The organism is Yersinia enterocolitica subsp. enterocolitica (assembly GCF_901472495.1).
Taxonomy (GTDB): Bacteria; Pseudomonadota; Gammaproteobacteria; order Enterobacterales; family Enterobacteriaceae; genus Yersinia; species Yersinia enterocolitica.
Window position 1 is genome coordinate 403700 of record NZ_LR590469.1, and the last position, 230686, is coordinate 634385.

A 230686-nucleotide genomic window follows, 5' to 3' on the forward strand; every position below is an offset into this window, starting at 1 on the left:
GCGAGGGGCATTATGAGTGACGTTATTGCGAATGACGGCGCGGCACTGCAAAACCAGCAATTAGACAGCATTTGGCACAACGGCAAGCAATACCGTAAAGGCTATACCACCGGTTCCTGTGCCACGGCGGCGGCCAAAGTGGCGGCGCTGATGGTGTTGCGTCAGCAAGTGATTGATCAAATTTCTATTGTGACGCCTTCCGGCATCACCTTGTGTCTGAATGTTGAGCAGCCGTTGATTGAAGGTCAGCAAGCCACCGCCGCAATCCGCAAAGATGGCGGCGATGATATTGATGCTACCCACGGCATGCTGATTTTTGCCCGCGTGACCCTCACCACACAGACCGACATTACTCTGCGAGGCGGCGAAGGAGTGGGAACCGTTACTCGCAAAGGGATTGGGTTGCCGGTCGGCAGCAGCGCCATTAACCGCACTCCGCGCCAAACCATCGAAGCTGCTGTGCGTGAAGTCATCGGCCCATTGCGTGGCGCAGAAGTCGAAATCTTTGCGCCGGAAGGCGAGGAGCGAGCGAAGAAAACCTACAACGGGCGGCTGGGGATTCTGGGCGGGATTTCCATCATTGGTACCACCGGTATTGTGACGCCGATGTCAGAAGAGAGCTGGAAACGCTCATTGGCGCTGGAGCTGGAAATGAAGCGGGCAGCAGGTGTTGATCGCGTCATTTTGGTGCCGGGTAATCACGGCGAGCGCTTTGTCCGCGACCACCTGGGGCTGGATAGCCAACGGGTGGTCACCATGAGTAATTTTGTCGGCTATATGCTGCAAGAAACCGTGCGCTTGGGGTTCCGCCACGTTCTGTTAGTTGGGCATCCGGGCAAATTGGTCAAAGTGGCCGCCGGTATCTTCCATACCCACAGCCATATTGCTGATGGACGTATGGAGACGCTGGTGGCGCATTTGGCTTTAATGGGTGCGCCCCATGCGCTATTACTTAAAGTTAATCAGTGTGATACCACGGAAGCGGCAATGGAGTTAATTGCCGAGCAGGGTTGGCAAGGGGTGTATGCGCGTATCGCGCAGCGCATCTGCGAGCGCATTGCGGAGATGATGCGCTTCTCGGTTAACCCGCCCCAGTGTGATGCCATTTTATTCTCTTTTGATAATCAGGTGCTAGGTAGCAACCGGCCACTGGATGAGATTGTGGAGGCGTTACGATGATTACGGTGGTGGGGATTGGCCCCGGTGATGCTGATTATCTGACACCCGCAGCTCGACGGGCTATCGATCGCGCCGAGGTACTGGTTGGCGGTAAGCGCCATCTGGCGACATTGAGCAGCGATAGTAAAGAGTCGCGCTTGTTAGATGCTGATCTATTAGGGCTATTGGAGTGGCTGGATAGCAATAAGCATCGCGCCATTGTGGTGCTGGCCTCGGGAGATCCTTTGCTGTATGGCATCGGCAAATTGCTGGCAGCAAACTTCAGCGCTGAGGAGTTGCATATCGTTCCCGGCATTAGCGCGATTCAATATTTGTGCGCCAAAGCGGCACTGGATATGAACGACCTCTTTCTTACCAGCAGTCATGGTCGTGAACCCGATTTTGACTGGATCTTCCAGCACGACAAAGTGGCGATGGTGACCGACGGCATTATTGGCCCAAGAGCTATTGCCGATGCGCTACAGCAACGTGGCCTGTCCCGTACCTTGATTATTGGTGAAAACCTCTCGCAACCCAATGAACGAATTTATCGCCTGCCAGCAAAGCAAGTGGCGGCCCGCTATGACATGAATGTGGTGGTGATCCTCAATGAAAGATGAGCTGTTCCTACGTGGGCAAAAAGTCCCGATGACCAAAGAAGCGGTGCGAGTATTGGCACTGGAACGGCTGAGTTTGTCGGGTGCCGCTCACTTGATTGATGTGGGGGCGGGTACTGGCAGTGTGGCATTGGAAGCGGCTTTGCGTTTTCCTGATTTACGGGTGACGGCGATTGAACGGAATCCGGTAGCACTTGAGTTGATTAATGAAAACCGCCAGCGGCTAGGGTGTCGCAAGGTAGACATTATTGCCGGAGTCGCTCCTTTACCTTTATCCGATAAAGCCGATGCCATTTTTATTGGCGGCAGCGGTGGCCATCTGACTGACCTTATCGACTGGTCATTGATGATGTTAAATCCTGGGGGCCGCTTGGTATTGACCTTTATTTTGCTCAATAACCTCAATGAAGCATTAAGCCATTTACAGACCTGCGTCGTTAGCGAGCTGGATTGTGTGCAATTGCAACTCTCCACTCTGACCCCTCTGGGTCGCGGGCACTATTTTAAACCGAATAATCCTACTTATCTGATTTCCTGCCACAAGGAGGCGCGCAATGTCTGAGCATCCTGATACTGCATCAACATGGGATACGCAAAAAGTCTGGTTTGTTGGGGCCGGGCCGGGTGACAAAGAGCTGATTACGCTAAAAGGCTACCGCTTGCTGCAACAGGCGCAGGTGGTCATTTATGCCGGATCGCTTATCAATACCGAGCTATTGGAATATTGCTCTGCCGAAGCTGAATGTCACGATAGCGCGGGCTTGAATCTGGAACAAATCATTACGCTGATGGTGGAAGGTGTGCGCGCGGGCAAGCTGGTAGTGCGGCTGCAAACCGGCGATCTCTCTTTGTATGGCTCGATTCGTGAGCAGGGGGAGGTGTTGGGCGAACACGGCATTGGCTTTGTTTCGGTGCCGGGGGTCAGTGCTTTCTTGGGCGCAGCGGCGCAACTGGGGGTGGAATACACCGTGCCGGAAGTGGCACAGAGCTTGATTATCACCCGTATTGAGGGGCGCACACCCATGCCGCCATTGGAGCAATTGGAAGCTTTCGCCGCGCACCAAACTTCAATGGCGATTTTCTTATCAGTACAGGAAATGGACCGCGTTGCCGAGCGCTTAATCGCCGGTGGCTATCCCGCCAATACGCCGGTCGCGGTGGTGTACAAAGCCACATGGGCTGAAAGCCGCACGGTACGCGGCACGCTGGCAGATATCGCCGAGTTAGTGCGGGCGGCGGCCATTCATAAAACGGCGCTGATTTTGGTGGGGGCATTCCTCGGTGATGAATACCACTATTCCAAACTCTATGACGCGGGGTTTAGCCATGAATATCGTCAAGCCTGAATCAATCGCGGTATTTTGCCTGACCCCCGGCGGAGTGCGGCTGGCGCGGCGCTTGCAAACCCACTTGCCGCTGACCTGTTTTACCAGTGACAAACTGCTGGAAGAGGGTTTCTTGCCCTTCAACGGCAGTTTTGGCGACACCCTGCGTGAAGCATTTAAACAGTATTCAGCACTAGTGGTGGTGGGGGCAATTGGCCTGACAGTGCGGGTTATCGCGCCGCTGGTAAACGATAAAATGACCGACCCTGCGGTGGTGGTGATTGATGAGCGCGGGCAACACGTCGTCAGTTTGCTGTCGGGACATGTGGGAGGGGCGAATACCCTAACCCGCTATCTGGCGGGCATTTTGGGTGCTGATCCGGTGATAACCACCGCCACTGATGTGAATGAGATGGCGGCGCTGGACACACTGGCCACCCAACTGGACGGCGAAATGCAAGATTTCCGCCATGCGGTCAAAGTGGTCAATCAAATGTTGGTCAGCAACCAAAAAGTTGGGTTGTGGTGGGATGCGCCGCTGTTGGCGGAACGCGAACGCTGTGACACGCGGGGGTTTGTGCCGGTTGATTCCTTGGATGCACTGCCACCACTGGATGCCCTGGTGTGCATCACACTGCGCGACAGCTTACCCGAGCTTGCTTTACCGGTTTACAAACTGGTGCCACGCCGGGTGGTGGCGGGCATTGGTTGCCGTCGGGCCACCTCGCTGCAAACGCTGGTTGAATTGCTGCAACAGCAAATGGCCGAAAATCATTTTGATGTCATGGCATTACGAGCTATTGGCAGCGTCACTATCAAAAAAGATGAACCGGCGCTGCATCAATTGGCTAAATGCTGGCGGGTGCCATTCGAACTGTTCAGCGTCGGCGAACTGAGCCGCCATGAACAACGTTTCCCTGCTTCTGATTTTGTCCGCCAAACGGTGGGTGTCGGTAGCGTTTCACAACCGGTCGCCTGGCTGATGAGCGACGGTAAATTGGTTGGCAATACTCTGCGTCAGCAGGGCGTCACCATCACTCTGGGAGTATCGCATTAATGTTAACCGTGATTGGCATTGGGCCAGGCAGTGAATCAATGATGACGCAGGACGCTATCGCCGCTATTCGCGAAGCAGAAATTATTGTCGGCTACAAAACCTATACCCATCTGGTCAAATCCATGACTCAGGATAAACAGGTGATCAAAACCGGCATGTGTAAAGAGATTGAGCGCTGTCAGGCGGCGATTGACCTGGCACTGGCCGGTCATAACGTGGCGCTTATCAGCAGTGGCGATGCCGGTATTTACGGCATGGCGGGCTTGGTGTTGGAGCTGGTCACACAGCAACAGTTGGCGTTAGAAGTGCGGCTGGTCGCTGGTATCACCGCCAGTATCGCCGCGGCCTCATTGCTCGGCGCACCGCTGATGCATGACTTTTGTCATATCAGCCTGAGCGATTTGATGACGCCGTGGGAAGTGATTGAAAAACGCATTATCGCGGCGGCACAAGCCGATTTTGTTATCTGCTTCTATAACCCGCGCAGCCGTGGCCGCGAAGGGCATTTGGCGCGGGCGTTTGAGTTAATGCAGCCGTGGAAGAAAGCCGCCACGCCGGTGGGTGTGGTGAAGGCGGCAGGGCGCAAAAAACAGGAAAAATGGCTAACCACAATAGGTGAAATGGATGTTGAACCGGTAGACATGACCAGTTTGGTGATTGTTGGCAATCAGGCCACTTATTGCCGTAACGGGCTGATGATAACGCCACGGGGCTATTCATTATGACGGACGATTCACTATGACTTATGACCCTCCGCCGATTCATATATTTGGCGGCACCAGTGATGCCCGGCTAATTTGCCAACTGCTGGACGAATTTGGTGAGCGCTACAGCCTGTCGGTCGCTACCGATGCGGGCAAACAACTGGCGGGCGACATTGGCGGCGAGGTATTGGTCGGGCGGATGGATGCAGCACAAATGGCCGATTTTCTTATCACCAGACAGGTGCAGTGGGTAGTTGATGCTTCACATCCCTACGCCAACCAGCTCAGTGACAATGTGGCTGCTGCTTGCGGGCAATCAAATGTCGTACTGACGCGTTATCAGCGCCCGAGTGAAATTGACGCTATTCATCATCCGCAGCTCTACAAAGTAGACAGTGCAGCGGCAGCGTGTGCCGTGGCGCAAGGTTTAGGGCCGCGGGTGCTCTTGACCACCGGCAGCAAGCAGTTGGCGGAGTATCAACAGCGGCTGACCGGTAAAACTTTGTTAGCGCGAGTGCTGCCAACGGCTGAGGTGCTGAGCCAATGTGAGGCTCTGGGGTTGGGGGTAGACAATATTATCGCGCTGCGTGGGCCATTCAGCACGCAATTCAATCACGCGCTGTATGAGTTTTGCCAGCCAGATGTGGTTATCACCAAGGAGTCTGGCGTGCAAGGTGGCTACCAGGAAAAAGTGGCTCCCTGTCTGGCACTGAATATTCCCTGCATTGTGGTGCGCCGTCCGGCCGCCGTGGTGTTGGGCAGTCTTGGGCAACAAGTGACTTCATTGGATGAATTTACCCGACATCTGATGCATTGGCAGCAATCTGGCCCACTGGCAAGAACAACGAGGACAATAAAATGAAAAAAGCACTGTTGGTGATCAGTTTCGGCACCAGTTATGAACACACTCGCCAAAAGAACATTGAAGCTTGTGAGCAACAGCTATCGGCGGCTTATAGCGATCGCGATGTGTTCCGCGCCTTTACCTCAGAAATGATCATTCGCAAGCTGCGTAAACGCGATGGTTTGTTGATCAATAACCCGCGAGAAGCACTGAAACTACTGGCTGAACAGGGTTATCAAGATGTCGCTATCCAATCACTGCATGTGATTAATGGCGATGAATACGAAAAAATCGCTAATGAAGTGCGCGGTTTTAGCGACTGCTTTCATCATCTGGTATTGGGCACACCACTGTTAAGCAGCTTTGCCGATTACCAGCAATTGTTAGTGGCACTGCAAGCACAAATGCCGCTGTTGGCGGCGGATGAGCGGGTGGTATTTATGGGCCACGGGGCCAGTCACTTCGCCTTTTCTGCTTATGCCTGCCTGGATCATTTAATGACCTCTCTCAACTTCCCTGCTTTGGTTGGTGCGGTGGAAAGTTATCCGGAAATCGACCACATCATTAGCCGCTTACAGCAGCAGGGGGTGCGCAAAGTGCATCTGATGCCATTGATGCTGGTGGCCGGTGATCACGCCATCAATGACATGGCTTCTGCAGAGCCGGATTCATGGCGCTCACAACTGGAAGCCGCGGGTATCAGTGCGCAATCATGGCTGCAAGGATTGGGAGAGAACCCATTGATTCGCCAGATGTTTGTTCAGCATCTGGCGAGTGCCTTGCAGCAAAAACAGCAGGAGGCAGTGTAATGAGCGGCAGACTTTATGCATTGGGTGTCGGCCCCGGAGCCAGCGATTTAATCACCGTGCGGGCGGCACGGCTGATAGCCAAACTGGATGTGCTGTATGCCCCGGCAGGGCGTAAAGGCGGTGACAGTCTGGCATTGTCAATTGTGCGCGAATATTTATCACCTAACACCGAAATCCGCACCTGCCATTTCCCGATGAGCGCCGATGACAGCGAAAAGCAGGCGGTGTGGGATGAGGTGGCACAACAGCTGCAAGCGGAAGTTGCGCAGGGCCGTCAGGTGGGCTTTATCACCCTCGGCGACGCCATGTTATTTAGCACATGGGTATTTTTATTGGAACGCATTGGGCGGCCTGATTGGTTGGAAATTGTCCCGGGCGTAACCTCATTTGCCGCCATTGCCTCACGTGCTGCGTTACCCTTGGCGATGGAGCAACAATCGCTGGCGGTTATGTCTTGCACCGCCCCAGAAGCCGAGCTGGAACGCGCTTTGCGCGATCACGACTGCGTAGTGCTGATGAAAGTGTATGGCCGCTTTGCACAAATTCAGGCGCTATTGGGCCGGTTAAATCTGTTCCCACATGCGCTGTTGATGTCGGAGGCTTCATTACCCGGCGAGGTGTGCTGGCGTCAGTTAGACACTATTGCCGCTGATCAGCCATTGCCCTATTTCTCGACCATTTTAGTGAATAAACAGCAATTAGTTAATGAATAACAGGTTAGTTAAATAGATGGTTAATTAATTTTAAATTACGCCCCAAATTAATTGGAGTTGCAGCAAGGCAGCAAACGAACTCATCCCGATGAGCTTACATAAGTAAGTGATTCGGGTGAGTGAGAGCCGCTAACACCGCTGCGGCTTCAAGTAAGAAGGGGGAAAAGGAATGCGAAATGGAAAGACAGTTAAAGAAACTCTCGTATAGCGGAGTGGCAATGGCAATCCTGCTTACGTTGGCACCGAATGACGTTTTTGCCATGCACATCATGGAAGGTTTTTTACCGCCGATGTGGGCACTGGCCTGGTGGATACTGTTCCTGCCGTGTTTGTTTATGGGGCTGGTTCGTTTGAAACAGATTGTCGCTGAAGATAGCAATCAAAAAGTCCTGTTAGCGCTGTGCGGTGCCTTTATTTTCGTGTTATCGGCACTGAAAATCCCATCGGTGACCGGCAGTTGTTCGCATCCGACCGGCGTCGGGCTAGCGGTTATTCTGTTTGGGCCAGTAGTGGTGGCGGTGTTGGGGGCCATTGTGCTGCTGTTCCAGGCGTTATTACTGGCGCACGGCGGCCTGACAACGTTGGGTGCTAATGGCATGTCAATGGCGGTTATTGGGCCAGTAGTGGGTTATCTGGTGTGGAAGTTGGCCTGTAAAGCGGGATTGCGCCGCGACGTCGGGGTATTTCTTTGCGCCATGCTGGCGGACTTAACCACTTACTTTGTCACCTCGGTACAGCTTGGTCTGGCTTTCCCTGACCCGCAATTTGGTGTTAGCGGTTCGATTATCAAGTTTATGGGGGTGTTCTGCATTACCCAGATCCCGATAGCCATCGCTGAAGGCTTGCTGACAGTGATGATTTACGACCAATTAACCAAACGCCAGTTAATCCACGCAGGGACTCACTAACATGAAAAAGACGCTTATTTTGCTGGCGATGGTGATCGCTCTGGTCATAATGCCGTTCTTTATTAATCACGGTGGTGAATATGGTGGCTCAGATGGTGAAGCCGAAACTCTGATTCAGACTACCGCACCTCATTATCAGCCGTGGTTCACGCCGTTATATGAACCCGCCAGTGGTGAAATTGAAAGCTTGCTGTTTACCCTGCAAGGTTCCATTGGGGCGGCGGTGATTTTCTATATCTTGGGTTATTACCGGGGGAAACGCGGTGAGCATGCTGGGGATTGATAAACTCAGTTATCAAAGCCGCTGGCGACAGGCCGATCCAATGGGAAAATTGGTGCTATATGCCGTTTTCCTGTTGGCCGCCATGCTTAGCCCGCCCATGTATCAGGCGCTGCTATTGGTGTTTATCGCCGCCCTGACATGTTATCTGTTGCGGGTGGGGCCGCGCCGTTATCTGTGCTGGCTGGCTATCCCGCTCTCTTTCCTGTTGGTGGGGTTAGTCACGATTGTGATATCACTCTCGCGCCAACCAGAGAGCCTGTGGTGGGGTATGCAGATAGGTCATTGGTGGTTGGGGTTTGATAAAGTCGGATTAACCACCGCCAATCAAACGCTATGGCGCAGTTTGGCGGCATTGGCAGCCACTTTTTGGTTTGTGCTGAATACGCCATTCCCGCAGCTTATCCAAATATTGAAGCGCTGCCATGCCCCCCGATTGCTGACCGAGCAAATCCTGCTGACCTGGCGGTTTATTTTTATTTTGATTGAGGAGGCCGCTGCGATCCATCAGGCGCAGTCTCTGCGATTTGGTTATATCTCATTGCGTACCGGCTACCATTCGCTGGCAATGTTGGTCGGTATGCTATTTACCCGCGTGATGATTCGCTATCAGCAAATGGTCATCTCGCTGGATATGAAACTCTATCAGGGCGATTTCCACCTGTAAGGCAGGATGTCATGTTAGCCACCAGGCAGTTAGGTTTCAGCTATCAGGAAGAGCAGGTATTGCACGACTTGACACTGGATTTCAGTCAGCATGCGGTCACCGGTGTCTTGGGGGCTAATGGTTGTGGCAAATCCACGTTATTTATGAACCTGACCGGTATTTTGCAACCGCAGCAGGGCGCGGTGTTGTGGCAAGGTGAGCCGCTCAGCTATAAGAAAGCCAACTTACGTGAATTGCGTCAGCGTGTAACGACGGTATTTCAAGATCCGGAACAGCAGATTTTTTATACCGATATTGATAGTGATATCGCCTTCAGCCTGCGAAATTTGGGGATGCCCGAAGAGATTATTGCACAGCGGGTTGACCGAGCGTTGACTTTGGTAGATGCGCAAGGATTTCGCCATAAATCTATCCAGCACTTGAGTCATGGGCAGAAAAAACGGGTGGCCATTGCCGGTGCGTTGGTGATGGAGGCAGAGTATCTGCTACTGGATGAACCCACTGCCGGATTGGACCCGGCCGGTCGGCAGCACATGATTACTATCATTGAACGTATTGTCGCAGAGGGAAAACGCGTTATTCTCTCCAGCCATGATATTGATTTGATTTATAAGGTCTGTGATTACCTTTATGTCTTATCGCACGGTCACTTGATGATTGCCGGTGAAACAACCGAAGTGTTCCTACAACAGGAAAAACTGCAAGCTGCCGGGCTGGTTCAGCCGTGGTTGGTCAAAATGCACAGTGAGCTGGGTTTGCCGCTGTGCAAAACGGAAGAACAACTCTTCGCGCTGATGCGTCAACGCGAAACGGAGGAGGCGCGATGAGTCGGCCAGTGATGAATTTATCGATAATGGTGCAGGGCACGGCATCTGACGTGGGTAAAAGTGTATTAGTGGCCGGGCTATGCCGCATCTTTATGCAAGATGGTTATCGCTGTGCGCCGTTTAAATCGCAGAATATGGCACTCAATTCGGGCATTACCCCGCAGGGGGAAGAGATGGGGCGGGCGCAGATTTTTCAGGCCGAAGCGGCCGGAATTGCCCCAGATGTTCGCATGAATCCAGTACTGCTCAAACCCACCAGCGACCGTAAGGCACAGGTGGTTTTAATGGGTAAAGTTGCCTGCAATATGGATGCGGTGGAATACCATCAGTATAAACCGCAATTGCAGCAGCAAATCAGCGAGGTTTACCACAGTTTGGCACGCGAATATGACGTTATGGTGCTGGAAGGTGCAGGCAGCCCGGCGGAAATTAATCTGCGTGACCGTGATATCGTCAATATGGGTATGGCTGAAATGGCAGACGCGCCGGTATTGCTGGTGGCGGACATTGACAGAGGCGGGGTGTTTGCCTCTATCTATGGCACTCTGGCACTGCTGCATCCCCATGAAAAAGCACGCGTCAAAGGGGTGATAATCAATAAGTTTCGCGGCGATATCGCACTGCTGACCCCTGGCCTGGAACAGATTGAAGCCCTGACCAATGTCCCGGTACTGGGGGTGATGCCGTGGCTGGATATAGATTTAGAAGATGAAGATGGTGTCGCTCTGCAAAATGGCAAATATCAGGATACGGCAGAAAAGGCGCTGGATATTGCGGTGATCCGTTTACCTCATATTGCTAACTTTACTGATTTTAATGCGCTGGCCGCGCAACCGGATGTGCGCTTGCGCTATGTCTCGCAGTTGTCGGCGTTGGGCCAGCCGGATTTGATTATTTTGCCGGGCAGCAAGAATACGCTGGGTGATTTGCAATGGCTGCACCACAGTGGGCTGGCGGCAGCGTTACTGACGCTGCATCAACGTAATGTGCCGGTGATAGGCATTTGCGGTGGTTATCAAATGCTGGGAAAACGCATTATTGATGGCGTGGAGTCTGGCCTTGAGCAGATGGATGGTTTGGGGTTGCTAGATGTGGAAACCGAGTTCGCGCCAGATAAAGTCACCACGCGCGTTAGCGGTTATTGTCAGATTGGCCTGCCAGGCATATTGAAAAACTGTTGTGATCACCCGCTTGAAGGTTATGAAATCCATATGGGTGTCTCCCATCTGGGCAGTGCTGCCATACCTTTTGCACAGCTAACTTTACGTAACGGACAAGCTGAGCAGTGGGTGGATGGCGCGGTGAATGGCGATGGCAGCGTATTGGGCAGCTATATCCACGGGCTATTTGACAGCCACCACTTTACCCGCGCGCTATTAGATAGCCTGCGTCAACGCAAAGGGCTGGCTGCTTTTGATGGCGTGACAGTGAATTATGCTGAACATAAACAGCAACAGTTCGACATTCTGGCATCACAGATGCGCGAGCATATTGATATTGATAGGATTTTAAAACTAATGAAACAGCATCAACAGGAGCGCGCACAGTGATTTTGATTACCGGAGGGGCGCGCAGTGGCAAGAGTTCATTGGCCGAACGTTTGGCAGCACAAGCGGCCGAACGGGTATTTTACATTGCGACCTCAGTGGTAACAGATGCAGAAATGGCAGCGCGGGTTGCATTACACCGTGCCAGCCGCCCGGCGCATTGGCGTACCTGGGAAGGCTATCGTGATCTCGGAGTGGTGCTGGAAAAGCACGTCGAACCCGGCGAAGCCGTTATGTTGGAATGCATTACCACACTGATTACCAATTTGCTGTTTGAACTGGCGGGGGATACGCCACCGGAACAGATGGATTTTACCGCGCTTGAGGAGGGTATTTCGCAGCAAATTACCGAGTTGTTGGCGGCTTGTGCACGTAGTAGTGCGCCTATTTATCTGGTGACCAACGAGCTGGGCATGGGGATCGTACCGGAAAATCGCCTGGCGCGGCATTTTCGTGATATTGCCGGACGAGTCAATCAGCGATTGGCAGCGGCGGCTGATGAGGTGTTTTTAGTGGTTTCGGGTATTGAGGTTAAGATTAAATGAACCTGCGTCTATTTCTCGCAACATTGCAGTTTATGACCCGTATTCCGGTACCAGAGCGCTGGACGCAAGGGCTGGCGCTGGATAACTACGAGCGCGGTATTATCGGTTTTCCGTTTATCGGCCTGATTGTGGGGGTGATCGGTGGGGTGGTTTTCACTCTATTGGCACCGTGGTGTGGTGTGCCACTGGCGGCGTTGGGATATGTCCTGGCGTTGGCATTGGTTACCGGTGCTTTTCATCTCGACGGGCTGGCAGATACCTGTGATGGGGTGTTTTCGGCCCGTAAGCGCGAGCAAATGCTGGAAATCATGCGCGACAGCCGTCTCGGTACCAACGGCGGTTTGGCGCTGATATTTATCGTGGTGGCAAAAGTGCTGGTGGTCAGTGAATTGGCGCTGCGCGATGCACCGATGCTATTGATGCTCACCGCCGCATCAGTGGCCGGGCGCACGGTGATTGTGCTGTTGATGTATCGCCAACGCTATGCGCGCGAAGGTAATGGATTAGGCAACATTTACATCGGTAAAGTGACAGGGAAACAAACACTAATTACCTTGGCCGGTGGCGCGATATTAACCCTGTTACTTGGTCAGGGCGCAGCGCTGTTGGCGTTGGTGATTAGCATGGTGGTGGTGGCATTATTGGCAACCTACCTGCGCCGCCGTCTGGGCGGGCAAACCGGTGACACGCTGGGAGCTGCGGCCGAAGTGGGTGAGTTGATATTCCTACTGGCGTTGCTGTAACACGACCTGTTTTCGAACACTTTTGATGAGCCATTCTATGCGACTTTTTCTGGTGCGCCACGGGCAAACCGAAGCCAATTTGCGCGGCGTTTTTTGCGGCTTGACCGATTTGGCGTTAACACCACTTGGTGTCGAGCAGGCCGGTGATATCGCCAGTTGGCTGGCGGATGTGGCGTTTGCTGATGGTGTCAGTAGCCAGTTGCTACGTGCGCGGCATACTGCCGATATCGTACTGGCGGGGCATCCCCTAAATGCGGGCATTAATGACCAATTAAATGAAATGAATTTTGGTGAGTGGGAAATGCGCCATCACCATGATTTACAGCGTGAAGACCCTGATGCATGGGCGGCATGGGTGACAGACTGGCAACAGGCCAGCCCCACTGGCGGGGAGTCTTTTATACAGTTTTCAGACCGAGTCGAAAGCGTCGTTCAGTCACTGCTTTCAACCAACAGTCACCAAACAAATCGTCACCAAACAAACAATCACGATAACAATCAACTGCTGGTTGCCCATCAGGGGGTATTAAGCCTGATGCTGGCGCGTTTACTGGCGATGCCAGCCGCCGCCATGTGGCATTTTCATTTTGAGCAGGGGGCATACAGCGTGTTGGAGATCCATGATGGGTTTGTCACGTTGCGTGCGTTCAACAGTCGGGCTGCCTGGTAGCCTGCACCACGAGGTTAAATAGATGCAAACACTTTCATCAATTCTGCGCACCATTGCTCCACTGGATAGCAAAGCGATGGCCCGAGCTACAACACGGCTGGATGGTTTGCTAAAACCACAGGGCAGTTTGGGGCGTTTGGAGCAATTGGCGATCCAATTGGCGGGAATGCGCGGTTTATATGGCCATCAGGTTGATCGCAAACAAATCATTGTGATGGCGGCTGACCACGGTGTTTACGACGAAGGCGTGGCTATTTCACCTCGCGTTGTGACGATGGTTCAGGCACTGAATATGGTCAGGGGTGTGACCGGTGTGTGTGTATTGGCGGCCAACGCCGGTGCAGAAGTCAAGATAGTGGATGTGGGTATCGATAGCGATACGCTGCCCGGCGTGATTGACATGAAAGTGGCGCGCGGCAGTGGCAATATTGCTCGCGGTGCGGCCATGACTCGTCAACAAGCCGAAGATTTACTGATTGCCAGTGCGACACTGACACTGCAACAGGCTGCGGGCGGCGTGAAAGTGTTTGGCGTGGGTGAGTTGGGGATGGCGAATACCACTCCCGCAGCGGCGATGGTCAGTGTATTTACCGACAGCGACCCTGAGTTGGCAGTGGGGATCGGGGCTAATTTCCCCAGTGAGCAATTACATCACAAAGTGGCCGTAGTGCGGCGCGCAATTGAAACCAATCAGCCAGATGCTAGCGATGGCATTGATGTGCTGGCGAAAGTCGGTGGTTTTGATCTGGTGGGGATGACCGGAGTGATGTTAGGCGCTGCCGCTGCAGGTTTACCGGTGGTGTTGGATGGTTTTCTCTCCTATGCTTCTGCGTTGGCTGCTTGCCGTATCGAAGCCAAGGTGCGTGATTACCTGATTCCATCTCATCTATCAGCAGAAAAAGGTGCGGTTATCGCACTGAACCATTTGCAGTTGGAACCCTATTTGCAAATGGGCATGCGGTTAGGCGAGGGCAGTGGTGCGGCGTTAGCCATGCACTTAGTGGATGCGGCCTGTGCGATGTATAACAATATGGGATCATTGGCCGAAAGCAATATTGAGTTGCCTGGTTGTGTGAATTAAATTTCCAGTTGATACCGGATCAGGTTACTCAGGTGATCGGGTTCGGTATTTATACAATAACTTGTCGTCATGGGATGATCAGATGATGTTATTATCAAAAACATAATTCAGGTTAAGCAGTAAAATAATTGGATAGAGTGCATGCAGAAGCTTCTTTTTTTCTGGCCGTATTAATTTGAAAATGATCCGTTATTTTTTAGCCGTTTCAGAAGAATTGCACTTTGGCAAAGCAGCGGAACGCCTGCATATATCTCAACCCCCATTCAGCTTGCAAATTAAAGAGTTAGGCCTTGATGCATTTGTATTGTTCAAGCAAAAGAAGATGGCTATTTTTTTCCTGTTGGCCATGTTGCCAGGCGCTTCATTGCAAATCAGCCACACTTTCAGCAGCCCGTTTCTGCATGATTTTGCCAAAAAAACCTTTATCAAGATAGCCTGGTGGTCCAATATCCGTCGATATTATTATCGATGGCGCAAATTGCCGAAGTCTTTTTCATCCTAACTATTCCATTCTGCTTGTCTCGCTTTGGCATTAAGCGCGTCATGATGATCAGTATGCTCGCCTGGAGTTTTTGCTGCGTACACACTTATCTTGTTGGTTATTTTCATCTTTGTTTTTCAATATAAACATGTCGCTACGGAGATGAAAGAACGCCAATTATAGCATTGATGATAGTGTCTATTCTGTTTAACCCTTCAGGCATCTGTAGATATTTTCTTGTTATCGTAACGTTAATCTGGCTGGGGGAGGGGGGGGCCTCCTCCTCGGATTTATATGGTATAAATAAATTTGATTGGTATCACCGATCGATTTTTTATTTCTAAGCTATCAAAACGATTATCTTTCGAGTGAGCTGACAAGATATACTGGCTAGCGGCATAGCACCCATATAAATCGTATGGGTTTATTTTATTTCTGTGCCAGACTCATAAAAATTATTTTGGTTGACCATTTTGTTGATGCGGATATTAATATCAATAAATTTGAAAAAGTATTCATGTACTTTGGTGTTATCAAGAATATCCTTCTTGGCTTTAAATCAAGGTAATCTGTTGTCACTAAAGGGAATATAAAAAGACGGCCAAAGCGTCTGAGCCAATAACTGTATCCGGTGGCAAACGCAATGTCCCTTTTATGACAAAGAATCTTTACAATGGGAGTGAGAAAAATCCGACAAGGTTGGTGGCAGTATTCCCATATACTTTTACTTTTTAGTGTTGTTTAATTGCCATATTGAATTTTTAATAGTCGAGGTCATATTTGACAATCTACATTGTTCATAGGTGAGAGGTTTACGTTGATAAATGAAATAAATATTTTAAATTTAGAATTTCCTTCAGATATATGTACTTCCCTCAATCATCGAAGTTTGAGTAAAGTTAGTTTTATCTCTCGGGTTTTAACTTTTCACTTATCAAACTACTGAGTTTCTCAGCGAAAGCGTGATAATCGAAAAGATAAAATTCTGCTGATGACTATTTGTCATCATCATTTCTATTCAAAATTTGTTCAGCCCATCCTGACTAAGGATAGTGAGTAAAAATAAGGGACATTTAAAATGTTAAGTGTAGCGATTACAACCCAAAATGCTTTCTATGAGTTAGGTTTGCATTCTCTACTCCAGAAAGTTTTTAATAAAGAGGGCGTTGAGGATTATTTATTCCTTAATCCGCATGAAAAAAAATCGATACACCGAGCTAATGTGATATTTAAAGATTTTATGGTGATTGTCAATATATACCAAGAGAGTGGGTTTATTGCGAAGTGTACCAGTAGTAATCATACTCCGATGATGACAGTCAACATTCCTTTTAATAGCAGTCAGCTCGATATCTATGACATTATCTCTAAAATCAAGAAAATTTTGACTATTGCACGTCTCAGTCACTGCAATATGATGAACAGCGATATATTTAGACAGTTAGGGCTTAAGAATTATATCCAACTCTCTATCACTGAAAGTCGAGTGGTAGAATTAACTGGGCAAGGTTATACGATTACAGATATTTCAAATATACTTGAACGCTCTGAAAAAACAGTATTAACCCATCGGAGAAATGCCATAAGAAAACTGGGTGTGTTAAATCGCTTAGAGTTCTATAATTATGCATCACATATGAAAAACTATAGCAATAAAGAAGCTGTTTTCATTTGTATCTGATTTGCAATGTATTGCCTGCAACAATATATCGCATGCTATTTTTTCAGTAAACTGCCTTAACGCCCCCATCTTGGTGCAATTATCACTTCACGCTATATTGGATAATATCGCGTGAAGTGATTTTTGGCTGATATTAACGAGCTGATACAACTTTTGGATTGAAGCTATTAATAATTTGTACGTAATGCTTACGTTGATGTTCAGTAAATTCACCTCCGGCAGTTGTCAAAGTGAAAATAAGCACGACACGATTAGCTGGATTTGAGATGGCATGATGCGGCAGTAATACGATAGACTGTACCTGGCGAGTAATTTCCCCATCTTGCAAGAAATTGTTTGCCACTTGTACTACGGGTAGTTTCGCCGGACCAAGCTCATGTTTGAGTAATTTCCCCTCAATTTGAAATCCAGGTAGTTTATTGCGTAATGCTTCCATCTCTTTTTCACAGAAATCTTCAGGTGTTTGTTCTTCATCTAATAAAGCACGGTTAATGATAATGGTATATTCGTGGTTATCAGGATCTCTGAACATTAAAATATTCACTGACTGATCCAGAACCGGGGCTGTTGTCAGAAAGGTGCCCTCAAAAATAGAATAAGTAGAAGAATTAGCATTCATTGGATTTTAAGCTCCCGCATTTTTGTTATGTATTGGTAATAACAGCACTTCAACGCGCCGATTTTGATCTTGTCCTGCTGGTGTATCATTTGATGCGACCGGTTCTAATGCTCCCATTCCTCTGATAATGAAATCTTCTTTTGCAAGTGCACTGTTTTTGATTAGCCAGTCCCGAACCACAACTGCGCGTTGTTCGGAAATTGTCATATTGAATGAAGCACTGCCGGTATTGTCCGAATGACCGATAATGAGAACTTTTCTGCCTTGATGCTGCTCTACCAGAAGTAACAAGGATGCCAGAGTTTCGTTTGTTTGCGCATTGGGCTTCAGTTTTATGCTATTTGAATCAAACATCGGGGCCATTTGGGTAGAACTAAACGCAGGGATATCTTGATAACTTTCAATTTGGTGATTTATTTTATTTAATAACGGTGCACATTGAGATAATCCCCAATGTGTAATATTTGTTATATTCAAGCAGTTAGAATATATTTTGGCCTTATCAGTTAACTTCGTAATATTATCCGTAATATGTTGCACGGATATATCACTCATATTGCCCAAAGTTGCCATCTGTTGGTTAAATTGGTCATGGCGAGTTTTTTCTTGCGATAAAGAATAGGCCATGTGTACTGCTAATAGCACGGTGGCAAAACCCAAACTCCATAACCATCTCGGCGGTGTTGGGGTTTCAATAACAGTCGATTTGACCACTGGCGCTATCTGTGGTTTTCGCCAATTAATCACTGCCGGAAAAGGTGGTCGTGATAGGGATGAGGCCAAACCAGGTAAAATCCCCAATGTTTTTTCCAGCCATACCGACCAGGCACCATGTTTGATAAACCCTTTTCCGTTATCGGATAAAATCACATCAGTCAGCTGTAATGATGTGTGGGAAAAGAGATTTTTTAAGCTATTTGTCACGCCAGATTCGTTTAACCAAATAAACAGATTATGTGCAATTGCGTGACGCTGGGATGAGAACGCCGTACTGCTAGTATCTTGCGACTCAAGTTTTTGGCTCAATGCTTGGAAAGCAGCAGTAATATCGATCTCTTTTTTATTGGCGAGATTAATATTTCCAGTCCAATACGCATTATCAGGATTATGGCTAAGACGTTCCTCACTTAACTGAATATAGATAGCAAACACGCAGGCGAGGGGAGTTTGCAGGGATAAGATCGAAAAACTGTTCTGCCATTTTGTTAGTTGTGAAATGATAATTGATGTATTTTCATACACATCAGGCAAGAACGGGAAAAAAGCCGATACTTGTGCAGATGGGTGATGTGTCGCTATATGTTTGAGCCTTTTTTGCAATGATTCCGGATCAGGAATTAAGATCCAAATAGCCTGGCTGGAAAAACGTGTATTATCGGCAGCTCCCGGATGACTAAACCATTTGGCGGCATAGGGGCCAAGAATCAAAATGACGGTATTCCCCTGATGCGCAGTTTCTGCAACCACCGGTTGAGGGGGTTGTTGTGGTTCTGACGGAGAGGGTTTTGGTTTAAGGGTGTAATGTTGCCATACTGTGAGCACCAATAGGGCAAGGAAAGTAATAAAAATAGCATTATTCCATAACGTATTTTCATACAAAGCCAGACTTGCTATCAATACGCCACAGGTTGCCAACCAGAGCAGTAATAGCGACTTATTTAATTTGAGCTTAAACATTTAAGACAGATTACCTAAATAACGAGAGCACCAAAACCAAAACGCACCGAGCGATAGCAGGGCGGTAAAGAGAGGTAAGCCCAACGATCGCCAAATTCGACGTGGCTCAGATGCGGGTTCTATTTCGAGAAGTTCCTCATGGTGGCCTGTTTCCTCCGGCTCTGGCTCCATGTGAAGATCATCGTTATCCATAACCAGATTAGGAGGTAATAACTTATGACCATACTGCGCAAATAATTGCTGCGATTTCACATCACGGGTGGGCAAATTACGCGAGAGGACAAGTATTTTTAGCGCATATTGGCAGATGACTTCATCATCGCTATTTAATAACGCTTCCAGGCTGACATTATCAGCAGGAGCAGGCGTGCTATAACCATAGAAATAGTCTAATAATAAATAGCTATCCCAACTTAACCCCTTATCTTTAATTGTATTTTCAGTACGTTTATCCAGATAGTGGCAAAGCTGATGACATAACCTGTCGACTTCGATGGGAGGATGTTGTTCTGATTTCAGTGTGAGGCCAAATGCCTCTACTTGCGCAATCAGTTTTTGCTGGAAGCCGGATAACGACGGAATAATGCCATTAAAAGATAATAAGGTGTCGATGCTTAAAATCTGTTTGAAAATATCTTCGCTTTTCACCAGGGTTTCTCCACAACATCACCCCAACCCTGCAAGCGAATATAAGGACATATTCTGACAGAGCGTGGGTTTGAATCCGTTTCGGTATTAAAGGCCAGTTTTAACTCAAAGATTGAGTCATCGGTTTTAGTAATGATTTTCTTCATATTGCTGATATCAACATGTTCAGCCATAACTTGAACATTTTGCGCGTTATAAACACCGATGTGCCACCACTCCACATCTTCACGGGTGAAATCGGCTTCATGTTTTTCTATTTTTAGCGTTTTTTTATTGACCAGAATTAAGGATTCTAGCCACTGCTCGTGGGCGGTTGGGAGATCAGTGAAATAGCTCACTTTGTCGGTGCCGACGACATCCGGATGCACAGCTCGCTTGCTGAAATTAACCCCGAGGCGATATTCGAATTCTTGTAAGCTGCGTTGTGAGCCTAATGCATAGCAGCCAAGTTCTACGTTGTTTTGTTCAGTGCCCATAAGAGTACGAACCCGGCTTTTAGCGATTTTGTCCCGCTCCCACCAGGCCAGTTTCACCGCGCCAGATTTCTTGGCCTCATTATTGTGATCAGACCAAACTTTGCTGTGCTTGCTGCGAGTATAGAAATGCCACAGCAGGATTTTGTGCGGAGCATAACAATCGTAGCCATGAGTAAACGCGCGGGCCGCCATGGCAATTTCTTCCCCCAGAAAGAAAATGTCGGGATCGTTGGCGACTTCACGGACAAAGCAGCCATCGGTGAATATGAAACCAGCGGCTAAATACCCGCAGCGCACAGGCGTACTTTCGGTAAAAGGCGTGGACATCATTTGCACCATGCCTTCAGGAGTAAAAGTATTAAAAATCAGCCGACTGACATAATTTTTTCTGTTTTCATTCTCACCTGGCTCATAACCTGGGGGATAAGCAGATAATATTGGCTTAGGGCTTTTGTCTCGCAGGCTATTTAACATTGTGACCATTTCATGGTCCCAGTGTTGAATAAATCGGCAATGGGAGTCTATTTGCAAGAAATAGGTTTCATCCTGAAAGAGCCCTTCAGCCATATGCCTGGCCCAACAAGCCCCTTTGCTCTCATAATAATGCACAGCTAAAACCCATATATGCGCCTGGTTATATTCCAATTGATGCAATGGATAGCCAAGATGGGTTTGACTTTCTATCAGCCGCATTCCCTGATTAATGAAAGTATTAATGTCATTATCATCTTGCCAGAAAACCGCAATATTGAGATTTTCGGGACTTTTAGCTGTATTTATCATGTCATGTAGCGTCGGGATCAATTCTGAATCCCGATAGCTTGCAATGCTCACAAAAATAGAAGATACAGACTGCATATATAATCCGTGTAAATTAACAGTGTTGCCCTAATGGGTTAATTAACTTGTAAAATAATTTCTGCGGCGGCGCTAAAGTTGCCGTTAGCGGGTTTGGCTGTAGCTGATACCTGCTCAAGAGTGGCTTTCCACTTAAATTCAGCCGGTGTCGCACTGGCGATATTGAGCTTTTGCTCACGATCACTGCCATTAAGTGCCAGTAATTTGCCGGAACTATCGTTGATTCTTATGCGCATCCGGTCATCCTGGCCATCCTTGTCTTTGACTTTGATGTAATTCCCATCGGCAGTTGGCGTTTGCGTGGTAATAGCGGCGGTGGCTGAATATTGCCCATAATCGGTTTTACAGGTGATATCAAAATCCAGATTGCGCTCGATTCCATTATTCAATGTGCCTGAGGTTACCAGGCCAAAATCGACAATTTTTGTGCCGTCAAAAGTACAGGATGGGGTACTAATAATAGTGATTTGGCCGATATCCAGTTTCTGTGCGAAGTTGGCTACGCTATTGCTGTTCACCCAGTTATAGGCCGCCGTGCCTGCGGGCAACACCAACTGACCCGCAGTATTGCTCAAGGAGAGTGTCTCTTTGGTTTTATATAATTCAATTCTGAAAAAGGAGTTAGCCGGATAAGTCCAACGGCCAATTTCAGTGGTAAATGTCATTCCCCCGTTAGTATTGAACGTACCAAAGGCAGCACCATTACTCCACATAGGTTTAACGGCAATACCGTCGATATTGGTGGCAAATAATCCCTTACCCAAATCTGCCCCCAGCAAGATGCCAACATTTTTACCGTAAGGGTTACCAATGGCGCAATCGACATAAGTTACTCTGGTTCCTTGCGTTGCTGAATCCGCCTCGGCAATAAACTTGGAGGTGTCAGCGGGTGCATCTGCATCAATAGTGATCGTTAAAGCAGGTATATTCATGGTTGATGGCAGAGAACCACCGTCTTTGCTTTCTGTATCAATGGTACAGATGGCGCTTGCTTGCCCGGCGGTAATCGCGCCGAATGCCAATATAAAAAGCGTCCTTGTCATGGCTAACTACTCCTGTCCTGCATCAAGTTTAGAAATCAGTTCTGGCGGAATGATTTGCAGTAATTCACCAAAGCTTTTGCCAATGGTTTTTTCTGAAAATGACAATAGCGCGATCACCGGGCTGCTAGGCTCGGTAGTCGCAAACCATTGGCGGACTTCAATGAGTCGGGATAACGCGTCCGCGCGATTTTGAATTCCTTTTGGCGCGATTGGAACTTGTGCCGCAACAGCTATCGGCGGTGGCGATTGCAATGGTGGCTGTTGTAATGGTGACATGTGTGGCGCGGGCGGATAAGTGGGAGTCGCAGTATCAGTGGGGACACTGACCGCGGTGACTATTTCCTCAGGCTGCCATTCCGGGGCCGTTGTATAGACTTCAGTGGCCTCGGTTGCCGTAATATATTCAGGTGTTTCAACGGCTGCGATAGGCGCGATATCGGCCATATTGCTCCCACCAAAGTGGCGTAACACCGCCGTCAATCTGACGAAGTCAGGGGTGACCTCACCGAGAGAATGGCTAAGATTTGTGGTTAATTCCAACAGCAATGCATAAGCTTTTTGCAATGAGAGGATCGCGCTATCGGAACGGGCCTGCCAATCATGCTCAATGGCTTCCAAAGTGGCTTCTTCCAGTGCACCGTCTTCGCGCGGGAACGAATGCGCTTTCTCAAGCTCTTTGACTGATATTTGCATTCCGGCGGCTTTGGGCAGGGGTTGGTTGCGAAAATCAGCAATAAAACCATCGATATCGTCTAATTCTGCAAAAGCATTGGCCCGCATAAAAGGTTCAAATTCGCCTTCATCAAGTAACTGTGGATGTAGATCATCCGGCCAGGCACTCAGGCACCACAGTAGGGCTTCCAGCCCTTCCTGCACCGCACTTACGCCAATTTGACGCATTCGACAGCGCATCAGAATAATCAGTAACCGAATGTCACGGGCTTTACCTAGCAGCTCCAGGCATTTTCGCTCGGTATCGGTCCAGTTGGTCGGCTCAGCGACTTCAACAAAGTTGCCGTACTCGGCGGTCAACTTGGGTTGCAGTTTTGTTTGCAGCATCAGAAATGCTGAGTCATATTCCAGACTTAGGCCGCAAGGATGGTCACCTGGAATAGGTTGCATCAGGCGGTGATAATAACCTCTGCTATCAGCAATACTTGGTACACTCATGTTTCTTCCTTTTAACGCCATGGGTGGACGTCGTCTAATTTTTCACTCTCGGACTTAGCCGTGATGCTGATGGGTTAATAACGGTGCATTTCGGGTTCAAAACTCATTCCGCGTACGTTGGCTGAGACATCCTCTCGGGCTAACCAACTGGTGTACCCCAACTGGCTGGTGCCCTCCAATGTGGCGGTTGGAACCTCAGCGGCGGTTAACAACAATTGCACCTCCCAGGCATATTCAAATCCGACAAAGTTACGAACCCATTCACGTAATACCGGTAAATCCTGTCCTGATGGGCTGAAACGCAAATACTGTTGCAGGCTGAGCGGGCCAAGTATCAGCTCGAATTTATGCTGTCGGTCTAAAACGGTGTCGCCCAGAATGGCACCGTCACCTAACAGCATCGCTGAGGCACCATCGCCCAATTGCGTCTGGTCACTTTTATCCAGAAAGATCCACTGTTGGGCGTATTCGACCATGCTGACCGGCACTTCAAAGTAGTATTGCAATGCGCCGACTAAGCCTTCGGGGTTACGTGCTTCACGAATAAGATGGGCGGATGAAGCCAGATGAGCATGCACCGGCAGCGCACTATGTGTCAGTTCCGCTGGGTCTAAACCGGCCAGGCTGCCGATATAAAAAGAGAATTTCTCATCATGTTGCCTGTCAAGTGAAGCGGTGTCCTGAGAGACAAACCATGCACGATAGAGCTGTGATAGCGCCCGATGATGAAATAGATCGGCAAAGTCGGTCAGTGTATGGTCATGCAACTCAGCGCGGGTGTAGGCCAGTTCAGTCATTTGCAACGGCATCGCGCCGTGCGGCCCCCAGATACCCAGACCAAAAAGCTGTAGGTCCATCTTCCCGTCTTTCATTTCAACATGGGCAATCTCACGTGGTGAGAACGCCATATTGGCACTTTGTCCGATACGGAAGCTTTCTTGTTTCGGCAGCATAGCTTTAGCGGGAGCGGGCATATCGGGAGTTCGGGCCGCATTAGCCCGCATCATGCTGATAAAACCGGCATTCCAGGGCTCTGCTTGCTGATACCAGGTATCCAGATTGAGTTGGCTCTGCTGCTGTATGCTGTCGTCGGGTTGCATTACAGCACTCCCCGGCGACCAGGACGGGCTTTCCACTGACCGACACGTCCTCTTTGCATCGAGTGCAGTTCAGTCTCGGTAAACACATTGATCGCGGCGTGGCGTGCCAAATAGTTTTCCATGATCAAGCCAAACAGATAGGGACTGATGCCGGAGAACCCTTCTTCATCAACGGTCAAGGTGCAACAGATCCCACGACCATAAACCAGTAAGCCGTTACCGGGCAGTCGTCTGATTACCGGCTCGCTTTTGCAGCCAACCAGTGCATCGATTTGGGTATTCGATTCAAGATCTGAGGCGCTAACAAACAGACGCAGCATGTTACGTAGCGACTCCCCCCCATTAGCATGAGTCATATCAGATAATGGCAAGTAGTTAAAACTGAGCTGACGGATTAACCGCCAGGCAGATTCATCTATCGCAAAAGGGGCCCGAGGGGGGCTGGGCTGAAATACAAAGTGCGCGCCGTGTACTGGCGCTGAATCCGACATGGTTAATTCAAAATTGCCATTACTGGTAATCAACCGCGGCAGATCTCGGTTAGTCACCTGCGCCTCAATGGATAAATACCGCAGGTTATCGCCGTAGGGCGCTTCTTGTTGATCAACCAGCGAAACGAAGACCTCAGTACTGGCATAAGGCGTACGAGTGTCATATTTACGCTTATTGTTCTGACTCGTTCTGGGCTTACGGGTAATGGAAAAATAGCGACCAAAATTGCCATTGTCGCAATGGCGGGTTTGGTAGAGGGGGTTAAATACCACCTCTTTACTGGTTTCCGCTTGTTGACCAAAGACTTTCGTGATGGAGAAAACTTCGTAATCGAGCGGTCGGCTTCGGTCTGGCACCACGTGAAAGTCATTCAGTGCACGATTAATCTCAATCTTGTCCATGCGCTTCTGGAATAGATTAATCACCGGGGTGCAGTTCAATAGGAAGCGAGAGGGGGCAACATGACTCACCAGCTCCTGTGGCAACCGGTCCAGTAAGATAATAATCTCCGCTTCGTTGGTGTGATTATTGCTTAGACTTTTGGACAACTGAGTCAGTGTGAAAAAATAGAATCGCTGGCGGCAGGTGAAGTATTCCTGCATCAGGTTATGGCCATGAAAAATATTCCACGACAGTGGCAACAGGCTTTGATCGGGGCTTAACCCCTCAAAAGCAAGAGCGTCATTGCTTATCACGGTATCTTCAGCTGTCACGCCGTGCCCTGCACGGATGATAGTTGCAACATGGCTGGCATGCAGAAGTTCAAAGATGTGAGAGACTATCCTCTCGTCACCATTGATATAGATAGGCAGGCGATCTAACCCTGCTAGTTGCGAAAATTGCAGGTCGCCGACCAGTTTTAGCTTAATGCGCAAGGCACCCTTTAGTCGATGATAGGCAATACGGTGCTTTTCCAGATTTGGCATATCGGGAGGAATGGAGCTTAGGCGTGCTTCTGTTATCTCCAGCGGCCATAATCCAACATCCTGCCCACTGCGAAATTCACAACGGGTCGTTTCACCTGGGGCAATATGGGTGAAAAACGAACTGCCACGAGGGACATTATAGCCCTGGGTCAAATCACCCTCTTTTAGGTTTGGCTTAAGTTGAATCACTCCCATTGACGGGGTGGGAGAGTTGTAATTGGGATAGACAATATCCAGCAAGCGCTGAGTAAATTTGGGGAATTCGGCATCCAGCTTAATTTGTGTTCTGGCAGAGAGAAAGCAGAAAGACTCGATCAGGCGTTCAACATAGGGGTCGGCAACTTCAATCCCGTGCATGCCTAAGCGGCCCGCTATTTTAGGATGCTTATCGGCGAATTCCTGCGCCATTTCGCGCATAAAAGTCAGTTCTTTATTATAGTAATCAAGAAATTTGTGATCCACTTACTGCCTCAGTTGTTATGTCAGCTTTATTTCGCCTAATCAGTCGAATCGTTTTTGTTGATATCCACTTATTCGGATTTAACGTATTCAGCGATAACGAAACAACAGTTTTATCAATTGTATATTCACATGTGGGAATAATAAAATTCATCTCCACCCGTTGTATTTATTGTATGGGTGAAAATTATCAATAACTATTATTTAAATCCTGTTTAATAGATGAATTATTACATGCAAGGGTTTTTGGCTCAATACTCTTTAAAATCTCGATAACTATTCCATAGGCGTTTTTGCTTGAATATTCAATCCAAACAAAGCGTTAAATTGTTATTGATATGTAACTTTAGGACTTTGTTATGGGCGGAATTCCTAATTTAATTCAGTCTCTCTTTCATCTGATTCTCGTTTTCTTTATTATTTGTAGGAGTTTTCGCATTATTAAAAGTGAATTATCCCACATTGACTGTTTTGGGTTTTTGAATATATCCAGGTGCTTGTTGATATTAGTTTGAGCAAAATTCTTAAAATGTCCAATATCGAATAAATATACTTTCGTTTTTTATTTTACCCCTTTACTCTTAGCCCCACAAAAGTTCGTGACGTAATAATAATGACCTCGCGATGCTCCGCAAATACGCATAAACATATAAGCTGATATACACATGTAGACATAAATACATGCAGGTGTGAATACAGTTAAAAAGACCAGGATAAACAACGTGGCTATTACAAGGAAAAATCTTTTCGGCAAACTGGATGCCACTCTTTTCAAAGGTATTGAAAGTGCGACAACGATTTGTAAATTGCGTGGCAACCCTTATGTAGAATTGATTCATTGGTTGAACCAACTTTGGCATCAAGAAGATAACGATCTTAAACATATTGTTCGCTATTTTGCTGTTGACGTAGATGCTTTTGAACGTGGCCTGGCTCAAGCACTTGCCCGCTTGCCCGTCGGTGCGACCAGTATTTCAGATTTTTCATACCATATAGAATTAGCCATCGAACGGGCATGGGTGTACGCCAGCCTGGAGTGTTTAGATACACGTATTCGCAGCGGACATTTGTTGCTGGCAATGCTAACCAATATGGAATTGCGCCGGGCACTGTTGGCTATTGCTCCAGAAATGGAAAAAATTCCACTGGAGCATTTGAGCAGCGATTTTAACTTTATTACGCAGGCATCGCCGGAAACCAATGAAGCGGCCACCGATGGTAGCCCAATGTATGACGGCACATTACCGGGTGAAGCCAGTAATGCTATTAACGGCAAAAGTACCGCGACATTGGCGCAGTACACCACGGATCTGACTGCATTAGCTCGTGAAGGCAAGATAGACCCGGTACTGGGGCGCAACCATGAAATCAGTACGATGGTGGATATTTTACTGCGTCGTCGACAAAACAACCCGTTGCTCACTGGTGAAGCTGGCGTGGGTAAAACGGCCGTAGTTGAAGGTCTGGCACTGGCCATTGTCGCGGGTGAAATGCCTCCCGCACTGAGTCAGGTGAGTCTGCTAACCCTGGATGTTGTGGCTCTTTCGGCGGGTGCCAGCATGAAAGGCGAGTTTGAAGCACGCCTGAAGAATGTCTTAGACGAAGCAATGGCTTCACCAACGCCTGTCATCCTGTTTATAGATGAAGTTCACACTCTGGTCGGTGCGGGGGGAAATGCAGGAACCGGTGATGCAGCTAATTTACTCAAACCGGCACTGGCGCGCGGTCAATTGCGCACCATTGGCGCGACAACCTGGAGTGAGTTTAAACGCCATATTGAAAAGGATCCGGCGCTAACTCGTCGTTTCCAGGTACTTCAGGTCGATGAACCTGATGAAGATACTGCTATTTCGATGCTGCGTGGATTGACTCCGGCGTTAGAGAAGCACCACGGCGTATGGATCATGGATGAAGCCTTGCAAGCTGCGGTGCGATTATCGCATCGTTATATCCCTGCGCGCCAGTTACCGGATAAAGCGATTAGCTTGCTTGACACCGCTTGTGCACGTGTTGCCGTCGCACAATTCTCACAACCGGCAGAATTGCAGCAATTGACTTTCCAGAGTGAAACCGCGCAAACCGAGTTGTCATCGCTGGAAAAAGCCCAACATTTCGGCAAAGGGCAGGACGAGCGCACAGCACTGTTAGAAGCCACGATTGCCCAACATTCAGCCGCGGCAAACAAGCTTGAACAACGTTGGCAGGCAGAGCGTGAATTGGTTACTGCCATTACGGCTACGCGAACGGTGCTGTATGAACTGGTGTCGCAACCCACGCCTGATGAAGAAAAACGCCAGCAGTATCAGCAGCAATTGGCGCAACTTGAAGAGCAATTATTGCTTATTCGCAGTGCGCAGCCTTTGGTACAAGCTGAGGTTAATGCAACCGTGATCGCCAACATTGTTGCGGATTGGACCGGGATTCAAGTAGGGCAAATGCTCAAAGACGATATTCGTGCCGTGATGGAGCTACCGCAACGTCTCGAAGAGCGAGTGATTGGTCAGCCGCATGCATTAGTCCAGTTGAGCGAAAATATTATGACTGCACGTGCGGGGATGGCAGACCCAAGGAAACCGCTGGGTGTCTTTATGTTGGTTGGCCCTTCCGGGGTGGGTAAAACAGAAACGGCATTGGCCATTGCGGAAAGTATGTATGGTGGTGAGCAAAACCTTATCACAATTAATATGAGCGAATACCAAGAGTCACACACGGTTTCCTCATTAAAAGGCTCGCCTCCAGGCTACGTGGGATACGGCGAAGGTGGTGTATTAACCGAGGCAGTACGGCGTAAACCTTATAGTGTTGTGCTGTTAGATGAAATTGAAAAAGCACATTCAGATGTCCATGAACTGTTCTTCCAGGTATTTGATAAAGGCCAGATGGAAGATGGCGAAGGACGGTTTATTGATTTTAAAAACACTATTTTGCTGTTAACCAGCAATGTGGGTAGCGAATTATTAAGTAACTTATTTGCTGATCCAGATACTGCTCCCGATCAAGATGGAATATTAAGTGCGTTGCAACCTGAATTGCTGAAAGTATTCCCCGCCGCATTTTTGGGTCGCGTCACTGTGATTCCTTATTTGCCGCTCCAGCAGAGCGCGTTGCAGCATATTGTTCGATTACATTTAGATCGTATCGGCCAGCGTTTGCAGTCTCAGCATCAGCTGACGTTGCAATACAGTGATGTGGTCGTTGACGATGTAGTTAGCCGCTGCTCAGTAGCAGAAACAGGCGCCCGTATGCTTATTCGTTATATTGAACAGAATATTACACCTGAAATTGGTAAATTTATTTTACGTGACCACGACGCAATACCTAACCAGATCGTGTTCGTCGATAAAGTCGAAAATAAATTCACGGTTTCTGTGCTGAATGAAAAGATAAATAATTAAACACATCAAGTTTAAAGGTGTTGGTTAGATATTTATCTCAAAAAGGAATTTGCTGTTTCTTGTCAAAATGAAAGGCAAAAAAGAATAGGGCGTATCTGCTTATGCAGATGTTAACTATATATGTGCTTTATTTAAAAAATAATTTAATTGGAAAGTAAACTAAAGGATGAAAGTTATGCGTAAAGTAAATCTGGCTGTATGTGCACTGGCTTTGGCTGTTTCTTCAACAACTGCTTTTGCTGCCTCAAATGGTACAGTTACCTTCAACGGTTTGTTGCAAGATGATACTTGCCAGATTGAAACAGGTACTGAAAATGTGCTGGTAACACTGCCAACGCTTTCTACTAGCGTTCTGGCAAAATCTGGTGATCAAGAGGGTTCCACAAACTTCACTATTTCTGTCGTGGATTGCCCAGTAGCTGTGACCAAAGTTTCTGCTCACTTCAACGCAATCAACAGTGACGGTGTTAACCCAACTACCGGTAACCTGACCAATAGCACTACTGGTGGAGCAACTGGTGCTGAAGTACGTCTTTATAACCTGGATAGCACTAGCTCACAAATCCGTGTGGGTGATACTGGTGCAGCATTTGATGTGACTCCAGGTACTGGTGCTGATCCTAAAGGTACCACGACTCTGTCTTACGCTGGTGGTTACTATGCAACTGCAGCAACCACTCCAGGTATCGTGACTGCTAAAGTTCAATACGTACTGTCTTATAATTAATCACTCGTTGAGTGATAGGTTTGCGACCCAGTTGTAATTGGGTCGTCATACCAAAGTAGTGATAACAACTTGTTGCTAAGGTTACAGCAGCATTCATTGGTAACGAGTTGTTATATCACCAGACGTACAGCTCTAACTCATTACTATTTGGTAACGCGATGTTTTATAAAACGATTATTTTAGTGTTGTCGCTGATTGTTGGCAACATCCCAACGTATGCTGCTATGACCATCAGTGGTACACGTGTGATATTCCCAGCGGCTCAGAAAGAAGTCAATGTACGCACGAATAATAAAGGCACAGAGCCCGCGTTAGTACAGGTCTGGGTTGATGATGGAAGTAGTAATGCCAAAATAAATAATGTCACTGTTCCCTTTATTGTGACGCCGCCGGTGTTTCGTGTTGAGAGCGGCAAAGGGCAAAGTGTCCGTATGATTTATAATGGCATGGCCTTACCGCAAGATAAAGAATCGGTCTTCTGGTTTAACATGCTAGAAATACCAGCAGTGCAAAAAGACAGTGCTGATAAAAATAAATTGGAATTGGCATTTCGTACCCGAATTAAAATTTTCTATCGACCAACAGCGTTAAATAGCAGCAGTGCAGAACAAGCTGAAAAGCTGCAATGGGAATTGGTTAACGATAGTCAAAAAGGTCAGGGCGTAAAAGTAACAAACCCGTCACCTTATTATTTTTCATTTGACTCAGGCAGTGTGACTGCTGGTGGGAAAAAAGTTGAACTGAAGACAGATATGCTGGCACCACTTTCCACTTCGGTTTTTTACCCTAACAGCAAAGTTTCAGGTATTTCAACAATGAGCTACAAGTTATTAAATGATTACGGTGCAGCGATTGATGGAAATATATCTTTTGCACAAGGTAAAGGAGTGGTTGTTAAAAAATAATAAAACGCTGCGGGGGCAAGGATAAGCGTGTCGGATAGGAAACCGGAAGCTCTTGCTGTGAAATGGCAGGTAAGCCGTAGGGTATAAAAGGGAGCTTTCGCTCGTGAATCATTTATGTATAACGCGCTACTTACAAAATAAAATCGATAGATTAGTGAATTTACCGTTCAAAAATTCATTGGGCTTTACGTTAACAATTATAAGTACGACTTTGTTCTTACATAAGAGTGTGATAGCGGCACCATTAGTGAATGAAAATAATGAGACTGAAATTACCGCAGTAGAATTTAATCCTGATTTTATTCGCGGTTCGGGGATTGATGTAGCACGGTTTATGAATGAAAACCCGGTATCCCCCGGAGTTTATGATGTGATGGTTATCGTTAATGGCAAGATGAACGGAAAGCACAGTATTCGCTTTGAATCCGTTGCCGGCGAATCCACCGCTGAACCCTGTTTTAAATTGGATCAGCTTGATGCATTGGGTCTGAGAATCGAGCTGAATGGTTCGACCAAGATAGCGAGTGATGTAAAAGACGCGGCGAAAGATCAATGCTACAACTTACGAGATTTAATTAAAGACAGCAGTACGCGTTATAACTCAGGGGACTTTGAGCTTTCAATTACGGTTCCACAGTTTAATTTAGTGAAACATCCTCGTGGCTATATTAGCCCCAGTTTGTGGGATGCAGGTGCCCCAGTTGGTTTCCTGGATTATAACAGCAATGTTTATGGCGTTTTTAACGGTAATAGAGATGACGGATCAAAGTCGAATTCTTATAACGCCAACATTGGCTTGATTACCGGTCTCAATCTTGGTGAGTGGCGGTTAAGAAAACGTCTTAATACCCGTTGGAACAACGATGGTGGTGCGCAAACCCAGAATTTATATGGTTTTGCGGCCACGGATGTCACTTCGCTGAAGAGTCAGTTAACTCTGGGGGATAGCGATACCCGCGGAAGTTTATTTGAGGGGTTTGGTTTACGGGGTGTTCAACTGGCATCCGATAACCGAATGTTAGCGGAAGGGATTCGAAATTACTCACCAGTGATACGGGGAGTGGCGGAAACCAACGCCAGAGTCACGGTGACTCAGCGTGGACAGACGATATATGAAACAGTCGTTACGCCGGGGGCGTTCGAACTGGCTGATATCGGCACCATGTCATACGGTGGTGATTTAGAAATGACGGTGACCGAATCTGATGGCCGTACCCGTAGCCAAAGAATTCCGTTTTCAGCGCCGCCGATGTTGCTTTACCAAGGGGTATCCCAGTTTGATATCGCTGCTGGCCGATTGAATGATAATACGGTAAATGCGAATCCGACGATTGTACAAGGTGCGTATTACTACGGTCTTGGCAACACTTATACGCTGTATAGCGGAGCGCAGCTGGCAGAGAATTATAGTTCAGTGGGGATTGGTAACGCATTTAATACCCAAATTGGGGGGATTTCATTTGATGTCACCCACGCAAGAAGTGAATTGAGTGATGACCGCCGTTCATCAGGTAATAGTTACAAAGTTGACTATACCAAATACGTTGGTGAGACCGATACCAACCTGACATTGGCGGCATATAGATACTCATCCAACGGTTTTTATACTTTTAGGGAAGCGAGTCAGGATCACTACGGCAGCATAAACGCTAACAGCGCTTTTGATTCTCGTACCCGCAACCGTTTATCGGTAAGTGTTTCTCAGCGGGTCGCTGACAATATGTCGCTGAACCTGAATAGTAGTTTTTATAGTTACTGGGGAGGGCAGGATGCGTCGCAGCAGTATGCCGTGACCTTTAATCATTCGCTGCGTTATTTCTCTTATGCGCTGACGGCAATGCGAACCAGTAATAGCAGTTACATCAGTAGTTATGACAATAGCAGTAATAACGATTACCAAAACAGTTACATGGCGTCTATTAGCATCCCACTGGGTGGCAGTATCGTGAAGCGACCATTGTTTAACACATTGTATTCAATGGCCAGCCATGATGATGCAGGTAATACGCTAGTGCAGATGAATGCCAGTGGTAGTCAGGGTGATCAGAGTGAGCTGGGTTATGGTGTCGGGACGTCGTACAGCAGTGGCAATGACACTGCCGCGAGTAAGACGGTGGCTGGTAACCTGAGTTACAAGACTGGGGTAGGGCAGTACGGGATGACGGCATCAGCGAATAACAGCTCATCTCGCCAGTTGTCTGCCTCTGCCAACGGCAGTTTAGTTGCTCACCAGGGAGGAGTAACTATCGGCCCACGTCTTGGCGATGCACCTTTTGCCATCGTGCATGCTGAAGGCGCTGCGGGAGCTAAGTTGTTTAACGGCAACGGAGCAACAATTGATAGTCGTGGCTATGCCATTATGCCGTCGATGACTGCATACCGTGAAAATACAGTGGCGATTGATTACAAAGAATTACCTGATTCGGTAGATGTACTGGAGAGTCAAAAAGTAGTGGTGCCGAGAACAGGAGCAATGATCCCGGTCACGATGAAGACTATTACCGGCGCACCATTAGTTCTTATCGTCAGGGATGAAAATAAAGAGTTTCTTCCTATTGGCACGGATCTATTGGATGCGGATGGTGTGAGTCAGGGGATTGTCGGACAAGGTGGTATGGCCTTTATTCGCGGTTGGGGGACGGGTTCACAACCCCTGCAAGTCATCAGAAATGGTGGTAAAGATAAATGCCGTATTCACTCAGGCACGGAAGCAAATGTTACAGCGAAGGCAGAAAGTACGCATATAACACAGTTGGAGGTGGTATGTCTTCGTGGTTAAAAAGTAATGTTGTACTGAAACTTTTATCGTTTCTGCTATTGCTGGCTACGGCTTTTATCGCGCGCCAGCCCGCTCAGGCAGCCAGTGCATGTGCTGGAGCGGCAGATTGTAAAGTTCAGGTTTCATTTACCGGTGAGTATCTGGAAGATACCTGTGAAGTCAGTATTGATGGCGGTTCTTCTTCAGAGTCAGTTTTATTACCGACTTTGTCGACCACCGAATTAAAAACTGATAAAGCAGAAGCGGGTAAAAAGCAATTTCAAATTGCGCTGAATAAATGTCCGGTAAATAGAACAGTGTCATTACGCTTTATAGCTGCTGGCGCTACCATGCCGGATGCAACAACCGGAAATTTACAGAATGAAGTGGCTGATGATTTCAGCAAAAGCGCGCAAGTCAGATTAAGTAAAGCTGCAGGGCAACAAATGGTGGTTGGCGATGAAAATAGTGTACAGGAATATGTTATTTCCAGTTCCGGTGCAGATGTCACACACTATTTTTTAGCGGGTTATTATGCAAAAGGTACGAATACGGTAACCCCAGGGCAGGTTAGAGCAACTGCTGGCATAGAGTTAGTTTATAAATAGGGGAGCACGTTTTAGTATTATTTTTTACATTTAATCTCTCCAATAGCGGTTCAGGAAGCTTATTTCCTGATGATTTTACAATACGTTTTGAATAAAAGGCATATATGGTTAGTAAAAGTAATTCCCAAAAATTTATCGCTCGAAACCGAGCGCCACGCGTACAAATTGAATACGATGTGGAAATATATGGTAGTGAGAAAAAGGTTGAATTGCCATTCGTCATGGGCGTGCTGGCTGATTTATCCGGTAAGCCTCTTGAACCTTTACCTTCAGTAGCAGATAGAAAGCTGCTGGATATTGACATCGATAATTTCGATGAGCGTATGAAAGCAATGAAACCACGAGTTGCATTTGCTGTGAAAAATACGCTGACGGGTGAAGGCCAGTTGATGGTGGATATTACTTTTGAGAGCCTGAATGACTTTTCTCCCGATGAAATTGCCAAGAAAGTCGATTCTCTGTCTCAATTGTTAGATGCCCGTACTCAATTGGCAAACTTGCAAACCTATATGGATGGCAAGGCAGGTGCAGAGGAATTAGTAATGAAACTTCTGAAAGACAAATCATTACTGGCAACACTGGCATCCGCACCGAAAACAAAGCAATCCGCTGCTGATGCTCCACAGTAAGATTGATTAAGAAGAGAAAAACCATGTCCACTTTAGAAGCAAAAAATAAACCAGCCGCTGCTGCGACTGAATATAGCGACTTTAATTCGTTATTGACCAAAGAATTCAAGGCTAAGTCTGAGCAGACCAAAGCGGCAGTAGAAGGTGCCGTTAAAACATTGGCTGAGCAGGCGCTGGCTAATTCGGTAACTGTATCTGATGATGCTTATAAAAGCATTGCCTCTATTATTGCTGAAATCGACAGTAAATTGTCTGAGCAGATCAATTTGATCTTGCATCATCAAGAGTTTCAGTCTCTGGAAAGTGCCTGGCGTGGCCTGCACTATTTAGTGAATAACACCGAGACTGATGAGAAATTGAGATTACGTTTTCTCGACATCTCTAAAGATGAATTACGCCGTAATATGAAGCGTTATAAAGGTGTGGCGTGGGATCAGAGCCCATTATTCAAAAAAGTCTATGAAGAAGAGTATGGCCAATTGGGCGGCGAACCTTATGGTTGCCTGGTGGCGGATTACTACTTTGACCATACTGCGCCTGACGTTGATTTGCTGGCTTCCATCGGTAAGGTTGCTGCTTCTGCACACGTACCTTTTATCACTGGTGCCGCGCCGTCAGTATTGCAGATGGAATCCTGGCAAGAGCTGTCAAATCCGCGTGATTTGACCAAGATCTTCACTCAGAATCTTGAGTATGCTGCCTGGAACTCACTGCGTCAGTCCGAAGACTCCCGTTATATTGGTCTGGCAATGCCGCGTTTCCTGGCGCGTCTGCCATACGGTATTCGCACTAACCCGGTAGATGCCTTCCACTTTGAAGAGACGACTGACGGTGCCGACCATGGCAAATATGTGTGGTCCAACGCGGCGTATGCTATGGCTGTTAACATCAACCGTTCATTCAAAGAATATGGCTGGTGTACCCTGATTCGTGGTGTGGAAAGTGGTGGTGTGGTGGAAGGCTTGCCATGTCATACATTCCCAACTGATGATGGTGGCATTGATATGAAGTGCCCAACAGAAATCGCTATTTCTGACCGTCGTGAAGCGGAATTGGCTAAAAATGGCTTTATTCCACTGGTGCACAGAAAAAATACTGATTATGCGGCATTTATTGGCGCGCAATCATTGCAAAAACCTGCTGAATATTACGATTCAGATGCTACAGCTAACGCCAACTTGTCGGCACGTTTGCCTTACCTGTTCGCCTGTTCACGTTTTGCCCATTACCTGAAATGTATCGTGCGTGACAAAATCGGCTCATTCAAAGAGCGCGATGAGATGCAACGCTGGTTGAACGATTGGGTCATGAACTATGTAGATGGCGATCCGGCAAACTCTTCTATCGAGACGAAAGCACGCCGTCCGTTGGCCGCAGCTGAAGTTATTGTTGAAGATGTTGAAGGTAACCCAGGTTATTACCAGGCTAAATTCTTCCTGCGCCCACACTTCCAATTGGAAGGTTTGACGGTATCACTGCGCATGGTTGCTAAATTACCTTCACTGAAAGATGTTGCGTAATTAAATAGATGACAACTGGGGCCGAGGAATAATATTACTCTGCATCAGGTTAAAGAATATGGAAGTTACCTCTATTTAATTAGTATTTAGTGGAAAGTATGTGTTTTCGTGCAATGCATCGCGCGAGGCCTTACGTCATTCAAGGCATGATATTGAATGACGTTAAAAGAAGTGGTGTATAGGTAAAGTATTGTAATAGTCAATAATAAACTATTTGTAATGCTTATTTTCATAGGAAAGGGATGTGTTTTCGTAAATTTATTACGTGGGCCTTCCTACGCTTGATGTTTTTCATTAAGTGAAATTAATAGAAGTGCGAGAGAGGATTATTATGTCGCAAGATATGTTTATTAAAATTGATGGTATCGAAGGCGAATCTTTAGATGCTAACCACAAAAACGAAATTCAGGTGCTGGCTTGGAAATGGGACGTTTCTCAGCACTCAAATATGCACAGTGGCTCAGGCGGCGGTTCAGGTAAAGCAACTGTTTCTGACTTCTGTTTCACGCATTATACCGATAAAGCAAGCCCGAACTTATTGAGCTATTGCTTGTTGGGTAAGCATATTAAGAATATCCAATTCGTTCTGCGTAAAGCAGGTGGCGATCCACTGGAATACCTGACTATTAAATTTACCGATGTAATCATCACTCGTGTTGATATGGCCGGTTCTCTTGAAGATGAAACTCGTCCACGTGAAGAGATTCGTTTCTCATTCACCAAGATGACTCAAGACTACGTTATGCAGAATGCTGAAGGCCATAAATCTGGCGTTATTTCTGCTAACTACGATGTTAAAGCTAACCAGCAAAGCTAAGCAATGCTGTTTTAGACCAGACATCAAACTTGCCACTTTCGGGTGGCAAGTTTTCTCAGTGACGGAGTTTATCCGTAATAGTTTTTCACCCAGATCTAGGTTTTATCCACAATAGATGTAACAGGCCTGATAGTAGTGCAGGTAATAAGCAAAGTGATGAATCTGCCGGTCACTATATTATTGTGGATAAAACTTAATGTTTTTATTTGATTAGGTTGAGTATGAAAAAAAATATCCGTTGGTTTAATCGGATTACACAATACTTTTTCGTGGCATTGGTCACGCTATTGGTCATGGCATGTAGCTCGAAGCCTCAACCCGAACCGGTTGATAAATTGAGCGTCGAGCTGATTACGGCAAAAAATATCAATCCAAATGACAAAGGTGTCGCTAATCCGTTAAGGATCACAGTTTATACCCTGAAGAATACGGATGAATTTAAGTCGAGTGATTTCTTCACTATTACCGAAGAGGGCACTCCATCGCTGAAAGAGCAGATGGAGAAAGTGTTTGACGGAATCATGCTACCTAATGAGACAAAAACAATAGAACTGACGCTAAACAGTGGCGTCACTGCCATCGGCGTTGTTGCTGCTTACCGTGAAATTGAGCAGGCGGAGTGGAACGCGGTTTTTAGCCCGTTACCCAAGAAACGCGTGCAGCCCTGGTATAAAAAATGGTGGTCAGGGAAACAAAACGATCCGGTCGTCAAGGTGCGCGTTGAGCGTCTGTCAATATCAATTAAAGAAATGGACTAAGTCGTGAGAACTAACAAAGTCGTTTGGAGTGAGGGTCTTTTTCTTCGCCCGCAACTTTTTCAACAGCAAGAGCGGTATCTTGAATATTACGCTCATAAACGAGCCGCCACGATTACCCCATTCTTTTGGGGATTCGCGCAATATGAAATTGATCGCGAAGCGCTCTCCTATGGCAAGTTGGTACTGCGATCTGGCAAAGGGGTATTACCGGACGGTACGCCTTTTGATATTCCCGGTCATGCGGAACTGCCTGAGCCACTTACTATCACCCCAGATCATTTGGGCAAACTAATCTATCTGGCGGTTCCGTTGCGGCTGGATAACAGTGATGAAACTATTTTTGACGAATATGACATGAGCTCATTGGCGCGTTTTTATGCCTATGAAGCAGACCTCAGTGACACTAATGCTATTCGCCAGGGGCCGAAGCCGGTGCAGTTGTCGCGGCTGCGGCTTAAATTGGTTTCTGAAAGCGAAATGACCGAATCATGGATTGGGTTGCCACTGGCCAAAGTCAGGGCGATTCAGCCTGATGGTAGCGTACTGCTGCATCTGGAAGACTACATTCCTCCGGTGACGGGATACGCGGCGAGTTCACTGCTGTCAGAGTGGCTGACTCATCTTAATGGCTTGGTCAAAATGCGTGCCGATATGCTGGCTAAACGTCTGTCAAACAGTGATGGCAAAGCCAGCGCCAGTGCTGAAATTGTCGACTACTTGCTGCTGCAAATTTTTAATAAATACGAGCCAAGTCTGGATCATCTGCGCAATATTCCAGAATTACCGCCAATCGTGCTTTATCAAGAACTTGCCAAGTTTGCCGGTGAATTATCCACCTTTATTCGGACCAAAACGCGTCGGCCGCGCCCGGCTCCGGGATATGACCACGGGAAACTCTACCCGTCGATTCGCCCATTGGTGGACGATGTGCATGAATTGCTCAATCAGATTCTGGTGCGTGCAGGGCAGATGATCCCGCTGGAGCCAAAAGGGAATGGCGTATGGTCTGCCTCTGTGCTGCCTAATGAATTACGTTCATTTTCCAATTTGGTATTGGCTGTTCATGCACAATTACCAATGGACGTATTGCAGCATCAATTCTCAGTACAGACCAAAATCAGTGCGCCACAACAGTTGCATGAACTGGTGCGCTCACATTTACCGGGTCTCGAATTACAGCGGTTGCCGGTTCCACCGCGGCAAATTCCGTACAGTGCGGGATACGTTTATTTCGAATTGATGAAAAGCGGGCCGTTTTGGGACAAAGTTTCCAATGCAGGGGCCATTGCACTACACGTGGCTGGCGATTTCCCTGCATTGAAAATGGAGCTCTGGGGGATTAGAGATTCATGAGTGATAGCAGTGAATTGAACCCAGGGATACCGATGCCCTCCTTTGATCAAAGCAGAGATGCGGATACCAATCCGCAGGCGTTAGGCCATTTCTTGCTTGATGAGCCGGGTGTTTACACCGAGAGCACACAATCTGGTGCGGCGTTCAGCCACGAGGCTACGCGCTCACCGGGTTTTCAGCCCTATGATACCGCCCAGCTTCGAGGCGAAAGTGTCCAGCAGCGCGTGGCTAAAGCGGTCGCGTCTCCAACGCCATTATTGGAGGCGGCACAGCCATTGTTACGTGCCTTAAGCGAGATGCCACAAGAGATAGCGGATGCTTCGCAGGTTCAGATATTAAAAGAGAGCCTGAAGAATGAGATAACCCTGTTTAGTGTGGTATGTGATGAAGCGGATATCTCGTGGAAGAAAATGGCCATCGTCCGCTATTGCTTGTGTACCGCGCTAGATGAAGCGGCTCACACCATGTCGTGGGGCGTCATGTCGGGTTGGTCGCAAAGCAACCTGCTAAACCATTTTGAAGGTGATAACGACGGCGGGAATAAATTTTTCCTGTTAGTGGGCCGTCTGTCAATGAGCCCACATGAATATGCGGATTGCTTAGAGGTATTGCTGAGGATTTTAGGGCTGGGTTTTGAAGGCCGTTACAGCATTATCGAAGAGGGTGACCGGCAATTAACCAAAATCCGTCAGGGATTGTTGACGTTACTGCAAAGTACCCGCGATACCGTTCCTACCGCGCTTTCTCCGCATGGATTAATCGCGCATCAGTTCCGCAAAAAGCGAGGGATCTTTGTTCCGGTTCGTGTGTCGATGCTGCTGTGTGGTTTCTTGATTGCGGCCACCTTTATTGGCAGTAAATATTTTCTCTCCGTACCCGAAAGCGACCTGCTGAAGAGAATGGCAGCCTTGCAACGTCCGGTTATCGTGCCAACCGTTGCGGTACAAAAACTACGTCTGGCTATTTTGTTAAAAGACGAGATAGCGAAGCAGCTAGTGAGTGTTGATGAAACAAGCAGTCGCAGCAAAGTCATCTTCAAAGGCGACACCATGTTCCAGGTGGGTTCGGATAAAGTCCGGTCCGAAATCATGAGTGTCATCGAGCGTGTTGCGCAGGAAGTTCATCGCGTACAGGGGGCGGTGCTGATTATTGGGCATACCGACTCTATGCCGATCAACAAACCAGGTTTCCCTAATAACCAGGTGCTTTCTGAGAAACGTGCTGCCAACGTTGCACGCTTTATGGAGAAAGCGGGTATCCCGACTGACAAAATTCAGTTTGAAGGGAAAGGGGATACGCAGCCAGTCAGTAGTAATGACGATGCAGCCGGGCGTTCACAAAACCGCCGTGTAGAAATCTTTGTTAATTATTGAGATATAGAATGTCTTATTTGAATCGATTGTTTTCTGGCTGGGCCATGAAACGAATATTGCTGGTGGGCTGCTTTCTATTACTGGCTGCCGCAATATGGTTTTTGGGGCCTTTCCTCGGATTTGGCGAGGCGCGACCGCTTGAAGGTTATGAACCCAGAATTATTTTCTTACTGCTGGCTCTGGCTCTGTTATTGGGTTTTTGGTTTAACGTGCCGCGCTTTGTTATGTTGGCGGTGGTCGCCTGCGCTGCGGTATGGGTTATCGCGCCCTTTATATTAGTAGGGGATAGCCATCCGCTGGAAGATCCACTGCGTCGTGGCGCAATTATCGCTTTTATTGCCTTTATCACCATTCTTTATGGTGTGTGGCGTTTTATGCGGGCTTTAGCGCTCAACCCTGCGCTATTGGATAATTTTATCAACCCGAAGAAAGGTCAATCTGAACTTGAACCTGACTTTTCTGAAATCAATGCGGTGATTCGCAATGGCATAAATTATGTCCGTCGTATTCACAGTGGCATTCCAACCTGGAAGCGTTTTTTTGTTTCCAGCCGCTGGCGTAGCGAACTGCCTTGGTTCATGGTGCTGGGCACCAAGAGTGCTGGTAAAACCTCACTGATCCTCTCATCAGGACAAGATTTCCCTCTGCCTGAGCAGTTGGATCGCATCGGTAAAGAAAATGTATCGACTCAGCATTGCGAATGTCTGTTCTCTAATGATGCCCTATTTTTAGATACCGCCGGTAAGTACATTGATGACGGCAAAGAGCATCAAATTGAATGGGATGGCATCTTAAAGGCGCTGAAAAAGTATCGTCCGGTCAAGGCGGTTAACGGCGTTATTGTGGCTATTTCAGTCACCGACATTTTGGGTAAAAGTAAAGCCGAGTTATTGACGCTATCGGCCACGCTGCGCGCGCGTTTAGATGATGTTCGTGGTGTGCTCGGTGTTCGTTTCCCGGTATATGTGACTATCACCAAACTGGATCAACTGTCTGGTTTTGATGAGTATTTCCGCAATTTGACCGCCGAAGACCGCGAACAAATCTGGGGGGTGACTTTCCCTTATAACGAGGAGAAAGGGCGCGCGGATATGGAGCTTGAGCAACGTATCAGCACTGAGTTGGCACTGCTTGAAAACCGCATCAGCAACAACATGCATGTGCGTCAGCAAGAAGAGTATTCCGTCACTGATCGTAAAGGCATGTATGCATTACCGCAGGATTTCAGATTGTTGTCCCAACGGGTGACTGAAGTCTTGCAGAATGTGTTTTTTGCCTCGCGTTTTGATGAGACAAAGTTCCATACCACGTTGCGTGGGATCTATTTTGTCAGCAGTTGCCAGCCTGCGAATATTGGGCTGTTAAATAACAGCACCCTGGTCCAGAAATGGCGCAATGTTATTAGTCATATGAAGCCTGCATCCCCGGCCTCGCTTTCGCAAAGAAGTGATGATGAAGGTCAATTGATCAGCGAAACGGCTTATGGAAAACAATATTTCCTCAAGCAGCTATTCCGCGACGTCATCACCCAAGATGGGGATTTGGTGAGTTATAACCTCAAAGTGCAATCCAAATACCGTTTCCAGAATTTATTGGGACACGTGGCTTGTATCGGGCTGGCGGTGTGGCTGGTATGGGCATTCCTTATCAGTTTCCAGCACAACGATGGCTATTTACAGGCGGTTGGTACCAAGCTCCAGCACTTAGAGAGCAGCGTTAGCCGTTATGTTAAAACCACCAATGAGCAGATGTTACCCACGCTGTTGAATGCCACTCAGCAGTTACCTGAGTACGGCACGCTGGATGTGGAAAACCCGAGTCTTGATTGGCGCTATGGTTTATACACTGGCGGGGCGGTGTCTCGGGGCGCGAACAATTTGTATCAGTTTTTCCTGCAAAAATACCTCTTCCCGATGGTTGAACGTGAGGCCGAAGTCTCATTAAAAAATGCGATCAATAGTGGCGATTCTGAAGCGGTCTATGTTGCGTTAAAACTCTATCTCATGCTGACTGATGAAGAGCATTTCGATCAGAATTATGTGGTCGATAAAGTCACTCAAGCTTGGCAGAAGAGCGGGAAAATCGAGCCTTATGAGGAGAAAGGTATTTTCGCCTCCCATTTGAATACGCTTTTCACCCAAAAAGCGTGGCGACAATATGGACAAGCGGCAGATAGCGAGCTGATCAAACAGGCCAGGGCCATGCTGGCAGAGAAAACTGAGACTGCCAGACTGTGGGGGCGCGTTCAATCACATTTACAGGCACAAGCGCCCGCCAATCTGACATTACGTAAAATGGTGGGTGAGAATGCGACACAGGTTTTTACCCTATCGGATGACGAATTACTGCATGAAGGGGTTCCGGGGCTATATACCCACGCCGGGTATCATCAGGTGGTTAAAAAAAAGCTTACGCCATTGCTGATGCAACTTCAGCAAGAGGATCGTTGGGTGATGGCTCAGCCATTGACTTCTTCATTTGATCCTCTGGCGCTACAGCAAGATGTGCTAACCCTGTACTTGAAAGAATACACCGATTACTGGAAACGCTTCCTCTCCAGTGTGCGCCTGATTTCTGTTGATGCTGACAGTGGAGAGTATGCAGAAGGGTTATCTCTGGATATTGCGCTGTTGAGAACGCTGGTGTCAGAGAACTCACCTTTGCTCAATTTGGCAAAGCAGTCAGTGAAAGAAACGACGTTAATTGAAACCGTAAAAGAGAAAACACTACTCGACGATATAACAATAAGAAATCAGGGAAATTTAGTTAACCAGGCTAAAAAAGTGCAGGAAAAGATCGCTTTTCGTGAGAATAAGCTGGTTCAGGAATTTGTTGATAGTCAATTTGACGGACTGCGCGCTTTTGTTAAGGGCGAACCGAGCGATGGGGAGAATAACAGTAACCTTTCTGTGATTCAGGGCACCCAGATGAGCCGGGTTATTGGTGCGTTGAATGATCAATATACCCGTCTGGTGGTGTTTAACAGCGCGTTTGAATATGGCGATATCCCTCCGATCTCTCATGGAGGGGAGCGTATCGCGATTGAGTCACAAACCTGGCCGGATCCGTTTAGCAATATCATTGCGCCACTTTTAACCAGTTCATCGCAGAAGTTTGAAAATAAAGTGATTACCCACACGTCGAAAGCTATCGATATGGGGGTCGGTGAGATATGCCGCAATACCTTACAGGGGCGTTATCCCTTTGCTGATAGTGAGAAAGTCGTCAGTTTGAGTGATTTTGAGCGCTTCTTCGGCGCGGGTGGCACGGTGGACAGTTACTTTAAGAAGAACCTGGAAAGCAAAGTCGACACTACCACCACGCCTTGGCGTTATAAAGGCAGCGCAAGCCGTGATGGTCTGGAATTTTTTGAACAGGCGGCGGTGATTCGCAATGCATTATTTAATGCCAGTGAAGGCCGCAAAGTGGCTTTAGACTTCTCGGTATCCGTGCGTTATTTAGCCCCCTCAATTACGCAATTAATCATGAATTTTGACGGGAATATTGTGCGCTATTCCCACGGCCCGGTGACGCCATCATTCTTCAAATGGCCGGGAGTTCGTCAAGGAACAATAGTGAGTTTAACTGCTCAGCGCCAACAAGCTTCCGCGATGCCAGACATCCTGCTGCGTGGCCCTTGGGCATTGCTGAAATGGGCTGATAAGGCTGATGAAGTGGCCCAAGATGCCAGTGGCATGCAACTTCTGACCTATATCATGGGCAAAGATCGCGTCGAGCTGGAAGTGTCCGGTTTGACTTACGGTAATGAGAGTATCAGTGAACTGCTTAGAGGCTTCCAATGCCCAAGTGTGCTCAATGATGATATGCATGGAATTTGGTGATTTAACAGGAAGTTAAAGCTTACAAAACTATGGATTTGGAGGTGTGTAGGTATGGGAAATTAATGGAATAAACCGATTCATCATAATGCACCAACCATTAAAAGTGTAATGAACACTTTGCGATATTAACCGGATATTAGGTATTAGTATGTCAAGGACAATAAAGTTGAGCAGCCCGGCCATGCCCTATTTATTGGGTGAGCCTGCGCTGGTACTGTCGAAGTTAGAAGGAGAGGAAGCCTTTTCGACTTTGTATTCATATACCATCACGGCAAAAACGCCGGCTAACCCCTCCATTCCTTGGCAGACAGCCTCTAATGTCGATCTCAAAGCCTTAATTGGTAAAGAGATGACCATTGAAATGGAACTGGATGGTAACGGTCTCGATTATGTAAAAGGTGTCGGTAAAGGCACGCGTGAAATTTCTGGTTTGGTCGAAAAAGCCCGATTTATTGGCCGTGATGCCAATCAGGCAATGTTTGAAATTGTCCTTCGACCTTGGTTCTACCTCACAGATTTAACCTCTGACTTTAAGATTTTTCAAAATAAAAATGTAGTAGATATTATTGATGAAGTGCTTGCTGACTATAACTTTCCGTTTGAAAAACGGCTGGCGACGACTTATCCAATACTCGACTTCCAGGTGCAATACGGTGAAACCGACTTTAATTTCCTCCAGCGTTTAATGGAGGAGTGGGGTATTTACTGGTTCTTTGAACATGATGATCATAAACAAAAATTAATTCTGGTCGACCATGTCGGTGCTCACAAACGTTATTTCAGTGAAGCTTACCATACCATTGAATATCTCTCGGATGAGCCAAAGGCCGGGGAAGAATACATCACCCAATTCCAGACTCAGGAAACGCTAACTACTGGGCGCTGGGTCTATAACGACTACGATTTCACCAAATCTCGTGCTGACATTTTGACGATGGACAGCAAGCCACGCAAAACCAGTTTTAGCGATCTCGAAATTTATCAATGGCCTGGGGATTATGATCAGCCGGATATCGGGGAGCATCTGGCGCGAGTGCGTATTGAGGAGCGCGGCGCGTTGGGTTCGCGTGCCGTCGGTTGTGGCGAAGTTCGTGGCATCGTTTGCGGTGCTAACTTCGAACTGCAAGGCTTCCCGGTTGATAAAGCTAACCGCGAATACATGGTTATCTCCAGCCGTTTGTCGGTTTCTGAAGTGGCACAGCTATCCCGTGGGGATGAGTTTCACTATGAAACTACGTTTACGGTTCAGCCAACCACCAAGATCTATCGCCATCCACAACTTACACCAAAGCCAAAAACCAGCGGGCCACAGAATGCTATCGTTGTGGGCCCACCGGGCGAAGAGGTATGGACTGATGAATATGGCCGGGTAAAAGTACGTTTTGTCTGGGACCGTTACGGCAAAAACGCAGAGTCGGACTCATGCTGGTTACGCGTGAGCCAGGCTTGGGCTGGGAACAGTTTTGGTGGCATTTACATTCCGCGTATTGGCCAGGAAGTGTTGGTGGACTGCATCAATGGCGACCCGGATCGCCCGTTGGTCAGTGGTAGTCTCTACAATAACGTGACTCGCCCACCTTGGGATTTACCTGCGAATGCCACACAAAGTGGCATGGTCAGCCGTACTATTGGCGGAGGGCTAACCAACTATAACGGCGTGCGTTTTGAGGATAAACCGGGCCTGGAGCAATACTGGGAGCAGGCCGAGCGCGATATGGCGCGTCTGACGAAAAATGATGAAACACAAGTCATTGGCGCTAATGCTGATCTGAGTGTGGGGGCCAACCGCAGCGTGCTTGTAGGGGCTAATTCGACATCAACTGTTCTTGGTGCTTCCGCGCAATCCGTCGCTTTAGCGTCTTCAATACAAGTTGGATTGGCACGGAGTGTGGTCGTGGGAGCCACTCATGCTCTGAATGTCGCTTTAGCCAATGCCACCAACGTGGGTGGTGCCAACCTGACCAACGTCGGTGGTTACAACGCACTTTCTGTCGGTGGTGCTCATCAGGTAGCCGCTGGCGGTGCTGCGACACTGGTTGCTGGTGGTGCTGTGGCGATCGGTGCGGGTGGTGAGCTGGTGCTCAGTGCCGATACCATCAAGATTGTCGGCAAAAAGAAAGTCATTATTCAAGGGGGAGAGATCCACCTTAACTCTGATGATTGTTGTGGCGGAGGCGGCAGCGGTGCAGGGGGGGGCTTAGCCGCGCTTTCAAGCTTGGCGGGACTGAAGCTACTGGGGGGAGGTATCGGGCTGCCATTGCCATTACCACCATTGCCAATACCACCGATCATTCCACCGATACCGCCAATTGATCCGCCGGAACCAACGGCTGAAACGCCGGAGCCAACAATTGACCCGCCGGAACCAACGACTGAGACACCGGAGCCGACGGTAACGCCAGAGCCGACCGATACGCCAGAGCCGACCGATACGCCAGAGCCGACTGATACGCCGGAGCCGACGGTAACGCCAGAGCCGACGGTAACGCCAGAGCCGACGGTAACGCCAGAGCCGACCGATACGCCAGAGCCGACTGATACGCCAGAGCCGACTGATACGCCAGAGCCGACCGATACGCCAGAGCCGACCGATACGCCAGAGCCGACCGATACGCCGGAGCCGACCGATACGCCAGAGCCGACTGATACGCCAGAGCCGACCGATACGCCGGAACAGACCGATACGCCAGAGCCGACCGATACGCCAGAGCCGACGGTAACGCCGGAGCCGACCGATACGCCAGAGCCGACCGATACGCCAGAGCCGACCGATACGCCAGAGCCGACCGATACGCCAGAGCCGACCGATACGCCAGAGCCGACCGATACGCCAGAGCCGACCGATACGCCAGAGCCGACCGATACGCCAGAGCCGACCGATACGCCGGAGCCGACCGATACGCCGGAGCCGACCGATACGCCAGAGCCGACCGATACGCCGGAGCCGACCGATACTCCAGAGCCGACCGATACGCCAGAGCCGACCGATACGCCGGAGCCGACCGATACGCCGGAGCCGACCGATACGCCGGAGCCGACTGATACGCCAGAGCCGACCGATACGCCGGAGCCGACCGATACGCCGACGACGCCGACCGATACGCCAGAGCCGACCGATACGCCGGAGCCGACCGATACGCCAGAGCCGACCGATACGCCGGAGCCGACCGATACGCCGAGCCGACCGATACGCCGGAGCCGACCGATACGCGGAGCCGACCGATACGCCGGAGCCGACCGATACGCCAGAGCCGACCGATACGCCAGAGCCGACCGATACGCCGGAGCCGACCGATACGCCGGAGCCGACTGATACGCCAGAGCCGACCGATACGCCGGAGCCGACCGATACGCCAGAGCCGACCGATACGCCAGAGCCGACTGAACCACCAGAGACACCAGAACCAACGCCAACGGATGAACAGACGCCTCCGCCTTGATTCTGAGAAAAAGTGAACTCAGCATATTCGGTATGAACCTGAATCGTCAGACATGCCGATATGCTGAGGCAAAAAATTATTGAATGGTTATACCGTTAAGAGAGATGAAATATGTTTTGTGCAGCAAGAATGGGCGACGCTACCAGTTGCGGTGCGATATGTAGCGGTTCACCCAATGTATCAATTAACGCAGTTCCGGCAGCTATTGCGGGCGGGAGCGCAGCCTCATCCTCGTTAGTAGGGATGACCAGTGTAGTCACCGGCTCCGGAACCGTTTTTATTAATAAGTTTCCAGCCGCGCGGGTGAGTGATGTGGCTGGAGATGGGGCCGCAATTGTCTGCGGATCGCCGAATGTATTTATAGGCGGTTAATAGGCATGCTACTCGTATTAACTTGGCCACGGATGTCGCAACAGTTTCAGCTTAATGAGGCGATTACTGAGCAGAATGCTGTCTGTTTCAGCATGGAAAAAGGGGAGTTTACTCCCCATTCTATGGGGGATAGACAAAATGAAGTTCGGTTTTATCGGCACGCATCTGAATCAATGATCGTAAATCAAAGTAGCGATTTCATCTGTATTATCAATGGAAAAGAGTTAAGTCCAGGTGAACATCACCCTGTGTCATTTGGTGCGGAAATTAAATTTGGTCATTTTGTCATTACCGCCAAAAAAGCCTCTGGGCAAGCAGCAGGTAAGAGTTTTACTGACAACTTGTTAATGCTAGAACACCCCTCGATATGTGATACGACTGACTTACCGGAAATAGAAGATATTTTGTCTCATGGTGGTCATTACATCTCTTATTTCGATGATGTTAATGAGGTACAAACTCATGGGCAGCTGGGGCCAGATATCCTGAAAAGCCTGGAGCTGGAGTACAAACGTTTTTTAATGTGGGGTGAGCAAGGCCGGGAATTCTCAGAAAAAGATAAACGGCAGGTGACAAAGTTATCTGCCAATGATGGTTTTTTGGAGAATATAAGGGAATGCGTAAAGGATAAAACGCTGACGGAATGTATTTTAGATTCCGGTGGACTTATCGAAAAAGTCACCAAGGAATTAAGTGTCATAGATTATCTGGACACATCCCATAATGATGAAAAAGTTGATTTATTAAAACTGTTGGCACCAGAACACCTTACTTCAAAAGAAAAAAACAGTGTGCCTGCGCTGGTATTCCAGGAACTCTATAAGTTAGGGCTAGATAGCCATTTATAAATTTAAATATGGAAATAACAATTTAATGAATACGACCAACTTAAATGAATTATTGAAAAGCAGCTCATTGGCCGAAATACAATCGGATGTTATTGCCACGTTGAAATCCAAGCCAGCAGATACCAATGCACGCGAGCTATTATTTAAGCTCTATTGTTTGGCTGGGTTATGGCAAAAAGCGTTATTGCAACTTGAAACTCTGACTAAATTTGCCCCAGATATGACCAAGCAGGCAGAGCTGTATAAGAATCTGGTCTTGAGTGAGACGTTGCGTGAAGACGTGTTAGCAGGGAAACGCGATCCAGGAACCTTAGGTAACCCCCTGCCTGAGTGGGCGGTATTGATGCAGCAAGCTAACCAACATTTGCATGAGGGTGATTACTCACAAAGCGAAGAACTGCGCGAGCAAGCATTGTCACAAGCCCCCGAAAGTGCTGGGGAAAATAGCTCAGCGACGCCCTTTTCATGGATAGCGGATAGTGATAGCCGCATCGGGCCGGTTTGTGAGTTTATCAGCGCCGGCGGTTATCGTTGGGTACCTTTCGCTGATGTTCAATTAATGACGATTTCTAAGCCTAAAAATATTACAGACTTGGTATGGGCGCCGGCACAATTGACGGTGAATAATAAAGTTTGGTACGGCTATATCCCGGCACGTTATCCGTTATCTCTCGATGCTGATAATGACACTAAACTTGGCCTTAAAACTGAATGGAGCCAACCGGCAGACTCACTCTATATTGGTTCAGGGCGGAAAATGTTTATTACCGACCAAAATGAGTACGCATTATTCGATATTGAAGAGTTTAGATTTGATGTTGAAAAGTTTGGATTTGACGAACAGGCTAATTAATGGAAAAGAAGAGACAGTTTTTGCCTACTCTGCTTGAGCGTTTACTTGATGATGAGCCTAAAAAATTGTTAGAGCCTCATGATAAGTTTTTTTATGACTCACGTACGATGCGAAAACTGGTGCAGCGGAATATCGCTGAAATATTAAATAATGCCAATATTGACGACCGGCTTGATGAACAGCGCCATAAGTGGGTGGCGAAGTCGGTTTTAAATTACGGTATTTCGCCACTGGTGGGGAGGCATTCAACTCCCCATAACTGGACGACTATCGAGCGAATTATCCGTGAAGCAATCATCCGTTTTGAACCCCGGATCATCGCAGAGTCTCTGGTCGTCAATCAGCAGCATAATGCCAGAAATGGCATTATTCAGTTTGAAATCAGAGGCCTGATTGAGTGGGATCCGTATCCTATTGATTTGTGTATCGGCGGGGCCTATGACGTTGAAACCGATCAGGCAGAACTCCGCGCGCGTTAGTTAAAGAGGTCAGTTATTGCTATATAAACAAAAGGTTAATTTGGGGAGCCCGGTATTAATGTCTCCCCAGACAGTTGTCAGGTGTTCAATGAATGTACGTCAATTGAACACCTGAACTGCAGGATGGATAATTATTTGCTCTTATCCTGTAAGCCACGAGCAGTGAGATTATTATTATCCACCTGTGGCAAACCTACCTCTGCTGAAGCAGACAATAGCCCAGTAGTGGCGTAACTAAAGAGCTTCTTACGTGTATCGGTGATATCGAGATTACGCATAGTTAGCTGACCGATACGGTCATCTGGTGAGAACACTGAATCACCTTTCTCCATCGTCAAGCGCTCTGGCTGATAAGTCAGGTTTTCAGAGACAGTATTCAGGATGGAATAATCATTACCACGACGAAGTTCCAGAGTGACTTCACCGGTAATTTCGCTGGCAACCCAACGCTGCGCCGAGTCACGTAACATCAGCGCTTGTGGATCGAACCAACGGCCCTGATATAGCAAACGGCCTAGCACACGGCCATTAGCATGATATTGCTCAATGGTATCTTCGTTATGAATACCGGTCAGCAGGCGCTCATAAGCGATGTGCAGCAACGCCATTCCTGGGGCTTCGTAAATACCACGGCTTTTAGCTTCAATAATACGGTTTTCAATTTGGTCGCTCATGCCCAAACCATGACGGCCACCAATACGATTGGCTTCCATCATTAGCTCAACGCTATCGTCAAACACCACCCCATTGAGTGCAACCGGGTAACCGCGCTCAAAACGGACAGAGACTTCTTCCGCTTTCACTACCACATTTTCGTCCCAGAACTTCACCCCCATAATTGGGTTAACGATTTTGACGCTAGAGTTCAGGAATTCCAGATCTTTGGCTTCGTGAGTCGCACCCAGCATGTTTGAGTCAGTGGAATAGGCTTTCTCGGTCGACATCTTGTAATCGAAACCGGATTGAATCATAAATTCGGACATTTCATGACGGCCGCCGAGTTCATCGATGAAATCGGTATCCAGCCAGGGCTTGTAAATTTTCAACTCAGCATTAGTCAACAAACCGTAACGATAGAAACGCTCGATATCATTACCTTTGTAAGTACTACCATCACCCCAGATATTCACGCCATCTTCTTTCATAGCGGCAACCAGCATGGTGCCAGTGACAGCGCGGCCCAATGGGGTGGTGTTAAAGTAAGTCACACCCGCAGTGGTGTTATGGAAGGCACCACATTGAATAGCGGCGATCCCTTCAGCAACCAATTGTTTACGACAATCAATCAGACGAGCTTTCTCTGCACCGTACTCCATCGCTTTGCGCGGAATGGCATCATAATCTTCTTCATCAGGCTGACCCAGATTAGCCGTGTAGGCATAAGGAATTGCCCCTTTTTTCTGCATCCATAACAGTGCTGCACTGGTGTCTAAACCACCGGAAAAAGCAATACCAACACGTTGATTTATAGGAAGGTGTTTGAGAATAGTTGTCATCAATTAAATCCTGTATGAATGAGGTCTGTCTGGCAAAGGTTTCAATGCCTACATTGATATCGCAAAACCGGTGTTCGAGTCAAAGATATTTTGCATATTTATGTGTGTTTCATTGCATAACTATTTCATTGTTGTTTGTGTGAAATGATGTTCCATTTAAATTAACTTGCCATTCTGTTATGATGTGCGCATCGACTTTTATCGAGTATATACCCTAAATAATTCGAGTATATTAAGTTGAAAATCTTTTGCGAAAATGCATGGTATAAAAAGCGGAAATCCTACCGGGTATTGTTTTGGCGTGAGATAACGCCGCTGGCGATCCCACTATTTATTGAAGGGTCGTGTGTCTTACTAATGGGGGTGTTTAGCACTCTGTTGGTCAGTTGGCTGGGCAAAGAAGCCATGGCCGCAGTAGGGTTAGCTGACAGCTTCAATATGCTAATTGCTGCTTTTTTTACCTCTGTGGCGCTCGGCACATCGGTGGTGGTGTCTTTCAGTTTGGGGCAACGTAAGCGCAAACAGGCACAAACAGCGGCGCGCGAATCCATCTCTCTATTAGTTTTAATCTCATTACTGTTGGTGTTACTGGTACATTTTGCCGGAGAAGCCATTATCAATATGATGGCCAGTCAGGCTGATCCTGAAGTTAAAGCGATGGCGCTGACCTACCTGCGCTTAACGGCGTGGAACTATCCGGCGATGGCAATAACCTTGGTGGGATGTGGCGCATTACGCGGTGCCGGTAACACGCGACTGCCGATGTTTATCAATATCAGCATGAATATTCTTAATATTGCTATTAGTAGTGTGCTGATTTACGGCATGGCGAATTGGCAGGGGCTGGGGTTTATTGGCGCGGGTATCGGCATTTCAATTACCCGTTATTTAGGCGCTTTGGTGGTGGTGTTAGTGCTGATTTTCGGCGCTAATAATACCTTACGCATTCCCTTTAAATCTTATTTTATGCCTTTTACCTCCGCCATTATGTTTGAGGTTTTGAGCATTGGTATTCCCGCCAGTGTTGAGTCGGTGATGTTTAATATCGGCAAACTGATTACTCAGCGTTTTGTTGCGGGTATGGGAACAGAAGTGATTGCCGGTAACTTTATCGCGTTTTCCATTGTTGGGCTGATCAACTTGCCGGGTAATGCGTTGGGGTATACCTCGACGATTATTATCGGTACCCGCTTGGGTAAAGGGCAAATTTTGCAGCCTATCCGTCAGATTAAACACATCTTCTGGTTATCAACCATTGGGGTGTGCTTTATCGCCTTGCTGTCGATCCCAAGTGCTGGATTTCTGGCGTCGTTGTATACCCATGAACCGGGGGTTATCGACGTTGTTAAGCACCTGATTTGGATTAATGCACTCTTTATGCCCATTTGGGCTGCAGCCTGGGTGTTGCCATCAGGGCTGAAAGGCGCGAAAGATGCCCGTTACACCATGTGGGTGGCGCTCGCGGGGATGTGGGGTTGCCGTATTGTCGCTGGTTATATTCTGGGCGTGACATTAGGGTTTGGTGTCACCGGCGTCTGGATGGGCATGTTCCTCGACTGGATAGTGCGTGGCGTACTGTTTTATCGTCGTATGGCAAGTGGCCGTTGGTTATGGCGTTATCGGCCAGAGGCTTGATTATGATTGCAGTCATGGCGGCTTATTAGCCGCTATTGATGATGTCTGCAATAAGCCACTCTGCATTCTTCTGTTTGATTTCCCTCTTTAAGTGACGATCGTCGCTAATATTTGAACTTCATCACGAAAACAACAAAACAAAATAAAACAACAAAAGGCCACTTTATGGTTTTTAATGTTGACCTATCTTAATTTTAAAGAATATTGGCTTAGTTTATTGAGGTTTTTACTTTATTTATGAAGTTAATAGCTATTAGGTTAGTGGGGCTAATAAGTGTCATTATGTTGTTTAATGTTGCTTTGAATTGTTATTTCTGTGATTGTGAATTGCAGTTAAAAACATAATAACACTTTATAACATTTCTTATCTTTTGAGGCCCGACATGAAAAATGTAGCAATACTCGGAAGCAGTGGGGGAAATCTGTTCAATCTCGGTGGTGCATACCCCGAAAGACTTCTGCAAGAAATTTATACCCAACTCCATTCTGCGGGGTTAGGTGTCAGTGCGGTGCAATTTATTGCAGCAGAAGAATCGATGGATGTGGCAAAACCGACCACTGCCGCTGCTGTGTATTCAATAACCGCCGAAGAAAAGGATAAACCCCAGATTAGTTTCCAGGGAAAACTGTCTGAGGTGAATGACGCGGTAAAATCCTCGGATGCAGCCATTGCGGCACAAATCCGTGCTGGTGCTATTGATGGCATCATCATTATGAGTGCCGATCCCGATCGCAGTAATAAAGAAGCTATTCTGGCGGCGATAGAAAAGAAAATTCCTATTGTAGGCACTGGCGGCACCTCAATGGCGATTATCACCTCCAAAGGTGCAAATGTCATTGCCACTTCTGGGACTACAGGCACCAATAGCCGTACCCGGGCTATCTCTTTTACCGCCTCGTTATGCAAATACTGGCAGATAAAATATACCCCGGTATTGGGTAGTGGCGATGCCACGATGCCGGGCAGTGACAAGAGTCTGCTAAAAAGAATCAATATTCGCAGCATCATGATCCCAGCCTTACCCGGCTTTATCGCTATGGCCATTGTGTTAGCGCTCAGCCATATCCCAGGGCTGCAATCACTGAATGCCATCTTTGAACTGTTACTCAAGGGGTTGCCAGTGATTGTCGCAGTTATTGCGGCTAAACAGGTCTCCGAGCTGGATGAAGTATCGATTGTGGCGGGTGTGGTTGCTGGTGTGCTGTCGGTTGAAGGGGGGTTAATTGGCGGTATTTTGGGGGGGATCGGTGCGGGTATTATGGTGCGTTATCTGTTCGGATTGTGCCTGAAATGGCAATTCCCAATGACGACAATCAATATCGTGGCGGGTGGTTTGTCCGGCTTATTCTCTGGTTTAGTGATGTATTACCTGCTCAGCCCATTGGCTTTGGCCGCCGGTGACTATATCAAATTGGCCATCGAAGCCACTTTGGCCTTCAGCCCAATATTAGCCGGATTACTGGCGGGATTGGTTATTTGGCCAGCTATTCTGGGTGGGGTTTATCACGCGGTTATATTGCCGCTGGTCTTACTGGAAATGGAAAAGTCCGGTGTCAGTTTCCTCGGTGCTGTCGATATGGTTGGGCTGGTTATGGTAGCGGCAGGTATTAATCTGGCAAACGTCATTGCGCCGCGAGAAAAAAGTGAGGCCGCTGTTGCTGCTCCGGGGTTGTTAATTAACTTAGGTTTCGGGACGTTTGTCGAATCGGCTTATCCGTTCATGTTCTCTAATAAAGTTGTCTTTGCTGGCGCGATATTCTCAGCCGGTGTCGGTGGAATGTTGTTGGGATTATTGAATATTAAAGGCGTGGCTTATGTCCCTGCTTTCGCCTCACCATTCTTATCAAATAACGCTTTCTATATGGCGATAGTGATGGCGGTAACGTTAGTGTTGACTTGTGTCATCACCCTATTAGCCAACAAATTTGTAGCAATTAAAAAGGCAGTACCCGAATCACCAACACCAGGGATTTCGGCTAAGAGTTAACAATTAAAAAAGCAGTTTTATATAAATCAAGTAGAGGTAAATATGTTCAACGCTGATATGAGTAAGAAACGGTCCGTCGCTATGGATAAAGTACGAAACGCAATTGCGTTACATGGCGGTCAAACTATTCTGAGTACTGGAATAACCGGAGATGACGCTCGCTTAGCGAAAGCAGTATGCGATTCTGGTGTTAAATTGTTAGAGCCGAATCACCCGGCATTGGCATTAGCGCGTGGCCATAATGGTGTGACGAATATGCATGCCGCAGAGCGCATTCGCCATGAAATAACTATCGGGCAAATGGCGGAAGCAGTGCAGGGTGTACGTAATGTGGTGGCGGATGATATTTTTATTACTGTCGGGATTGCCGGGGGCTTTACAGAAACTGTACCTACGCCGGTAACTGAACAGGATATTTTATTGATTGCTCAATCAGGCGCTGATGGTTTACATACCCATAAATCCAGTTTTGAGGATTTAAAAGAACTGGTCGATTTAGCTCATAAATATGGTCTGACAGTGGATGCTTATATTGGTCACCCAAGCGATTTGCACACCTTCGGTATTGCGGCTGAAACTCCCGCTGAGGTTGCTGAAGTGGCTAAAAAAATGGAAGAGTTAGGGGTTGATATGATTGGTTTAATGACTGGCATGAGCTACGAAGGGGTTAGCGCTGGCGATATTCCTGATGTTATCAAACAACGACTTCTGGCCTTGGTCGGTGCAGTTTCAGTACCCACATTAGCCGAAGGCGGTATTAATCTGGAAAATGCGAAAGCATTCAAAAATACCGGTGTCAATATTCTGGTTGTGGGTACCGCTATTGATAATGTTGTCTGCAATGCAGCTAAGGATGTTGTATCGCGGTTTATTACTCACTGATGGTATGGGGTTAATTAGCTCAGTGAGTGAAGGGTTCACCACACCTGGGGGTACTCCGGTGGCTTATGCGCTTATATTTTAAATAAGTGAGGCACCAATGGTACATTTCCCCTTTATTTGACTTTATCAGCAGCCAGAGGGAGAAATAATATTTTCTCCCTTTTTATTGGATCTAAAGTATGTACAAGTTACTGGCCCTTGATCTTGATGGCACTTTACTCAATCAGGAAAACCAAATATCAGCTCAGAATATTAACGCGGTAAAGCGTGTTATTCATCAGCACGGCACAGTTGTTTTATGTTCAGCGCGGCCAGTTAGGGCTATTGCAGCCGTTATCCGCAATACTGAATTAGAATATTTAATTCGTTATTTTATTTCGTTTAATGGTGCATGGATATATGATGCTGTTGAGAAGAAAGATATTCGTTTTATGCCATTGCGTCGCCTGGATGTGAAGAATGTGATAACCATGCTTGCTGAAAATGAGTTTAAACATCATTTTTTCACCCGCGATAATATGATATCCAGTTTGAAGGATATCAATGATCATACGCACTATGAGTCCCAACTCTTTGCGATGGAATTGGCCTTTGTTGAACCTAAAGACATTATTCAACGAGATGATATCGTCAAAGTCTCTATTGTCGGCTCGACTGATTTTATTGATAATGTCGCTAATAAAATAGACGAGAGATTTCATTGTCAATACTCACTCAGTAAGACCAGTCGTCATTATTACGAAATAATGAGACAGGGCATTACGAAGGGGGAAGCATTGAATTATTTATCACGGCATTTAAATATTGGCTCTCAATCGGTGGTCAGTATGGGCGATCAGGAAAATGATATCAGTATGTTTCAGTTTTCAGCCGTTGGTGTGGCAATGGGTAATGCCAGTGATTTTGTCAAATCTTGCGCGGACAAAGTGAGTCAGGATAACAATCACCACGGAGTTGCTTTTGCCATTAATCAACTCTGGCCACTGTGACGGAATCGCCTTTTGTTTCATAAAATTATTGCGTAGAATGACAAGTAAAATAGCCTAATGAAATAGGCTCTAAATGTATCGCACAGCTTCGGGCCGCTATTCTTATGAATCAGATCAAACGTAAACAGTTTATTTTGGAAAAGCTGGATAGCCTTGGTGAGGTTTCTGTTATTGGTCTTTCCGAGGAATTGGGTGTGACATCTGAAACGATCCGCAGAGATCTTTCCTATTTGGAAAAGAGTGGTGAGGTCACCAAAGTCCACGGCGGTGCAATAAAAGTTCAGAATATACAAGAGGGCAGCTTTGCTCAAAGAATGGATTTAAATCGCCAGGAAAAAATGCTGATTGGTCAATATGCGGCTTCACTGGTAACTGAAAATGATAGTTTATTTATTGACTCTTGTACCACTACACTTATTTTTGCTTCATTCTTGCCGTTAGTAAAAATGACTGTTTTCACCAATTCATCTTTAATTGCCGATCAAATAAAAAGTAAAAACAATATGGCAATTGTGCATGTGTTGGGTGGTGAATATAACCATATTTATAAAGCTAATTTAGGTATTCAAACAATTGAACAAATGAATGACATTCACGCCGATTTTAGTTTTGTGGGCGTTGGCGGTATAGACAGTGATTTTGGCGTGATGGTAAAGAATCTCGATGAAGGGCGTATTGCCAAGAAAATGCTGGCAATGGGCAGGCAGAAAGTGATTTTATGTGATACCAGTAAATTTGGTCAAAGTGGGTTAATGAAAATAAGTGACATCAACGATATTGATTTTATCGTCACCGATAAAAAGAAGAATCCTCATAAGCAAGCAATTGAAGCGCTTTATTCAGATAAAATTATCTACGCCAATTAATATTATTTAAATCCCCCACTTATTCGCAGGGGGATTTGTACTATTTTGCTATTTTCCCATTATTCTCGTTTTATTGGGAAGCATAAATTGCATCGCGCAGATCATTGACGAATTGCCCGGACATTCCCTCATATAAAGTATTAGTCAGTGCGACCACACTTAGCTCCTGCATCGGGTCGACAAACCATGAATGCCCATAAACCCCGCCCCAACTCCATGTGCCGATAGATTCTGGTGAAGCCGCTTCAAGCGGGTTTCGCAGTACGGAAAACCCTAAACCAAAGCCTATACCAGGCGCGTCTGGAAGAGGGATGCCGCCAGTTTGATCTCGTCCCATTTCATCAACTAATGTGGCAGGAAGTAGCGGTGCACCACCTTGACGCAGTGTTTCTAATAAACGTAACAGGTCACTGGCACTACCCACCATACCCGCACCACCCGAAGAGAACGATTGTGCATTGAGCGCGCGGGCGGGAGAAAACCGCACGCCAATTTCCTCGGGTGAAAAAGCAACGCATTCACCTTCTTGTAGCAGTCGCGGTGCAGGGAGGTCATTAACATAGGGCGTGGCTAAACGGCCAATATCGCGGGTGAAAAAATCGGTATCATTCATCTGCAATGGCCCGGTCACTAGCGCACGGATGGCTTGATTCAACGGCTGCCCGCAGACTTGCTCGATAACCGCGCCAATAACATCAATCGCCAGAGAATAACGCCAGGATGTTCCCGGTGCGAAGTGCAGTGGTACCGTCGCTAATCGACGTAAATTCTCATGCAAGGTTATTTCAGACTTATCCATACCATCGGATACACCGGCGCGGGCATAGGGGCCATCGTCATCGGCTTCTGAAAAGCGATAGCCTAAACCGGCCGTATGGCTGAGTAATTGACGCACAGTAATATCAGCTAATTCCCCCTGTGCGAGCCGTGGCTGAAAATCCGGCAGCCAACGACGAATATCGCCATCAAGCTCAAGTTTGCCTTGTGCAACCAATACCATCGCCGCAGTGGAAACAATGGGTTTACTGATAGATGCCAGGCGGAATAGCGTGTCAACCGTCATCGGGCGTGCAGTCTCGCGCTCAGCTAATCCTGCCGCGCGGCAGAAATGTATCTCACCGTTAAGTGCGATAATGACGACCGCGCCCACCAGACGGTGCTCAGCGAGCGCCTGATCAATGGCAGCATTAACTCTTATCAGCAGATGCTCTGGGTGTATTGATACCGGCGAACTCGCAGACATAGTCGTTCCTTAATCTGGATGAATAATAAAATCACTATAACCAGCAGCCTAACAGTAGATTGGTATCCAATAAATGGTTAAAGAATTATTCTTAAGTCGAATTATTAAGCATTCTCCGCCTATTGCCGATAATGATAAGGAGATAAGTTCCTCCATTGGAAAAAGGTATCGGGGAAGTATGGATAATTTTCAAAAAGAGATAGAGGAGAGAACAAATCTCACCTCCTCCAACAGATTTGAGCTGTTGCTGTTCCGTTTGGGGGAATCCCAAGAGGAGCAACAATCGGAGCTGTACGGCATTAACGTGTTTAAATTACGTGAAATAGTCCCGATGCCAACCTTAACCAAAGCGGCAGGTATGGCTTCACCTATGATGGGTATGGCGAATATTCGTGGGGAAATCATTCCCGTGATTGACCTTCCGGCGATTGTCGGCTGTGTACCCAAAACCGGATTAAACATTCTGCTGGTGACCGAATATGCCCGTAGTACTCAGGCATTTGCGGTGGAATCTGTTGACGATATTGTCCGTTTGGAATGGAGTCAGGTACTGGCGGCTGATGCGGGTGTCAAGAGCCGTAATATCACCAGTATTGCGCGTCTCGACAACGATAAAGCCAGTAACCGCCTGGCGTTGGTCTTGGATGTTGAGCAGATTTTATATGACATTATTCCGGCTAACCGCAATGTTCAAATTGATAGCGAGAAGACCAAAGCCTTTGATTTGAAACCGGGGGCAGTCGCTATTGTGGCAGAAGACTCAAAAGTCGCTCGCTCCATGCTAGAACAAGCCTTGAAGATGATGGATATTCCTGCCGTTATGCATATCACCGGTTTGGAAGCGTGGAATAAAATCAAGAAGATAGCTGATGAGGCAAGAGCAGAAGGCCGTCCGGTTTCGGATAAAATTTCATTTGTATTAACTGATTTAGAAATGCCAGAGATGGATGGCTTTACTCTGACACTGAATATTAAGCGGGATGAATTCCTGAAGAATATTCCGGTGATTATCCACTCCTCATTATCGGGTAGCGCAAACGAAGACCACGTGCGTAAAGTGGGTGCTGACGCCTATGTAGCGAAATTTGAAGCTAACGAATTGGAAGCCGCTATCCACAGTGCGTTGGACTCAAAGAAAGCCTTGAACCCGTAGCCTTGAGCATTATTTCTGGTAGTAGCCCTTTCCCGCTAAGTGAGTAGGAAGGGGCTGCTGATAATATGTGAGGGTTAAATTATGACTCTTCCCTCAGTAAGGCTTTTTTAGCCGCCTCAAGAAACTCATCCGATAATTGATTCCCAGCGGTCGCGCGCGCCAGTGTTAATGCACCTGACATCATCGCAAACTGCGCCAGTGTATGCTGTCTGCGTTGTTCGGGATCTTCTATATTAGAGACGGACTCTAATCTCGCCAGCATGGATTTCACCCCGCTAAGATAGACCTCACACACTGGATTATCATCATTCTCACGTGCCACATCACTGGCTAATGCTGTGATCGCACAGCCATTTTCGGCATGGTCACGGTGGGTCGGTGAGAGATAAAACTCCACCAGTGTGCGCAGGTTATTCTGGTCTGGCTCGCTGCTGATTTCTTGCCAGCGGGTGCTGGACTCATCGAGTGCTTTGCGGCTGGCAATCGCCGCCAGTTCATCTTTAGAAGCAAAGTGCCCGTAGAATCCGCCATGAGTCAAACCGACCGCAGCCATTAAATCGTTGACACTGACACCATTCAAACCCCGAGCACGGAAGAGTTGCGAAGACGTCTCGACGATTGCCTCGCGATTGAGTGCCATTTGTTGCTTTGATACCCGGGCCATACATTTCTCCTAATTGAACAGGCAGCATACATAAAGTATGCCATGCCAACGCATCAATAGATGTCGCCTCTCATCAATACATAATCTATTCCTGCAAGTGAATCCTCGTTGGCACTTAGATGATGTTAGTCATCTATAAATTATATAAGAGAGCAAATTTCATGAATACGATCCCCGCGGTTCTTATTACAGGTGCGTCATCCGGTATTGGTGCCACTTATGCTGAAAGCTTCGCACGTCGCGGACATGACCTGGTTTTGGTCGCTCGCGATGGTGCGCGATTAGAAATATTATCAACAGTGGATCTTGCTGACAAAAATCTGCCAGATGCTCAATTAAAGCCTGCACTCTGGCAGGAACATAGCGCTGCTGCGACCATACGGCGTAAATTTCGCGCGAGGCACCTTGCCATTCGGGTAATACCTGAATCTGTTCGCCGCGCCGTAATATGTTATGACCCAAACTGATTGGGCAAAATAGGATACCTAATCCTGCCTGTGCTGCTTGTAGCGCCAGCATGTGGGGAAAATCGTTATTAGCCATTAACCCATGAGCGCTGACAGGAACATGAGAGGTCCGTGTTCATCGGATCTAAAATACAAAAAAACCGCTTTTGCGATACGGTTTCGCTGGTAGGAATACTGAGAAGGTATGCGGATCTCTTTACCATTGAGGTAGAATCGGGGTACTTAATATTATTGATTCAATATTTGAGCCAGTTTCTTGATACCTTCAACGATTTCTGATGGGGAATGGGCGGCAAAACCTAACAGGATGGCTTGGCTTGTTGGTTCTGTTTGGCTGTAGCGTGAAAGGGGTTGTGCGCCCAAATTCGCTTTACGACATTGCTCAATCATATAAGATTCCTGAATTTCTTCCGATAACCAACAGACAATATGAATACCTGAATCCGAAGGTTCTGCGTGAATAATTTCTGGAAGATATAATTGTATGGCCTCAATCATAACCTGTTGGCGTTCATGACATGCTTTTCTAACCCGCCTGACGTGACGCGCATAATGCCCTTCAGAAATAAATGCAGCAAGTATCGTTTGTTCTAAATAAGGTGTACGTGTATCTGCATAATATTTGGCAATTTTAAAAGACTCCACTAGATTTTCAGGGATGACTAGAAAGCCTAAATGAAATCCCGGAAACATCATTTTAGAGAATGAACCAGCGTATATAACTCGCTGTTGTTTATCTAATCCTTGCAGTGCTTGTATCGGTTGTGCTGTATATCTAAATTCACTGTTGTAATCATCCTCAAAAATCCACATTTTATTTTCAGAGGCCCAGTCAAGTAGAGCAATTCTTCTGGACAAGCTTAATGTGCCGCCAAGCGGAAATTGATGGGATGGCGAAGTAAAAATCATTTTTGCGTGTGGCCAATGTTTTATAGCATAGGAGATATCCATACCATTTTTATCACTGATGACGGGGCAGACTTTGGCACCCCTCGAAGTAAATGCGCCTAAAGCGCCATCATATCCCGGTTCATCTAACCAAACCTCATCTCCTTGTTGCAAAAGAACTTGCGCTGCAAGATTTATTGCTTGTTGGGTTCCATTGACAATAAGTATCTGTTCATCAATACAATTCAGGCCGCGTGTTGTGCGAACATATTCACTAATGGCTAATCTTAATGGTTTAAATCCCAAAGGTTCATTGAGCCTCCAATCCTGATGGCGAAACTGACGCCAGATTCGCCCTAATAGTCGCCCCCAAAGCTCATGTGGGAATAAATCTATACAACCGACTCCAATATTAAATTTCATATTATTGCCGGCATATGGCGAGGTCATATCCCATATTTTTTTCATTACCTGCATATGAGGATTAATATTTTTGGTGCTATTTTTATTATTTATTTTTTCGTGAAGAGGTATAGATTTAACTTGAATAACTTCATCAGGAATTACTGATGTAACATAAGTTCCAGAACCTTTTTTTGTGACGAGATAACCTTCATCAATGAGGCGTTCGAAACCCGATAAAATAGAGTTTCTTGAAATTGACATCATTTCAGACAGTGTTCTGCTGGAAGGGAGTTTTCTTCCCGCTTTCAGCTGACCATTCAATATGAGTTCTTTTATCACCAAATAAAACTGCTCTCGAATTTTTCCTTTTTTTAGCAATATGCTTGGGAAGCTGGCAACGTTTTTTTTCATTATCAAAGTGGATCCATAAAAAATCAAAAAAGTGTGCCTTATATGATACCACTGCAAGCGCTACTCTTTCATTTCCAGATGTGTGACATTCAAATAAGGTGTTTGATATGACTGATGAAAATTTAAAAATCTCGGTAGTGCCAGTGCAAGAAGAAGATTACTCAAAATGGTTACCTTACTGGCTAAACTATCAGCAATTCTATGAAGTTCAGTTGCCTGAAGAGACTACAATTGAGACATGGAAGCGTTTTTTAGATGTGGATAAAGACATGCATTGCGCAGTCGCAAAAAAAGGGCAGACAATTCTTGGGTTCGTGCACTATGTTTTTCATGGTTCAACATGGTCTGTAAATGATTTCTGTTATTTAGAAGACCTGTTTGTTGCCGAAGACAGCCGGAGTCAAAATATAGGAAAACATCTTATTGAGCATGTTAAACAAAAGGCCAGTGAGCGCCAATGTGGAAGATTATACTGGCACACACAGGAAAAAAACCTAACAGCGCAGCGACTTTATGACTGGATAGCAGAGAAACCTGGTGTTATAGAATATAGATTACCCTGCTGAGCTCCACTTACGGAGTATTTGATTAACGAGTCATTCATATAAATATGTGAGCGGAAGGGTATTCACGATACTTTTTCCGCAGCAGAAGTAAAAAGCCCGCTCAGGTTCCCCTGAGCCTTTGTGTGACTTACCTTGTGAATAGCTGGCGATACAATCGTGGAATGATGAATGGCTATGCCTACAGTTGTAAGGGCAATACCGCTATCCGTCATCTTAATATATCTGTTTCTCGGCGAAACATTCCCGTTGAGAAAAATGCGGCGTGCACGGTAATTGTCACCGGCGCACTGATGATGGGTTAATCAAACCAGGAGAATGCGAAATGTCTGATCATCCTACGATTGCTCTTATTGGTCCGGGGGCTATCGGTACCACCATCGCCGCTGTACTGCATGAAGTTGGCCGCACGCCAGTCCTTTGTGGGCGCACCGCGCATCCGCAGTTGATTCTGCGTCACGATGACGGTGAAATTGTAGTGCCGGGTCCGGTATTGAGTCATCCGGCGGCTATCAGCCAACCGTTCGACGTGGTGTTTCTGGCAGTGAAAACCACCCAGATCGCTGACAGCGCTAACTGGCTGGCCGCGCTGTGCGATGAAAACACGGTAGTATGTGCGCTGCAAAATGGCGTCGAACAGCAAGTGCGGTTGGAACCCTTAGTCAAGGGTGCAAAGGTACTGCCTTCGGTCGTGTGGTTTCCGGCACAGCGCGAGCCGGATGCTTCAGTCTGGCTGCGCGCTAAGCCTCGCCTGACACTACCGGATGTGCCGCAGGCAAAACGGGTAGCTGATGTGCTCAGCGGCACCAGCTGCGCAGTTGAGCTGTCAGCTGATTTTCTCTCCATCGCCTGGCGAAAATTGTTGCAGAATGCGGTCGCAGGTCTGATGGTACTGGCTAATCGTCGTGCCGGGATGTTCTCACGCGTGGATATCACTGAATTGGCACTGGCATATCTGCGCGAGTGTCTGACGGTAGCGCGAGCGGAAGGTGCCGTATTGAGCGATAACGTTCCACAGGAGATCGTTGACGGCTTTCATCATGCCCCTGCGGATCTAGGCACTTCCATTCTCGCCGACCGTCAGGCCAACCGCCCACTGGAGTGGGATATCCGTAACGGCGTGATACAGCGTTATGGCCGTTTACAGGATATTCCTACGCCGATCAGCGACGTAGTGGTGCCACTGTTGGCTGCAGGGAGTGACGGGCCGGGTTAAAGTCGTTAATGGTAACCGAACTTAACATGCCACTAAGTCTGCTCTTAACCATTTATCAAAAAAACAAAAGCAAAAAGCCCGCCTAGTTTCCTAAGCGGGCTTCTCTAATTTGGCTCCTCTGACTGGACTTGAACCAGTGACATACGGATTAACAGTCCGCCGTTCTACCGACTGAACTACAGAGGAATCGTGTGAACGAGGCGAATAATAGCGAGGGTGGTGGCGTTTGTCAAAGTAGAAAAACACTAAAAATGCGCGTTTGCTGAGAGAATGAGCTTATTGGCTTGTTTTTCAGCAAACTTGTCTGCTTTTCCGCTATTTTTATCTGATTTTTATTCAGATTTATCATGACATGTTACGGTGTCACTTTAACTAACTGGCTGTTTTTTACTTGATTACCGGCATCATCAAAATAAACATACTCCAAGGTCAGTTTTCCGTTGAGCGAGGTAGGGGGATGTTCAAATTGATACTGTCGCAGAGCAAACGGGGTGATCATCATGTTCATCTGTTGCGCGATGGTATGGTTTTGTTGTGCGCTGTTGAGCTGCATCTGACCGAATGAAACATGATATGGCGTAGGATTATCAACGGTGAGGACGTATTCTTTATTTTGTTTTTGCAGGCTAAAACTGACTTTTTTCATCGCTTCATCCGGTTTAGGTACTAATCCATTGGGTCGATAAAAGATTTTCATCTGTGTGTTCATTGCCATCGCGACTTGAGCATGAGCATCGGTGTTGCGCCGTGTTTTAGGTGGAATTTCATAGAGATTAAGCCAATAAACTGACTCTCGGTCGGTGGGCAGATTGTCACCTTTATTAATAATACGCAGCGCTTGTGCGCTACCAGACTGCATTTTAAAAACTGCCGGTAACACCATAAACGGCGCTTCCGCCTGGTCCGGTGTGCTATCTACGTCGCCATTGTCAACCCAAGTCTGTACGACCACTGGGTAATCATTGGTATTCGCCAGCATCAATGTACGCTCGCGTGACTCGGGTTGATAAATCATCCGGGTTGAACTGGCAACAAGGCCCGCGTGAGCAGCTTGATTGATGTTAAACATCAATAAAAACAGGTAGAGGTATCTCATTGTATTTTAACCAAAACATAGGCTGTAGCATCAATTTTACCGGCTGTTGGTGTGCCATTCGGTAGTTTTTTTAATGTGGCAGTGAAGTGGTGCGAATAGTTGTTGAAACCCGCAGCATTACTGCCATTAGCATTAGCCCCGGTGAGAACCGGATACCAACCTGCACTGGTAGTGGAAATACAGTTGCTGACACATCCCCCCCAGCCAACAAAATTCATTGCTCTGCCGCTGCTGTCACTGAGACTGATCCCCACGCCTGTGGCAATACGTTTGTCTGTGCCATAGTGATCGGAAAGCAGGTAACTGACACCGCCCGCAGAATTGACCAATCCTAAACCTTGGGCAATCAGATACCCGGGTAATGATGTCTGGATACCGAGCGCGGTTTGTCCACTATTAATACCTGACTCGGTGCCAGATTGGCACTCAATATCAACGGTGATATCCGCGCTACGTGTCTGATTATCATTGAGTTCATTTACAGTGATAATGGGGAAAACCACATAAGGCGTTACGTTGCGCACGACGCAGGTGTTTTTGCGCGTCAGGATGGATACCGGTGAGGTATTCATACCAAACGCCATATAGCGGCCTGTTCCCCATGTCTGATAATTGGTCGCTGAATCATATCCTGTTTCTGGTACTGGCATCCCAGGGCCTTTGAACACCACATATCCATTAGGTTGATTGCAGGTATAACTGCCGGAATAACTCTCTGCCGCAGGCCCCGGGCAGCCCCAACTGGAAGGGCCGGGAGTGCGATCCACCGTACCGACCTTTTTCAGTTCGGCGCGGATTTGGCTGAAGTGCTTGCCTTTAATCTGAATTTTATTACCGACCACATCGTATTTCTTCAACGGAACCTGTTGCCAGATTCGGGTGAACTCAATACCGCTATCGACATGAATAAGTTTTAACGCGGTATAAGGGAAAAAGGTCTGAAAATAGTTGTCGCCCATATTGGTATAACCGCCGACATTACTGTCGCCGTTAGTCGCAAAGACTTCAAATAGGCTGTCTTTATCGGCGACATCACACTCATAGATGACAGCCTCGGGATCTGACCAGAAGCGGGCAGGGATCAGGCTGATAATGCTGGAGGCCAGAATGGAATCGATGGGCTGAATGTAATTACTAGTGATATTGACATTGCCTAGTTGCAATGAAGCACCGTAGTTATCACCACCGATATTCGCGCCTTTCCAAACACATTGGGCATAGCCGGGAGAGGCGAGACTCAATAATACGAGTGAAAGAAACCATCGCCAACGATGTGAGAAAAGAGGGTTGCCTTGATAATGGCAGGTTGCAAGGCGTGTTATAGGATTCATACTGTTTCTCTGATTCAATGCTGGGTAACGACACACAAGGCATCGAGTTTATACAGCTGTTTATCTTTATTGGGCGTGCCTAGATCGTAATCTAGCTGGCAGCGCTCATTATCGGTATCGCCCCATACCAGCAGCAGCGTTCCACGGGCCTGTTCAGCTCGCAAATATGCCTGACTGGCTTGCCCAACCATGCCAACTTCCCTATCTTGACGGTTATTATCGTCCTGGTTGTTGGCTGGGCCACTTGTGGTGTAAACCACCGCCCCCATCGGCACTTGGCTGCCATCAGCAAGTTTGACCGAGATTAAGAGAGGGTATCCGCTGAGGGTGCGAAAACGGACTTTGACTGCTGAACCGGCATAAGGGGCAATTTGGCGCTCCCCATCCTGAAGTTCAGTATTGAAATCCATACCATCAGGATCGAGGGTGATGGTGTTGTAGCGATATGGCGTCAGGGTCGGAACCAAGGCATAGCCGAAGCCGTCGATTTTTGCCCCTTGCCCATACATGACTTTGGCCCCACTGGCCCCTTTTGCCTCAATCAGCGCAAAGGTATCGCTCAGATACGGCCCCAGCGTGACCCCTCCGCGGTGGAAAGCAATGGCCCCACGGGTGCTCGCTGAACTTTGCCAGTAACCAGGGCTAAGTGAAGCACTGCTACTCAGGCTGGTGACCGGTAGCCGTTTTTGCAGGCTGCCACTAAAGGTATTTTCTTTGGATTGCTCACTACGGGCGAAGTCCATGCTGTAACTGGCTGACTGATCGTCGCCCATCACACCGGCCAGTGAAGTCTGATAGCTGGCACCACTGATTCGGCTATTAACAGCACCGGCAGAGACATAGGGGGCCTGAGGGTTGCCACCTAATGGGAATGAAACGGACATTTGCACCACGGTTTCATTGGTAGCGAGAAAGTTCGCCCCGTTCGCCGCCGGCATACCGCTGCCGGGGTCGACAAAGTAAGTTTCGTTGGTACCCCTACCGGTTTTTTGTTTTGAAATAGCAAGGTTAAAACTGGTATTACGCCATAGCGTATTGGCATAACCCAATTGCAACTGGGTATCCCGCTCGCGTGAATTGCGGTAATCCTGTGAGGATGCCGTCAAATACAGTGAACCGTAACTGTTAAGATTCTGATTAAGGGAGATTTCAGCCCGGCTACGCTGTTGGTAAGTCCCTGAGCTCCATACTTTACCGTTACTGGCCGCCCGTATACCCAATACATCACTTAAATCACGGTAACCTTCCGTTGAATAACGGTAGCCCGCCACCGATAACGTGGTGTTAGTGGTTTCAAAGGTACGACTGAAAGAAGCCCGTGCCATCCAGCCATTCTGCGACTTGTTCTCTGATGAGTGGGTATCGCTCGGAAGGCTGGCATGGGAATAGGTGGCATCAAGCCCCAAGGCACCTATATAGTGGGTAAAAACGCCACCCAGCATCACCGCCTGATATCCCGAGGCCAACCGCATCCCGCTATTGGCCGTAATAGCGTTACTCACCCCCTGCTGATAGGTCAGCTCACCGAACATTTCTTGACTGCTCAAATCACGGACCTGGCCTGCGGCGAAGCTATAGCGTGAATAACCGGGGCGTAATGATTCAGGCACCGAGGAGAACGGCACTTGGAAGGTGCTGAGAGTGCCATCGGCCTCTTGAATTTCAACAGTTAAGTCACCGCCAAAGTTTGTTGCGGTTAAGTCATTGAATTCAAATGCTCCTGGCGAAACGGTGCTTTGATAAATTGGCCGATTATTCTGATATACCGTGACCTTAGCATTAGTTCTGGCAATCCCCCGGATAACAGGAGCATAACCACGTTGTGACTCCGGCAACATGCGGTCATCGGTGCTCAGCGCAATACCGCTAAATCCCAGACTGGAGAAAAACTGGCCGGAACTGAATGTCTCACCCACAGTAACTTCACTGCCAATACTGGGTAGGGCACGTTGGCTGTATAAACGGTTAGATGTCCAGTTCGCCCCTCGGGTTGGGTCATAGCGCAAAGAGCCTTGTTGACGAAAACGCCACATCCCGGCATTGATACCATTATTTAGGCTGAGATAAGTCGAGTCGGTGCTGCGCTTAATCCCATCTTTGTTATAACCCACATGATATTGGTTTAAATTGTAATTACTAAAACCAATGGTTTCTCCCGCCGTGAGATTGCGAGGGTCAACATAGCCACGCGGAACATTCTTCACATACAGTTGTGGAATCGATAAATCAAAACGCAATTTGGCATAATCGAAGCGATAGTCACTGGCAGGTAGCAGGGTTTTGAAATCCAGACAGTCATCTTCCTGATTGGCATTTTTCAGCACACTGTCATTTACGCCAGCTTGCAGCAGTTGTGACGCTGATAAGCAGGGAACAACAGCATCATCTTTGGTTATAAATATCAGTTCGATACGATCGACAAACTTGTTGTTCATATAGAGATCAACTTGGTATTTGCCTGCTTCATAACTGTCTTTCTTATTAAAGCGGGAGATGGCACCTAAGCCGAGTGATGAACCGCGCAATAACGCATCCTCAAACACATATTCGTCTTGCTTACTCTCATCTGCCGCTGACACAGAGTGACTGACCAACAGACCCTGTGTTAGCAGGTAGGATAACCAGGGAGCAAACCTCACGTTTTTTCCCTGTAGCCCGGCACATTCACGATTCTCATCACGACAACATTACAAATAGTAATCGCAAGGGATGTTAGTGCCGTAATCATTGACCACGTTCAACGTGAGCAGCTCGCCTTTTTTGGCTTTAACCCCAGCGGGTAAAGCCAAATCAGTGGTTGAGTTGGGGGCAAACATCTCGCTGGTGGCAAATGAGATGGTTTTCCCGTCACTGACTAGTTTGGCATCACGCAGGCTTATGTAATAAGCCGTAGGATTGTGTATCTTGATTTTGTCACCATTGCTGCTCTCCAGCGTGACGCGGACCTTCGCACCCAAGGTATCGACGTTTTCTTTTAATGCAGCAGGGCGATAAAAGACTTTCAGTCGATTATTAACGATTAAAACCAGTTTGTTTTCAGGCTGTGTATCGGCTTTTTTTAAGGCGGGAATTTGTAAAAAATTCAGATAGAAAACGGATTCACGATCTTTGGGTAAATTGCGCTCAATATAGGACAGGCGAACCACTTGTCCACTTTTAGCTTCCATCCGGAATATTTGGGGAGTCAATGTGAAAGGGACATCACTTTTTGATGGCGAAGACTGATTATTGCCATCATCCATCCATAATTGGACCAAATTAGGGTGGTCATCTTTATTACTGAGCTGTAGCACCTTCTCCCGAGTACCTTCAGGATAAATAATACGAGTCCCTGTCATGACAACACTGGCTTGCGTCCATAAGGGTACGCCGCTAAGCAGTAATAATGTGCAGGCGATAATGTTGTGGGCAGTCAGTGTCATGGCGCTTACTTGTCCTTGGTTTTGCTGGTTTGCAGTGGCTCCGTTACCGGTTGGCCAACATATTCATGAAACAGCTCGGATTTCACGAATAGTTAGGGATAGGTGATCGCATATTGCGCGGAAGCAATAACGCTCCCTGCGGTGGCGCGACCTTCTTCTGTAATATATTGGGCAGCCAAATCCTGTGATGCTGATGTCGAACCAGCGACCAGCGTAATTCCAGGTACGGAAACGCTGCCACCAGACATACGAATAGGAGCGCCATTCGCATCAAGTAACTGAATAGCAACATTTTGTGCTGTTCCTACATTACCCAGATTACCGGCAGATGTGACGTTCATTCCCTGAAAAACAGAGCTGATTTTGGTGTCTTGAATGGCGATATTGCAGCCAGTGAGATTGATGGTGAAATTGGTTTTACCCGCGACAGCATTGACTTGATTCAAGTTACTGGTCGAGACGGTGGGTAACAGAACCACAGGTGTGTTGGCTGTGCCATTGATATCAACCATGCAAGTCTGTTCAGCAACTTCCCCCTGAAATTTGATTGTGTTATTTGAAGTCGCCGCCAACGCGATACCCGGTAGGGTCAATAGCGCCAACGTCATTAGTGTTTTTCCCATGTCATTCCCACTTAAATTTATATTTTCATTAACGGGGGTCTTCAGCATTCAACAAAATAAGCGATTATTTAGCTGAATATGATCTTCCGTTATTTATATTGGCTATCTGGTTTCGCGACCGGTGATAGTGTAAGGGGAAAACAGGGAGGACAAAATGAGAGGCGTCTTTGTTTTGTATATGAAATTTCCTACAAAAACTGTAGGAACTTGTCCTTTTTAAATTGCCAGTAATTATAAAGCATTTTTATTACAATGGGTTATGTATTATTTGGGGAGTGTGATGAGACTTCTGCTATAAAGTATGAATAATTAGCTCATAAAAAAACGCATCAAAACGGCTGACGAGTTTCAATGAAAACATTAATTTAATCCCTATTCTATGGCGACGAACTGCCTATTTCAGCGTATGAGGCTATTAATTCCACTAATAATTGGTTCGTCTTAGTTAATAGTGCCAGGTAGTCAACGCCATAGTTAATAACGGCATATTTATCCTGTGTTTGCAGTAGGGATTCGAGTTTAATACAGCTGTCCACCAGAGGTAGAGCATCAATCAATTGTACGCCGCCCTTAATTCGATGAACCAGACTGGCCATTTCTTTATAAACTTCAGCAGGCATAGCGCTATCATCATCGACGGTGAAGCGTGAGTAGAGCTGTGTTAACACCGCAGTATCTTGCTCATTACTCTCGAGCAATGATTGCAATAGCTGCAACCCCACATCTGTATTGCCTCCCGAGAGGCTTTTTAGCTTATTCTGCGCTGCAACAAGAGGAGTCGCTGATTCATTGCTAATAAAATTCGGGACGTTATTTTGTGCTGCGGCATCATCAATAGCCGGGGGAGAGGGCATACTCGCATCACTGCTAATAATTTCCTGACGCAGCAGGGTGGTGCGCAGTGTATCGATAGTGACAGGTTTAATCATACAGTCATTCATACCGGCGTCACGGCAACGGGTGGTACTCTCTTCTCGCGCATCTGCGGTGCAACCAATGATGACCAACTCTTTCATCGTGGCACTATTACGGATATGGGCCGCCAGTTCATAGCCATTCATCAACGGCATATTGTAGTCGGTGATGACGGCATCAAAACTATAATGCTGCAATATCTGCCAGGCTTCAGCGCCATTCTCGGCACTCATCACTTGCTCGATACCGATAAAGGCTAACTGTTGTTGAAGTAACTGACGGTTAGCCGGTAAATCATCTACCACCAGAATGCGCAAATTTTTCAACTGATTCAGTTGCGCTTCATCTGCGACGGCAATGGCTGATTCCTGCGGTAAATCATCGGCACTGGCAACTTCCAGCGGCAATGTAATAAACAGGCTGGTACCTTTGCCGAGCTGGCTTTCTAAGGTAATTTCCCCACCCATTTTATGAATCAGCTGATGGCAGATCCATAACCCCAAACCGGAACCCCCGAAACGCGGTGATTTCCCCTCGTTGGCCTGGCTGAATGGCTGGAATAATGTGGCTTGCGCCGCAGGCGAAATGCCAATACCGGTGTCGGTAATATCAATATTCATTACCCCATGTTTGTCGTCAATAGCTTCCCAGGTGATATCCACTGACACGCTACCTTGTTCGGTAAACTTCAGCGCGTTGCCCAATAGATTACCCATGACTTGCCGTACCCGCAGCATATCTACCATGACTAAATCAGGGATTTGATTATCCACCCAACCAGAGAACCGCAGATTACGTTCATCGGCGATAGGTTGATAAATCGTAAACATTCGCTCTATTTCTTGACGGAAATCGACAACGGCGGGGTGGACACTCAGTTGCCCGGCTTCGATTTTGGCAGAGTCGATGATGTCATCAAGTAACAGCATCAGAGATTGAGCGGACTTGGAAACTGTGACCAATGTATTTTTATCTACCGGCTGCTTACTGCGTATCTCCAGTTCCAGCAATCCCATAATGGCGTACATGGGGGTGCGCAGCTCATGGCTAATGGTCGCCAGGAAGGTACTCTTGGTGCGGTTAGCACTTTCGGCTTCGACGCGGGCGGCTTCCAGTTGCCGTTCAACCGTTTTGCGCTGGCTGATATCCAGCCAGCCACCGAGCAGACTGCGCTCAGCATTATCCAGCGGAATAATCCACAGAAAGATATCACGCAACTCACCGTTGATCTCAAGCGAGAGATCAACCATTTGCGGTTTTCGGTGGGTTAACACCTGGCGGCAATATTTATCTATTTCGCGATCCAACGGGCTGGTCATTGGCCAATTGGCTGGCTCATTATTGTGATTGAGCAGGTCGTTTAGCTTATCCTGATGCGCCTCAGCAAAGTGGCTGTTATAAACGGCCAATTCTCCAGCAGCAGTGCGAATAAATACCGCGAATGGTAGAGCATTAATAATCGACTCTTGTTGTAGCAAACGAGCATGTAACAACGCAGCCTGACGGCGTTTATTGAATACCAAATAACCCAGATATAAACCGAACACTAATAGCAGGCCTGAACTGATTTTCAGCGTTAACATCAGCCATTCGTTGTCTTGTAGACTTTCATCAAAGCTGACGGGTTTAGGTTTAAACGTGCTCCATTCGCTGATGATATTGTCCAGTTCTTCCGGTGGGATAGATTCAATGACTTTATCAACGATGGCTTTTAATTCAGGAAGCTTCGGGCTGATAGCAAATGCCATCATCAGCGGCTCTTCGCCGGTGACCGCAACCGTTTTAATATTGGGGGTAAAATTTTGTGCTGACAGATAGTTAGCGGTCATCATATTTTTGATAATCGCATCGACTTTCCCTTGTTGTAACATGCGCACCAACGTCATGGTATCGGGGGCTTCAACAAAGGTGATTTTTTGTGCCAAAAGAGTGTTGTTAATCACGCCACCGGAAGTGCTGCCCGCTTGTATCCCGACGCGTTTTCCCGCCAGATCCGCGACGTTGTTGATATCGTTACGATCTTCTCGCGTCAAAATACCCCACAACGATTGTGCGACGGGCGAGGAGTATAGGTTATTACCATATTGGCCATTGCGTACCGCAACAATCGGCAGCATATCTATCTTTCCGGCAGCAAAATCACGCAGGCCTTCACCGGTATCCTTCACATAAATTGGCTTAAATTTAATGCCAGTTCGGCGTGAAATAATGTCGATGAGATCAACAGAGAAACCGGCCATCTCACCGGTTTGACGATCACGGAAGATTAATGGAGCTAAATCCAGTGGCGCAACATAGGTCACCTCTGGATGATGCTGAATCCAATTAAGCTCTTGTTCTGTAAGAAGTAATTTAGCATCAATATTATAATGGTGTTTGCTGCCAAACCAACGTTGTTGAATATCACCTGTGGCACGGCTGGGCAGTAATTCCAGAATCTGATTAATGTAATCAATCAGTTTTTGATTTTTTTCCAGCGCCAGAAAGGTGTAAGGGGCTGGGTGATAAGGGGCAAAGTTACGAATTTGCAGTGTCAGCAGCTGTAATTGGTCAATCAAATAGTTAGCAGATGTGGCATTAGCGACAAACACATCGGCATTACCATAGGCAACGGCCAGTAACCCTTGTAGCTGGTTAGGATAGGCGACGATTTTATCAGCATGATAATTGAACAAAAACTCCGGTGAAAGCGGTTCGTTATTGACGATAGCCACTGTTTCCGGATGGGTGCGTTTGGTGGGATCCCAGTTCTTACTACGAACCTCAACATGCCGGTTAGTGAAGAAGGCATGGGAAGCAATAAGTCCTGGCTGAGCGGGCATCGGGGTGCCTGCCATTAAATCGACCTGACCATTTTCTAGTGCATTCAGTACTAAGCCGTAATCGCAATAACCAATCATCTGGAAAGAGAGTTGGCTGGCGTCACTGATGATTTTTAGATAATCCGCGACAATACCTTCGATGGAAGTATCATCGCGGTTAACAACAAACGGGGTATTGGCATCAATAACCACGCCCACTTTTACCGTACGCCGGCTTGATTGGCGGGCATCAGTCGCTGGAGGGAGTAATAAGTCTTCACTGTAACTGTTTGCAATACTGTGTATGGTCAACGGCTGACCGGTATCACACCCCTGACGACTGGTCATCAGGGCAGCATGAAGTTGCCCGCTCAGTAACACCAGGCAACACAGTAAAATGCGTAAAGGAAACCAACGACGTAGAGATAATACAGTACGCGGTAAATCAGACCTGGCTGAACTAGACCAAATTATGGGTATGCGCATAATCTGCCAGTTCAATTACAGAACTCAGTCCTAATTTAGTCAGGATGCGCGTTTTATAGGTACTGACAGTTTTGTTGCTGATAAACATCTCGTCGGCAATTTGTTTATTTGACAAACCATTGACCAGATAACGTAAAACATTAATTTCTCGCTCTGACAACAAACGAGCCCGATTGACGGGATCATGGCTTGAAGGCTGCCCGGCTAATTGGGTCAAGGTTTCAGATGGAAAGAAAGAATACCCGCGTAATACGTTCTGTGCGGCAAATAGAATTTCGCTAATATCTTTATTTTTACTAATGAAACCGTTGGCTCCAGCCTGTAATGCTCGCACAGCAAAAACCTGCTCATTCTTAGCTGACAAAAATAACGATTTACCGCTAAAACCACGTTGTTGCAGTTTTTTCAGCAATGAAAAACCATCAAAGTTTGGCAGTTCAATATCGATAATAACCAGGTCAACCGTATTATTTTTTAATGTTTCCAGGGCTTCACTGCCATCAACTGATTCGTAAATAGTTGAAAATTCGTTGCTTTGTGAAAGCAATGCACGAATGGCAACACGAATTGCCGGGTGGTCATCAACTATCATCACTGATTTAGTCATGTTATCTCCGTAAACCGTTATATCTTGGGATTCGCAGAGTTAATTCACTGCTCCTCGCTCGCACCGATCGACTTCAAATGATTACCCAAGACGAGATAAACAAGAACTGCTGCTGCCGATGCCCAAAGTAATAATTATGTAAGGTACTATTTCGGTGATTTTAATCTCTAATTATAGATTATCAAGAAAAGATTCTTACTGATCGCCTTGTTGTGTAGTCCAATTCATCCTATAGACATTCTTCTGTTTAGAGAATTGATTATAAACGAATTAGGATTTTTTTTATTGAAATGCAATTGGTTGACTCAGTAAAAAACATAAGAAATAGTAAAGTTATCACTCTAAATGTAAATATATAAGATTTTTCGACGCCTTACGTAGGAAAGTTCCGGGGTGCATTGCCTAATTTATTCCAGCATAAATATCAGAGAGATAGCCTCTGATCTGATAATGCCTCGTCAAAATGGGAAAAATGAATAATGATGCTTTAAGGATCTTGCAATCACGGTAAAGGTGATAGCAAAAGTCGTAGCAAAACAAAAGCAAAAAGCCCGCCTAGTTTCCTAAGCGGGCTTCTCTAATATGGCTCCTCTGACTGGACTCGAACCAGTGACATACGGATTAACAGTCCGCCGTTCTACCGACTGAACTACAGAGGAATCGTGTGAACGGGGCGAATAATAGCGGGGTATGAGGAACATGTCAAAGGGGGAAACAGCAAAAGTAGATCGTTTGCTTACAGTTTGTGCAACTTGTTGAGATTTTTGGCTTTTCGTTCAACATTTACCCGTAAAAAGGGTCTGATAGCCGGAAAAATGGCGGGCAGCGGTGTTGGTTCTCTGCCCGCCAGGGCGCTTACTGCGGCGCATCCGTTAGGACAAACATGCCATACGGGTGAATTTGCAGATAATAGCTATCGCCAGGAGCGGGTTGCAATTGCGTCGCGTTGACTTGTAATAGCAATGATTGACCCTGCCAATCGACTAATACTTCATATTGCGGCCCCATATAAGCCACTTTATTGATAGTGCAGCGCTGGCTGGGATCACCTTGCTGGCTTAACGTAATGGCTTCTGGCCTTACACCGACCGTAGCTTGCTGATATCCATCAGCAAATCCTTGTGGGCGCGGAATGTGATAACCAAAAATTTCAACGCTATCACTGTTGATTCGTGCAGGGAATACGTTGGCATCACCCATAAAACTGGCCATAAAGTGAGAAGCAGGGTGGCGGTATAACTTCTGTGGCGCACCGATTTGCATGATTTTGCCTTTATTCATCACCAAAACGGTATCAGAGACGGCAAAAGCCTCGCTTTGGTCGTGCGTAACATACAACGAAGTAATATTAAACTGCTGCTGCAATTCACGAATTTTATCACGCATACTGCGGCGTAGGTTGGCATCCAGGTTACTGAGCGGCTCATCAAACAATAGCACTTTAGGTTTTAGGATAAGGGCCCGAGCCAGTGCCACTCGTTGCTGTTGCCCACCAGAAATCTGATCGACAAAACGATCAGCAAACCCGTCTAAATCCACCAACGCCAGTGCTTCTTTCACCCGCTCGCGAATTTCATCTTTCGGCCGCCCTAGCATTTTCAAGCCATAACCAATGTTCTCGCCCAGTGACATATGCGGGAACAGGGCATAGGACTGAAACACCATACAGATATCTCGCTGCTGGATAGATCTGTCCGTGACATCTTCACCATCGATAAAAATTTGCCCGCCAGTGGGTTTTTCCAGCCCAGCGACCAGCCGTAAGACAGTGGTTTTACCACAGCCAGATGGCCCCAGCAGCGTGACCATTTCGCCTTTGGGGATAGCCAGATTTAAATCATCAATAACGGTATTAGTGCCAAAACGCTTGGTGACATGTTTGAGTTCGACAAAATGCTTTTTATCAGACTCATGATTTTTATCAGATTCATAGCTTTCGTTAGTCATTATGTTAAGCCTTATCAGTGCGCCGTTATTCAGCATTACTGGCTTTCGAGCGGGCAATACGCGCTTCGCCAACCAGGTAATCAAACAGGAAGATGATGGCAAGCATCACCACAATCAGGATGGAGCCATAGGCAATCGCGATACCGTATTCGCCATCTTCTACCCGGTTAAGGATGTAAGAGGTGGCGACTCGGGTGTCCGGCGTTACCAGGAAAACAATGGCACTGACAGTGGTCATCGCCCGCACAAAACTATAAATCAGTGCTGATAGAATTGCCGGGCGCAGTAATGGCAGCAAAATGTAAATCACGGTACGTAGCGAACCGGCCCGCAAGCTGAGTGAGGCCTCATCCAGCGATTTATCAAGTTGGCCCAGACCAGCAATCCCAGCGCGTATCCCGACGGGCACATTGCGCATCACCATTGAAATAATGACGATAGCTGCCGTACCGGTCAGGTACACCGGCGCACTGTTAAAGGCCAGAATATAGGAGACGCCCGCCACGGTTCCGGGTACGGCGAAACAGAGCATGGTGCTGAATTCGATGGTTTTTTTGCCACGGAATTGCTGACGTACCACGATATAGGCAATCAGCAGACCAAAGGCGGCGGTGATAGGGGCGGCAATACCGGCGTATAACAGCGTATCGAGCAGCGAAGGCCATGCGCCATCACTGAAACCTTGCCCAAATAACTGGTTGAAGTTATTTAGCGTCAGGGTGTAATCGACTCCCCAGTTGACAGTGAAACTGCCATAGAAAATGCTGCCGTACAGCAATACGTTAAAGGTAATCCACACATACAGCATGGCTGTTGTGCCCCAGACTAATGAGACCGGCAAGGGTTGAACATCACCGCGCGAAGATTTACCGGAGATGGTGACGTAGGAGCGTTTGCCTATCCACATATACTGAATACAGAAGATAAACAGCGAGAACATCAGCAGGATGACACCCAGTGTCGACGCTGCCGGATAGTCAAGTTGTGCGCCGGTAATATAGAAGTAGATTTGCGTGGCGAGCACGTCAAAGTTCCCGCCTAATACCAGTGGGTTACTGAAATCAGCCAGTGATTGCACGATGACAATTAAGAATGAGTTCGCCAGAGCCGGTTTCAATAGCGGCAGAAATACCTGCATAAAGGTCTGCCAACGGCTGGCCCGCAAGGTATAAGAGGCTTCTTCCAGCGACGGGTGAATCGTTTTTATCGCGCCATCGAGGATCATAAATGACATCGGCGTAAAGGCCAGTACTTGCGCCAACCAGATACCGGTAAAACCATAAAGCCAGTTAGTATTTGTCAGCCCGAACCAGGTGACCATTAATTCGGTCACGTAACCGGAGCGGCCCATCATCAAGGTGACACCCAAGCCAACCACAAAAGGCGGGGTGACAATCGGCAAAATCGAGAAAATTCGCCCCAGCAATGCGGAGCGTTTAGCAATTCGCGTGGTGTATATGGCTAACACCATGCCAAAGAAGGTACAACCGATACCGACCGCCACCGATAGCACAAATGAATTCCAGATAACTTGCAGGATATGAGCCTGCCCAAGGATCGCCATAAATTGCCAGGGCGCAAAAGCCCCACTTTCATCCGTAAAGATGGGAATGAAAATAGCGATACTGGGAAACAGGATAAACACGGTGATCAGGGCAATAATGGTGACTAGCGAACCGAGGACAAAACGATCGCCTCCCAGCCATTCCAGGCGAGCGAGCGCCAGTGTGATGACGGCTCCCAGGGCAATAAACAAGCCAATCGTGGCAAAACCCAGCCCGCGTTGCAGCCAGGCCGAAGTGATGACCACGAACAGAGCGCAGAATAGGGCGAAACCGGCATCAAACAGATGTCGGGTGCGGTGTTCGCGTCCTTGTGGGGACAGTGGCCGGAAAAGCAGCACTAATGGTAAGGCAAACCATAATGTGCTGATGTTCAGACTGGACCAGCCATAGGCGGCCAGTAGCTCAGAACGGCTGGCCTCAAGCAGACCATAATCCAGACTGAACGCGGGTAATAAGGCAAAAGCAGCCACGGCAAAGGCCAACCAATAGAAAATGGTATCCCGTGTCTGCGGGAGCCGCAGAGCATGTGAGTGAGTCATGGTGTTCCCCAGATCTAACCTTCGCCCTTGACGTTGTAGCAGTATTAGCTTGCTGCAACGTCAAGGTTTCGGTTATAGAAAAAGCGCTAAGTTATTTATGGTTCGCTTATTGTGTGGGCTGCTATTTGCCCATCTTGACGTCATTAACCCATTTGGTGATCAGCTTCTTACGCATCTCGGTAGCACCGTAAGTGTCCATGTCGTAATTAATCAGTTTCAGATCATCAAGTTTGAGTGAGTTAGGGGAGGTCGCCGCAGTGGTATTGGTTAGGATCTGATAGGACTGACCTTTCTGCCATGCTAACTCTTGCGCGTCTTTTGACAGCACCCAGTCAACGAATAACTTGGCGTTATCCAGATTACGCGCGCCTTTCAGAATGCTGACACCACCAATTTCATAGCCAGAACCTTCGCAAGGTGAAATCAGTTTCAGGGGCGCGCCTTTCTCTTTTTCCAGTGAGTAATCGTGCAGGAAACCAATACCAATGGTAGTTTCGCCGCGTGCGGCGTTACGCGCCGGGGCAATGCCGGATTTGGTGTATTGCGACACGTTGGCATTGAGTTTTTTCAGGTAATCGAACGCAGCATCTTCACCCCATAATTGAGAGAAAGTGGCCAGCGCGGTGTAGGCAGTACCCGAGCTTTGCGGGTCGGCAATCTGGATTTCACCTTTGTAGATAGGGTTGGTCAGGTCTTTCCAGCATTTAGGTTCTGGCAGGCCCTTCTCTTTCAGGCGGTCAGTATTCACGCCCAGCCCTAAAATACCGATATATACCGCAGAGGAGTAGTTACCTTTGCGTTTGGCCGGATCACGGAATTGCGGCATGATTTGCGCCAAATTTGGTGAGGCATAAGGATAAAGTAAATCCATTTCACCGGCCTGAGATTGCGGGTCCAGAGTACCGCCATACCAGACATCGGCCTGTGGGTTCTTTTTCTCTGCGTCCACTTTTGCGAGTGTGCTGCCGGAGCCATTGCGAATAAAGCTGGTTTTGACATCGTATTTTTCGCCAAATGCTTTGGCTTCTTCTTCACACATGGCATTGGTGGCGCTGCAATAAATAACCAAACGGCCTTCCGCTTGGACGACGGTGGTAACGGCACTCAGTGCGAGGCCTGCGGCTACCAGTGCTGAGAGAGGTAAGAGTTTCATAACATTATCCTTTTTATCCCCTTTATGCGCCCATTACTGGGGCATATAAGGATTGTTGTTGTAGGTAGAGGTATGACTAACTTTGTTAACGTCCTTTTTTACGTAACGCCCTTTTTTACTTAACGTATTGCTTTCAATCGATTAATACCGGTCATTAACAGCGGCATTAATAACAACCCAACGCATGCCGATGCCAGTGTTAGCAAAGCAAAAAAACCTTGCCAGCCATAATGTTGCAACACTTGCGCCAGCGGCCATCCCGCCAGCGCCGCCCCGAGATAAGCAAATAAGCCAAGAAACCCGGTGACTGTACCGGCAGCATCTTTATGGGTATATTCGGTGGCTGCCAGGCCAATGAGCATCTGTGGCCCAAAAACAAAAAAACCAATACTGAAAAATGTCACGGACAGTAGCGGATAGTTATGTACCGGTGCCAGCCACAGGGCGGTCATCGTCAGAAACAGCCCCAATGCGAATAACAAAATCATCGGTGCGCGCTGACCGCGAAATAGCAAATCTGATCCCCAACCGGCAAATAACGCCCCAAATAACCCGCCTAACTCAAATAGCGATAAGGTGGCATTGGCGCTGAGCAAATTGACTCGATGACTCTCCGCTAACCAAATATTGCCCCAGTCATTGAGGGCGATGCGGATCAGATAGACCAGCACATAAGAAACCCCTAATAACCAGATGGTGCGATTACGCAAAATGGCATCGCGAAAAATACGCCCCATCGGCATGGGGGGGGCTTTGCTGCTCTTGCCATTGATCCTGCGGATCTCGCCGCCATTGGCCGATGGTCGGTAAACCTTGCTGTTGCGGCTTGTCGCATAATTGCCAACATAACCAAAGACCTAACACGATACCAATAGCCCCAGGTACTAACAGTGCGGCTTGCCAGCCATAATGCGAGGCCAGAAAGGCCGATAACAGCGGTACTGCCGCCCCGCCAATACTGATGGAGGTATTCCAACATCCCCACCAGGTTCCGCGCTCGTTGCGCGAGTACCAGGTACTCAGCAATTTGGCGCAGGGGGGCCATCCCCACCCTTGAAAGAAACCATTTAAAGTCCAGACCACCAACAAGGCGGGCAGGGAGTGGCACAGGGTAAACACCACATTCAGTATCCCGGTCATCATCAAACCGATGCCCATGATCCAGCGGGCCTGGGTGCGGTCACTGACAATGCCGGACACAAATTTTGAGCCGCCGTAGGCCAAATAGAACAGGGTGCCCAGTAAACCGATATCTCCTTTATCCAACCCCAATTCCAGTTGCATCACTGGCATGGCGTAGTTGACACTTTTACGTGTCAGATAAAAAGCGGCATAGCCCATCACCATTGCGGCCATCAGACGCGGTCGCCAGTAGCGGTAACGCGCATTCACCTGTTCCGGCGTCAAAGGTTCAGGGGGTAAAGTCTTTGACGACAATGGCGCTGCTGACATGGATTCCTCCGGTAATTGTGTTGAGTGTAAGGAAGGAAAAAGTAAAAGAGATGAGACAAGGTTGTAGATGCTTAGGAATAATGCTTAGTTATGAGGTTTTTTGATCCCGTTCTGTGGGCGGGTTCACAGAGTCGTTAGTGCGGATATGAGTTGGCAGGTTAACCACTACGCGGGTTCCTAAACGGCGTTGCAGTAGCCAGTCACCGCCCAATGCTCGTACCCGCTCTTCAATCCCGCGTAGACCCAATCCTCCGCCTTGCGGTTGCACAGGGATCCCCATGCCGTCATCGCGCACTTCCAGGGTGATGATATTGTCGGTCAGGTGCAAACTGACCTGAATATTGCGGGCATTAGCGTGTTTGTTAATGTTGTTGAGCAACTCTTGCACTAATCGATAAAGCGTAAACACCACCACATCCTCACCGGGGGGCGCGGGCAGCGCATAATCCAATTGGAAATGAATCCCTTGCTCGGCGAAAGCAAACTCTTCCGCCAAATGGTGTAGGGCTTGATCCAGTGGCATTTCATCCAGCACCGGCGGGCGCAATTGGCGTAGCAGTTGACGGGTGGTTTGATGGATTCGTTGCGATAAGCTACTGATTTGATTAGCCGCAGATTGAGCCGCTGGCGAGGGTGCGCTGCGGTTGACCAGCATGGCCTGAATTTGAATAGCGGTGATGTTCTGGCCAATTTCATCGTGCAACTCACGGGCAATTTCTTTGCGCACATCTTCCTCGGTGCGCACTAACCGTTTCATTAATTTACGCCGGGTTTGCAGCTCTTGCTCCAATTGATTGCGATAGCGGTGCAGATGTTGAGCCAACTGCTGTTGGCGGCTGATGGCAATCCCCAGTGTCAGCCCTAACAGTGCCTGAGTGGAGAGGAACAACTCCAGTTCGGCCAAATCATGAAATGCCCCACTGGCCTGACGGGTCACGGTAATCATCAGACTGCCTAACACTGCCGCCAACACCCCGCCTTGCCAGCCAAATTTATAAGCCATAAAGACATTGGGTAGAAAGACAAAAATCAGCAATAGCCGCTCCATATTGGGAGCAATGGCTATTTGCACACAAACCCCAATGGCAAAAATCAGCGAGCACCAAATCAGCAGTGAGGTGCGCAGCGGTGGGTCTGGCATCTGTTGCGAGAACAAGTTGCGGATATGCTGCTGTTTTAAATATTCGTAGATGAGATAAGTAAACGGCACTAACAGAATGCCCCCGGTAAAAGTAGCAAGCAGTGTCTGGGTTAATGGCAAAGGCAGCCAGAAGCCCAGTACCAGCCCATGCAACACACTGTTACCGGTGACGGCGGCGAGTAACAGTAATAACCGCTGCCAGTAAAGGGTGTAATGGTGCCAAAAACGCTGGGTCAGTTCGGCGGGCAATAAACTGAGGAAAGGTGACAACATAATCAACACAATGGGCTGCAACTGTTCACTGTGCAGCCACCACAAGGCTACACACTCGGTCAGCAGCAACACTGACCAGTAGCGGCGCGGCAGCAATATCATTAATGCCAGCCGCAGGCCTTGTGGCAGTAATAGAACCGCATGTAAACCATCATCACTGAGATAAAAACTGATGGTCCACAGCGCCAGCCAACTCAGTGAGAAGAAAATAGCCAGGAACAGCGATAGCCCCACTGAGCGCAGTTGCCACATATCAGTTTCCCGCCAGCAACTGATGTTGCAGCGCAAAATGCACCAGCTCGACGGTGGTTTCGCAATTCAGTTTGCCCAGAATATTGGCGCGATGAACATGGACGGTTTTGTGACTAAGTGACAATTGTTCGGCAATAGATTTGACGCTGATCCCATTGATCAGTAACTGGAATACCTCTTTCTCGCGTGGCGTCAAAATCGCCAGTTGTTGCGGTTGCTGTGGCATATGGCGCAGGGCGCGCAACGCATCAGCGCACAGATAGAGGCCGCCACCATGAACGGTCCGTAGGGCTTGCACCAATTCATCCGGGCCACAGCGCTTAGTCAGGTAGCCACTGGCACCGGCATCCATAGCACTTTGTACAAATGCGGTGGTGTCATAAATACTCAAAATAATGGCGCGGAAATGTGGCATTTTCTGGCGCAGGCGTTTGAGCAGACTTAGCCCACTTTCGTCCGGCATCGAAATATCCATAACAGCAACATGTACATCGGTGTTGGGTAGATTGGCCCAAGCCTCTGCCGCCGAACCATACTCACCAATAATACGTATATCCTTTTCCAGTGATAACAACTGGGCAAAACCCGAGCGGACAACAATATGGTCATCTATCAACGCGACATTAATCATGATTTTTCATTATTACGGAACCCATACTGCATGATGCTGATCAATCATTTGCGTAGCAATAATTGTTATCAAAAATGTAAGAGGCTTAACAGATGCGGGCAAAATCTGATGTGGAAATAGGTAGTTTCCGGTGAAAAGCGCAGCGCTCCACAGGATAGGTGTGGAGCGCGAAAGTGTGGTGTGAGCGGAACTCAGTGATGGTTATAGCAATTTTTTACTGCGGTAGATCCGCTGCGGCCGGCCCACTTTGCCATAAATAATCTCTGCTTGTAGCGCTTGATTCGTAGCACAGAATTCCAGATAACGGCGGGCGGTAGTGCGGCTCAATCCAAGCATTTGCGCGACATTTTCAGCCGTGTATTCATCTGCATTATCGCTGAATAACGTCTGGATTTTATCCAGTGTCATTTGGTCGATACCCAGCGGTAATGTCACTTTTTGCTCGCCACGAGCATAGGTGTTGTACATTTCATCAATCTGGCGTTGATTGACCTTGGTACCATCTTGCAAGACTTGATGACGATGGCTGTAACGAGCCAGGGATTGCTCCAACCGTTCGTAAGCCACTGGTTTTATGAGATAATCAAAAACCCCATAACGGATAGCTTCGGAGACAGTTTCGCTGTCGCTGGCTGCGGTGACAAAAATAATACCGCCAGAGAACCCTTGTAAGGTCAGTTCACGCAATAATTCTAAACCACTGCCATCGGGTAGATAGTTATCCAGCAGAATTAAATCAGGGTGAAAGCGAGCCACCATGCTGCGGGCTTGCTGCAAATTGCCCGCCAGCCACACTTCATGGCAATGGCTGCTTTGTTTGATAAATTCGGCATGCATTTCTGCCAGTGGTGTTTCATCTTCTACCACTAAAATATTAAGACATTCCATGGGATCTCCCTGTCTTTGAGATCAATGCGTCTTCGGAATAAAGACTGTAAATAAGGTGCCGCGTGGCGGATTCTCTTCTATTGTGATGGTGCCACCACTTTGCTGAACATAGGTGGCCACCAAATACAGCCCAATACCATGTTCATCTGAATTTTTAGTACTGATACCCCGTTCGAACAGGCTATCTTGTAACTGTGGCTCAATACCGCAGCCATGATCGGCGACCTCTAAAATCACCTCATCGCCTTCATCCGACAGATAAATTTCAATTTGTTTATCGCCCTCAGGGTTTTTTAGGCTGGCCTCAAAGGCATTATCGAGCAGATTTCCCATGATAGCGGCCAATTCATTCTCACCGATATTGGCAGGCAACTGACCTAACTGGCAGCCGGGGACAAAGTTCAAATTCAGCCCTAACTCTTTGGCCCGATGGTATTTACCAAATAATAATGCGGCAATCTGCCGATTATTGAATGCGGTGCGCAGCATATCAATCAGCGCCTGATGGGAAGACGACTCGGTTTTCACCATCTCCAGCGCCCGGTCAAACTCTTTCATTTGTAACAACCCACTCAGGGTAGACATCCAGTTCAGATGCTCATGGCGCACCGTACGTAGATTCTCGACATACTGCTTGATCTGGCTGAGTTGAGCACTGAGAGTATGAATATCATCCTGACTGCGAAAACTCACCACCCAACCCTGAAACACGCCATCCTCTGACCAAATACCCGCCCGATTGGCGATGGCATTTAAGCCATTAAAGGTACAGAGTTCATCCTGGCGATTTTCACCACTTTGATCGAGGAAGAAGTGGTCAGGAGAGACGACCTCACTGACTTTACGACCAATCAGTTGTTGTGGCGTGGCAAGAATATGCAGCATTTTACGCGCATTTTGATTGATTGCAGTGATCTTACCCTCAGGATCAACCGCTAATAACCCTTCAAATACTGCACCGAACAATGCTTCTTGTTGGCGCAACACTCGCGCTATTTCTTTGGGTTCCATTCCCATCATCTGGCGGCGGATATGATGAGAAAACAGCCATGACAGTAGCAATAATACGCCGAGTACCAGGATAAAAGAGTGAGTTAGTGGCAGCAGATAAATCAGCCGCCAGTGGTCTATTTTACTGATCAGATACCCCAGAGAGACGACGCCAATGATTTTTCCCTGTTCATCGCGGATAGGGTTTTTGGCGCGCATGGCTTCACCCATTGAGCCTTTGCCAAAAATAATATAACTCTCGCCCCTTTCCAGTGCGCCGGGTTTGGTCCATTGCATTGGGTGACCAATCATCTCGGGATTAGGGTGATACAGACGAATGGATTGAGTGTCACCAATGACGAGGTAATCAAGGTCGGAAGTGCTCCCGAGTCGGCTGACGATTTGGGCCAGTTGCGCCTTATCACGGTGCTTCACGGCATTTACTACGGAATCCATCGACGCAATAATTTTTGCCTGATTCATCGCTGTTTTGCTGACTTGATCGAGTAGATATTGCTCAAAATTATGGCTGAGAAAGCGATCCAGCGCACCGACCAGCAGAATAGAGACGGTCAACAGCAGCAGAAATATCCGTAGTGGGAAGGCCATGTTTTGCAACCGGCTCCATATTCGGCCACGCCATTTTAATTTGCCTGATAGGGAAACATCGGCAGCGGGGATCGACACATTACTCACCTTATTTAACATATGGGCTATGTACTGGCGTTAACATAAGTTAATTTAAGAAATAATTAAATAGCCAAGAGAAATAAAAATAGTTATTAATAATTAAGAAAATTAAAACCATTAAATAACTTATATTTACTCTCTTATATGTGAAATAGGTCAATTAACCACACTATTTTTATGTTTAGCATGTGCCCATAGAATAATTAAAATTAAAAACAAACCGAAATTAACTTATTTTATCTTGTTGTTTTTATGTGAAATTTATATTTAAAAATAGAATTATTATTTATTTTGTTGTTGGTAACTCAACTTGTTCTTTATTTGTTATATAAACGTTATGGCAGAGAGTGAATTATGGATACGGTATTTAATCGAATTAATCGTTCAGACCATCAGCAGATTGCAGAAATAACGCGCTTCTTGCGTGCAAATGATCTGAATATAGATACCACTGTTGAGGTGTTTATTACCGTAAGCCGTAATGAAAAGCTGGTGGCCTGTGGTGGTATTGCGGGCAATATTATCAAATGCGTGGCCATCAGTGAGCAGGTGAGAGGTGAGGGACTGGCGCTGACACTGGCCACCGAGCTGGTCAATCTGGCCTATGAACGCCATCACAGCCATCTATTTATTTATACCAAAACTAAAAACGAGAGCTTATTTAAAGCTTGTGGCTTTTATCCTATAGCGAGTGTCCCTGGCATTGTGGTGTTGATGGAAAATAGCGACTGCCGTTTGCAGCGCTATGCCAAACAATTGAGTCAATTACGTCAGCCAGGGCAGAAAATTGGCAGCATCGTCATGAATGCCAACCCATTTACTCGCGGGCACCAATATTTAGTGCGGCAGGCCGCCGCGCAGTGTAATTGGCTGCATCTGTTTTTGGTGAAAGAAGACAATTCACGTTTTCCGTATGAAGACCGGCTGCAATTAGTGCTTGAGGGCACCCAAGATATTACCAATCTTACGGTACATCCCGGCTCAGAATATATGATTTCCCGTGCCACTTTCCCTTGTTATTTTATTAAAGATCAAGGCGTGGCCGATGACTGCTATACCGAAATCGACCTAAAAATATTCCGCCAATATTTGGCTCCGGCACTGGGTGTGACGCACCGCTTGGTCGGGACTGAGCCGTTTTGTACCGTGACCGCTAAATATAACCGCGACATGAGCTTCTGGCTGGAGACGCCGTCATTGCCTTATCCGCCGATTTCGCTGGTGGAAATTGAACGTCTTAAATATCACAACACCGCTATTTCCGCCTCCTGGGTACGCAAACTACTGGCGCAGGGAGATAGCGAAACCATTGGTAAATTAGTCCCTCCCGCTACCTGCCATTACCTACAGCGATTGTTGACACAACGTGCACAAAAAGCGGCCAGCACGGAGAAAAACTCAGCATTAGCAAAGAGTTCAGCCCCGTTTTAACTGATTAAAGAGAACTGATTAAAGCCGGGCGCAAAGAAAAATAGGGACTGATACCTAAGTCAGAAACCACGAATTTGAAGACAAGTTAATCAGGTGAAAAATGAAAATTATCAGAGAGGCCGTCGCCGGAACGTTGGAATCGAGCGACGTTATGGTGCGTATCGCGCCATTAAATCCACCCGAAATAGATCTGCAAATACACAGCAGTGTAGACAAGCAGTTTGGTGACGCCATTCGCTACAGCGTACTGGCGTTGCTGGAACAGTATCGGGTAACCGGAGTGCAACTGATTATTGACGATAAAGGTGCGTTGGATTGCGTTTTACAGGCACGACTGGAAACCGCATTGCTGAGAGCCAGTGATGAAAAAATTCTGCCATGGAGAGCGCATTGATGAAACCTGAAATGAAAAACAGAATGCGCCGCAGCATGTTATTTGTCCCCGGAGCTAATGCTGCGATGGTCAGTAATGCGTTTATTTATCAATCCGATGCGTTGATGTTTGATCTGGAAGACTCCGTCATTCTGCGCGAAAAAGATGCTGCTCGTCGCCTGGTCTATCACGCCTTGCAGCATCCGCTTTATCAGGATGTAGAAACTATCGTTCGGGTCAATGCATTGGACTCGGCTTATGGTCTGGCTGATTTAGAGGCCGTGGTGCGTGGTGGCGCGGATATCGTGCGTTTGCCGAAAACCGATAACGCGAAAGATGTTGAAGATATGGCACGTGAAATCAGCCGTATTGAATCGGAATGTGGCCGTGAAGTGGGTAGCACCGGCTTGCTGGCCGCCATTGAATCAGCACAAGGTATCACTCAAGCGCTGGCTATTGCGCAGGCATCACCGCGTTTAATGGGTATTGCGTTGGGAGCTGAAGATTATGTCCGCAACTTGCGCACTGAGCGCTCACCCGAAGGGATTGAGCTGCTGTTTGCTCGCTGTTCAATATTGCAGGCCGCCCGTGCGGTAGGGATTCAGGCTTTTGACACCGTGTATTCCGATGCTAATAACGAAGCGGGTTTTTTGCAGGAAGCCGCACTTATCAAGCAACTGGGTTTTGATGGCAAGTCATTGATAAACCCACGCCAAATCGAACTGTTACACAACCTCTATGCGCCAACCGAGAAAGAAGTCCGCTATGCCCAGGCGGTAGTTGATGCGGCGGCGGCGGCAGAAGCCGAAGGGCGCGGTGTGGTTTCTCTGAACGGCAAGATGGTGGACAGCCCGGTGATTGAACGGGCGCGGTTGGTTTTGCAACGTGCGGTCAGCGGCCTGCGTGAGGAATAAGAGATGAATAGGCAACAACGAGTAGAAAGTTTAAGCCACAGTCAGGATAACGGCCCGGCATATCGCCCGTATCAGAACACCTCTAAAGCGAATTTACAGGCGCAGAAGCCACGCAATATCAAGATGTGTGATTCATTGGAAAATGTGATTCGCCGTAGCGGGTTGCAAGATGGCATGACCATTTCCTTCCACCATGCTTTCCGTGCCGGTGATTTGACTTTAAATCTGGTGATGAATGCGATTGCCGCGATGGGCTTCAAAAATTTGCGTCTGGCTTCCAGCTCTTTGAGCGACTGCCATTCGCCACTGGTCGAGCATATCCGCAATGGTGTGGTCAGCGAAATCTACACCTCGGGTATGCGCGGGCCGTTGGCGGAGGAGATATCGCGCGGATTATTAGCCAAACCGGTACAGGTTCATTCCCATGGCGGCCGCGTTAATTTGATTGAGTCCGGCGAGCTGACCATCGATGTCGCTTTTATCGGGGTGCCGGCTTGTGATGAATTCGGTAATACCAATGGTTTTAGCGGTGCTGCCTGTTGTGGCTCATTGGGCTATGCGCGAGTTGATGCTGAATATGCCGGTTGTGTGGTGCTATTAACGGAAGCAGTGGTGGCTTATCCACATCATCCGGCGAGTATTGCTCAGGATCAGGTTGATTTGATTGTGCAGGTTGAGCAAGTGGGGGATGCCGACAAAATTGGCGCTGATACCACCAGAATGACCTCCAATCCCCGCGAGTTACTTATTGCCCGCCGTGCTGCTGAGGTGATTGCCGGTTCGGGTTATTTTGTCGATGGTTTCTCTTTGCAGACCGGCACTGGCGGGGCATCGCTGGCGGTAACACGTTTTCTTGAAGACAAAATGCTGCGCCGCAATATCACCGCTGCTTTTGCACTGGGTGGTATCACCTCAACCATGGTGGATTTGCACGAAAAAGGGCTGATTACCAAGCTGCTGGATGTGCAAAGTTTTGACAAGCAGGCCGCTTCTTCGCTGGCCCGTAACCCACGTCATATCGAAATCAGTGCTAATCAATACGCTAATTTTAGCTCGAAAGGGGCATCAGTCGATCGGCTGGATGTGGTGGTGCTCAGTGCGCTGGAAATTGACACCGGTTTTAATGTCAACGTGTTGACCGGTTCTGATGGTGTGCTGCGTGGCGCTTCCGGCGGCCATTGCGACACCGCGGTTGCCGCTCGACTGTCAATCATTGTCGCGCCATTAGTCCGTGGCCGTATTCCAACCTTGGTCAAGGAAGTGACCACTTGCGTCACGCCGGGTTCCAGTGTCGACATTTTAGTGACCGATCACGGTATCGCGGTAAATCCGGCACGGCCAGAACTGGCCGAACGTTTGCAGCAAGCGGGTTTGCCGGTAGTCACCATCGACTGGCTCTATCAACGCGCGCTGATTCTGACCGGTGAACCACAACCGATCAAATTTACTGATCGGGTGGTGGCGGTGGTGCGCTATCGCGATGGTTCCGTGATTGATGTTGTTCATCAGATACAGGAGTAGACGATGAATACACTTTCCCCTGCATTAGCCGCTAACCGGCCGATCAGTTTGCCGGAATTGCTGACCAGCCGTGAGTCGCGTCAGAGCCGGCAACTGGCCTGGTTGTCGCGTCATCAAGTTACGTTGATTTCACTGACACTGGTGGCTCCGGGAGCGGTCAAAGATAACCCATTGACTCGCAAGCTGTTTGCCCTGGCGTGGCAGGCCATTACCGCATTGAGCCAACAGCAATATTGGCCGGTGTTACAGCAAGAGGTGTTCCCGCTGCCAACCGGCTGTGAGGGCTTGATAGCGGTTGATTTGCCCGCCGAGCAAGTGAAAGACGCAGCATTGTTGCTGGAGCTAAAGCACCCACAGGGCAGGTTATGGGATATCGATGTGCTGGATGTTTCAGGGCGAATTTTGTCACGCCGTGATGTGGGTTTAGCGCCACGCCGCTGCTTGCTGTGCCATCGTCCAGCTAATGTGTGCGCCCGGGCACAGACGCACACCATTGACGAATTATTGGTTCAGATGGAGTTGATGCTCAATGCTACCTCTGCAACGCACTGACGAGATGGCGGTTTCGTCGCCTGCCTTTTGGGCAAGCGATGATTTCAGCAAAAAGTTCGGCGCATTGGCTTATCGGGCGATGTTAGCTGAAGTCAATCTGACACCCAAACCCGGCCTGGTGGATTGCGTGAACTGTGGCGCGCATCAGGACATGACGCTGCAAGATTTTTATCACAGTGCTGATGCTATTGCGCCGTGGCTGCCCCGTTTTATCGAACAGGGTATTCGTTACAGCCATTTGCAGGGTCAGGCGGCGCTTAACAGCTTGCGGCCGTTAGGATTGGCTTGCGAAAACAGCATGTTTCAGGCGACCAATGGCGTCAACACCCATAAAGGCAGCGTTTTTTCTCTGGGGCTGATTTGCTGCGCACTTGGGCGATTAAAGGCGCGAGCGCAATCAATCAGCGCCGAGGCGGTGTGTCAGGAAGCCGCCAGCTTATGCCGTGGGCTGACTGAGCGCGAACTACGTCAATCGAACCCACAACAAACCGCCGGGCAGCGCCTGTTTTATCAATATGGCCTGACGGGCGCTCGGGGGGAGGCTGAATCCGGCTTTGCCACGGTGTTAACCCATGCTTTACCCGCGTACCGGCGCTTATTAGCCGACGGGGCGCAACCTGATCATGCCTTATTGCACACTTTGCTGATTTTGATGTCCGTCAATCGCGATACCAATGTGGTTTCTCGTGGCGGTATGGCGGGTTTGCAATGGTTACAACAACAGGCAACAGAACTTTTGGCCTCACTCTCGGCGGCAGGGATGAATGATCCTCTCAGCCTGTGGCGAGTGCGCATGTTTGATGCCCAATGTATCGCCCGCAACCTTAGCCCTGGCGGCAGCGCTGACCTGCTGATCCTGACTTGGTTTCTGGCGCAATTTCCCCATCATCTCCCTCACAAAAATAATAACGTTGCTATTGAACCAATAACAGCTATTGGGCCAGTAACAGGTATAGGAGTCTCTCTATGTTGAAGTCGCAAGAGAAATTATGGAAAGCGCTCGCGCCTTTTGTGGTGCTGGCCGTTCTGCTGTTGATCCCAACCCCGGAAGGTATGCCACCACAAGCCTGGCGCTATTTTGCGATTTTTGTCGCCATGATTGTCGGTATGATTTTAGAGCCAATTCCTGCCACGGCGATAAGTTTTATCGCGGTGACAATTTGCGTGCTAAGTTCTGACTGGGTGCTATTTAGTGCCGCCGAAGTGGCGGATGCCAGCTTCAATAGCGGTAAAGAGTCATTGAAATGGGGGCTGGCAGGGTTTTCCAGTACCACTGTCTGGCTGGTATTTGGGGCATTTATCTTTGCGCTCGGTTATGAAGCTACCGGGCTGGGCCGACGTATTGCTTTGTTCATGGTGAAATTCATGGGCAGGCGGACACTGACCCTGGGTTATGCCATCGTCATTATCGATATTCTGTTAGCACCCTTTACGCCATCGAATACTGCCCGCACCGGCGGCACTGTATTTCCGGTGGTGAAAAACCTGCCGCCTCTGTTTGACTCCTATCCCCATGACCCGTCGTCACGGCGCATTGGTGGTTATCTGATGTGGATGATGGTGATTGGTACTAGCATCAGTTCCTCCATGTTTGTTACCGGCGCGGCCCCTAACGTGTTGGGTATTGAGTTTGTAAATAAAATAGCCGGTGTTCATATCGGCTGGATGCAGTGGTTCCTGGCATTCCTGCCGGTTGGGTTGATTTTACTGATTGTCGCGCCGTGGCTCTCCTATGTGCTGTATAAACCCGGTGTTACCAAAAGTGATGAAGTGGCGACCTGGGCACAAACAGCACTGAATGAAATGGGTGGCCTGACTCGCAAAGAGATGATCCTGATTGGCTTGGTGCTACTGAGTCTGTGTTTGTGGGTGTTTGGCAGTAAGTTCATTGATGCCACTGCCGTTGGTTTGCTGGCGGTATCGTTGATGTTGGCGCTGCATGTGGTGGCGTGGAAAGATATCACCAAATATTCCAGCGCCTGGAATACGTTGGTGAATCTGGCGACCTTGGTGGTGATGGCAAATGGCCTGACTCGCTCTGGTTTTATTGATTGGTTTGCCAATACCATGAGCACTCACCTTGATGGCTTCTCGCCGAATATGACGGTGGTGGCATTGGTGCTGGTGTTCTATTTCTCTCACTACCTGTTCGCGAGTTTGTCCGCTCATACCGCCACCATGCTGCCGGTGATTTTAGCTGTCGGCAAGGGGTTGAGTGGCGTGCCAATGGAGCATTTATCCATGCTGTTGGTGTTATCCATCGGGATCATGGGGGTGTTGACGCCGTATGCCACCGGGCCAGGTGTGATTATCTATGGCTGCGGCTATGTGAAATCCAAAGATTACTGGCGTTTAGGTGGGATCATGGGGGTGTTCTACATCAGTATGCTGTTGTTGGTGGGGTGGCCAATCATGAGTCTATGGTATTGATTTTTTCAGACCAGAGTGTGAAGGAGCGACCGTACCTGGGGCACTCCGGCGGCTCACGCACTCGTATTTTAAATAAATAGGGCCCCCAACGGTACGTTTCCCCTTCATTTGGATTGATTATTTCAAAAAACCATCTTGATATAATGCGTCGGGCCAGTCAGCGGCCCGACTTATTTATGCCAGATGATGAGCTGATTTGTTAGCCGGTATAAACGCCAAAGACTCTGGGTAGCCACAGGGATATTTCCGGAATATAAGTCACCAGCATTAACACCAGCAACAGCGCGCCGTAGAACGGAAGCATCGCTTTCACCACTTGCTCGATTTTCTGTTTACTCACCGCACTGGCTACAAACAGCACTGATCCCACTGGTGGTGTTATCAGACCAATCCCCAGATTGATCAGCATAATCATGCCGAAATGAACCGGATCAATCCCCAATGAATGGGTGACCGGCATTAAGACAGGCGTCAATATCAAAATCAGTGGTGCCATATCCATCAAAGTGCCAATCAGCAACAGCATGATATTGATACACATCAGAATGACGTATTTATTATCAGAAACCGAGGTAAAGAACTCAGTGATACGCTCGGGTAATTGCATGTAGGTCATGATAGCGCCAAAGCTGGCAGCAAAACCGATTAAAATCATCACGATAGTGACAGTTTTTACCGTGCGATACATCAGCTTGGGTAACTCTGACCATTTGTAATCACGATAGATAAACATAGTGACGAAAAACGACCATAAACAAGCGATTGCGGCGGATTCAGTGGCAGTAAATATCCCGGAAAGTATCCCGCCCATAATGATGACGACGGTCATCAACCCCCATAAGGTATCAACGAAGATTTTCAGCGCCTGACGGAATGGCACTCGCTCCCCTTTGGGATAACCTCGTTTATAAGCAAAGCCGACACACATTAGCATCAGGGTGAAACTGAGCAGCAGGCCCGGTAGGATCCCGGCAATAAACAGTGCAGCAATAGAAACCGTACCGCCGGTTGCCAGCGAATAAATAACCGAGTTATGGCTAGGGGGCGTCAATATAGCCTGAACAGAACCGCTGGCGGTGACGGCAGCAGCAAAATCACGCGGATAACCTTTCTTATCCATTTCGGGGATCATCACTGAGCCAATAGAAGCCGTGTCGGCTACTGATGACCCTGAAATTGCACCGAAGAAAGTTGAGGCCACAATATTGACCAGTGACAGACCGCCACGGATAAACCCAACGAAAATATAGGCAAAACTCACCAGCCGCCGCGCTATCCCTCCTTCGGCCATAATGGCGCCCGCCAGAATAAAGAACGGAATTGCCAATAATGAGAATTTATTTACGCCGCTGGTAATTTGAATCATGACCGCTTCCAGAGGTAAATCAATCCAAAATGCACCAGCAATCGCACTTAAGCCGACGGCATAAGCCACCGGAACGCCGATAGCCAACAAAATTGCCAGGGTAAAAACTAAAATAAATGCATCCATAAGGCAAAGTTCCCCAAATTATGAGTTGCCAATCATGACTACCGGGCGGTGGGTCTGTGAGCCGAAGAACAGGCGCTCGATAATAAACAGTAGGGTAATAGCGGAGCCGATAGGCAGCGGAATATAGGTCTGCCCAGCCGTCAGTAATGGGAATTCAGCCACCGGTTGTGACCAAAGTTCGCTGCACAAAATATAGCTGTAAACCAGAATAAACAGGCTTATCAATATCATCAGCAAATCCACCAATATAAGGCAGATTTTTTTACCCATTTCTGAGAGCCGGTCGGTGACCATACTGACGGCTATATGTGAGCCAGAACGGTAACTGGCGGCAGCGCCAACAAAGGTAAATGTCACCATGCATAAAATAGCCACGGGTTCTGGCCAGGATAAGCCATCATTTTGTACATATCGGGCGAATATCCCCATAGGAATAACCGCAACCATAATAATCAAAGCAATACCAGCTACCCAGATTGACAGGCGATATAAAACATCCATCGTTGATAGATAATAGCGAGCCATAGCGGAGACCTCAGATTACCCTTTAGCTTTGACGTTGTAGCGGTGTTAGTCGCCTTACTACAACGCCAATGATTCTGGGTATATATCGATGGTATTAAAGTTATTAATACCGCCAAAAGAATATTATTGGACAGCACTTATTTGCTGAATGAGGTCTTGATAATCTTTGCCAAACTCATCACGTACTGGCTGCGTGGCTTGGTAATAAGCGTCATGATTGATTTCATGATATTGCACACCGCCAGCTTTCATTTTGTCATGAGATTGCTGCACATAGGTTTGCCACAATACACGCTGTTCCGCCTGAGCTTCTTTTGCCAGTTTCAGAATGGTTTGTTGATCTTCAGATGATAATTTATCCCACTTGGCTTTAGAATAAAGGAACAATTCTGGAATAATAAAATGGCCGCTCAAAGTATAGTTTTTGACTACCGGCAGATAGTTATGAGCAACAAACGTCGGTTCATTATTTTCAGTACCATCAATAACGCCAGTTTGCATACCGCTGAACACTTCACTGACGCCCATGCTGAGCGAGTTAGCGCCCATGGCTTTCAGCGTGGCTAATGCAATCGGGCTACCTTGTACCCGGATTTTCATGCCCTTCAAATCTTCCGGCTTAATAACCGGTTGCTTGGTTATCAGATTACGGGTACCCGCATCCATCCAACCGAGGAAGACCAATTTTGAGTTTTTATTGTTAGTAATTTTATCGCCAATTTCCTGGCCTATTTTCCCATCAAGCACTTTATGTAAGTGATCTTCATCGCGGAACATATAGGGCAGAGTAAAGACACTGATCTCCGGTAAAATAGAGGCAACAGGGGTCATAGAAACACGAATAATATCAATTGCTCCCATTTGAGCCTGTTCTATCATTTGTTTTTCATCACCCAAGACCCCGCCTGGGAATGTTTTAATTTCCAACCGCCCGTCGGTTGCCGTTTTTAGTTTGTCACCCATATTTTTAACCGCAACAACATTAGGGTAATCTTTAGGGTGAACATCAGCCGCTTTAATTTGTTGAGCAGCGGCTATTTGGCTAAATAAAATGGCAGAAATAGCCAGACAGAGTGTTGGTAGTGGCTTAGGAAATTTCATTCAGTGGTCTCCAGAAGTCATTAAAACAATAAATAAAAAGGCGATATTTCTCATAGCGGAATAGTTATATAAAGGGCTTTTCCTTTATCCCTAGGGTATTCAACCTAGCTGTTTACATTTGTTTTTAAATTGACCATTGTCACAGAAAAAGAAACGATAGGAACTGCGTTTCAATAATTGTGAAGTTGCATTTCATGATGAGGTAAACCTCATTAAATGCGGGGTAAAAGATAGAATTTATCGAGCTATAATGTGGTGCAACTTGAAGTGGCTAACGTTTTAGTCCAAATGGCGGGGTTTTGATATTGTGGCAAAAGAGGTTAGCTACTACTATACCCGTTATTCTGCAAGCTGCATGTGCGTTGGCTATCTTCATTACTCGGCCCGTCCATGGGCCTCGCCTCTGCGAGGCCGCTGCAAACAGCGTTCAAATCTGCTCCTGGCGGATTTGTCACCCCAGTCACTTACTTGTGTAAGCTCCTTGGGACTCACTCAGTTGCCGCCTTCCTGCAACCGGGATTATCCAGGGTACAAAACGCTATAAATCAACCTGAATAGGATAACGCGTGACCTCGGTATTTATCCGTAATTTTACCTTTGCTGCACTCCCAGCCGTCGGTTTGAATGACCAACCTCTGTTTCATGGGCTTTTGGCTAAATGTGATTTTGATGTAAATGAATATCGGGATGAGCTATTTGCCGTGTATGGCATCGCGTTTCCTGGCAGTTTACAAAAAGCCGTTGCAAAACGGCGTGCTGAATATCTGGCAGGGCGCTTTGTTGCCAGACAGGTGTTGAATATGCTGGAAGTACGCGATTACCCATTGGCAAATGGCATCGACCGCGCACCACTGTGGCCGACCGGTTTGATTGGTAGCATTAGCCATAATAACCAACGCGCTTTGTGTACTGCACAAATAATCACACCCGCCGGAGAGCCTATTGGAGCCAGTTCCCGTCGGCATGGTATTGGTCTGGATATCGAAAGTTTAATTGCTGTTGAAAGAGCGGCTAACTTATGGCCGGGTATTCTCAGTGAAGAGGAATATCATTGTTTCCTGGATGGACTATTACCTTTTAACCACTTGCTGACATTGGCTTTTTCCGCGAAAGAGAGTTTATTTAAAGCAGTCTATCCGCAACTTGGGCGTTATTTTGATTTTCTTGAAGCGAAGCTGTTGAGTTATTCATTAGACACCGGGCGTTTTGAATTACAGTTGTTGCGAGAATTAAGTGAAGACTTCCCCGCAGGCCGTTGTTTTACTGGATGCTTCACGTTAAATGGTAGTGATGTGCAGACGTTTATTGCTTACTAATCATAATATTATTACTTTATTCATTATTTTTAATATTTTTAAGTTGGAAAGTTCAATGGGAATAGGCTAGATATTTAGCTATCTAAAATATTTATTGATAGGATATCATGAAATATATCGCCTTATTTATTTTCATCTTATGCGTAGCTTATGTGCATTTTCGCGGAAAGGTTCGTTATAAATTCTGGCGTCAACTCTCAGACCATTCGACATTTGTCTCACCAATCAATGTTTTTATGTATTTATTCTCGCGCGTTCCTACCACGCCTTATTTAAAACAGGACTTGTTCCCTGAACTTGCCGTACTGCGAGATAACTGGTTAAAAATCAGGGAGGAAGGTAAGGCATTAATGGAAGTCCAGCAAATCAAAGCATCGGATAAATATAATGATGCCGGTTTTAATTCTTTCTTTAAAACGGGGTGGAAGCGTTTTTATTTGAAATGGTATGAAGATAGCCACCCATCAGCAATGACATTGTGCCCCCACACCACCACCTTATTGAAAGGGTTACCATCGGTGAAAGCGGCGATGTTTGCTGAGTTACCGGACGGCAGCCGTTTGCCTCGCCACCGAGATCCTTATGCGGGTTCCTTACGTTATCACCTTGGTTTAATCACTCCGAATGATGATCGCTGTTTTATTGATGTTGATGGTACAACCTACAGTTGGCGTGATGGCGAGGGTGTACTGTTTGATGAAACTTATATTCATTATGCTGAAAATCAGAGTGGGCAGGAGCGGCTGATTCTCTTTTGTGATATTGAACGCCCGATGCGTTATCGTTGGGCACAATGGGTTAACCATTGGTTGGGGCGCAATTTGATGAGTGCCGCCACTGCCCCCAATGAAGAAGGGGATAGGACTGGTGGGGTTAACCGTGCTTTCAAATATATCTATGCAGTCCGTAAGGTAGGTAAGCGCCTGAAAGCCTGGAATCGCAGAATTTATTATTTAATCAAATGGCTATTATTTGGTGGCATTGCCGCATTGATTTTTTATGCGTTGTAGCTCCAGGTAAGTAAAAAGTGATCAAATAGCACAAAGCCCGCTTATCTTTCTTCATGCGGGCTTTCTCATTAACATCCAATAGCTCCCACTTTTAGTCCTCCAATCGTGTTATTTGGCCCAGGTTTCGGCCAAATTGCACGGCAAAACCTCAGCAGTGAGCTGTTAAACTTCAAATGCAAATTTTTATTCCATAAAAAATTATTTTTGAAATAAAATAGTTAACAAGGTCACAAAAGAACCAACTTTCTTTACTACTCCTTCACTAAAAACCCACCCGTTTTGTCATCTATTTTTCATTTTTTCCATTTAATATCAAATGGATATTTTTTATTATTGCTGTTGAATAGAGTGTTAGTCCTGTTCTCACTCACGCTAAGTTAGAATTTAAGTACCATATTGTGATCGATATAGAATTTTAATTTCAATATGAATGATATGTTATGTCACAGTTAAGTTATTCAGGTGTTACTGGGAGTTGTCTGTGGTGGACAGGCTAGAAATCGAAAATGTAAAAGGGGCGTGCTAAACAGAAAAACACATCATAAGTAATATAACGTCACACTCTGTAAGAAAGTTTATTTGGCTTCAATAACTGCATTTATCTAATTAATAAATCAGAGTGTCAAAAAGTTTTTTCACTTTCTCTTTTGAAAGTACGGGGACGTTTTTTTAAAAAAACCTTTTTGACATTAAATGGATACTCAAATAAAAGGTAAGGATATGTCATTAATGATGAATCTCAACGCACAACAGAGAAAACGATTACATCAAATAACATTAGTCGCTACCTTTGGTGGCTTGCTTTTTGGTTACGATACGGGGGTTATTAATGGTGCATTTTCGTCATTGAAAGAAAACATGGCGCTGACACCGACAACAGTTGGCTTGGTAATGAGTGTACTTTTGGTCGGTGCCGCTATTGGTAGTATCTTGGGCGGAAAACTGGCTGACTTTTTTGGCCGAAGAAAATATTTACTCTATCTTTCCTTTGTTTTCTTCTTTGGTGCATTATTGTGCGCATTGTCCCCTAATATTACCTGCCTGTTAATTGCCCGATTTTTGCTCGGTTACGCAGTCGGTGGTGCATCGGTTACTGCGCCCACATTTATATCCGAAGTTGCGCCAACAGAAATGCGGGGCAAACTGACGGGATTAAATGAAGTAGCCATTGTGTTTGGTCAATTAGCGGCATTTGCTGTGAATGCGGTGATTGGAATTGTTTGGGGACATCTTCCTGAAGTCTGGCGCTATATGTTATTGGTGCAGACTATCCCCGCGATTTGTTTATTGGTTGGAATGTGGCGTTCGCCAGAAAGTCCTCGCTGGTTGGTCAGTAAAAATCGCCGTGAAGAAGCATTAGCCATATTAAAACAGATTCGCCCCGAACAGCGTGCGATTAAAGAATTTGAAGATATCGTAACGTTGATTGATGTTGAAAAAGAAAAGCACTTATATGCAAAGAAAGATTGGGCTATTATTTTTCATACACCGTGGATCTTAAAATTAATCTTGGTGGGTATTGTTTGGGCAGCATTGCAGCAAACAACTGGGGTTAATGTGATTATGTATTATGGCACCGAAATACTGAAGACTGCCGGGTTCTCTGAAAGAATGTCTTTGATCTGCAACGTGTTAAATGGTGTCTTTTCTGTTGGCGGTATGGTCATTGGGGTGTTGTTCCTGGTGGATCGTTTTAAACGGAAGACATTGATTATTTATGGTTTCGCACTCATGGCAACATTACACCTGATTATCGCTGGTGCAGATTATTATCTGATGGGTGAAATCAAGGCGACGGTCATTTGGTTGCTTGGCGCGTTATTTGTCGGTGTTATGCAAGGGACGATGGGCTTTCTTACCTGGGTGGTATTAGCTGAGCTTTTCCCGTTAAAAATTCGTGGATTATCTATGGGGATTTCGGTGTTTTTCATGTGGATCATGAATGCAATAGTTAGTTACTTATTCCCGGTATTACAAGCGAAGTTGGGCCTGGGCCCGGTATTCCTGATTTTTGCACTTATCAACTATCTGGCGATTATCTTTGTGGTCGCAGCCTTGCCAGAAACAGCTAATAAATCATTAGAGCAACTTGAAGAAGAACTGTCTTCCGGTAATTAATAGGTACTGCTTTATATGAGACAAATGAGTCATAGCGCAAAGGGGACAGGTCATGCTAGATAATATTACTGCTGAAAATATCCATTTAGGATGTCATGCAAAAAATAAGGCTGAAGTTTTATCCATGGTAGGGAAAGAGTTTAAAGCTAAAGGCTATATTAACCAGGATTGTATTGCTTTCCTTAATGAAAGAGAGCAGCAAGTCTCTACGTTTCTGGGCAATGGTATTACCTTACCTCACCTACCAAAATCAGCTACCAATATTATCGTTAAAACAGGTGTTGAGATCTTCCAATTCCCGGATGGTGTTATTTGGGATAGAAGCAATGTGATGTTTATTGCCATTGGCGTTATCGCAAAAGAAAAAGAGCATATCGATGTGCTAAAAGATATTGCCTCGATCTTTAGTGATGAAATTATTGCTAATGCACTTTCGCTGATTTCAAGTAAGCAGGATTTTCTGCGTATTCTTAATCGAAAATAGCGGTGAGTTTATATCGGTAATACTCAAGCCAGAACAAATTATCAGATAGCCAAAAGCCCGTTTAAGTTTCCTTAAGCGGGCTGTGAAACTCTCAAAAATAACAGGTATAATACACAAATTATTCAACTGACTTAGAAACGAAGATGACAAAACTTACCTTACAAGAGCAGATGCTAAAAGCTGGATTAGTGAGCAGCAAAAAAATGGCTAAAGTCCAACGAACAGCTAAAAAGTCACGAGTTCAGGCTCGTGAGGCGAGAGAAGCTGTGGAAGAAAATAAAAAAGCACAACTTGAGCGTGATAAACAGCTAAGCGAACAACAAAAACAAGCTGCTTTATCTAAAGAGTATAAAGCTCAGGTGAAGCAGCTTATTGAAATGAACAGAATCAACCTTTCAAAAGGCGATATTGGTTTTAACTTCACAGATAATAATTTAATTAAAAAAATAGTTGTGGATAAGATGACGCAAGCTCAGCTGATTAGCGGTCGTCTCGCTATTGCTCGAGTCGTTACGGATAACAATGGCGAAAGTGAATACGCTATTATCCCCGCGAGTGTCGCCGATAAAATTGCGCAGCGTGATGCGAACAGTATTGTCTTAAATAGTGCGCTAAGTCAGGAAGAGCAAGATGAAGAAGATCCGTATGCTGATTTTAAAGTGCCCGATGATTTGATGTGGTAATTAATCGTTCTCAGAACGGGCTGGCATTACTGATTTTGATCCACTCCTCGCTAATGGGATGAACAAAATGTAACTCACTGGCGTGCAGCATCAGTCGTGGTGTCTGTTCGGTTCCCGGCAGCAAGCGGCCGCCATACAGGTCACAGCCCCAAATCGGGTGGCCCAACTGCTGGCAGTGGATGCGCAGCTGATGAGTACGCCCGGTTTCTGGGATGAGCTGTACCCGCGTCAATGGTAGTGACCTTCCGTCTTCCAACTCATGATAAAAACGTTCAACGACTCGATAGCCGGAGCGAGCGGGCTTGCCATGAGTTGCGCAAATCAACATCAGTGGGAACAGCGCCGGATCTTTGGCAATTGCTGCGTCTATCACCCCTTCGTTGTCATCCAGATGCCCGCAAAGCAAAGCGCTGTACACTTTGGTCACTGTGCGCTGGCTGAACTGTTGGCAGAGTGCGGCATTGATAGCCTTATTGCGCGCAATGACCATCAGCCCGGAAGTACCGAAATCGAGGCGGTGAACCAGGGTGCAGCCGGGGAATATCTGAACCAGCCGATGATGCACCGAATCGAGATTTTGCGGGTTTTTCCCCGAGAGGCTGAGTAACCCTGTGGGTTTATTGATAAGTACCAGGTGATCGTCCTGATAGAGCGTCTCTATCTTGTCATGGCACAGCGGGGCAATAAAAGTATCGACGATCTTAGACATCATATAAGCACACCCGTTTAGTTCCACTCATTTTCTGAGACTGCCACATTTTCAACCATCAGGCGCTAGTTTTCTGATATCAGGCTATGAGTAAAGCAAAAAACCCGCTTAGTTGCCTAAGCGGGTTTCTCTAATTTGGCTCCTCTGACTGGGATCGCCTTTGCCAATAACTGGCTAATAAGTAAGCTAAATCAGAAGTTCATTTCTGTCAAGACCACCAAAATGACCACCATTAATGAATGCGAAAAGGCAAACATAGTCTGATTATTTTTTTATTAAAAACTGATAGAAAAATACAAACGTTATGTAACTGAAGTATAGAGCTTTTTTCCAGCCGTTCTAACCCCAGACAATTTGCAGTGAACTGGCCATCATGGACATAAGTTTCCTAGCTTCCTATCTGCAATCACTTTAGAGAAAAGCGAACACAAGAAATTAAACGCTGATGTTAAAGGATAAGCCTAGAGCCAGCTTAAATGACCCTAAGATAAAGGGGTTGAGTTTAACTAGGCTGGATCGCCTCTGCTCGCAAGTGGTTAATAAATGAACTTAATCATGATTAAATTTCGTTTATGACCTTCAAGATGGAAAATCACACATTGAGTTTGAGGAGAAGTGACTCGAGAATTATCAAGCGTATTCCATAGTTTTGAATAGAAAGCAATAGGGAATTTTGATAAAAATGTATCATGAAGGTTGAATAACACATTGTTAATGCTTAACTATAAGATTTATAAGGTTTTATGATATGAATGTTTATTTAAATGACGCTGGTAATGGTGATTGCATAATAGTAGAAACACCAAACACAGTAATCATGATTGATGGAGGAACTGCTTCCTCTTACAAGCTCTGGAATTGTAACCTAGAAAGATTGAGTGAAATTGATGCTTTGTTTGTAACACACATTGATAATGATCATGTTAATGGTCTAATTTGCATGTTTGAAAAACGGCGTCATCCTGTTATAAAAGAGGTCTTCTTCAATGGAATTGAGCAATTAACTAATTCTAAACTGATTGAGGAAAGCATATCTCATGAGGAATCATCTACGCTTGACAAAATGATATCAAACTTCTCGGATGTTGATGAAGGAGGAGTAGATATAGGATTTTCAGAAGGGACCTCTCTTTCTTACATATTGAAAACACTCAATTATAATATTAATGAAAGGTTTAATGGTGAAGTATTAACAACTGCGACCGTTTTAAATGAATTTTCTATAGGTGACATTACATTTGAGATCATTGGGCCTACAGTAAAAAACATTGAGAGAATTAATAATAGTTGGTTAGAGGTTCTTTCAGAATATGATCTAAAAATGAAATGGTTACATAAAAAGCATAGTGTTGCATTTGAGAAGTATATTGAAAGCCTAAAAAATGAAATCGGTTATAGCAATATATGTGAGGAGATGGATGACAGCATCGAAGTATTAGCTGATAGAGAGTTTGCTGATGACAACTCTTTAAATAATATGAGTAGTATATCTTTTTTAGCAACTAGTGACGGGAAGAAAATATTATTTCTTGGAGATAGTGATACAAAGACAATACTAGAATGGATGGATCGTAAAGGATATGAAACACTTGAGGTAGATGCGGTTAAGTTACCACATCATGGTAGTAAACATAATTATAATAAAAGCTTATTAGAGAGGGTTCTCTGCAAAAAATATTTAATTAGCACCAATGGGAAAAAGCATTCACATCCAGATATTGAAACTTTAGCTCGAATTGTAAAATATTCAAAAATACAGCCAGTTGATATTTATATTAATCACTCTGTCGAACATATCAATAATGCATTTAAAGAAAATTTCTCAAGCTATAGTTCTGAGTCAAATATTTTTTCAATACAAAAGAGATTTTTATATGAAAATGGATGATTACCCTAAAGGTAAAATATATATATTCAAATCTCAAAAAGACGCATCAATTCGAAGAGGTACGTGTTTTAGCATTAGCAATCGTGTGGTTTTGACTGCTAAACATACAGTTGAAACAGATGGCGAGTATAGCTTGTTTTTATCACCGGATGACTTTATGTCTGGAGTAGGAGTTAAGTTAAAATTGCTTGCTGGATATAATAATGCACAAGCTGATTTTGTCCTGCTAGAATGTGTTGATTATGAATTTCCATCATATATACAAGCTGGAGTAGTGGATCTGGAAGTAGATGAAAAAATACATGTTTTTGGATTTCCGGTAGAAAAAGATCAAATTCCAGCTGCTTTTACATCGACTGTTAGCTGCATAACCGGAAATATAACTACAGCTAAACACAGTTTTGAAATCGCTCAAGTTTCAACAGTATCTAATTATAAAGGAATGTCGGGTTCTCCTGTGCTTTTTAATGGATATGTGGTAGGAATGCTGATTGTGCAACATGGTAGTACAACATTGCATGTATTATCTATTTCTGACATATATAGTAAACTTGGAGTTTCATTCCATCATTTTCGTTTACAAGCGTCAGTACGTGAAGAAATTGAGTATATGCCGCCTGAACATCCTGATACACCATTTGAAATATGCATTGATTGCAATAAAACCGTTCCAAATGTTAAAGGGATTGATATTGGATTTGAATATAATGAATGGAGAAAAAGTGACCTCATTGAGTATACTAAAGATTGGTTAATTGACTATTCTTTAACTGCGCAACATAAGAAAGCCATCGACAATCGGCCTGCAAAACAACTTGCAGAGGCCATTAAAAAATATCCAATTGATAACCAAAATGCATTAGGTGATCTTTTTCTACATATGGCAATTAGACAAAATCACAAAACTATTCCCGTAATCAATGGCGTATATCATATCAATGGTGAACTATTATTTTCTTGCTCGCATATAGTGATTAATGGCGGACAAATTGAATTATGGCTTGGTGCTTCGTCAATAAAAGATTCTATGGATGAAGCAATATTGTCTGTTATTGAAAATATTAATAATCTGATCAGTGTCAATGAGATTAAAACAAGGCTTCTAGTCATTACATCTGAAATAGATGAAGATTGGCCTTTCAAAGAAAAATTACGTAAGCTTGCTGATAATCAGCTTCCAATAGAGAATCGGGTAGACAAAATAATCCTTCCAATATTCATTGTAAATTCTAGCGAAATAATAAAAAACTATAGTAAAAATGATTTCTTATTAAAGTTTAGAGAAGAGATTGATACTTGTCGAACATTGTTATCTTCAGGGTATACTAATAAAATTGTTCAACTAATAGATGTTAGGGTTTTTCTTTACCCTGTGGACGATATCGTGTCATTGTATGATGATTTTAAAAAGGAAGTTTCAAAATGAACATTGACAAGTACAATTACTTAAAAGATAAAATAAATTCTGAGAGCTGTGTTTGGCTAGATATAATTCTAGAATTGATTAATGAATATAATAAGCATGTAAACCATTTTTTGATTCAAGATTTAGTTTTACGAATGTTGGATAAAAAAGAGCTATTCAGTTCGAATGTTAACTTGTTAAATAGATTAGTTTTAGAGTTAGGGTTGTTTCCCTATGTTGAAGGTAAGGGCCTAGATTTTAAAACTAAGTTAGGGATGGATATCTTTTTATCTCCAATAAGCAAAGGGACTACATTTCACGTTAAATAAGCCGAAATATATTATAGGATTATTAATGGTGAGAATATTGTTTTAAGCGCTCCTACAAGCTTTGGTAAAAGCTTAATAATTGATGCTTTAATTAGTTCACAAATATTCAATAATATTGTTGTGGTTGTGCCAACAATAGCATTGATGGATGAGCTTAAGAAAAAGTTTCATAAACATAAATCAAGATTCAAAATAATAACTCAGTCCAATCAAAATGTTGCTGAAAGAAACATTTTCATCTATACGCAAGAGAGGGTAATCGAACGTGATTTCGAAAATGTAAAGGTTGATTTTTTTATTATAGATGAATTTTATAAACTTGCACCTAACAGCGATACAGATTATCGATGCGATAGATTAAATATTGCATTTCATAAGTTGTATCATAAATGCAAAAGATTTTATATGCTTGGTCCAAACATTGATGGAATTATGGATGGCCTAGAAGATGATCTTAATTGTTCATTTGTGAAGTTTGACAAATATAAGACGGTAGCCGCTGATGAGTTTTATTATAAATTAGAATCAGACGGCAAAGATGAGTTGGTAGATATAGAAAGGGATAAACATTTAATAAAAATATTAAATACTATTAATAAAGAAGAACAAACAGTAATTTATTGTAAGTCTCCTAAACGAGCTAATGGTTTGATGTCAAAGATACTGTCAATGGGACTTACTAATAGATGCATAGATAACGAATCATTTACTAAATGGTTGAGAGATAATTACCACCCTGAATGGAATTTAGCGAATGCTATAGACTATGGTATAGCATGTCATCATGCAAAACTTCCTAGAGCAATTGGTTCATTTCTTGTTGATTCTTTCAATAAAAAAAGAATTTCCATATTAGTTTGTACATTAACCCTGATTGAAGGGGTAAATACTAATGCTAAGAATGTTATAATTTATGATGATTGTATTACTGGCAGAACAAAACTAGACTCCTTTACTTTTAATAACATTTCAGGGAGGAGTGGCAGAATGTTCGAGCACTTTGTTGGTATAATTCACATTATAGGTAATAGACCAAACCAACAATTGCCATTAATTGACATACCTATCATTACTCAGAGTGATAATGCCTCTGATTCTATGCTTCTCCAAATACAAAGTGACTTATCAGAAACTAGTTTATCAAAAATATTTAAATATACACATCAGCAAATTTTACCAATTGAAGTGATTAATAAGCATCAGGGTGTTCCACCTGAAAGATTATTAACATTTGCAGAAGCATTGATGGAACACTGTGGCAAGTGGCAAGTGGCAAGTGGCAAGTGGCAAGTGGCATAAGGATATGGTGTGGGATTCGCTATATCCAACCAAAAATCAGCTTAATCATTTATGTGAAATTTTATTTAAATATTTTTCTTTATCAAGAATGGGGAATGGAGCTGTAAAATCAGCCTCACAACTTCACACAAGACTGAGATCTGTCATGAATCATGAAAGTGATCTAAAATTGATTGATGATGAATATTCTTATTGGGTAAAACGTAATTCAAACTATACTGCAGATGATGCTGTCCAAGTCATTTTTGATTTCAAAAGAAACTTAGTAAGTTATAATCTTCCTAAGATAATTCTCGCGATCAATGATGTTCAGAAGTTAATTTTTTCAAGGTTTAATTACACTTTTGGTGATTATACTAGTTTTAGTCATGCCTTAGAAGCTCACTTTGAAATCCCTACGCTGGTGACACTTGAAGAGTTTGGTATTCCAATGCAAATATCTAAAAAAATCACAAAATTAGCTAACGTTACTGTTGATGATGACATTGATGAAGCCTTAGAGAAAATAAAGAAATTTTCAGAAGAAAAGAGAATTTCTAATTTGTTGGATGATTTTGAAATTTCACTTTTAAAAAATGTAGTATATTTTATATGAAGAGTAGGCAGCATTTCTGCCACTCTGATATTAATTTATATGTATTATTTCAGAGCTTATCTGACAGTTATCGGTTATTTATACAGGTGTCTGTCAGGTTACATCTGGCTTAAATTTTTCTCAGTCCAGATGCACTTTTCATCCAGTAATTTTTCCATCGACCTCCGCCCACAGCATTTTTTCTCCTGATGAGTTTGCTCATCTTATATTAAGCGAGCCATTCATCAAGATCGGATTGTAATGCGTCGAGAACACCATACATCTTTTACGGAACGTTACCTGATAAAACTCGTTCAGTATCGTTTTAAGGAACAGCTCGCAGATACCGTTGATTTTTGGTGACATGAGACATCTAATATTATTAGATGTCTCATGTTTAAAATTTAACTGTTTTTTCTCTTGCGAGAAATAATTGCTTTTGCAATTATAGCTGAATATGCAACGGCACCATTAACACCCATAACATCTGAAATATATAACAAATGACTTCCAATTACATTCTCGTCGAAGTTGTGTTTAATCGCTTCCGTTGTTAGTTTATCGAGGTCTGGTTCATTTTTTTCTAAGGTTAAGGTTGACTCAACTGCGCTCTTTGATTGATTTCGATAATCAGCTGGTATTTCTGTAAGTATCCCGCTTAAACGGCCCATTCACTTTTAGAGATCTTCCGACATACTGATGATGTCACCTGAGAAGATCCTTATGCGTAAAATCCGATTCACCGAGCACCAGATCATCGCCGTACTGAAATCAGTCGAAGCGGGTAGGACCGTCAAAGATGTGTGCCGCGAGGCTGCTATTTCCGAAGCCAGCTATTACAACTGGAAGGCGAAATATGGCGGGATGGAAGCCGCTGATATCAAAAAGATCAAAGATCTAGAAGACGAGAATCGCCGTCTGAAGCAGATGTTTGCTGATCTGAGTCTGGAATGCCGTGCGCTGAAAGACGTCATCGAGAAAAAGCTTTAAAACCAGCGATAAAGCGTGAGCTCGTCAACTATCTGACCACGCAGTTTACGATGAGCATACGCCAGGCATGCAGGACGTTATCGCTGAGCAGGACGGTGTTTCGTTATCAACCGAATAAACGACGTGATGAACCGGTGATCCAGAGGCTGACTGAGGCGGCTGAACGCTATCCCCGCTACGGATTTAAGAAGCTTTTTCAGGTGCTTCGCAGGCAGGGACACGCCTGGAACCACAAGCGTGTACACCGGATTTACTGTCTGCTAAAACTGAATTTTCGTCGTAAAGGGAAACAACGCCTGCCGGTGCGTAATCCGGCTCCGCTGGCCACGCCGGAAGCCCTCAACCAAAGCTGGTCGATTGATTTTATGCACGACGCGCTGACATGTGGCCGACGTTTTCGGACTTTCAACGTCGTGGATGATTTTAACCGCGAGGCTCTGGCTATCGAAATTGACCTGAATATCCCGGCGCAGCGCGTTGTGCGGGTGCTGGACAGAATAGTGGCAAACCGTGGCTATCCGCTGAAAATGCGGATGGATAACGGGCCAGAACTAATATCACTGGCGCTGGCACAATGGGCTGAAGACCATGGCGTGATGCTGGAATTTATCAAGCCCGGCAAACCGACGCAAAACGCATTTATCGAACGGTTTAACCGAACGTATCGGACCGAAATACTGGATTTTTATCTGTTCAGAACGCTGAATGAAGCACGGGAAATAACGGAACGCTGGCTGAATGAATACAACAGTGAGCGGCCCCATGAATCCCTGAATAACCTGACGCCGGAAGAGTACCGGCTGATGAGTGAAAAACTGGAAATCTCAAAAAGTGTGTGGAACTAAAGCTGGGATACTTACATTTCAATCTGCTGTTGTTTTGGGGAAGAAGAATCAAATCTTTTATTTTTCAGTAGCGTGGGGTTTTGACTTAAATTGTTTTAAAGTTGAGGTATTACGACGTTTAAGCAAAAATGATTGATTAAACTCAGATATCATCCATTGATAAAAGTATTGGTAAGTATCCGTGCTATTACTTCTGAATTCTTCTGATATTGGCTTTATTTCACCAAAAGGTGGAAACACAATTTTTCCATCCTGTATACCAACAAAATCTAATGAAGAAGTAGGAGCATTCCATTCCGATGTATCGGGGAATGCAAAACTATTACACTCATTGCCTTGAGAAAGAGCATATAATCTCTCTGCATCATAAATTAAGTATGATTGATCCTGTAATTCTTGAGGTGGTCGTGTTCCTTCAATGTATCCTCTTAACGCACCAACCATAGTGGCAATTGAGTCGGTATCTGTACCAAGTTCATTAGCAATATCAAGCATTAATGAAGATAAATTATTCGGCTTTAAGTATGATGCAGCCAGTGCTGCAATTGCAGTTAATGTGCCACTTCCTCTTGTTTTTTTATCTTTTAAGTTAAGAACTTTTACTAAAGAGCTATATGATGGGTTTTCTGCCGTTTTCCACTGTTCGACAACATCAAGAAGGTTTACTAATTCTTGGTATACTTCATCATATGCTTCTTCAAGGTTTGTTGATGTTTGGGATTCGAAAAATGGAACCCAGGCAGTATTAAGGTTTATGTCACTATATATTTTTTTCGGAATTTCATTTATCCATTTAAGTAAAAGCCGAACATCTGAAATTGATGGTATCTCTGTATTTGTCAAAATATGACTTAAACATAAAGCATGAAAAACAGCTCCAGCAATAGCTCTGGGATGCCCATGTGTTGTAAGCGAGTTTTTGATTATATCAAGAAGGAATGATTCTACTCTTTCTGGTGTTCGACTTGCCCAAACATGAGGCTGGATTCGCATTGCTGCACCATTACCTCCAGAGTATACATAATTTGTTTTCTTTGACTGATAAAAATTGTTATACCAAGTGACAGTTTTTTTTCCAAGAGATTCAGCTGCCAGCTTTGAAGATATACCGGCCCCTAAAGCATAAGAAGACCAAATAGGGAGCTCTACTTTTGAAAATGCATTTACGTCAAAATAATTATTATGATTAATTGCTCGCGACGTCGATAACCGAAGTTGGGTATCATCTGAATAAGCGCCACAAGGTATTGATATTAAAGGTCCATACACTCCGCCAACTTGTCTTCTCCATTCAACTAAGCCAGATAAATGGTCTTGACCTGTTCTTTTTACCAGCAAACTGCGGTCTGCCAGTTCAGATATGAACCCCAGAGCATCCCCATAAGCAGCCCAAAGACTTGAGTTAACAGTGTTTTCGATTTTGTTAATTGTCATTTATATCATCTCTAAACTTGTTGGGACAAACATCTACTGACCTGCCCCCAGGGTTAGATACAACGCTCAGTTAGTAATGTCGGATCCTTCACTCTCAGAATTACCCTTTCTCCAGGCCGCCGCAAATTCAGACGGCGTCTGATAATTCAGCGCGGAGTGCGGGCGACACTCGTTATAATCCTGACGCCATTCACTGATGGTTTTCCTGGCATGACTGACGTCACTGAACCAGTGTTCATTCAGGCATTCATCGCGAAAGCGTCCGTTAAAACTCTCAATAAATCCGTTCTGTGTCGGCTTGCCAGGCTGGATAAGCCGCAGCTCCACGCCATGCTCAAAGGCCCATTGATCAAGCGCGCGGCAGGTAAATTCCGGGCCCTGATCAGTTCTTATCGTCGCCGGATAGCCGCGAAACAGCGCAATGCTGTCCAAAATACGCGTGACCTGCACGCCTGAAATCCCAAAGGCAACAGTGACCGTCAGGCATTCCTTCGTGAAGTCGTCCACGCAGGTAAGGCACTTGATCCTGCGACCGGTGGCCAATGCGTCCATGACGAAATCCATCGACCAGGTCAGATTGTAATGGTCTAATCATTCCGGACATTTTGTTAGAGATATAATGAGCAACACTAACGAGGTGAGAATGCGAAAAAAATCATTTACTCATGAGTTTAAACAAGAGTGCGTCAACCTGGTTCTTCAACATAAGTACCCGGTGACTCAGGCTGCTGAAACAATGAATATTGGCCTTTCAACCTTACAACGCTGGCTACGGCAGTATCGCGGAGAGAGCCGCGGAAATACACCGATAGCCAGTGCTATAACACCGGAACAACGCCGAATACAAGAACTTGAAAAGCAGGTGCGGCAGTTACAGAGCGACAATGACCTGTTAAAAAAGGCTTCGGCCTTCTTCGCCATGGAAATGAACAACGACAAAAAGTCGCGGTAAAACTGAAGAAGGCTGGTGCAAATATCCAACAGGTATGCCGCTGCTTGTCGCTCACGCGCAGCGTGTTTTATGCCCGTAGTCGTCGGCTAATGATCAAGCCCGATGTTCTGATGTTGCACGCGGCGGCTAAGCATGTTCACGCTGAAATGGATGCCACATATGGCAGCCGGCGCATGTGCATCGAGTTACGGGAGCAAGGTTTTAACGTGGGCAGATACCGCGTTCGGCAGATAATGAAAAACTTATTACTGGTAGCTAAACGACCTGGGCGTCATCGCTATCCAGGCGGTGGAAAACCCGCTGTCGTGGCCGCTAATCTGTTGAACCGGCAGTTTAATCCAGAGACATTGAATACCTGGTGGTCAGGTGATATTACCTATCTGCGTACCGCTCAGGGCTGGTTATATCTGGCTATCGTGATGGACTTATGTTCAAGAAAAATAGTGAGTTGGGCCTTCTCAGACAAACCGGACAGCGACTTGACTGTCCGGGCCTTAAGGCTGGCCGTAAATAAACGCCGACCCACAGGGTCAGTGGTGTTCCATAGCGATCAAGGGGCGCAATATACCAGCGCGCAGTTCCAGTCCTGCCAGCAAGAACTGGATGTTACAGGTAGTATGAGTCGAAAAGGTAACTGCCTGGATAATGCTGTTACGGAAAGGTTTTTCCGCAGCCTGAAAGCAGAGAGGGTTAACTATCGTCGTTATGAAACCCGAAGTCAGGGTATCGCTGATGTTATCGATTATATCGACAGCTTTTATAATCTGAAAAGGCGGCATTATCGGCTGGGAAATATATCGCCGGATGAATATGAACGCCGATTACAACAATGTGCCTAAATCCGTGTCCGGTTTTAGTTGACCGTTACAACATTACTAATATCGGGGTGTACTAATCAACGGGGAGCAGGTCAATCTCAACTGCTTCCGTTATAGTGACCCATGTTGACATATAATGAGTCATAAGCAATGGCTGATATTTTTTTGACATAATATTATCTCCTTCTACACAACTATTCGCTCCGTTAAGGAAAAAGATTGGTGTCACAAGTATTTATTTATGATTAATCAGAGGGTTTCTGACAGAGAAAAGGATGTATATTTCTGAGTGAACATTGTACAGGGCTATGGGGTGACTATTTAATGAGTAAATGCCGAATGATTTTCGGGGTAATGATTATAACTTGAGGAAAAATCGCGACGTGGTTTGAGTAGTGTACCTGAGTGATATTTGTGTTATGTATGCATTGATTGCAGCAGAATAAATATAGTTCAGGCTAGTATAGTTTGTGGTAGCTATGAAAATATATAATCTATTTTACCTATAAAATAATTTATATGTATGGGGTGGTTAATGAGATGGTCACCCCCACCCTGTGAGCGGTAAGCTGACAGGGTTTTCTTTTTGGAGGGATCATCATGCAAAACGTTACGCTCATCGGCATCGACCTTGGTAAGAATTCATTCCATATTCATTGCCAGGAAAAACACGGCAACACATTATTACGCAAGAGGTTTTCCCGCATTCAACTCACCCAGTTTCTCGCCACCTGCCCGCCTTGCATTGTCGCGATGGAGTCCTGTGCCGGGGCGCATTTTATGGCCCGTCATATCAGCCAGTTAGGGCATCAGGTCAAACTCATTTCTCCGCAGTTTGTCCGACCCTTTGTTAAAAGTAATAAAAATGATTTCATCGACGCTGAGGCCATATGCGAAGCCACTTCCCGTCCCTCCATGCACTTTGTGACACCCAGAACCGAAGACCAGCAGGCCATGTCGGCTCTGCATCGTGTCCGCGATGCACTGGTGAGGGAGCGGGTCAAAGCCACCAACCAAATGCATGCTTTTTTACTTGAGTTTGGCATAAGCATGCCACGCGGTATTGCGGTGATAAAACGACTGGCGACTGTGCCTGAGGAGCACGAGCTACCGCCTTATTTGGTGCGACTGCTCACCCGACTTCATCAGCATTATGGCTATCTCTGTGAACAGATCGAAGAAATCGAAAGAGAGTTAAAAAACCATCTGGCCGATGATGAAACAGCACAACGCCTGCTCACCATTCCCGGTATCGGGACAATCACTGCCAGTTTGCTCGCCACCAAACTGGGAGATGGGAAAAACTACCTCAGCAGCCGGGATTTTGCTGCGTCAACGGGATTAGTACCCCGCCAATACAGTACCGGCGGGAAAAGTACCCTGATGGGCATCAGCAAGCGGGGGGATAAAAATCTGAGACGGCTACTGGTGCAGTGCGCGCGGGTCTATATGCAACGGCTGGAGTATCAGTCAGGACGACTGGCGGAGTGGGTTAATGGGCAACTGACACGACATCACTCGAATGTGGTGGCCTGCGCATTAGCGAACAAACTGGCGCGAATAGCCTGGGTAGTCACCACACAAGGAACCGTCTTCAGTAAATAAAAGAGCCAACAGTAAATCTACTGTCAGCTCAATGAGTTACCAAGTGACTTTCTGGTTTTGCGACGACTGATTATTGATGACATGAACGGCACAGCGGCCTGATGATGAACCTGACACAAAAAATGGCTCTTTGAAGCCGACGGGTTTTTTAAGGTTCATCAGGTGCGGAACTCATCATGGCGCGGACATTTTTGTCCACCAGACGCCGAATAGATTTAAGCAAGCCCATCATAAATCAAAATCGGTGTTGCAAAAACGGGGGTGACCATAGATTTTTTGTGGCGAATTAGTTTTACTGAACCCTAACTTTTGATTTTTAAGTTTGCACTTATTGAGATGTTAATATGATAAATGCTTTATATCAGTTTCACTCTGCAGAATTTCAAAAAAATAGACGTGTTGATGACTGTTTTTTCCGATGAAATCTTTGAATTTTCGAAATTGTTTTGAGTTGAGGGTGTGTAATTGTAAAGGTTTCATTAATTCGGGTTGTTTGTTTTTTTATATGTGATTTTATTGTTTTTTTAGGTTGTTTGTCTGTGTTTTTATATTCTGGAGATGTGCCTTGTATATAGGATTGTTTGTTGCTTGTATTTTAAATGTTGCACTGTTGTGAGTTTTTATTTTGATATGATTATTTCTTTAGTATAAGGAGTGAAAGGAACGAGAAAGTTAAATCTATTTGTCCTAATCGCAATTTCATTGTTTAAATAATCACTATGAATTAATATTTTTTGCGACTCTGCTGAGTTACTGGTTTTAACTAGTGGTGTAAAAGGGATACCTTTTCGGTATCCCTTTTACAATAATCAGAAGAAATCAATTCGCGTATTGATACCGACGGTGCGACCCATATTGACCTGCGCGACGGCGCTGCTGCCGTTCATGTAGCCATAGGTACGGTAACGACGGTCGAACAGGTTATCGACATGGACGGAAATGTTTATCCGTTCAGTCGCCTGCCAGCCCAGGCTGCTGTCCAGAGTGGCATAGGTGCCTTGCCGCAACTGGTTGTCGCCATCGAAATAATGCGGCCCGACCAGATTAACCGCCAGTCGGGGCATCAGTGCGCCATAGCGCGTATCAATCACACCGTTCACGCTGCTTCCCGCGCCATAACGTGGTACGAACGGCACCCGGTTGCCGTGATACAACTCACTGTCATTGGTGAATTCGGAACGGATCACGTTGCCATTGATATCCCATGACCAGCCTGGCGCAAACCGCCATTTCGCTTCAAGCTCAACGCCGGTGGCGTCGGCTTTACCCGCATTGCTTAATGTCTGCATCTCGACCGGGCCAGAGTAAAGCTGCATGTCTTTGGTGTGGGTATAAAACGTCGCGGCTTGCAGCGTGACGTCAGCGGTTTCGTAGCGGGTGCCAAGTTCATAGTTGATGGATTTCTCGGCGACGAACGGTTTAGCATCAAGACCCGCAGTAGGCACGATGTTGTACCCGGAAGGTTTATATCCCTGAGCTATACGGGTATACACTCTCCAGTCGTCGGTCAGCATATAGCCTGCGGATAGCTGCCCGAGCACCTGATCGTCATTGCTCTTACCCTGGTCGCCAAACGGGTTGCCGAGCATGCTGCCGTGATATTGTGTACTGGATTTATCATGCGAGAAGCGCACGCCGCCGCCGATATCAAAACGATCGGTTAAATGCCAGGTCAGGTCACTGTATGCGGCCAGCGTTTCAGCGGTGGTATAGCCGGTACTGCTTAAATAAGGCATTGTCGGCATGTTGTAGGCTGAATTTAACTTCTCGCGGGTGTTCTGCCGGTACAGCCCAAACACCATATCAACGGTACGCGCATCGCCCAGGGTTGCGGCGCGCAGCTCCTGCACATCCTGATTCCAGCGCTGAGGCATATTGACGATTAACGAACCGGAAGGGAAGGTGCGCGAATAATGCTGCTGCTGCCAGGCGCTGATCAGGTTGAAAACCCAGTCATCGGTGGTGTATTTCCCACTCAGGGTCTGGCTGTCAGTGCAGCGCCGCATGTACGGGTCTGGTGAACCATCGCTAAGTGAGAGCTTACGGCCCTTAATATCATTCCATCCCACATAGGCGTCCTGGGTGGCGCGGGTACATTCGCGTGAGGCGGCAAAGCCCATTTCCCAGGGCTGATCGTCCGGCGCCAGACGCAGTTTCACATTCCCTATGCTGGCGCGGGTGCCGCCTAAATCATCGCTTCCCGTCGCGGGGTTAATCATGTCGCCGTCATCAACCTGGCGTAACAGGGTGACGCTGCCGTACAGCAGGCCATCCTGAATGGGGCCGCTCAGGTTGAACTTACTTCGATAACTGTCGCGGCTACTGACGCCGCCTTCAATATAGCCGCGCGGCGTGCTGTCCGGCTGCTGGGTGACGATGTTGATGATCCCGCCCTGAGCGCTTTTGCCATATAACGTTCCCTGTGGGCCACGCAGCAACTCCACGCTTTGCACATCGGTAAGCGCCTGGATGGTGTTGGTGGAAAGCTGAGGGACGCCATCGACATACAGGGTGACGGCGGGGTTATAGAAGTCCTGCGCCGAAGAGACGCCGCGTAGCGAGATCGTCGAAAAAAGCATGTTGCCGCTATTTTCAATATTGAGCCCAGGCAAGACTCTGGGGAGTTTGTCGCTGGCGGTAACGCCGGCGTCGCTTAATTCCGGCGCGCTGACAACGGTAGACGAGACGTTGTTGGCTGATGCCGAGCGGGAAGATTGTTTACTGGCGGTAACCTCCAGCGTGCTTTCGTCTTGCTGTGAAGTCTGGGCATTAGCAATGGCGGGGAGCAATAATCCCCCCAAGGCCAGAGGATAAAGCCGTGTCATTTTCATTGTTGTGAGTCCCTGTAAGACGGCGAAACGCCAAAAATACCGACAATGGTGAATTGAAAATGATAACTATTTCTAATAGTGGTGCTACCCGAAACGGGTTTATTTCAACCTGTTTCGGGTCGGTTTGCACTTATTGGGCAGAATGGCGATAACGGTCGACGGCGAGAGCCGTCAGGCGTTTTTTGTCTATCTTGCCGACGGCGGTGAGCGGCCAGTGGTCCAGAAACTCGATTTGGTCAGGAATTTTCCACGCGCTGAGCCCCATACGGGTCAGTTGTTGACGCAACTGCTGATAGTCAGTTGGCATCTGCTGCGCGATGATAAACGCGCAAATCCGCTCGCCAAGCAGCGTGTCCGGCGCGGCGACCACCGCGCAATCTTGCACTTCCGCTAAACGCAGCAGTGCCGATTCCACTTCAGCAGCGGCTATTTTTTCTCCGGCGCGGTTGATCTGCTCTTTTATGCGCCCCTCAACGTGCAGGTTCCCCGCCTCATCCAGCCTGACATTGTCGCCTGTGCGGTAAAACCCTTGCGCAGTAAAGGCCTGCGCGTTGTGAGCAGGGGCGCGGTAATAGCCCGAAATGGTATAAGGGCCGCGCGTTAACAATTGCCCGGTTTCGCCCGGCTCGACGTCGTTCTCGTCTTGATCAACGATGCGGATTTCATCCAGAGGGGACAACGGTCGCCCCTGGCTGTGGAGAATAGTGGTATGCGGATCGTCCAGCCGGGTAAAACAGAGCAGGCCTTCCGCCATACCGAAGACCTGTTGCAGGGTACAGTCAAAGGTGGCGATAACCTGCTCAGCAAGCGTCGGGTCGAGCCGGGCGCCGCCTGCCTGAATGACGCGCAGCGACGAAAGGTCGCTGTCTTCCCACTCCCTGGCCTGCACCCATAATTGCGCCAGCGCCGGAACCAGGGCGACGTGAGTCACCCCTTCCTGCGCGATTAAAGGCATCACCTCATCACAGCTGGCGCTGTCGGTCAGCACCACTTTTCCGCCGCAGGCAAGCGTTCCCAGAATGCCGGGGCAGGCCAGCGGAAAGTTATGCGCCACCGGGAGGACGGCGAGATATACGCTCTGTTGACTGATGCCGCACAGTTCAGCAGAAGCGCTGAAGTTATAGCTATAGTCGGCATGTCGGCGCGGGATGAGTTTGGGCGTGCCGGTTGTGCCGCCTGAGAGCAACAACAACGCGGTGGCTGAAACATCAGGCTGCGGCCATGCCTGTCGCTCACCGTGAAGGGAGAAGATCGGCGTAAAATCGTCGCTCATGGTCTCTCCTGCGACCAGAACATGACGCAAGCAGGCGTGTTTGTGCGTCATCTGTCGGGCCAGCTCTGCGTGGTTTTCCCCGTGAATAACGTAAGCGACGGGTTGCGCCAGCTCAATCAGCGCGTCGATATCCAGCGCCCGTTGCGAGGGCATCGCCAGCACGGGGATAACGCCCAGTCTTAACAAGGCGAACAGCAGGGTAACAAACGCGTTGCCGTTGGGAAGCTGCACAATTACATGCTCCCCCGAACGCAAACCCAGTGATGACAGACCTGCGGCAAGTTCGTCAACCCGTGCATCAAGCGCGCTATAGGTTAACGACCCCTTTGCATCAACGACGGCAATTCGCGAGGCATAACGGGCCGCCCAGTGGCGCAACTGTTCGGCAATGGCTAAGGGATACTGTTCAATCAGAGATTCAAAGGAAGAATTCATGCGTCACCTTTCTGAAGTGCTGGGCTGTTTTTGCAACGCGGTCATTGCAGAAAATGCGTGGGGAAAATGGCGGACAATCTGCGTAAAAAAGGACCGGGCTTGTTGAATGGGATAGAAATGATCGCCGTCAATCACCACCGGGCCTGTAACGTGGCTCAGCCACTGACGCCAGGCATCGACCTGCTGCCAGGAGGCTTCGCGATCGTGGCTGCCGCACAATAACAGCGCAGGCGTGCGCAGCGGCGGACAGACGTCGGGCGAGTCGTAGTGATAGCTCTCGGTGGCGTAAAAATCAGCGCGCAGAAGAGGAAGAAACAGCGACATTAATTCCTGGTTTTCCCGCAGTTCAGGAGAACATCCGCCAATGTCTATCAGTTCAGCGATAAAGTCGGCATCATCGCGATGGCTGAGCTGGCGTTCAGAATGCAGATGCGGGGCATGGCACCCGGAAATAATCAGTCCTTGCGGCGCATGCCCCCGTTGCTCCAGAAGTCGGCAGGTTTCAAACGCCACCTGCGCCCCCATGCTGTGCCCGACGAGTAAAAGCGGCGTGTCAGGCGATACGGACGCTTCCAGTTCGTTCGCCAGCAGTGCCGCCAGTTGCGTAATGCTTCTGACCGGCGCCAGATGGCGAAGGCGATCGCGCCCCGGCCAGGTCACCAGAGAAAGCGCGCTGTTCGCCATTTGATTGTCTCGCCAGTGGCGAAACGCGCTACTGCTGCCGCCAGCGAAAGGGCACATGACCAGATGCGCAGTATTGCCGTTCCGGGCGGGCCACAGCGGGATGCACATTGCAGATTGCGTCACAGCGCCTCCTTATCATCATCGTTGTAGAAACCGGCTAACCGGTCGTGGTGCGGCGGCGTCAGGCGTCTGATCTCCGCATTGCCGGTCTTACGTAAAATCTGCTGCCATAAACGTGATAACGCGATCTGATGTACGTTTTGGCAGGCCACTGGTGGATGTTCGCCCGCCAGATGGCTGCGCAACTGGTGTAGCAACCAGCTGACGCCCTCCGGCCCGACGGTTTCGCAGCAGTCACGCCAGCTCAGAGGCGCCGCGCTGCGCGTCAGACCCGGCGGATCGCGCAGGATCTCCGGTCTGCGGTAGAGACTGTGGGCGTTCTCTTGATGGTCTGCGACAAACAGGCTGGATGACCAGATGACGGGGCCGTAGCTCGCCTCCAGCGAAAGATGACCTTCCGGCCAGCCCAGCAGCAGGCGGTGCATGATAAGGCTATGCATATCTGGATCGTCAGGATCGAGATAGCGCTGAAGCAGCAGGCAGGCTTCTCCCTCCGGCCAGAAGAGTCTCAGGCAGTGAAAATCGCTAAAGCTGCCGACCACGTCGCACTCCACGGCGGCGGTATCAACGCCCAGAGCCAGCAACAACAAATCCAGCGTGGAGTAGAGCAACTGTCGGCTGGTGGTGGCGTGGACTACCGGCGGCGTCTTAGCCAGGCAGCGACGCAGCTGCTGCGCATCGCGAAGCCATGTACGTCCTGCGCGCGTATGCGGATAAAACGTGTTTATCCAATAGCAGCAGCCCTGTTCCTGCGCCAGCGTTTGTAAGGAACTGATGTCATCCGGGTGGAGGGGATGCTCCTGAATAACGTGTACGCCGCGCGCCAGAAAGTGTCTGGCAAGCTGCGTACCAGCTCCTCCGGCGACGGTCGAACGCACGACAATACAGGCGATATCCGGCATCCCGGTTATCTGTTCCGGCGAGGTATACAGCGGAATGCCAAACGCATGGGCCAGCTCTCTTGAGCGGGCGCTTCCCTGCGCCAGCAGGCCGACCAGTTCCAGCCCCTCCGGGGGCTGCATAAAGGCATTCAGGTACATTTCGCCAAATTTGGCGCCCACAATCAGTACGCGTTGTTTTGGGGAGGCGGACGGCATCATAACGTGTTCTCCGGTTGCGTTGAGGTTGCGCAAAGCCAGCGCGTAATGTGTTGCGCACAAACCTGAACGTGAGGGGCTTCCATCATGATTTGCCAGTGGCTGGCTTCAATCACAGCGTCGTCGGCGTTGTTTATCCAGCCCTGCCACTCGGTTTCTGCTGGCGTCCAGCGCGCGGGTCTCCCGGCGGCATACACCATGAGACAGGGGACAGGAACGTTTTCGCCCGGCGTATGCTCAGTCAGTAAACGCAGCAGATGCGCGATGTTGTCGAGCCACGTTTCTGCCGCTTGCAGCGTCAGGTTTTGCGACACCATACCGGCCGTTTTAGCGAGGCTGATAAAGTCGGCAAGCTGGCTGTCGGGCGTCTGCTGGTCGAAATGTTCGGGCAGTGCCAGAGGCGTTTGTCCTTCGGCTAACAGGCGCAGCAGGGCCGCCCGGTTTTCGCAACAGAAATCCTGTCGGCACACGGGATCGATTAACGCGATCCTAACCTGCTCGCCTTTGGCGTACAGGCGCTGTGCGGCGCCCGCCGCGAGAAACGCGCCATACGACCAACCCGCCAGTACATAAGGGCCGTGAGGCTGCTGGCGACGGATGCACCCGACATACTCATCGATCATCTGGTCAAGCGTGGCAAAGCGCTGCGGCGATTTTGCTTGCAGGCCGAAAACACGCCTGTTCAGCGCGCTGGCGAGCGGCAGCCAGGCGCTGATATCGCCGTCCGAAGCGTGGAAGACGAACAGGGTTTCGTCGCCGTCGCCCTGGCAAAGGGGAATCGGGTTGTCCTCTCCTGATGTAGCCGCCTGTAGATGGGCGCAGAAGTCGCTCAGCGTCGAATGGCTGAACAGATCCTGAAGGTTAGCCCTGGCAATCCCTCTCCGGTTTAGCTGCGCAACCATCCTTGTCGCCATCAGGCTGTCGCCGCCCAGTTCGAAAAAGTCGTGATGCCTTGCCACGGGGCGAGACAGCAGCGATTGCCAGAGTTCAGCCACCTGTTTTTCCAGCGCCGGATTCCCCCCGGCAACTGGCGTGGGTTTGGCTGGCTCAATCAGCGCATCAGACGGGGCATGCAGCGGCGTAAATAACGCTTCTCTTTGCCGGATCTGTAAAACGGGAAGACCGGTGCCAAAGCGCTGCTGTAAATAGCGGCTCAGGGCTTCTTTATCCGGGCGATTTACGCCAGGCGAATGCGCCACCAGCAGATGCTGGCGCAGCGGCGACGATTCCTGCGCGGGCCACGCCAGCTCGTTTGCAAAACCGGCCTGAACGAGAACCTCCTGCCATGCGGAGCGGGTGAGCATCGGTTTCTCATCCCGGCGGCGGAAATCGCGGTATCCGCTTAATCCCTCAATAAAGCCCACGCTTGCCAGCTGGAATACGCTGTTTCGCTCCGTCGCTTCAACGATCAGCAAACGTCCGCCGGCTTTCAGCAACAGTTTTAATCTGCGCAACGTCTGGACGACATGGCTGGCGTCGTGGAGCACATTGACGGCAACGATCAGGTCGTAACCCGCCTCCGGGTGGGCGGTGAAATCCAGCGGCTGGTTGATGTCGAACAAGGCATAAGACACCCGCGATTCATCATGGAAACGGGCTCTGGCGTCATTGAGGAACTGCGCGGAGACGTCCGTGAAGTGGTACGACTTCCGCGTGTTCCGCGTGGCCTTCAGCACCGGCGCGGTAGTGGCTGCGGTTCCGGCGCCGACCTCCAGAATCCGTTCTGCGCCGCACAAGGCGGCAATCTGCGCGGTATAGCGATTCAGACAGGCGCTGGCGGGGTTGTCGCGATACAGCGCGTCGGTCACACGATGCTGCTCGTTGAACAGCAATTCCAGCGGTGAACACTGCCCGGAGAAGAGGGCGTCGTGCCGGGCGATGCAGGTTTCCAGATACTGCGCCAGCGCCTGGCTCCATTGGCTTGGCGGGCACGCTTCCTGAGGCTCAGGAATCTCGCTGAGCGGAACGCGGCAGCGCCAGCTTTCACCCTCGCGGATTAACCACGCTCTTTCCGTCAGACACTGTAGCCACTGGCGCAGCAGACGCTGGTGAGACGCTTGCGCGGACAGCGCCTGTACTATTGCGCTAAAGCGATGGGCGATCTCCGGCGTGGTAAACAGGCCGTGACGATTTAGCGTAGCCGCGATCCCCTGTAGCGCACGCGCCTCCAGCCAGCGCCAGGTCGCCTCCAGCTCATCAAGCTGCGCCTGCTCAGGCAACGACAGCGCCAGTTGGGTAAGTTCGTGCTCATCAGGCGTCGCCGCTGATGGCGACGGATCGTCGGCCATTACGATATCCAGCGTCAACGCGCCCTGTTCGGTTATTTCCGCTCTGGCCTGCCGGATGCCGGGGTATTCGAGCGTCGCCTGCTCAATATCCCGCAGGTCGTAGTCCGCCTGTGCGTTCAGCGGCCAGCGTCGACGGGGAATGTGCCCGGCGATACCGCTGGCGAGAGTCTTCAGGCTTTCAGGGGCGGCGATGACGGCTTGCAGGATGGCGCAGTAGTCATTAAACATCGCCTCGGCAGCGCCGGGTTCCAGCACGTTGTCCATGCAGTACCAGCTAAACATCAACTCGCCGTCGCTCTCCATGACCTGATGATCCAGCCAGACCTGCGGCGTTTGCGTGAATACATAGCAGGGTTCGCCGAACAGATGGCTCATCGCCTGATCGATAGTCATGCCTTCCAGCGTCATCCCCAGCATACTGGTAAACACCACCGGCATCAGCGGTTGACGTTGTGACCCGCGCAGGCGGCCCAGCTCACGGATCACCTCAACACCGTTCATTTCACTGTGCGCCATGTTTTGCCAGAGGCGCTGTTGGGTCTGTTGCATCTGCTCTTGCAACGTCACCAGCGTTGAGAAGTTAAAATCAACCAGCGTGACGGAGGTAAAATCACCAATCAACTGGTTGATTTGCGGATGGATCGGCTGGCGATTGAAGAACGTCAGGTTCAGCGTAAATGCCGTGGTGCGGCTCCAGCGCTCAAGGGTGGCGGCAAACAGCGTGAGCAGCGCGGCAGACGGTGTGACGCCTTGCTGCTGCCAGCGCTGTTTCACGGCCTGCCATTCTGTCTTGCCGATCGTCGATTTGAAGGTGGTGAAGTGTGGCGTTTCCGGGCGCGTCTCAACCACCGGCAGCTCTGGCGCTAAGGGCAGTTGCGGCAGTTTTCCCTGCCAGTAATCCCAGGCATCGTGCCATGCCGATGTCTGTCGGCGCGCCTGTTCAGCCATCACATAATCACGGAAGGTAATAGCGAGCGGCGCCAGCGTTTCACCGCGCCAGACCTGCGCCAGATCGTCCATCATGACTTTAAAACTCTGCACATCGAACTGCAAAAGGTCGAGGTTCATGTGCAGGCGGTAATGGCAATCGTCGATTTCGCTGACCACCAGCTCAAAAAGAGGCCACTGGTCGGCAGGCAAAACGCGATAGCTCATTTCATGCCGCCGTTTTTCCAGCGCGATGCGTTGTTCTTCCGGGGAAAGCGCGCGCAGATCGTCACGCTGGATGTGATACTCCGGCGTTGTCCCCAGGACTCGCTGCTGCCCGTCGGCATCAACCACCATGCGCAACATATCGTGGCGTGCGATAAGCTGGTTCCATGCTTTCTCCAGTATGGCGAGATCGAACTCATCGTGGCGTTTATCCCACTCAAACAGGACGTGACAGGCGACGCCGCCATAGCCAATGAGGTGGGTTCGCCCCAGCCAGTAGGCGTGCTGAATGGGCGTCAAAGGGAAGGGCGCATAACGCTTGTCGGCGTCGTGCTGCAACACTTCCGGCTGCGAAGCGGCAGGCGTCGTCTCTGGCTTAGAACAGATAAGCTGCGTGAGTCCATGAGGAGACAGATCCTGCCACGCCCGTTCCGCATTGATGCGTACACCCAGGTAGTGCTGAATATCGCTACTGAGTTCAAGGAAGAGCAGCGAGTCCATGCCGAGTTGCAACAGATCCTGGTTTGGGCGCAGTGACGCCGGATCGCTCAGCCTTAGCTGAACCGCAATCCGCTTTTTCAGCCATGCTATCACCGCCGTTTCATCGCTCAGGCTGCCGTTAAAGGCGTTGTCATCAGCAGGAGGAATGACAGGCATTGCGGCTTTTTCTGTGGCGCTGATGTTAAACAGAGCCTGTTGTAACGGGGGCATTTTGTCGGTAAAAACGCGCATCGCCAGTCGCCACGGGGCGCCGCGCATCACCGCCTGTTCCAGGTGCCAGCAGCCTTCGGCATCGCTTAACGCGCCCATACCACGGCTGGCGAGCGTCGCCAGCATTTCCGGCGTGGCCGCCCGACCGCTTTCTCCCCATGCGCCCCAGGCGACAGAGAGCGTTTTCGGCGCATCAAGGGTGGAAAACTGCTGTGCCAGCCCGTCCAGGTAGCCGCAGGCCAGCGCATGGGCGCTCTGACCCGGCGCGCCGAGGGTGGCGGCAGCGGAAGAGTAGAGAATAAGATAGCGTCCGTCGTGGTTGCGCAGGGTTTGCAACAGCTGGTTTGCCGCCTGCGCTTTTACCGCAAAAACGGTGGCCAGCTGGTGGTCATCAAGCTCCTGCAAGGGCGCGTCAGCCAATACGCCAGCGGCATGAATCGCTCCGGCAATGCCGCCGTTGGCCGCCAGATCGTCAAGAACCGTGGCCAGTTGCCCGGCATCGCCCACATCACAACGGCAGACGCGCGTCTGCCCGCCCTCCACGTCGCGTAGCCATGACTCATCCACGCGCTGCGCCAGCAGGGCGATGCGTCGCGCGCCTTTTTCTCTGAGCCAGTTCACGGCAAGGCGGCCTAATCCGCCAAACGCTCCGGTCACCAGATGCCAGCGGTTATCGCCGGTAAACACGTTTGCCGGTAATTCAGCGGCGCATCCCGTATTGAGCGCCAGTGAAGGGAGCCAGAGGGTGTTACCCCGCGCGGCGAGCCAGCGCTGTGATAGTGAGACTGCGCTCAACCCTTGATGCAGTGTTTCCCACGGGGTGTTTTCGGCGAGATCGATGGCGGCAATCAACCGTTCCGGCTGTTCGTTGGCCGCGACGCGAAGCAAGGCCCATAGCGCGTGATGGGACGCAGAGAGTGCCTCATTTTCCTCGACTCGCCACGCGCGGCGAGTGACCACAATCAATCCGGCTGCGCTGGCGATGAGCGCTGCTATCACTTTCTCCGCTAAGGCCAGCGTATCCTCGCTCTCCTCAACAATCATCAGTCGCGAAGAGGCGTGCGGATCGTGAATGATGCCGTATTGCGCCAGCTCGTCGCTGCGCGCAAGCGTACCGGCGCTGAAGGTAAGCGGATGGTCAACGCTGGCGACGTTGAGGGGCGTCCAGCGCCATTGATAATGCGTCTGCGGCGCAGGAAGAGGCGCGGCGGGCGATAGCGGCAGCCACTCGCCATCAGGATGACGGGCTTCAACGTGCATCTGACCGCGGGAAAAGGCTTCGTTTTGCCAGCTTAAGCGAACCTCCCCCAGCCACTCCGGGGCGGCGACGAGGGGCGGTTCCACAGGCAGAGCGTCGCCATGACGCTGTGAGAGCAGACGCCAGGCCTCCTGCCAGCGGGCGTTAAACCGTTCGGGCTGACCTGCGCAATCAGACCAGTCGGCGAGATAATCACCGTTATCCGTCAGCGCCTGCCCCAACACGGGTTCTGATGGCGCGGTGAATGTTACGGCACTAACCGCCTGACCGGGCAGCGTGGCGAGAATGATATGTTCGCTCATCCCGGCGGTTGGGCTGCCATCCTGCGGTAGCCATGCCACTTTGCTGAATCCGGCGTGGCGGCACTGTTGCTGCCACTGAGCGGTGGTGAGGAATAATTCACCTTCGCGGGCGTCGAGATCCTGTAGCGGAAGAACCAGCGGGCCGAAAACGAAGTCAAACAGACGCATTGGCTGGGTGATTTCGCGCATCAGCAGGCGCCCGCCCGGCTTGAGCAGGGGGCGCAGATTATCGAGCGTGCGGCCAATATGGCGGGTGGCGTGAATCACGTTCGCCGCCACGATAAGATCGTAAGACTGTGCCTGGAAACCCTGAGACTGCGCCTCTTTTTCGAGATCCAGCTCGCTATACTTCACAAAATCATAGTCGGCGAATTTCTGCTGGGCGCGGCGGGTGAACAGCGCTGAGATATCGGTGAAGTGGTACTCCAGCGCCGGAACGCCGTTGAGTTCCGGCAGCAGCCACGCGGTGGTGCCGCCGGTTCCGCCGCCAACTTCAAGAATACGCAACGACTGGCGGGGCTGACGCGTCTGGACAATGCCGCGTAATACCCCGGCGGCGATTTGGTTGAAATAGCGGCCAAAGCTGAATTCCTGATACAGCACTTCCACGCCGTCGGAGGCGCTTTGCGGGAAGATAATCGCCACCGGTTCTTCCGCGCCGCTCATCATGTCATATAACCGATCGCCGGCACGGGCGATGGTGTCGGGAATAGCCTGAAAACCTTCACAATAACCGGCAAGTTCCGTCAGCAGTGATTCCCGCTGTTGATGTTCAATGGGGTGGGCGCGGACGTATCGCCCGTCGGTGCAGCGGTAATCGCCGTCGACCACGCAGTTATTCAGCAGGCGCTGGAGTAGCTGCTGGTAGCGGGGCAGCAGACGTCCACGGCGTATGATGGTTATGGCGTCCACGCCGTTTTCAATGGCATCGCCGGTACAGCGTTGTACCAGTTGATCGACGTAGATGGCGTGCAGTCGCGTGGCGCACTGTTTAAGCGCTTCCAGACGGGGGAGATCGAGCGCTGTCGCGGCGCGACTCGCCACCTCCAGCCCGGCAGACAGCGCTGCGTCGGCAGGTTCGCAGGCCGGGGAGACGCGCTCTTTCCAGTAACGCTCAGTATCAAACGGATAACATGGCGCAGCGATACGTTGTCCATCACCCGCCAGTAGGTCGGTCCACGGTAAGGCGACACCGGCAGCGTAAAGCTGGAGCAGGGCCTGATTGAGGACATCGCTCGCCTCTTTGTTACGCCGGGCGCTGGCTATCCAGTATGCGTTATCGCGGTATTCGCGCTGCCCGGAAGCAACCAACTGGGCATCGGGCCCCATCTCCAGAAAAACGCGGGCGCCGAGCTGATGCGCCATCTGAATACTCTGGATAAAACGCACCGGCTGGCGCATGTGTCGGCGCCAGTAATCCGCCTGGTTGAGCGTTGACTCATCAATGACGTCGGCGGTGAGCGTGGAAATAATCGGTATTTGCCCCGGCTCCGCGTGCAGCCCCGCGCAGGCGTACTGGAACCGATCGAGTATCGGTTCCAGTAAAGCGGAGTGCGCCGCGCCGGTTACGCTCAGGCGACGATAGTTAATGTTATGCTGCGAGAGCGTGGTGCAAAATACCGCGAGACGGGCTTCCGGCCCGGAAAATACCGTATGTTGCGTACCGTTGTTGGCGGCGAGATCCAGCTCAAACTGGCGAGCCAGCGGCATCAGCGTGTCTTCGTCTGCAAATACCGCCACCATTGCGCCGCTTGCGCACTGCTGCATCAGTGCGCCGCGTCGACAAACCAGTGGCATGACCTGTTCAATCGTATAGTGTCCGCAGACGACGGCAGCGGCAAATTCACCGACGGAATGCCCAATGGCGAAGTCTGGCTTCAGTCCTTCAGCGTGCCAGTGCGCCGCCATCGCGATTTCAAACGCGACAATCGCCGGCTGCGCCCAGGCCATATTGTCCAGCTGCGCCGAATCGGGGTTAAACATCGCTTCGCGCAGTGACGGCGTGAGCATTTCGCTACAGGCGGAAAAACAGCGATCCAGCATGTCGGCAAACGCCGTTGAGTGCTGGTACATCGTTTGACCCATAGTGCGCCAGTGCGAGCCCTGGCCGGTAAACAGCCACACCTGCTTGCCGCTGGCGCCGTGGCCGCTATAAACCAGCGCCCCCGATTTCTCACCGGCCCAGTCGCTGAGCGCCGCGGCGGTTTCACGGTTTAATGGCGCCGCCAGGCGAAAGGGAAGATCGAGACGGCGCGCGTGCAGGGCCGTGAAGGCCAGATCGCTGGCATCCGTATTCTCTCTCAGCGCCCCGGCATAATCCGTCGCCAGCCGCCGCAACGCGCTGTCGCTGGCGGCGCTGAGCAGCAGCGCGGTACTTTTTCTGCTGCTATCCGTATTGGGGAGGCGCGCGTTGAGCGCGTCGGGCAGCGAGGCGACGATCATATGGCAGTTGGTGCCGCCAATACCAAAGGAGGAGACGCCCGCATAGCGCATTTCATCCTGCCACGCCTGCGCCGACACCGGTATGGTAAAGGGACTCTCTTCAAGTTTCAGCGCCGGGTTGGGGGTATGAAAATTCAGTAAGGGTGGAATTTGCCCGCGGCTGACTGCCAGAACGGTTTTCAGCAGTCCGGCAATGCCCGCTGCGGTATCCAGATGGCCCATATTACTTTTCACGGAACCGAGCGCACAGCGCTGATCCTGCGGGCGAGGCGCATAGACGTTGCGTAACGCTTCAATTTCAATCGCGTCGCCCAGCGGTGTGCCGGTGCCGTGGGTTTCAATGTAACCTACCTGCCTGTCGTCGATGGCCGCCAGCATTAACGCCTCTTCGATGACTGCCTGTTGCCCTGCGACGGAAGGGGCGGTATAGCCGACCTTTCTGTTGCCGTCGTTGTTGACCGCGCTGGAGAGGATCACCGAGATAATCGGATCGCCTGACAGCAGCGCGTCTCTCAGGCGACGCAGTACCACGCAGCCGAGACCGTTACCGGCCCAGGTGCCCTCAGCCGAGGCGTCAAAAGGACGACAGTGACCATCGGGAGAGAAAATCATTCCGGGCTGGTAGCGGTAGCCCGCCTGCTGGGGGAAAGAGAGCGCCACGCCGCCGGCAACCGCCATATCGGATTCGCCTGCGCGCAGGCTTTCACAGGCCAGATGCACGGCAACCAGCGAACTGGAGCAGGCGGTCTGTACCGATAACGCTGGGCCGTGCAGGTTGAGTTTGTACGCGGCGCGGGTGGCAATATAGTCTTTATCATTGCCCATCAGAGATTGCAGACCTTTTACCTGCGCGACTTCTGTCACGTTCAATGCTTCGCGACCGGGGTAGGTACTCATCCGGGAAGAGGCGAAAACGCCGGTCTTATGGGGGACGGCGCCGGGGGCATAACCGGCATGTTCCAGCGCATGCCAGACCGCCTGCAAAAACAGGCGCTGCTGCGGGTCCATCGATTCCGCTTCCTGTCGCGAATAGCCAAACAGGGTGGCGTCGAAGCAGTCGGCGTTGTCTAACACCGTACCGATATTGACATAATGAGGATCGTCAATGATGGCGGCATCCAGACCGACGGCCAGAAGTTCTTCGCGCGTAAAGCGTCGGCTGCATTCACGACCTTCCAGCAGATTTTGCCAGAACGTTTCGCCATCCGGCGATTCAGGAAAATGGCAGGCGTAGCCGATAACCGCGACAGGTTCGCAGTCCGGGTAGTGTTGAGCGATCGATGCATCAATGGAATCTGCTGTCGGCGCAGAAGAGAAGCGCAAGTTATCCATAATCGGTCCCGTTTCCTAAGATTCACAAAGTCAATGGAACGCCATGCGTTCGCGATGGCGTTCCGGGGAAAATCAGTTTGCTTCGCGCTATATCCGCCGCTGACGACGGCGAACAGGGCGAGGACGTTTTGTTTTCTCCACCGTGGCGACGCCGGCCAGATAATCGGCCAGGGCAACAGGAGAAGGGTGGGTGAAGAGGTCAAGCAACGTCAGGGTGGAAAATTCGTGACGTTGTAACAAAACGTGCAGTTGCACCAGATTCAGCGATGTTGCACCCGCCTCAAAGAAGTTTTCTGCGGGTGTGACAGACTCGCCAACCACCTCGCGGAAGGCGTCGCAAATCAGGCTGACGGTGCTCTCGTCCGCCGCAATGTGTGGCTGAGAGTGCTCAGGGCATACGCGCGGTGGGCGCTCTGCGCATTGCCCTGCGTGTTTTACGGGAGGCACCAGCGCGGCGAGCGGCAGTTGCCAGCTGCTTTCATCCTCGGCCATTCGGTTTAGCAATGCGCAATACTGTTCAAACTGGCGCTCCACCTGCCCGGCAGGAAACAGCGCGGCGACAAAATCCCAGTTAAAGCGCAGTTCGCCTTCGGATTCATAAACCTGGTGATCGAGCCAGACCTGCGGCGTCTGGGAGATGCCCCAGACCGGCTTGAGCAGATTACGCCGGGCGAGGAAGTTATCCTGCTCAAAGCCCAGCGCGCTGGTAAAGACGACGGGCATCGGAACGGCAGGCACGTTTTGCCGTTGCGCCAGTTGACGCATCACGCGGATGGCTGACACATCGCGGTGGTTGAGGTTCTGGCTCAGCCGCTGCTGTAGTGACTGCGCGCTGTGCAGCCAGCTTTCGCCGGGGTGCCAGCTCAGCAACATCAGCGAAGTGAAATCGCCCAGAATCTGGTTGATTTGCGGGTGCAGCGGTCGCCTGTCGAAAAGCGTAAGGTTAAGCGTGAACTCAGGCTGCGCACTCCATGCAGAGAGAACCGTTGACCACACCGACAACAGCACGGCCGACGGGGTGAGATGGGCGTCAGCCGCCCGTTTTTTCAGCCGATGCCAGCGCGTGCTGTCCAGCGCGCCGTTCAGGCGGGCGAAGCGCGGTGTTTCAACCTCCTGAGGCAAGCAGCGCAGCGGCAACGCTGGCGCCGGAGGAATATCATCAAGCTGCGCCTGCCACCATGCCAGAGAATCTGGATTGGGCGACTGTAGCGAGGGCTGTTGCAGATAATCCCTGAAGGTGACGGGCAGCGGCGGAAGCAGCTGTTGCGGGTAGCGGTAGCCGTGCTCCAGCTCCGCCAGCAGGATCTGCATGCTCAGGCCGTCAAGCAACAGGTTATCCAGACACAGCCACAGGCGGGCGGGCATCCCGTCCACGTATCCGACCTGGAGATCGAATACCGGCCACACTTCGGGGTTGAGTACCTGATGCGCCAGTTTTTCGCGTACCCGCAACGCCTCTTCAGGCGTATGAAGGGTGTGTGTGGGTATCACCCAGGGGGGGCGTCTGTTCGAGCACCTGTTGCTGTCCATCAAGCACGACGGCGCGTAGCATATCGTGGCGGGCGATTAATCGGTTCCAGACCGTCTCCAGCCGGGTGAGGTCCAGATCGGCAATTTCAAATTCAACAAAGAAATGTGAGCCGACGCCGCCCAGGGTAAAGCCCGGCTGACGCCCCACCAGGTAAGCCTGCTGCACGTCGGTAAGCGCAAAGGGCTGGTAGCGTTCTTCAGGAGAGTGGACGAATGGTTGTTCGACCGGGACGTCGATTTTACGCAGCGTGGCGGCAAAATCCGCCAGCCGGGGATGATTAAACAGGTCGCTTAATTGCGCTTCATAACCTGCCTGATGAAGTTGCCCGGTCAGACGGGTCGCCAGCAGGCTATCGCCGCCTTGCTGGAAGAAGTCGGTTTCTCTGGTGACATTGCCAGTCGATAAGAGTTGCTGCCAGAGGGCGGCAACCTGTTTTTCAATGTCGCCCTGGGGTAAATCCGCTTCGGCCTGGTTTTCCGCTTTAGGGGTATGACGACGCTTCAGCGCCTGGTAGTCAATTTTCCCGTTAGCCGTCAGCGGTAAGGCGTCGAGGAAGACGATCCGTTGCGGCACCATCCACCCCGGCAGACGCCCGGCGAGGGCGGCCTGAAGTTGACGGGGATCGCGGCGCACCTGCCTGTCAGGACATTGTACGAGGAAGCGTTGTAACCCCGCGACCTCATCGCTATGCTGACAGTTGAAGGCGGCCGCGCTAAATAATGCCGCCCAGTCGGCGCTGTTATGCAGCAAGGCCTCCGGCTGCCCATTGGTTAACAGGAGCGTGCTGAGCAGGGCGGACGGCGTTAACTGGCGAAACTCCATCACGTAGAGCAGCGCGCCGGGAACGGCAAGCTGTTGTAATGTCGCAAGGAGCCCGGGATCTTCCGGCAGCAGACGATGCAGGGCGTTATTAAGCCAGATAATGTCCCCCGAGTGAGCGTGCGCCGCCAGCGTGTCTGCATTCCAGGGGGACAGACGGGCACCAGGCCAGGAGGCGAGCCTCTGCCGGGCGCTCAGTAGCATCTCCTGGCTCTGCTCAAGCCCGACATACTCAATCTGTCCGGCGTTGAGCTGTGCCAACAGCGATTCTGCGGCGCGGCCGGTGCGGGTTCCCACCTCAAGCAGGCGTACCGGGCGCTGTAAGCGCTGTGCAAGCTGTTGGCAAATTGTCGCCAGTTCCTGAATATACGGGGCGCTGGCCGGATGGTTAAAGGCCAGGCTTTCCGGCGACCACTGCGCGTCGTTCAGTAACGACAGTTCGTTACGGGCACCGCGAAGAATTTGCGATAACGTTAAATCATGTCCGCTGAAGTGCGGGTGCTCATCCTCGCGTTCTTCACCAGCGCAGACCTGATAACCTTCAGCAGCGGGCTTCAGTCGCCGTTGCGTCACCAGAAATGCTAACCAGCGTTCCACCACGGCCTGCCAGCGCGGCTGGATAGCGAGTGAATTCATCAGGGGGATAGGATCGGCGCCAGCGGTGTGACCCGGCTTCAGTTTTAACAGGCGATGCTGAAGGAAATCGGCTACCTGTTCTGCGGAGATCTCTGGCGAGATGGCGCAACAGGGCAACGTTCCCGCAAGCGTGTGCCACGCCTTCGGCAATGCCGGGTTCCGATGATCGGTAACGCAAAAAGCCTCGCTCTGAGGAACCACGTATGCCGCCAGCGTTTTTTCTTTTTCGCCGATCGCCAGAACGGTTGCTTGTTTCACCCCCGCCAACTGGCTGAGCGCGCTTTCGATTTCGCCCAGCTCGATGCGATATCCTCTGACTTTGACCTGCTTGTCGCGACGACCGAGGAACTCGATTGTGCCGTCTGGCCAGTAGCAGCCGAGATCGCCGGTGCGATACCAGCGCTCGTCCGAGAGCGTCAAAAATTGCTGCTCGCTGCGCAGGGAATCGTTGAAATAGCCTTCCGCGACCCCGATGCCGCCAATCCATAATTCACCCGACACCCAGTCAGGGCAGTCCCGGCCCCGTTCATCCACCACCCGGTAGCGTTGGTTGGTTAGCGGAAAACCGTAAGGGATGGAACGCCAGTGGGCAGGGACGTCGTGAATTTCGCAGGCGTTAGACCAGATAGACGCCTCGGTGGCGCCGCCCATCGCGATAAATTGTCCTTGTGGCCGGAAGGCCCGATAACGGGCGGGGAGGTCAAGTCCGATCCAGTCGCCGGAAAGCATCACTGCGCGCAGGTTTTCCGGCGTGGCGTCGGCGAAACCTTCACACCAGGTCAGCAGCATATCGAACAGCGCCGGGACGCTGTTCCAGAGCGTGACCTGATGGCGCTGGATCAGCTCACACCATGCGTGAGGATCGCGCCGTTGATTTTCCATCACCATCACCAGCGCGCCGCCCGCACGCAGTACGCCAAAAATGTCGTAAACCGATAAATCAAAATGCAGGGCGGAGAGGGCCAGCACCCTGTCATGCGGGCCAACCTGATAGCGGGTATTGATATCGCAACAGGTGTTGAGCGCTCCCCGGTGAGAAATGACTACCCCTTTCGGCGTGCCGGTAGAGCCGGAAGTGTAGATAATGTAGGCCGGTTGCGTGGGGGCGCGTACCACCGGGTTGACGATCGGCTCCGCCTCAATGGCCTGCTGCCAGGCAAGGACGGGAATATCGTCTGACCCGGCGCTGGCGTCGTGCTGGCAAATGAGCACCAGCCGGACGCTGGCGTCAGCGTAGATTTTCTCGCGCCGTGCGGCAGGCTGGTCCAACGAAACCGGAACGTAAACTGCCCCGGCCAGCAGGACGGCCAGAACCGCAACAAGTTGTCCTGCGCCTTTCGACATCGTGATAGCCACATTATCGCCGGGCTGAACCCCGCACTCGACTAACCTGCCTGCGCAACGGCGGGCATAGTCTGTCAGCTCATGATAATTCCACTGATAACGCATGTCCGTTACCGCCAGCGCCTGCGGCTGTTGCAGAGCGATACGGAAAATGCCTTCATGCAGCAAGCCTTCGGGAATGGGGGCGCCGGTGGCGTTGACCCGTTCGCGTATCGCGCGCTGGCTGGCGGGCATCATATCTGCGAACGGCTTTTGCCAGGCGCTTTCGTCATCGCAGAGTTGGTTAATCAACTGGCAGTAGGCGTCGAACAATGTTTCGACTAACGCCGGAGGGAACAGCGCGTCGTTGCTGTCCCATTGCAGCCAGACCTCGCCGTGATGCTCGAACGCCAGATGATCTATCCAGACCTGCGGCGTTTGCGAGATGCCCCATTCCGGCTCGCCCAACGGCGATTCTGCGCGGCTGCTGTAGAGGGAACGCCCCAGATTGCTGGTAAATACCACCGGGGCGCCGTGGGGGTAGCGCTGCTGGCGTTTGAGTTCACGGAGTAATTCGACGCCGGACCAGTGGCGATGCTCCCAGTCCTCCGTAAACGTGAGCTGGTTTTTACGCGCTAGGTTGCTGACGGTATCGCCATCGCAGGCGGTATCCAGCAGAAGAATATTGGTGAAGTCGGCAAGCATCGCGCCAACCGCTGGGTGCAGCGGCTGGCGGTCGAATAAGGTGATGTTAAGCAGCAGACGCGTCAGGCCGCCCCAGCGAGCCAGCACGGCAGAAAAACAGGTCGCCAGCGCCATTGTTGGCGTCACGCCATATTCGCCGGCCCGGTTGCTAAAGGCGTGCCAGCGTGTTGCTGGGACAATCATGCGGCGCCGGGTATTACGGACTTCACGTAGCGTGGCGGGTTCGCAGACCAGCGGCAAGACGGGCGCGGGGGGAAGCGTCGATGCTTTCGCCAGCCAGTAAGCGCGTGCGTCGTCTCTCAGTGGTTGATTGATCTTCTGCTGGTGCAGCAAATACGAGCGGAAATCATAGCGGGTGTCGATAGCCGACAGCGATTCTCCGGCCAGCAGGGCGTTAAGCTCATCGAAGAAAAGCGTAAAGCTGGAGGCATCCATAATCAGCAGGTCAATATTGACATGGAGGCGGTGGCGATTGTCCGGCAAGAGCGTCAGCTGAAAATCAAATGTTTCGCCGATCTCCACGCGTAAAAGACGGTGGCTGAGGCGCTGGCGCAGTGCGTCCAGATAGGCCTGGCGGCTTTCAGCGTCGTTATGGCGTAAATCATGAACGGTGACGCCGTTCCAGTAAGGTTGCGGTAGCCAGACCTGCTGCCCGTCGGGGCGAAAGGCGATATGCAGCATTGGGTGGCGTTGCAGCAAGGTCGTGATGGCCTGCTCCAGTTGCGACGCCGTCAGACAATGGCCTTCAAACTCCTGATACAGGTGGCAACCCACGCCGCCAAGCGTCTGCCCCGGCATGCGGCCCGTCAGGTAGGCGTGCTGTACCGGCGTCAATGGGAAGGGGGTACTTTCGGTCATGTTCGGCCAGGATGATTCGTCGGGCAGCGTTTCTTCTTCCGCGTTCTCCGGCGACCGGCTGAGCATTAACTGGTTCCATGCCGCCAGCGTGGGGGCGGCATACAGCTCGCGAAGGGTAAGGCGGTAGCCATTTTTACGAAACCAGTGTAACCATTTCATCAATCTTATTGAATCCAGGCCGGCCTGGATCAGGTTGCTTTCGTCATGTAACTGCTGCGGCGTTAAATTCAGTTCCTGTATAAGCCGCTCGCGTAATTGTTGGTAATCAGCCGCGTGGCGGTTGTCCGGTAACAGCGAATCCTGAGATGGTGCGCCAGAAATCATTTTTCCTCCTGATGGCACGTCTTACCGAAAAGCATTTCTCATATGAGAATAATAATTTGAGAATAATAATTATTAACAATTATATGCTACCCGAAACGGGTTTATTTATGCCCGTTTCGGGTTGGTAACAGGCGGAAAGAACAGAGGCCCGGATGGGGTATCCGGGCCTCTGTCAGGGAGGAATTTAGGGGGGCGCGACCCCGGTTACATCACGCGTTTAAAGGTCGAAGGGGTTACGCCAAACTGTTTCTGGAAGGCGGCAGAGAAATGACTGGCGTTGGCATAGCCCAGATCGGCCGCCACCGTCATGACGGAGGTATTGCCGTTAGCCAGGCGTCTTCTGGCTTCCTGCATTCGTTCAGCCTGAAACAGGCCATAGACGCTGTTGTTGAACAGAACGCGGAAGCCTCGCTTAATTTTGAGAACGCTCAGACCGGACTCTCTGGCCAGCTCCGCGACGCCCGGCGCTTGCGTCAGATCAGCCAGCAGCAGATCCTTCGCCCGCAGCAGTTTCTGACGTTCCATCGGGTTGAAGTGGCAGGAGAGGCAACTGGCGTCTTCGCGATGTTCATCCAGCACCAGACTGAGCATGACCAGACTTTGCCCCTGCAACCATAGCGTCGATGGCTTTTGTTCATGGCTGAAGCCGCCGTGCATGCGCATCAGCGCGTGACGCAAAGCCTGAGCCGTTAAATGGGTTTCAGCATTACAACGCTGCTGCAGGCAACAGCAGTGGGAATCGATCTTATTCTTAATGACCGCGCTAATATCCGGCACCCACAGCGCGAGAGTTTCAGGGCTGAAGGAGAGGGTAATGCTCTCGAATCGGCCACAATAGGAGGCGCTGCCACGGCAGTCTGGCGTATGGGTAATGTAATGGCGATTGCGCGCAAGCTCCCAGTCGGTGCGGCGTCTGAGTCCCTGAATCGCAAAGCGCGATGTGCCTTCCAGGATGCACGAGAAGTTAATCCTGCCCAGATCGTCGTGTAGCTGCAACGTCTCAGGCCGCGCAAAATGGCCCCTCCAGAGCAAAATATCCATACCTTCCTGCAACGAACAGCGCAGCAGTTCACACTGAGCAGGAATATTGCCATCGTTTGCAGGTTTCCCGACCACCAACTGGTTAATAGAGATTTCGGATTGCGTTTGCGGTGACTCCGTCATGACTTGGTTATCTCCCTGTGGCTTAGACCAATGCGTGCATATACCCGTCATATTTCAAGTTGCATGTGCGTTGGCTGCGCTCACTCACCCCAGTCACTTACTTCTGTAAGTTCCTAGGGCTTCCCTCGCTTACCGCCTTCCTGCAACTCGAACTATTTAGGGTATAAATAGAACCGAATGGGGTAGATGAGTTATTGATAATGGTTATTATTCACATTAATTCTCAGAACGCCACCCTGAATTGTCGCTTTTGGTGTCCGTAAAAATTTATCAGGAAATTCAGTTACTCCCATGTTATCTCAATCATCCAATACTGAATCGATGTCCCGATTTCCTCTCTGGCAGGTGATTAAACCGGTTCGCAGGAAGGTTATTTTAGCTATGGCGCTGGCGGGGCTGGCGGCATTAACCAGCCTGGGGGCGCTCCTTTTTCTGGCGTGGAGCCTGCGCGACATTCGCGCGACGCCTGACACTATTCCGGTCTGGCTGCTGGGCGGCGTGATCGGCTGCGTGGTCTTAACTTTTGTTCTGCGCTTGCAGGCGTTCAATACCTCTCATTACGCGGCTTTTCATCTGGAGAACATTATGCGCAGTAGGTTAGCCCGTAAAGCATTGCAGCTTCCGCCTGGCGTGTTACAGCAAATGGGTAGCGGGTCAGTGGCGAAAGTGATGCTGGATGACGTGAAGTCGTTACATATCTTTGTGGCTGACAGCACGCCACTCTATGCCCGCGCGATCATCATGCCGCTGGCGACAATCGTTATCTTGTTCTGGCTGGACTGGCGGCTGGCAATCGCGACGTTGGGGGTACTGGCGTTTGGATCGGTTGTTCTCGTGCTCGCCCGCCAGCGCTCGGAAGATATGGCTCAGCGTTATCATAAGGCGCGCGAGCAGGTCAGTGCGGCGGTTATTGAGTTCGTGCAGGCCATGCCCGTGGTGAGAACGTTTGATAGCGGCAGTACCAGTTTTTTGCGTTATCAACGCGCCCTTGAAGAGTGGGTCGATGTGCTCAAAACCTGGTATCGCAAAGCCGGTTTTTCAGCGCGTTTTTCCTTCTCGATTCTGAATCCTCTCCCGACCCTGTTTGTCCTGATCTGGTCGGGATACGGCCTGTTGCACTATGGCAGTCTCGATTTTATCGCGTGGGTGGCCGTTTTACTGCTGGGCAGCGGAATGGCCGAAGCCGTAATGCCAATGATGATGCTCAATAACCTGGTCGCGCAAACGCGTTTAAGCATTCAGCGTATTTATCAGGTTCTCGCGATGCCGGAGTTATCGCTGCCGCAGTCTGACCAGCAGCCGCAAGAGGCGAGCATTACCTTTGAGCAGGTGAGCTTTCATTATCCGCAAGCGCGTACTGGCGCCGCGTTGCAGGAGGTGAGCTTTCATGTGCCTGCCGGGCAAATTGTGGCGCTGGTCGGGCCAAGCGGCGCCGGAAAAAGCACCGTAGCGCGCTTGCTGCTGCGTTACGCCGACCCGGACAAAGGCCATATCCGTATTGGCGGCGTGGATCTGCGCGATATGCAGACGGACACCCTGATGAAGCAACTCTCATTTGTGTTTCAGGACAACTTCCTTTTTGCCGACATGATAGCCAATAACATTCGTCTGGGCGCGCCGGATACGCCGCTGGAGGCGGTAATAGCGGCGGCCAGAGTGGCGCAGGCCCATGATTTTATTAGCGCGCTGCCAGAAGGTTACAACACGCGAGTCGGGGAACGTGGGGTATTTCTCTCCGGCGGCCAGCGGCAGCGCATCACTATCGCCAGGGCGATTTTGCAGGATCGTCCCATCCTGGTGCTCGATGAGGCGACGGCGTTTGCTGACCCGGAAAACGAAGCGGCGCTTATCAAGGCGCTCGCGGCGGCCATGCGCGGCCGGACGGTCATCATGGTCGCGCATCGTCTCTCAATGGTGACTCAGGCCGATGTGATATTGCTGTTTTCCGACGGACAGCTCAGGGAAATGGGGAACCATACGCAACTGTTGGCGCAGGGCGGCCTGTATCAACGGCTCTGGCAACACTATCAGCAGGCGCAGCATTGGGTGCCGGGTGGAACACAGGAAGAGGTGGTGGAAAATGAAAGACAATAATCCTGCGGATAACCTGGCCTGGCGCGTCATCTGGCGCCAGCTTATCTCCAGCGTTGGCAGTCAGGCCAGGATGCTGCGGCGCAGTATGCTGGCGCTGTTGCTGGCGGCATTCATGCAGGGGATCGCCTTTGCCTGTCTTTATCCGATCATTGATGCGCTGTTACGGGGAGACGCGCCGCAACTTCTCAACTGGGCTGTGGCCTTCAGCGTCGCCGCGATTGTGACGCTGGCGCTACGCTGGTATGGCTTGGGCTTTGAATACCGTGGTCATCTGGCGCAGGCCACCCATGAGTTGCGCCTGCGACTTGGCGAGCAGTTACGCCGCGTGCCGCTGGAGAAGATCCAGCGTGGCAGGGCGGGCGAAATGAACGCCTTGCTGCTGGGCTGCGTGGATGAAAACCTTAATTATGTTATTGCGATAGCCAATATTTTGCTGCTCACCATTGTCACGCCGCTGACGGCGTCGCTGGCGACATTGTGGATAGACTGGCGGCTGGGGCTGGTGATGTTGCTGATCTTCCCTCTGCTGGTGCCGTTTTATTACTGGCGCCGCCCGGCGATGCGGCGACAAATGCAGACGCTGGGGGAAGCGCACCAGCGTCTGAGCGGCGATATCGTTGAATTTGCTCAGGGGATGATGGTATTGCGCACCTGCGGCAGCGATGCCGATAAAAGCCGGGCGCTGCTGGCGCATTTCAATACGCTGGAAAACTTACAGACCCGCACTCACCGTCAGGGCGCTGGCGCGACGATGCTGATCGCCAGCGTCGTGGAGTTGGGCCTACAGGTGGTGGTGTTATCCGGGATCGTCTGGGTGGTGACGGGCACTCTGAACCTCGCCTTTTTGATTGCCGCCGTCGCGATGATTATGCGCTTCGCAGAACCGATGGCGATGTTTATCAGCTACACCTCGGTTGTGGAACTGATCGCCAGCGCCCTGCAACGGATTGAGCAGTTTATGGCGATAGCACCGCTTCCCGTCGCAGCGCAAAGCGAGATGCCGGAACGTTACGATATCCGCTTTGACAACGTCAGCTATCGCTACGAAGAAGGCGACGGCCACGCGCTTAATCATGTTTCTTTGACGTTCCCGGCGGCCAGTATGAGCGCGCTGGTGGGCGCCTCCGGCGCAGGCAAAACCACGGTCACTAAACTGTTAATGCGCTATGCCGATCCGCAGCAAGGGCAGATTTCTATTGGCGGCGTCGATATTCGCCGCCTGACGCCGGAACAGCTCAATAGCCTGATTTCTGTTGTTTTCCAGGATGTCTGGCTGTTTGATGACACGCTGCTGGCGAATATCCGTATCGCGCGCCCACAGGCGACGCGACAGGAGGTGGAAGAGGCAGCCCGCGCGGCGCAGTGCCTTGAGTTTATTTCCCGTCTTCCGCAAGGCTGGCTGACGCCAATGGGGGAGATGGGCGGCCAGCTATCGGGCGGCGAGCGCCAGCGGATTTCCATTGCCAGAGCGTTATTGAAAAACGCGCCGGTCGTCATTCTCGATGAACCGACCGCCGCGCTGGATATTGAAAGCGAGCTGGCGGTGCAAAAAGCGATCGATAACCTGGTCCACAACCGGACGGTGATTATCATCGCTCACCGTTTATCCACCATCGCCGGGGCCGGAAACATCCTGGTGATGGAAGAGGGACAGGTGGTTGAGCAGGGTACTCATGCGCAATTGCTCTCTCATCATGGACGTTATCAGGCGCTGTGGCAGGCGCAAATGGCCGCGCGCGTGTGGCGCGACGACGGGGTTTCCGCGTCTGGAGAGTGGGTGCATGAGTGATGTTCAGTCGAATGTGAAACCGCTGACGTTGACGACTGGGCGGGTGATTTTTGCTATTGCCGGCGTCTATGTGACGCAGAGCCTGGTATCGGCGCTGTCTATGCAGTCCTTACCCGCGCTGGTGCGCGCTGCTGGCGGATCGCTGGCGCTTGCCGGTGCGACAACCCTGTTCATGCTGCCCTGGGCGCTGAAGTTTATTTGGGCGCCGTGGATCGAACGCTGGCGGCTTCCGCCCGGTAGCCCGGAACGCCGTTCCCGCATGTTAATCCTGCGTGGTCAGGTCGCGCTAGCGGCGATCCTGACTATTGCCGCAGCGATTGGCTGGTTTGGGCGAGAAGGGGGATTTCCTGATACGCAAATCGTCGCGTTATTTGTTCTGTTTATGGTGGCAGGCACGGTCGCCTCCACCATTGATATCGCCAGCGACGGCTTTTGCGTCGATCAACTGACCCGCGCGGGTTACGGCTGGGGAAACAGCGTGCAGGTCGGCGGCAGCTATCTGGGAATGATGTGCGGCGGCGGGGTGTTCCTGATGCTGTCGGCAGCATCCGGCTGGCCTGTCGCCATGCTGATGATGGCGATGCTGATTATGGCGCTGTCATTCCCGCTGTGGCGCATTACGGAGCCGACGCGAACAGCGACTATCCCGCATATTCCGGCGTTAGGTTATGCGCTAAGGAGGAAACAGGCGCACCTGGGCTTACTGCTGGTATTGATGCTGAATTCAGGCATGCGGTTTGTGCTGCCTCTTCTGGCACCGCTGTTGTTGGATCATGGGTTAAGCATGTCAGCGTTGGGCGCGCTGTTTAGCGGCGGCAATATTGCAGCGGGCATAGCAGGAACGCTGGCCGGCGGATTGCTGATGAAATACACCTCACCCGGCAGAGCGCTGTTGACGGCTTATGGCGTCCAGGGGATCGCGCTGCTGGCGGTGGTGATGACGCTCATGATGGCGCCGGGTCATCTGCTGCTGCCGATTCTCCAGTGTCTGGTCATTGTCCAGTCCATTTCGCTGGCCTGCGCGCTGGTCTGTCTTTACGCCACGCTGATGTCGCTTTCATCGCCTTTGCAGGCCGGTGTCGACTTCACCCTCTTTCAATGTACTGACGCGGCAATCGTCATTCTGGCAGGCGTTATCGGCGGCGTTGTTGCTCAACATTTTGGCTATGCGGCCTGCTTCCTGTTTGCTGGGGCATTCACGTTGCTGGCGGCGTGGGTTGCTTATATCCGGCTGCATTCGGCAAGAGAACTGATGACAAGCGCAATTGATTGATCCGGGAATAACACAGAGAGGTAAGGGATGAAAATCAGTGAATTTCTACACCTGGCGTTACCAGAGGAACAATGGCTGCCGACGATTTCTGGCGTTTTACGCCAGTTCGCAGAAGAAGAGTGTTATGTCTATGAGCGCCAACCCTGTTGGTATTTAGGCAAAGGGTGCCAGGCACGGCTGCACATTAATGCCGACGGAACGCAGGCGACATTTATTGATGATGCCGGGGAGCAAAAATGGGCGGTGGATTCCATTGCCGACTGCGCGCGTCGTTTTATGGCACATCCTCAGGTGAAAGGACGTCGGGTATATGGACAGGTTGGGTTCAACTTTGCGGCGCATGCGCGGGGGATTGCCTTTAACGCCGGGGAGTGGCCGCTGCTGACGTTAACCGTTCCCCGTGAAGAACTTATTTTTGAAAAGGGAAATGTCACCGTTTATGCGGACTCCGCCGACGGGTGCCGACGTTTGTGCGAGTGGGTAAAAGAGGCCAGTACAACGACGCAGAACGCACCACTGGCGGTGGATACCGCCCTCAATGGTGAGGCGTATAAACAACAGGTTGCGCGCGCCGTTGCGGAGATCCGCCGTGGCGAGTATGTCAAAGTGATTGTCTCGCGCGCCATTCCCCTGCCATCGCGGATTGATATGCCCGCCACGCTGTTATACGGGCGACAGGCAAACACGCCAGTGCGCTCGTTTATGTTCCGTCAGGAAGGACGCGAAGCGCTGGGCTTTAGCCCGGAACTGGTGATGTCAGTGACGGGCAATAAAGTGGTTACTGAACCGCTTGCGGGCACCCGCGATCGCATGGGAAACCCGGAGCATAATAAGGCGAAAGAGGCAGAACTGCTGCACGATAGTAAAGAGGTGCTTGAGCATATCCTTTCTGTCAAAGAAGCTATTGCTGAACTGGAGGCCGTTTGCCTGCCGGGCAGCGTGGTGGTTGAAGATTTAATGTCGGTTCGCCAGCGCGGCAGCGTTCAGCATCTGGGGTCTGGCGTGAGCGGTCAGCTTGCGGAAAACAAGGATGCCTGGGATGCGTTTACCGTGCTGTTTCCGTCGATTACCGCCTCAGGTATCCCTAAAAACGCTGCCCTGAACGCGATTATGCAAATTGAGAAGACGCCGCGAGAGCTTTATTCCGGCGCAATTCTGCTGCTGGACGATACGCGCTTCGATGCGGCGCTAGTTCTGCGTTCCGTATTTCAGGACAGCCAGCGCTGCTGGATACAGGCGGGGGCGGGAATCATCGCGCAATCTACACCGGAACGCGAACTGACGGAAACCCGGGAGAAATTAGCGAGCATTGCGCCCTATTTAATGGTGTAGGAGTAACTGTTTTCTAACCTCACAACCAGACTGTCCAAAGACAATTGAGTCGCTCTTTGATTCCTCTGTGACTCTACTGCCTTTTTTTGGGATAAAATGGGTGTTTTTCGTCATGAAGTTGATAAAAGTCTATATAGAACCACCTCCTGTGGAGGTGGTGGTAATTTGCCAGAGTGTGGGATTCGTTAGTATACTATGGGATACACTTATTTTTACCAATTGTATAAGGCGGTGCATAAGATTCTCGGCATGCTTCCAGATAATCCGACCACCACTGCATCATCGCTTTGCGGGCTTCTAGGTGCTCTGCCTTATGAATATAAGCCATGCGCACGGTATTGCGCTCCTGATGACTCATCTGGCGTTCTACTGCGTCCTTTGCCCATAAACCCGATTCCATCAGCGCACTGCATGCCATTGCCCGGAAGCCGTGACCGCAGATATCCTTTTTCGTGTCGTAGCCCATCGCCCGCAGTGCCTTATTGACCGTGTTTTCACACATTGGCTTATACGGGTTATGGTCGCCGGGGAAGATCAGTTCATTATTACCGGTGATATCCTTAATCTGTTTCAGAATGGCGATGGACTGTTCTGAGAGGGGGACGATATGCGGCATTCGCATTTTTGCCCCGCGGCCGGAATAACGCACGCCAATAATGGGTTCTCGCGTCGCGGGTATCGTCCAGACTCGGTTTGTGAAATCAATCTCTGACCAGCGGGCGAAACGCAGTTCACTGGAGCGAATGAACACATGCAGCATCAGCAGAACGGCAAGCCGGGTCAGTTCACGGCCCTGATGATATGCCCCAATACGTTCAAGCAGTTCAGGCAGCCGCTCCAGCGGCAGGGCAGGATAGTGCGGTCTGACAGGAGGTGTGGTCACGCCGCCAAGGTTTGCTGCAGGGTTAGTATCGATTAACTCCTGATGGACCGCATGGCGCATTATGTTACTCAGGTGCTGCCGCGTGCGGGACGCAACCTCCAGCAGACCTTTTTCCTCGATCCCTTTCAGCAGGTCAATGAAATGACGGGGTTTAAGTTATGATACAGGCAGGTTCCCGATGACCGGAAAGATGTGATTGTTCAGGCTGGCAAGCAGACGGTCAGCGGTGTTCTGCGACCATTTCCTGTTACTTTTATGCCACGCCAGCGCCACGTTTTTAAAAACTTTCTCCGGTGTTCGTGAGCCACGTTCAGCAGCCCGCTGCTGTACCGGGTTGATATTCAGCGCCAGCATTTTACGGATACCTTCACGCTGCTGTCGCGCATCAGACAGGGAGATGGCAGGATAGGCACCCAGCGCAATGCGGGATTCTTTACCGCTAATACGGTATTTGAGATACCAGTGGCGGGAGCCACCCGGCTTGACCAGCAGATACAGACCGTGGGAATCGGAGACTTTAAAGGGTTTATCAGAAGGCTTGAGGGTGCGGATTTTTGCGTCGGTAAGGGACATATGGGGGTTACTCCATTATCGAACTAACCTGACCCCAGATTTGACCACCAATTTTTCCCGATGCGTAGGGTAAAATCAAAATGCACCGAGAAGAGTTTTCACACTAACCTGTTGAATCAACATCAGATAAGGATTCGCAAGGATGTATGAAAACAGAAAATTGGCTCCTCTGACTGGACTCGAACCAGTGACATACGGATTAACAGTCCGCCGTTCTACCGACTGAACTACAGAGGAATCGTGTGAACGGGGCGCATGATATCTAGCATACCCGATACTGTCAACGCTAAATTAGTACATTTGGGTCGACTGCTCAGCATCTGAGCAAAGAAAATGTTTATTGCGGTTAAATAAAGCTAGCCTGGTGTTTTTATTCTTCCTTGCATCTTGTATTACTACCTAAAGCGTCGAGCCGATAACTAACCCATTGGAGATGAACTTTCAATATTTTGACTCTCGTTTTCCCACCGTTTTAGTCTGGCCAGCGGATCCTGGCGATAGAAAGTACAGAAATGCCGATACACCAGCGGGAAACGGTTTTCCAATAGCTCAGGTGCGCTGAAAAAATATTCAGATAACACAGCAAAACATTCTGCGGGATCACTGGCGGCGTAGGCATCCATACTGGCAGCGTCGACTCCCACCATATCTATCTCATCTTGAATGTTGTCCATCGCCTGGTGTAAGTCATATTCCCATGCTGCAACATCACGCATAGCAATGGGTGGCACGCCGTTTGAGTGCCCGCCGTTGCGCATATCCAACTTATGAGCTGCTTCATGGATAACCAGATTAAAGCCTGATAAATCGAATGAATCTTGAATATCTTGCCAGTTCAGAACAATTGGCCCTTGCTCCCAACTTTGGCCGGACTGTACGGTTTGCCCAGAATGAACCAAGCCTACATCATCTTGCCAGTCGTCGTCAACCACAAAAGGGGAGGGATAAATCAGCACTTCATGAAAGCCATCTAGCCATTTCGCTCCCAACTCCATGACCGGCAGGGCGAATAGCAGTGTCAGACGGGCCTGCATCAGCGGTGTTAATACTAACCCTTGTAGTGGCACCAGGCGCTTTTGCTGCAACAGGTGACTTGCGACAGAAACCAGCCGCTGTTGTTCCTCCTCATTTAAAGGTGCTAATAGGGGGATATTCAGCGCTTCACGCCACTGTGCAAGCATCTCCGCTTGCGGTTGGTTTGCTTTCCACAGCCACTTAATCATCAGGTTGCTCACAAAGTGATAATTCGAACGTCTAAAGCAGGGAAGTGTTGTTGTAAACATGCCGCAAAAGTGGGCATGAACGCAACCGTTTCATGGAGAGATACCCGAGCACTTGAAAGGGCCGCCTCGAAAACCAGTGAGAAGCTCATCTTGCGGAGGAGTAAAATTTCTCACGCTCTTTCATTATTCAAGCACTTATAGAAAAAAAATTCAGCGATCCTTATCACAGTAAGTGGGTGAAATCAGGCGATATATCCTCGTCATACTTCAAGCTATAACTGTGTTAGCGGCTTTACTGCAACTCGAATGAGTGGCCTGATGCGCACTATAACCTTCAGCGCGCTGCGGGCACAGTGGGCTATTTGAATATTTCTGGTTAATCGATTGTAAAACACAATCCCGCTTTTTAACTTTCCTTTATCACTTTTGTTATTTCGCTTTATCTGGCGGCATTGCTAGCTTCTAGGTGCTTTACCAGGGGATTGCACCAAGAAAAAGTGGCAAATAACAAGCAGTGAATAAAAGGATAATAACAAGATGACAAAGAAGAAAACGCTGAATACCGCGATAGCAGTCGGTCTTTCTGGGCTGGTTTTGTTGGCGGGTAGTGTCCAGGCACATGCTGAAGCACTCTCCCTTCAAGGGAAAACGATCGGTGTGGCGGTGGTTGGCACACAACACTTTTGGGATCGCGAAGCCTTTAAAGGGGCATCCAGTGAGGTTGAAAAACTGGGTGGGAAAGTGGTGGCGGTGGATGGTGGGCGTGATAACCAAGTGCATGCCGATAACCATGATATTTTGCTAGCGCGTAAAGTCGATGCGGTTATCAGTATTTTGAGTGACAGCGCAGTTGAGCCTAAATTTAAAGCATTACAGGCGGCAGGTATCCCGATATTCACTGTCGACCATGTGTCACCTTATTCGATCAATAACACCACCTCCGATAATTACACCATCGGCAGCACCATTGGCCGCTATACCGCAGATGCGTTGGGGGGAAAGGGCAATATAGCGGTATTTAATGCTTTCTCTAATTCATTGCGTATTTGTGGTATTCGCTACGATCTGTGGAAATATGTATTGCAGGATTATCCCGGTATTAAAATTATTCAGCCGGAATTGGCGGAGCAATATGCTAACTCGCCGGAAGATGCCCGTAAAAAAACGTTGGAGTTATTGAGTCAACATCCGAAAGGTACCTTGGATGCTATCCATGTTGCCTGCTGGGATCAGCCTGCTATTGGTATTGTGCAGGCATTGGAAGAGAGCGGGCGCGCAGGTGATGTTAAAGTGACGGCGATTGATGCCGGGCCAGAAACGCTGGAAATCATGGCAGAAAAGGGCAGCCCACTGGTCGCCAACGTCGCGCAACAACCTAATCTGATTGGCAAAACTTCTGCGGATAACGTAGCGCGCTACTTTGCCGGTGAAAAGTTACTGCCACAAACCTTCGTACCGGTGCTGCCAGTCAACGGGCCAGAAGAGGCGAAGGCAGTCTACAAGCAGCTTGGTTACGGCGATTTGAAATAACACCATGACATATTCTGCTTATTCAGGCACCCACGCTGTGGGTGGCCTTGAAATGAATGATATCAGAAAGTCGTTTCCGGGAACTCTGGCACTGGATGGCGCAGTGCTGCGGGTTCTTCCGGGTGAGGTACACGGCCTTATTGGTGAAAATGGTGCTGGCAAATCAACCTTGATCAAAATTCTGGCTGGGGTTTATCAAGCGGATAGCGGAGAAATTATCGTTGATGATAAACGGCTTAACCCCGTTACGGCTAAAACTGTCCACGCCAGTGGTATCCGCTTTATCCATCAGGAATTACACTTAATCCCGCACTTTACCGTGACTGAATCGGTCTTTATGGGGCAAGAATTACGCCACCCGTGGCTGGGGCTGGATAAACGTGTGATGCGGCAAAAAACAGAGCAATTTTTCAGGCAAATTCTGAATACCGAGATTGGCGGCAATACCTTAATCAGCGAACTGAGTATTGCTGAATGCAAATTAGTACAAATTGCCCGAGCGCTGATTGATGGTCAGGCGCGATTGGTGGTGTTTGACGAACCGACCGCCCCATTGGAAGCCAGTGAAGCACAACGGGTGTTTACTGCTATTAGTGAATTAACAGCGCGCGGTATCGCCATTATTTATATCTCACATTATTTGTCGGAAATAACAGCATTATGCGACCGCGTAACAGTATTTCGTAACGGGAAGGATATCGAAACCTTATCTCCGGTGACTCAACAGGATATTGTGCCATTAATCCGTTTGATGATTGGCCGAGACCTTGATGCGCTGTTTGCTCCGCGACGCGCTAAAACGGCATTAAAACTCCGACTTGAGGTTAACCAACTGCGAGTTAATCGTGCATTTTCTGCTCTGAGTTTTCAGGTTGCTGAAGGTGAAGTCGTTGGTATAGCCGGTCTATTGGGATCAGGGCGAGACGCGCTCATTGACACTCTTTACGGCCTGCAACGGCCAAGTGGTGGGAACATCACTATCAATGGTAAGTCGCAATCAATTCTCTCTCCCGCCCAAGCTATTGCACAGGGCATTGTGCTGGTGCCACGAGATAGACGCCATCAGGGATTGGTGCTGGAAATGCCAGTGACCGATAACATTAATTTAGCGTCATTATCCGAGGTAGCCTTGGCTGGCTGGGAACAACGCGATAAAGCGGCGGTGCGCGCCGAGGGGTTAGCAAACCGTCTACGTATTCGGCCCAATAATCTTCGCCAGCCGGTTCGCTTTCTTAGCGGCGGCAATCAACAGAAAGTGATTTTAGCCCGCTGGCTGGCAACAGATGCCACTCTGTTTATTTTGGATGAACCGACATTGGGTGTGGATATGGGGGCCAGAGCTGAGATTTATCAATTGGTTGAATCATTGGTGGCCCGCGGTAAAAGTGTGTTGGTTTCCTCCAGTGATGCCAGTGAGCTTATCGGATTATGTGACCGAATTTTAGTGATGTTGCGCGGTGAGTTGGTGGCTACAGTCTCAACACAAGACTTAACTCAGGAAGCTTTACTGGCATTAACCACCGGCAGCACACCCCCGACATCGCCACTGCCAGAACAGGAGGCACTGATATGAGCCAACTCAGTCACGGGCAGCTGAAAAGCAAGCCTTTGGGGGGCATGCGTTTCTTGCCGAATCAGCGGCAATTCATTGATAACATACCGATATTACTGTTCGCGGCTTTATTACTCTTCCTCTGCGTACAGGCGCCTTATTTTCTCGGATGGCAAAATATCACCACCATTCTGCGCCAGACCGTGCCACTGGCTATCCTCTGTTTCGGTTTAGTTTGTGTGGTGACCGGCGGTGGAGATGATGTTGTGTCGGGGGGGATCGATATTTCGCTGCCAGCGATTGCCGTTTTGGCTGCGGCCATCATCAGTGATGGGCTGACCAATCAAGGTGCGGGTTATTTGACTATCGCTATCTGGGCGGTGGGGGCCTCATTACTGGCGGGCGCAGTCAATGCCGTGTTGGTGGTTTGGGTCAGATTGCCGCCATTACTGGCGACATTGGCCAGCTCCGTCGCCTTTATCGGCATAGCTAATCTAATAACTCAGCAACGACGCATAAGTGTGACCGATAGCGCGATGGTGGCTTTTCGCGATAATCGCTACTGGCAATTGCCGGTTGCTGTTTGGTTTATGTTGCTTATATTTGCCGTATTGCTCTTTGTTCTCTACCGAACTCGCTGGGGGTTACATTTGCAGGCGAGTGGCGGCAATCGCGAAGCCGCAGAAATATCGGGTTTACCGGTTAAACGGCTGGTGGCGCAATCATACATGCTGGCCGCGCTCACCGCCGTGTTGGCCGCATTAGCGCTGGTAGCTCGGGGGTCTGGAAGCTCGCCTGGGACTGAAGAGTCATTATTGCTAGAAATGGTTCTTGCTACTTTCATTGGCTCTGCATTTTCACGTCGGCGGGTCGTGACGATTGGCGGCGCATTGCTCGGCGCTTTGCTAGTGAATGCGTTATCGAATGGGTTGGCGTTATTGCGCGTCGACATTTTCTGGGTTGGGGCGATAAAAGGTGCGCTGATATTGCTGGTGCTAGCGACCTCGGCATTGAAGTCTGGCGGGCGTTACTGATGAAAAATGTGAACATTCAATACCGTCAACGGGCCTTGCCTGTTCTGAAGTACTTACTAATTCAGTATGGGTTTGTTTTAATATTAGCCGCTTTTTTTATTTTTTTCTCATTGAAAGCACAGGCCTTTTTCTCGACTGGTAATCTGCAAAATCTATTACAAGGGAATGCCATCCTACTGATTGTGGCGTTGGCGATGACCTTGGTGGTGACGGCTGGCGGGATAGATCTGTCGGTCGGGGTGGCACTGGATTTTGGTGCAGCTTTTGCGCTTATCGCCCTCAAGCAATACCAATTATCCTGGCAAGTGGCGATATTGGCCGCTCTGGCGGGAGGAGCATTAATTGGTTTGCTAAATGCCTTCTTAATTGTTTGGTGTAACGCTAAACCCTTTCTGGCGACATTGGGGACTTATTTCATCGGCAGCAGTGTGGAGCGGATTTATACCGATGGCGGTGGGCCGATCGCTTTTCGGCGTATGGCGCAGGAATATCACCATCTGGCGGTGGGGTCATGGGCCAATATGCCCTTACCGGTGATTTTTGCCGGGGTGCTGTTTCTGCTCTATTTTATCTTTTTTGAACGCACCATCTTTGGTAAGCGCATTCATGCACTGGGGCTGAACAGTCAGGCGGCAAATGCAGCCGGTATTCGGGTAAAACGCTATTTGTTCTGGACATTAATTATTACCTCAGTGACCTGTGCATTAGCAGGGGTGATCTTATCTGCAAATTTGCGCCAGTTTACGCCTCTTGCGGGTCAGGCCTATTTGCTGGACGCCATTGCCGCCGTATTTATTGGTACCGCGTTTCATGCTCAGGGGCGGCCGAATGTCCCAGGCACCCTCGTCGGAGTGCTGTTTCTTGGCATGGTTGCTAATGGTTTAAATCTATTAGGCCTTGATTTTATTGTTAAAGATGCATTGACCGGCATTATTTTGGTTGGTGCGTTGGCACTGTCATTTATCCAGCGCAATCTTAAACGCTGCCAACGTGCAGTAGCATACGAATAAGGAAATGCAGTGAGTAAATTTGATGCGGTGTTTGTTGGCCTGACCATTTTAGATATTGCCGGGCGTCCGGTCACCGGTATTCCTGAAAAGGGCGGGGTGCATTTTATCGATCAAATTCGTCTTAACCCTGCGGGGACTGCCAGTGGTGCGGCGATGAATGCCGCCAAGTTGGGTATTCATACCGCGACTTCTGCTTGTCTGGGAGAGGATGAGAAAGCCGATTTTATTCTGAGTGTTTATCATAAGTTGGGTATTGATAGCTCGCTTATCCAGCGCACCACGCAAGCAGAAACCTCAGCCACAATTTTGACTATTCGACCTGATGGTGAGCGCCCCGCGTTGCATTGTCGAGGGGCATCTGACCACTGGTATGTCGATGATACTGATTTTGATACGGTATGCGACACCCGATTTTTGCACCACGGCGGTAGCGGGTTACTGGCTGCGATGGACAAAGGCCAAAGCGCGCGGCTTTTGCATCATGCAAAAAGCAAAGGCGTGGTCACCAGTTTTGACCTCATCGCGCCTAACTCACAAACGCTATCATTATTAAAACCGATGCTCGCAGATATTGATTATTTTATGCCAGCATTAGAAGAGGCTGCTTTTATCTCTGGCCTGGATAATCTGCAGGATATTGGGCAGTTCTTCCTCGATTTAGGAGTGGGTACCTGTATCTTTAAAGCCGGATCGCAAGGGTCTTATGTGATAAGTTCGCACCAGAATTTCCGAGTGCCTGCCTATCAGGTGGCAGTGTCAGATACTACCGGTTGTGGTGACAGTTACTGCGGTGGATTTATTGCCGGGCTAGCTAATGGCTGGTCACTGGAACAGGCTTGTGAACTCGGTTCGGCAGTCGCGGGATTAGTGGCAACCGGTTTAGGATCGGATGCCGGAGTGGTGAATTGGGGGCATACGCTTGATTTTATGGCACATACCCCCAGATTGAACTGAAAAGCACTACTCAATATAGTCGGCTCAGTTATAGCGATATAATAAAGGCTCATTGCGTAGAAAACGTTCAATATCCTGCGCAATCATGGCGGTATGTTTAACCAGCGTCTCATGTGTAGCACCTGCAATATGCGGGGTGATAACCACATTATCAAACTCATGAATAAAAGGATGATTGGCGTGGATTGGCTCATGGGCATAGACGTCTAACGCCGCACCAGCCAGTTGTTTGTGCCGCAAGGCATCAACTAAATGTTGCTCAACTACCACTGCCGCGCGTGAAGTATTAATAAAATAAGCCTCTGGTTTCATTAACGAAAACAAACGCGTATCAATTAATCCTACGGTTTGCGGGGTGACTTTCACATGTAAAGTGACAAAGTCAGACTGACTGAAGAGCCGCTCCAATGTGGTTTTGTGGATGCCTGGTTCGTCCAATTCGACCTCTGAAACATAAGGGTCGGCTACCAACAGCTGCATGCCGAAAGCTCGCGCAATACGCCCAACGCGCTGCCCAATACTGCCATAACCGACAATCCCCAAGGTTTTATTGCGTAATTCCACTCCTTTAAACACTTCATAAGGGCTGTCTTTGGTCACATCCCACACTACATCGGTTTTTAGCCCAGCATTGCCCGGCGTGGTTGCCGTGAATTGCCTCTGTTTCAGAGCGCTATGCGCCTGCGGAATGTGGCGAGCCAGATTCAGCATCAGTGCAATCGTTAATTCTGCCGCAGCATCAGAATTGCGCCCCGGAGTATAAACAACCGGAATGCCCCGCTCTGTTGCCGCATTCACATCGATATTGACCGGATTGGCACGAGTGCAGGCAATGAGCTTCAGTTGCGGGCAAGCTTTAATCACTCGGGCAGTAATATCGTCATAACTGGTGACCAGAAAATCAGCATCGTGGCCGAGTGCAATCAACTGTTCCTCACTCAGTTTGGGTTTCCCTGCCGCCCAACCACTGATAACCAATTCGCCAAGCTGATGGAAATGGTCCAGACTGCCGGCATATTCTGCGGTAAAGAGCGTTTTCATAGATTGTCCTGAGAATGATATTTAGCGCCATTAAGTTGGCTTAAGGCCTGTTCTCTGGCTTGCCAAACGGGCTGTAGCGCATCGCGTAGCTGACGGAAAACAGGGTAAAGCGCGTTATAGATAGGCATTTGTTGTGGGTCGGGGGTGTAGGTCGTGATGTTATCGAGTGAATCTACCAGAGAAGCCGTTTGTCCGATGGCTTGGGCTGCCAACATGGCGGCCCCGCGGGCACCCAACTCTTTTACTTGCCGGGTGACGACCTCGCGGCCAGTGCAATCAGCAATAATTTGCAACCACAGGCTGGAGGCCGCACCGCCACCTGCCAAGTACAGACGTTCCCCCGCGGGATAATCAGCGAGAGAATCCTTAATGGCATATGCCAGACCTTCAAAAACTGCCCGTAACAGGTGGTGGTCAGTGGTGTGTTGACTGATACCGAAAAAACCGGCGCGCGCAGATGGGCTGTAAAATGGTGCTCGTTCGCCATTGATATAGGGCTGATAAAATACCCCACTACAACCAGCTGGCACGGCCTCAAGTTGGCTGCTGATTTGCAAGAAATCTTTGCTGTCGGTGAGTTGTGACAGCGCCCAATCAATATTGGGAGTGCCAGATTGCAGAGCAAATAGATTGATATAATTGCCACTTAACGCATGAGGGACAAAGCGGGTTTGCCGATTAATCCGTTTGAGATCATGGCAAACAATGCCAGTACAGCAAGTGGTGCCGAGGATGGTATACACATCGCCATGATTCACTGCCCCTATTCCTAGTGCGGTTGTCGAAACATCCAGCGCACCGGCACAAACAGGGATACCCACTTCTAATCCGGTAATTTGCGCGACCTGCCTGGTGATGTGGCCTGCAATAGCAGCTGATGGCAACAACGGCGGGAATAATCGAGCAGTATGCGTTATTCCTAATTGCGACAGAACCTCATTTGATAATTCACCGCGCTGCAAATCGAGTAATGAGGTGCCGGTATCACTGATTTCCAGCCAGGATTCCCCTGTCAGTTGATAGCGAATCCAGTCTTTGGCAAAAAAGAAGCGCTCTGCTTGCACCAATGTTTCAGGTTCATATTGCTGTAACCAACGGAGGATTATGCTGCTATTGCACGGCAATAAGGGCGTGCCGCTGATGGCGAACAGCTGTTCTTCCAGACCCGGTTGTTGCTTAAAATACTCAACCAATGCGGCGCTACGCGTGTCACTCCACAAGATAGCATTACGTACCGGTCGCCCCTGTTTATCCACTAACCAGACACCTTCTCCTTGCCCGGTTATGCCAATAGAACGAATTTTATTTTGCCGTAATAAAGGCGAGTCCATTACCGTTTTCAAGGTGGAAACCACCCCGAACCAAAGGCTTTGCATATCTTGTTCTGCATAGCCGGAATGGGGAGATAGAGTGAGATTATTGACGGATGCAACCAGACACTCATTAAAATGGGTGTCAAATAGTACTGATTTTACTTTTGAGGTTCCTACGTCAATTCCGAGATAATAATCCATCGGGTATTACCATTATAAAAGTCATAATGTTCTGAGTATAAAGGGCTGTGTACTTAGTAAGATACTGATCCAATATGCTTTTTATTGGATAGTAAAGTTGAAAATTAGCTTAGGGTTACGATGAGGAAATTGGCTGAAATAACACACCATCTCAATATTTAACTGTGATGAAAATGGGAAAAAGCATGGTAATCACAAATATAATGGCTAAAGCAGGTTTTCTATTTTAATGAGTGGCCGCGGGAATATTATTTTTAAATGTCCACGGATAGTGCTGGATTTACAATATAAAAATGAGTTTGAGCTAAAAATAGAATAGTTAATTTAATCTATTACTGGTGACTAAATTGGTCGACCTGGATGGCAAAAATCTGAGTAAACAAATTTTGATTTCCCCGCCGGTAACACGAATTGATGCAGGGCAAAGCCAGCAAGTTAACTTTGTATTGAAGAAAGGTACCGCATTGGATTCAGAAGTCCTGTTAAAAGCTTCGTTTGAAGGTGTTGAGCAGGTGCCGGGTAATGCGACTGTGATGCCAATTCGTCAGGAAATTGGTTTTCTTATCCAGCCAAATTCTGTGCCACAGATTAAAACCCCATGGCAAGAATTGGTTTTATCCACCTCAGGTAATAACTTAATGATTAAAAACCCGAGCAAGCATGTGGTTCGCCTTGGCCCTCAGGTGATTTTAGTCCCAAGCAATGAGGTTGTTCCTTTGGGCAGCCCGTATATTATGTCGGGCGAAACCAAACAATTTGCCATTAAGTCATCACCCACTTCAGTGAAAGTCACACCACTGAGCCGCTATGGTTTTGTACAACCCGAAGTTACTGTGCCGGTTACACGCTAATAGCGATGAGCCAGCCAACACGAAAAGCGGTCAATTATGGCCGCTTTTGAATTAATAAGGTGGGGAACTGAGAGGGTTAGTTGTCTTTTTTCTTGCCAAAAATTTTCAGTAAGGCACCAACGGCACAACCAATCACAACACCTAAAATCACCCATTCAGTAAATGACATATTCAGACCCTTTTATTCGTTTGGGCTGATTATATAAATTATTCCCTGCTTGTCCATGTCTGCCCGCCCAACATTAATAACATCCCAGCGTTATAGCTTTGCCAACATCTCTCGGGTAACCAATACAATACCGCTTTCAGAACGATAGAAACGGCGAGCATCTTCATCTGCGTTTTCGCCAATGACCATGCCCTCGGGGATAATACTGGCGCGGTCTACGACACAGCGGTGCAACCGACAAGAGCGGCCCACATTGACGTCGGGTAGTAATACACAAGAATCAATATTACAGAACGAATTGATTCGCACGCGGGAAAATAGTACCGAGTTGAATACCACGGAACCGGAGATAAAACAGCCGCCGGACACCAACGTATTCATGGTCATGCCATGACTGCCAGAGCGATCCTGAACAAATTTTGCTGGTGGCAATGGCTCCGCATAGGTGCGTATTGGCCAATGTGAATCATACATATCCAGCTCTGGTGTAATAGCCGCCTGATCGAGGTTAGCTTGCCAATAGGCATCTAACGTCCCGACATCACGCCAATAATCAGGGGCATCGGGCGAGGTAGAAACACAAGATAATGAGAACGGATGTGCCCAAACATGACCCTGTTCGGTGATTTTCGGCAGAATATCTTTGCCAAAGTCATGGCTGCTATTTTCGTCCGCATGATCACTTTCAAGCAGACCAAACAGGAACTCTGCGTTAAATACATAAATCCCCATGCTGGCCAGACTGCTATTGGGTTTACCGGGCAGAGTAGGAGGATCTTCAGGTTTTTCCCAAAACATTTTCACCTGTAGCTGCTCGGAGACTTCCATCACACCGAAGGCCGTCGCTTCCGTCTTGGGGACTTCAATGCAAGCTACAGTACAAGCCGCACCACTTTCTACGTGATCGAGCAGCATGCGCGAGTAATCCATTTTATAGATATGGTCACCTGCCAAAATCACCACATATTCAGCACGATAGCGGCGGATAATATCCAGATTCTGGAAAACAGCATCTGCGGTACCGGTATACCAATGTTCTCGTCCTTGACGTTGTTGTGCCGGCAACAAATCAACAAACTCGTTCATCTCTTCACTGAGAAATGACCAGCCATGCTGGATATGTTGCACCAAGGTATGAGACTGATACTGAGTTATCACACCGATACGGCGAATGCCCGAATTAAGGCAATTTGATAGTGCGAAGTCGATAATGCGGTATTTTCCGCCGAAGTGAACAGCGGGTTTTGCTCGGACAGACGTAAGGTCTTTAAGGCGTGAACCGCGGCCGCCTGCAAGAATCAGGGCTACGGCTTTATTGGGAAGTTGTCTGGCCGACATGACTCTGTCGATATCGCCTGCTTTCCGCATGTCAGACTCCTTATAATTTGTATGTATAGCCGCTGGATGACAGGCTATATCCATCAACCCTATTGCGCTAAATACTGTCCGGTCAGTGACCGGATTGATAGTGCGGGGTTATACCTCCTTTAAGTATTAGTGTCGTTAATAACATAATCGGCTAAATATCGTTCTAACAATGAGAAGCGAATCAAGTTTAGCGCGTTCCAGCTTAAAATTTTTCGTCCTTCTATCCCATTTGAAGCGGATGTTTGTTGCTTTCCGCATTGTGAGGCCCGCGATCGTCGACCATACTCGATAGGGCAAAAATATTCGTAGTTTTAATAAGGATATAAAATTATGTCAGTTGCAAAGAGAAATCTGCACTTATCCGCACTCACTTTGATAATGGGCTGTTTTACCGCAGGTGCTGCCCCGATTGCTACACCGCCGGCCAGCTACACATTAGAGCGTGTGGTTATTTTGAGTCGACATGGTGTTCGCTCCCCGACAAAACAAACCCAGCTAATGAATGATGTCACACCTGATAAATGGCCCCTGTGGCCAGTAAAAGCGGGCTATTTAACACCGCGAGGGGCTGAGTTAGTGACTTTGATGGGGGGATTTTATGGTGATTATTTCCGCAGCCAAGGGTTGTTGTCTGCGGGGTGTCCGGTAGATGGCTCCGTTTATGCACAGGCAGATGTTGACCAACGAACCCGCTTAACCGGACAGGCATTCTTGGATGGGATCGCACCGGATTGTGGTCTGAAAGTACATTATCAGGCTGATTTGAAGAAAGTTGACCCGCTATTTCATACCGTCGAAGCGGGGGTCTGTAAACTGGACTCAGCGAAAACTCATCAGGCTGTTGAGGAGCGATTGGGCGGGCCATTGAGTGATCTTAGCCAGCGCTATGCCAAACCCTTTGCTCAGATGGGCGAAGTGCTGAATTTTGCAGCATCGCCTTATTGCAAGTCATTGCAAAAAAATGGAAAAACCTGTGATTTTGCAACTTTTACGGCAAATGAAATTAAGGTAAACGAAGAAGGTACTAAAGTTTCTCTGAGTGGGCCATTGGCACTATCGTCGACATTGGGTGAAATTTTCCTGTTACAAAACTCACAAGCTATGCCGGATGTGGCCTGGCATCGGCTCAGCGGTGAAGAGAACTGGGTTTCGCTATTGTCGTTGCACAATGCGCAATTTGATTTGATGGCCAAAACCCCGTATATCGCTCGCCATAAAGGGACCCCGCTGTTGCAACAAATTGATACGGCATTAGTGCTGCAACGCGATGCCCAAGGGCAAACACTGCCGCTGTCACCGCAAACCAAATTGCTGTTCCTCGGCGGGCATGACACCAATATTGCTAATATCGCTGGTATGTTAGGGGCCAATTGGCAATTACCACAGCAACCTGATAATACCCCGCCTGGTGGCGGATTAGTCTTTGAGCTATGGCAGAACCCAGATAATCATCAGCGCTATGTCGCCGTGAAAATGTTCTATCAAACGATGGATCAGCTGCGAAATGCCGAGAAATTAGATATGAAAAACAACCCAGCTAAAATTGTTCCAATTACCATTGAAGGTTGTGAGAACGAGGGTGATAACAAACTTTGCCAACTTGAGACTTTCCAAAAGAAAGTTGCCCAAGTGATAGAGCCAGCTTGCCATATTTAAGCTGAGATTATCTAATGCTCATTAATACCCATCGGGTAAGGTAAAAGCCCATTTGGTAATAGGATATTGCACTATGGGCTATTTAGTATCGGTTATTATCCTAAGTTTAATAGTTTCTGGCATTATATAAATAAAAAACCGGAGCTTTCTGGTAAATATAGAAAGCCCCGGCGAAAAAGTGACTAACGCACTGAAAGCAATGTTGTAATTAGCGGAAGTACTACAGTTTAACTATTACAGTTTAAATACGATTAACCGAGTCTGACTAAATCAAAAGGCACGTAACGTTCACCGGTATGCTGTAACTCTACAACCGGCTCCCGCTCTGCCTGTACAGGTGCCAGACCTTCAGCATGAATAGCCTTTGCTACGTCAATTTCCCCAGTTTGCGCGACCATAACACGTTTGCCAGGAATAATTTGGTTTCTATTTCTGTCATAGACCTTAATCATATTAACCTCCAATAGTTATCTGATAAGGCTAAATAACTGCCAGGCGCAACCTTCACACCTATATATTATGGAGTTGGCTTACATTCTGCGAAAAATGATATTTATTTTTTTCTCAGGGATCAAGTCGTATAAACATTTTTTTTTTAGGAAATGTGCCTACTGAAAATCCACTTTGTCAGCGGATTTTCAGTAGGCACTCGACAACAGAAAGCGATGCGTTATATCAGTGGCTTCTGCGTTAATGATTCCAGTATTTTTAGCGGGGATTGCTGAGGGTCTTTCATCCCTTCAACGGGCAGAAGGAACGTTTGCTCTAACATAAATTGTCCTCCCCTCGCTGCATGGGGGGTTTGATCTGAAAAACAGATCCAACTGCTACCTGCTGGGAAATCAATAGCTTGTTGCTTGCCATTTTTTTGGTAATCGGCATCTGATTTCATTTTATCATGTAGCTGAAGCATCAGATGATCGTAATGGCTCCTGCGGCGCTTGGTGATCCCAACTTTATGTTGCCACCAACTGCTGAAAGGTGAATAGCTATCGAGTTGCGGCAAATAGCGGCGGGCTAATTGCGTAAAATCTTCACCTACACGCCACGAACGGGGTTCATTATGAGGGTTGATATTGGTAAAAATACGGATGATTCGCTCACCATAATTAGGCCGCGAGGGGAAAGCATCAACATGCAAGCGGCTATCATCCTTTCGCCACGATGTTTTATTGCGCCAGGCGGTAACGGGGTGCAAGCGCAGGCTATTGGTCGGGCTGCGCAGTACAGAGGTATACTCCGGTAATAATTGATTTACCAGACTAAGGCAACTCTGATAATAGCGCTCCAGCAATTGTCGGGTTAACGCCACTTTGCTTTCATCAGTCACACCAGTTAGTGTGCCGTCCAGCGGTTTAAAACTGATATTTTTGCGTTTAGTATCAACCAGCGCAGGGTTAAGCAGTAGTTTTTCCTGTTCACTCAGTTCAAACGCCAGATGGGGTAGAAAAAGTACTTTACCTTGCTCCAGAGCCTCGACGGCACTGGAGTTTTGCACATTATCTTCGCCCCAATGGGTATAGGGGAGCGTAAGAATCGATGAATCTGACGCATTACTTTGATTATTACTCATCAATTATTCGCTTCTATAATATTTCTCAGGTGAAGAATAGTTCGTTATTATAGATAAAATGAGGGGGAGGGTACAGATTTCAGATTTTGCTTTCCTTGGGTAACCTTACTAAGGGGGGCAACCGTCGCATGATTGGGGAGGATTTGACGATTGATGTCTGGATTTCGGCATATTCTGACCAGCGGTCAATGATAGTATCCAGTTGTTCCATCGAATAAATATATAAGCGGCTGATGAAACAATCGTCGCCGGTCACTTTGTCACACTCAACACATTCTGGAGTTTCTTGAATCATCTCTTCTGCTATACGCAGCATTCCTGGTAAGGGTTTGACACGAACAATGGCTTGCAAATTGTAGCCGAATGCCTGCTGGTCCAAATCGAGTGTGTAGCTGCGAATAATATGACGTTCTTCAAGACGCCGTAGACGCTCGGAAGTACTCGGGGATGAGAGATTGACTTGCTGTGAAAGGTCTTTCAGAGAAATCCGTGCATTTTTTGCTAAAATGGCAATCAATTGTTCATCAATCTTGTCCATGCCTGGCAGCCTTTTATTATCAAAAATAATAATATTATTATAGGCTCCATTTTTAAATGTTAACGATATTTTCTTAATAAATATAATGACTTTGATAAATAAAAGGTGAATTCTTTAGCTTAGGTTATAGAGAGAAAAATCTATAGTAACTGTAATGTACATCATCACGGTTTTCTCTTTGTAAAAGTAGATAGTTAGGAATACAAAACAGCATACCCTACTGAGGATTCAGCAGAGTATGCTGGATACCTATAATTATTGCCTGATAGCAGAGGTACTGGCCAACGAGGTAGTTTGGTTGGGTTCATTGGTTCGCATAGACTTTTTTTGCAGATAAGCTAAATCATAGACATCATAGAAGTCTATTTCGCCTTTATTGCTAATAATATGTTTAAAGCGAATTTTAAAGTCATCACTAATATTTTTGCTATTTAGTATTTCATCAATTGCTTGCGTCGATAATGCACGGCTGAAGAACCATTCACCGTTATAGCAAACACGTAAGTCGAGGATACCAATATCCTCAAATTTAAACACGGGTTTGATTTCCATCATGAGCACGGCAGACATCAAAACAAAGAAAACGGTAAAGGCAACCATATAGCCAGTACCAAAATAAGGGGTTAAGTACATCAAAACTAGAACAAAAAAGTATGATATCAACATTGCAAGGCAAAGATAGGGATGCTTGTAGACAAAATCGCTGTTAAATTTTAACCGACCATCTCTTTTTTCTTTCTGATTTATTCTTGCGATGTCATCGATTAATATTTTCTTAATTATGTCCATAATTATGACCTTGTGATGAATAACTCATATAAGTTAAACCATAGCGGTTTGTTATAGAGTATCATGAGAAGTTAAATTTAAGGTATATCAGTTTGATTAATTAGTTAACAAAACTGTTATGGCCTGATAGACAATAATGCGGAGTTATTATTAATTTATCAGGTGAAAACAAGCAGTTATGCCTGGACTTCACCTGATGAACTTTCATGGTACGGGCAATTGTAGTTCTGAACAACCTTAAGCGGTCAGGACAATTTTACCAATATGCGTGCTGCTTTCCATCAATTCATGGGCTTTTGCCGCATCTTCCAGCGGGAACGTTTGGAAGATCTGTGGTTTCATTTTCCCATCATTTAACAACGGCCAAACTTGTTGTTCCAGCTCTTTAGCGATAAGTGCTTTTTCTGCCACAGTACGTGAGCGCAATGTTGAACCGGTGTGAGTCAGACGTTTTAGCAACATTAACATCAGATTCAGATCCTTGGCATGCCCATTCTGGGTGCCAATTTGAACAATTCGACCATTCATCGCAGCAGCTTCATAGTTACGCGCGACATAATCACCCGCAATTAAATCCACGATAACATCAACCCCTTTGCCTGCGGTGGCTCGCTTGGTTTCGGTGACAAAATCTTCAGTGTGATAGTTAATGGCGATGTCGGCACCTAATGTCAGACATGCTTGCCGTTTTTCTTCTGACCCCACGGTGACAATAACCATTTTTGCGCCAAATGCTTTGCTCAACAATATTGCTGTAGTACCTATACCGGAAGACCCACCGTGAATTAATACGCTTTCACCCGCAGTGAAATGACCGCGTTGGAACAGGTTTGTCCACACAGTAAAGAAAGTCTCTGGTAATGCTGCCGCTTCGATTTCAGTCAGACTGGGCGGGATAAATAAGGCATTGGTTTCATGGATAACGCAATACTGAGCATAGCCGCCACCTGCGATTAACCCACATACTTTGTCGCCAATTTTAAATCGCGTGACATCAGCAGCGACTGCAACCACAACACCTGCAATTTCTAATCCTGGGATATCGGAGGCCCCTGGCGGTGGAGCATATTGACCTCGGCGTTGCATGACATCAGGGCGGTTAACTCCTGCGGCTGAAACCTTCACTAAAATTTCACCCGCAGCGGGCATCGGTGTAGGGCGCTGAATGGGAGTTAAGACTTCAGGGCCACCAGGCTGAGTAATCTCAATGGCAACCATGTTCGCTGGGAGATGGGTTAACGATGTCATAATATTCCTCTTGTAACATGAATATACTGAGTCAGGAGCTGTGCCGATGACGAAGTGATTATCTTAGCTCCGTAATCTAAATAATTCATGGAGTGAAAGTGCTTAAGTTATGACAAGGTCGCAAAAGGTAGAAAGCGGCGAGTGAAAGCAGAAAACAAAAAAAGCGCCCAATAGGGTGGTAATGCCGATCAGTTAAGGATCGGTTGACCGATCCAGTGGTTGTGTAAGAATCCGGAAATGTTCTTCATTTCCGGATTTTTTTATGCACATCGGACAGGCTCTTGATTTCGTTTCCCGCTACGACTCACTGCGTAACCCACTGACCACACTGGGAGATTACCTCGACCCCCAGCTCATCTCCCGTTGCCTTGCCGAATCCGGCACGGTGACTCTGCGCAAGCGCCGCCTGCCGCTGGAAATGATGGTCTGGTGCATTGTCGGGATGGCGCTCGAGCGTAAAGAACCTCTTCATCAAATCGTTAACCGGCTGGATATCATGCTGCCGGGCGGCCGCCCCTTCGTGGCCCCCAGCGCCGTTATCCAGGCACGGCAAAGGCTGGGAAGCGAGGCTGTTCGCCGGGTATTCTCACAAACGGCGCAACTGTGGCATGGCTCCGTCACCCATCCTCACTGGTGCGGTCTGACGTTGCTGGCCGTGGATGGCGTGATCTGGCGAACAGACAATGCAACTGAGCAGGCTGACGCTGCGGAGTAAAAAGCCGGAGCTTGTTGAGCAGGAGCTATGGGGAGTACTGCTGGGCTATAATCTGGTGCGTTATCAGATGATTAAGATGGCGAGAGCGCTGAAAGGATATTGGCCGAATCAGCTGAGCTTCTCAGAATCGTGCGGAATGGTGATGCGGATGCTGATGACGCTACAGGGAGCTTCACCAGGTCGCATCCCCGGAACTGATGCGGGATATGGAGAGCATGGCGCAGATGGTGAAGTTACCGATAAGAAGAGAAAGAGCCTTCCCGAGGGTGGTGAAGGAAAGGCCGTATAAATATGGAAAAGCCAGGAACAAAAATGCCAGTCAGTTGCTTAACTGACTGGCATTACCCAATAGGGTGGGCGCATAAATTTGCAAAGGAGTAGTACATGTATGACTCGTTGCATTGCAATAAGCGAGACTAAGAGATGTTTAGAACATATTGATACTAGGAATATTTCCTTAAATACGATATAGGGATAAATCTGAAACTGGGCGTATTAGAAATTCTGTGTTGATATTGTTGCAAAATCTGTCGTTATCATCAGATTGAGTCTTTGTATTGCCAACAGACTTGATATTGATAAATCTCATTAGTCAGTAAGTTATCAGCATGGACGCTAGGGCTCCATGAGTCATCACCACCCACCCCCATATGGAAACCATCGATATTTAGCCAGGTACCTGCTTCTGATCTAAGTAAATGCTGATGGCTGGCTGCCATAAGTTGCTGAGTACTGTAACGGCTAATACCAAAATGGAATTGACCTGTTAACTGCCAATTTCCATAACTCAACATACTGGTGTTGCAACGTAGCCCATTTTCACTGGGGAATATGTAGGGAGTATGCATTTGGTCAAGTGGTTGCGACCAATGACTATGCTGTGCCGATAGCTGACGATCAGGATAGTTTTCGTGAGGCCCTAACCCTAACCACTCAACATTTTCATAAATATCAGATAACTGGCAACACATGCCGACTCTTGCCAAAGAAGGTAGTGAAGTTGCTACCTGGACTCGGACATCAATAGTCATGTGCCCCTGTTGATCAAAACGGTATAACCAATGAGTATGTAATAATTGTTCTTGGGCAAACTCGTAGATATATTCCGCGCTGATTTGTATTGCCTGAGACAATGTATCTGCATGTAATGATAAACAACGTTGCTCCAGTTGATACATTCCAGCTTTTTTCCAGCGTTCAACCCAAGCATTTGGATCAATCCGCGTTGTTTCACTGACGCCAATATCGTTATCTAGCGGCGCACGAACAAATTGATCTCGCAACGGGGTCAGTAACCTGTTTTCCCCACCGACACACCATTGTTCAAGTAATCCGGTTTGACGATTAAATTGCCAGTGTTGTTGCTGATGGGTCACCGTAATATGCTGTATATCTTGGTGGAGCTTGAGGTTATTAGACGTAGCTGAATCACTTAAACCGCGACTTAAGACCGCTAAAGAATGTGGTAAACGCCATTGGAACCAAGCGCAACGATGATGACTTGGTGACCATGGTGTCTCTTCTACCTGTCTAACCTCAACATTCAACCATAAATCACCAGGCCCACAGATAGCGGGTAATCGCTCGGTTAGGCTGAATTGTTGTGTGCTTTCAGGTAATAGGTCTAGCGGGAAACTCCCTTCCAGAACTGATTTACCTGCTAACTCGATGCGCCAATATAGATGTTCGTTGTCGCTGTTTCTGAACAGGTATTCACTGGTTACCTTGATTATCAGCGGTGAGGTGCTAACCAATGAGAATTGGAAGAACTGCTGCGCGCATTGTGCCTCATACAAACTGGGGTGAGGGGTACGGTCTGGGAAAACTAACCCATTCATGCAGAATTGGCGATCATTGGGGCTATCGCCAAAGTCTCCGCCATAAGCCCAATAAGGCTGACCATTTTCATCATTACGGGTAAGGCTTTGGTCGACCCAATCCCAAACGAATCCACCTTGTAGTCGGGGATATTGGCGAAACGCTTGCCAATAGCGGGCAAATCCACCAAAACTGTTCCCCATAGCATGGGCGTATTCACATAGAATCAATGGGCGAGATTCATTCGGTAGGCCAATCCATTTCTTAATGGCCCACTTAGGCACCGCAGGGAAAGGTTGATCCTCATCTACGCGGGCGTACATGGGGCAAACAATATCGGTAGCTTGAGTATTCGCACCACCCCCCTCATATTGTACCGGGCGTGTGGGGTCATTGGTTTCTATCCAACGATAGAGTGCATCGTGTGTGGCACCATGACCAGATTCGTTACCCAATGACCAGATAATAATGCAAGGGTGGTTACGATCACGCTGAACCATCCGCGTAACTCGTTCGCTAAAAGCGGAAAACCACTGTGGATCATCTGCCAACCGCCTCATAGGTTGCATCCCATGAGTTTCAATGTTGGCTTCATCGACAACATATAAACCATAGCGATCGCAGAGGCGGTACCATAGCGGATGGTTGGGATAGTGTGAGCAGCGTACGGCATTAAAGTTATGCTGTTTCATCAGAATGATATCTTGCAGCATACTTTCTTCATCAATAGCTTGCCCTGTTTGTGGGTGATGCTCATGACGATTCACCCCTCTAATCAGTACCGCTTTGCCATTGATTTTGAGCAAACCTTGATGAATGGCGACTTGCCTGAAGCCAACATCATAGGCTTCTGCTTCTATCAGTTTTTGCTGACTATCCAGTAGCGAGACGACAGTTCTATATAGCGCAGGTTGTTCTGCGCTCCATAATAAAGGATGATCTACTCGCAAGCTTAGATGAGTGCGATCGGTATAATGGCCTCGCTCGTCAATTGGTTGAGTACCCAGGGGCTGTCGCAAACTGGCGACTAACGAATCCGCTAGCCAGAGCTGAACCTGGATTTGATAGGCTTTCGTTACTTGTGAGTTATTAATATCGAGTAGAGGAATGTTAACGGCGGCCATTACCTCTAAATGTGCGGAGCTAAATTCTGGTGATAAATGTGTAGAGATGTGAATATCCCGCAAATGAATATCTGGTTTGTGCAGTAGGCTGACATCGCGGAAAATTCCGCTCATCCGCCACATATCCTGATCTTCCAGGTAGCTACCATCACTCCAACGTAATACGAGCACAGCAATACGGTTATTTCCAGCTTTCAGATATGGCGTGAGATCGAACTCTGCGGGTAGGCGGCTGTCTTGGGAATACCCGACCCACCGGCCGTTACACCAGAGATAGAAAGCGGAATTCACGCCATCAAAAATAATGCGAGTTTGTCCCGATAAGATCCAGTCAGGCTCTAAGGTAAAATTATATGAATAGCAACCGGTTGGATTATTTTGCGGTACCCGTGGTGGATCAACGGGAATAGGGTATTGCACATTAGTATAAATCGGGATGTCATAACCGTGGAGTTGCCAATTGGAAGGCACTGGCATAGATATAGCTTCTGGTAAATCGTGTTCAACCCATTCATCTGGCACGGATTCTGGTTGGGTAAAATAGCTGAATGACCACTGTCCATTGAGTAACTGCCGCTGCGGAGATGGTGTATCGTTTTGAGCTGCATCGAGATGACGCCAACTGTAAAATGGCGGGTGTGCTTCCAGGCGGTTGTACTGTGTTATCTGCGGATTTTCCCAATCCCGGCGAAACAGAATCTGCGATAAGGCTGGTGTAGCCTGCGGTTTAACTTCTTGCTGTGCCGTCATAATTTCAGCCTTATCTTTTACGAAAGTTAGCTTGCTTGCGCTAACACTATTAGTTAGTCGTGAAAATGTAGTTAGTCATGGAAATGTTATGCGCTCACAACTGTAATGACATCAAGATGAGTTCAGCTGAAAGTAAAGTAAATAGCGGTTGGTTAAATAGTCGAGAGTGATCGCATTTATTCGTTTTTGTGCCACGTGGGGTTAACAGGGGCGGTGGTCTGACGGATTATCAGCTCAGTTGCTAATGATAACGAGTGAGAAGGCGGCTCAATGGTATGGTGTAACCTGACGATTAGGCGGGACACACACTCTTCCCCTAATAACCTGAAATTTTGCCTGATTGTGGTGAGTGGCGGCTGAAAATAAGCGCTGTCTGCTGTGTCGTCATAACCGATAACTGAAACCTCCCGCGGGATATCGACATTAATTTCATGCAGAGCACGCAGGACACCCAGTGCCATTTGGTCATTAGCAACCAAGATGGCGCTAAATGGGGTATTGCTGGCAATTAATGTCTGTGTTGCCTGATAGCCACTCAATGCACTCCATTCTCCATAGTAGACTGCTTGCGGTGTCAGTGAGGCATTATCCAATGCCTGTAACCAGCCCTGATGACGTAATTGGGCTGAAATAGCGTCTTTGGGCCCGCCAATAAGCACTATTTGCTGGTGGCCCAATGCAATGAGGTGGTTGGCACCTTGAATTGCGCCTATTTTAGGATCAAATAGAACACTGAATGCAGCAGACTGTGGGTCAACATCAAGAAAAAGTACCGGAGTATCAGCACATTGTTCGGTAATTTTCTGGCTGCGTTTGGGCTTCAAAGGAACATTGACTAAAATCCCATCAACACGTTGAGCCAGTAACTCGTTTATAGCTAGCTGGCAGGCATGTTCACTGTGGTCATCAGCCATGGCGATAACCACGTTATACCCCAGTTCACGAGCTTTTCTTTTTACTGCGGCGGCTATTTGCGAGGGTGCATGCAAAGAAAGATCGGTGGTGGCTAGCCCGAGTGTCAGGCTATGTTTACCGGCTAATTGCTGGGCGACCCGGTTAGGAACATAGTTCAGCTCAACCATAGCCAATTCAACCTTATGACGGGTTTTAAGCGACACATGAGGGGCCCGGTTTAAAACGCGTGATACGGTTTGATAGGAAACACCAGCCTGGCGTGCAACATCATCTAAAGTGGCAGACTTGGGCTTCATGTATTTATCTCAAGGATAGGTGGTTGCTTATAATAGCAAATTCACAGGATAAATTTTCAGCATCAGGCTGCAAATAGAATTAAAACAGGCGATTGAGTTTTTTTTGGGCTTTGTTGATTCTAAAATCAGGATAAGCATTTGGCAGTATTTACAATATTTTTACTGATTATTCTGCCTAATACCGAACAGCAAGAGTATAATAAATAGCTTTTTTGGTTTTATTTTAGTCATGTAAACAAGAATCTTCCGTTTGCCTGCTAAAAAGAGTTGCTATTAAAAGCCGGTCATGAGTTAATGCGTCTCGGCCTGTGGTACAGACCTATTTATGCACGACATCTTGAGTAAAGTGGTTCATATTTAAAGCGTTATCGTTGATAGCTCTTCACTGACGAATTTCCTTCATAGTGCCTCCATAAGTAACGACTGATAACCGGCTATAACACGCCCATGGTGGCAAAATTTTTTAATAAAGGAAATACACATGTCTAACATGATGAAAGGTCAAGTAAAGTGGTTCAACGAGTCTAAAGGCTTCGGTTTCATCACTCCAGCTGATGGCAGCAAAGACGTGTTCGTTCACTTCTCTGCAATCCAAGATCAAGGCTTCAAGACCCTGGCTGAAGGCCAGAATGTACAGTTCTCTATCGAGAATGGTGCTAAAGGTCCGTCTGCAGCAAACGTAACTGCAATCTAATTGGCCTTTGGCTGATTATAAAAAAACCCGCCAAGGCGGGTTTTTTACTTTCTGGCGTTCAACAAGCGGAAATAATACACCGTCACTTTTCCCCCCGTTTGCGGATTCTCCAGGCACCCCTTTATCTAAACCCACTATTTCCTTCTGCTTAAATATATTCATCAAAACCATACTCTTGATTGAGCGTAAACCTTATCATTCTCACCTGATTCTGTACTACACTAGCAGCATTGATTTAATTGAAGGTAATGTCATGAAAGTAAATGATCGGGTGACAGTAAAAACGGATGGCGGCCCACGACGTGAAGGGGTTGTGTTAGAGGTAGAACAGTTTAGCGAAGGCGTCATGTATTTGGTTTCTCTGGAAGATTATCCAGCAGGCGTCTGGTTCTTTAATGAAATTGATAGCCATGATGGCACCTTTGTTGAGCCTCTTCACAAGTAGAGTAACTCACACATTTATTTGCTGAGCACTCATCGAGCGGCAATAAAAAACCGGAGGAAGGTGTGAGCCTTGTCTCCGGTTTTGTTGTCAGCTTGAGCAATTTAGCTTGGCTGAAATATTGCTAGTAATAACTCAGAAAGTCTCCCAGTTCAGCGAGTCATCAGTCGGCTTCTTATTACCACCGGTTTTATTCTGGCCTATTGAAGTTGGGGCTGGAGTCTTAAGTGCCGGGGCAGGGTTACGTCCATTTAAATGGAATACCGCAACTGCTTGAGTCAGTATCTCAGCCTGTTGTTCCAAAGAGGCTGCCGCTGCTGACGCTTCTTGTACTAAAGAGGCATTTTGCTGTGTCACGTTATCCATTTCAGATACCGCCTGTGCCACCTGACTAATGCCACGGCTTTGTTCATCCGAGGCAGAGGCAATCTCACCCATAATATCAGTCACATGCGTGACGGCTGTAACAATCTCATTCATGGCTTTACCGGCATCAGAAACCAGAATCGAGCCATCACCAATAAGGTCAACTGAGACTTCGATTAGCGATTCTATCTCTTTGGCCGCATCAGCACTGCGCTGTGCCAAATTACGAACCTCACTGGCAACCACTGCAAATCCTCGGCCTTGCTCACCGGCTCGGGCGGCTTCTACCGCAGCATTCAATGCCAGGATATTGGTTTGGAAAGCAATGCTGTTGATGACGTTAGTAATTTCAGCAATTTTCATTGAGCTAAGCGATATTTTATCCATCGTGCTAACAACATCATTCACGATGTCACCACCTTGGGCTGCTTTACCGGATGCATTCGCTGCCAATTGGCTGGCATGGTGGGCATTTTCCGCATTTTGTTTAACAGTGGCGGTCAGTTGCTCCATGCTGGCTGCGGTCTGTTCAAGTGAGGCGGCTTGTTGCTCGGTTCGTGCGGAGAGGTCTGTATTACCCAGCGCGATTTCACTGGATCCTTGATAGATAGATTCAGCACTGCTGCGGACGGCTTCAACCGTGGAGGATAATGAATCCTGCATTTGCTGAATATTATTACCTAATACACCGATTTCATTGCGGCCAAATGGCGCTGGATGTTGTGTTAAATCCCCTTGAGCAATGCGTTGAATTCTTGCTACCAGCCGGTTAATCGGCTTGATAATGACTTTGCTGATCACTAAAAAAGCGATTAATGTCAGCAAAATAGCCAGAATAAAGGCCCCCCCCCATCAGCATGTATCCAAGGCGCGCTTCCTGCTGAGCCGACTGATTAATTTCGTTGGCGCGCTCGGTGCGATATTTAACGGCTTTTAGCAACGGCTCGTTATAGGCATCATCTAACTGATTAAGTTTTTCTGCCTCCAGCGAGATAACTTCTTCAAAATGTCCCTCTTTAGTCGCCTCTAGCATGAGTTTCATGCCATCGTCGCGATACTGTTCATAGGCCTTTTTGAGGGGGCCGTCCAGAGCGGTGTCCGTTTCAGATTTGATTGGGCGGTTATAGTAGAGGTTAAACATTTGTTGTGACTGAGAAATACGATTTTCTGCATTCTTCAAGCCTTGCTGATAGCCCGTTGCATCGCCAATACGTGCTGATGATGCTGCCTGAATTAAGATAAGGCGTGCTGTACGCAAATGGTTTGAGCTGTTAGATAGGCCCAGACGGATATCCAGTTCTTGAGTTGCTTCTTCCAGCGATTGGTTACTTTGTTTTAAAAAGTATCCAGACGTACCAATTGCCGCGGCAAATAACAGCAGTATCCCCGCCAAAATGGCGATAAACAAAGTGACCAGACGCATATTATTAACAAAAAATACTTTCGTATCTTTATTATGTTCTGGCGTTATTTTTATATCCAATGGCTTATGCGTACTTCCACGTTTCATTGTCAGTTCCGTTTCTATAGTCGCTCGAGGAAAGGTCCTTGCCCTATCTGCCCTTACATGAAGTTACCTTGTGACTGGCGGCCGAATGGCAACTTCAATGAGTTTGGGTTAAGGCATCGCTACTTAAAGTTAATCCACCCCTATATCTAAAATAATCTCAACAGTCCTTTAAGAATCTATCGGCAACAACCTTAAAATAGTTAGGACTATAAATGAGATCGCGATCGCAGTTTGAATTAAAGAGTCATTACATTTCTGTAATTACGTCAATGACTTGAACGGTTTTCTCTGGCGCAATACGTCCCGCGCCAGTTAGGGGGGCGGTTTATTGAAGCCACTGCGCAGTAGCGTTGCCAAGAGGAGAGGCGGCAATGCCACAACTCATTTGTATCAGGCTGTCAAAACCACGTGCTAATCCTGCTGTGGCAATGGATGCACAAGCCAGTGAAGTCACGGGGAATGCTGATGGCAGTTGCCTTCACCGGAGAATAATAATGAGGTATCAGGTGAATCGGCATAACCCAAGCTGCTCCACAATTGGTGAGTCATCGTTGCTGTTTGCGAGATTTTCATGAAAAACTCCAGTGAAAACTTTATGTTTGCAGTGTAGCAACAAGATGAATACTTTGCCGTAGTAGCCTTATTATTGGCAAAATGATACGCGATGATGTGGTGTTATTAATTTTCGACATAAAATACACTACTATTGCTATTATTTAATTAACCTCCAATTGGTTTAAGTTTTGTTTAGAAATATAACCTTTACATAATTATCATTGGAAACTATACTCTTGGAAAATTTCGGTGGAGAAACTAATGGACACGCAAAGTAGTAGTCAAATAAACAAGGCAAGTTAACTCATCTCCCGACCGATTTGTTGCTTGCCGAAACATGGCGGGCAGCACCCTCTCTGTATTTCCTGAGCTGTGCATACCCTATAGTTTTCTAACTCAATGATGATGTTTTGAGTTTATTAGTTTGGGTTTTTATTATGGTATTTAACAGCCACGCACTCTTTCCTCCAGGCGCTAGCACCCGTTATTGCTGATTTACCTTTAGGTATATATCAGCACAATGACCTGTGTGCTAAATAGCACATGATTATTCTACCAATGATTAATTCATGGAGAGAATCATGGCATTAACTCCTTTTGTTGTGAATTTATTACTGGCGATGTGTTTGGGCGCGTTAATTGGTGCCGAAAGACAATGGCGTCAGCGGATGGCTGGATTACGAACTAATGCATTAGTTGCGACGGGTGCGGCCGTATTTATTCTCAGTTCCTATGCCACCTCTCCTGATAGTCCAGGGCGTATTGCTGCTCAAGTGGTTTCAGGAATAGGTTTTCTTGGGGCTGGCGTTATCATGCGTGAGGGCATGAATATTCGAGGCCTGAACACGGCGGCAACTTTGTGGTGCTCTGCAGGGATTGGCGTGCTTTGTGGCCTGGGATTGTATTGGAATGCTGTTGCGGCAACAGCAGTTATTCTATGCGCCAATATATTGCTACGCGAGGCTGCACAACGTATTAATATGCAGCCTCAGCAACAAGCCGTCGATTTAGAAGTTCGTTACCGCATTCAAGTGACTTGTGGCGCGGAAGATGAAGTATTGGTTCGCACCCTTATTTTGCAGGCCCTCAATGGTGTGGCATTACGGTTGCAGTCATTATGCAGTGCCGATATTGCTAAGCCTGGGCAATTAGAAGTCTGTGCTGAAATAATGGCGACGCCAGCCGCGCAAAAAGAAATTGAAAGTATTGTTTGCCGCGTCAGTCTGGAGCGGAGTGTCAGTGCTATTCATTGGCGCATAGCTTCAGAGCTACCTGTATAAGTTAGGGAATTAATATATCTTTCAAATTAGCAGTCAATAAATAATGCTAACCCATGTGGTAGTAAGGAGTTGTTATGGACGATCACCCCGGAGTTAACTTAATTAGCTGCTGCTAATTAAATATAAAAATTGGCAGCGCCATAATAGTTCGGCACATTTATCTCTCAATAATTGAGCGGATAAAACCTGTGCGTTTAGAATTAAAAGAGAAGCGTTATGACCAAATTTCAAAAGACAGGTACAGCCCGTAGCAATAATAATAAGAAACCTTTTACTATTGCATTAGAGGCTAAAAATAGCTTGGATCAAACTTTGTCCAAGCTGAATGCTAATTTGAACGGACTAACAGAGGAAGATGCTAAAGAACGGCTGGAGTTATACGGTCTTAATGAAGTTGCACATGAGAAAGCACCTCCGGCACTGATTCAATTATTGGCTGCATTTAATAACCCTTTTATTTTTGTTTTAATGATTCTGGCGGCAATCAGCTTCGTGACTGATTATTGGTTACCTTTACAGCGGGGTGAGGAAACCGATCTGGTCGGGGTTAGTATTATTGTGACAATGGTTTTAATTAGTGGTTTATTGCGTTTTTGGCAGGAATACCGCACCAATAAAGCTGCCGAAGCACTTAAATCGATGGTGCGCACAACGGCGACGGTACTGCGTCGTAGCAGCCATAGTGCTCAACCGGCAAAACAGGAAATTGCCATTAAGCAATTGGTGCCGGGCGATATTATTTTATTATCTGCCGGGGATATGATCCCAGCTGATTTGCGACTGATTAAATCCAGAGATTTATTTATCAGCCAGGCAATCCTGACAGGAGAAGCCATACCCATTGAGAAATATGATGCAATGGGGGCGATAGCACCAAAATCCGTCGAGGCGGATGCCAGCAGTGAGAGTGAATTGCTTGAGTTGTCGAATATTTGTCTGATGGGGACGAACGTTGCCAGTGGAACAGCAATGGCGGTGGTGGTTGCCACTGGAGGGCATACTTATTTCGGGTCGCTTGCTAAGTCTATTGTGGGCAACCGTGCGCAAACCGCGTTTGACCGGGGAGTTAACAGTGTTAGCTGGTTATTGATCCGCTTTATGTTGGTGATGGTACCGATTGTATTGCTGATTAATGGATTCACAAAAGGCGATTGGAGCGAGGCGGCGCTGTTTGCGTTGGCGGTAGCCGTTGGTTTGACACCTGAAATGTTGCCGATGATTGTCAGCTCTAACCTGGCTAAGGGCGCGATAGCGATGTCGCGACGCAAAGTGGTGGTTAAGCGACTGAATGCTATACAAAATTTTGGTGCAATGGATGTGTTATGCACCGATAAAACGGGGACATTAACGCAAGACCGGATCATTCTTGAACACCATTTAGATACACGTGGCAGCAATGACGGCAGAATATTACAGCTGGCATGGCTTAACAGCTTCCATCAAAGTGGCATGCGCAATCTGATGGATCAAGCGGTTATCAAATTTAGCCGTGGCAAGCCAGAAATTGATGCTTTGCGCAGTTTTAATAAAGTGGACGAGTTACCCTTTGATTTCATTCGCCGCCGTTTGTCTATCGTGGTGAAAGATGAACAGCAGCATCAGACATTGATTTGCAAAGGTGCTGTGGAGGAGATGCTGAGCATCTGTACTCATGTGCGCGAAGGTGATGCTATTTATCCACTGGATGAAACTCGCCGCACCTCATTGTTGGCATTAGCTACGCAATATAATGAAGACGGTTTTCGTGTTCTGCTACTGGCAACTCGCGAGTTGGGTACGCAACTCAGTGAATTACCTTTAAATATTGATGATGAGCGCGAGTTGGTTGTTCAAGGGTTGTTGACCTTCCTTGACCCACCCAAAGAGAGTGCAGAGGCGGCGATTGCTGCATTGCGTGAAAATGGCGTTGCGGTAAAAGTATTAACCGGTGACAACCCGATTATTACGGCTAAAATCTGTCGCGATGTGGGGCTGGAGCCAGGCGAGCCGCTGAGTGGCCTTGATATCGAGAACATGGATGATGTAACGCTGGCGCGAGAAGTTGAGTTGCGCACGGTGTTCACCAAGCTGACGCCACTGCAAAAATCACGTGTTTTGAAAATGCTGCAAAGCAACGGCCACACCGTCGGTTTTCTTGGCGATGGTATTAATGATGCCCCGGCATTGCGCGATGCTGATGTGGGGATTTCCGTTGATACGGGCACTGATATTGCCAAAGAATCAGCCGATATCATCTTGCTGGAAAAGAATTTGATGGTGTTGGAAGAGGGCGTGATTAAAGGGCGTGAGACTTTTGGTAATATCATCAAATACTTGAATATGACCGCCAGTTCGAACTTCGGTAATGTCTTCTCCGTGTTGGTGGCCAGTGCATTTATTCCATTCTTACCCATGCTAGCCATTCATTTACTGCTACAAAACCTGATGTATGACATCTCTCAGCTCTCTCTGCCGTGGGATAAAATGGACAAAGAGTTTTTACGTAAACCGCGCAAGTGGGATGCTAAAAATATTGGTCGCTTTATGCTGTGGATTGGGCCAACTTCGTCAATCTTTGATATTACTACCTTTGCACTGATGTGGTTTGTCTTTGCGGCCAACAGCGTCGAGCATCAAGCTTTGTTCCAATCAGGTTGGTTTATTGAGGGCTTATTGTCGCAGACATTGGTCGTTCATATGTTGCGCACACAAAAAATTCCGTTTATTCAAAGTACAGCGGCACTGCCAGTGTTATTAACCACCGGTGTCATTATGGCGATAGGCATTTATATTCCATTCTCACCATTAGGAACATTGGTTGGGTTGCAACCATTACCATGGCAATATTTCCCATGGTTAGCCGGTACTTTAATTAGCTACTGCGTTGTTGCGCAATTAATGAAGCAGTTTTATATCCGCCGTTTCGGCAAGTGGTTCTAACAACGTATATTGACGTTTATATCATAATTCCGGGGCCAAATAGGCCCCGGAATTATGATGATTATTCATTACTGACACGAATAACCAGCTTGCCAAAGTTCTTACCTTCCAATAAGCCGATAAAGGCTTGTGGTGCATTTTCCAATCCATCAACCAAATCTTCGCGGAACTTGATTTTCCCTTGTTCGACCCAGGGCGTCATTTGCTGTAGAAAATCATCGAAATGCGGAGCATAGTCATCAAAAATGATAAATCCTTGCATCCGAATGCGTTTGCGTAAAATGATGCTCTGTAGCAGCGGTAACCGATCCGGGCCGCCCGGTAATTCTGTGTCGTTATAGCGGGCTATCAAGCCGCAAACCGGGATGCGAGCACGCGGATTCAATAAGGGTAATACCGCGTCGAAAACAGCACCGCCCACATTTTCGTAATAAATATCAATGCCTGCTGAACAGGCTTTTTCTAGTTGTTGCGCAAAATCTGTCGCCCTATGGTCAATGCAGGCATCGAACCCCAGCTCCTCAACGACATAGCGGCATTTTTCCGCCCCGCCAGCAATACCGATAACTTTGCATCCTTTCAATTTACCTATTTGCCCGACGACGGAACCAACAGCCCCACTGGCTGCCGCCACGACCAATGTTTCACCCGCTTTGGGCTGACCAATATCCAATAATCCCATATAAGCCGTAAAGCCCGGCATCCCTAACACACCGAGTGCGCGTGAGGGATGGGAGAGTTGCGGCCCCAGATTGCGAATATCAGAGCCATCCGATAAGGCATAATCCTGCCAGCCGCTACGAGCCAGTACCCAATCCCCAACTTGGAAGTCTGGATGTTGTGAGGCTTCAACCCGTGAGACGGCACCACCTACCATTACCTCACCCACCTCTACTGGAGCGGCATAAGATGGCGCATCGCTCATTCGACCTCGCATATAGGGATCGAGAGATAGATAGCGGGTGCGTAGTAACACTTGCCCTGCTGCCGGTTGCGGAATGGGTTGAGACTCTAATCTAAAGTTTTCCTGAGTGGGCGTGCCGTGGGGGCGTGAGGCCAATAGAATGCGGCGATTCTGTTTTTTATCTTGAGTCATCAGATTCCCTTATTTGAAGTGGGTAAAGATGGGTATTGAAAAGAGTGAGTGCTGAAAATGATAGTAGAACTCTTCAGATAGGGTTCAGCTAATAGTGCGCAACAGTGAGAAAGCGCAGCCACAGATGAGGCGAACGCCTTTAGAAGAGAATATGTAGTTTCAATCAGAGTGGTACTATCAGCACATCCACTGTACTGGTATTAATCAATCGAGCAGCTGAGCAGGAAAATTTATTGAGTAACCTTGTACTGTGGTTGCCACATATCACCAGGTCAATATGCTGTTGCCGACAAAAATAAGCCATGCTCTCGGCAAATTCACCATGAACAATATTTCGCTTCTCAATGGGATAATCAGCATTAATAGCTAACTCCTCCATAAATAGCTGCGCTTCTTCCTCTAATACCGAACGCAAGTCCCCCAACATGGGCGCAGCGTAACTGCTGTACATTTCCGGTTCTGTTGTCAGGGTAATTAATGAGACGCGACCATCATAAGGCCGGACAATAGAAACCGCTTTATTCACCAATTGTTGGCTATCGGGTGAAAGGGCTACTGCAACTAATACATTCCTGTATCCCATTTTAAGCTCCCATAAGCACGGCTATAGCATAAAGGTTAGGGGATCACACTTTTAAGAAATGCGATATGAATCACACTTGGCATTGAACAAGGAAAAAAACCATTTGTAGCATAGGGTTAAATGAAAACCCTGGTTAGGGAGAGATAGGCGAAACTTATATTTCAAACATTATTAATTAATATTAATTACATTTCCATTACAACTAGCTTGCAAAAATACGGATATAGACCAAAGTTGAAAAAGCGCTCAATGAAAAGGGAAGTGCGCAGCAAAGGTGAAACATGTGGTTACCTCTGCTGCCTTTTATAATACGCATCATCGATCTTTTTAACGAAAAAAGACGAATAGGTTAATAAATGAACGACGAAAAGCACTTTTTGGTATCGCATAAATATTCGTTAAAACGAAATAGTTCTGGAAGGTTACTTATAGTATTTCCGAGTTTTAAGTCACATATCAGCCCTTAATGCTAATAATTTGCGGTTAATGCAGATTTATATTCTGCTATTTTGCTTTAGGGATGCTTTTGTTCGAATTGATCTAAAAACGCTAAGAATTGGGCCTGGATCCTTAGTTTTTTAGCTCTTTTCTGACTTCTGGCTATTTTTTGAACGCCTTGGCGGTCAAAAAACACTCCAAAAAAGGTCTTAATAATGAATTTATATTTTATTTTTGTGACTCACGTCACATTACATTTAAAATGAATCACTAGTCACATTGTATGTGCTAACGATTCGGGAGTAGAGTTGGGCCTCTCTAGGATTATTCCTAATATTTTGTAAGAAAAGTTTCATGTCGAAGATGCAATATCAGAATCAGAGCAGCTTAAAATCAAACTGCCAGATTGACGACATGTCATTTCATACCGAAACGGTATTTTTGCAATGTTGCACCAGTAGGTTTCAATTACTTTTAGTTCTATAGGTTCTAATTAACTGTATAACGGGAAGGATCCCAGGTCTTGGGTGAAAAATACTATCATCCAACTTATGTTTTAAAACATAATCAGTCGGGATGTATAAAATGAGTACGTCTGAATTACTCAAACATATTTATGATATTAATTTGTCATATTTGCTTTTAGCACAACGGTTAATTAACGATGAGAAAGCCTCAGCGATGTTTCGTCTCGGTATTACAGATACCATGGCCGATGCATTATCGCAGTTAACATTACCGCAGATGGTTAAATTAGCTGAGACTAACCAATTGGTCTGTCATTTCCGTTTCAGTGACCACAATACGATTCATCATCTGACGAAAGAATCTCGTGTGGATGACTTGCAGCAAATCCACACCGGAATTTTATTGTCGAGTCATTTACTCCACGAGCTATCGTTAAAAGACGGTAGTGCGTCTAAGAAAAGAGCATGACCGATGGTTGAGAAAAGTATTGTTCAAGAAGCCAAAGACATTCATTTGGCAATGGAGTTGATAACTTTAGGTGCGCGCTTGCAGATGTTAGAAAGCGAGACGCAACTCAGCCGGGGGCGTTTAATTAAGCTCTATAAAGAGCTGAGAGGCAGCCCTCCACCTAAAGGAATGTTACCGTTTTCGACCGATTGGTTTATGACTTGGGAACAGAATATTCATTCATCGATGTTTTATAACGCTTATAGTTTCTTACTAAAAAGTGGGCAATGCACCGGTGTTGAGGCCGTTATTAAGGCTTATCGTCTTTATCTCGAACAGTGCCCAGATCAGTCCGGAATACCGCCATTACTGGCGTTAACCCGAGCCTGGACCTTGGTTCGCTTCGTTGACAGTGGCATGTTACAACTTTCGGGTTGCAACTGCTGTGGTGGGACTTTTATCACCCATGCACATCAGCCACGCAACAGCTTTGTTTGCAGTCTCTGCCAGCCACCTTCCCGCGCAGTAAAAAAACGTAAACTTTCTCCGCAATCTGCCGATATTACATCACAACTGCTGGATGAGCAGGTTAGACGCGCAGTTTGAGTGTCTTTGAGTTGTCAGAATTTTCGGTGATAGCCGCGGTATGGATACCGTTTCTGTCACCCGCTAATGGCAACTCATGACCCTCAAAGGGTGCTAACGCCTCACCTTCCACCCACACACTTTGCTAAGGATATCGCGTGTTAGTTATTTTGGGTTATATCGTGGTCTTAGGTGCGGTTTTTGGCGGCTACATCATTGTAGGTGGTCACTTAGGCGCATTATATCAACCCGCTGAATTTTTAATTATCGGCGGGGCGGGTATTGGTGCGTTTATTGTCGGTAACAATGGTAAAGCAATAAAAGCCACAATGAAGGCACTGCCAAAACTGATGCGCCGCTCTAAATATAATAAAGTCCTATATATGGACTTAATGGCGCTGTTGTACCGCTTATTAGCAAAATCCCGTCAACAGGGAATGCTGTCATTGGAGCGGGATATAGAAAGTCCATTGGAAAGTGAAATTTTCTCTAATTATCCGCGGATCTTGGCCGATAAGGTATTAGTGGAATTTATTACCGACTATTTGCGGTTAATTGTTAGTGGGAATATGAACGCTTTTGAAATCGAAGCCTTGATGGATGAAGAGATCGAAACTCACGAGCAAGAATGCGAAGTGCCTGCCGGTAGTCTGGCGATGGTCGGCGATTCTCTACCTGCATTCGGTATTGTTGCCGCCGTTATGGGGGTGGTGCATGCCTTGGCATCCGCAGACCGGCCAGCCGCAGAACTCGGAGCGTTAATTGCCCATGCAATGGTAGGAACATTCCTCGGTATTTTGCTGGCATATGGATTTATCTCACCGTTAGCGACGTTGCTACGTCAACAGAGTGCAGAAACCACCAAAATGATGCAGTGCATCAAGGTGACGTTGCTTTCTAGTCTGAACGGATATGCGCCGCAAATTGCCGTGGAATTTGGTCGTAAAACGCTCTACACCACAGAACGTCCTTCGTTCATTGAGCTGGAAGAGCATGTGCGCAGAGTGAAAGCTCCGGCACCGCAAGCGACAGAAGAGGACGCATGAAGCATCAGAACCACCCCGTTATTCTGGTCAAAAAGCGCAAAGCCAAACATGGTCAAGCCCATCATGGCGGGTCATGGAAAATTGCTTATGCTGACTTTATGACAGCAATGATGGCCTTCTTTCTGGTGATGTGGTTACTGTCAGTTTCCAGCCCGCAAGAGCTGACGCAAATTGCAGAATATTTTCGCACGCCGTTGAAAGTTGCACTGTCCAGCGGTGAGAAAAGCAGCGACAGTACCAGCCCAATTCCTGGGGGAGGGGATGACCCGACCCAACAAGTGGGTGAAGTGCGCAAGCACATTGATTCTGAAGAAAGCCGCAAAGAAGAATATCGGCTTAATAAGTTACGGGAAAAACTGGATCAATTAATTGAATCAGACCCGCGACTGAAAGCTTTGCGGCCACATTTGTTGATTAACATGATGGATGAAGGGCTGAGAATTCAGATTATCGATAGCCAAAATCGACCCATGTTCAAGATGGGGAGTGCTCAGGTCGAGCCGTATATGCGCGATATTTTACGTGCTATAGCGCCAATTCTGAATGACATTCCCAATAAGATCAGTCTGTCTGGCCATACCGATGACTTGCCGTATGCTTCCGGTGAACGGGGTTACAGCAACTGGGAATTATCGGCAGATCGTGCCAATGCTTCGCGGCGTGAGTTACTGGCTGGTGGTTTGGATGAAGGCAAAGTATTACGTGTGGTAGGCATGGCATCGACGATGCGCTTAAAAGAGCAGGCATCAGATGACCCGGTTAACCGTCGTATCAGTATCTTGGTTCTGAATAAACAGACTCAACATGATATTGAGCACGAGAATTTAGATAACAAAGCGCTCGATATAGAAAAAGCCGAGAGCTTAAAACAGATTGATTCTACGGGAACAACGCCAGCGGTGGCATCACCCGCTACTGTTGCGACACCGCCAGCGACGACGAGCGCAGCGATACCCACAGCACAATCTGGCACTAGCGGATCAGTATCTGTACCCGTGGCTGTTTCGACAACATCAGCTTCGACAACATCAGCCTCGACAACAACAGTTTTGACAACAACAGTTTCGTCAGCGACGGCAACTGAGTCTGTGAAAGCGGTGGCACCGCCTGCAACAGCACCACAAACACAACAATCGAGCACGGAGAACATTACTCGAGTGACCAGTGGGCCAACGACATCGTTGCCAGCGGCACCTGCCAGTAATGCACCGGTCTCTCCGACAAGCCGCGACGCACAGTAGAGGTGACACCGTGAGCATGGATATTACCGCGTTTTATCAGACTTTCTTTGATGAAGCAGATGAATTGCTGGCAGATATGGAACAGCACCTGTTATTGCTGGATCCACTGGCACCTGATAATGAACAACTCAATGCCATTTTTCGTGCTGCTCACTCAATTAAGGGCGGCGCTGCGACATTTGGTTTTTCGGTATTACAAGAGACAACCCATCTGTTGGAAAACCTGTTGGATGGTGCCCGCCGCGACGAGATGCGCTTGAGCACTGATATCATCAACCTGTTTTTGGAAACGAAAGATATTATGCAAGAACAGTTGGACGCCTATAAAACCTCTCAAGAACCTAATGCAGAAAGTTTTGAGTATATCTGCCATGCATTGCGCCAACTGGCACTCGAAGCTTTAGCACAACAGACCCCCCATAATGTGGCGACTACAGATAACGCGGCCACTCCGACTGCTGAAGCCAAGGCCAACAGCAAGTCCCCGGCTTTAGTTCAGGGGGGAATGCGCATCCGTCTATCGGGTTTGAAAGAGCAAGAAATCCCGCTGATGCTGGAAGAATTGGGCAATTTGGGCGAAGTCAAAGATCCGCACCAAGGTGCAGATAGCCTGGAAGCGACCCTGATTACCTCTGTTAGCGAAGATGACATCAGTGCCGTGCTCTGTTTTGTGCTAGAGCCGGAGCAGATTAGTTTTGTCCAAGCCGAGTCGGCGCAAGCATCTGAAGTTGAAGTGGCAGTCGTCGCGCCGGTTACTGAAGTGCCTCAAGTTACCGCTGTTGCTGAAATCAAGAACTCGCCTAAGGTTGAGGTCGCAGTTGCCCAGCCAGCCAGCGCGGAGCATGTCAAACCGAAAGCGAAAGCCAGTGAATCCACCAGTATTCGAGTAGCAGTTGAGAAAGTAGACCAACTGATTAACTTAGTGGGTGAATTGGTTATCACTCAATCAATGCTGGCTCAGCGTTCCAGTACTTTAGACCCGGTGATTAACGGCGACTTGCTCAATAGCATGGGTCAGTTGGAACGCAATGCGCGCGACTTGCAAGAGTCAGTGATGTCAATTCGTATGATGCCGATGGAATATGTATTCAGCCGCTTCCCTCGGTTGGTACGCGATTTGGCCAGTAAGCTGAATAAACAGGTTGAACTAACACTGCTTGGCAGTTCGACTGAGCTGGATAAAAGTCTGATCGAACGCATTATCGACCCATTAACCCATCTGGTGCGTAACAGTCTGGACCACGGTATTGAAGATCCCACAACGCGCATCGCGGCCGGTAAACAACCGGTAGGTAATCTGACACTGTCGGCCGAACATCAAGGTGGCAATATTTGTATTGAAGTCCTTGATGATGGGGCAGGGCTGAACCGGCAGAAAATTCTGGCGAAAGCACAATCACAGGGTATGGCTGTTAATGAGCATATGAGTGATGAAGATGTCGGCATGCTGATTTTTGCCCCTGGATTCTCCACGGCCGAGCAGGTGACGGATGTTTCTGGCCGCGGTGTCGGGATGGATGTAGTTAAGCGAAATATTCAGGAAATGGGCGGCCATGTGCAAGTCAGTTTCCAGGCCGGTAAAGGGACCTCAATTCGAATCTTGCTGCCATTGACGCTGGCTATTCTTGATGGCATGTCCGTCAAAGTCAGTAATGAAGTGTTCATTTTACCATTGAACGCCGTAATGGAATCACTGCAACCATTGGCTGAGGATTTACATCCATTGGCTGGAGGTGAACGCGTATTGCAAGTGCGTGGTGAGTATCTGCCTTTGGTAGAACTGTTCCGGGTATTTGATGTTGAAAATGCGAAAACTGAAGCCACCCAAGGCATTGTTGTGATTCTACAAAGCGCCGGTCGCCGTTATGCCCTGCTGGTAGACCAATTGATTGGCCAGCATCAGGTGGTTGTAAAAAACCTGGAAAGCAATTATCGCAAGGTTCCAGGTATTTCTGCCGCCACCATTTTGGGTGACGGCAGTGTGGCATTAATTGTGGATGTGTCGGCGTTGCAGGCCTTAAACCGGGAAAAGCGTGTTACGGCTGATGATGGAGTCGTCGCGTAATATGCCCGTCATACTTCAAGCTGCATGCGTGTTGGCTACGTTCAATCACCCGAATCACTTACAACACAGTAAGCGCATCGGGATTTATTCACTTGCCGCCTTCCTGCAACTTGAATTATTTAGGGCATAGAGCTTTGAAAAATAAACATAAATTCAACCTATTGATTGAAGGGTAAAAACATGGCAGGACTAGCAACCGTCACGAAGCTGGCTGGCGAAACGGTAGGACAAGAATTCCTGATTTTTACGCTGGGTGCTGAAGAGTACGGCATTGATATTCTGAAAGTTCAAGAGATCCGTGGTTATGATCAAGTGACCCGTATCGCTAACACCCCGGCTTTCATTAAAGGTGTCACTAACTTACGCGGCGTTATTGTTCCTATTATTGATTTACGGGTTAAATTTGCTCAACAGGGCGTCAGTTATAACGAGAATACGGTCGTCATCGTGCTGAACTTTGGTCAGCGTGTCGTCGGTATTGTTGTTGACGGTGTGTCTGATGTGCTGTCATTAACGGCTGAGCAAATCCGCCCAGCCCCTGAGTTTGCTGTGACTCTGGCGACCGAATACCTGACAGGTTTAGGTTCGCTGGGTGAGCGGATGCTGATTTTGGTTGATATTGAGAAGTTGCTGAGCAGTGAAGAGATGTCATTGCTCGATTCAGTGGTGAAAGGTTAATTAAGCCTAATGGGGTCAGTTTTTGATTCGATACCGAGTCAGTGGCCACATTATCATCACCTTTTCAATCAAGCGGGAGGGCAAGTTAGCCCTTCTGCGCCAAGTTTTTGCTGAACACAAAGATCAAATTGTTAATCCCTGGTATCTCCGCGGTAAAATAATCTTTCTCCCCGGTAAAGTTCCCCCCTTTGGTGCCGATAACACAGTTAATTAAACGTCTTATGTTTTGGCGTACCCGTATTTGACATACCTATATTTTGACGTACTTATGAAGGGATAACATGTTCAAGCGTATGAAAGTGGTCACCAGCTTGCTGTTGGTGTTAGTGCTATTTGGTGCCTTACAGCTGGTTTCCGGCGGGCTTTTCTTCAACTCCCTGAAAAATGACAAAGAAAACTTCGCTGTTTTACAAGTTATCCGTCAACAACAGTCGGTGCTGAATGAAAGCTGGGTCAATCTACTGCAAACACGTAATACATTAAACCGTGCGGGCATTCGCTACATGATGGATGTGAACCACACTGGCAGCGGCCCAACAGTGAATGATCTTTTGGCTTCAGCCAAAGGCACCTTGGGTGTGGCGGCAGAGCGTTTTAAAAGCTATGAGCAAATTCCTCTGGATAGCCAACAAGATCCAGAATCAGCTAAAAAGTTAAAACAAACTTATGAGCAATACTTTGGCGCATTGACCGAGCTTATCCAATTGATGGAAGCAGCTAAGATCAATGAATTCTTTGACCAGCCAACTTCCAGTTTCCAAAATGCTTTTGAGCATGACTACAACACCTACCTGACACAAAACGACCGTCTGTACTCCGGTGCCGTGGAAGACAGTAACCGCTCCTTCACTTATGCGATGAGCGTGATTGTTTTTGTACTGATTGCAGTATTCGTGGTGATTGTGGGGGTGTGGCTGGGTATGCAGCACATCTTGATTAATCCACTGAAGCACTTGATTGAACATATCAAACATATTGCTAACGGTGATTTGACTCAGAATATTGAAGTGCATAGTCGCAATGAAATGGGCACCTTGGCTGCCAGCCTGAAGCACATGCAATCTGAATTGGTGACTACTGTCAGCGATGTCCGTTTAGGCGCTGATGCTATTTATAGTGGCGCATCAGAAATTGCTGCGGGTAACAATGATTTGTCAGCGCGAACCGAGCAACAAGCCGCATCTTTGGAAGAAACCGCTGCCAGCATGGAGCAGTTAACCGCCACGGTGAAACAGAATGCTGAAAATGCCCGTCAGGCTAGCCAACTGGCATTAAGTGCATCAGAAACCGCGCAAAAAGGCGGAAAAGTCGTCGCGAACGTGGTGCAAACCATGCATGACATTGCCGGTAGCTCACAGAAAATTGCTGATATCACTAGCGTCATTGATGGCATCGCTTTCCAAACCAATATTCTGGCATTGAATGCGGCGGTTGAAGCTGCTCGTGCCGGTGAGCAAGGGCGTGGTTTTGCTGTTGTCGCCGGTGAAGTGCGCAACCTGGCCCAGCGCAGCGCGCAAGCCGCAAAAGAAATCAAAGGTTTGATCGAAGACTCAGTCAACCGTGTCGATATGGGTTCTGTACTGGTTGAAAGTGCCGGTGAAACCATGGGCGATATCGTGAATGCGGTGACCCGCGTAACGGACATCATGGGTGAAATCGCTTCCGCTTCCGATGAACAAAGCCGTGGTATCGATCAGGTCGGTCAGGCGGTGACTGAAATGGATCGTGTGACCCAACAAAACGCCTCTTTGGTGGAAGAGTCTGCCTCTGCCGCCGCAGCACTGGAAGAACAAGCCAGTATGCTAACCCAATCCATGTCCGTATTTATTCTGCGTATGGATAACAGTAGTAGCAAAAAAGATGTGAGAAAAACCAAGCAGCCGACACAGGATAAGAGCGGCACTGCTAAAAAAGCACTGGGAAGTGACCTGCAAGAGAATTGGGAAACTTTCTAGTCCCCTACACAAAACATATACCCTAAATAATTCGAATTGCAGGAAGGCGGCAAGTGAGTGAGTCCCCAGCAGCTTACATGAGTGTAAGTGACTGGGGTGAACGAAGGCGGCCAACACCCCTGCAATTTGAAGTCTGACGGGGATAGATAAAGCCGGCCAACGAGCTGGCTGAGAAGAGGTTACGATGTTTGGCCGAATCCGGATTTCTACCAGCTTTTTCCTGTTATTGATGTTGATTTGCTCGATACAGTTGATTTCAAGTGGTCTGTCATTTACTGCATTTCGTTCAGACTATCAAAATTTAAACCGAGTAGATCTCAGTAGCCAGCAACGGGATGCATTAAGCCTCAGTTGGGTATCCTTACTTCAGGCGCGTAATACCTTAAACCGGGCGGCGACTCGCTCGGCTCTCAAAGTTCCTCAGGAGAAAGTCAACGAGCTAATGGGCAATGCGCGAAGCTCACTACAGAAAGCCGATCTCTATTTTAATCAGTTTCTGGCGGTACCTCGTCTGGATGAGAGCGATACCGGTGGTGAGTTGTTAGATGCAACCAAGAACAGTTATCAGAACTTACGTAGTTCATTACGTGAGTTAATCGATTTCCTGGAAGCCGGCAATTTGCAAAGTTTTATGGATCAACCCACTCAGAAAACTCAAGATCTGTTTGAAGCTGATTTCTTGCAGTATTTACAGTATGCCAATGAAGTGATTGCAGAAGCTGGCAACCAGAACCAACAGGCTTACCACCTCGCCATGTGGATCTTTGCTGGTGCAATTCTGATGGTGATCGCAATGGCAATTTCTTCACTGATCTGGCTGCGCACCATGTTTGTATCACCATTAAAAACCATGCGCTCTCATTTTGACCGCATTGCCAAAGGTGATTTATCCGCCCAGATTTCTGTGACGGGTCGTAATGAGATCAGTCAGATGTTTGCCAGTTTACGCACCATGCAACAGTCGCTAATCACCACGGTTAGCCATGTTCGCGATGGGACAGAATCAATGTTAACGGGTATTCAGGAAATATCTGCCGGTAACAATGATTTGTCGGCAAGAACCGAGCAGCAGGCGGCTTCATTAGAGCAAACGGCGGCCAGCATGGAGCAACTGACGGCGACGGTGAAACAGAATGCCGATAATGCCCGTCAAGCAACACAACTGGCGCAAGATGCGTCGGGAACGGCGGCTAAAGGCGGTGAACTAGCCGGAAGTGTCGTGACAACGATGCATGATATCGCTACCAGTTCGCAGAAGATTGGTGCCATTACCAGTGTTATCGATGGCATTGCTTTCCAAACCAATATTCTGGCTCTGAATGCTGCTGTTGAAGCAGCTCGCGCCGGAGAGCAAGGGCGCGGTTTTGCCGTTGTGGCGGGCGAAGTTCGCAATTTAGCCCAGCGCAGTGCGCAGGCAGCAAAAGAAATCAAAGGGTTAATCGATGAATCGGTTAGCCGTGTTCGCCAGGGTTCCACACTGGTCGAAAATGCGGGTACCACCATGGAAGAGATTGTTCGCTCAGTGACTCGGGTTACCGACATTATGGGTGAAATCGCTTCCGCTTCGGATGAGCAAAGCCGGGGTATTGAGCAGGTTTCACTCGCGGTAACACAGATGGATCAGGTTACTCAGCAAAATGCCGCATTAGTGGAAGAGGCAGCGGCTGCGGCTAATGCACTGGAAGAGCAAGCAGGTATGCTCTCCGATGCAGTGTCTGTTTTTCGTTTGGAGCAGGATAGCGACAACGGGGAGGGGCAGTCAGCAGATCGCAGTAGTAAGCAACCGGCTGTTAAGGAAATCCCAGATTGTCAAACGGCGTAAAAAAGAGTGTGTTGTGGGGTGAGGCCGGATGAAACCATCACCCCAAGAGTTTGGGTCTCCTTTGTCCCAGATGATTCAACGGCTGCCGCTGTCGGATGTTCACTTTCGACGCATTTGCCAACTTATTTACCAACGGGCCGGAATTGTACTGGCCGATCACAAACGGGAAATGGTCTATAACCGCCTGGTGAGGCGGTTGAGGTTGCTGGGGATTAACGATTTTGGTCAATACCTGGCTTTACTGGAGACCGATCCTAACAGTGCAGAGTGGCAGGCATTTGTTAACGCCTTGACCACCAACCTGACGGCATTTTTCCGTGAGGCGCACCATTTCCCGATTCTGGCAGAGCATGCTCGTCAGCGGCCGGGGAGTTATTCGGTCTGGAGTACGGCGGCATCGACTGGTGAAGAGCCTTATTCCATCGCCATGACATTGTGTGATGTGTTGGGAAATCGGTCGGGATCTTGCCAGATATTGGCCAGTGATATTGATACACAAGTCCTGGAGAAAGCGACCAGTGGCGTGTATCGACAAGATGAATTGCGTTCATTGTCTGCGCAACAAATGCAACGCTATTTTCTGCGTGGCACCGGCCCTCATCAGGGCATGGTAAGAGTGCGTCCGGAACTTGCCAATATGATTCATTTCCAGCAATTGAATCTACTCGCACCGGAATGGGCGTTGCCGGGGCAATTTGACGCTATATTTTGTCGTAATGTGATGATTTATTTTGATAAAGAAACGCAGGAGCGCATTCTGCGTCGCTTTGTTCCTTTGCTAAAACCCGGCGGCTTGATGTTTGCAGGCCATTCGGAGAATTTCAGTCAAATTAGTCGGGAATTCTATTTGCGCGGGCAGACCGTTTATGGACTGACCAAGGAGAGGTGATGAGTAAAATCAGAGTATTGTGCGTTGATGATTCCGCGTTAATGCGCCAGTTAATGACAGAGATTATTAACAGTCACCCAGACATGGAAATGGTTGCAGCAGCACCTGATCCGTTGGTTGCCCGTGATTTGATTAAAAAATTTAATCCGCAGGTATTAACACTCGATGTTGAAATGCCACGGATGGATGGTTTGGATTTTCTTGAGAAATTAATGCGGTTACGGCCGATGCCGGTAGTGATGGTTTCATCATTAACCGGAAAAAACTCAGAGATAACCATGCGCGCGCTGGAATTGGGGGCTATCGATTTTGTCACCAAACCGCAGTTGGGTATCCGAGAAGGGATGCTGGCTTACAGCGAGTTGATTGCGGAGAAAATCCGCACGGCCGCGAAAGCTCGTTTGCCACAGCGCGGCCCGGAACATGCACCGGTGATGCTGACGCATACGCCGTTGCTCAGCAGTGAGAAACTCATTGCGATTGGCGCATCGACGGGGGGAACTGAAGCCATCCGTACCGTGTTACAACCTTTGCCTCCGACCAGTCCGGCATTGTTGATAACACAGCATATGCCACCGGGTTTTACCCGTTCATTTGCGGAGCGGCTCAATAAATTGTGCCAAATTACCGTGAAGGAAGCAGAAGACGGTGAGCGGGTATTGCCCGGACACGCCTATATTGCACCCGGTGATCGGCACATGGAATTGGCGCGCAGTGGGGCAAACTATCAGGTGCGTATTCATGATGGGCCTGCGGTTAATCGCCATCGTCCCTCGGTTGATGTGCTTTTCCGTTCAGTGGCGCAGTATGCCGGGCGCAATGCGGTCGGTGTCATTCTGACGGGAATGGGTAATGACGGTGCTGCCGGCTTACTGGAGATGCATCGGGCAGGGGCTTATACCATTGCACAAAACGAAGCCAGTTGTGTGGTCTTCGGGATGCCGCGTGAAGCTATTGGGATGGGCGGCGTTAATGAAATCTTGGATTTGAACCAGATAAGTCAGCGCATGTTGGCACAGATAAGCAGTGGTCAAGCCCTGCGAATCTAACCCCTGCGCCCTTGACGTTGCTGCGTTGTTGGCTGGCGGGCGCACACCCGAATTACTGACTTATGTCAGCGCATCGGAATGTGTTTGCTTGCCGCCTTGCTGCAACGCCAATGTCATTGGGGGGAGATCAGGTGTAAGTCAGTTTTGGTATTTAATCGCTCAGCGGTGAGCAACAAACCTTAGGAGTTGGTATGGCGGATAAGAATCTCAGATTTTTGGTGGTAGACGATTTTTCGACCATGCGTCGTATTGTCAGAAACCTGCTGAAAGAGCTGGGTTTTAACAATGTGGAAGAAGCCGAAGATGGCGTAGACGCATTGAATAAATTACGTACAGGTGGTTTTGATTTTGTGGTTTCTGACTGGAACATGCCGAATATGGATGGCCTGGACCTGTTGAAAACTATCCGTGCTGATGGGGCGCTTGGTACTCTGCCAGTTCTGATGGTCACGGCTGAAGCTAAAAAAGAGAATATCATCGCAGCAGCGCAAGCAGGTGCCAGTGGTTATGTAGTGAAACCTTTCACTGCCGCTACCTTGGAAGAGAAGCTCAATAAGATTTTTGAAAAGTTGGGTATGTAAGGAGGCGAGATGAGTAACCATCAAATGCCCGCAACAGATGCGGCATCAGCCAGTGATATAATAAGTCGTATTGGTCAACTGACGCGGATGTTACGCGACAGTTTGCGTGAGTTGGGTCTTGATCAGGCAATTGCTCAGGCGGCAGAAGCCATTCCTGACGCCCGTGACCGTCTGGACTATGTGGTTCATATGACAGCGCAGGCTGCGGAAAGAGCCTTGAACTGTGTTGAAGCAGCACAGCCGCGCCAGAATGAGCTTGAGTCATCAGCTAAAGCACTAAAAGTTCGCTGGGATGAATGGTTTGAGAACCCAATCGAGCTGTCAGATGCCCGTTCTCTGGTCACTGATACCCGTGAATATCTGGATGTAGTGCCACAACATACCTCATTTACCAATGCGCAATTATTGGAAATCATGATGGCGCAGGATTTCCAAGACCTGACGGGTCAGGTTATCAAGCGCATGATGGATGTAGTGCAAGAAATTGAGAAACAGTTATTAATGGTATTGATGGAGAACATTCCTGATATGCCGTCAAAACCGCAAAAACCGACCGACAGTTTACTCAATGGGCCGCAACTGGATAAAAATGGCGCTGGCGTCATTGCCAGCCAAGACCAGGTTGATGATCTTTTAGATAGCCTGGGCTTCTAGGCGGCAGAAAATGTTTCGGGTGCAGATGAGGGCGTTTCCTCATCTGCATGGCCGTTGACTGAGATGTATTTTTCCGCGCCTCCTTTATTTATGGCACCCTACCATTTCCTGATACAATTTTTGGGCTAACGACACGGCTTTGCCCGCATTGACTCGCCCGTATCCATACCATTCACTGTGACCATTTTCATCATAGCCTCCATTTTTTTCATCTATTTTGTCGCAACTGTCGCGAATGATATCTTTGACCTCTTGATAGTTCAGAGTGGGGTTGACTGAAATAATTAAAGCGGCAACACCGGCAGCACCGGGGCAGGCACTGGAAGTACCACCAAAATTATTAATGTAATTACCAAAAATATCCCCTACAGCTGTGCTAGCCCCTGGATTATCCCCATATTCACGACGCAGATCGGTGGTCCAGATACCCGTTGTTAAAGGAGCTGGATGGCCGAGTATGAGGTCTTCGGAGTCGTCACTGGGAAAAGAGCACCAAAGTGATTTACCATAATTGCTGTAAACGGAACGGATACTTCGGTCATTACAAGCAGCAACAGCAATAACCGGTTCGTAGCTGGCGTAACCATCCTTTTCGACAGATTCATTGCCGTTACCGGCTGCCAAAAGGACGACACACCCCTTGCCTTTGCGCCCTTTATCAATAGCATAATCAATAGCCATACGAGTCAATGCTGGCAGTGCGGCCACAACGTCATGTTGAGGATCATCTGAGTTAGCCGACAAACTGCCTTTCGGCCCCCAACTGCAAGAGATAACATCGGCTCCATTATCTGTCGCCCACACGAAAGCGAGAGCTTCGTCTAGTGAACCTAACCCTCCCGCCTGTCGTATTGGCATAAGATTAGCCTCTGGTGCCACACCAGAGGCACCATAGCGGCCATCGGCACAAGCCACCCCTGCACATGGTGTACCGTGAGTGTCATATTTCCCCGGTGTAGGATCATCATCGGTGTTTACGCCAGACAGGTTACAAGGATGAACGATTTTTCCTTTACGACTAAACTCCGGATGGCCCATATCGAAACCGTCATCAATGACGGCGATAATCGTGCCTTTTCCTAAGGTGATTTTATGCGCATTTTCGACGTTGGCACTGGCATCCACCTCAACTTCATGGCGCACGGTGGTTTTCTTTAAATGCCACTGATTAGGATGAATGGTTTTGTGTTCTTTGTGATAAATTAATTCAGGATAACAATGCTTAATATCTTTTCGATTTAAAATACTTTCCGCAATAGTAAAAATATTTTCGCCGATATCTTCTTGTGCTGAGGTAAAATAAGCATTATTCAGAAATGCTATTTTCATCTTAATAGTGAGGTTATGTTCACAAATTATTTTCTCACATTCAGATTCTGATAAATTATCATTGAATTGAACAAATATATTCTCAGTGTAAATAAGAGGTTCTTTATTTTTTTCTGTTTTAAATCCATAACCGGCGAACCTGACTGTTTCATTACTCGCGATGATTTTCTTGAGGTCACTCACTCTATCTGGGGGGGCATCTATACTGACGACATAGGTGTTGGCACTGACAACCCTAAATATAACTTTATATTTTATAGTGTTATCATTGATAGCATTGAGCATCATTTTGGAAAAATCTGTATCGGGATGCATTCTTATGACAAGGGTATGAGCTGATTTTATGATTGAAATGTTTTTTCTTTTGTTGTTAAAAATATCATAAGTAACGTCAAATCGTTTCATTTTAATTTCCCTTTAATATGAAGGTTATCATTTTACTATTATCTGGATAGCTCTTATTCAGAGGTGCAGAACAACAGCAGTCGAAACTGTTTATATAACACTCAATCTACCTATTTCCTCAACAGGCGCGTTTTAAATGTTCAATTAACTTAATAACAGGAGTAATGTCATTTTGCATATCATAACAACCTTAGTTCTGCGGGCATTTGACGTGCAAGGTCTGTTCTACTCATCAATCCATTCCAACTCAATCCATGCCGATGGAATGTACTCATCCGAGAAATAACCCCCTAATTGCAGCGTTGTTCCATCCATAGGCTAACTAAATGTTTGTCATGCTACGCATATTAATTTTCTCTTAGATGGGAACGCCTACGCTGAACAGGAACATTTACGCTAACAGAAGCCATTGCTGTGGCTGAAGATAGCGATGCGGACAAAAGCGAGGAACCCACAGCCCATAAGCTGGAGAAGGCTCGCGAGAAAGGCCAGATACCGCGTTCACGCGAACTGACCTCGATGCTGATGCTCGGGGCCGGTTTGGCTATTCTGTGGGTTTCGGGGGAATCGATGGCGCGTCAACTGGCTGCCATGATTGCTCAGGGGTTGCATTTTGATCACGGCCTTATCAGTGATGATAAGCAAATGCTGCGCCAAATTGGCATGTTACTCAGACAAACGCTGATAGCGCTGATACCCATTTTTGCCGGATTGGTCATAGTGGCAATGGCGGTACCGATGCTTCTGGGCGGCGTACTGTTTAGCGGCGAGTCAATCAAATTTGACCTCAAGCGAATGAGTCCGATTGCCGGTTTAAAGCGGATGTTTTCCTCACAGGCGCTGGCTGAACTGCTAAAAGCCATCTTGAAAGCGACACTGGTGGGGTGGGTTACCGGCATATTTCTCTGGCATAACTGGCCCGATATGATGCGGTTAATGGCTGCTCCTCCAGTGGCCGCCTTAGGTGATGCGCTCCACTTGATTATTTTCTGTGGGTTAGTGGTGGTTTTAGGCCTGACCCCAATGGTCGGCTTCGATGTGTTTTTCCAAATAACCAGCCATATCAAAAAGTTACGCATGACAAAACAGGAAATACGCGATGAGTTCAAGGATCAAGAAGGTGATCCTCATGTGAAAGGGCGTATCCGCCAGCAGCAACGGGCCATGGCCCGCCGGCGGATGATGGCGGATGTACACAAAGCGGATGTGATAGTGACTAACCCGACTCACTATGCTGTTGCGTTGCAATACAACGAAACCAAAATGAGTGCGCCAAAAGTATTGGCGAAAGGGGCGGGAGCCGTGGCACTGCGCATTCGAGAATTGGGCGCTGAACATCGCATTCCTTTATTAGAAGCTCCGCCGTTGGCCAGGGCATTATTCCGGCACAGCGAAGTGGGTCAACATATTCCTGCCACCCTTTATGCGGCAGTAGCTGAAGTTCTTGCCTGGGTGTATCAGCTGAAACGCTGGAAGCGGGAAGGTGGGCTAATCCCGAAAAAACCTGAACATCTGCCGGTACCGGAAGGGCTGGATTTTGCAACAGAAGAGAGTGAGACTGACTAATGGCTAATTTGGCCGCCCTGCTTCGTTTACCGGGCAACTTCAAAGATACGCAGTGGCAAATTCTTGCCGGGCCAATCTTAATCCTCATGATCTTGTCGATGATGGTGCTGCCACTGCCGCCTTTCATCCTTGATTTGTTGTTTACCTTCAACATCGCGCTGTCCATCATGGTGTTGCTGGTTGCGATGTTTACTCAGCGTACTTTGGATTTTGCTGCATTCCCGACCATTCTGTTGTTCTCGACTTTACTGCGTTTATCCCTAAACGTGGCCTCTACTCGTATTATTCTGATGGATGGGCATACCGGTGCTGCGGCAGCAGGACGGGTGGTTGAAGCATTTGGCCATTTCCTGGTGGGCGGTAACTTCGCCATCGGTATCGTGGTCTTTGTTATTTTAGTTATCATCAACTTTATGGTCATCACCAAAGGGGCAGGGCGTATTGCTGAAGTTGGCGCACGTTTTGTTCTTGATGGTATGCCCGGTAAACAGATGGCCATCGACGCCGACTTAAACGCCGGTTTGATTGGGGAAGACGAAGCGAAAAAGCGCCGCTCTGATGTGACACAAGAAGCGGACTTCTACGGTTCAATGGACGGGGCCAGTAAGTTTGTTCGTGGTGATGCGGTTGCTGGGTTACTGATCATGGTCATTAACGTGGTCGGCGGCCTGTTAGTCGGGGTACTCCAGCACAACATGGCCGTGGGTCATGCAGCAGAAACCTATACGTTGTTGACCATTGGTGATGGCTTGGTTGCGCAAATCCCGGCATTGGTTATATCCACTGCCGCGGGTGTTATTGTTACCCGAGTGAGCACTGATCAGGATGTAGGCCAGCAAATGGTCACCCAGTTGTTCAACAACCCGCGGGTGATGGTGTTGAGTGCTGCCGTATTGGGTTTACTGGGTATGGTGCCCGGTATGCCTAACTTTGTGTTTCTGTTATTTACCGCGGCGTTATTGGCTCTGGCCTGGCGTTTACGGGGTAAACAGTCGCAGCAACCGGCAGCCGCAGAAGCACCGGCCATGCAGGATCAACAACCAGCGACGGAAGCCACCTGGTCAGATGTTCAACTGGAAGATCCTCTGGGTATGGAAGTCGGCTATCGCCTAATCCCGATGGTCGATTTCCAGCAAAATGGTGAGTTACTCGGGCGTATCCGCAGTATCCGCAAAAAGTTTGCTCAGGAAATGGGCTGTTTGCCGCCGGTGGTTCATATCAGGGATAATCTGGAACTCCCGCCTGCCAGTTATCGGATCCTGATGAAAGGGGTCGAAATTGGCAGCGGCGAAGCCCATCCGGGCCGCTGGCTGGCGATCAACCCAGGTAATGCGGTGGGGACATTGCCTGGCGAAGCGACACAAGATCCAGCCTTTGGTTTGGCTGCGGTATGGATTGAAAGTGCATTACGTGAACAAGCACAGATTCAAGGGTTTACCGTGGTCGAGGCCAGTACGGTCGTCGCCACGCATTTGAATCATCTGATCAGTCAATATGCGAGTGACTTGTTCGGTCGTCAGGAAACCCAGCAGCTGTTAGATAGGGTTTCACAAGAGATGCCGAAGCTGACCGAGGACTTTATTCCCGGAGTGGTGACCTTAACCACGTTGCATAAGGTGCTGCAAAACCTGTTAATGGAGCGGGTCTCTATTCGTGATATGCGCACCATTATTGAGACGCTTGCCGAGCATGCGCCCAATCAAACCGACCCTTATGAGTTAACCGCAGTGGTACGCGTCGCGCTGGGCCGCTCAATTGCCCAGCAATGGTTCCCTGGTACCGGCGAGATTCAGGTCATTGGTTTGGATGCGGCCTTGGAACGCTTGTTATTACAAGCACTGCAAGGTGGTAGCGGTTTAGAACCGGGGCTGGCTGATCGCCTACTGGAACAATCCAAGCAAGCACTGCAACGTCAAGAGATGCTGGGCGCGCCGCCAGTGTTGTTGGTTAACCACGCATTGCGTGCATTATTAGCCCGCTTCCTGCGCCGTAGCTTGCCGCAGATGGTGGTGCTGTCGAATTTGGAAATCGGCGACAATCGTCAAATCCGTATGACCTCAACCATTGGAGCGGCCTGATGCTGACTTGTCTTTCCCGAAGAGTTCTGGTGGGCTTGTTTTCAATTGGAATATTGCCATTGAATGCAATGGCTTCAGGTTCCTGGGTGGCAGATGATATTGGCATTACCCAGAGTGTGCGCGGTGTGGCAATCTCCGCCAAGCCGCTGCAATCACCGGTCGCACTGGCGCAAGATAATGCGCGAATTGTGTCGATAAGTTGGCGCTACCAATTAATGTCAGCAGCACCAGATGGTTTACAAGTTAAGTTATGTACGCCAACCCGCTGTATGCCTCTTGAGGGGGGCAGCGGGCTGAGTCGCGGATTGGCCGGGGAAGCGGCTGCGACTCAACTGACATTTATCTACTTTATCGCAGGAAAAGGGCGGGTCAATCCGCCACTGCAGGTTATTAATCACCAGGTCATCGTTAATTATCGTTAAATCCAAAATGGATAAGTGAAGGAGCAACATATAGGAAGTAGCATCATGCTGCTTAGTTCTTTTGCCTGCGCTGTTGAATGTAATGACATCGCCATCATACTGCAAAAAATCAAACTCAAAAGTACACTCTGTTTTTTCATATACCCTCCTTTAAACTAAGCCAGCGGTTGCTTAGTCGCATTAGATTAATGCATCGTGAAAAATGCAGAGAGTCTATTTTATGAGACGAATGTAAACTATTTTGATAATAATAATATATCACAATATATATATACATGCTAAATATAACCTGACAATTAAATTAACAAGCTAATATTACCATGATGATTTTTTTTTGCATTTCATTTGTCATTGCTGTTATTTTTAATTTTTTAATTTTATTTTTGTAAGTTCTGCTATTCTATTGTTAGTGTTTGCGAGAGAGAAGAAGTTATTTCTTGTCGCTGTTTTCATTTCTGTTGCTTAAGTAAATATTACCGCGTTAATTTATACCTAAGGGGTACACTAATGTATTCATTTTTTAATACGCTAACTGTGACTAAAATCATTAGCAGGCTAATATTATCGATCGGTTTAATATTTGGAATATTTACTTATGGGTTCTCACAGCAACATTATTTTAATTCAGAAGCGTTAGAGAACCCCGCTGAACATAATGAGGCTTTCAATAAGATAATCAGTACCGGAACCAGTCTGGCGGTATCGGGTAATGCATCCAATATCACCAGGTCAATGGTAAATGACGCGGCAAATCAGGAAGTAAAACACTGGTTAAATAGATTTGGGACAACTCAGGTCAATGTTAACTTTGATAAAAAGTTCTCCCTCAAAGAAAGTTCTCTTGATTGGCTGTTGCCTTGGTATGACTCTGCTTCATATGTCTTTTTTAGTCAGTTGGGTATAAGAAATAAAGACAGTCGCAATACCCTTAATATCGGCGCTGGGGTGCGTACCTTCCAACAAAGTTGGATGTATGGCTTTAACACTTTCTATGACAATGATATGACCGGGCACAATCATCGTATTGGCGTGGGTGCAGAAGCCTGGACTGATTATTTACAATTATCGGCCAATGGTTATTTTCGCCTCAATGGTTGGCATCAATCTCGTGATTTCGCGGACTATAATGAGCGCCCGGCAAGCGGGGGCGACATTCACGTCAAAGCGTATTTACCTGCGCTGCCACAATTGGGCGGGAAATTAAAATATGAGCAGTACCGTGGTGAGCGGGTGGCTTTATTTGGTAAAGATAACCTGCAAAGTAACCCTTATGCGGTGACCACAGGGCTTATTTATACGCCGATCCCCTTCATTACACTGGGGGTCGATCAACGAATGGGAAAAAGTCGGCAGCATGAAATACAATGGAACTTACAAATGGATTATCGCCTCGGCGAAAGTTTTCGTTCGCAGTTTAGCCCCGCAGTGGTGGCCGGAACTCGTTTACTGGCTGAGAGCCGTTATAATCTGGTTGAGCGCAATCCAAATATTGTTCTGGAATACCAAAAACAGAATACTATCAAATTGGCATTTTCACCCGCCGTACTCTCCGGCCTGCCGGGGCAGGTTTATTCCGTTAGTGCACAAATACAGTCTCAATCTGCACTACAACGTATTCTCTGGAATGATGCGCAATGGGTTGCTGCCGGCGGCAAATTAATACCCGTCAGTGCAACAGATTACAATGTGGTCTTACCGCCTTATAAACCGATGGCACCAGCGAGTCGTACTGTGGGGAAAACCGGCGAGAGCGAAGCGGCGGTCAATACCTATACCCTCAGCGCCACGGCTATCGATAACCACGGCAATAGTTCTAATCCAGCTACGTTGACCGTTATTGTGCAGCAACCTCAGTTCGTTATTACCTCGGAAGTGACTGATGATGGTGCGCTTGCTGATGGCAGGACTCCCATCACGGTGAAATTTACAGTGACTAATATTGATAGTACGCCGGTTGCCGAGCAAGAGGGGGTGATAACCACCAGTAATGGTGCGCTTCCCAGTAAAGTCACAAAAAAAACCGATGCACAGGGTGTGATAAGCATTGCATTAACTAGCTTCACTGTTGGGGTGTCAGTCGTCACTTTAGATATTCAGGGGCAACAGGCTACTGTTGATGTACGATTTGCCGTGCTGCCGCCAGATGTCACAAACTCAAGTTTTAACGTTTCTCCATCTGATATTGTTGCCGATGGCTCCATGCAGTCGATACTCACCTTTGTTCCGCGTAATAAAAATAATGAGTTTGTCAGTGGGATAACAGATCTTGAATTTATACAAAGTGGTGTTCCGGTAACTATTAGTCCGGTAACCGAAAATGCTGACAACTATACCGCCAGTGTGGTGGGAAATTCGGTAGGAGATGTCGATATTACGCCGCAGGTGGGGGGGGAATCACTAGACTTGTTGCAGAAAAGAATCACCCTGTACCCAGTACCGAAGATAACCGGCATTAACGTGAATGGTGAGCAATTTGCCACAGATAAAGGCTTCCCGAAAACTACCTTTAATAAAGCCACGTTCCAATTGGTGATGAATGACGATGTGGCGAATAATACTCAATATGACTGGACATCATCCTATGCGGCCAGTGCGCCGGTTGATAATCAGGGTAAAGTCAATATTGCCTATAAAACCTATGGTAGCACCGTCACTGTGACGGCAAAAAGTAAAAAATTCCCGAGTTATACGGCAACATATCAATTCAAACCTAATTTGTGGGTGTTCTCCGGCACCATGTCACTGCAATCAAGTGTCGAGGCGAGTCGAAATTGCCAGCGCACTGATTTTACTGCGCTGATCGAGTCCGCACGCGCCAGTAATGGTTCGCGTTCACCAGACGGTACTCTGTGGGGAGAGTGGGGAAGTTTGGCAACCTATGATAGCGCTGAGTGGCCATCGGGTAACTATTGGACTAAAAAGACCAGTACAGATTTTGTCACTATGGATATGACCACCGGTGACATACCAACATCTGCGGCTACGGCGTATCCGCTGTGTGCGGAGCCGCAATAGTGCTAAATACCAATCTTGCGGCCCAGCAAACTGGCACCTTTAGCGTGACCATCTGGCCCATACAGTGATTGGCCGTGGCGCGTATTCAAAACCGCCAGCGCCTGAGTGTTATGCTCAATATGCTGTTGCAGCAAAAGCCCGTTATGCAGGTTGCCGTAGCGCAGGCCTTCGGCCAGTTCCAAAATACGCTGCCAGCGCTCAGCTAGCGCAGGAACGTTGCTGTAGGGCGCTTGAATATTTATGTTTTTTTCGGTGGTGAGCCGGGTCTGGTCCAGATAAGCCAAGGTCGCCAAAATTGAACTTTTTTGTTCAGTGACGCCTTGCAACACGATACCTTGAATCCGACCGGAGCACAGCAGTTGCTGCTCTTGTGCTACTACGGTTTTCAGGGATTCAAGCAGTTCCAGTTGCTGGTCCAGATTAGTTTGTAATCTTTCCACCACCACCTATCCTTTTACGGTTAATAATTTTACGGTCAACGATTGTTGTGACGTTTAGCTATTCTTCAGGTCATCGGCAACATTTTTGAGCAAGGCATCGGCAATTTTACCGGTGTCCATGGTCAGTTGGCCTGAACGGATCGCCTGTTTTAAGGTTTCGACACGTTCTACATTGATGTCCTGGCTGCCCGGTTGCATCAATTTTGCCTGCGCGTCGCTCAATTTAACCTCAGTACCACTTACCGGTGTTTTTGATTGAGCAGAAGGTTTACGCGTTTGTTGCGCAATATCACTGGTTTCCCGTGGCTGCACTGGTGTTACCGGTAATAGCGGCTGAGTGCGATCAATACTCATGTTCTGTTGCTCCCTCTATAGCGGGATTGACGTTTATCGACCCGCAAGACTTTTATCTTTCAGTAAAAGAATGGCTGGATTGTCACTATGTCACCTGCAAATAATGTTACCCGCAAATAACTGCATATTAGAGTTATCGGCACAGGTTAAAAAAACTTTAATCACTATAACAGAATATGTACGGTGCCATCGTCGGCTACGGTGCCACTGACGATTTGGCCAGATGCCATGCGCACCCGAACATTATCTTGAATGGCCGCATTATTCATCGCTTTACCATTACTGTTAACATTAAATCCCTCACCCTGCGCCAAGACCTGCACATCTTGCCCTGCTTTTATTATCCACAGGCGGCGCAACATATTGCGTGTCAGCGGTTGACCAGCATTGATTGGCCGTAAACTGACCGCACCTTGAGCAAAGTTGGGTTCTAATAACGCACCGGGAGGCAGGGTATCGAGCCGACCTTGTTTCATTTCGATATCTTGCAGTGTCATTTTTGCACCGGCTGCCAGTTGACGAGCCGCCACTGCATAATGGCCACTGACTTGTACTTGGGTCTGAATAAAACGCCGCACGCCATCACAACGCACCGACAGACTGATATTGCCCCAAGGGCGGGCATTAGCCGGTAGCGTTATCTCCGGCATATCACATTGTGGCCACTGGTTCTGCGGGGTTTTAATCACCACCTTAACCTGGCTCTCTTTATCCGGATATTGCTGTTGGAAGAATTGATTTACCTGCACTGATAAATCTGCCGCCATCGCCTGATGAGTGGCGGCTTGACTCAGCAACAGCCCCCCCAATGCACATGTTATGACGCCATTTCTGTTCATTGCCACCCATCTCTTCTCCGTCTACACAACCCGGTAACACCGAATCGGCCCCTGTTACCCACTAGTGTACCTGTACCTTGCTGAGGTTAAGGGAACAAATAGCAACGCATTTAGCCCTTATTCTGACGATAGGCTTCCCTGTACGGCGTTTATGCTGTCGGCTCCAAATTCTAACCTTGCGGGGGGACTATGCTCGACAAACTGGACGGTGCTCTGCGTTTTCAACAAGAGGCGCTTAATTTGCGCGCGCAACGACAGGAGATCCTGTCGTCCAATATTGCTAATGCGGATACACCCGGCTTTCAGGCACGTGATATTGATTTCTCCAGCCAACTGAAAAAAGTCATGGAGCAAGGACGTGCCAGCGGTACTGGGGTGTCGCTCAGTTTGACGTCAGCCCGTCATATCCCGGCAAGTACAGTTCAGCCACCTGATCTTGATTTGTTATTCCGTGTCCCGGATCAGCCATCAATGGATGGCAACACGGTAGATATGGACCGTGAACGTACGAATTTTGCCGATAACAGCCTGAAATATCAGACCGATTTGACCGTTCTTGGCGGCCAGATCAAAGGGATGATGTCAGTGTTACAACAAGGATAAGACGGATGTCTTTACTGAATATTTTTGATATTGCCGGTTCTGCATTATCAGCCCAATCGCAGCGGTTGAACGTTAGCGCCAGTAACATGGCGAACGCCGACAGCGTAACAGGCCCAGATGGCCAGCCTTACCGCGCCAAGCAAGTGGTGTTTCAGGTGGCAGCTCAGCCGGGGCAAGAAACGGGCGGCGTACGTGTGGCACAGATAATCGATGATCCGGCACCGGATCGTTTGGTCTTCCAACCCGGCAATCCGCTGGCTGATGCCAAGGGGTATGTTCGTATGCCAAACGTTGATGTGACCGGCGAGATGGTGAACACCATTTCAGCTTCACGCAGTTATCAAGCTAACGTTGAAGTATTGAATACGACCAAATCGTTGATGCTCAAGACGCTGACACTGGGTCAATAACAGGAACCTGCATAAATGGCCATTACGAATTCCCTGACCGATAGTGATTACGGTATTAACAGCACTACCGGTACCAGTTCGACCACCGGCAGTAGCAGCCAAGATCTGCAAAACAGTTTCCTGACATTGTTGGTGGCACAGTTAAAAAATCAGGATCCGACCAACCCAATGCAAAACAACGAGTTGACCACGCAATTAGCGCAGATCAACACCGTGAGCGGCATTGAAAAGTTGAATACTACGCTGGGTTCTATCTCCGGTCAGATTGATAACAGCCAATCTTTGCAGGCGAGCAGCCTGATTGGTCGCGGTGTGATGGTTCCGGGAACCAACGTGTTGGCTGGCAGCAAAGATGGCGTTGTGACGACAACACCGTTTGGTGTTGAGCTGGAGCGTGCCGCAGACAAAGTGACGGCCACTATCACCGACAGCAATGGCGTGGCTGTCCGAACCATTGAGATTGGCGGCCTGACGGCGGGTGTGCATGCCTTTACCTGGGATGGTTCGCTGGAAGCGGGCGGCAATGCACCGGATGGCGCTTATACCGTCACTATCAGTGCGACTAATGGGGGCGCACAAGTGGTTGCTACACCATTGAGCTATGCCATTGTCAACGGCGTCACCCGTGGTAGTGATGGCTCCAAACTGGATCTGGGGCTGGCAGGCACTATCACGATGGATAAGGTCCGTCAGATTTTGTAAGCCGGTATATCCGTCACACTTCAAGCTGCACGTGCGTTGGCTACGTTCAATAACCCGAATCACTTACCACAGTAAGCTCATCGGGATTATCTCACTTGCCGCCTTTCTGCAACTCGAATTGTTTAGGGTATACGAGTAAAAAATTAGCAAAAACAATCAGTAGTAAAACAATCAGTAGTAAAACAAGCAGTAGCAAAAAACATTAGGGTGAAGCAATGATTCGAACTGATTCACCATCATTTTTAAAAGTAGCGTTTGATATGTCATCAATGCTTAAGGTCTTTCACGGACCCCGAATCTAACGGAGAAGAAAATGGGCTTTTCTCAAGCAGTCAGCGGTTTGAACGCAGCGTCCAGTAACCTGGATGTGATCGGTAACAACATCGCCAACTCGGCGACGTCAGGTTTTAAAGCCGGCTCAGTTTCTTTTGCCGATATGTTTGCCGGCTCTCAGACCGGGATGGGCGTTAAAGTCGCAGGCATCACTCAGGACTTTAACGATGGTACCACCACCACCACTAACCGCCGTCTGGATCTGGCTATTAGTCAAAGTGGTTTCTTCCGTATGCAAGACAGCAGTGGCGGTGTGTTATATGCCCGTAACGGCCAGTTTAAACTGGATGAGAACCGCAATATCGTCAATATGCAGGGCCTGAGCTTAACCGGCTACCCGGCAACCGGTACCCCGCCGACCGTACAGCAAGGGGCGAACCCGGTAGCGCTGTCTGTTCCGCAGAATATGATCCCAGCCAAGGCGACGACCTCAGGCACTATGGTCGCTAACCTGACCTCAACCCATGATGTTATTCCTGTTGCCACTACTTTTGATCCCACCAAGCCTGATACCTACAGTTTCGTCAATAACATGACCACCTTCGATAGCTTGGGTAACCGCCATGAAATCAACGTGTTCTACGTTAAACGCTCTGAAAGTACTACGGCGGGTAACACCTGGGATGTCTACACCCTTGATAGCAGCGCTAAACCGGCTGAAACAGCGGATAAACGCGGCTCCATGACGTTTGATACTAACGGCGCACTGCAAAGTGTCACTAATGGCACTAATCCAGCCAGTACCTCTGACTTCACATTAACTATCCCAATGGGTGTGGTTAACGGCGCACCGGCACAGACTTTCACGCTGAGTGTGGCGGGCAGTAAGCAGCAAAATACCGGTACAGATAGCATTGTCACCCAAAACCAAACTGGCTACGCCGCCGGTGAATTCACGGGCTTCCAGATTAATAACGATGGATCGATAGTCGGTACCTATTCCAACTCACAAACTCAGTTGCTCGGTCAAATCGTGATGGTCAACTTTGCCAACCCTGAAGGTTTGTCATCCGAAGGCGATAACGTATGGAAAGAAACACTTTCATCCGGTAACCCAATCCTTGGCACGGCGGGCAGTGGCGGTTTCGGTACATTGACCAGCGGCGCACTGGAATCCTCTAACGTGGATTTGAGTAAAGAACTGGTCAACATGATTGTGGCGCAGCGTAACTACCAGTCTAATGCGCAAACCATCAAAACCCAGGATCAGATCTTACAAACTCTGGTTAACCTGCGTTAATCGAACTGACGGGACTCGCTCATGGATCACGCAATATACACCGCAATGGGGGCTGCCCGGCAGTCACTCGAACTGCAAGCGGTTACCGCTAATAACCTGGCCAATGCCTCGACGCCGGGTTTTCGCTCGCAGTTGGCGGCGATGCGGGCTGTGCCTATTGATGGGCCAAGTATGGCCACTCGCACCATGGTCACAGCATCGACCCCCGGCGTAGATATCAGCCAGGGGACGATGAACTACAGCGGTCGCCCGTTGGATGTGGCCTTACAGCAAGATGGCTATTTGGCGGTTCGGCTGCCCGATGGCACTGAGGCTTATACCCGTAACGGGAATATTCAAATCTCGGCTGATGGGCAAATGACAGTGCAGGGTTACCCGCTAATGGGTGATAACGGCCCGATTGAAGTGCCTCCGCAGGCGGCTGTCACTATTGCTGCCGATGGCACTATTTCGGCACTGAACGCCGGTGATTCACCGAATACCATTGCTCAGCTTGGGCAGATTAAACGGGTTAGAGCAACGGCGGGTGAAGTGATGCACGGCGATGATGGGTTGTTCCATCTGACACCTGAGACGCAACAAGCGCGGGGTGCTCAGTTGGCGAATGACCCGCTTATCAAGATTATGCCGGGCGTGCTGGAAGGCAGTAACGTGAAAGCGGTTGAAGCCATGGCCGACATGATTGCCAATGCCCGTAGTTTCGAAATGCAGATGAAAGTCATCCACAGTGTGGACGAAAACGAACAGCGCGCTAATCAACTGTTAGCAATGAGCTAAGCGCTTAGGCGCAGAGGAATAAACTGATGATCCGATCACTCTGGATTGCCAAAACCGGCCTGGATGCCCAGCAGACCAATATGGATGTTATCGCCAACAACCTGGCGAACGTCAGCACCAATGGCTTTAAACGCCAACGGGCGGTTTTTGAAGATCTGTTATACCAAACCATGCGTCAACCGGGAGCACAATCTTCCGAGCAGACCACCTTGCCATCGGGGTTGCAGATTGGTACCGGTGTTCGTCCGGTTGCCACTGAGCGCTTACATAGCCAGGGTAATCTGTCCAAAACCGATAACACCAAAGATGTGGCTATCAAAGGCGAGGGGTTCTTTCAGGTACAAATGCCTGATGGCACCAATGCCTATACCCGTGATGGCTCTTTTCAGACGGACCAAAATGGCCAGTTGGTCACCTCCGGTGGTTTTCAGATACAACCGGCGATTACCATTCCAGCCAACGCGATGAGCATGACAGTTGGGCGTGACGGTATCGTCAGTGTCACCTTGCCGGGGCAAACTGCCACTCAGCAAGTGGGGCAACTGACACTGGCTACATTTATTAACAACAGTGGCCTGGAAAGTGTCGGCGAAAACCTCTACCAGGAAACCGCCAGTTCCGGTGCACCGAATGAAACTACGCCGGGTCTGAACGGCGGCGGCTTGTTGTATCAGGGGTATGTCGAGACGTCTAACGTCAATGTGGCAGAAGAGTTGGTCAACATGATCCAGACGCAACGCGCCTATGAAATAAACAGTAAAGCGGTTTCAACTTCAGATCAGATGTTGCAAAAACTGACACAGCTGTAAATCCGCTCTCGGGGGGCAATGATGCCCCCTGATTGCCGCAGAATGGCTGATCTTGCCAGCCACCAACAGGTTACAGGACAGATAATCAGAGATGGATAGAAAGCCGCTGCGTAAATTAGCTGAGTTGAGATGGGTGGGGGCGCCTTTGATGGCAACGCTGCTACTCAATGGCTGCGCGTATATTCCGCACAAATCACTGGTAGATGGTTCGACGTCTGCCCAGCCTGCTCCTGCCAGTGCGCCACTACCGAATGGCTCTATTTTCCAGGCTGCCCAGCCGATGAACTATGGTTATCAGCCACTGTTCGAAGACCGTCGCCCACGTAATGTCGGTGATACGCTGACGATTACTTTGCAGGAAAATGTCAGTGCCAGCAAAAGCTCTTCAGCCAATGCGAGCCGCAATGGTTCCAGCAAATTTGGTGTTGCGACTGCTCCTCGCTATCTCGAAGGGTTACTGGGTAATGCACGCGCGGATATGGATATTTCTGGTGATAACACCTTTGGTGGCAAGGGGGGTGCCAATGCGAACAACACCTTCAGTGGCACCATCACGGTGACCGTTGATCAAGTGCTGGCTAATGGCAACTTGCATGTGGTGGGTGAGAAACAGATAGCAATTAATCAGGGCACCGAATTCATTCGCTTCTCTGGGGTCGTTAACCCACGCACCATCAGCGGCAGCAATACTGTGACCTCAACTCAGGTGGCAGATGCGCGTATCGAGTATGTAGGTAATGGTTATATCAATGAAGCGCAAACCATGGGCTGGTTGCAGCGGTTCTTCCTTAATGTTTCGCCATACTAAGAGGCCCATTGATGCGTAAACAGTCACTTATCACTCAATTTATTATGCAGCTTGTTGTGCTGTTCATGCTGGTGTCATCACCGGCGTCAGCCGAGCGTATCCGCGATTTGGTGACCGTTCAGGGCGTGCGCGATAACGCATTAATTGGTTATGGTCTGGTGGTCGGTTTAGATGGTTCCGGTGACCAAACCATGCAAACACCGTTTACCACGCAAAGTCTGAGTAACATGTTGTCCCAACTGGGGATTACCGTGCCACCGGGCACCAATATGCAGCTCAAAAACGTGGCCGCAGTGATGGTTACCGCTAAGCTACCGGCGTTTTCCCGTGCCGGGCAAACCATTGATGTGGTGGTGTCCTCAATGGGGAATGCCAAAAGTATTCGTGGTGGTACGCTGCTGATGACCCCGCTAAAAGGGGTCGATAATCAGGTTTATGCTCTGGCACAGGGTAACGTATTAGTGGGCGGTGCTGGTGCTTCTTCTGGTGGTAGCAGTGTTCAGGTCAACCAATTAACGGGTGGGCGCATCAGCAATGGTGCGACTATTGAACGCGAACTGCCAACCACCTTTGGCAGCGATGGGGTGATAAATCTGCAATTGAATACTGAAGATTTCACCACCGCACAGCAGGTCAGTGATGCCATTAACCGCCAACGTGGTTTTGGTTCCGCCAGCGCCATTGACGCCCGGACTATTCAGGTTTTGGTGCCGCGCGGCAACAGTTCGCAAGTACGTTTCCTGGCGGATATCCAGAATATCCCAGTGAATATTGATGCCGGTGATGCCAAGGTCATTATCAACTCCCGTACTGGCTCGGTGGTGATGAACCGTAATGTGGTATTGGACTCCTGCGCTGTCGCGCAAGGGAACCTGTCGGTAGTGGTGGATAAACAAAATACCGTCAGTCAGCCTGATACACCTTTCGGTGGTGGTCAGACGGTTGTGACACCGAATACTCAGATTTCCGTTCAGCAACAAGGTGGCGTATTGCAGCGCGTTAATGCCAGCCCAAATCTGAATAATGTGGTTCGGGCTTTGAACTCACTGGGCGCTACCCCGATTGATTTAATGTCTATCTTGCAGGCAATGCAAAGTGCTGGCTGCTTACGGGCTAAATTGGAAATTATCTAATGAGTGATTTGATGGCAAGGTCCGGCAGCGCCAATGAAATGTTCGGGGCAGCTTATGATACCCAATCACTGAACACCTTAAAACGCGATGCAGCCAGAGATCCCGATGGCAACCTGAAGAAGGTTGCACAGCAGGTGGAGGGGATGTTTGTGCAGCTGATGCTGAAAAGTATGCGTTCTGCGCTGCCGCAAGATGGCGTTATGAACAGTGATCAAACGCGGCTCTATACCTCAATGTATGACCAACAGATTGCTCAGCAAATGTCGGTCAAAGGGTTAGGGCTGGCGGATATGATGGTGGAGCAGCTTTCGGGTACGACTTCACCGAGTGAAACTGCCGGTACAGTGCCAATGATGCTGGATAACGAAGTCTTGCAAACCCTGCCTGCGCAAGCATTGGAGCAAATGGTGCGCCGGGCAATACCGACACCACCGGCCAATAATTCAGTGTCACTGCCACAAAGCACCGGTAACTTCGTCGCACGTATGTCGATTCCGGCACAAATTGCCAGCCAACAGAGTGGTATTCCGCATCAGCTTATTATGGCGCAGGCCGCGCTGGAATCTGGTTGGGGTCAGCGAGAGATCCCAACAGCTGATGGCAAAAGCAGCTACAACGTCTTTGGTATCAAAGCAGGCAGCAACTGGGATGGCCCGGTCAGTGAAATCACCACCACGGAATATGAGCAAGGTGTGGCGAAGAAAACCAAAGCCCGCTTCCGGGTTTATGGCTCCTACGTCGAGGCTGTCAGTGATTATGTCAAATTGCTGACTCAAAATCCGCGCTACGCCAATGTCGCTGCGGCCCAAAGCCCTGAACAAGGCGCGCATGCTTTGCAACGTGCCGGTTATGCGACTGATCCGCAATATGCCCAAAAATTGGTGAGTGTCATTCAGCAAATGAAGAATGCCGGCGAACAGGCGGTAAAAGCCTACAGCAGCGATTTGGGTGATCTCTTCTAATAGGCTATTTTACTGGCCAATTTTGGAAATTGAACCCAGTTTACACCCATATTTTCACTCAAGTTTTCCAAACTCGGGCCGATACTCTGAATAGGCTGTGCGGGGGCTTAGGTTTCCTCAGGCAGTATCCCCATATTAATAAATGCAGGTGTGCGATGTGAATCGCCTGCGGTAAAAGGATCTCTTCATGTCCAATAGTTTAATGAATACTGCGATGAGTGGTCTGAGCGCAGCACAATATGCCCTGAGCACCGTCAGTAACAACATCACCAATTTCCAGGTGGCCGGTTATAACCGTCAGAACACCATTTTTGCCCAAAATGGTGGGACATTAAGTCCTGCGGGTTTTATTGGTAACGGTGTGTCGGTGACCGGTGTTAACCGTGAGTATAACGCCTTTATTACCAACCAATTGCGTGCCTCGCAAACGCAAAGCAGTGGGCTGACAACCTATTATCAACAAATTTCACAAATTGATAATTTACTGTCCAATACCTCAAATAATATCTCAACCACGATGCAGGACTTCTTTAGTAACTTGCAAAATCTGGTGAGTAACGCGGGCGATGATGCTGCGCGTAAAACAGTATTAGGTAAAGCTGAAGGGTTGGTTAACCAATTCCAAAATGCCGATAAATATCTGCGTGATATGGATACCGGCGTTAATCAAAAGATAAGCGATAGTGCGACGCAAATTAATAACTATGCCGAACAAATCGCCAAGCTAAATGACCAAATTACCCGCCTACGTGGTAGCAGTGGTAGTGAGCCAAATGCTTTGCTCGATCAACGTGACCAACTGGTAACCGAGTTAAACCAGATTGTCGCCGTGACGGTAACCCAGCAAGATGGCGATACTTACAATGTGTCATTTGCCGGTGGTTTGTCTCTGGTTCAGGGGCCGAATGCCTATAAAGTGGAAGCTATCCCCTCCAGTGCCGATGCGGCTCGCCTGACATTGGGCTATAACCGCGGCTCTGGCGACACCATGGAGATCGACGAAAGTCGTCTGACTACCGGGTCACTGGGTGGAACCTTGAAATTCCGCAGTGAAGCGCTGGATAGCGCCCGTAACCAATTAGGGCAATTGGCGCTGGTGATGGCTGATAGCTTTAACACCCAACATAAAGCTGGCTTTGATGCTAATGGCGATGCGGGCACCGACTTTTTTAGCTTCGCTCAACCTACAGCGATAAAAAATGCTAAAAATCAAGGTGATGCTGGTTTAACTGTGGCTTATACCGATACCTCTAAAGTCAAAGCCAGTGATTATAGTGTGGAATTTGATGGGACTAACTGGCAGGTCACACGCCTGTCGGATAACACCAAAGTGCCTACCACGGCGGGTGCGGATGCCAACGGTAAGCCGACGCTAAACTTTGACGGTGTAGCGGTCAGTATTGATAACGGCGCAACTGGCCCGCAAGCCAAAGATAAATTCACCATCAAAACTGTGTCCAGCGTTGCTGCTAACTTGCAGGTCGATATTAAAGACTCCAGCATGATTGCGGCGGGTGGTACAGCTGATGGTGGCGCGAGTGACAACGTCAACGCACAAGCACTGTTAGATCTACAAACCAAGAAGCTGGTTGATGGTAAAGCAACACTTTCAGGTGCTTATGCCGGGTTAGTCAGTAATGTGGGTAACCAGACGGCTACAGCGAAAACCAACAGCACGGCACAGGCCAACATCGTTACCCAGTTAACCGCAGAACAGCAGTCAATTTCCGGGGTAAATCTGGATGAAGAGTACGGCGATTTACAACGTTTCCAGCAATATTATCTGGCGAATGCGCAGGTGATTCAGACTGCTTCAACTTTGTTTAATGCGCTGCTGGACTTGCGCGGTTAAGTTTGGTCAGCGGCAGGGCGTTGCTGCCGCTACTTATCTCATTTTAGGTTTAGTCAGTATTGCGCTCAATGCGGGAAAACTGACTAAGCTGTTGCTAAAAAGGAACTGACATCATGCGCTTAAGTACCAGCATGCTGTATCAGCAAAATATGCAGGGTGTCACTAATGCCCAATCCCTGTGGATGCAGTCGGGCCAACAACTCTCGACGGGCAAACGGGTGGTCAATCCTTCTGATGATCCGATGGCGGCCTCTCAGGCGGTTATGGTGTCACAGTCCCAGTCGGAAAATAGCCAGTACACCTTAGCGCGAAGCTTTGCGCGTCAAAGTTCCTCGCTGGAAACCACTGTATTATCACAGGCGACCTCCACCATTCAGTCAATTCAAAGTCTGATCATTGGTGCCGCTAAAGACTCTTTGAGTGATGATGACCGGGCGTCAATGGCAACACAATTGCAGGGTCTAAAAGATCAGTTGCTAAATCAGGCCAACTCAACTGACGGTAATGGCCGCTATATGTTTGGTGGCTTTCAAAGCGATAAAGCGCCTTTCGCGGTGAGCAATACAGGTGAAGTGACTTACGTAGGGGGGGATGTTGCGATTCAACAACGGGTAGACTCAAACCGTACCATGACGGTGGGGCATACCGGTTCCAGCGTATTTATGGCATTAACCAGCAATGCGACACCAGAGCCAAATGATGTGAATGGTGATCCGGTGGCCGCTGAAAGCAATATCTTTAATACCATCGACACGGTTCTAAAATCATTGAAGACCCCACTGCAAGGCGCAACGGATGCTGTGAAGCAACAGGCTTCTGATGAGATGGATAAAGGTATCCGTGGTATGGCTAACTCACTGAATAACGTGCTGTCAGTACAGGCTGAGATTGGTACGCAATTACAGGAATTAGACAGTCTTGACAGCCTGGGTTCTGATCGTACGTTGATCAACAAACAGCGTTTGAGTGATTTACAAGATGTGGACTGGAACTCAGCTATCTCGTCTTATGTCATGCAGCAGGCTGCATTGCAGGCTTCTTACACCACATTCACCAATATGCAGGGCTTGTCTTTGTTTCAACTGAATAAATAAATCGTCTCATACCCTAAATAATTCGAGTTGCATAAAGGCAGCCAACACACATGCAGCTTGAAGTATGACGGGTATATACCTGTGGGTCAGCCCCGCAGGTTACCTCTTAGGTGTACTTAAACCGGGTACACTTTTTGGTATGTCACCTTTTCCCACTAAGGTTTGGGGTGACATACCTTCTTTTCTATCCGTCATCTTTCAAGTTGCAGCGGTGTTGACTGCACTCACTTACCCGAATCACTTACTGATGTAAGCTCATCGGGATAATCTCGTTTGCCGCCTTGCTGCAACATGAAATCTATTGGATAGAGGTATGCCGTCATCTTTCAAGCTGCAGCGGTGTTGACTGCACTCACTTACCCGAATCACTTACTGATGTAAGCTCATCGGGATAATCTCGTTTGCCGCCTTGCTGCAACATGGAATCTATTGGATAGAGGTATGCCGTCATCTTTCAAGTTGCAGCGGTGTTGACTGCACTCACTTACCCGAATCACTTACTGCAATCTTAAATTCTAACTTGCCAGGCCACTTAGTACCCCCGCCAGGCGGTCAAAAAACTCGCCAAACAGATGCTCGGTAAAAGGTGCCAATAACGGCATGATTAATCCCAGCGAGATAATACCGACCGTCAATGTGAGTGGGAAACCAATAACGAAAACAGAAAGTTGTGGCGTCATGCGGTTAAGCATCCCTAACGCCATGTTTAGGGTCAGTAACAGAGTAATAAGCGGTAATGCCAGCATCAGTCCATTCATAAAGATCAACGAACCGGCCTGGGTTAACGCCAGGAAACCATTACCATTAAGCGGTTCGAACTGGATAGGTAAGGTATGAAAACTGTCAGCTAATAAAGAAATCAGCCATAAATGCCCATCGAACGAGAGAAATAACAGCATCGCTAGCAAGTTTAGCAACCGGGCAAGAACTGGCATATTCGGCCCGCCGGAGGGGTCAAAGAAGGTGGCGAAAGACAAGCCCATTTGTAAACCAATCACCTCACCGGCCAATCGGATAGCCGCAAAAGCAAACTGCATAGTCAAGCCAATAGCGACGCCGATCAATACTTGCTGGCCAGCGACCCATAAAGCTCCGCTGGAGACTAAAGGAATATTTACCGGTGGCAGGGATGGAGCAATCAGAAAGGTAATTAATACCGCCAGACCGACTTTCACTTTACGATTTATCTGCTTCTCGCTTAATACCGGCGCGGTGGAGATCAGCGCCAATATGCGGATCAGTGGCCAAAAATATTGGCTGACCCAGACGCTAAGTTGAGTGGTATCAAGAGACAGCATGCTTAGCCAATCAACGTTGGCAGGCTGGTGAACAAATTACGCATATAGTCGAGGATCAGGCTGAGCATCCACGGGCCAGCAATAACTAAAGTGGCGAACACCGCCAGTATTTTGGGGATAAATGACAATGTCATTTCGTTAATTTGTGTCGCGGCTTGCAACAGGCTGACAATCAAGCCACTGACCAATGCCGCCAGTAATAATGGCGCGGCCAATGCAAGGGCTATTTTCATTGCCTCAACGCCGAGGGCCATTACCGATTCAGGTGTCATGACAGTCTACCTTAGCTGTAAAAGCTTTGTGCCAGAGAACCCAGTAACAGTTGCCAACCATCAACCAACACAAACAGCATGAGTTTAAAGGGCAGCGAGATACTGGCGGGCGGAACCATCATCATCCCCAGAGCCATCAGCACACTGGCAACTACCAGGTCGATAATCAAAAACGGAATAAATACGGTAAAACCAATTTGGAAAGCGGTTTTCAGCTCGCTGGTCACATACGCCGGTAACAGAATGCGCAAGGGCACAACTTCTGGCCCTTCCAGTGGCGGCAGATTAGCTAAACGGGCATACAGTGCCAGGTCAGATTCGCGGGTCTGGCGTAACATAAACTCGCGCAGCGGTTGCGAGCCTTTATCCATTGCCACTTCCATACTTATTTTGTCCTGGCTGAAGGGCAGATAAGCATCTTGATAGACCTTGTCAAACACCGGCGACATGATGAAAAAAGTCAGGAACAGCGCCAAACCCAGCATCACTTGGTTCGGTGGCGCTGAGGGGGTACCCAATGCGTTGCGCAACAAACCAAGCACAATAATGATGCGGGTAAAACTGGTCATCATCAGTAATGCGGCAGGAAGGAAGCTCAGTGTGGTGATAAAGACCAGCGTCTGTACCGGTAAAGACCAGCTTTGCCCACCATTGGCTAACGGTTGGCTGATAATACCCGGCAGTTGCGCCATTGCCGCCGGAGAGCACAGCAGAGCGAGTAGCAGTAGGGGGGCTTTATTGATGAGCGGACGCAGGGACATCATGCCGATTTTTCCGGAGGTTTTGACTTCTTGTTTAATAGCGAATTCTTGTTTAACAGCGATTTTTTGTTTAATAGATAGGTGTTCAGTATCTGGCGAAAATCAGCCGGTTTTCCACTATCAGCCGACAGCGCTGTGTCGGTTTCGTCAACCGGTGGGCGTGGCAGAGTATGAAGCTGTGTCACGTTTTGGGCGGTGACACCCAATACCAGCCAAGTGTTGTCCACCTCGACAATAACAACGCGTTCGCGCTGACCAACCTGACAACTGGCTCGCACATTTAACAGCTTATTGTTGCGGGCCTGTGGCGCAAAACCTAAGCGGCGCACCAACCAGGCGGCACATAAAATCAGCAGTAAAATACCGCCCAGCACCGAGCCAACTTGCGTCAACACTGAGCCTGCGGGCATTGCTGGGGCAGCTTGTGGCGAGGCGATACCTGGGTGACTGGCCGCAAACCCGGTAACAGGGGTTTGGGGTGTTGTCACCTGAGTATTTCCTAACACCGGCATATCGGCAGCCGGTGCGGAATCAGAAGATGTTGAGTCAGTGGTTGTTGTCGCCACTGTTTGCGCTGCGGTCATTAGCGACTCAGACGACGCATACGTTCTGACGGAGTAATAATGTCAGTAATGCGAACGCCGTATTTATCCGCAACCACCACCACTTCACCCTGCGCAATCAGATAACCATTGATCAGAATATCTAAAGGTTCACCCGCCAGGCCATCCAGAGAAACAACTGAACCTTGAGACAGGCGCAGCAGCTCTTTGATAGTCATTTTGGTGCGACCCAATTCAACGGTCAGTTTCACCGGGATATCAAGAATCAAATCGATATCTTGTAGATTACCCAGTGCGTCAGGCGCTTCCAGTGATTTAAATACACCATCAGTAGTGGCCGCTGGCTTGTCCGATGCCAACTGCTCATTAAACGCATCAGCCCACAGATCGTCCACGGATTCCTTTCCATCATCAGACGGAAGCTTAGGGTCACTCATTGGGCTGTTCCTCATTCAGAGCATTCAAAATAGGGTTAATCAAATGTTCAACACGTAGGGCGTATTGCCCGTTTAATGTCCCGTACTGACTGGTCAGCACAGGTACGCCGTCGACATGAGCAATCAGTCGGTCCGGTTTATCTATCGGTAATACATCCCCCGGTTGTAGCTTGAGTATCTGCGACAATCTCAGCGGGATATCGACAAAATTAGCCACCAGTTCCAGCTCGGAATGCTGAACTTGCTTCACCAGTGTTTCACGCCAGTGACTGTCTTCCTGACGGGAATTTTCCAGTGGCGGATTGGTCAGCAGTTCGCGTAACGGCTCAATCATGGCGAATGGAATACAGATATTAAACTCACCACTCAACGCACCGATTTCCACCTGGAAAGGGGTGGTGACCACAATATCGTTGGGGGAGGTGGTGATATTGGTAAACTTCACCTGTATTTCAGAACGGACATATTCCACATCTATTTTATAGATAGGAGCCCAGGCGTCGCGATAAGCATCCAACGCTAAGCGCAACATCCGGTTAATAACGCGTTGTTCTGTATGTGTAAACTCGCGGCCTTCTACTTTGGTCGGGAAACGGCCATCGCCACCAAACAGGTTATCAACCGCAATAAACACCAAACTCGGAGCGAAAACAAACAGTGCTGTTCCGCGCAACGGTTTCAAATGTATCAAGTTGAGGTTAGTTGGCACCGGCAAGTTACGGGCAAAATCATGGTATGGCTGAATTTTTATCGGACCAACCGTGATGTCTGGGCTGCGGCGTAACAGGTTAAATAGCCCCATACGGAACTGACGGGCAAACCGCTCATTGATTATCTCCAGCGCATGGAGGCGCTCACGTACCACTCGCCGCTGGGTCGTCGGATCATAAGGCTTGACGTCTGTCTCATTGCCGATGACAGCTTCGGGTTCATCACCTCCGCTGTCGCCGTTTAACAGTGCATCAATCTCTGCTTGTGAAAGAATGCTATCGCCCATAATGATTATCGCAATATAAATGCGGTAAACAGCACATCGCTGACTACCTGATTAGGTTGACCTTTAACCATTGGCGGGCTAAGAACGTTTTTAATTTCACCAACTAACCGCTGTTTGCCTTCTTCGTTCGCCAGGCTATCAGCGGACTGACGGGAGAGCAGTAGCAGCAAACGGCTGCGCACTTCCGGCAGATAGTCATTCAGTTTTGTGCGCGTGCTATCGTCGGGAAGTCTTAACGTTAATCCGATATAAAGCACACGATCCAGATTATTATCGGGTGTGATCAGATTGACCGTGAAGGTATCCAGTGGCATAAACACCGGGATCACCGGTACCACTTTCGCTGTGGTGGGTTTACTCTTATTGAGTATCCACCAGCTATAACCGCCACCCGCAGTGGCTGCTACGGCAATCAGCACCAGCAGGATCACCCAGATCGAACTCTTACGCTTGGCCGGGAAGGTATTTTGAGACATGGAGAAGGCAAATTCCTGTTTTGGTATCAAACCGGTGGATCACGGTAATAGCCAGGAGCAACTGACACCAAGCTATCCGAATTATTACTGATGATTATCCCGCGTATCTTTAATCCCAATAGGCAGAATAGGTGGCGAAAAACGGCCTAACTTGCCCGTTTGTCACCTTTTGGCGCAATTAATATCCCCGTTAGGCGAAAATATCAACGCCGCCATGACCATTTGCCAGTGCTTGCAGCGAGGCTGGCGTCACCAATGGTGTGCTGGTCAGCGCCTCTCCCGTGGCGGTTTCACCGTATCCAGCTTGACCGCGTGAGGCAAAATCTTGCTGATTCTGTTGGCTTTGTTGCTGCGCTTGTTGCCATTGACCTTCGCTGCCGACACTGCTCTGACCTAACTGAATACCACTTTCAGCCAGCGCGGTACGTAAACTTGGCATGGCAGCTTCAATGGCGGCCCGAACCTGGCTGTGCGCTGAAGCAAAGTGTAACTGTGCCTGGTTATCGTCGATTTTCAGACTAATTTGCAAGGCACCCAACTCTTGCGGATTGAGGCGCAACTCGGCATTTTGTTGCCCATTGCGGCTGAACATAATCACTTGTTGTCCCAGCGACTGTTGCCATTCCTGGCTGCCCAACTGTGCGCTTAAATAACCACTGGCGGGAGCCGCGATATGGGTGCTGGCGGTGGTCGATAACACTGGGCTGGACACCGGAGGGAGAGACGGGGTCACGGCAGCCGAGCTGATAAGAGTTCTGTCTGCGGCAGCAGTTGCTGCGGTATCAGCGGGTGCTGACAGTGGTGTAACTTTGGCGTTGAGTGTGCTGGTATCGGCATCTTTCGCACTCAATTGGGCCAGCTTATCTTGTGCGGCACTGGTTTTGCTCTTGGTGGTTGTGCCCGCTAATGTATCGCCACTGGTCACGGCTTTATCACTCTTCACACTGCCTACGGTGCCACCGATCAGCGCAGCTAACCCTTTATCTTGCGATGTCAGGCTGGTCAAAGTGGCAATATCTTGCTGGGCGGTAGTTTTGCTGTCAGTTAAGCCTTTGCCATCCGTCAGTGTGGCCTTTTGCCCATTGTTTGCGGTACCCAACGTGTTAGCGACCTGATGCGGCAACATTGCCAGTAACGTCTGCAATGCAGTGGGATCAGTTTTATTACTGGCGCTGTCGAGCTTACTGTCATCACTGATTGCGGTTTTCTTACTACCGGCTGCTTCGCCAGTCTGTCCGGCATGAGTCAAACCCGCAGGTAGCGTGGCGCTGATATCACCTAATGCAGCCAACAATTGGTTCAACTTGCTGCTACCGCCAGCTGACTTACCACTGTCAACATCGGCGGTGAGGTCAGTTGTTGCGGCCAGAGATGATTTCAGGGTCGAAGCATCCAGAGCGGTGAGTTCTTTTCCCAATTGATCGCCTAACAGTTTGGCGAAATCAGCCGGTAGCCCTGCGTCGGTAAAGAGCGCAGCAATGGATGACGAGGATGATGCCCCCTCGGCTTCACCAGCGGTTGTAACAGCAGGCAATAAAGACAGATTCATGAATTTAGACTCCTTTGTGAGGCGCGCTGGGCGAACTCATCCATCAATTTTTGATCCAATCGGTTTTCTTGCAAGCGCGCGCTGGTTTCGGCTCGCTCATTCAGCGTTTCAAACGCATTTAACCGCTGTTGCTTTTCTTGCCAATGTTTGACTGCTTGTTCAACTTTTGTATTCCACTGGGCCAATTGATGACGATGTTGATCAATGGCTTGCTCCAATGTTTGAATAAATTGCTGATAATTTTGCCAACTGGAAGAGGCCATGCCGTTACTCAGTGTGTCATTCAGCCGCACCCGGTATTCATCCTGATAGGACAGCAACATACTGAGTTGCTGCTCAGCATTCTGATAGGACAAGCGTGCTTGCCCTAATTGAGTACTTGCCTGCTCGACCGCCTTTTGAGCCAGGTCGCGCAGGGTGACGAGAGGTGACTGATTTTTCATCGCATTCCTCAATACCCTTCGTATTTGACGCCGCAGGGTTGTTAGCTATAACAAAGAAATTTCTTTTATCAACCCGGAAACTTATGTTATCAACTTGGAAACAAGCTTTTCAGATGCTGGCAGGCATCTTCGTAACTGCTGCGTTCGAACATGCCTTGCTGCAAGAAGATTTCCATTTGCGGATACAAAGCAATAGCCTTATCCAATAATGGGTCACTTCCGGCGGCATAGGCTCCTACGCTGACTAAATCACGGTTACGTTGGAAGCTTGCAAGCAATTGTTTAAATTGGCGAACTTTGCTGTAGTGGTTCTCATCTATCAGCGAGGTCATGGCGCGGCTGATAGAAGCTTCAATATCAATAGCGGGGTAGTGGCCCGATTCCGCCAGGCGGCGCGATAGCACCACGTGCCCATCAAGAATGGCGCGAGCAGAGTCGGCGATCGGGTCTTGCTGATCATCACCCTCGGTCAATACCGTATAAAAAGCGGTGATCGATCCACCACCGGACACCCCGTTACCAGCACGCTCAACCAGCGCCGGTAATTTGGCGAATACCGACGGCGGATAACCTTTGGTCGCCGGAGGCTCGCCGATAGCCAGCGCGATTTCACGTTGTGCCATGGCATAGCGCGTCAGGGAGTCCATAATCAGCAGGACATGCTGACCACGGTCACGAAAATCTTCTGCAATACGAGTGGCATAAGCCGCCCCTTGCATGCGCAGTAACGGCGATACATCAGCCGGTGCGGCGATGACTACTGAGCGCGCACGCCCTTCGGGGCCTAAAATGTTCTCAATAAAATCTTTTACTTCACGGCCACGTTCACCGATCAAGCCAACGACAATAACATCCGCTTGGGTGTAGCGAGCCATCATGCCTAACAGCACACTTTTCCCCACCCCAGAGCCAGCGAACAGGCCCATACGCTGCCCACGACCGACGGTCAGCAGGGCATTAATGGTGCGCACACCAACATCCAATACCTGTTCAATCGCGGTACGTTGTAATGGGTTGATCGGGGGAGTGATAAGCGGGGCGCGGTAGCCGGTTTCAGGGGCGGGTAAGCCATCAAGTGGCTTGGCGCTGCCATCTAATACGCGCCCGAGTAATTCTGGGCCGAGTGGCAATTGCTTACTGGCCGAGGCTCCACCGGTGGTGATGCGCGCATAAACCCGGGCGCCGGGCACAATCCCTTCCACTTCTTCCAGTGGCATCAGGAACAGGCGCTGGCCGTTAAAACCGACCACTTCACTCTCAACTTCTTGTACTTCGCCGTTATCATGGCGCTCAATCAGACAGGTGGCCCCCAGTGGCAGTTGCAAGCCAGTGGCTTCCAGCACCAGGCCGGTGGCGCGCGTTAATCGCCCGTAACGGCGAATGGTAGTTGATTGGCTAATACGTTCTTCGAATTTATCCATCGAAGCCAGCCAGCGACCGAGGCGCGCAGTCATCATAATTCTCCCGGCGCTGCCAGACGGCATAATTCATGCCAGCGCGTCGCCAGACTGGCATCCAAATCACCTTCTTCAGCACTGACTTTGCAGCCACCAGGGTGAATTTGGCTATCGCCCAACAAACGCCAGCCATGCAGACTCAAGGTCGAGCCTAAGCGCTGCTCAACCACGGCGAGATCATTAGGATTGACACGCAATTGCGGTTTACCGGCAAACATCGGTTCTTGCTGAATCATTTGCTGAATTTGTGCCAGCAATGCGGTGCCATCACAAATTGCCGGTTGGCCCAGAATCTGTTTGGCTGCCGCCAATGCCATTTGCATTAGCCGTGAGGCAATGACACTGTCCAGCGCATCAAGGGTATTTTGGAAATCGCTGACCAAGGTTTGCCAGTGTGCGGTGATGGGTGCCAACTGTTTCTCAGCATCAGCCAGCGCTTGTTGATGACCCTCTTCCAAACCGGTTTGATAACCTTTATCCAGGCCTTCTTGTAACCCTTTGGCAAATCCTTGCTGGCGACCCTGCTTCTCGGCTTCGAGTTGCAGGTTCATCAATATCTGCTGTTCATCACCTTCTGTTGGTTCGCCGTCCTCTCTGGGCTCATCAGTAAACAGCATACTGATATCCGGCGGCGCAGTGGCCGCGGTAGGCTCAGGTTGGCTGGCAAAGTCATTCAATGACCAAGGTTGCCAGGGCAGGGTATTAATCCTATCAGACATAGATATCCTCGCCGCCGCCGATGACTATCTCGCCGCTTTCCGCCAAACGACGGACAATAAGCAAGATGGCTTTCTGTTCGTTTTCGACCAGAGACATACGTACCGGCCCACGGGTGGCCAGATCGTCGCGTAGAATTTCTGCTGCTCGCAGCGACATGTTGCTGAGGAAGCGCTCGCGCAGCGCCTGATCGGCACCTTTCAAGGCAATCAGTAGCGACTCGTTGTCGACCTCTTGCAGTAAACGCTGGATGCTGCGGTCGTCGACACTGACCAGGTTCTCGAACAGGAACATTTCGTCGATAATCTTCTGTGCCAGCTCGCCGTCGTATTCGCGTACCGCGTCCATAACCGTCTCTTCCTGCTGGCTTTTCATTAGGTTGATAATCTCAGCCGCGGTGCGGATACCGCCCATTTTGCTGCGTTTAAGATTCTGACCATCGAGCAGGTTGTTCAGCACTTCGGTCAATTCAGCCAATGCTGCTGGCTGAACGCCGCCGAAGGTGGCAATACGCAACATGACATCGTTACGCAGACGTTCGTCGAACAGCGCCAGGATATCGGCCGCTTGAGCGCGTTTTAGATGAACCAAAATAGTGGCGATAATCTGCGGATGTTCGTCGCGAATCAGATCGGCCGCCATCTGCGGTTCCATAAAGTTGAGGGTTTCCATGCCACTGGTGGTTTCGCGTGATTCCAGAATGTCTTCCAACAGACTGGAGGCACGTTCTTCCCCCAATGCTTTTATCAGCACGGTGCGCAGGTAATCGCTGGCATTCACACTCAGTGCGGCATATTGCTCTGCATCGTCTTCAAACTCAGCCAATACATCAACCAACTGTTGGTGAGAAACCTGACGCATACTCGCCATGGTGGTACTGAGTTGTTGAACTTCGCGCGAGGAGAGGTGTTTAAACACCTCGGCGGCATGGTCTTCACCCAGAGTCATCAGCATGATGGCGCTTTTTTCAGTTCCGGTCAGGCTCATTGGTCATTACTCATCCATTGACGGATAACCAGCGCGACAATACGTGGGTCTTTATCCGCTAGTTCGCGTATACGCTGGGCCTGAACTTCAGCACTTACTCGCTGCTGATTTTTCTTACGCAGGGCCAGCTCTTCTTTAGTTTGTTTCGCTGTTTCAGTGGTTTGTGCAGCCTGGACAATGTTATTGACCGACGCCGCTGCTTTATCTGCTTCTTGTTTCTTAGCAATCAATGGGCGCACCAGTTTGCGCCACAAGATCCACGCCACCAGTAAAATGAGCAAGTAGCGACCAATATTCAGCAACTGATCAAAGAACGACGGCTGTTGCCAGAATGGCAAGTTACTGCCGCTAGCATCGTCAGTGGCATTAAACGGTGTGTTCACCACATTTAATGTGTCGCCGCGTACCGTGGAGAAGCCCATGGCCTCACGGGTTAGCGATTCCACCTGCGCCAACTGATCTTTGCTCAGCGCGATAGGTTTACCTGCTTTATCGCTGCCGTAATTAACCACCACTGCAACAGAGAGGCGCTGCACCATGCCAGCTTGTTGCTGGGTATGGCGGATAGTACGGTCAACTTCGAAGTTGGTGGTTTGGTCGTGACGACTATTACTGGACGTCGCGGTTTGTCTGGCTGCGGTTGCTGGGCGATTGGCTGCATTCGCCGCCGCGCCAGCACCTGCCGCAGGGGTTGCCTGAGGTACTTCAATCGGTGCGACCGGTGTTGCGGATGGTTGGTTGGACAACGCGCCAGGAACTCCCCCGACATTGGTCCCACCCAGTTGTTCGCTGGTACTGACTTGCTGAGAGCGCACCGCCCCTTGGTTAGCGGCCTGATTCGGTTTGTACTCTTCGTCAGTTTGCTCACGGCTGGCAAAATCAACTTGTGCAGTCACTTGCGCGTGAACATTACCGCTGCCCACCATCGGTGCCAGGATAGTTTCAATGCGGCGTTGGAAGCGGTTCTCAACTTCATTGGTAAATTTGAGTTGCGCTGCATTTAAATCACGGCCGGCGCTATCCGATTGTGTCAACAGACGACCGGTTTGATCGACGACGGTAACGTTGGCAGGCGGTAAGCCCGCTACACTGCTGGAAACCATATAGACGATGGCGTTGATTTGGCCATCGTCAAGTGCGCGACCAGGTTGCAGGGCCAGGGTGACAGAGGCAGTTGGTGATTTTTGCTCACGGACAAACAGTGACGGTTTCGGCATGGCTAAGTGCACCCGCACATTTAATACCGGGCCGAGTGTGCCAATCGTGCGTGCCAGTTCGCCTTCCAGCGCCCGCTGGTAGTTGACTTGTTCACTAAATTGGCTGATGCCAAATTTTTCCTGATCCAGTAGCTCGAAGCCTACTGCACCACCTTTCGGTAAACCTTGTTGAGCCAGGCGCAGACGGGTTTCATGCACTTTATCTGCCGGGATCAGCAATGCTCCGCCATTATCAGCGAAGCGATAGGGAATATTCAGTTGCGTCAACTGCGTGACGATATCACCACCATCACGATCATTCAGGTTGCTATAAAGAACGCGATAATCTGGGCTTTTAGCCCATAACATCAGCGCGACAAGAATAGCGACGGCCGCAGCCGCAGCAATCAGCAATGGGATTTTTGGATTCGCGCGTAGGCGTGCCAGTGTCGTCGTAAAGGTGTTCTCACGATTTTCACCGCCAGTTATCGAGGCATTCATACACGTCCTTGGCCAAGCTGAATAACGTTTGAGTTAGTATTTTTTATATAACTAATGTGTTGGAACAAAACAGACTCCCAAATGCTGTGAGCGATAACGCATCAATAGCTGATATCCCTTTTTATCGGCATGCCATTATTTGCTGTAAGTGGAAATTCGATGGCTCAATAAGCTGGTATTTTTGTGTCTATTTAGCCGCTTTAGCTCAAAAATGATGTGTTAGGGTGTCATCCTGAAAAAAGTGATACCTGCTTGATGGCAAACAACCGCAGTAACTTATCGATTTGCCACGCAGTTATTGACCAACTGAAGCACTCTGGGGATGAGTATGTCTGTTCAAGGTATCGAAGGGGTTTTACAGCAGTTGCAGGTCACTGCATTGCAAGCATCAGGCTCAGCGAAAACGCTGCCCGCAGAGGCTGGCTTTGCGAGTGAATTAAAAGCGGCTATCGGCAAAATCAGTGAAAACCAGCAAACAGCCCGTACGTTAGCGCAGAATTTTGAATTAGGTGTGCCCGGCGTTGGCATAAATGACGTGATGGTAAATATGCAGAAATCATCTGTATCTTTGCAGCTCGGTATTCAAGTACGTAATAAATTAGTAGCGGCTTATCAAGACGTTATGAATATGGGTGTGTGAGTGGGTAATGTTGTTGAATTATATAGTAAAAACCACTACCAAACTTTCTTATAGGCCATGAGTGGGGCACTTTGAGAAAATTTAGCATTGATTAATGCCATTTATTCATCATTACTGTCTGGCATCCACTCCCCATAAACAGAGAAAACCATCTGTGCTGATTGTAATGGTCAACAAAAACCGGACACCGATTTAGGCACATTGCTGTAGTCGGCGTTCATACTCATCCGGCGATATATTTCCCAGCCGATAATGCCGCCGCTTCAGATTATAAAAACTGTCGATATAGTTGATGACGCCTGCAATACCCTGACTGCGAGTTTCATAACGACGATAGTTAACCCTCTCAGCTTTCAGGCTGCGGAAAAACCTCTCCGTAACAGCATTATCCAGGCAATTACCTTTGCGACTCATACTGCCTGTAACACCCCGTTTATTGGAGTTTGGCGCTGGTATATTGCGCCCCTTGATCACTATGGAACACTAAAGACCCCGTTGGTCATCGTTTATTTACTGCCAACCTTAAGGCTCGGATTGTTAAGGCGCTGTCCGGTTTATCTGAAAGCGCTCAACTCACTATTTTCCTTGAACAGAAGTCCATCACGATAGCCAGATATAACCAGCCCTGAGCTGCGCGCAGATAAATTGCGGGAGAAACATCAGGGGAAGTTATTGCAGCGCAAGGGACTGACTACAACCCAAAAGCAGGTCAAGGCATTGAACGTCCAGATTGAGATGGTGCGCCGAGATAGGCTATTAACGGCTGATCAGAAACGTGAACGCATAGACAGGTTGATGGCCACGAGAAACAAACTGGTGCGCCAGACGGTAGAAAGGGTCAATCCGTATTTTGAGCGTTAGTGGCTACGGGAATACAGTACGTCTTTGACAAATTTTTAAGTGAAAGCGTTTTCCTCACAGGTTTGTTTGTTAAATCCTTTTCAGACAAATAACATTAGCGTGAATGTAGCCTGGGCCGATAGTTGTAGCCGCCAAACTGAATGACAATAAAACCAAATTTCTATCCCTTGCTCACACTGATAACTCATAAACTTGATACCTTAATGGGAATATATACAGAATCCCTATGGCATTTTTTATTAATCTTGGTTACTATAAATGTAACTCTGGATTTTTTAATTAATGGAACTAATTATGAATATTAATAAATTTCTTTTTCACACAATGATATTATTATCTTTTTGTATTTTTTGCTTCATCACTTTTGTTGTGTTTAGCTTTTCTACGACCTTAATTGACATATATGATGAAGGTGGACTAAATCCTTTTAACTATGGCTATGTCGTCGGTCATTTACTTATTCTTATGTTTGGACTGGGTTGCTTCTATTTTTCAATAAAAACAACCTTGAGATCAAAGGATAAAAGTTAATTTTTCTTTTCAAGTTCAGCGATTACTTTCATGATAATCTCGTCCCATGCGGCGGGGTTTTTATCTTTTATTATCATAGCTTCAATAAATGGACCAGCATAGTTATCAACCAAGAAGTAAAACAAATCCAAGTCACCAGCGTTTCTTAATTTATTATATATTTCAGGTGTTTTTTCTCTTAGCGCATCAGATCCATAAATGGCTCTGGATTTTGCACCACCTATTGAATAAATGGTTGAAAATAAATAGCTTACAAGAAATTTCCCTACCAGTTTTTTGGTAAAAACGGAAGATAAATCAT

Annotated in this window: 181 protein-coding genes, 3 tRNA genes and 11 pseudogenes (2 of these 195 cut by a window edge); 113 read left to right on the plus strand and 82 right to left on the minus strand. The window is 48.4% G+C overall.

Annotated elements, in window-relative coordinates; all coding sequences use genetic code 11:
* From FGL26_RS01940 to FGL26_RS02040, 22 genes are all read left to right on the plus strand, one after another.
* Positions 1–16: the end of a cobalt-precorrin-8 methylmutase gene (locus FGL26_RS01940; RefSeq protein ID WP_005168465.1), read on the plus strand. 632 nt of this gene lie to the left of the window's left edge; the window shows 16 of its 648 coding nt (coding positions 633–648); its start codon lies beyond the left edge, outside the window; it ends in the stop codon at positions 14–16.
* Complete coding sequence (gene cbiD, locus FGL26_RS01945; RefSeq protein ID WP_005168467.1) at positions 13–1179, plus strand: cobalt-precorrin-5B (C(1))-methyltransferase CbiD; 1167 nt, start codon at positions 13–15, stop codon at positions 1177–1179. Before FGL26_RS01940 ends, cbiD begins: the two co-directional genes overlap by 4 nt.
* Positions 1176–1778 carry a cobalt-precorrin-7 (C(5))-methyltransferase gene (locus FGL26_RS01950; RefSeq protein ID WP_005168469.1) on the plus strand — a complete coding sequence of 201 codons (603 nt, stop codon included), beginning with the start codon at positions 1176–1178 and terminating at the stop codon, positions 1776–1778. Before cbiD ends, FGL26_RS01950 begins: the two co-directional genes overlap by 4 nt.
* Entirely contained in the window at positions 1768–2337 is a 570-nt protein-coding gene (locus FGL26_RS01955) for a decarboxylating cobalt-precorrin-6B (C(15))-methyltransferase (RefSeq protein WP_005168471.1), read from the plus strand. The genes FGL26_RS01950 and FGL26_RS01955 overlap by 11 nt, the downstream gene beginning before the upstream one ends.
* Positions 2330–3121 carry a cobalt-precorrin-4 methyltransferase gene (locus tag FGL26_RS01960; protein WP_005168478.1) on the plus strand — a complete coding sequence of 264 codons (792 nt, stop codon included), beginning with the start codon at positions 2330–2332 and terminating at the stop codon, positions 3119–3121. The genes FGL26_RS01955 and FGL26_RS01960 overlap by 8 nt, the downstream gene beginning before the upstream one ends.
* A complete protein-coding gene (gene cbiG, locus FGL26_RS01965) occupies positions 3102–4157 on the plus strand; it encodes a cobalt-precorrin 5A hydrolase (RefSeq protein WP_005168479.1) in 1056 nt (351 codons plus the stop codon). The genes FGL26_RS01960 and cbiG overlap by 20 nt, the downstream gene beginning before the upstream one ends.
* Entirely contained in the window at positions 4157–4882 is a 726-nt protein-coding gene (locus FGL26_RS01970) for a precorrin-3B C(17)-methyltransferase (RefSeq protein WP_005168481.1), read from the plus strand. The genes cbiG and FGL26_RS01970 overlap by 1 nt, the downstream gene beginning before the upstream one ends.
* A 13-nt stretch (positions 4883–4895) precedes the next feature.
* Entirely contained in the window at positions 4896–5723 is an 828-nt protein-coding gene (locus FGL26_RS01975; protein ID WP_005168483.1) for a cobalt-precorrin-6A reductase, read from the plus strand.
* Positions 5720–6514 carry a sirohydrochlorin cobaltochelatase gene (gene cbiK / locus FGL26_RS01980; protein WP_032912691.1) on the plus strand — a complete coding sequence of 265 codons (795 nt, stop codon included), beginning with the start codon at positions 5720–5722 and terminating at the stop codon, positions 6512–6514. Before FGL26_RS01975 ends, cbiK begins: the two co-directional genes overlap by 4 nt.
* Complete coding sequence (locus tag FGL26_RS01985; protein ID WP_032909144.1) at positions 6514–7227, plus strand: cobalt-factor II C(20)-methyltransferase; 714 nt, start codon at positions 6514–6516, stop codon at positions 7225–7227. Before cbiK ends, FGL26_RS01985 begins: the two co-directional genes overlap by 1 nt.
* Before the next feature lie 176 nt (positions 7228–7403).
* Positions 7404–8135, plus strand: coding sequence for a cobalt ECF transporter S component CbiM (gene cbiM / locus FGL26_RS01990; protein WP_011816682.1), 732 nt, complete (start codon positions 7404–7406; stop codon positions 8133–8135).
* A gap of 1 nt (position 8136) precedes the next feature.
* Positions 8137–8418, plus strand: a complete 282-nt coding sequence (locus tag FGL26_RS01995) for an energy-coupling factor ABC transporter substrate-binding protein (protein WP_004699340.1) — start codon at positions 8137–8139, stop codon at positions 8416–8418.
* Entirely contained in the window at positions 8405–9082 is a 678-nt protein-coding gene (locus tag FGL26_RS02000) for an energy-coupling factor ABC transporter transmembrane protein (RefSeq protein ID WP_005168493.1), read from the plus strand. Before FGL26_RS01995 ends, FGL26_RS02000 begins: the two co-directional genes overlap by 14 nt.
* An 11-nt stretch (positions 9083–9093) precedes the next feature.
* Positions 9094–9909 carry an ATP-binding cassette domain-containing protein gene (locus FGL26_RS02005; RefSeq protein WP_004699338.1) on the plus strand — a complete coding sequence of 272 codons (816 nt, stop codon included), beginning with the start codon at positions 9094–9096 and terminating at the stop codon, positions 9907–9909.
* Between the two features lie 11 nt (positions 9910–9920).
* The gene (locus FGL26_RS02010) at positions 9921–11459 is read left to right on the plus strand and encodes a cobyric acid synthase (protein ID WP_005168494.1); all 1539 of its coding nucleotides are present in this window, start codon (positions 9921–9923) and stop codon (positions 11457–11459) included.
* Positions 11456–12001, plus strand: coding sequence for a bifunctional adenosylcobinamide kinase/adenosylcobinamide-phosphate guanylyltransferase (cobU, locus tag FGL26_RS02015; protein ID WP_005168495.1), 546 nt, complete (start codon positions 11456–11458; stop codon positions 11999–12001). Before FGL26_RS02010 ends, cobU begins: the two co-directional genes overlap by 4 nt.
* A complete protein-coding gene (cobS, locus tag FGL26_RS02020; protein WP_005168496.1) occupies positions 11998–12744 on the plus strand; it encodes an adenosylcobinamide-GDP ribazoletransferase in 747 nt (248 codons plus the stop codon). Before cobU ends, cobS begins: the two co-directional genes overlap by 4 nt.
* A gap of 37 nt (positions 12745–12781) precedes the next feature.
* Complete coding sequence (locus tag FGL26_RS02025) at positions 12782–13414, plus strand: adenosylcobalamin/alpha-ribazole phosphatase (protein ID WP_005168497.1); 633 nt, start codon at positions 12782–12784, stop codon at positions 13412–13414.
* 22 nt (positions 13415–13436) lie between these two features.
* The gene (cobT, locus tag FGL26_RS02030) at positions 13437–14495 is read left to right on the plus strand and encodes a nicotinate-nucleotide--dimethylbenzimidazole phosphoribosyltransferase (protein WP_005168498.1); all 1059 of its coding nucleotides are present in this window, start codon (positions 13437–13439) and stop codon (positions 14493–14495) included.
* 181 nt (positions 14496–14676) lie between these two features.
* Positions 14677–14997, plus strand: a complete 321-nt coding sequence (locus FGL26_RS02035) for a LysR family transcriptional regulator (RefSeq protein WP_005168499.1) — start codon at positions 14677–14679, stop codon at positions 14995–14997.
* Positions 14964–15122, plus strand: a complete 159-nt coding sequence (locus FGL26_RS21755) for a hypothetical protein (RefSeq protein WP_229696558.1) — start codon at positions 14964–14966, stop codon at positions 15120–15122. Before FGL26_RS02035 ends, FGL26_RS21755 begins: the two co-directional genes overlap by 34 nt.
* 932 nt (positions 15123–16054) lie before the next feature.
* Positions 16055–16657: a helix-turn-helix transcriptional regulator gene (locus tag FGL26_RS02040; RefSeq protein WP_005168501.1), complete on the plus strand. Its 603-nt coding sequence runs from the start codon at positions 16055–16057 to the stop codon at positions 16655–16657.
* A gap of 133 nt (positions 16658–16790) precedes the next feature.
* Here the strand turns inward: FGL26_RS02040 and FGL26_RS02045 are convergent, their stop codons facing one another.
* The 8 genes from FGL26_RS02045 to tssF all read right to left on the minus strand — a co-directional run bounded on the left by FGL26_RS02045 (position 16791) and on the right by tssF (position 26128).
* Positions 16791–17276, minus strand: a complete 486-nt coding sequence (locus tag FGL26_RS02045) for a DcrB-related protein (protein WP_005168514.1) — start codon at positions 17274–17276, stop codon at positions 16791–16793.
* Positions 17277–17282: 6 nt separating this feature from the next.
* Positions 17283–18953, minus strand: coding sequence for an OmpA family protein (locus FGL26_RS02050; RefSeq protein WP_005168515.1), 1671 nt, complete (start codon positions 18951–18953; stop codon positions 17283–17285).
* The gene (locus tag FGL26_RS02055; RefSeq protein ID WP_005168516.1) at positions 18954–19601 is read right to left on the minus strand and encodes a hypothetical protein; all 648 of its coding nucleotides are present in this window, start codon (positions 19599–19601) and stop codon (positions 18954–18956) included.
* On the minus strand, positions 19598–20935 hold the full coding sequence (locus FGL26_RS02060) for a GlcNAc-transferase family protein (protein WP_005168517.1): 1338 nt from the start codon (positions 20933–20935) through the stop codon (positions 19598–19600). The genes FGL26_RS02055 and FGL26_RS02060 overlap by 4 nt, the downstream gene beginning before the upstream one ends.
* Before the next feature lie 38 nt (positions 20936–20973).
* The gene (locus FGL26_RS02065; RefSeq protein WP_005168519.1) at positions 20974–21978 is read right to left on the minus strand and encodes a fimbrial protein; all 1005 of its coding nucleotides are present in this window, start codon (positions 21976–21978) and stop codon (positions 20974–20976) included.
* 6 nt (positions 21979–21984) lie between these two features.
* On the minus strand, positions 21985–23148 hold the full coding sequence (locus FGL26_RS02070) for a type VI secretion system protein TssA (RefSeq protein ID WP_005168520.1): 1164 nt from the start codon (positions 23146–23148) through the stop codon (positions 21985–21987).
* Positions 23149–23222: 74 nt separating this feature from the next.
* Positions 23223–24248 carry a type VI secretion system baseplate subunit TssG gene (tssG, locus tag FGL26_RS02075; RefSeq protein ID WP_005168521.1) on the minus strand — a complete coding sequence of 342 codons (1026 nt, stop codon included), beginning with the start codon at positions 24246–24248 and terminating at the stop codon, positions 23223–23225.
* Entirely contained in the window at positions 24248–26128 is a 1881-nt protein-coding gene (gene tssF / locus FGL26_RS02080; protein WP_011816676.1) for a type VI secretion system baseplate subunit TssF, read from the minus strand. Before tssF ends, tssG begins: the two co-directional genes overlap by 1 nt.
* Positions 26129–26847: 719 nt before the next feature.
* On the opposite strand from tssF, the gene tssH reads away from it, so the two are divergent.
* The 17 genes from tssH to FGL26_RS02175 all read left to right on the plus strand — a co-directional run bounded on the left by tssH (position 26848) and on the right by FGL26_RS02175 (position 50802).
* The gene (gene tssH, locus FGL26_RS02085; RefSeq protein WP_005168523.1) at positions 26848–29520 is read left to right on the plus strand and encodes a type VI secretion system ATPase TssH; all 2673 of its coding nucleotides are present in this window, start codon (positions 26848–26850) and stop codon (positions 29518–29520) included.
* A gap of 175 nt (positions 29521–29695) precedes the next feature.
* On the plus strand, positions 29696–30247 hold the full coding sequence (locus FGL26_RS02090) for a fimbrial protein (protein WP_005168525.1): 552 nt from the start codon (positions 29696–29698) through the stop codon (positions 30245–30247).
* Positions 30248–30405: 158 nt separating this feature from the next.
* Complete coding sequence (locus FGL26_RS02095) at positions 30406–31152, plus strand: fimbria/pilus periplasmic chaperone (protein ID WP_005157579.1); 747 nt, start codon at positions 30406–30408, stop codon at positions 31150–31152.
* A 247-nt stretch (positions 31153–31399) separates the two neighbouring features.
* Entirely contained in the window at positions 31400–33931 is a 2532-nt protein-coding gene (locus FGL26_RS02100) for a fimbria/pilus outer membrane usher protein (RefSeq protein WP_371836865.1), read from the plus strand.
* Positions 33916–34518, plus strand: a complete 603-nt coding sequence (locus FGL26_RS02105; RefSeq protein WP_005168528.1) for a fimbrial protein — start codon at positions 33916–33918, stop codon at positions 34516–34518. Before FGL26_RS02100 ends, FGL26_RS02105 begins: the two co-directional genes overlap by 16 nt.
* 104 nt (positions 34519–34622) lie before the next feature.
* The gene (gene tssB / locus FGL26_RS02110; RefSeq protein WP_005157572.1) at positions 34623–35147 is read left to right on the plus strand and encodes a type VI secretion system contractile sheath small subunit; all 525 of its coding nucleotides are present in this window, start codon (positions 34623–34625) and stop codon (positions 35145–35147) included.
* Positions 35148–35170: 23 nt separating this feature from the next.
* Positions 35171–36667 (plus strand): type VI secretion system contractile sheath large subunit, encoded by a 1497-nt coding sequence (gene tssC, locus FGL26_RS02115; protein ID WP_005157570.1) that lies wholly within the window; start codon positions 35171–35173, stop codon positions 36665–36667.
* A gap of 331 nt (positions 36668–36998) precedes the next feature.
* Positions 36999–37484 (plus strand): Hcp family type VI secretion system effector, encoded by a 486-nt coding sequence (locus FGL26_RS02120; RefSeq protein WP_005168529.1) that lies wholly within the window; start codon positions 36999–37001, stop codon positions 37482–37484.
* Between the two features lie 221 nt (positions 37485–37705).
* Entirely contained in the window at positions 37706–38242 is a 537-nt protein-coding gene (tssJ, locus tag FGL26_RS02125) for a type VI secretion system lipoprotein TssJ (RefSeq protein ID WP_005168530.1), read from the plus strand.
* Positions 38243–38245: 3 nt separating this feature from the next.
* A complete protein-coding gene (gene tssK / locus FGL26_RS02130; protein ID WP_005168531.1) occupies positions 38246–39595 on the plus strand; it encodes a type VI secretion system baseplate subunit TssK in 1350 nt (449 codons plus the stop codon).
* Positions 39592–40968: a type VI secretion system protein TssL, long form gene (tssL, locus tag FGL26_RS02135; RefSeq protein WP_005168532.1), complete on the plus strand. Its 1377-nt coding sequence runs from the start codon at positions 39592–39594 to the stop codon at positions 40966–40968. The genes tssK and tssL overlap by 4 nt, the downstream gene beginning before the upstream one ends.
* An 8-nt stretch (positions 40969–40976) precedes the next feature.
* Positions 40977–44810, plus strand: a complete 3834-nt coding sequence (tssM, locus tag FGL26_RS02140; RefSeq protein ID WP_032912693.1) for a type VI secretion system membrane subunit TssM — start codon at positions 40977–40979, stop codon at positions 44808–44810.
* 181 nt (positions 44811–44991) lie between these two features.
* Entirely contained in the window at positions 44992–48123 is a 3132-nt protein-coding gene (locus FGL26_RS02145) for a type VI secretion system Vgr family protein (RefSeq protein WP_241999477.1), read from the plus strand.
* Positions 48124–48361: 238 nt separating this feature from the next.
* Complete coding sequence (locus FGL26_RS02160) at positions 48362–48622, plus strand: PAAR domain-containing protein (protein ID WP_005168539.1); 261 nt, start codon at positions 48362–48364, stop codon at positions 48620–48622.
* Between the two features lie 5 nt (positions 48623–48627).
* Positions 48628–49470, plus strand: coding sequence for a TagK domain-containing protein (locus tag FGL26_RS02165; protein ID WP_005168541.1), 843 nt, complete (start codon positions 48628–48630; stop codon positions 49468–49470).
* 25 nt (positions 49471–49495) lie between these two features.
* Positions 49496–50323 (plus strand): type VI secretion system accessory protein TagJ, encoded by an 828-nt coding sequence (locus tag FGL26_RS02170; RefSeq protein WP_005168544.1) that lies wholly within the window; start codon positions 49496–49498, stop codon positions 50321–50323.
* A complete protein-coding gene (locus tag FGL26_RS02175; protein ID WP_005168546.1) occupies positions 50323–50802 on the plus strand; it encodes a type VI secretion system baseplate subunit TssE in 480 nt (159 codons plus the stop codon). Before FGL26_RS02170 ends, FGL26_RS02175 begins: the two co-directional genes overlap by 1 nt.
* A 131-nt stretch (positions 50803–50933) precedes the next feature.
* Here the strand turns inward: FGL26_RS02175 and argG are convergent, their stop codons facing one another.
* Entirely contained in the window at positions 50934–52298 is a 1365-nt protein-coding gene (gene argG / locus FGL26_RS02180) for an argininosuccinate synthase (RefSeq protein WP_005165407.1), read from the minus strand.
* Positions 52299–52535: 237 nt separating this feature from the next.
* Between argG and FGL26_RS02185 the strand changes: the two genes are divergently transcribed.
* The 5 genes from FGL26_RS02185 to FGL26_RS02205 all read left to right on the plus strand — a co-directional run bounded on the left by FGL26_RS02185 (position 52536) and on the right by FGL26_RS02205 (position 58658).
* A complete protein-coding gene (locus FGL26_RS02185; protein ID WP_032902649.1) occupies positions 52536–53933 on the plus strand; it encodes an EmmdR/YeeO family multidrug/toxin efflux MATE transporter in 1398 nt (465 codons plus the stop codon).
* A 383-nt stretch (positions 53934–54316) separates the two neighbouring features.
* On the plus strand, positions 54317–55921 hold the full coding sequence (locus tag FGL26_RS02190) for a PTS sugar transporter (protein WP_005168550.1): 1605 nt from the start codon (positions 54317–54319) through the stop codon (positions 55919–55921).
* A gap of 42 nt (positions 55922–55963) precedes the next feature.
* Positions 55964–56803 carry a hypothetical protein gene (locus FGL26_RS02195; RefSeq protein ID WP_005168553.1) on the plus strand — a complete coding sequence of 280 codons (840 nt, stop codon included), beginning with the start codon at positions 55964–55966 and terminating at the stop codon, positions 56801–56803.
* 179 nt (positions 56804–56982) lie between these two features.
* Complete coding sequence (locus tag FGL26_RS02200; RefSeq protein WP_005168554.1) at positions 56983–57792, plus strand: Cof-type HAD-IIB family hydrolase; 810 nt, start codon at positions 56983–56985, stop codon at positions 57790–57792.
* A gap of 104 nt (positions 57793–57896) precedes the next feature.
* Positions 57897–58658, plus strand: coding sequence for a DeoR/GlpR family DNA-binding transcription regulator (locus FGL26_RS02205; protein WP_005168555.1), 762 nt, complete (start codon positions 57897–57899; stop codon positions 58656–58658).
* 70 nt (positions 58659–58728) lie between these two features.
* On the opposite strand, the gene FGL26_RS02210 is transcribed toward FGL26_RS02205, so the two are convergent.
* Entirely contained in the window at positions 58729–59901 is a 1173-nt protein-coding gene (locus FGL26_RS02210) for a serine hydrolase domain-containing protein (RefSeq protein ID WP_032912695.1), read from the minus strand.
* A gap of 178 nt (positions 59902–60079) precedes the next feature.
* On the opposite strand from FGL26_RS02210, the gene FGL26_RS02215 reads away from it, so the two are divergent.
* Complete coding sequence (locus FGL26_RS02215) at positions 60080–61054, plus strand: chemotaxis protein (RefSeq protein WP_005168557.1); 975 nt, start codon at positions 60080–60082, stop codon at positions 61052–61054.
* 79 nt (positions 61055–61133) lie between these two features.
* Here FGL26_RS02215 and FGL26_RS02220 read toward each other — a convergent pair whose 3' ends face one another.
* Positions 61134–61718: a TetR/AcrR family transcriptional regulator gene (locus FGL26_RS02220; RefSeq protein ID WP_005168558.1), complete on the minus strand. Its 585-nt coding sequence runs from the start codon at positions 61716–61718 to the stop codon at positions 61134–61136.
* A 161-nt stretch (positions 61719–61879) separates the two neighbouring features.
* Between FGL26_RS02220 and FGL26_RS02225 the strand changes: the two are divergent.
* Positions 61880–62012: pseudogene (locus FGL26_RS02225) on the plus strand (SDR family NAD(P)-dependent oxidoreductase); the annotation flags it as partial.
* A gap of 78 nt (positions 62013–62090) precedes the next feature.
* Here FGL26_RS02225 and FGL26_RS21600 read toward each other — a convergent pair.
* Positions 62091–62261 (minus strand): annotated as a pseudogene (locus FGL26_RS21600) (hypothetical protein); the annotation flags it as partial.
* A gap of 152 nt (positions 62262–62413) precedes the next feature.
* Positions 62414–63889: a MocR-like pyridoxine biosynthesis transcription factor PdxR gene (gene pdxR, locus FGL26_RS02235; protein WP_005168560.1), complete on the minus strand. Its 1476-nt coding sequence runs from the start codon at positions 63887–63889 to the stop codon at positions 62414–62416.
* A 107-nt stretch (positions 63890–63996) separates the two neighbouring features.
* Between pdxR and FGL26_RS02240 the strand changes: the two genes are divergently transcribed.
* A complete protein-coding gene (locus FGL26_RS02240; protein WP_005168562.1) occupies positions 63997–64455 on the plus strand; it encodes a GNAT family N-acetyltransferase in 459 nt (152 codons plus the stop codon).
* A 322-nt stretch (positions 64456–64777) separates the two neighbouring features.
* On the plus strand, positions 64778–65668 hold the full coding sequence (locus FGL26_RS02250) for an oxidoreductase (protein WP_005168564.1): 891 nt from the start codon (positions 64778–64780) through the stop codon (positions 65666–65668).
* Positions 65669–65778: 110 nt separating this feature from the next.
* On the opposite strand, the gene FGL26_RS02255 is transcribed toward FGL26_RS02250, so the two are convergent.
* The 17 genes and pseudogenes from FGL26_RS02255 to dpiB form a co-directional block, all read right to left on the minus strand.
* Positions 65779–65854 (minus strand) — tRNA-Asn (locus FGL26_RS02255).
* Between the two features lie 169 nt (positions 65855–66023).
* Positions 66024–66764: a fimbrial biogenesis chaperone gene (locus FGL26_RS02260; protein WP_005168565.1), complete on the minus strand. Its 741-nt coding sequence runs from the start codon at positions 66762–66764 to the stop codon at positions 66024–66026.
* A complete protein-coding gene (locus tag FGL26_RS02265; RefSeq protein WP_005168567.1) occupies positions 66761–68095 on the minus strand; it encodes a fimbrial protein in 1335 nt (444 codons plus the stop codon). The genes FGL26_RS02260 and FGL26_RS02265 overlap by 4 nt, the downstream gene beginning before the upstream one ends.
* Positions 68096–68109: 14 nt before the next feature.
* Positions 68110–70734, minus strand: a complete 2625-nt coding sequence (locus FGL26_RS02270) for a fimbria/pilus outer membrane usher protein (RefSeq protein WP_005168569.1) — start codon at positions 70732–70734, stop codon at positions 68110–68112.
* A gap of 48 nt (positions 70735–70782) precedes the next feature.
* Positions 70783–71517 (minus strand): fimbrial biogenesis chaperone, encoded by a 735-nt coding sequence (locus tag FGL26_RS02275; RefSeq protein WP_005168571.1) that lies wholly within the window; start codon positions 71515–71517, stop codon positions 70783–70785.
* A gap of 92 nt (positions 71518–71609) precedes the next feature.
* The gene (locus FGL26_RS02280; RefSeq protein WP_005164580.1) at positions 71610–72140 is read right to left on the minus strand and encodes a fimbrial protein; all 531 of its coding nucleotides are present in this window, start codon (positions 72138–72140) and stop codon (positions 71610–71612) included.
* Positions 72141–72517: 377 nt separating this feature from the next.
* Positions 72518–76237: an ATP-binding protein gene (locus FGL26_RS02285; protein WP_170219572.1), complete on the minus strand. Its 3720-nt coding sequence runs from the start codon at positions 76235–76237 to the stop codon at positions 72518–72520.
* Between the two features lie 79 nt (positions 76238–76316).
* A complete protein-coding gene (locus tag FGL26_RS02290; protein ID WP_005168573.1) occupies positions 76317–76949 on the minus strand; it encodes a response regulator transcription factor in 633 nt (210 codons plus the stop codon).
* A 583-nt stretch (positions 76950–77532) separates the two neighbouring features.
* Positions 77533–77608: transfer RNA gene (locus FGL26_RS02295), tRNA-Asn, on the minus strand.
* A 196-nt stretch (positions 77609–77804) separates the two neighbouring features.
* Complete coding sequence (fbpC, locus tag FGL26_RS02300) at positions 77805–78896, minus strand: ferric ABC transporter ATP-binding protein (protein ID WP_005168574.1); 1092 nt, start codon at positions 78894–78896, stop codon at positions 77805–77807.
* Between the two features lie 25 nt (positions 78897–78921).
* Positions 78922–81000: an ABC transporter permease gene (locus tag FGL26_RS02305; RefSeq protein WP_138060211.1), complete on the minus strand. Its 2079-nt coding sequence runs from the start codon at positions 80998–81000 to the stop codon at positions 78922–78924.
* A 121-nt stretch (positions 81001–81121) separates the two neighbouring features.
* Positions 81122–82153, minus strand: coding sequence for an ABC transporter substrate-binding protein (locus FGL26_RS02310; RefSeq protein WP_005168576.1), 1032 nt, complete (start codon positions 82151–82153; stop codon positions 81122–81124).
* Between the two features lie 119 nt (positions 82154–82272).
* Positions 82273–83605: pseudogene (uhpC, locus tag FGL26_RS02315) on the minus strand (MFS transporter family glucose-6-phosphate receptor UhpC).
* Between the two features lie 88 nt (positions 83606–83693).
* Entirely contained in the window at positions 83694–85271 is a 1578-nt protein-coding gene (locus tag FGL26_RS02320) for an MASE1 domain-containing sensor histidine kinase (RefSeq protein ID WP_005168581.1), read from the minus strand.
* A gap of 1 nt (position 85272) precedes the next feature.
* Positions 85273–85902, minus strand: coding sequence for a response regulator transcription factor (locus FGL26_RS02325; protein WP_005168584.1), 630 nt, complete (start codon positions 85900–85902; stop codon positions 85273–85275).
* 201 nt (positions 85903–86103) lie between these two features.
* Positions 86104–86790, minus strand: coding sequence for a two-component response regulator DpiA (gene dpiA, locus FGL26_RS02330; protein WP_005168588.1), 687 nt, complete (start codon positions 86788–86790; stop codon positions 86104–86106).
* Between the two features lie 21 nt (positions 86791–86811).
* A complete protein-coding gene (gene dpiB, locus FGL26_RS02335; RefSeq protein ID WP_170219569.1) occupies positions 86812–88488 on the minus strand; it encodes a sensor histidine kinase DpiB in 1677 nt (558 codons plus the stop codon).
* 336 nt (positions 88489–88824) lie between these two features.
* Between dpiB and citC the strand changes: the two genes are divergently transcribed.
* The 7 genes from citC to FGL26_RS02370 all read left to right on the plus strand — a co-directional run bounded on the left by citC (position 88825) and on the right by FGL26_RS02370 (position 95691).
* Entirely contained in the window at positions 88825–89901 is a 1077-nt protein-coding gene (gene citC / locus FGL26_RS02340; protein ID WP_005168595.1) for a [citrate (pro-3S)-lyase] ligase, read from the plus strand.
* Between the two features lie 100 nt (positions 89902–90001).
* Positions 90002–90295, plus strand: a complete 294-nt coding sequence (gene citD, locus FGL26_RS02345) for a citrate lyase acyl carrier protein (protein ID WP_005164540.1) — start codon at positions 90002–90004, stop codon at positions 90293–90295.
* The gene (locus tag FGL26_RS02350; RefSeq protein ID WP_005168598.1) at positions 90295–91188 is read left to right on the plus strand and encodes an aldolase/citrate lyase family protein; all 894 of its coding nucleotides are present in this window, start codon (positions 90295–90297) and stop codon (positions 91186–91188) included. The genes citD and FGL26_RS02350 overlap by 1 nt, the downstream gene beginning before the upstream one ends.
* A 3-nt stretch (positions 91189–91191) precedes the next feature.
* Positions 91192–92709, plus strand: a complete 1518-nt coding sequence (citF, locus tag FGL26_RS02355) for a citrate lyase subunit alpha (RefSeq protein ID WP_005168600.1) — start codon at positions 91192–91194, stop codon at positions 92707–92709.
* Between the two features lie 3 nt (positions 92710–92712).
* Positions 92713–93261 carry a citrate lyase holo-[acyl-carrier protein] synthase gene (gene citX, locus FGL26_RS02360; RefSeq protein ID WP_011816653.1) on the plus strand — a complete coding sequence of 183 codons (549 nt, stop codon included), beginning with the start codon at positions 92713–92715 and terminating at the stop codon, positions 93259–93261.
* The gene (citG, locus tag FGL26_RS02365; protein WP_005168604.1) at positions 93239–94234 is read left to right on the plus strand and encodes a triphosphoribosyl-dephospho-CoA synthase CitG; all 996 of its coding nucleotides are present in this window, start codon (positions 93239–93241) and stop codon (positions 94232–94234) included. Before citX ends, citG begins: the two co-directional genes overlap by 23 nt.
* Complete coding sequence (locus FGL26_RS02370) at positions 94228–95691, plus strand: anion permease (protein WP_032908325.1); 1464 nt, start codon at positions 94228–94230, stop codon at positions 95689–95691. The genes citG and FGL26_RS02370 overlap by 7 nt, the downstream gene beginning before the upstream one ends.
* Positions 95692–95890: 199 nt before the next feature.
* Here FGL26_RS02370 and FGL26_RS02375 read toward each other — a convergent pair whose 3' ends face one another.
* The 3 genes from FGL26_RS02375 to FGL26_RS02385 all read right to left on the minus strand — a co-directional run bounded on the left by FGL26_RS02375 (position 95891) and on the right by FGL26_RS02385 (position 98809).
* Entirely contained in the window at positions 95891–97183 is a 1293-nt protein-coding gene (locus FGL26_RS02375; protein ID WP_005168608.1) for a TRAP transporter large permease, read from the minus strand.
* A gap of 18 nt (positions 97184–97201) precedes the next feature.
* Positions 97202–97708 carry a TRAP transporter small permease gene (locus FGL26_RS02380; RefSeq protein ID WP_005168610.1) on the minus strand — a complete coding sequence of 169 codons (507 nt, stop codon included), beginning with the start codon at positions 97706–97708 and terminating at the stop codon, positions 97202–97204.
* A gap of 123 nt (positions 97709–97831) precedes the next feature.
* The gene (locus FGL26_RS02385; RefSeq protein WP_005168612.1) at positions 97832–98809 is read right to left on the minus strand and encodes a TRAP transporter substrate-binding protein; all 978 of its coding nucleotides are present in this window, start codon (positions 98807–98809) and stop codon (positions 97832–97834) included.
* Between the two features lie 566 nt (positions 98810–99375).
* Here FGL26_RS02385 and FGL26_RS02390 point away from each other — a divergent pair.
* The 5 genes from FGL26_RS02390 to FGL26_RS02410 all read left to right on the plus strand — a co-directional run bounded on the left by FGL26_RS02390 (position 99376) and on the right by FGL26_RS02410 (position 104420).
* Positions 99376–100125 carry a 4'-phosphopantetheinyl transferase family protein gene (locus tag FGL26_RS02390; RefSeq protein ID WP_005168613.1) on the plus strand — a complete coding sequence of 250 codons (750 nt, stop codon included), beginning with the start codon at positions 99376–99378 and terminating at the stop codon, positions 100123–100125.
* Between the two features lie 107 nt (positions 100126–100232).
* Positions 100233–101135 (plus strand): lipid A hydroxylase LpxO, encoded by a 903-nt coding sequence (gene lpxO, locus FGL26_RS02395; protein ID WP_005168615.1) that lies wholly within the window; start codon positions 100233–100235, stop codon positions 101133–101135.
* A gap of 720 nt (positions 101136–101855) precedes the next feature.
* Positions 101856–103253: a sugar porter family MFS transporter gene (locus FGL26_RS02400; protein WP_011816648.1), complete on the plus strand. Its 1398-nt coding sequence runs from the start codon at positions 101856–101858 to the stop codon at positions 103251–103253.
* A 52-nt stretch (positions 103254–103305) separates the two neighbouring features.
* Entirely contained in the window at positions 103306–103737 is a 432-nt protein-coding gene (locus tag FGL26_RS02405) for a PTS mannitol transporter subunit IIA (RefSeq protein WP_005168621.1), read from the plus strand.
* Positions 103738–103880: 143 nt separating this feature from the next.
* Complete coding sequence (locus FGL26_RS02410; RefSeq protein WP_005168624.1) at positions 103881–104420, plus strand: DUF2058 domain-containing protein; 540 nt, start codon at positions 103881–103883, stop codon at positions 104418–104420.
* 10 nt (positions 104421–104430) lie between these two features.
* Here the strand turns inward: FGL26_RS02410 and FGL26_RS02415 are convergent, their stop codons facing one another.
* Positions 104431–105129: an RluA family pseudouridine synthase gene (locus tag FGL26_RS02415; protein ID WP_005168627.1), complete on the minus strand. Its 699-nt coding sequence runs from the start codon at positions 105127–105129 to the stop codon at positions 104431–104433.
* A 748-nt stretch (positions 105130–105877) separates the two neighbouring features.
* Here FGL26_RS02415 and FGL26_RS02420 point away from each other — a divergent pair.
* Genes FGL26_RS02420 through FGL26_RS21390 form a run of 5 tightly spaced genes read left to right on the plus strand, consistent with a single transcriptional unit; the run spans position 105878 to position 110645 of the window.
* Positions 105878–107017: a ComEC/Rec2 family competence protein gene (locus FGL26_RS02420; protein WP_005168631.1), complete on the plus strand. Its 1140-nt coding sequence runs from the start codon at positions 105878–105880 to the stop codon at positions 107015–107017.
* Positions 107004–108443, plus strand: coding sequence for a HamA C-terminal domain-containing protein (locus tag FGL26_RS02425; protein ID WP_005168634.1), 1440 nt, complete (start codon positions 107004–107006; stop codon positions 108441–108443). The genes FGL26_RS02420 and FGL26_RS02425 overlap by 14 nt, the downstream gene beginning before the upstream one ends.
* Positions 108440–108751, plus strand: a complete 312-nt coding sequence (locus FGL26_RS02430) for a hypothetical protein (RefSeq protein ID WP_005168636.1) — start codon at positions 108440–108442, stop codon at positions 108749–108751. Before FGL26_RS02425 ends, FGL26_RS02430 begins: the two co-directional genes overlap by 4 nt.
* Positions 108752–108787: 36 nt before the next feature.
* Entirely contained in the window at positions 108788–110050 is a 1263-nt protein-coding gene (locus FGL26_RS21385) for a helicase-related protein (protein ID WP_303740873.1), read from the plus strand.
* The gene (locus tag FGL26_RS21390) at positions 110007–110645 is read left to right on the plus strand and encodes a hypothetical protein (protein ID WP_162130743.1); all 639 of its coding nucleotides are present in this window, start codon (positions 110007–110009) and stop codon (positions 110643–110645) included. The genes FGL26_RS21385 and FGL26_RS21390 overlap by 44 nt, the downstream gene beginning before the upstream one ends.
* A 98-nt stretch (positions 110646–110743) precedes the next feature.
* Here FGL26_RS21390 and FGL26_RS02440 read toward each other — a convergent pair.
* A pseudogene (locus FGL26_RS02440) lies at positions 110744–110990 on the minus strand (IS481 family transposase); the annotation flags it as partial.
* Between the two features lie 38 nt (positions 110991–111028).
* Complete coding sequence (locus FGL26_RS02445; RefSeq protein ID WP_005168639.1) at positions 111029–111295, minus strand: hypothetical protein; 267 nt, start codon at positions 111293–111295, stop codon at positions 111029–111031.
* 52 nt (positions 111296–111347) lie between these two features.
* On the opposite strand from FGL26_RS02445, the gene FGL26_RS02450 reads away from it, so the two are divergent.
* Positions 111348–112459 (plus strand): IS3 family transposase gene (locus tag FGL26_RS02450; protein ID WP_127891288.1). Its coding sequence is split into 2 segments (ribosomal slippage): positions 111348–111609 and positions 111609–112459, totalling 1113 coding nucleotides; the frame shifts between segments, so codons are not numbered across the junction.
* A 57-nt stretch (positions 112460–112516) separates the two neighbouring features.
* On the opposite strand, the gene FGL26_RS02455 is transcribed toward FGL26_RS02450, so the two are convergent.
* Together FGL26_RS02455 and FGL26_RS02460 are read right to left on the minus strand one after the other, a co-directional pair.
* Positions 112517–113893: an ADP-ribosylglycohydrolase family protein gene (locus tag FGL26_RS02455; protein WP_005168652.1), complete on the minus strand. Its 1377-nt coding sequence runs from the start codon at positions 113891–113893 to the stop codon at positions 112517–112519.
* A 66-nt stretch (positions 113894–113959) separates the two neighbouring features.
* Positions 113960–114472: pseudogene (locus FGL26_RS02460) on the minus strand (IS3-like element ISYen3 family transposase); the annotation flags it as partial.
* Positions 114473–114536: 64 nt separating this feature from the next.
* Here FGL26_RS02460 and FGL26_RS02465 point away from each other — a divergent pair.
* Positions 114537–114845 (plus strand): transposase, encoded by a 309-nt coding sequence (locus FGL26_RS02465; protein WP_005166743.1) that lies wholly within the window; start codon positions 114537–114539, stop codon positions 114843–114845.
* 2 nt (positions 114846–114847) lie between these two features.
* Positions 114848–115684 carry an IS3 family transposase gene (locus FGL26_RS02470; protein ID WP_032902664.1) on the plus strand — a complete coding sequence of 279 codons (837 nt, stop codon included), beginning with the start codon at positions 114848–114850 and terminating at the stop codon, positions 115682–115684.
* A 73-nt stretch (positions 115685–115757) separates the two neighbouring features.
* On the opposite strand, the pseudogene FGL26_RS21605 reads toward FGL26_RS02470, so the two are convergent.
* A pseudogene (locus FGL26_RS21605) lies at positions 115758–115892 on the minus strand (hypothetical protein); the annotation flags it as partial.
* A 371-nt stretch (positions 115893–116263) separates the two neighbouring features.
* On the opposite strand from FGL26_RS21605, the gene FGL26_RS02475 reads away from it, so the two are divergent.
* Positions 116264–117268 carry an IS110-like element IS1328 family transposase gene (locus tag FGL26_RS02475; protein WP_005168659.1) on the plus strand — a complete coding sequence of 335 codons (1005 nt, stop codon included), beginning with the start codon at positions 116264–116266 and terminating at the stop codon, positions 117266–117268.
* A gap of 809 nt (positions 117269–118077) precedes the next feature.
* Here the strand turns inward: FGL26_RS02475 and fyuA are convergent.
* The 7 genes and pseudogenes from fyuA to ybtA form a co-directional block, all read right to left on the minus strand.
* Complete coding sequence (gene fyuA, locus FGL26_RS02480) at positions 118078–120099, minus strand: siderophore yersiniabactin receptor FyuA (protein ID WP_138060213.1); 2022 nt, start codon at positions 120097–120099, stop codon at positions 118078–118080.
* Positions 120100–120229: 130 nt separating this feature from the next.
* Entirely contained in the window at positions 120230–121807 is a 1578-nt protein-coding gene (ybtE, locus tag FGL26_RS02485) for a yersiniabactin biosynthesis salycil-AMP ligase YbtE (protein ID WP_005168666.1), read from the minus strand.
* A gap of 3 nt (positions 121808–121810) precedes the next feature.
* The gene (gene ybtT / locus FGL26_RS02490; protein WP_005168669.1) at positions 121811–122614 is read right to left on the minus strand and encodes a yersiniabactin biosynthesis thioesterase YbtT; all 804 of its coding nucleotides are present in this window, start codon (positions 122612–122614) and stop codon (positions 121811–121813) included.
* A complete protein-coding gene (gene ybtU / locus FGL26_RS02495) occupies positions 122611–123711 on the minus strand; it encodes a yersiniabactin biosynthesis oxidoreductase YbtU (protein ID WP_005168671.1) in 1101 nt (366 codons plus the stop codon). Before ybtU ends, ybtT begins: the two co-directional genes overlap by 4 nt.
* Positions 123708–133193 carry a yersiniabactin polyketide synthase HMWP1 gene (gene irp1 / locus FGL26_RS02500; protein WP_138060214.1) on the minus strand — a complete coding sequence of 3162 codons (9486 nt, stop codon included), beginning with the start codon at positions 133191–133193 and terminating at the stop codon, positions 123708–123710. The genes ybtU and irp1 overlap by 4 nt, the downstream gene beginning before the upstream one ends.
* 87 nt (positions 133194–133280) lie before the next feature.
* A pseudogene (gene irp2 / locus FGL26_RS02505) lies at positions 133281–139389 on the minus strand (yersiniabactin non-ribosomal peptide synthetase HMWP2).
* 204 nt (positions 139390–139593) lie between these two features.
* On the minus strand, positions 139594–140553 hold the full coding sequence (ybtA, locus tag FGL26_RS02510; RefSeq protein ID WP_005168685.1) for a yersiniabactin transcriptional regulator YbtA: 960 nt from the start codon (positions 140551–140553) through the stop codon (positions 139594–139596).
* Positions 140554–140934: 381 nt separating this feature from the next.
* Here ybtA and ybtP point away from each other — a divergent pair, with 381 nt between their 5' ends.
* Genes ybtP through ybtS form a run of 4 tightly spaced genes read left to right on the plus strand, consistent with a single transcriptional unit; the run spans position 140935 to position 147041 of the window.
* Positions 140935–142647, plus strand: coding sequence for a yersiniabactin ABC transporter ATP-binding/permease protein YbtP (gene ybtP / locus FGL26_RS02515; RefSeq protein WP_032902671.1), 1713 nt, complete (start codon positions 140935–140937; stop codon positions 142645–142647).
* Positions 142634–144436 (plus strand): yersiniabactin ABC transporter ATP-binding/permease protein YbtQ, encoded by a 1803-nt coding sequence (gene ybtQ, locus FGL26_RS02520; RefSeq protein WP_005168689.1) that lies wholly within the window; start codon positions 142634–142636, stop codon positions 144434–144436. Before ybtP ends, ybtQ begins: the two co-directional genes overlap by 14 nt.
* Positions 144429–145709, plus strand: a complete 1281-nt coding sequence (gene ybtX / locus FGL26_RS02525) for a yersiniabactin-associated zinc MFS transporter YbtX (protein WP_005168691.1) — start codon at positions 144429–144431, stop codon at positions 145707–145709. The genes ybtQ and ybtX overlap by 8 nt, the downstream gene beginning before the upstream one ends.
* A 27-nt stretch (positions 145710–145736) precedes the next feature.
* Positions 145737–147041: a yersiniabactin biosynthesis salicylate synthase Irp9/YbtS gene (gene ybtS, locus FGL26_RS02530; RefSeq protein WP_005168693.1), complete on the plus strand. Its 1305-nt coding sequence runs from the start codon at positions 145737–145739 to the stop codon at positions 147039–147041.
* 193 nt (positions 147042–147234) lie between these two features.
* On the opposite strand, the pseudogene FGL26_RS02535 reads toward ybtS, so the two are convergent.
* The 3 genes and pseudogenes from FGL26_RS02535 to mtfA form a co-directional block, all read right to left on the minus strand.
* A pseudogene (locus tag FGL26_RS02535) lies at positions 147235–148497 on the minus strand (tyrosine-type recombinase/integrase).
* A 161-nt stretch (positions 148498–148658) separates the two neighbouring features.
* Positions 148659–148734: transfer RNA gene (locus FGL26_RS02540), tRNA-Asn, on the minus strand.
* Between the two features lie 182 nt (positions 148735–148916).
* A complete protein-coding gene (gene mtfA, locus FGL26_RS02545; RefSeq protein ID WP_138060215.1) occupies positions 148917–149720 on the minus strand; it encodes a DgsA anti-repressor MtfA in 804 nt (267 codons plus the stop codon).
* A 537-nt stretch (positions 149721–150257) separates the two neighbouring features.
* Between mtfA and FGL26_RS02550 the strand changes: the two genes are divergently transcribed.
* The 5 genes from FGL26_RS02550 to FGL26_RS02570 are packed head-to-tail and all read left to right on the plus strand — an operon-like array spanning position 150258 to position 155800.
* Positions 150258–151250: a sugar ABC transporter substrate-binding protein gene (locus FGL26_RS02550; RefSeq protein WP_005168712.1), complete on the plus strand. Its 993-nt coding sequence runs from the start codon at positions 150258–150260 to the stop codon at positions 151248–151250.
* A gap of 4 nt (positions 151251–151254) precedes the next feature.
* A complete protein-coding gene (locus FGL26_RS02555) occupies positions 151255–152823 on the plus strand; it encodes a sugar ABC transporter ATP-binding protein (RefSeq protein ID WP_032902676.1) in 1569 nt (522 codons plus the stop codon).
* On the plus strand, positions 152820–153836 hold the full coding sequence (locus FGL26_RS02560; RefSeq protein ID WP_005168716.1) for an ABC transporter permease: 1017 nt from the start codon (positions 152820–152822) through the stop codon (positions 153834–153836). Before FGL26_RS02555 ends, FGL26_RS02560 begins: the two co-directional genes overlap by 4 nt.
* On the plus strand, positions 153836–154846 hold the full coding sequence (locus FGL26_RS02565; RefSeq protein WP_005168717.1) for an ABC transporter permease: 1011 nt from the start codon (positions 153836–153838) through the stop codon (positions 154844–154846). Before FGL26_RS02560 ends, FGL26_RS02565 begins: the two co-directional genes overlap by 1 nt.
* Before the next feature lie 9 nt (positions 154847–154855).
* Complete coding sequence (locus tag FGL26_RS02570) at positions 154856–155800, plus strand: carbohydrate kinase family protein (protein WP_005168720.1); 945 nt, start codon at positions 154856–154858, stop codon at positions 155798–155800.
* 24 nt (positions 155801–155824) lie between these two features.
* Here the strand turns inward: FGL26_RS02570 and FGL26_RS02575 are convergent, their stop codons facing one another.
* Complete coding sequence (locus FGL26_RS02575) at positions 155825–156841, minus strand: 2-hydroxyacid dehydrogenase (protein ID WP_005168721.1); 1017 nt, start codon at positions 156839–156841, stop codon at positions 155825–155827.
* Positions 156838–158355 carry an FGGY-family carbohydrate kinase gene (locus FGL26_RS02580; RefSeq protein ID WP_032912700.1) on the minus strand — a complete coding sequence of 506 codons (1518 nt, stop codon included), beginning with the start codon at positions 158353–158355 and terminating at the stop codon, positions 156838–156840. Before FGL26_RS02580 ends, FGL26_RS02575 begins: the two co-directional genes overlap by 4 nt.
* Positions 158356–158684: 329 nt before the next feature.
* Here FGL26_RS02580 and FGL26_RS02585 point away from each other — a divergent pair.
* A pseudogene (locus tag FGL26_RS02585) lies at positions 158685–159206 on the plus strand (fimbria/pilus chaperone family protein); the annotation flags it as partial.
* Between the two features lie 259 nt (positions 159207–159465).
* Here FGL26_RS02585 and glgC read toward each other — a convergent pair.
* Positions 159466–160743, minus strand: coding sequence for a glucose-1-phosphate adenylyltransferase (glgC, locus tag FGL26_RS02590; protein WP_005168725.1), 1278 nt, complete (start codon positions 160741–160743; stop codon positions 159466–159468).
* A 330-nt stretch (positions 160744–161073) separates the two neighbouring features.
* Between glgC and FGL26_RS02595 the strand changes: the two genes are divergently transcribed.
* Entirely contained in the window at positions 161074–162399 is a 1326-nt protein-coding gene (locus FGL26_RS02595) for an AppA family phytase/histidine-type acid phosphatase (protein ID WP_005168727.1), read from the plus strand.
* 251 nt (positions 162400–162650) lie between these two features.
* Here FGL26_RS02595 and ydfZ read toward each other — a convergent pair whose 3' ends face one another.
* The 5 genes from ydfZ to FGL26_RS02620 all read right to left on the minus strand — a co-directional run bounded on the left by ydfZ (position 162651) and on the right by FGL26_RS02620 (position 166547).
* Positions 162651–162851, minus strand: coding sequence for a putative selenium delivery protein YdfZ (gene ydfZ / locus FGL26_RS02600; RefSeq protein ID WP_005164525.1), 201 nt, complete (start codon positions 162849–162851; stop codon positions 162651–162653).
* Positions 162852–163069: 218 nt separating this feature from the next.
* On the minus strand, positions 163070–163972 hold the full coding sequence (gene kdoO, locus FGL26_RS02605; protein WP_032912701.1) for a Kdo hydroxylase KdoO: 903 nt from the start codon (positions 163970–163972) through the stop codon (positions 163070–163072).
* Positions 163973–164051: 79 nt separating this feature from the next.
* Positions 164052–164510 carry an Lrp/AsnC family transcriptional regulator gene (locus FGL26_RS02610; RefSeq protein ID WP_005168734.1) on the minus strand — a complete coding sequence of 153 codons (459 nt, stop codon included), beginning with the start codon at positions 164508–164510 and terminating at the stop codon, positions 164052–164054.
* A 255-nt stretch (positions 164511–164765) separates the two neighbouring features.
* Positions 164766–165299: a YlaC family protein gene (locus tag FGL26_RS02615; protein WP_005168735.1), complete on the minus strand. Its 534-nt coding sequence runs from the start codon at positions 165297–165299 to the stop codon at positions 164766–164768.
* Between the two features lie 237 nt (positions 165300–165536).
* The gene (locus FGL26_RS02620; protein ID WP_005168737.1) at positions 165537–166547 is read right to left on the minus strand and encodes an NAD(P)H-quinone oxidoreductase; all 1011 of its coding nucleotides are present in this window, start codon (positions 166545–166547) and stop codon (positions 165537–165539) included.
* 262 nt (positions 166548–166809) lie between these two features.
* On the opposite strand from FGL26_RS02620, the pseudogene FGL26_RS02625 reads away from it, so the two are divergent.
* Positions 166810–167597 (plus strand): annotated as a pseudogene (locus FGL26_RS02625) (transposase domain-containing protein).
* Between the two features lie 204 nt (positions 167598–167801).
* Here the strand turns inward: FGL26_RS02625 and FGL26_RS02630 are convergent.
* The gene (locus FGL26_RS02630; RefSeq protein ID WP_032912702.1) at positions 167802–170954 is read right to left on the minus strand and encodes a beta-galactosidase; all 3153 of its coding nucleotides are present in this window, start codon (positions 170952–170954) and stop codon (positions 167802–167804) included.
* Between the two features lie 176 nt (positions 170955–171130).
* Positions 171131–172165 (minus strand): LacI family DNA-binding transcriptional regulator, encoded by a 1035-nt coding sequence (locus tag FGL26_RS02635; RefSeq protein WP_005168744.1) that lies wholly within the window; start codon positions 172163–172165, stop codon positions 171131–171133.
* A gap of 481 nt (positions 172166–172646) precedes the next feature.
* Between FGL26_RS02635 and cspE the strand changes: the two genes are divergently transcribed.
* The gene (cspE, locus tag FGL26_RS02640) at positions 172647–172859 is read left to right on the plus strand and encodes a transcription antiterminator/RNA stability regulator CspE (RefSeq protein WP_002210893.1); all 213 of its coding nucleotides are present in this window, start codon (positions 172647–172649) and stop codon (positions 172857–172859) included.
* A 253-nt stretch (positions 172860–173112) separates the two neighbouring features.
* Complete coding sequence (dsrB, locus tag FGL26_RS02645; protein ID WP_004701013.1) at positions 173113–173304, plus strand: protein DsrB; 192 nt, start codon at positions 173113–173115, stop codon at positions 173302–173304.
* A gap of 132 nt (positions 173305–173436) precedes the next feature.
* Here the strand turns inward: dsrB and FGL26_RS02650 are convergent.
* Both FGL26_RS02650 and FGL26_RS21760 read right to left on the minus strand, forming a co-directional pair.
* Positions 173437–175177 (minus strand): annotated as a pseudogene (locus tag FGL26_RS02650) (methyl-accepting chemotaxis protein).
* Between the two features lie 450 nt (positions 175178–175627).
* Positions 175628–175750 (minus strand): hypothetical protein, encoded by a 123-nt coding sequence (locus FGL26_RS21760; RefSeq protein ID WP_005168748.1) that lies wholly within the window; start codon positions 175748–175750, stop codon positions 175628–175630.
* 563 nt (positions 175751–176313) lie between these two features.
* Between FGL26_RS21760 and FGL26_RS02660 the strand changes: the two genes are divergently transcribed.
* Positions 176314–177012 (plus strand): MgtC family protein, encoded by a 699-nt coding sequence (locus FGL26_RS02660; RefSeq protein ID WP_005168749.1) that lies wholly within the window; start codon positions 176314–176316, stop codon positions 177010–177012.
* 216 nt (positions 177013–177228) lie between these two features.
* The gene (mgtA, locus tag FGL26_RS02665) at positions 177229–179931 is read left to right on the plus strand and encodes a magnesium-translocating P-type ATPase (RefSeq protein ID WP_005168752.1); all 2703 of its coding nucleotides are present in this window, start codon (positions 177229–177231) and stop codon (positions 179929–179931) included.
* A gap of 61 nt (positions 179932–179992) precedes the next feature.
* On the opposite strand, the gene FGL26_RS02670 is transcribed toward mgtA, so the two are convergent.
* Both FGL26_RS02670 and uspC read right to left on the minus strand, forming a co-directional pair.
* Positions 179993–181027, minus strand: coding sequence for an NADPH-dependent curcumin/dihydrocurcumin reductase (locus FGL26_RS02670; RefSeq protein ID WP_005168754.1), 1035 nt, complete (start codon positions 181025–181027; stop codon positions 179993–179995).
* Positions 181028–181190: 163 nt separating this feature from the next.
* A complete protein-coding gene (gene uspC, locus FGL26_RS02675) occupies positions 181191–181610 on the minus strand; it encodes a universal stress protein UspC (protein WP_005168758.1) in 420 nt (139 codons plus the stop codon).
* Between the two features lie 1023 nt (positions 181611–182633).
* Here uspC and flhD point away from each other — a divergent pair.
* The 12 genes from flhD (at position 182634) to cheZ (ending at position 195528) form a co-directional block, all read left to right on the plus strand.
* The gene (gene flhD, locus FGL26_RS02680; protein ID WP_005164498.1) at positions 182634–182984 is read left to right on the plus strand and encodes a flagellar transcriptional regulator FlhD; all 351 of its coding nucleotides are present in this window, start codon (positions 182634–182636) and stop codon (positions 182982–182984) included.
* 3 nt (positions 182985–182987) lie between these two features.
* Positions 182988–183569 carry a flagellar transcriptional regulator FlhC gene (gene flhC, locus FGL26_RS02685; protein ID WP_005164496.1) on the plus strand — a complete coding sequence of 194 codons (582 nt, stop codon included), beginning with the start codon at positions 182988–182990 and terminating at the stop codon, positions 183567–183569.
* Positions 183570–183706: 137 nt separating this feature from the next.
* The gene (gene motA, locus FGL26_RS02690; protein WP_005164494.1) at positions 183707–184594 is read left to right on the plus strand and encodes a flagellar motor stator protein MotA; all 888 of its coding nucleotides are present in this window, start codon (positions 183707–183709) and stop codon (positions 184592–184594) included.
* A complete protein-coding gene (motB, locus tag FGL26_RS02695; RefSeq protein ID WP_005168761.1) occupies positions 184591–185835 on the plus strand; it encodes a flagellar motor protein MotB in 1245 nt (414 codons plus the stop codon). The genes motA and motB overlap by 4 nt, the downstream gene beginning before the upstream one ends.
* 16 nt (positions 185836–185851) lie before the next feature.
* Complete coding sequence (cheA, locus tag FGL26_RS02700; protein WP_032902679.1) at positions 185852–187900, plus strand: chemotaxis protein CheA; 2049 nt, start codon at positions 185852–185854, stop codon at positions 187898–187900.
* Between the two features lie 180 nt (positions 187901–188080).
* Positions 188081–188578 carry a chemotaxis protein CheW gene (gene cheW, locus FGL26_RS02705; RefSeq protein WP_005164488.1) on the plus strand — a complete coding sequence of 166 codons (498 nt, stop codon included), beginning with the start codon at positions 188081–188083 and terminating at the stop codon, positions 188576–188578.
* 281 nt (positions 188579–188859) lie between these two features.
* Positions 188860–190533 carry a methyl-accepting chemotaxis protein gene (locus FGL26_RS02715; protein WP_005168769.1) on the plus strand — a complete coding sequence of 558 codons (1674 nt, stop codon included), beginning with the start codon at positions 188860–188862 and terminating at the stop codon, positions 190531–190533.
* A gap of 184 nt (positions 190534–190717) precedes the next feature.
* On the plus strand, positions 190718–192355 hold the full coding sequence (locus FGL26_RS02720; protein ID WP_005168771.1) for a methyl-accepting chemotaxis protein: 1638 nt from the start codon (positions 190718–190720) through the stop codon (positions 192353–192355).
* A 28-nt stretch (positions 192356–192383) separates the two neighbouring features.
* Entirely contained in the window at positions 192384–193244 is an 861-nt protein-coding gene (cheR, locus tag FGL26_RS02725) for a protein-glutamate O-methyltransferase CheR (protein ID WP_005164483.1), read from the plus strand.
* Positions 193244–194293 carry a protein-glutamate methylesterase/protein-glutamine glutaminase gene (locus tag FGL26_RS02730; RefSeq protein ID WP_005164481.1) on the plus strand — a complete coding sequence of 350 codons (1050 nt, stop codon included), beginning with the start codon at positions 193244–193246 and terminating at the stop codon, positions 194291–194293. The genes cheR and FGL26_RS02730 overlap by 1 nt, the downstream gene beginning before the upstream one ends.
* 191 nt (positions 194294–194484) lie before the next feature.
* A complete protein-coding gene (gene cheY / locus FGL26_RS02735) occupies positions 194485–194874 on the plus strand; it encodes a chemotaxis response regulator CheY (protein WP_005164479.1) in 390 nt (129 codons plus the stop codon).
* A gap of 9 nt (positions 194875–194883) precedes the next feature.
* Positions 194884–195528 carry a protein phosphatase CheZ gene (gene cheZ, locus FGL26_RS02740; protein WP_005164477.1) on the plus strand — a complete coding sequence of 215 codons (645 nt, stop codon included), beginning with the start codon at positions 194884–194886 and terminating at the stop codon, positions 195526–195528.
* An 84-nt stretch (positions 195529–195612) separates the two neighbouring features.
* Here the strand turns inward: cheZ and hreP are convergent, their stop codons facing one another.
* Positions 195613–197262 (minus strand): subtilisin/kexin-like serine protease HreP, encoded by a 1650-nt coding sequence (gene hreP, locus FGL26_RS02745; protein WP_011816615.1) that lies wholly within the window; start codon positions 197260–197262, stop codon positions 195613–195615.
* A 414-nt stretch (positions 197263–197676) separates the two neighbouring features.
* On the opposite strand from hreP, the gene flhB reads away from it, so the two are divergent.
* The 4 genes from flhB (at position 197677) to inv (ending at position 204343) form a co-directional block, all read left to right on the plus strand.
* A complete protein-coding gene (gene flhB / locus FGL26_RS02750) occupies positions 197677–198828 on the plus strand; it encodes a flagellar biosynthesis protein FlhB (RefSeq protein ID WP_005164474.1) in 1152 nt (383 codons plus the stop codon).
* Complete coding sequence (gene flhA, locus FGL26_RS02755) at positions 198828–200906, plus strand: flagellar biosynthesis protein FlhA (RefSeq protein WP_138060216.1); 2079 nt, start codon at positions 198828–198830, stop codon at positions 200904–200906. Before flhB ends, flhA begins: the two co-directional genes overlap by 1 nt.
* A complete protein-coding gene (locus FGL26_RS02760; RefSeq protein ID WP_005164470.1) occupies positions 200906–201328 on the plus strand; it encodes a flagellar protein FlhE in 423 nt (140 codons plus the stop codon). Before flhA ends, FGL26_RS02760 begins: the two co-directional genes overlap by 1 nt.
* Before the next feature lie 507 nt (positions 201329–201835).
* Positions 201836–204343 carry an inverse autotransporter invasin Inv gene (gene inv, locus FGL26_RS02765; RefSeq protein ID WP_005168782.1) on the plus strand — a complete coding sequence of 836 codons (2508 nt, stop codon included), beginning with the start codon at positions 201836–201838 and terminating at the stop codon, positions 204341–204343.
* A gap of 2 nt (positions 204344–204345) precedes the next feature.
* Here inv and FGL26_RS02770 read toward each other — a convergent pair whose 3' ends face one another.
* From FGL26_RS02770 to flgA, 3 genes are all read right to left on the minus strand, one after another.
* Positions 204346–204786, minus strand: a complete 441-nt coding sequence (locus tag FGL26_RS02770) for a flagella synthesis protein FlgN (RefSeq protein ID WP_005168784.1) — start codon at positions 204784–204786, stop codon at positions 204346–204348.
* Between the two features lie 51 nt (positions 204787–204837).
* A complete protein-coding gene (gene flgM, locus FGL26_RS02775; protein ID WP_005168786.1) occupies positions 204838–205137 on the minus strand; it encodes a flagellar biosynthesis anti-sigma factor FlgM in 300 nt (99 codons plus the stop codon).
* A 164-nt stretch (positions 205138–205301) separates the two neighbouring features.
* Entirely contained in the window at positions 205302–205976 is a 675-nt protein-coding gene (gene flgA, locus FGL26_RS02780; RefSeq protein ID WP_005168790.1) for a flagellar basal body P-ring formation chaperone FlgA, read from the minus strand.
* A 189-nt stretch (positions 205977–206165) separates the two neighbouring features.
* Here flgA and flgB point away from each other — a divergent pair, with 189 nt between their 5' ends.
* From flgB to flgL, 11 genes are all read left to right on the plus strand, one after another.
* A complete protein-coding gene (flgB, locus tag FGL26_RS02785; protein WP_005160463.1) occupies positions 206166–206579 on the plus strand; it encodes a flagellar basal body rod protein FlgB in 414 nt (137 codons plus the stop codon).
* A 5-nt stretch (positions 206580–206584) separates the two neighbouring features.
* A complete protein-coding gene (gene flgC, locus FGL26_RS02790) occupies positions 206585–206989 on the plus strand; it encodes a flagellar basal body rod protein FlgC (protein WP_005168794.1) in 405 nt (134 codons plus the stop codon).
* 15 nt (positions 206990–207004) lie between these two features.
* Positions 207005–207691 (plus strand): flagellar hook assembly protein FlgD, encoded by a 687-nt coding sequence (flgD, locus tag FGL26_RS02795; protein ID WP_005168797.1) that lies wholly within the window; start codon positions 207005–207007, stop codon positions 207689–207691.
* A gap of 313 nt (positions 207692–208004) precedes the next feature.
* Positions 208005–209264, plus strand: a complete 1260-nt coding sequence (gene flgE / locus FGL26_RS02800) for a flagellar hook protein FlgE (RefSeq protein WP_005160443.1) — start codon at positions 208005–208007, stop codon at positions 209262–209264.
* A gap of 21 nt (positions 209265–209285) precedes the next feature.
* Positions 209286–210041, plus strand: a complete 756-nt coding sequence (locus FGL26_RS02805) for a flagellar basal body rod protein FlgF (protein ID WP_005168800.1) — start codon at positions 209286–209288, stop codon at positions 210039–210041.
* 26 nt (positions 210042–210067) lie between these two features.
* Entirely contained in the window at positions 210068–210850 is a 783-nt protein-coding gene (gene flgG / locus FGL26_RS02810) for a flagellar basal-body rod protein FlgG (RefSeq protein WP_005160438.1), read from the plus strand.
* Between the two features lie 91 nt (positions 210851–210941).
* Complete coding sequence (gene flgH, locus FGL26_RS02815; protein ID WP_005160434.1) at positions 210942–211658, plus strand: flagellar basal body L-ring protein FlgH; 717 nt, start codon at positions 210942–210944, stop codon at positions 211656–211658.
* An 11-nt stretch (positions 211659–211669) separates the two neighbouring features.
* A complete protein-coding gene (locus FGL26_RS02820) occupies positions 211670–212791 on the plus strand; it encodes a flagellar basal body P-ring protein FlgI (RefSeq protein WP_005168804.1) in 1122 nt (373 codons plus the stop codon).
* Positions 212791–213753, plus strand: a complete 963-nt coding sequence (gene flgJ / locus FGL26_RS02825) for a flagellar assembly peptidoglycan hydrolase FlgJ (protein ID WP_005168807.1) — start codon at positions 212791–212793, stop codon at positions 213751–213753. Before FGL26_RS02820 ends, flgJ begins: the two co-directional genes overlap by 1 nt.
* Positions 213754–213940: 187 nt before the next feature.
* Positions 213941–215605 (plus strand): flagellar hook-associated protein FlgK, encoded by a 1665-nt coding sequence (flgK, locus tag FGL26_RS02830; protein WP_032912703.1) that lies wholly within the window; start codon positions 213941–213943, stop codon positions 215603–215605.
* Positions 215606–215718: 113 nt separating this feature from the next.
* The gene (gene flgL / locus FGL26_RS02835; RefSeq protein WP_005168813.1) at positions 215719–216699 is read left to right on the plus strand and encodes a flagellar hook-associated protein FlgL; all 981 of its coding nucleotides are present in this window, start codon (positions 215719–215721) and stop codon (positions 216697–216699) included.
* Between the two features lie 515 nt (positions 216700–217214).
* On the opposite strand, the gene fliR is transcribed toward flgL, so the two are convergent.
* The 13 genes from fliR to fliF all read right to left on the minus strand — a co-directional run bounded on the left by fliR (position 217215) and on the right by fliF (position 228353).
* Positions 217215–217997, minus strand: coding sequence for a flagellar biosynthetic protein FliR (gene fliR / locus FGL26_RS02840; protein WP_005168816.1), 783 nt, complete (start codon positions 217995–217997; stop codon positions 217215–217217).
* 2 nt (positions 217998–217999) lie between these two features.
* Entirely contained in the window at positions 218000–218269 is a 270-nt protein-coding gene (fliQ, locus tag FGL26_RS02845; protein WP_005160414.1) for a flagellar biosynthesis protein FliQ, read from the minus strand.
* Between the two features lie 11 nt (positions 218270–218280).
* Complete coding sequence (fliP, locus tag FGL26_RS02850) at positions 218281–219033, minus strand: flagellar type III secretion system pore protein FliP (protein ID WP_005160406.1); 753 nt, start codon at positions 219031–219033, stop codon at positions 218281–218283.
* Entirely contained in the window at positions 219030–219614 is a 585-nt protein-coding gene (gene fliO, locus FGL26_RS02855; protein ID WP_005168820.1) for a flagellar biosynthetic protein FliO, read from the minus strand. Before fliO ends, fliP begins: the two co-directional genes overlap by 4 nt.
* Positions 219614–220030 (minus strand): flagellar motor switch protein FliN, encoded by a 417-nt coding sequence (fliN, locus tag FGL26_RS02860; RefSeq protein ID WP_005160399.1) that lies wholly within the window; start codon positions 220028–220030, stop codon positions 219614–219616. Before fliN ends, fliO begins: the two co-directional genes overlap by 1 nt.
* Positions 220023–221027, minus strand: coding sequence for a flagellar motor switch protein FliM (gene fliM / locus FGL26_RS02865; RefSeq protein WP_005160396.1), 1005 nt, complete (start codon positions 221025–221027; stop codon positions 220023–220025). The genes fliN and fliM overlap by 8 nt, the downstream gene beginning before the upstream one ends.
* Positions 221028–221032: 5 nt before the next feature.
* Positions 221033–221503 (minus strand): flagellar basal body-associated protein FliL, encoded by a 471-nt coding sequence (fliL, locus tag FGL26_RS02870; protein ID WP_005168825.1) that lies wholly within the window; start codon positions 221501–221503, stop codon positions 221033–221035.
* Positions 221504–221693: 190 nt separating this feature from the next.
* Positions 221694–223052 (minus strand): flagellar hook-length control protein FliK, encoded by a 1359-nt coding sequence (locus FGL26_RS02875; protein WP_005168827.1) that lies wholly within the window; start codon positions 223050–223052, stop codon positions 221694–221696.
* Entirely contained in the window at positions 223049–223495 is a 447-nt protein-coding gene (fliJ, locus tag FGL26_RS02880) for a flagellar export protein FliJ (protein WP_005160389.1), read from the minus strand. The genes FGL26_RS02875 and fliJ overlap by 4 nt, the downstream gene beginning before the upstream one ends.
* An 89-nt stretch (positions 223496–223584) precedes the next feature.
* Positions 223585–224949, minus strand: coding sequence for a flagellar protein export ATPase FliI (gene fliI / locus FGL26_RS02885; RefSeq protein ID WP_005168829.1), 1365 nt, complete (start codon positions 224947–224949; stop codon positions 223585–223587).
* Entirely contained in the window at positions 224949–225671 is a 723-nt protein-coding gene (gene fliH / locus FGL26_RS02890; protein WP_005168831.1) for a flagellar assembly protein FliH, read from the minus strand. The genes fliI and fliH overlap by 1 nt, the downstream gene beginning before the upstream one ends.
* Positions 225664–226656 (minus strand): flagellar motor switch protein FliG, encoded by a 993-nt coding sequence (fliG, locus tag FGL26_RS02895; protein ID WP_005160381.1) that lies wholly within the window; start codon positions 226654–226656, stop codon positions 225664–225666. The genes fliH and fliG overlap by 8 nt, the downstream gene beginning before the upstream one ends.
* Entirely contained in the window at positions 226653–228353 is a 1701-nt protein-coding gene (gene fliF, locus FGL26_RS02900; protein WP_005168835.1) for a flagellar basal-body MS-ring/collar protein FliF, read from the minus strand. The genes fliG and fliF overlap by 4 nt, the downstream gene beginning before the upstream one ends.
* A gap of 328 nt (positions 228354–228681) precedes the next feature.
* On the opposite strand from fliF, the gene fliE reads away from it, so the two are divergent.
* Positions 228682–228993 (plus strand): flagellar hook-basal body complex protein FliE, encoded by a 312-nt coding sequence (gene fliE / locus FGL26_RS02905; RefSeq protein WP_005160376.1) that lies wholly within the window; start codon positions 228682–228684, stop codon positions 228991–228993.
* 192 nt (positions 228994–229185) lie between these two features.
* Here the strand turns inward: fliE and FGL26_RS02910 are convergent, their stop codons facing one another.
* Positions 229186–229467: an IS3 family transposase gene (locus tag FGL26_RS02910; RefSeq protein WP_255265348.1), complete on the minus strand. Its 282-nt coding sequence runs from the start codon at positions 229465–229467 to the stop codon at positions 229186–229188.
* A gap of 914 nt (positions 229468–230381) precedes the next feature.
* Positions 230382–230686: the 3' portion of a hypothetical protein gene (locus tag FGL26_RS02925; RefSeq protein WP_005168850.1), read on the minus strand. Its footprint extends 91 nt past the window's final position; only the last 305 of its 396 coding nucleotides appear in the window; its start codon lies off the right edge, out of view — the gene reads right to left on this strand; the stop codon is at positions 230382–230384.

Excerpts from the sequence above, each read along its gene's own strand:
- cbiD (WP_005168467.1), top strand. The coding sequence starts at position 13 with ATGAGTGACGTTATTGCGAATGACGGCGCGGCACTGCAAAACCAGCAA.
- FGL26_RS01950 (WP_005168469.1), top strand. The coding sequence starts at position 1,176 with ATGATTACGGTGGTGGGGATTGGCCCCGGTGATGCTGATTATCTGACA.
- FGL26_RS01955 (WP_005168471.1), top strand. The coding sequence starts at position 1,768 with ATGAAAGATGAGCTGTTCCTACGTGGGCAAAAAGTCCCGATGACCAAA.
- FGL26_RS01960 (WP_005168478.1), top strand. The coding sequence starts at position 2,330 with ATGTCTGAGCATCCTGATACTGCATCAACATGGGATACGCAAAAAGTC.
- cbiG (WP_005168479.1), top strand. The coding sequence starts at position 3,102 with ATGAATATCGTCAAGCCTGAATCAATCGCGGTATTTTGCCTGACCCCC.
- FGL26_RS01970 (WP_005168481.1), top strand. The coding sequence starts at position 4,157 with ATGTTAACCGTGATTGGCATTGGGCCAGGCAGTGAATCAATGATGACG.
- FGL26_RS01975 (WP_005168483.1), top strand. The coding sequence starts at position 4,896 with ATGACTTATGACCCTCCGCCGATTCATATATTTGGCGGCACCAGTGAT.
- cbiK (WP_032912691.1), top strand. The coding sequence starts at position 5,720 with ATGAAAAAAGCACTGTTGGTGATCAGTTTCGGCACCAGTTATGAACAC.
- FGL26_RS01985 (WP_032909144.1), top strand. The coding sequence starts at position 6,514 with ATGAGCGGCAGACTTTATGCATTGGGTGTCGGCCCCGGAGCCAGCGAT.
- cbiM (WP_011816682.1), top strand. The coding sequence starts at position 7,404 with ATGGAAAGACAGTTAAAGAAACTCTCGTATAGCGGAGTGGCAATGGCA.
- FGL26_RS01995 (WP_004699340.1), top strand. The coding sequence starts at position 8,137 with ATGAAAAAGACGCTTATTTTGCTGGCGATGGTGATCGCTCTGGTCATA.
- FGL26_RS02000 (WP_005168493.1), top strand. The coding sequence starts at position 8,405 with ATGCTGGGGATTGATAAACTCAGTTATCAAAGCCGCTGGCGACAGGCC.
- FGL26_RS02005 (WP_004699338.1), top strand. The coding sequence starts at position 9,094 with ATGTTAGCCACCAGGCAGTTAGGTTTCAGCTATCAGGAAGAGCAGGTA.
- FGL26_RS02010 (WP_005168494.1), top strand. The coding sequence starts at position 9,921 with ATGAATTTATCGATAATGGTGCAGGGCACGGCATCTGACGTGGGTAAA.
- cobS (WP_005168496.1), top strand. The coding sequence starts at position 11,998 with ATGAACCTGCGTCTATTTCTCGCAACATTGCAGTTTATGACCCGTATT.
- FGL26_RS02025 (WP_005168497.1), top strand. The coding sequence starts at position 12,782 with ATGCGACTTTTTCTGGTGCGCCACGGGCAAACCGAAGCCAATTTGCGC.
- cobT (WP_005168498.1), top strand. The coding sequence starts at position 13,437 with ATGCAAACACTTTCATCAATTCTGCGCACCATTGCTCCACTGGATAGC.
- FGL26_RS02035 (WP_005168499.1), top strand. The coding sequence starts at position 14,677 with ATGATCCGTTATTTTTTAGCCGTTTCAGAAGAATTGCACTTTGGCAAA.
- FGL26_RS21755 (WP_229696558.1), top strand. The coding sequence starts at position 14,964 with ATGGCGCAAATTGCCGAAGTCTTTTTCATCCTAACTATTCCATTCTGC.
- FGL26_RS02040 (WP_005168501.1), top strand. The coding sequence starts at position 16,055 with ATGTTAAGTGTAGCGATTACAACCCAAAATGCTTTCTATGAGTTAGGT.
- FGL26_RS02045 (WP_005168514.1), bottom strand. The coding sequence starts at position 17,276 with ATGAATGCTAATTCTTCTACTTATTCTATTTTTGAGGGCACCTTTCTG.
- FGL26_RS02050 (WP_005168515.1), bottom strand. The coding sequence starts at position 18,953 with ATGTTTAAGCTCAAATTAAATAAGTCGCTATTACTGCTCTGGTTGGCA.
- FGL26_RS02060 (WP_005168517.1), bottom strand. The coding sequence starts at position 20,935 with ATGCAGTCTGTATCTTCTATTTTTGTGAGCATTGCAAGCTATCGGGAT.
- FGL26_RS02065 (WP_005168519.1), bottom strand. The coding sequence starts at position 21,978 with ATGACAAGGACGCTTTTTATATTGGCATTCGGCGCGATTACCGCCGGG.
- FGL26_RS02070 (WP_005168520.1), bottom strand. The coding sequence starts at position 23,148 with ATGAGTGTACCAAGTATTGCTGATAGCAGAGGTTATTATCACCGCCTG.
- tssG (WP_005168521.1), bottom strand. The coding sequence starts at position 24,248 with ATGCAACCCGACGACAGCATACAGCAGCAGAGCCAACTCAATCTGGAT.
- FGL26_RS02090 (WP_005168525.1), top strand. The coding sequence starts at position 29,696 with ATGCGTAAAGTAAATCTGGCTGTATGTGCACTGGCTTTGGCTGTTTCT.
- FGL26_RS02095 (WP_005157579.1), top strand. The coding sequence starts at position 30,406 with ATGTTTTATAAAACGATTATTTTAGTGTTGTCGCTGATTGTTGGCAAC.
- FGL26_RS02105 (WP_005168528.1), top strand. The coding sequence starts at position 33,916 with ATGTCTTCGTGGTTAAAAAGTAATGTTGTACTGAAACTTTTATCGTTT.
- tssB (WP_005157572.1), top strand. The coding sequence starts at position 34,623 with ATGGTTAGTAAAAGTAATTCCCAAAAATTTATCGCTCGAAACCGAGCG.
- tssC (WP_005157570.1), top strand. The coding sequence starts at position 35,171 with ATGTCCACTTTAGAAGCAAAAAATAAACCAGCCGCTGCTGCGACTGAA.
- FGL26_RS02120 (WP_005168529.1), top strand. The coding sequence starts at position 36,999 with ATGTCGCAAGATATGTTTATTAAAATTGATGGTATCGAAGGCGAATCT.
- tssJ (WP_005168530.1), top strand. The coding sequence starts at position 37,706 with ATGAAAAAAAATATCCGTTGGTTTAATCGGATTACACAATACTTTTTC.
- tssL (WP_005168532.1), top strand. The coding sequence starts at position 39,592 with ATGAGTGATAGCAGTGAATTGAACCCAGGGATACCGATGCCCTCCTTT.
- tssM (WP_032912693.1), top strand. The coding sequence starts at position 40,977 with ATGTCTTATTTGAATCGATTGTTTTCTGGCTGGGCCATGAAACGAATA.
- FGL26_RS02145 (WP_241999477.1), top strand. The coding sequence starts at position 44,992 with ATGCCCTATTTATTGGGTGAGCCTGCGCTGGTACTGTCGAAGTTAGAA.
- FGL26_RS02160 (WP_005168539.1), top strand. The coding sequence starts at position 48,362 with ATGTTTTGTGCAGCAAGAATGGGCGACGCTACCAGTTGCGGTGCGATA.
- FGL26_RS02165 (WP_005168541.1), top strand. The coding sequence starts at position 48,628 with ATGCTACTCGTATTAACTTGGCCACGGATGTCGCAACAGTTTCAGCTT.
- FGL26_RS02170 (WP_005168544.1), top strand. The coding sequence starts at position 49,496 with ATGAATACGACCAACTTAAATGAATTATTGAAAAGCAGCTCATTGGCC.
- FGL26_RS02175 (WP_005168546.1), top strand. The coding sequence starts at position 50,323 with ATGGAAAAGAAGAGACAGTTTTTGCCTACTCTGCTTGAGCGTTTACTT.
- argG (WP_005165407.1), bottom strand. The coding sequence starts at position 52,298 with ATGACAACTATTCTCAAACACCTTCCTATAAATCAACGTGTTGGTATT.
- FGL26_RS02190 (WP_005168550.1), top strand. The coding sequence starts at position 54,317 with ATGAAAAATGTAGCAATACTCGGAAGCAGTGGGGGAAATCTGTTCAAT.
- FGL26_RS02195 (WP_005168553.1), top strand. The coding sequence starts at position 55,964 with ATGTTCAACGCTGATATGAGTAAGAAACGGTCCGTCGCTATGGATAAA.
- FGL26_RS02200 (WP_005168554.1), top strand. The coding sequence starts at position 56,983 with ATGTACAAGTTACTGGCCCTTGATCTTGATGGCACTTTACTCAATCAG.
- FGL26_RS02205 (WP_005168555.1), top strand. The coding sequence starts at position 57,897 with ATGAATCAGATCAAACGTAAACAGTTTATTTTGGAAAAGCTGGATAGC.
- FGL26_RS02210 (WP_032912695.1), bottom strand. The coding sequence starts at position 59,901 with ATGTCTGCGAGTTCGCCGGTATCAATACACCCAGAGCATCTGCTGATA.
- FGL26_RS02215 (WP_005168557.1), top strand. The coding sequence starts at position 60,080 with ATGGATAATTTTCAAAAAGAGATAGAGGAGAGAACAAATCTCACCTCC.
- FGL26_RS02220 (WP_005168558.1), bottom strand. The coding sequence starts at position 61,718 with ATGGCCCGGGTATCAAAGCAACAAATGGCACTCAATCGCGAGGCAATC.
- pdxR (WP_005168560.1), bottom strand. The coding sequence starts at position 63,889 with ATGAAAAAAAACGTTGCCAGCTTCCCAAGCATATTGCTAAAAAAAGGA.
- FGL26_RS02240 (WP_005168562.1), top strand. The coding sequence starts at position 63,997 with ATGACTGATGAAAATTTAAAAATCTCGGTAGTGCCAGTGCAAGAAGAA.
- FGL26_RS02250 (WP_005168564.1), top strand. The coding sequence starts at position 64,778 with ATGTCTGATCATCCTACGATTGCTCTTATTGGTCCGGGGGCTATCGGT.
- FGL26_RS02260 (WP_005168565.1), bottom strand. The coding sequence starts at position 66,764 with ATGAGATACCTCTACCTGTTTTTATTGATGTTTAACATCAATCAAGCT.
- FGL26_RS02265 (WP_005168567.1), bottom strand. The coding sequence starts at position 68,095 with ATGAATCCTATAACACGCCTTGCAACCTGCCATTATCAAGGCAACCCT.
- FGL26_RS02275 (WP_005168571.1), bottom strand. The coding sequence starts at position 71,517 with ATGACACTGACTGCCCACAACATTATCGCCTGCACATTATTACTGCTT.
- FGL26_RS02280 (WP_005164580.1), bottom strand. The coding sequence starts at position 72,140 with ATGGGAAAAACACTAATGACGTTGGCGCTATTGACCCTACCGGGTATC.
- FGL26_RS02290 (WP_005168573.1), bottom strand. The coding sequence starts at position 76,949 with ATGACTAAATCAGTGATGATAGTTGATGACCACCCGGCAATTCGTGTT.
- fbpC (WP_005168574.1), bottom strand. The coding sequence starts at position 78,896 with ATGACTAACGAAAGCTATGAATCTGATAAAAATCATGAGTCTGATAAA.
- FGL26_RS02305 (WP_138060211.1), bottom strand. The coding sequence starts at position 81,000 with ATGACTCACTCACATGCTCTGCGGCTCCCGCAGACACGGGATACCATT.
- FGL26_RS02310 (WP_005168576.1), bottom strand. The coding sequence starts at position 82,153 with ATGAAACTCTTACCTCTCTCAGCACTGGTAGCCGCAGGCCTCGCACTG.
- FGL26_RS02320 (WP_005168581.1), bottom strand. The coding sequence starts at position 85,271 with ATGTGGCAACTGCGCTCAGTGGGGCTATCGCTGTTCCTGGCTATTTTC.
- FGL26_RS02325 (WP_005168584.1), bottom strand. The coding sequence starts at position 85,902 with ATGATTAATGTCGCGTTGATAGATGACCATATTGTTGTCCGCTCGGGT.
- dpiA (WP_005168588.1), bottom strand. The coding sequence starts at position 86,790 with ATGGAATGTCTTAATATTTTAGTGGTAGAAGATGAAACACCACTGGCA.
- dpiB (WP_170219569.1), bottom strand. The coding sequence starts at position 88,488 with ATGTTAAATAAGGTGAGTAATGTGTCGATCCCCGCTGCCGATGTTTCC.
- citC (WP_005168595.1), top strand. The coding sequence starts at position 88,825 with ATGGATACGGTATTTAATCGAATTAATCGTTCAGACCATCAGCAGATT.
- citD (WP_005164540.1), top strand. The coding sequence starts at position 90,002 with ATGAAAATTATCAGAGAGGCCGTCGCCGGAACGTTGGAATCGAGCGAC.
- FGL26_RS02350 (WP_005168598.1), top strand. The coding sequence starts at position 90,295 with ATGAAACCTGAAATGAAAAACAGAATGCGCCGCAGCATGTTATTTGTC.
- citF (WP_005168600.1), top strand. The coding sequence starts at position 91,192 with ATGAATAGGCAACAACGAGTAGAAAGTTTAAGCCACAGTCAGGATAAC.
- citX (WP_011816653.1), top strand. The coding sequence starts at position 92,713 with ATGAATACACTTTCCCCTGCATTAGCCGCTAACCGGCCGATCAGTTTG.
- citG (WP_005168604.1), top strand. The coding sequence starts at position 93,239 with ATGCTACCTCTGCAACGCACTGACGAGATGGCGGTTTCGTCGCCTGCC.
- FGL26_RS02370 (WP_032908325.1), top strand. The coding sequence starts at position 94,228 with ATGTTGAAGTCGCAAGAGAAATTATGGAAAGCGCTCGCGCCTTTTGTG.
- FGL26_RS02375 (WP_005168608.1), bottom strand. The coding sequence starts at position 97,183 with ATGGATGCATTTATTTTAGTTTTTACCCTGGCAATTTTGTTGGCTATC.
- FGL26_RS02380 (WP_005168610.1), bottom strand. The coding sequence starts at position 97,708 with ATGGCTCGCTATTATCTATCAACGATGGATGTTTTATATCGCCTGTCA.
- FGL26_RS02385 (WP_005168612.1), bottom strand. The coding sequence starts at position 98,809 with ATGAAATTTCCTAAGCCACTACCAACACTCTGTCTGGCTATTTCTGCC.
- lpxO (WP_005168615.1), top strand. The coding sequence starts at position 100,233 with ATGAAATATATCGCCTTATTTATTTTCATCTTATGCGTAGCTTATGTG.
- FGL26_RS02400 (WP_011816648.1), top strand. The coding sequence starts at position 101,856 with ATGTCATTAATGATGAATCTCAACGCACAACAGAGAAAACGATTACAT.
- FGL26_RS02405 (WP_005168621.1), top strand. The coding sequence starts at position 103,306 with ATGCTAGATAATATTACTGCTGAAAATATCCATTTAGGATGTCATGCA.
- FGL26_RS02410 (WP_005168624.1), top strand. The coding sequence starts at position 103,881 with ATGACAAAACTTACCTTACAAGAGCAGATGCTAAAAGCTGGATTAGTG.
- FGL26_RS02415 (WP_005168627.1), bottom strand. The coding sequence starts at position 105,129 with ATGTCTAAGATCGTCGATACTTTTATTGCCCCGCTGTGCCATGACAAG.
- FGL26_RS02420 (WP_005168631.1), top strand. The coding sequence starts at position 105,878 with ATGAATGTTTATTTAAATGACGCTGGTAATGGTGATTGCATAATAGTA.
- FGL26_RS02425 (WP_005168634.1), top strand. The coding sequence starts at position 107,004 with ATGAAAATGGATGATTACCCTAAAGGTAAAATATATATATTCAAATCT.
- FGL26_RS02430 (WP_005168636.1), top strand. The coding sequence starts at position 108,440 with ATGAACATTGACAAGTACAATTACTTAAAAGATAAAATAAATTCTGAG.
- FGL26_RS02445 (WP_005168639.1), bottom strand. The coding sequence starts at position 111,295 with ATGGGCCGTTTAAGCGGGATACTTACAGAAATACCAGCTGATTATCGA.
- FGL26_RS02455 (WP_005168652.1), bottom strand. The coding sequence starts at position 113,893 with ATGACAATTAACAAAATCGAAAACACTGTTAACTCAAGTCTTTGGGCT.
- FGL26_RS02465 (WP_005166743.1), top strand. The coding sequence starts at position 114,537 with ATGCGAAAAAAATCATTTACTCATGAGTTTAAACAAGAGTGCGTCAAC.
- FGL26_RS02475 (WP_005168659.1), top strand. The coding sequence starts at position 116,264 with ATGCAAAACGTTACGCTCATCGGCATCGACCTTGGTAAGAATTCATTC.
- fyuA (WP_138060213.1), bottom strand. The coding sequence starts at position 120,099 with ATGAAAATGACACGGCTTTATCCTCTGGCCTTGGGGGGATTATTGCTC.
- ybtE (WP_005168666.1), bottom strand. The coding sequence starts at position 121,807 with ATGAATTCTTCCTTTGAATCTCTGATTGAACAGTATCCCTTAGCCATT.
- ybtU (WP_005168671.1), bottom strand. The coding sequence starts at position 123,711 with ATGATGCCGTCCGCCTCCCCAAAACAACGCGTACTGATTGTGGGCGCC.
- irp1 (WP_138060214.1), bottom strand. The coding sequence starts at position 133,193 with ATGGATAACTTGCGCTTCTCTTCTGCGCCGACAGCAGATTCCATTGAT.
- ybtA (WP_005168685.1), bottom strand. The coding sequence starts at position 140,553 with ATGACGGAGTCACCGCAAACGCAATCCGAAATCTCTATTAACCAGTTG.
- ybtP (WP_032902671.1), top strand. The coding sequence starts at position 140,935 with ATGGCGCTGGCGGGGCTGGCGGCATTAACCAGCCTGGGGGCGCTCCTT.
- ybtQ (WP_005168689.1), top strand. The coding sequence starts at position 142,634 with ATGAAAGACAATAATCCTGCGGATAACCTGGCCTGGCGCGTCATCTGG.
- ybtX (WP_005168691.1), top strand. The coding sequence starts at position 144,429 with ATGAGTGATGTTCAGTCGAATGTGAAACCGCTGACGTTGACGACTGGG.
- ybtS (WP_005168693.1), top strand. The coding sequence starts at position 145,737 with ATGAAAATCAGTGAATTTCTACACCTGGCGTTACCAGAGGAACAATGG.
- mtfA (WP_138060215.1), bottom strand. The coding sequence starts at position 149,720 with ATGATTAAGTGGCTGTGGAAAGCAAACCAACCGCAAGCGGAGATGCTT.
- FGL26_RS02550 (WP_005168712.1), top strand. The coding sequence starts at position 150,258 with ATGACAAAGAAGAAAACGCTGAATACCGCGATAGCAGTCGGTCTTTCT.
- FGL26_RS02555 (WP_032902676.1), top strand. The coding sequence starts at position 151,255 with ATGACATATTCTGCTTATTCAGGCACCCACGCTGTGGGTGGCCTTGAA.
- FGL26_RS02560 (WP_005168716.1), top strand. The coding sequence starts at position 152,820 with ATGAGCCAACTCAGTCACGGGCAGCTGAAAAGCAAGCCTTTGGGGGGC.
- FGL26_RS02565 (WP_005168717.1), top strand. The coding sequence starts at position 153,836 with ATGAAAAATGTGAACATTCAATACCGTCAACGGGCCTTGCCTGTTCTG.
- FGL26_RS02575 (WP_005168721.1), bottom strand. The coding sequence starts at position 156,841 with ATGAAAACGCTCTTTACCGCAGAATATGCCGGCAGTCTGGACCATTTC.
- FGL26_RS02580 (WP_032912700.1), bottom strand. The coding sequence starts at position 158,355 with ATGGATTATTATCTCGGAATTGACGTAGGAACCTCAAAAGTAAAATCA.
- glgC (WP_005168725.1), bottom strand. The coding sequence starts at position 160,743 with ATGCGGAAAGCAGGCGATATCGACAGAGTCATGTCGGCCAGACAACTT.
- FGL26_RS02595 (WP_005168727.1), top strand. The coding sequence starts at position 161,074 with ATGTCAGTTGCAAAGAGAAATCTGCACTTATCCGCACTCACTTTGATA.
- ydfZ (WP_005164525.1), bottom strand. The coding sequence starts at position 162,851 with ATGATTAAGGTCTATGACAGAAATAGAAACCAAATTATTCCTGGCAAA.
- kdoO (WP_032912701.1), bottom strand. The coding sequence starts at position 163,972 with ATGAGTAATAATCAAAGTAATGCGTCAGATTCATCGATTCTTACGCTC.
- FGL26_RS02610 (WP_005168734.1), bottom strand. The coding sequence starts at position 164,510 with ATGGACAAGATTGATGAACAATTGATTGCCATTTTAGCAAAAAATGCA.
- FGL26_RS02615 (WP_005168735.1), bottom strand. The coding sequence starts at position 165,299 with ATGGACATAATTAAGAAAATATTAATCGATGACATCGCAAGAATAAAT.
- FGL26_RS02620 (WP_005168737.1), bottom strand. The coding sequence starts at position 166,547 with ATGACATCGTTAACCCATCTCCCAGCGAACATGGTTGCCATTGAGATT.
- FGL26_RS02630 (WP_032912702.1), bottom strand. The coding sequence starts at position 170,954 with ATGACGGCACAGCAAGAAGTTAAACCGCAGGCTACACCAGCCTTATCG.
- FGL26_RS02635 (WP_005168744.1), bottom strand. The coding sequence starts at position 172,165 with ATGAAGCCCAAGTCTGCCACTTTAGATGATGTTGCACGCCAGGCTGGT.
- cspE (WP_002210893.1), top strand. The coding sequence starts at position 172,647 with ATGTCTAACATGATGAAAGGTCAAGTAAAGTGGTTCAACGAGTCTAAA.
- dsrB (WP_004701013.1), top strand. The coding sequence starts at position 173,113 with ATGAAAGTAAATGATCGGGTGACAGTAAAAACGGATGGCGGCCCACGA.
- FGL26_RS21760 (WP_005168748.1), bottom strand. The coding sequence starts at position 175,750 with ATGAAAATCTCGCAAACAGCAACGATGACTCACCAATTGTGGAGCAGC.
- FGL26_RS02660 (WP_005168749.1), top strand. The coding sequence starts at position 176,314 with ATGGCATTAACTCCTTTTGTTGTGAATTTATTACTGGCGATGTGTTTG.
- mgtA (WP_005168752.1), top strand. The coding sequence starts at position 177,229 with ATGACCAAATTTCAAAAGACAGGTACAGCCCGTAGCAATAATAATAAG.
- FGL26_RS02670 (WP_005168754.1), bottom strand. The coding sequence starts at position 181,027 with ATGACTCAAGATAAAAAACAGAATCGCCGCATTCTATTGGCCTCACGC.
- uspC (WP_005168758.1), bottom strand. The coding sequence starts at position 181,610 with ATGGGATACAGGAATGTATTAGTTGCAGTAGCCCTTTCACCCGATAGC.
- flhD (WP_005164498.1), top strand. The coding sequence starts at position 182,634 with ATGAGTACGTCTGAATTACTCAAACATATTTATGATATTAATTTGTCA.
- flhC (WP_005164496.1), top strand. The coding sequence starts at position 182,988 with ATGGTTGAGAAAAGTATTGTTCAAGAAGCCAAAGACATTCATTTGGCA.
- motB (WP_005168761.1), top strand. The coding sequence starts at position 184,591 with ATGAAGCATCAGAACCACCCCGTTATTCTGGTCAAAAAGCGCAAAGCC.
- cheA (WP_032902679.1), top strand. The coding sequence starts at position 185,852 with ATGGATATTACCGCGTTTTATCAGACTTTCTTTGATGAAGCAGATGAA.
- cheW (WP_005164488.1), top strand. The coding sequence starts at position 188,081 with ATGGCAGGACTAGCAACCGTCACGAAGCTGGCTGGCGAAACGGTAGGA.
- FGL26_RS02715 (WP_005168769.1), top strand. The coding sequence starts at position 188,860 with ATGTTCAAGCGTATGAAAGTGGTCACCAGCTTGCTGTTGGTGTTAGTG.
- FGL26_RS02720 (WP_005168771.1), top strand. The coding sequence starts at position 190,718 with ATGTTTGGCCGAATCCGGATTTCTACCAGCTTTTTCCTGTTATTGATG.
- cheR (WP_005164483.1), top strand. The coding sequence starts at position 192,384 with ATGAAACCATCACCCCAAGAGTTTGGGTCTCCTTTGTCCCAGATGATT.
- FGL26_RS02730 (WP_005164481.1), top strand. The coding sequence starts at position 193,244 with ATGAGTAAAATCAGAGTATTGTGCGTTGATGATTCCGCGTTAATGCGC.
- cheY (WP_005164479.1), top strand. The coding sequence starts at position 194,485 with ATGGCGGATAAGAATCTCAGATTTTTGGTGGTAGACGATTTTTCGACC.
- cheZ (WP_005164477.1), top strand. The coding sequence starts at position 194,884 with ATGAGTAACCATCAAATGCCCGCAACAGATGCGGCATCAGCCAGTGAT.
- hreP (WP_011816615.1), bottom strand. The coding sequence starts at position 197,262 with ATGAAACGATTTGACGTTACTTATGATATTTTTAACAACAAAAGAAAA.
- flhA (WP_138060216.1), top strand. The coding sequence starts at position 198,828 with ATGGCTAATTTGGCCGCCCTGCTTCGTTTACCGGGCAACTTCAAAGAT.
- FGL26_RS02760 (WP_005164470.1), top strand. The coding sequence starts at position 200,906 with ATGCTGACTTGTCTTTCCCGAAGAGTTCTGGTGGGCTTGTTTTCAATT.
- inv (WP_005168782.1), top strand. The coding sequence starts at position 201,836 with ATGTATTCATTTTTTAATACGCTAACTGTGACTAAAATCATTAGCAGG.
- flgM (WP_005168786.1), bottom strand. The coding sequence starts at position 205,137 with ATGAGTATTGATCGCACTCAGCCGCTATTACCGGTAACACCAGTGCAG.
- flgA (WP_005168790.1), bottom strand. The coding sequence starts at position 205,976 with ATGAACAGAAATGGCGTCATAACATGTGCATTGGGGGGGCTGTTGCTG.
- flgB (WP_005160463.1), top strand. The coding sequence starts at position 206,166 with ATGCTCGACAAACTGGACGGTGCTCTGCGTTTTCAACAAGAGGCGCTT.
- flgC (WP_005168794.1), top strand. The coding sequence starts at position 206,585 with ATGTCTTTACTGAATATTTTTGATATTGCCGGTTCTGCATTATCAGCC.
- flgD (WP_005168797.1), top strand. The coding sequence starts at position 207,005 with ATGGCCATTACGAATTCCCTGACCGATAGTGATTACGGTATTAACAGC.
- flgE (WP_005160443.1), top strand. The coding sequence starts at position 208,005 with ATGGGCTTTTCTCAAGCAGTCAGCGGTTTGAACGCAGCGTCCAGTAAC.
- FGL26_RS02805 (WP_005168800.1), top strand. The coding sequence starts at position 209,286 with ATGGATCACGCAATATACACCGCAATGGGGGCTGCCCGGCAGTCACTC.
- flgG (WP_005160438.1), top strand. The coding sequence starts at position 210,068 with ATGATCCGATCACTCTGGATTGCCAAAACCGGCCTGGATGCCCAGCAG.
- flgH (WP_005160434.1), top strand. The coding sequence starts at position 210,942 with ATGGATAGAAAGCCGCTGCGTAAATTAGCTGAGTTGAGATGGGTGGGG.
- FGL26_RS02820 (WP_005168804.1), top strand. The coding sequence starts at position 211,670 with ATGCGTAAACAGTCACTTATCACTCAATTTATTATGCAGCTTGTTGTG.
- flgJ (WP_005168807.1), top strand. The coding sequence starts at position 212,791 with ATGAGTGATTTGATGGCAAGGTCCGGCAGCGCCAATGAAATGTTCGGG.
- flgK (WP_032912703.1), top strand. The coding sequence starts at position 213,941 with ATGTCCAATAGTTTAATGAATACTGCGATGAGTGGTCTGAGCGCAGCA.
- flgL (WP_005168813.1), top strand. The coding sequence starts at position 215,719 with ATGCGCTTAAGTACCAGCATGCTGTATCAGCAAAATATGCAGGGTGTC.
- fliR (WP_005168816.1), bottom strand. The coding sequence starts at position 217,997 with ATGCTGTCTCTTGATACCACTCAACTTAGCGTCTGGGTCAGCCAATAT.
- fliQ (WP_005160414.1), bottom strand. The coding sequence starts at position 218,269 with ATGACACCTGAATCGGTAATGGCCCTCGGCGTTGAGGCAATGAAAATA.
- fliP (WP_005160406.1), bottom strand. The coding sequence starts at position 219,033 with ATGATGTCCCTGCGTCCGCTCATCAATAAAGCCCCCCTACTGCTACTC.
- fliO (WP_005168820.1), bottom strand. The coding sequence starts at position 219,614 with ATGACCGCAGCGCAAACAGTGGCGACAACAACCACTGACTCAACATCT.
- fliN (WP_005160399.1), bottom strand. The coding sequence starts at position 220,030 with ATGAGTGACCCTAAGCTTCCGTCTGATGATGGAAAGGAATCCGTGGAC.
- fliM (WP_005160396.1), bottom strand. The coding sequence starts at position 221,027 with ATGGGCGATAGCATTCTTTCACAAGCAGAGATTGATGCACTGTTAAAC.
- fliL (WP_005168825.1), bottom strand. The coding sequence starts at position 221,503 with ATGTCTCAAAATACCTTCCCGGCCAAGCGTAAGAGTTCGATCTGGGTG.
- FGL26_RS02875 (WP_005168827.1), bottom strand. The coding sequence starts at position 223,052 with ATGAATCTGTCTTTATTGCCTGCTGTTACAACCGCTGGTGAAGCCGAG.
- fliJ (WP_005160389.1), bottom strand. The coding sequence starts at position 223,495 with ATGAAAAATCAGTCACCTCTCGTCACCCTGCGCGACCTGGCTCAAAAG.
- fliI (WP_005168829.1), bottom strand. The coding sequence starts at position 224,949 with ATGACTGCGCGCCTCGGTCGCTGGCTGGCTTCGATGGATAAATTCGAA.
- fliH (WP_005168831.1), bottom strand. The coding sequence starts at position 225,671 with ATGTCTGATAGGATTAATACCCTGCCCTGGCAACCTTGGTCATTGAAT.
- fliG (WP_005160381.1), bottom strand. The coding sequence starts at position 226,656 with ATGAGCCTGACCGGAACTGAAAAAAGCGCCATCATGCTGATGACTCTG.
- fliF (WP_005168835.1), bottom strand. The coding sequence starts at position 228,353 with ATGAATGCCTCGATAACTGGCGGTGAAAATCGTGAGAACACCTTTACG.
- fliE (WP_005160376.1), top strand. The coding sequence starts at position 228,682 with ATGTCTGTTCAAGGTATCGAAGGGGTTTTACAGCAGTTGCAGGTCACT.